This is a genomic window from Thermostichus sp. OS-CIW-26, assembly GCF_054058395.1.
The window spans coordinates 1-182,804 of record NZ_JBSSAG010000003.1 but is presented as its reverse complement, the minus strand read 5'-3'; the positions used below and the strand labels follow the sequence as shown (position 1 = coordinate 182,804).

The window sequence follows — 182,804 nt, the reverse complement described above, 5'->3', positions numbered from 1 at the left end:
CGGGATACCGCCATTCTGGTTGGAAACAAACAGAATGCTATCGCTGCATAGTTGAACAGTGATGTTCAGCAGTGTTCAGCGTAAATGTATCAGGTAGGTATTGTGGGCATAGCTGCTCCGAATGGCAGAGAAACAGCCCGAAGATTCTGAGCTCTCCTCTCCACTCTTGGCTGGTCACCCCCCAGAGCCGAGCTGCCGGGAAAGGGTTGAGCTGCTCTCTTGGGATTTCTCGCTTGTTTATGATGATCTCGTGTGGGTTTCCAAACGCGGGCTGCCCAGCTTTTCAGGGAAACGTAAGGGATCCCACTGTGGGGTTTGGAGTTCCCTATGGCGGATGAGTTGCCGTTTACTCTAGATCAGCTCCTCATCGTGCGGGCAATTGCCCAGCAGGGTAGTTTTCGCCGTGCTGCCGATAGCCTGTTTGTCTCCCAGCCTGCCGTCAGCTTGCAAGTGCAGAACCTGGAGCGACAGTTGGGAGTGGTGCTGTTCGACCGCAGTGGGCGCAAGGTGGAGCTGACGGATGCCGGGAAAGTGGTGCTGCAGTACAGCGAGCGCATCCTCAAGCTGTGCCGTGAGGCCGTCGAGGCCCTAGCGGATTTGCAGAAAATGGAGGGGGGGCATCTGGTTCTGGGGGCCAGCCAAACGGTGGGCACCTATGTCATGCCTTCTTTGATCGCCCAATATCACCGCCGCTATCCACAAATTTCCGTACAGCTCTTGGTGCAATCCACGCGGCGAATTGCCCAGAAGTTGGTGGACGGCCAATTGGACGTGGCCATTGTTGGCGGGGAGATCCCCTTTGAGCTGCAGCGGCACTTGAAGGTGATGGCTCTGGCGGAAGATGAATATGTGTTGGTCGGTGCCCCCGGCTGTGCCATCGACTCTCCGGCTCTTGTGGATCTGCTGGCTTTGCCCTTCATCACCTTGGATCCCCAGTCTTCCACTCGGCAAACCATCGATCGGGTACTGAATCGCCACGGCATTAACCCGGCCCAATTGAACGTGCGGCTGGAACTCAGCTCGATTGAGGCGATCAAAAATGCCGTCCAGGCGGGGTTGGGGGTGGCCTTTCTGTCCATGGTGGCAGTGGGATCCGATGTGGAACAAGGGCGGTTCCGGAAGCTGGTGGTGGAAGGGCTGCAGATACGGCGTACCCTCTGGCTGGCTTTTAACCCGGAGCGCTATCAATCGCAGGCGGCCACCCGCTTCCTCCAAGGGCTGCTGACCCGCCAAGACTGGCTGAAAACTCCCCCGCCCCATTTGCAGTTGATCGGCTAAGTTGCGATGCGTTACGGCCTTTTCCGAGTTGATGGGATCCCAGGTAGATTCCGGTGGATTGAGCAGGATCCCTGTTCAAAGAGATACGAGAGATATTTCCGTATAGGTGCATTCGCTGTAGCCAATGCTGCTCCGGAAGAAACTGCATCTGCTGAATCTGTCTGTGTCTACTGACCCCAAGCCGATGACCAGGCAAACGCTGTTGGAACGACTCCCCCTGGCCCAGCGCTTGGCGGAGTTACAGGCCCGCGTTCAAGAGATCCCGCTGCACAGGGTGAAATTGGAAGGGTTGAACATCGCAGGGGCAGAGTCCTGCTGGGCTGCCTATCGAGACTGGGGAAAAGGGATCCCACTGCTGTTTCTGCATGGCTTTATGGCCACTCATGCCAACTGGTGGCCGCTGATGCAAGGGTTGGGAGACGAATATCGCTGCATTGCCTTGGATTTACTGGGGTTCGGGCAGTCCGGCCAACCGGCCTTGCACTACGACATCGCTGCAGAAGTAGAGTTTGTGCGCGGATTTGTCCAAAGGCTGGGCCTAGCTGCTCCGGTTTTAGTGGGCCATTCCTTTGGGGGATGGGTGGCGGCAGCTTACGCCGTGCGGTATCCGCTGCGGGGGTTGGTTTTGTTGGCTCCTGCCGGGATCCGCGACGACAGCTTTGTGAGACGCTACAACCATTTGCGGCCCTTGCTCTGGGAAAGCGCTTGGGTGGATTGGCTGTTGCGGGCGATCGCTCCGCTGGCCCGCTGGTGGCATTGGGAAGACAAGCTGGCCCAGCTCTTGTGGTTGCGGGGATCCCTGCGTCAGCAGCCGGTCGCTCGGCAATTTCTCCGACAACGTCTGCGCCCACAAGCTGCTGTCGATACGGTTGAACGTTATCTCAACTACATTCAGGCCCCCACCCTGGTGATCGCCGCCGAACAGGACGACACCATTCCCCTCTGGCACTGCCAAACCTATGCCGAAGGGATCCCTGGGGCTCAGCTCAAGATCCTGGCCGGGGCCGGCCACGCCATCCCTGCCTTGCATGGGGAACAGGTGCTGCCCCTGATCCGGGAATTTCTCGACACAGCCCTTTCCGCCCAATGCGGGCTTTGAGCTGGGGCTGTAGCGTATGGCCGAGAGAGGAATGTCGCTTGCCAGATGGCGATGCCCGATAGGCGACGGAGCGCCGCCCAAGGGGAACGCCTGACCCTAACCAGCGGGCGGTTTCTGCTAGAAGCCCATCAGACGAGCAACAGCGGACAGCTCAGGGACAACGCCGGTGTGGATAGGAGCGGATCCCTGGTGGCTGGCCGTGTCCGGATCCTTAAGGCCATTGCCCGTCAGCACGCACACCACCTGTGCTCCAGCAGGCACCTGCTCTCGCCATTTCAGCAATCCTGCCACCGAGGCCGCGCTGGCCGGCTCGCAAAAGATCCCTTCTTCGGATGCCAGGAGACGATAGGCTGCCAGAATCTCCTCGTCGGTGACGCTATCCACCTGGCCGCCGCTCACCTGCACTGCCGCCTTGGCCTTCACCCAACTGGCAGGATTGCCGATGCGAATGGCCGTGGCCACCGTCTCTGGGTGTTCCACCACCCGGTTCAACACCATGGGGGCAGCACCGGCAGCCTCGAAGCCGTAGAGACGAGGGCGACGGGTAGCCTTGCCCTGCTGGCGGTACTGGCAAAACCCCATCCAATAAGCCGTGATGTTGCCCGCGTTGCCCACCGGAATACAGAGCCAATCGGGGGCATCCCCCAAAGCATCCACCACCTCGAAGGCGGCGGTTTTCTGCCCTTCCAAGCGGAAGCGGTTGACCGAGTTCACCAGGGCCACCGGGTAGGTTTCCGCCAGCTGCCGCACCATAGCCAGCGCTTGGTCGAAGTTGCCTTGAACGGCGATGATCTCCGCCCCGTACATCAGGGTTTGGGCCAGTTTGCCTTTGGCCACGTAGCCATCGGGGATCAGCACATAGGCCCGCAGACCTCCTTTGGCCGCAAAGGCAGCAGCCGCCGCCGAGGTGTTGCCGGTGCTGGCGCAGATGATCGCCTCTGCCCCTGCCTCTTTGGCCTTGGACACGGCCATCGTCATACCCCGATCCTTGAAACTACCGGTGGGGTTGAGGCCCTCCAACTTCAGGTAAACTTGACAGTCTCGCCCCAGCCGTTGGCTCAAAGCCGGGGAAGGCACCAGAGGCGTGTTGCCCTCATGTAGCGTGACCACAGGTGTGCTGGCGCTGACGGGGAGCCATTCCCGATAGTGCTGGATCAGGCCGGGCCAAAGCCCCACTTGCGCGCGGGATCCGGCTATACGAGGGGGATGGGTGGGATTCAGGGTCGCCATGCCGCAGAGGACACCGAGGCTAATCAAAGACCGGCTTTCTCACTGTAGCTGTTCGTGGAGGGGTTCGTATCCACCTCCCGCAGCGGCGGCAGAAACATCTTCCTGATCCCCTCTCTTCAGAAGCTGGGGAGCGGAGGAGCTGCAGGTCGCAAGGCCAGAGCCTGCACCAGAGAGCGCAACTTCAGACGAATCTCGGCCAGCTCTTGCTCTGGGTTGGAGTCAGCCACAATCCCGGCACCGGCATACAAGCGGGCCCAATTCCCCCGAATTAGGGCGGAGCGGATCCCCACCACAAACTCACCATTGCCCTGTAAGTCTACCCAGCCCAAGGGAGCGGCATAGCTAGAGCGATCAAAGGGTTCCAACCGCTCTAGCCACTGCAGCGCCGCCTGTTGGGGATACCCTCCCACCGCTGCCGTCGGGTGGAGCTGGGCCAGCAGATCGAACAGATGTACATCGGCGGGGAGCTCCGCCTCGATCAAGGTTTGCAGATGCTGGATGTTGGCCAAACGGAGCAGCCGAGGCTGAGGGGAAATGCAGGGATCCATTCCCAACCGACTCAGAGCCTCCTGGATCGAGCGCACCACCCACTGGTGTTCGCGGCGGTCTTTGGGGCTGCGGAGCAGCTCCTCGGCCAACTGGCGATCCTGGACAGGGGTGGCGCCGCGGGCGGCGGAGCCGGCTAAGGCATCGATCTGCACCCGGCCTTGCCACACGGAAAGCAAGCGCTCCGGGGTGGCCCCCAAGAAAACCTGGGGAAAGGCCCCCTCTTGGACCAGGTGGAGAGGCCTGGCCGGCAAATTCCCCCGAGCATCTGCCTCCAAGGACTTCGGCCCGCTGACGCCAGCGGCAAAGGCAAAGATGCTGCAATCGGGATGATGCTTTTCCAGATAAGCCAGCAGAGGCGGGATCGATGGCGAGGCAGGCAAGTGCAGATCCACGGCTTCGGCCAGCACCACTTTCTCCAGGGATCCCGCCTGAATCACCTGCAGGGCTTTTTGGATGCGCGCCAAGAGGGGGGCTTCCTCCAAGTTCACTGGCACAGGAGCTTGCAATTCCCACGAGGGCAAGGGGGATCGAGAAAGGCGCTCCATTTGGGCAAAAAAGGCGGTGATCTGCCCGGCCAAAGCTGCTAGGTCACTTTCGGGAGCAATTTCCAGATTGAGCCGCGCTACCGCCAGAGATCTCCAGGAGCCTGGTACCTGCAACAGTTGCCAACGTGGCAGCACCAGCGCTGCCCCCCCTTTGCTCCTGGGGCTGAAACTGAGGCGACAGAAACACAGAGGGCGTTCCTGCCGGCTGCCTGGGAATCTTCCCACTTCCGAGGGCTCCGTTCTGCCAATGCAAGCGGCATGGACGTGGGGCTGCAGCTCTTCTACAAAGCTCCGTGCCGCCCGCAAGCCCCCTTCTCCCGCGAGATCAACCTGCCGCAGGGATCCCCATCCCAGCACCCGCACCCTTTCCCCGTGGGCCTTGTGGGAGAAATAACAGTAGCTCGGGAATCGGTTTGTGGGGAGCGAACCCAGCCTCTGGGCCAGCACCGCCAGCGGATCCAGCTCTGGGATGGGCTGGGACAAGCTGAGGATTTGGGGCACGCCCCGCGCCCGCGCCATCTGTTGGCAGGCGGTTAGGAAGGGATCCCAGTGGCGCCGATCCCTCGCCTCGTCCGTCCAGGTAGAAGTGCGAGTCGGCGGCCATGCTCTCGGCCACTCCAGGCACTCAAGCGTACCGTGGGCATTCCGAGGGGAAAGAGAAGAGGTCATGCGCAAGAAAAAGAAGACGATCCCACCTTGGCCGAAAACAGGACACCTGTCGATGGAGACCGGCAGGAGATGACTTTAGGATAAGAGATTAGGAGAAGAGCCGGCAGCCCGGGCTTTTGGGGGCCAGATCTGAGGAGCTTCTTCACGGACTGCAAAGTTTCTTAGCATCCTGGAGAATGCTTCCTAAGGCGCTCTACCTTACAGAACAGATCAGATCCGGAGACGGGCCCCAGAGCAGGCTTGCTCCCCAAGGAGAATTCGCATGCATCCAGATGTCAGCCAAGTGCAGCCAGCAGCAGAGGCCGCATGGAGCAACCGCTCTCGCCGGCAATTGTGGATGGCTGCCCTTAAGCCCCCCATGTACAGCGTGGCGATCATGCCCATCTGGGTGGGATCCGCCATTGCCTACGCCCAGTCAGGGGTACTGGATTTGGGGGTTTTGGGGGTGTTTTGGGGAGCTGCCATCTGCATCTTGGCCTGGGTCAACCTCAGCAACGACGTGTTCGATGCCCAGACAGGGGTGGACAAAAACAAACTCCACTCCCTGGTTAACCTGACAGGCAAGCCGGGGCGGGTGTTTTGGGTGGGGAATGCCTTTTTGGCCCTGGGGCTGCTGGGGATCCTGTGGCTGAGCTGGCGGCAATGGGATCCGACGGTGCTGCTGTTGGTGCTGCTGGCCTGCGGGCTGGGCTATGCCTACCAGGGGCCGCCCCTGCGCCTGGGCTATCAGGGCCTGGGCGAGATCCTCTGCTTTTTCAGCTTTGGGCCGCTGGCGGTTTTGGCCGCCCACTACAGCCAAAGCCAGACCTGGTCGCTGCCGGGGTTGGCAGCCTCACTGGTGGTGGGGATGGCGACCAGCTTGATCTTGTTTTGTTCCCATTTCCATCAAGTGCAGGATGACCTAGCCTGCGGCAAGCGCTCGCCGGTGGCCCGCCTGGGGACTTTGCGCTCGGCCCGCCTCATCCCCTGGCTCTGCGGCAGCCTTTTTGGCCTGATGCTGCTGTTTGTGGGGCTGGGGATCTTTCCAGCTTGGACCCTGCTGAGTTTGGCCGGGATCCCGTTTGCGGTGCGGCTCTCCCGCCTGCTGGGTACCTATCACGATCAGCCGCAGCGGATTAGCCATTCCAAGTTCATCGCCGTCGGCCTCCACTTTTGGCTGGGGCTGTTTCTGGGGTTGGGGTTCATCCTCAGCCGATATGGCTGAAGGTTGAAAAGTCGGCTTAAGGCTAGGTGTGCGCGGGATCCCCCCGGTGCAGCCGGCAAAATGGGATAAGCTACAGCCTAGAGTGCTAGCTCAGAGCGTTGGCTCCAAGGGGAGTGGTCAGTTCGGGTCGAGGTGAGGCGGCAGCGAAAACAGGATGCGGCGATTCTTCAATTCCAACCTGGGAGTGGCGCTGTTGGGGAGCAGCATCTTGGCTGCTTTGGTGGGCTGGGCCTTGTCGATCGACATCGAGGAAGTGAAGGTGGAGTCTCCTTCCCCCGACCAGCCCCTCTCGGTCAGCCGCAGGGTAGATATCTTGGGTCGTCGGGGAGGCCATCAGCGGTGGCGGTTGATTGCCGAGCAGGTGGATCTGGCAGCTGGGCAACAGGTATTTGAACAGGGGGCACACGGCTACTTCTACGGAGAAGGTGCCGACCGGCAAAAAGGGGTGCCGGATCCCTTTTTTGATAGCAGCGAGCAGATGACTTGGCGGGCCAAGCGAGCCCGCTACAATGCCACCGCCGATGAGCTGTATTTGGATGAGGAGGTGGAGGTGAGGAGCGGCGACGGCAGCCTGCTCTTGACCAGCGCCCTGAGAGTCACCCCCGAAGAACGCATCGAGGTGCCCGCGGAGTTCACCCTCAAAGGCCGGGAAATGGTGTTGCAGGGCCGCTCTGGCTCGTTTAACTTTCAATTTGCCCTTCTCAGCGCTCAGCAGGGCAAGCTGGTGGTGCTGCGCACCGACAGCCCGGCAGCCGCCCCCCCGACCGATCCCGCCAGCGCTTCCCAGTGGGTGGCCAGTGCTGCAGCGGATCCCGCTTCCATCACCATCACCGCCGACCAGATCACCTACGACCGCACCCAACAAGTGGCTCAGGGGAAAGGGAACCTGCGCATTCGCGAACGTGGCATCGAAATTCGCGCTCCCCAGGGCACCTACCTGCGGCAACAGGCCCAAAGCATTCTCTCCGGCGGTGTGGTGTTGCAAGAGGTGGCCGGCGACAGCAGCCGGGATCCCTTGTTGGCCGATCTGCGCTTGGCCCAGGCTTCCCCCGGCCCGGAGGCGACTCCAGACCAACAGGATCAAGAAGTCACCATCATTGCCGACCGCCTCACCTACGACCGCAACACGCAAATTGCCCAAGGGGAAGGCAACCTGGAGATCCAGCAGGGGGAAACCATTATCCGGTCGGCCCAGGGCACCTACCGCCGCCGCGAATCCCAAAGTTTGTTGACCGGAGGGGTCACCCTGGAAGAGCCCGGACGGGTGCTCACCTCAGCCCGCCTGGAGGGCAACCACCGCGACAAGATCTTCTTCTTTGAAGAGAACGTCCTCTACCGGCAGATGGCTGCCTCTACCCCCACGCCCGGCGGGGGATCCCTGACGGAAGAACTGCGCCAAGCCGAAACCGAAGTGCGGGCTGCCCGCCTGGTTTACAACTCCCGCACCGGCACTTCCGAGTTTAGCGATGCCGTCGAGTTTATCCAGCGGGGACGTAGGGCCAAGGCCAACCAAGCCACCATCACCCCTGAAAAGGTGGAGCTGCGGGGAGAGGTGGTGATCGAGCAGATCGAGGGGGAGTGGCTGGCGCGGCGGCTACAAAACCCGGAGACCCAGGCCGATGTGGATCAGCCGACGGTGATCTACGCCGACCGGGTGGAGATCGACCAAGCCAGCGGCGATGCCCGCTTCTTTGGCAATGTGGTTATTGTGCAGGCCAACCGCGCCATCGAAGGGGATCGCGCCGATTACTTTGACCGAGAACAAATTTTCAAAATCAGCGCCGAACAGGCTCCTGTGGTGCTCTGCGATCGGGGAGAGGTCGGCCGCCTTCCCGGGGAGAGCACCCAAGCTCTGCCGGGCCGCAACGCGCTGGATCAGATGTGCCGGGGCGCCAATCGCCTCAGTGGCAAGCTGGTTACCCTGAACATAAAACAAGATGAATACACCGTCGAAGGGGACGGGCAACAGCAGGGCATGTTTCAGTTTCGCATCACCGACGCCCTCTGATGGGATCCCCCCTCGGGGAGCCATCTGTGGTTTTTGATCGTCCAGGTTTGGCTGAGGTTGTGATCCGAGGTGATGTCATGACGGCTCCACTCGCCGAGGGCAAACTGCGCAGAACCCCTGCTCAAGCGGGCAGCTTTTGGGGATCCCTGAAATTGGGGGCTGCCTTTTTGGAGTTTTATCTCTTCAAAGAGATGATCCGCCCCTTCTTTCTGGGGGTGGCCGGGGGCACGGTGATGATGCTGGGCAACCAGCTCTTTATCTACACCGATCTGCTGGTGAAAAAGGGCGCCCCTCCCCTGACCATTTTGCACATTCTCCTCCTCAATTTGCCCGCCATTTTGGTGGTCACCTTTCCCATTGCCGGCCTCTTTGCCACCTTGCTCACCCTGGGCAAAATGGGAGCCGACAGCGAGATCACCGCCCTGCGTGCTGCTGGGATCCCCTATCGCAAAGTGTTTATCCCCGTGCTCTGTATTGGCCTGCTGATCAGCGGCTTGGCGCTGTTGACCAATGAAGTGATTGTGCCGGAAACCAACCAAAAGGTGAAAATCCTGAACAAGAACCTCATCTTGGCTCAAGATGCTCTTTTGTTTAATCCAGAAGAGATCGTGCGGGTGGATGATGATCTCTGGTTTCATGTCGGATCGATTGACCCGAAGACCGGCTTGATGCAGGATTTGTTGATCCTGGATCGCAAAGCTGAGACCGGCCACCTGCGCTATCCGCAGGTGATCTCCGCTCAAACCGCGCAGCAGGTGGGCCAATCGTGGCAACTGCGAGATGTGGTGATCCGCCGTTATGACGAGCAGGGGCGCACCTACTATGAAGGCCAGGTGGAAGAAATGCAGCTCAACATCGTCAACAAACTGGTGGGCCTGGTGTACGCGGAAAAAGTGCCCCAAGAGCAACGGGCGGGGGAGCTGTGGGAGCAGTGCCAGCGATATCGAGCGGAGCAACGTCCTTCTGCCGATGTGGCCCGCTGCTTGACAGAATACCACCTCAAGTTCGCCATTCCTTTGGCCAGCTTTTTCGCCATCTTGGTGGCTGCCCCCTTGGGCCTGCAAACGGTGCGGCGAACGGGGCGCTACGGCGGCGTGGCGCTAGCGATTGTTCTGGTGTTTATTTACTATGTACTGATGAGCCTGGGACGAGCGATGGGTCGAGTGGAGCATATCGATCCCTGGCTGGCTGCCTGGTTGCCGAATATGATTTTCGGTGGGGTGGGCTTCTCTTTACTGTGGCGGTTTTTACGGTGAAATCCTGCAACTTCCCCCATGACTTCAGCCCTTGGGCAAAGTGGTTGGCTCTTTGCTGGGGCGGCTCCCTGTGGTTGGGGACGGGGGAGGCCGTCTTCGCCCAGTTGGATCCCCCGCCCACTGTTGGCGTCGGCGGGACGGAGTTCTCTCTGGAGGGCTACCAGCGCTTTCGGTCAGCGCAAACACTTGCTCAGCGCCTGCAACTGGCCCGCCGGGCTTCCAGCCCAGAACCGATTGCTCCTACCGATGGAGATCCCATTACCCTGGTTGAGGCGCAATCCTCCCCGCTGGCGGCTGCTTCTCCCCTGCCTGCTACGGCCTTGACTGCGGCAACCCTACCCCCTGCGGCCCCGGTCTCTCCTCCCTCTGCCAACTCTCCTGAAAAGCCCCTCACGCCAGAAGAACTGAACCGACAGCGGCTACAACGGCTGTTGGCCGAAGGGGCAGCAGCCCATGCTCGGCGACAGGCGCAGCAGGCCCAGGCAACACCGGCTCCCCAGCCCGCTTCACTGGCGACGCCCACCGCGGCAGTTCCCAGCCTGAACTCCCTTCGGCTTTCCCAGCCCATGACTTCTCAGGCTGAAGCCCTGCAGGTGGAAGAGCAACCCTGGCTGCGCCCCACCAAGGACTCCGTCCCGCTAACGCGATCGGAATCCAATGGCGAAAACCGGGCTACGGCCCAACTGCAAGGTGGAGCCGGTTCAGAGGCAAGGTTAAATCGGATCCCAGCTTCGACGGTTCCTCCCTTGATCTCCCAAGCCGGTGGGAGCTTGGATTTGGGCGGTGTCCTGTTGGCAGAGGCCACCCCTGGGTCGGGGCTGACGGGATCCCCCATGGCCACTCAAAGGGGCAGGGAAGCCTTTGTCCCCACTGCGGGCTCACCCCTGGCTCCTCAACTGCTGGAGCAGTTCCCCCTTTTGCGGGATCTGGGCACCGGGGCAGATGCCGTCTCGGCGACAGGGAACGTTAGCCAGGGATCCCAGATTCGCCAGCAGCTCTCGGCCACCGCGCAGCGGCAAATTCCTCTTGACCCGGATCAAATCAACGTGAGTGGGGATGTGCTCAGCTACATCGCCGAACAAGACCTGGGCATTGCCGAGGGGAACGCCTTGATCCAACTGGCTGACGGCACCCGCATCACCGGCGACCGGCTGCTGTTTTATCGGCGGGAGCGACGCCTGCGCAGCGAGGGCCCTTTTCGCATGGAGCAGCCCCCTGGCCCCCAAGGGCGCGGGATCCGGCAAATCGAAGGGCGAAATTTGGATCTGGATATCCCCGGTCGCACCGCCCAATTTGAGAGCTCGCTGGTCATTCTGCCGGGGGAGGAGCCGGGCACCAAGGTTTTTGTGCGCAGCCAAGAGACCACCGCCATTTTGGGGGATCAGATCTTTTTCGAGAAAGCCACCGTCACCACCTCGCCAGAGCCACCCATCACCCACTACGTGCAAGGGGATCGGGTGGAGGTGTTTCCCGATGACCGGGTGATCGTCTACGACGCCCGCGTGTTTGCCGGCGGCGAACTCACAGAAGCAGGGGATCTGCGGGCAGGCCTGCAGATTGCCTATTTCCCCCTGTTCATCTACAGCCTGCGGGATCACCAGTGGGTGCTGCCGGGGCGCAGCGAGACAGAGGGGGTGTTTGTCAAATCCAGTTGGGCCTACCGCTTCGACGAATACAACTTCGGCGGCCTGCGGCTGGATGTCATGCAGAAAAAAGGCTTGGGCATCGGCTTCCTGCACGACTACATCCTGCCCATCCCGGACAGTGTCAACTACGGGCGAGCCCAGTTTTACTTGGTTACCGAAGCTGACCAACAGCGCTTCTCCAGCCGTTTCCGCATCGACCACAACTTCGACTTTTACGCTGCCAACCTCTTTGGGCAGGAAGGCCAACTGCGGGGGCAGCTCAACCTCAACCTGGACAACACCTACCGTCCTGCCGGCGGACGCAACGACAACGCCGATCTCCGCCTCAACGCCACCTTTCAGGGGGATCTCTCCACCACCACCCTCAACATCAGCCGCACCGGATCCCAGGAGCGGGGCATCTACAGCTTCCCCCTCACCCTCAGCCACACTCAGCGCTACGGGGGCGTGCATTGGCTGCAATCGGATCTACGCTTGGACTACAACCAGCGGGTGAGCGTCAAAGATGGCCCCGACTTTGCCGATGCGCGGTTGACGCTGGGCACTCAACTGACCCCACCCGGCTGGGGAGGTACCTATCGCCTGGCCTACCGCGCCTACAGCAGTTCCAATGGCGACAACGAGCCGCGTCGCAACTTCGAGCTGGCCTTTAACCCCGACCTCGTTCGCATCACGCCCGATATTGCTCTCAGCAGCGCCCTCACCCTAACTCAAGAGCAACAGCCGGATCAGGAGGTGGGGGCGGGCCTCCACTTTTTCAATCGCTACGAGCTGCGCTCCAGCCTTCAGTTCAACGATATTCAACCGGCTCCCTGGATCACCTTCATGCCGGGTTCTATCGATTACACCCAAGTCCTCTACTCCACTCCTGACCAGGAGTCTACTGTCAGCCTCAACCCTCGCCTCAGCCTCAGACCTGCCGACTGGAATACCATCGACCTGCGCTACAGCCGCACCTTCTACGGCAACAATTCTGTGCCCTTCCAAACCCTCTCTACCAGCCCCAGAGATGTGGATCGCATCAATGCCAACATCAGCTTCTTTACGCCCCGCGATCCCCTACCCGATGTGCCCCCAGGCTACATTGCCTTTGAAGATGACCTGCCCGGCGAGCTGCCGATAGCCCTGACCTTCCCCGACGATACCCCGGAGGATTTGGCAGCGATTGCCTCCCGCAACTTGCAGGAGCTGCAGGCAGAGGTGAGAAACTTGGTGCGCCTGGACACCAGCTTTGGCTACGACTTCGTTGCCCAGAAGTGGGACACCCTCAACGCCAACTTCACCTGGAACACCGCTCCCGATCTGTTCAACATTCAGTTGCAGACGGCCTACGACCTGAACCAGGGACAGCTCCAACCCGTTCGTCTGGAGTATCGGGGACGCAGCAGCACCACATTTAACCGGGATCAACGCTCCGGCCTGGAGGTGTATGAGCCGGGGATCAGCTATGCGCTGCAGGCGGTTTACGATCCCCGGTTGGGCCAGATCTCTACCTATGGTCTGGAGCTGGATGCCACCCTCGGCACGCGATGGCAAAATCACTGGCGGCTGCGCTTGGGCCTGACGGAAGCAGGGATCCGCCGCGTGGAAGTTCGCCGTGACCTGCGGGATTTTGAGCTGCGCTTTGCCTACGATCCGGTGGCAGAGTCACTGCGCTTGGAAGGGATCCTGGTGGCTTTCCCCAGTCGCCCGGTGGGCCTCACCCAAGAGCGGGGAGATTTTCAACTGACCTCTCCCATTACCTCCCCTATCGGCACCTTTTTGCTCCGCGACGCCGACGCGACCGGCTGGGATGGCCTCAGGCCCTGATCCCCGCTTCCCTGGGAAGGCTCCCTGTCCACTGTTGCGACGGGCTAGGTGATGACGTCTGGCTGCTGCCGACCGGTGCGGGCGCGAATCTGGGCAAGGTGATCGGCCAGTTGAATCTGTTCGGCCAAGGCCACTTGGGGATCCAGGCCATGCCGGGCGGGATCCAGCTCCAATCGCTCCAGGTACACCCGCAGGGTGGCTCCGTGGGTGCCGGTTCCCGAAAGCCGGTAGATGATGCGGGATCCATCCTCAAAGCCAATGCGGATCCCTTGGTGGCTGGTGGTGCTGCCGTCTACGGGATCGGTGTAGCTGAAGTCATCGGCATAAGCCACTGTGTGGGATCCCAAGCGCTGGCCCACCCACCCAGGCAGGGAGCGTCGCAAGTCTGCCATCAGCGCTTCGGCCACCTCCACCGGCAGTCCCTCGTAGTCGTGACGGGAGTAGACGTTGCGCCCATAGGTGCGCCAGTGTTCTTCCACAATCTGCCGCACCGGCTGCCGTCGAACGGCCAAAATGTTCAGCCAAAACAGGACGGCCCAGAGCCCGTCTTTTTCCCGGATGTGGTGAGATCCGGTGCCGAAGCTCTCTTCCCCGCAGAGGGTGACCTTGCCGGCATCCAGCAGGTTGCCGAAGAATTTCCAGCCGGTAGGCGTTTCGTAGCAAGGGATCCCCAGCTTGGCCGCCACCCGATCCGCTGCCTGGCTGGTAGGCATGGAGCGGGCAATTCCCGCCAGCCCTTCTCGGTAGCCGGGTACCCGGTGGGCATTGGCTGCCAGCACTGCCAAGCTGTCGCTGGGGGTCACGTAAAATTGGCGGCCCAGGATCAGATTGCGATCCCCATCCCCATCGGAAGCGGCCCCAAAGTCCGGCCCATCTTCCCGAAACAACAGTTCCACCAATGAGCGGGCATGCACCAGGTTGGGATCCGGGTGTCCGCCGCCAAAATCCGGCAGGGGCTGCCCGTTGAGCACACTGCCCTCTGGTGCTCCCAGGGATCCCTGCAAAATGGCGTGGGCATAGGGGCCGGTGACGGCGTGCATGGCGTCGAAGGCAATGCGGATCCCAGAGGCCAGGTAGTCGCGGATGGCCTCGAAATCGAACAGACGCTGCATCAGGCCCAAGTAATCGGCCACCGGGTCGATGACGGACACCGTGAGGGACCCCAGCCGTTGCTCGCCCAAGCGATCCAGATCGACATCGGGAGCTTCCAGGATGCGGTACTCCCGGATCTGCTGGGTGCGGGCGTAAATGGCCTCGGTCACCTTCTCCGGGGCAGGGCCACCGTTGCCGATGTTGTACTTGATGCCGAAATCCCCCTGGGGGCCGCCGGGGTTGTGGCTGGCGGAGAAGATGATCCCCCCGTAGGCGCCGTACTTGCGGATGAGACAGGAAACCGCCGGCGTGGAGAGGATCCCTCCTTGGCCCACCAGGACTCGCCCGATGCCGTTGGCCGCCGCCATCTTGAGCAGGATCTGAATGGCCTCGCGGTTGTAGTAGCGGCCATCTCCCCCCACCACCAGGGTTTGGCCGCTGGATCCCTCTAGGACATCAAAAATGGATTGGACGAAGTTTTCCAGGTAGTGGGGCTGCTGAAACACCGATACCGGCTTGCGCAGGCCAGAAGTGCCGGGTCTTTGGCCGGGAAAGGGCGTCGTGGGAACGATGCGCAGGCTCATAGTCTGCCGGAAAAGCTGCTTGCTCCTCTACTATCTCATCGTTGGGCCTCTTGTTTGGGCTGAGTTGCATCGGCAGCGCAGACTTCTTTCCCTGCCCATCCATGTGTGGATTGGGTTGAGCGGACTGCATCATCTCGGCTGGTAGCCCTCCATCCTCAATCCCCTGGCTTAACCACCCACTCCACCGGGGTTTTGCTGGGATCCGGCAATTTCAACGAGAACAGCCCCGCCGCCAAGATCAAGAGGGTGGAAAACCAAAGACAGCCCTCCAATCCGTAGAACTGGAAGAGGATCCCAGAAGTTACCGTCCCCAACAGCCGCCCGCCGGAATTAGCCATGTAATAAAAGCCCACATTGAGGGCTACGTCGTCGTCTTCCGTGTAGGCCAGCACCAGGTAGGAATGCACTGCCGAATTGAAGGCAAAGACGATCCCGAACAGGATCAAGCCGCCGGTGATCACCAGCTCCGGTGCCAGCCCGGCCATGAAGGCTGTGGCAATGATCGCCGGCACCGCCGTCAGCACGAAGGTCCAAATCTGGATGGTGCGGGCCTTGGGAGCACGGCCAGGGCGACCCCCGCTCAGCAGTTGCGGCGCTACAAACTGAATGAACCCATAGCCAATCACCCAGATGGCCATGTAACTGCCCACCTGCATAAAAGTCCAGCCCAGCTCGTCGTAGAGAAACACCGGCAGGGCCACCACAAACCACACATCCCGCGACCCAAACAGGAAAAAGCGAGCTGCCGAGAGGATGTTGATCTCTCTGCTCTTGGAAAACAGCCGCTTGAAGGGGATCTTGGCCTTGATTTTGCCCATGTCTGCAGGCAGCAGTGCCCCCGAACAGAAGATCAAAGCCAACGCCCCCGCCTGGACAAAGTTGGCCATGCGGAAGCCCATGGGATCCCCGTAGATTTCGGTGAAGATCTGCAGCAGGGCCGCTCCCACAAAGAACCCCACCCCCTTGAGGGCGTTTTTGGATCCGGTGAGCATAGCCACCCAACGAAACAGGCGGGATTCCGCTTCTTTGGGCACCACCAGGCGGATGGCGCTTTTGGAGCTCATCTTGGTGAGGTCTTTGGCGATCCCGGCCAGAGCTTGGGCCGTCATCACGTAGGCCACCTGACCCCAGACCGGCCACTGCATGTTCAACACGCCCAGCATCACCAAACCGAAGATCTGGATGGCAATGCCCCCATACAGGGTCAGCCGCAGGCCAAACAGGGATCCAATCCAGCCGCCCAGGAAGTTGGTAATAACCCCGAAGATCTCGTAGAAGAGAAACAGCATGGCAATTTGGATCGGGGTAAAGCCCAACTTGTGGAAGTGCAGCAGCACCAACATGCGGATGGCGCCATCGGTGATGGTGAACCCCCAATAGGCCGCTGTAACCAGGGCGTAGTTGCGAACCGCAGAGGCTTGAGCCGTCGAAACAGAAGTCATGGGCAGGTCTCCAAGGGAGATGTTTCTATAGACTGCGGGCCACTTTGCGGGCCAGTTCCGCCATGCGGTTGGCGTAGCCCCATTCGTTGTCGTACCAGGCCAGGATCTTCACCTGGGCGCCATCCACCACCATCGTCGAGGGCGCATCCACAATGCTGGAACGGGGATCCCCTTTGAAATCCACCGAGACCAAGGGCAGCTCCTCGTAGCCGAGGATCCCCTTGAGTTCGCCCTCGGCTGCAGTTTTTAAGAGGTGATTGACTTCTTCCACGGTGGTGGGCCGCCTGACCTCAAACACGGCATCGGTTAGGGAAGCATTCAAGAGGGGCACGCGCACGGCAATGCCGTTCAACTTGCCGTTGAGTTCGGGGTAAATCAGCCCAATGGCCGTAGCAGAGCCGGTGGTGGTGGGCACCAGAGACAGCAGAGCGGAGCGGGCCCGCCGCAGATCTTTGTGGGGGGCATCCACCATGGTTTGGGTATTGGTGACGTCATGGATGGTGGTGATCACCCCGTGAACAATGCCGATTCCCTCGTGGATGACCTTCACCAAAGGAGCCAGGCAGTTGGTGGTGCAGGAAGCCGCCGTGAGCAAATGGTGCCGGGCCGGGTCGTACAGGTGATCGTTGACGCCCATAACAATGTTGAGGGCCTCTTCGTCCTTGACAGGGGCAGCCACAATCACCTTGCGCACCCCCGCTTTGAAGTAGGCATCCAGCTCCGCTGCCTTGACAAATTTGCCCGAGCATTCCAGCACTAGCTCGATCCCCAACTCTGCCCAGGGCACTTCACCGGGGGATTTGTGTTCGCTGAAGGTGAGGGTTTTCTCTTGGATGCGCAGCCGGTTATCGGATCCCTCAATGTCGATAGCCCAGCGGCCCTGCACCGAGTCAAACTTCAACAGGTGGGCCGCCGTCGCCGCTCCCCCTTTGATCTCGTTGATGTGGGCGAATTCCAGCTCTTTCCAGCCCCAAGCAGCCCGCAACACCAGCCGTCCAATGCGGCCAAAACCGTTGATGCCCACCCGCACTGCCATAGCATTGACCCTAGACTTGTCCAGAAGGGATCCCGCTCTCTCAGGGCAAATCCCGCCTCGACTTTATCAGAACGCCCTAGTCGTTTCAAGACAAGTTGATGGGTAGGGTCAGGAGAGACTGGCCGATGGGGGTCGGTTCACGGTTGGCCTTGGGAAATGTTGCCGAATGTCCTGAAATCCAAAAGGGATCCGCTGAGGCAGCCCCAATCGACAACAGGGCCTATCCTGTAGCCGATTTGCAGTCCAGATCCACACCTCTGGGCAACAATTCGCCCAACCCGGCAACCGGTGGCCTAAGCTGGGAAAAGTTGTGCTTTTCTGGATGTGCCCCCGCCGCCTCAGCCCTCTGTGCAGGATGACTTTCCTCCCTTACCCCCCCCACCTCCCCGTTCTCCGGCCTTGAGGGTGGTGGAGACAGCTTTTTTGGCCAGTACGGCAGCCTTGATCTGGATCCTGAGCTACACGCCGCTAGCTCCTTTCATGCGCCTGTTTTTCCCCATCCCGGTGGCGCTGGCGGTGATGCGCTGGGATCCCCGCACAGGGGCAATGGCCCTGGTGGTCTCCGGCCTGTTGCTGACGGTGCTGATAGGGCCCACGCGCAGCATTCTCTATGTCATTCCCTATGGTCTGCTGGGCTATTGGTGTGCCCGCCTGTGGCAGCAGCGTCTTTCCTGGTACGTCTCGGTGGTGAGCGGGGCTGTGCTCAGCGCCCTGGGCTTGATCTTTCAGTTGGTGCTTTCCTCCCTACTGGTGGGGGAAAACCTCTGGATCTACGTAACCATTCAACTCACCGGCCTAACCAACTGGCTCCTGGATGTATCCCTCAGCCGATGGGGCGTCTACTGGGTGGCAGAACCCTGGATGGTTCAGGTGGTGGTGGTGGGATTTATTGCCTTCAATTCCCTCATCTACGTATTCACGGTGCATTTGGTGGCCGCCCTGGTGATGGAGCACTTTCGTTGCCCGCTGCCACCCCCGCCGAAGTGGGTACAGTTTTTGCTGGATTAGCGGCCCCTGTGAGTTGTACAAGAGCAGAGCAAGCTGCTCTACAAATGAGTTCTTGACAAATCTTGACAAATGAGTTCTTGGCAAAAGTCCCACCCTATTGCCATGCAACGCTACAGGAATGCAAGAACTGGAAGGTTCTCTGCTAGGATCGCAGTAGCGGGACGGAGTCCTTTCGCGTTAGCGGGACGGAGTCTCGTTGGGATCCTGGTGGCAACAAGATATCAAGATTTAAGACTGCGATTATGGCTTCCCGCAAGAATCAACTGGCTATTGACAATGACGAGCTGATGCGTCGGGTAGAGGCTCTGATCAACGCTTCCAAAAATCGCTATCGCATTACGGTACAGGTGGCCAACCGCGCCAAGCGCCGCCGCTACGAGGATCCGGATGATATAGAAGATGGCTGGATGAAGCCAATCCGCCGCGCTGTCATCGAAATGTCGGATGAACTGACTGAGCCGGAAATCATCGGCGATGAGTAGTCACTAGACTTGCGGCCCGCTGGCGGGATCGCCCTGTTGAAATTGCAAGCTGGCTGAGCGGCTAAGGGTGGAAGCCCTCGGCGTCTATCTATTTTGTCAAGTCGCTTGGAACGGGATCCCTTTCCCGCAGGCGAGCCTCGAGCCGCGATTCCATTAGGTGCAGCAGGCGGTGGGTCTCCTCTGGGCTGAGACCCTGGATGCGCATCTCCAAGGGGCTGTGGAACCAGAGGGTCTGCTGCGGGAAAGGAATCTGGATCCCTGCTTGATCGAAGGCGTGCTTGAGGCGACGGCGGTATTCCCGCGCCACCCTCCACTGCTGCAGGGGCTGCACCTTGATCCAAATGCGCAACGTGATCCCCCGCTCCCCCAGATCATCGACACCGTGCATTTCGGGGGGCTCGAGAATTTGTTCCCGCCAAGCCGGCTCCCGGTACATCTGCAGAGCCACCTGCTCGGTGATGCGTATCGCCTGTTCCAGGTCATTTTCATAGGCAATCATGATCCCCAGATCCACCCGTGACCAGCCGTTGGAGAGGTTTTCCACCACCCGGATGGCACTGTTGGGAATGGAGATCAAGCTGCCTTCGGTGTTGCGCAACTGGGTTAGCTAAACCGCCGGGAAGCCCCGCACTCTCTGCAACAGCAGGAGGGTCGGGATGAAAGGTGGATGTATCCTGTGCTATGATCAACATAGTTGTACAAAACGGCTTTGCCGGAATCTGGTACAGCTACGCGGTGGGACATCCCGTGTCTGCTCGCAGAGGGTTCTTGCAGTAGCTCCCCGTTCGTGTCAGCGGTGCGTAGCACTTTGAAGCGCGAAGCCCACGCTGTACCTGTAGGGTCAGTGATGGGAGTATGTCACAGACGCTGGCAAAGGTGCTGAGGCGTTTGCTGAGGCGATAGGTGGGGGCATTTTGCCACTGTTCTTGGCGCAGGGCAGCAAAGAGGTTATCCAGTACCAGTCCACTCAGCCAAACACTGCCATAGGTGGCCAGACCCACCCCTACCAACCGCAACAGAGGGCCGCGCAGGGAAACCAGGAAAAACGTTTGCAGGGGTCGCGTTTGCGGGAAAAGGCCCAAGCTCACCCCGACTCCGCCCACCCACAGGCTAATTTGCACCAGGCGTAGCAGGCGAATTTGCAGCTCCAAGTAGGATTCCTGCCGTTTGCGTCCGGCCTGTTGTTCGACCAAGACGGGATCCACGCCCGGCTGCTCTTCCCCCGCTAGGCGCTCCTGTACCTCTGCTTGGATGGCCTGGTATTCCGTCTGCAGGGCATCGCGTTTTTGCTGCAGCCGTCGCCGTTTTCGCTGGCAGAGCTGGCTCAGGCTCCCTACCACAGCCAGGATGCCGAGGGCAATCACCGCTTGGCGGCGCAAAAATTGAGGCTGCCGCTCCCGTTGCGAAGTGCGCAGCGCTTCCTCGACAATGCCGGCTACCTGCTCAGCCCAGTCCATGGGTTGGGCGCCCTGGAATTGGGCATCGAGGGAGGTGATGGTCAGCAAATGTCGCCCATTCACCCGGATAACAGGCTGGTTGGTCTGGCCGTCCAGGGTGACTTCAACCTGCAGCGCCTCTGGATCGAATCCGGCGCTGGCCAACTGGTGCAGGGTTTGTTCAATGGAGCGTACCCGCTGCAACACCGGCGGCAGGCTGCCGGGATCCCCCTGGGGAGCAGTAACCACAAACAAATGCCGCCCATCCAGCGTCACGGCCTCCGCCTGGACAGAGGAGGTGGGGAGGCTAAGCGCTTGCCGCAGCTCTTCTAGGGCATCCAAACGGTTGAGCAAAGGCAGGTTGGAGGTGGTGCCGTTGTTTTCGGCAGTTTCCTGCCCCCATGCGGGCCCGCCTATGGGGGATAGGGCAAAAGATGCACCGAAAAGGAGAGGCCACAACAGGGATCCCGTTTTCCCCGGCTTCGGCCTGCCTACCGTTCCCGTCAGCGGTGCGGGGCACCATTCGCAGCTTCGCAGCATGAGCCGTTCGCGTCAGCGGTGCGAAGCACTTGAACAACCTCACTCCAGAAAGAAGAAAGCAATCCCGAGGATGGCATAGGTGGCCAAGAGCAGTAGCCCTTCCAGCCAGTTGGAGCGCCCATCGCTGCTGACGGAATTGATCAGCAGCACCGAGACGGCAATGGCCACCAACTCCACCATGCCGAAGTTAAAGTTCATGGGCTGATGCAGCACATCCCCGGCCAGCACCAGCAGGGGTGCCACAAACAGGGCAATCTGCATCGTCGAGCCCAGCGCCACCGAGAAGGAGAGATCCATCTTGTCTTTCATGGCCACCGTGATCGCCGTCGCATGCTCTGCCGCGTTGCCGATGATCGGCAACAAAATCACCCCCATAAACAGCGGCGTCATGTGAAAGTGTTCCAGCGTATCCTCTAGGGTGCTCACCAACAGTTCCGACTCCAGCGCCACCAACACCGTCAACCCCAAGAGGGCCAGCACCCAAAACCCCAAACCGGCTCCCTCGGGCGGAGCCGTCAACACCTGGGGAATGGATCCTTCCGCCTGCAAAACCGGATTGAGGGCCAGGCGACTGGCCGCCTCATCTTCTGCGGCTTCCGCTTCGTGAAGGGTGTAGAGGTAGCTGTGGGTTTTGAGGGAAAACAGCAAAGTAAGACCGTAAACCCCGATCAGCACCAGGGCTACCGCCGTGGATAGCTCTTGGATGGAGATCTCCCCCAAGTTGGCATCGGTGTAGGTGACCACGCTGGGCAGGATCAAGGCCACCACCGCCAGGTTCATCACCGAGGCATTCATGCGGGCCACCTCGGGTCGAAAGCTCTGCTCTCGAAACTTGATCCCGCCCAAAAACATGGCCAAGCCGGCCACCAAGAGCAGGTTGCTGATGATCGCGCCGGTGATGGAGGCTTTCACCACATCCACCAACCCCGCCCGCAGTGCCACCAAGCCGATGATCAACTCCGCTGCATTGCCAAAGGTGGCGTTGATCAGCCCCCCGACTGTCGGCCCTGTCAAGGCCGCGATCTCTTCCGTGGCCTGACCCATAAACTTCGCCAAGGCCACCACCGCCAAAGCCGCACAGAGGAAAACCAGGTTGGGATCCCAGCCCCGGAAGTGCCCCACCCAAGATAGGGGAACCCCCAACAGCAGCAGGAACATTATGCTGTTCAGACCTCTCTGCCAACCTGCCGCAGAGCGATCCGGCGAAACCAAAGGATTTGCGTTAGCCAGGGTCATGGTTCACAAGGGGAGAAAAGGTAGCGACGATGGAGGCTGTTTGGGTTTCGGGGATCCAGATCCCCCATGGCCAGGAGTGACCATCTCCAAGAGTCTAACGGCTGCGAGGGGAGCATGACTCTAGTCAATAATAAGCTCAACTATACTGAAAATAATGTATAATATGTTCAGTACGGATTACTACCAGTTGATCTTTCTGTTTACTTTCGAGTCTGCCAACATGGTAGCCAAAGCAAAGCAGAAAATTGGTAGTAAGACGACACGGAAACTGCGCTTTGGGTATTCTACTCAAAGCTTTGCGGGATACCGCCATTCTGTTTGGACTCCGTCCCGCTAACGCGAATGGAAACAAACAGAATGCTATCGCTGCATAGTTGAACAGTGATGTTCAGCAGTGTTCAGCGTAAATGTATCAGGTTGGATAGGTGCTGCTGGCTAGAGGGAGATAACCCGGTTGCGCTGCAACTGCCGGGCGATCTCGGCTCCCAGGTGATCGACCAGACGCTGGGGATCGGTGATTTTCAAAAAACTGCTGCCCTCTACCTCAAAGGGAAAGGATCCCTCGATGCCGTCGCGGGGGAGTTGTACCAGCAGCAATTGTTCGGGGCGCTTCGATTGCAGGGCATAGCCCAACTCCAGACAGACCTGAGGGCTGGGTAGGGGACGCCCCCGGCCATTCACCTGCACAGGGGTTACATCGGCCACCACCAGCAGCGCGTGCTTGAGCTTGCGAATCAAGGCCGCATCGATGAGCGGGGTCTCAGCCTCAGCGGGAAGGGATCCCTGCAGCTGCAGGGGCACGACCGGTCTGTGGTCGCGATTGAGAGCCTCCACCACGGCTTGCAATGCCCGGTGCAGAGTGGCGCTGGATTTGGGGTAATCCGATTGGCCGCAGAAGTAGATGACCGGCTCGGTCATGTTCAGGGTGGCCCGCTTATTAAAGTAGATCTCACGGCTGATCAAATCGAGGTTGGAGATGCTGTAGGCGCCGCTGCCTTCGATGTAAAACTCCACCAGCTCTCCTTCCAGGTAGCGCTGCCACCATACGGAAGCCTTCACCTGCTCCACATCGTCGAGAAAGTCGGCCCGCATCGCCGTCTTCAAGAGGCCGGTACGGCTTAGGCGCAGGTCGGGGGCCCTCTGTTGGACTTGAGAAGCAGACAACACCGAATCCAAATACCAGGCTTTCAGGACGATGATCGCCATGGGATCCCTCTGCGCTCAGCCTTAAAGGTACGTGACATACTCCCACACTCATGCTGACGCAAAGCGCTCCGCGCCGCCAAAGCGAGAGAGTGCAGGCTTCAAGGACTCCGTCCCGCTGACAGGAAGAGTATCCCGCGCCCTGTCCGCAGGACGAGCGCCGGGAGGATGTCACTCCTCTGTCCAGAAACGCTCGGAAAGATATTTGTCAGCCCCGTCGCAAAAGATGGTCACCACCACTCCAGAGGAGAGCTGACGGGCCACCTCTAGGGCTGCCACCACATTGGCGCCGGCAGAGATGCCCACCAGCAGGCCTTCTTCCAACGCCAAGCGCTTGACCATTTTCTGGGCTGCTTCTGTGGAGATCTCAATGTGCTGGTCAGGCAGGGTGGGATCGTAAATCTCGGGTTTTAGAGCGGTGGCCATGTGCTTGAGCCCTTCCAGGCCATGGAAGGGAGAGTCGGGCTGCATGGCAATGATTTGGATATCCGGGCGATACTCTCGCAGGCGCCGCCCCACCCCCATACAGGTGCCGCTGGTGCCTAGCCCGGTAACAAAATGGGTGACCTGCCCCTGGGTTTGCTCCCAAATCTCCACCCCAGTGGTTTCGTAGTGGGCTTGCCAGTTGGCGGGGTTGCTGTACTGGTCAGGGTAGAAATAAAGCTCGGGGTTTTCCGCATAGAGGGCGCGGGCTTTCTCGATGGCCCCATCGGATCCCAGAGCGGGATCCGTCAGAACCAAGTCCACGCCATAGGCAGCCAGGATCTTCTTGCGCTCCGGGCTGGCGTTGGCGGGAAGAGCCAGCTTGACCTTGTAGCCCAAGGCGGCCCCGATCCAGGCATAGGCGATGCCGGTGTTACCGCTGGTGGCATCCAGGATGATCTTGCCGGGGGTGAGCTTGCCCTGGCGTTCGCCAGCGCGAATCATGTTGAGGGCCGGGCGATCCTTGACTGAACCCCCAGGGTTGTACCACTCTGCCTTGCCATATACCCGTACCGATTCCGGCAAATCGGCAGCAACCCGCCGCAGACGGATCAGCGGCGTCCCCCCCACCAGCTCAATAGGGCTATCCACAGCAGGGAGTAACGGGCGAGAAGAAAATGCAGTCGGATACAAGGGGGATCCCTCGCTAGACAGGCATCGGCTGGACAACCATTGCTCATCTTACCCCGGTCTTTCCGGCCTCTTGGGAGCTTTTTAGTTTCCCCCTCCTGCCCAAGTTCTGGCTAGGCTCCAAGTAGGCTCTAAGATGGGGGTAGAAAAGTGGGATTTTCCCACAGCAGGATGACGCGGAGGGGCATGGCAGAAATTGGGATTGTGACTGCCCAGCAGTTTGATCGGCGACGGGGCCAGATCCATGTCTACGACGGCGAGGGCAAAGGCAAGTCCCAGGCGGCCCTAGGGGTTGTGCTGCGTTCCATTGGCTTGGGGATCGAAAAGGCGGCCCCCAGCCGGGTGTTGCTGGTGCGGTTTCTCAAGGGGCCAGGCCGAACCTATGCTGAGGATGCGGCCATTGCGGCTCTGCAGCGAGGCTTCCCCCATCTCATCGATCAATTGCGCACCGGGCGGGGAGAGTTTTTCGGCCCAGATGAGATCACCAAGTTTGACCGTCAGGAGGCCCGCCGTGGCTGGGACGTGGCCAAAGGGGCTTTGGCGTCGGGGTTTTACTCGGTGGTGGTGCTGGATGAGCTCAACCCGGTGCTGGATCTGGGCCTGTTGCCTGTGGAGGAGGTGGTCAGTACCCTCAAGCAAAAGCCGGAGGCCATGGAGGTGATCATCACCGGGCGCGGCGCTCCCAAGGAAATTATCGACCTGGCGGATTTGCACTCGGAAATGCGCAGTGTCCGGCGGGCGACGGATCCCCAAAACGGCCAACCCCCTTGCAGCGGCATCGAGATCTACACCGGCAACGGCAAGGGAAAATCCACCAGCGCTCTGGGGCGGGCTCTGCAGGCGATTGGACGCGGCATCAGTAAGGATCTCTCCCATCGTGTACTGATCATGCAATGGCTGAAGGGGGGAACGGGCTACACCGAGGATGCAGCCATTCGGGCCTTGCGGGAAAGCTACCCCGATTTGGTGGATCACCAGCGTTGCGGTCGGGACGCCATTGTCTGGCGGGGCAAACAACAGGAAATCGACTATGTAGAAGCGGAGCGGGGCTGGGAGTTGGCACGGGCAGCCATCGCTTCTGGCCTGTACAAAACCATCATCTTGGATGAGTTGAACCCGACGGTGGATCTGGAGCTGCTGGACGTGGAGCCGATTGTCCAGGCTTTGCTGCGCAAGCCGCGGGACACGGAGATCATCATCACGGGGCGGTGCCATGCCCCCTTACCTTACTTTGAGCTGGCCTCTGTCCACTCGGAAATGGTGAGCCACAAGCACTATGCCGAGCAGGGGGCCGATCTGCGGCGCGGGGTGGACTATTGATGGGATCCTTCGCAGCGTTCTCAGCCAATTCTGCTCTCTCTTGGCCTCCAGACCCCAGGACTCTGGCCCAGTTGTTGCTCACCCTTTTCCAGACGGAAGTGTGGGTGGAGGGCAAGGAACACGTTCCCGCCGGCCCGCTGGTGGTGGTGAGCAATCACCGCAGTTTTCTGGATGCGCCGGTGCTGATCGCGGGGTTGGACCGACCGATTCGCTTTGCCTGCCATTACTACCTGGCTCAGGTGCCGCTGCTGCGGGAAATCGCCCTGGCTTTGGACTGCATTCCCCTCAAGCAGGGATCCCGACGGCAAATCCATTTTTTTCGCCAGGCGCAGGCCAGTTTGGCAGCGGGGGTGGGTGTGGGGATCTTCCCAGAAGGGGCGGAGCAGATCACCCGTGAGACCTCGCCTGGGGAGGTGGGGCGGTTTCAGCCAGGTTTTGCCCACCTGGCGCTGGCGGCAGCGGTGGATCCCTTGCCGATTCTGCCGGTGGCGGTGTGGGCGCAGGAAGAATGGCGGGGAGTAGATATTCCTATGGCTTTTTTCCGCTGGTTTGACCCCACTGAACCCCGATTTCAACAGGAAGGGGGACATCCGGTGGTGTTGTATCGGCGGGTGGTGCTCAGGGTGGGATCCCCCCTTTGGGTGAGTGGGAAGCAGCGCCAGGGATCCCGACGCGAGCGAATGCAGGTCATTCAAGAGCTAACTGCAGCGGCCCGAGAACAGGTGCGATTGGGATTGGCAGAGAGATGAGAAAGTTGAGTGGCGAGCCGGTAGCATCTGCCTCTAGCTTGGTCAGCCCGGCAACGGGAGCGGTCGGTCAGGAGCGGCCCCTGCTGCTGTATTTGCCCGGTATGGATGGCACAGGTACGTTGTTTTACCGGCAGGCGCAGGCTCTGCAGCGGGAGTTTCGCATTCGCCCCCTGAGTTTGAACCACCCGGAAGCGGGGGATAGCTGGGAAACCCTGGCCGATTGGGTGGGATCCCAGCTAGAAGCGGGGGCGTACTTGTGTGGAGAATCCTTTGGGGCCTGCCTGGCCTTGCTGGTGGCCGCCCAATGGCCGGAACGGTGCCGCGGCCTCATTTTGGTCAATCCAGCCTCGTCGCTGCGACGTAGGCCCTGGTGGTGGGCAGGACATGTTCTCCTGCCCTTTTTGCCGCCGGGGCTCTATCAGCAGTTGTCGGAGCGGGGGTTGGGGGTTTTGGCGGAGCTCAGCCAAATGGAGCCGCCGGATCGGGAGCGGCTGCGCCAGGCAGTTCACAGTGTTGAACCCACAGTGGCTGCCCAGCGCTTGGCTTTGCTGGGATCCTTTGTTGTGGAGAAGCTGCCTCTGGAGTCGATGACCTTGCCGACTTTGCTGGTGGCGGGGGGGCGGGATCGCCTGTTGCCCTCGGTGCAGGAGGTGGGCTGGCTGGCGGAACGGCTGCCCCAGGCGCAGGTAGAAATCTCGCCCCAGAGCGGCCATGCTTGCCTGCTGGAGCGGCGGATGAACCTGCGGCGTTACCTGCTCAAGCCGGATGGCCTTTTTGCCCCTCTGCTGCTCAATTCTGCTTCGGCCCATTGAGCATGGACAGGGATCCCCACAGATCTTCTATCCGCTCTGGGCAGGAGCTCTCCTTCCCCTCTCGATCCAGCCAAAGGGCTCGCAAGCCTGCTGCTTTTGCCCCCTGATAATCGTCGCGGCGGCTGTCGCCAATGTGGCCGGCGGCTGCGGGGGGGATCCCTTGGGCGGCCAGGGCAGCTTGGAAGATGCGGGGATCGGGCTTGGCATAGCCCACTTGGGTGGAGAGGGTGAGGGTGGAAAAGTAGGGATCCAACTGCAACTGCTGCAGCACCCTGGGCAAGCGGCTGTCGAAGTTGGAGATCACCCCCAACCGGATCCCTTCCTGCTGCAGGGCCCGCAAAGCCGGCAGCGTCTCGGGATACAGCTCCCAGGGATCCGCCCCGGCAAAGTGCTCAAACAATTGGGCGAAAAAGTCTTCAAACCGGTGCTCTCCGAAGGCAGCCAGGGATCCCACCCGGGCAAAAGTCTCCCGCACCACCTGGCGCCACCAGGTCCGCTCCCACTCCCGCAAAGGGGATCCCGTCAATCCTGGGCAGGCCGGGGCTGGAGCCTGGGCAAAAACTTGGCCAAAAGCGCGATCCAAGGCTTGGGGATCCACCCTCACCCCGTACTCCGCTGCCACCTGGCCGTAAACCTGGCCCACGCTGCCCCGCACCCGAAACAAAGTGCCCACAGCGTCGAAAAAGAGCACCCTCAGCCTCACGACTGCCCCTCGTAGCGGGCGTAGGCATCGACAATCCGCTGCACCAGAGGGTGGCGCACCACATCCCGCTGGTCGAAGTAGCAAAAGGCAACCCCCTCTACCCCTGTCAGAATACGCTCTGCCGCTGCCAGGCCGGACATGCGATGTTTGCCCAGATCCGTTTGGGTGAGATCCCCGGTAACCACCATACGCGACCGGAATCCCAGCCGCGTGAGGGCCATCTTCATCTGCTCGGGGGTGGTGTTCTGGGCTTCGTCCAAAATGATGAAGGCATTGCTCAAAGTACGGCCTCGCATATAGGCCAGCGGCGCCACCTCGATCACCCCCTGCTCCATCAACTGCGGCAGCTTGGCCGGGTCGATAAACTCGAACAGGGCATCGTAAAGGGGCCGCAGATAGGGATCCACCTTTTCCACCAGATCCCCCGGCAAAAACCCCAGTTTTTCTCCCGCCTCCACAGCCGGGCGAGTCAAGATCAGGCGCTCATACTCTCGGTTTTGCAGAGCCGTGATGGCCACAACGGCAGCCAGATAGGTTTTTCCTGTGCCCGCCGGTCCAATGCCAAAGCAGAGGTCGTGGGTGCGAATGGCTCGCACGTACTCCTGTTGGCGGGGCGTTTTCGGTCGGATAAGCTCCCCTTTGCGGGTGCGGGCCAAAATCCCTGCTTGTGCTTGCTGGTAGGCGGCAACCTCTTGTCCGGAGAGGGCGCGAAAAGCTTGCTCTGCATCGATCACAGTGACGGGGTGCCCAGTTTGCCAAAGCGGCCTCAGCAATTCTAGCCATTGCCGCACCTGCTGCCGCTGTTGGGGAGTGCCTTTCAGGTACAGGTCCTGTCCGCGCAGCGTTACAGAAGCACCGCTGGAGCGACTGATCCACCTCAGGTTGGCCTCCTGAGTGCCCGCCAAAGACATGGCCTGTTGAGGATTGGACAGAGAGATGACTTCGAAATCAGAAGAGAGGGAAGTAGGGTTGTCGTGCATGCCGTGGGCGCCGGGCACCCTGGGAGACCTGTAGGGGTGATCTTACCAAAAACGCTTGTCAGGGCGCTCTGGGCTGTGGAAAGCCGCTGCAGAGCCCAGGGGTCGAGCGCAAGAGCATGACTCTAGTCAATAATAAGCTCAACTATACTGAAAATAATGTATAATATGTTCAGTACGGATTACTACCAGTTGATCTTTCTGTTTACTTTCGAGTCTGCCAACATGGTAGCCAAAGCAAAGCAGAAAATTGGTAGTAAGACGACACGGAAACTGCGCTTTGGGTATTCTACTCAAAGCTTTGCGGGATACCGCCATTCTGTTCGGACTCCGTCCCGCTGACGCGAATGGAAACAAACAGAATGCTATCGCTGCATAGTTGAACAGTGATGTTCAGCAGTGTTCAGCGTAAATGTATCAGAGATAGATGTTTACCCAATCTGCGTCTGATACTCTGGGGTTGGCACAACTGGATTTGGCGCAAATTCCGCGGCAGATCACCTGCGATGGCAGTGACTTGGATTGGAGCCAGGCCCTGGCCATCGAAGGGATCCAACCTGAAGAAGAAGCTTTACAGGCTTGGATGGCTTTCCGTGACCTGCGGGTGAACCAAGAGGCGGGCAACATTTTACGCTGGCAAGGGCGTCCGTTGCGGGCCAGCCGTATCCGCTTTTTCCCCAGGAATGTGGCTTGGCGCTATGGCTTCTCGTTTTCCACCAGCATCCGCTCGCCCCTTGGCAAAGGGATCCCGACCCCTGAGGAGTGGCGCTACCCGGGCCTCTGCCGCTACGGGATTGTGCTGTTTCAACCCAACGCCCAACTGGTGGCCCATCAGGTTTTCGAGTCCTCGCCAGAGCAGCCCCAAGAGGTGGATCTGGATCCCAACCTGGATATTGCCTTCAACATCAATGACGCCAAGGGCAGCTACGGCGACAATAGCGGCAGCTTCGATATTTACCTGCAGGTGGTGAGCTAGACTCACCCAACCCCAGGAGGGATCCCGGCTGATCGCGATAGCGGGACGGAGTCTTTGCAGGGCGGGTCAGGGGGCAGTTGCCGGGTGGGATCCCATCCCCTACAATGAGTGAACTGGTGGCTGGATCCCAGCTTGCCATTGCCCTTCCTGGCCCTGGAGAGGTGGCTGAGTGGTCGAAAGCGGCTTCCTGCTAAGAAGTTACGGGGCCCAAAAGCTCCGTCGAGGGTTCGAATCCCTCCCTCTCCGTCCAGATTTGCTGACCAAGGTTGTTGACGTCCTCTGCGCGCCGTTAGCTTACTTCCCCATAGCGGTAGGGCGGGGCTTTTCTCAGTAGCTCGGGCGTCTCAGACTAACCTGAAACGACCATAGAGGCCAACTCCGCTACCAGTCATGGGTCGTGGAAGCAGGAAGAAATCAGAGCATGACTCTAGTCAATAATAAGCTCAACTATACTGAAAATAATGTATAATATGTTCAGTACGGATTACTACCAGTTGATCTTTCTGTTTACTTTCGAGTCTGCCAACATGGTAGCCAAAGCAAAGCAGAAAATTGGTAGTAAGACGACACGGAAACTGCGCTTTGGGTATTCTACTCAAAGCTTTGCGGGATACCGCCATTCTGTTTGGAAACAAACAGAATGCTATCGCTGCATAGTTGAACAGTGATGTTCAGCAGTGTTCAGCGTAAATGTATCAGACGTCACCTCCTATTGGGGTTTCGTAAGTTTTTCAGAGGGGTGTAGTCCTCAATCCAAATAGGCGCTCAACTCCTGCTCCAATGTAGGCAGTTGCACCTCTCCCTGCTCCAGCTCTTCCAAATCTTCCAGTTGTTTGCGCAGGCGGGCAATCCGCTCTTGCAGGCACTCTTTGATGCCTTTGGCCCCCAAACTGAGACAACTGCGGCAGACTTCCCCGTAGATTTGCCCGCGGTCGTTATAGACCACCGCCAGCAACACTTGGTGCCCTTTTTTCTGGATGGGGTTGGCCCATCCCCCACAGATAATGCAGGGCACTCGGCCATTGCCCCCGTAAATGCTGCGTTCCCAGACGATTCTCACGCTCAGCCTCAATGCAACTTGTTGCCCACCAGCATAAAAACCCAGGGGGATCCCTTGCCACCCCAAGATGCCGCGTTCCTTCCCTTCCCATTGCGGTGAAACGGTTTGCTGGTTAAATGCCTGCCCCCCTCTCCCCCTGTGGGGGTGGAGGCCAAAAAGGGATCCCAGTGGCTAGGTGCTGGGCCGGGCAGATTGAGAGCGGTCGATGGTGCGATAGGTGAGGCTGGCAGCCACCTCTAGAGCTTTGGCGGCGTCGCGGAAATAAAACCCCAACTCCTCATCCTTCTCCGTGCGGTTGGGCTTATTGAACTTGGCCTTGAACTGCACGTTGCAATACATGGCCAACCCCACCAGAACCTCTGACAGTCCGTGCTGGTTGATCAGCCGTTCCACATCTGTAAGCAGGCTTTTGATCAGAGCATCGGCTACCGGTTCTGGCAAACTGTCCAGGTCGTGCATGGGGGTTCCTCAACCAACGAGAGCAAACAAGCCAACGGGTCTGGGATCCCGAAGGCAACCTCTCCTGATTTTCCTGCATCTTTTCCAGAATGCCCAATCCCCTTGCCAACGCTACCACCACTGCCGCAGCCAGCCCCACAGGCCCGGATAACGAATGGAGCGCTCCCGGGCCGCTTGTTCCAGATGATGGGCGTGGTCTTGGCTGCCGGGATGCCGCAGACGATTCAGGCGCATCAAATAGGCGTAGCGGCGGATTTGTTCTCGCAACTGAACTGGGGGAAGGGCAAAGCACTCTGGGCAAATAGGGCCGAGATTCAGACCCCTATCGTTGAAAAGGCAACGAACTCGCTTCCCGCCCGCAAAACGCTTTCCGCAGGCGGCACAGTAGCAAGCTGAGGGCTGGTTGGCAAGGCGCTGCCAGCGAATTCGCATGGTCTTCCCGACAAAAAGGCAAGCAACGTGCAGGCAATTCGCTGCAGCCATAATAGGCTAGAAGCTGGTGAGCAAAACCCAGGATGGGGGGGCCTGGAGTATCGAAAACCATGCCGCAACTCTACGACTGTGTCATCGTCGGCGCCGGCCCTGCTGGAGGATCTGCCGCCTACCATCTGGCCAAGCGGGGACGCTCGGTGCTGGTTCTGGAAAAGGATCCCTTGCCCCGCTACAAACCCTGTGGGGGCGGCGTTTCTCCTATGGTGGCGGCTTGGTTTGACTTCGACTTTGGCCCCGCCATTTCCCTCAAGATCCGGCAAATCCGCTACACCTGGCGCGGCGGCGATCCGGTGGTGGTCGATTTGGATTTGAAAGAGCCCGTTTGGATGGTGCGGCGGGATGTTTTCGACCACTACCTGATTCAGCAGGCGCAAAAGCAAGGGGCAGCGCTCCAGGCAGAATGCCCTGTCTCTGGCCTCGAGTGGCAAAGCGACCGCTGGCAAGTGATGACAACCGCCGGCCCGGTCTGGGGTCGGTACGTGATCGGGGCCGATGGGGCAAAAGGCTCAATGGCCAAGTGGCTGGGCTTTCAGGAACGCCGCCGTCGCTTGGCTGCCGCCTTAGAAGCAGAAGTGCCTCTCCTGCAGCCGCAAACTGCAGCCGCCCATTTTGACTTCGGCGCCGTCAGCAATGGCTACATTTGGAACTTCCCCAAGGCTGATGGCTACTCGATTGGAGCCGGCACCTTTCGGGGTGGAGAAAAACAAAACCTGCGGGAAATTGCCGCCCAATATGCCCAAAGCTTTGGCGTAGACTTGAAGTCGGTCAAGCCGTTTGGCCATCCCATCTGCCTCTGGGACGAAGATCAACCGCTTCACACCCAAAATGCCCTCTTGGTGGGAGATGCCGCCTGCGTTATCGATCCGTTTACCGCTGAAGGGATCCGCCCTTCCCTTCTCACCGGCATGTTGGCGGCCCAGGCCATCGATCAAGCTCTAGGCGGGGATACAGAAGCTCTGGCGAACTACTCTGCCCGCGTGCAGCAGGAATGGGGCTCAGAAATGCGCTGGGCTAAGCGGATTGCGGCGTTGTTCTATCGCTTTCCGGGCGTGGGCTACAGGGTGGGCGTCAAACGACCGGGAGCCACTCGGCGCATGGGCCAGATCTTGGCCGGTGAACTGCGCTACAGCGATGTGGCCAGCTCAGCTATTCGCAAGTTAAGCGGTGGTCTGCTCGCCTAAGCCCGGCACCGACAGACGCGGGCGAGATCCAGGATCGTCGAAGCGCTTGCCGATCACCAGGCAGTTGCGACCATCCGCTTGGCGGCTGTAGCTGAGGTGAGTAGAGAGAGCTTTCATCAGCAAAATACCCCGTCCCCCCTCGGACTCAAGATTGGCGTTGGGCGATGTGGGATCCGACACGTTCCGGGCAAATCCCTCCAGATCAAACTCCTGCCCCTGATCCCAGATGCGCAACTCCAGCCCTTGCGGCATCAGCAGCAGCTCAATGTCGATGGGCGTACTTTCCGGCAGAGCGCGGTGGGCGTGGCGAACGGCGTTGGTAAACCCCTCTACCAAAGCCAACTGACATTCCGCCCAAATGGGATCCGGGATGCCCGCATTTCGGAAAGACTCAAACCAGGTCAAAACCTGGTCAAGCGCGTCCAGGGTTGTGTCAACCCTCAGCGCAAACGTTTGCCTCTTATCCAGAGGGATCCCTGCCGCGTTCAAAACCGAACCCCAACGATGAGGATTTAACCTGCACCCATCAATCCTGGCCGGATTGACCCTACCAGATTCTAGACCAGAGCCCTGCTAGAACGTGTCATCCCCCACTTTGGGGGGGTAGCTAGGGAGCGATGACCAAATCCACACGGCGGTTCCGCTGCCGTCCGGCTTCTGTGTCGTTATCGGCAACGGGCAAGGTGGGACCAAAGCCAGAGGTTGTCCAACTGATGGGATGGCCTTCCGGCAGCAGCTTCGTCAAATAGTCCTTAACCGCATTGGCGCGGCGCAGAGAAAGGGCCAAGTTGTAGTTTAAGGGCCCGATGTTATCGGTGTGGCCATTCACTTGAACGCGGGCGCCGGGCATAGCTTCCAAGGACTTGGCCACCTGGGCCAACAGCGAGGCTGCTTCAGGTCGAATCTCGGCTTTGTCAAAATCGAACAGCAAATCGCCCGGCAGGCTGATGGTTTGGGTTCCCACCTGAAAGGAGGTTGGCGTTGTGGTCGGAGCCGGGGTGGGCGCAGAGGCGCTTTCTGCCCCTGGAGCGATCTCAGCAGCAGTGGAAGATTCCCTGACAGGCTCAGGGGCTGTTTGAGAACGCAGCCGTTGCAGCCGCGACTCCAATTCCTCAATTCTGATCAAGAGCTGGATCACCTGCTGGCGGATCTCCCGGATCTCCCCTTCCAGATCCGTGGGGCTCTCATGATTTTCCTCTGGATCTGCATTTGGATCTGCATTGGCTGTTGGGCTGGCCACCGGAGGATTGGCCTGGGGCGGGGCCAAGGTGGGCAGGATCGGTGGTGTGGGAGAAGCGGGTTGAGTGGGAGAGATGTTGGTCTCCGGCTGGGGCTGAGGCTGAGCCTGCTGGGGAAGCACCATCCCAACCCAGATCCCGCTGCTGACCAAGAGGATCCCGCTTAGGGAATGGAGAGCGACTGTTAGGAGCTGGGACGAACGAGCCATTGCAGGCAAACCTGATACATTTACGCTGAACACTGCTGAACATCACTGTTCAACTATGCAGCGATAGCATTCTGTTTGTTTCCAACCAGAATGGCGGTATCCCGCAAAGCTTTGAGTAGAATACCCAAAGCGCAGTTTCCGTGTCGTCTTACTACCAATTTTCTGCTTTGCTTTGGCTACCATGTTGGCAGACTCGAAAGTAAACAGAAAGATCAACTGGTAGTAATCCGTACTGAACATATTATACAATTTTCAGTATAGTTGAGCTTATTATTGACTAGAGTCATGCTCCGGCTGGATGGGCGCAGGCAAGGAGCAGGAACTCCTCTCAACTCAACCCTCAAGACCCATCCTAACCGGCGACCCGATCTCGCCAAGGGGATTCTCGGTCGGTCCAACTGCCACTTCCCGCCATCTGCTGTGGGAGGCTAATCAAAACTGATGCGACCTCGATAACGCCCTATGAGGGTTAGGCCGTTGATGGGATCCGCCAAATCCGCCACAAAGGGGGGAAAGCGGGGATTGTCGCTGATCACCTTCACCTGGGACCCAGGCAGGCGCTGCAGCCGTTTGACCAACAGATCTCCATCCATCTGAAAGACGTAAATGCCTTCACAGCCCAGGTCTCCACCCTCTTGCCGCTCCACAAAGATCCAGTCGCCATCCTCCAACGTGGGAGACATGCTATCCCCCTGCACCCGAATCAGACTTAGATCGGCAGGGTTTCCCTTCAAGTGCGTCCGCAGCCAGTTTCGCTCAAAAGCAATCACCGATTCGATCGATTCTTCGCGCACCAACACCCCCGCTCCGGCAGAGGCGGCTACATCGACAAAAGGCACATACACATACTCTGCTTTCGCGTCGGGATGCAACTGCGGGGATCCCTCCCCTGTAATCAGCCAATTGAGGTTGACCTGGCCCACTTGGGCAATTTTCACGGCCTTATCAATGCCGGGCACGGATCCCTTCAGGTAGCTGCGCAAGGCCGTATCGCTAATTCCGGCCCGTCGCCCAAACGCATAGACGGCTTCATCGCCAATCACCCATCGCAAGCGGTCTGCAAAAGAAGAGCCAGAGGAGATGGACATCGGCTTAACGCTACATATTGTGTATAAGTAGATTTTTGCCACTATATCTTGACAAGTCAACAACCGGTGCAGCCATTTGGGGACAATCTTCAACCTGAGCTGACCAAGCGGCAGAAGGGAAATCTCACTTATTGTTAGCAGGCTGGCTGGGGAATCCTACTGGCGCTACCGTGGTTTTGGGTTGTGTTCACAGCGGGTCAGCAGCGGGCCGGCACAGCTTACTCTACCCAAAAAGGTGCACGTGGGATCTTCACCAAGTGCTGGGGTAAGCTACCCTGTCTGTTGAACTTATTCCGGCAGTCTGTCTGGGTGAAAGATGGTAAACTACCCGACTCAGACCGCTAAAGCAATACGGAGCGGGCTTTTAGTAGCCCTGCAGTTAGTAAACTAACCACGGACCTCTGGGCTGGTTTACGACAACCCCAATCGACCGTTACCAGTGCCCTAAAAAGCCGTTTCTGGTGTCCTCATTATTATTATAACATAAAACAAATAAAGTCACGCATTCCTCCCAACACTGACTTTATGAGTACAGTGCGGGGCTCCTGCGATTTCTAGCTGAGATATCGGCATTAGCGGCCCAAAAGGTTCGGTTCCCAGATTGCCTCTGGGTCTACTTCAAGCTGTTCTGCCTCAATCCCTATGGTTTCCTCTGACCTCAAGCGCTGGCTGGATAACTTCCTGATTGCCGTTGTCTTTCTGGTGTTCGCCGGGTTTGTCTGGTTTGTCTTTTCCGTAACCGGGGCTTTTCTTGGGATCCCACTGGGCTACAAACTTTGGATGCGGCTCTGGCTGCCTTTGTTTCAGCCGGCTTTGGGGATCCTGATGGCCGGGGCGGTGGTGAGCGGAGTGTGGGGCTGGCTGGAAAAACGCCGCTCCCAACAATCATGATCATCAATAGAACTGAAGATCCCGTGGCGCAGGGGAGCCCCAGACTGGCTCTATACTGGAAACGTATCTAAATGTTGAGCACCTGAGGCAGTCTGGCGTCGTGTTTGTTCTGTCCGGCTACGAGTATTTGCTGGTTTTCCTGATCCTCTGCTCTCTGCTGCCGATTTTGGCTCTGGGGGCTTCCGCACTCTTAGCGCCAAAGCGGCGGGGATCCCTGCGGCGCAGCACTTACGAGTCGGGCATGGAGCCGTTTGGGCAAGCCTGGATCCAGTTCAACATTCGCTACTACATGTTCGCACTGGTCTTCGTCATTTTCGATGTAGAGACGGTGTTCCTCTATCCCTGGGCAGTGGCGTTTCACCGCTTGGGGCTGTTGGCCTTTGTGGAGGCCTTGATTTTCATCGCCATCCTTGTGGTGGGTCTTGTGTACGCCTGGAGAAAAGGAGCATTGGAATGGTCATGACGTCTGAGAAATCGCAAGTCTTGTTTCCGGGGGCTGCCCCCCAGGTGACTACCGACCTCTCCAACAACGTCGTTCTGACGACGGTGAACGACCTGTACAACTGGGCTAAGATGTCCAGCCTCTGGCCGCTGCTCTACGGCACTGCCTGCTGCTTCATCGAGTTTGCTGCCATGCTGGGGTCCCGCTTTGACTTCGACCGCTTTGGCCTGCTGCCTCGTTCTTCGCCGCGCACGGCTGATTTGATCATCACGGCAGGTACGGTCACCATGAAAATGGCGCCGGCGTTGGTCAAGCTTTACCAGCAAATGGCTGAGCCGAAGTACGTGATCGCCATGGGGGCCTGCACCATCAGCGGTGGCATGTTCAGCTCCGATTCCTACACGGCAGTGCGGGGGGTGGACAAGCTGATCCCGGTGGATGTGTACATTCCCGGCTGCCCTCCTCGTCCAGAAGCGATCATGGATGCCATTGTCAAGCTGCGCAAGAAGATCGCCGCCGAGGACATGCGGGAACGAGGCCGTCTGCAGCAAACCCACCGCTACTACACGGTTAAGCACAACCTCAAGCCTGTGCCGGAGATCATCACCGGCAAGTATCTGGAGAGCGAGACCCGCCAAGCTCCCCCGCCAGAGCTGGCTGCGGCCATTGGCTTGCCAGTGCCCCCGGCCTTGCAAACCGCCGACTTTAAGCGGGCGGAACAGCAGCTCAAAGCCTTGCAGGGAGGAGTGTGAGATGGCAGAGGAGAATGCCCAGGAAAAACAAGCGCCGCCATCCGCAGGCGAGCAGTCGGAACCCTTGGTGACGTTGGAGCGGGGCCCGGTTTCCCAGTTTCTGGCCGACAACGGCTTCGAGCACCAGTATTTGGGGAGAGACGCAGCGGGGGTAGAGCTGTTGGAGGTGGAGCGGGACTTTCTCCTACCCCTGTGTACCGCCCTCTATGCCTACGGCTTTAACTACCTGGAGTGTCAGTGCGGGTATGACCTGGGGGCAGGGCAGCCACTGGTCAGCCTTTACCACCTGATCAAGCTGTCAGACGGGGCGGATCGCCCTCAGGAGGTGCGGCTCCAGGTAAAGTTGCCTCGCCACGATCCATGCCTACCTTCCGTATACTGGATTTGGAAGTCGGCGGATTGGCAGGAACGGGAAACCTACGACATGTACGGCATTGTTTTCGAGGGACACCCGAACCTGAAGCGGATTTTAATGCCGGAAGACTGGATAGGGTGGCCCCTGCGCAAGGACTACATCACGCCTGATTTTTATGAGCTGCAGGATGCCTACTGATTGGGGATCCCTGACCTGGTGAGCAGCGTTGAACAGGATGGGTTGAGATGTGGCCTTTTTTGCTCTTGGCAATCTACGCAGGAGGAGTTTGGTACTCGGCCCGCAAGGCGGATCGCATCTATTCGGGATCTGGGAAGTGGCTGGTATCGGCCCTCTGGCCGGTGCTGCTGCTCTCAAACCGTCAGTTTCGCCAAAATTGGCGTCGTCCCCTGAACAAGTAAGTTTGAGTTGAGTAAGTCTGGATCCCTGGAATCCTCACCTGTGATCGCTCCTGAGCAACACCTACGCGACCCGAGTCTTTCTCTATCGACACCTCAGGCCACGCAGAAGTTGCGGGAGTTGATTGTCAGCCGCATTCGCGCTCAGGGACCGGTGACCTTTGCCCAGTTTATGGAGTGGGCTCTCTACGAGCCGGGGTTGGGCTATTACGAGCAGGGATCCCCGATTGGCCCCGACTACCTCACCTCTCCCCACCTGGCGGCGGACTTTGCCCAACTGTTGGCAGAGCAGATCCTTCAGTTCTGGCACATTTTGGGATCCCCCTCTGCCTTCATGGTCATCGAGATGGGGGCAGGCAGCGGTCGCTTGGCCCAGGATTGGCTGACCTACGTGCGCTCCGCTAACCCCCCTTTTTGGCAGGCACTGGAATATGGGATCCTGGAGCGTTCTGCCCACCTGCGGCGGCTCCAACAGGAGCGATTGGCTCCTTTTGGGGAGAAGGTGCGCTGGTTGGATTGGGACGGGATCCCGGATGAGTCGGTCACAGGCTGTTTCTTCTCCAATGAGCTGGTGGATGCTTTTCCGGTGCATCGGGTGCAGGTACAGGATGGGGCTTTGCGGGAAATCTATGTCGATTGCAGCGAGGCTGCAGAAGCCGACTTCCGCGAAGTGCTGGGGGATCTGTCCACCCCTGAGCTAAGAGAGTACTTCGCCCGTCTGGGGATCCCTGTAGAAACCTATCCGTCGGGCTACCAAACCGAGGTGAACCTAAAAGCCTTGGAGTGGCTGCAGCTCCTGGCCCGCAAGCTCCGGCGAGGCTACGTGCTCACCATCGATTATGGCCACACTGCCCAGCGCTACTACAGCCCCCACCGCGCCCAAGGTACGCTCCTGGCCTATCGACAGCACGGCAGCTACACGGATCCCTATGTTCGGGTGGGATCCCAGGATCTCACCGCTCATGTGGACTTTACGACCCTAGAGCAAGTGGGAGAATCTCTGGGGCTAAAATGTCTGGGGTTCACCCGGCAAAGCAGCTTTTTGGTCAACCTGGGATTGACCGAGCGGCTGGCCGCCCTTAGCCAAATGGGGAACCCGGTTGATGGCGAAGCTGTGGATGTGGGCCAAGTTTTGCGGCGGCGATCCGCTCTTCATGCGCTGCTGGATCCCATGGGGTTGGGGGGCTTTGGGGTATTGGTGCAGGCCAAGGGCTTGATCCCCTCAGAACACGCTCACCCTCTGCGGGGCTTTGGCGAGCCAGAGCTGTGAACCGTTTCGGTGCTATTGGGATGGGATGTCTGCCCCTACCGGCTACCGTTGCCTTCCATCGATGCCAGTTCTGCCATTGCTCTGGCGCTATCTTCCAGGTTGTCGATTCGCTCCTCGAGGGTTGCAAAGACTTCGTCATATTTGTCGGCCCATGCAATGTCGGCGGCAGCTTTGGTCGTGCGGGCCAAGTTGAGAGATACGTCTGGAGATCCTTTTTTGGGAACGGATGGCCGTTCCGCGAAGTTGCCAGCAGCTGTTGAGGGATCAGCCTGGGTTAGGCGGGCAATATCTTGCTTGAGGAGATTCTGTTTTGATTGGAGTTGTTCCACCTTGGCTATGCCCTCTTTGAGGGACTGAATGAGCCTTTTTTTCTTGGCTTGTAAATCTCCAATCGAGGCTTTCAGGCTTTGCTCTTCTGCGCGTAACTGAGGAAGTCGTTCTTCTTGAGATTGGATCTGGATCTCTGTTTCAAAATGGAGCTGAGCAGTTTGAGCTTGCGAATGAGCATTCTCATGAGTTTTGGCAGCAGCTTTTCCATTCTGCTGGACTTTTGCCCAATCTTCAAGGGCAGCACGCAGACTGGCCAACTCGTTTTGCAATTGCTGTAGGTCTGAAGGAGTGATTTCGTTTTGCTTCTGCTGATTTTTGAGGTGCTCTAGAAGCTGGATTTTGGCTTTAGCCTCGCTCCCAGATAGAGCAGAAGCCACATAGCCCGTCATCCCCGTAGCCAAACCTGCTGCTCCCGCCTGCCACAGGGATCCTCCCGCCCCAAGGCCACCAATAGCCACCGTAACTCCGGCCAACGCGGGAAAGGCAGTTATCCAAAGCTGGCGGCAGGAGAAAGGCAACATCATCGACCCCAGGGTGGAAGAGGAGATTGTCTTGAAGATTGTTTTGACCATAGGTAATGTTTGGGTAGGTTTTCTCTCACTCACAACTCCTCTTTTTTTAAGGAGAAAGGGGAGCTAGAACCAACACAAAGAACAAAGAACGCCTTAGAGACAATTTTACTGCACTATTTCACTGCACTTCATCACTGCACTTCAAGATGACTCTGGTGTACTGCTGAGGTTACAGTTCTTTACGCCATCCCTCCAGTATGGCCACAACTACAAGTCAATCGCCACTCTAAACCTGCAAGAGCCACTTCAGCTAGAAATCGCAGGAGCCCCGCACTGTACCCGTAGGGTCGGTGTCGGGAGGAATGCTATAATAATACTGCGGGCACCAGAAACGGTTGTTTAAGGCACTGGTAACGGTCGATTGGGGGTGCTGTAAACCACCCCAGAGGCTCGTGGTTGGCTTGCTAACTGCAGGGCTACTAAAAGCCCGCTCCGTACCGCCTAGCGGTTGATGTCGGGTAGTTTACGCTCATCCTGACCGGCTTTCTTGGCAGCGACGCCCAAGGACATCTGCTTTGACATGCTCGATAGGACTCCGTCCCGCTGACGCGAAAGGACCCCGTCCCGCTGCCGCAGTGGATCCCAGGGCTTGGAGCCTTGAGGAGAAAGTGGGGCAACTGTTTCTGGTTTATTTTGAGGGAGCTGAGTTTTCCTCCGCTCTCGAGGAGATGATCCGGGACTACCACGTGGGCGGGCTGATCTTCTATTCGATTGCCGGCAACATTCAAACGTTGCCTCAGGTGGCCCAGCTCATTGCCGCGGCTCAGGCACAAGCCCTTGTCCCCCTGTGGATAGCCATTGATCAAGAGGGGGGGCCGGTGGTGCGCCTTACCGAGGGGGTGACGGTGTTCCCCAGCGCCATGGCAGTGGCAGCAGCGGGATCCCTGGCAAAGGCGGAAGCTATGGCCCGTGCGGTGGGAACGGAGCTGAAAAGTTTGGGGTTTAACCTCAACTTCGCCCCTGTTGTGGACGTGAACAGCAACCCCCACAACCCCATCATCGGCATCCGAGCCTTTGGGTCAGACCCGAAACAGGTAGCGGACTATGGCCTGGCCCTGTGGCGCGGCTATCGGCAAGCCGGGATCCTCTGTACGCCCAAACATTTTCCCGGCCATGGGGACACCGATATGGATTCCCACCTGGGGTTGCCGCGGGTGGATCGCCCTCTGGAGGCGCTACAGACCACGGAATTGCGCCCGTTTCAGGCTTTGATCCGGGCAGGGGCAGAGGCGGTGATGACGGCGCATGTGGTGATGCCGGCTCTGGGATCCGTCGGCGACAGCGGGACGAAGTCCTTGCAACCGGCAACGCTGGCCCCTGAGGTGGTGTCCGGCTGGCTGCGGCAGAGGCTGGGTTTCCAGGGTCTCGTCCTGACAGATTCCCTGACCATGGGGGCCATTGCCCGCACCTACGGCATTCCCGAAGCGGCAGAACTGGCCTTTAGGGCAGGAGCCGATGTGCTGGTGTTTGGGGCAGATCCCGGCTTTAGCCCGGCCATCCAAAAAGAAGCCTATGCCCATCTGCTGCGGGAGTTCCGTGCCGGTCGTTTGTCGGTTGAGCAGTTGGATCGGTCAGTGGAGCGAATTTTGACCTTGAAGCGGCGCTACAGGCTGGGATCCCCCTGCCCCCCTTTCCCCCCTGCCGGCTTGGAAAACCACCGGGCACTGGCCCGCCAAATCGCCCAAGACAGCATCACCCTAGTACGGGGATCCCTGCCTCCCTTGGCCCCTGACCCGCTGCTTATCACCCCTGTACCTTTGTTGGGGGAGCTGCTGCAAAAAGCCTGTCCCGCTGCCCAAGTGTTCTCCATCCCTCTGGATCCCACCCCCGAACAGCAGCGGATTGCCCAAGAAGGGGCTCAAAGGGCTGCGCAGGTGCTGGTGGGATCCCTGGAGACGTGGCGGCATCCGGCGCAGAGGTTGCTGCTGGGATCCCTTCCGCCGGAAAAGGTGATTGGGTTGGCCTTGGGATCCCCCTACGACGCCTTTGCCCTGCCCCAGATCCCGGTCTATTTGGCCTGCTACGGCACTACCCCCGTCTCTCTACAGGCGTTGCTGCAGGTGTTGTTGGGACAGATCCCGGCCCAGGGTCGCTTGCCGGTTGGATCCCACTTGGAGGGATCCTGGTCGCGTTAGCGGGACAGAGCTCTTTCCCGTTAAAAACAGATCCACTAACTGCTGAGGCTGCTGACAGTGCGCCGCCCCAGGGCCGGCACCGTTCGCTTCACCAAGCCCGTCAGAACATTTCCGGGGCCGATTTCCCACACCTCTTGGATGCCGTCGGCGGCCATCTGCAACACGGTTTCTCGCCAGCGGACAGGGGCAGTCATCTGGGCCAGCAGCGCCTGCTTAAGGGCTTGCGGATCCCGGCTGGCGGTGGCAGTGCAGTTGCTGTAGACGGGCACTCGCGGCGGCTGAAAGTCAACAGCGCGCAAGGTGTGGGCAAACTCCTCGGCAGCAGCCTGCATAAAGGGCGAGTGAAAGGCGCCACTTACCTTGAGGGGAACGGTGCGCTTGGCCTGCAACTGCTCACAGACGGCTTGCACCCCCTCCACCGAGCCGCTGATCACCACCTGATCCGGGCTGTTGTCGTTGGCAAGGGTGACATCGGGGATCATCTGGCACAGGTGCTCCAGCTTGTCGCGGTCAAACCCCATCACTGCCGCCATGCTGCCCGGGGGATCCCCTGCGGCTTCCATCAGTTGGCCCCGCAGCGCCACCAGCCGTAGGCCGGTTTCGAAATCAAACACGCCGGCAGCGTAGAGGGCGCTGTATTCGCCCAGACTGTGGCCAGCAGTGCAGGCAGGAGCCTGTCCCTGGGCGTAGAGATAGTCCGTCAACAGGGCCGATACGGTGAACAAAGCCGGTTGTGTGTAGCCGGTCTGGTGGATCTGGTCTTCCGATAAATCTAGGGGATCCCATCCCAACATCTCACGGGCCAAAGCCAACTTCTGGGCTGCTCCCTGCCAGTTCCGCAAGTCCCTTCCCATGCCCACCGCTTGGGATCCCTGGCCGGGATAGATCCAGGCAACGGTCATCAATTCATTTCCCCCAACGAAACACAATCGCCCCCCAGGTAAGGCCGGCGCCAAAGCCCGCCATCACCCCCAGATCGCCGGCGCCAAAGCGTCCTTGCTCGATCCAAGTGGCCAAGGCAATTGGCACCGAAGCGCCCGAGGTGTTGCCGTAATGCTCTAAGACGCTGGCCACCCGCTGCGGATCCAGCTGCAGGCGCTTGACTACCGCATCGAGAATGCGCTGGTTGGCCTGATGAATAAAATATCCCTGTACTGCTTCCGCCGGGATCCCAGCCCGAAAGAGAGCCTTCTCGATGATCTCCGGCACCGCCTGGACGGCAAACTTGTACACCTCGCGGCCATTCATGGTGATGGGGCAGCAGCGATACTGCCCCACCTGCAGGGATCCCACCAGGGGCTTGGCCTCTGTAGCCATGGACAAGCTGAGTAGCTGGCTGCCACTGCCATCGCTGCGCAGCTCAATGCTGAGGATCCCGCCGGTTTCCCCCGCCTCCAGAACCACTGCCCCAGCCCCATCTCCAAACAAGACACAGGTGGTGCGATCTGCCCAGTCCACCGTGCGGGAGAGCACATCCGCCGCCACCACCAAGGCCCGCCGGTACAGCCCGGTTTGCAAAAACTGCGCTGCCGTGGCCACTGCAAAGACAAAGCCCGTGCAGGCTGCCGTCAGATCAAAAGCCACCGCCCGCGTTGCTCCCAGAGCTGCCTGCACCTGAGGGGCCGAGCCAAACCGATCGACACCGGTGGAAGTGGCCAGCAGGATCAAATCCAGGTCTTGAGGCAAGATCCCGGCCTGAGCCAAAGCGGCCTTGGCTGCCTGGACCGCCAAATCCACCAAGCTCAGCTCAGGGGGCAGAATGCGCCGCTGACGAATGCCGGTGCGGGGCCAGATCCATTCGTCGGAAGTTTCGACGATCTGGCCGAGATCGTCGTTGCTCAGGCAGGGATCCGGCAGGGCAGCCCCTGCACCCACCAGCCGCACGGTCGGGAGGCTATGGCTGGGCATCTTCCACGGGTTCGGGACAGCGGGAGGAAGTCCTTTCCAGGGATCCCAACGGCAACACTTCCGGGCCAGAGCCAGAGTAGACCTGAAGGGGCCGGGTGCGCCGCCTGGGGTTGGATTCAGGTTCGCTAGGGTCAACCATTTCCGCCTGCAGCCGCTGTAGGATTTTCTGTTCTGCCGCCTCTTTGGCCAGGCGAATGGCGTGGTAGACCATCGGCGCCTTGGAGCTGCCGTGGGTAATCACGCAGATGCCGTTGACGCCGAGCAGCAAAGCACCGCCATACTCCACGTAGTCCATGCGCCGCTTTACCTGCTTGAGGTTGGGCCGGAGCAGCCAGCAGCCCAACTTGCCGCGCCAGCCGCGGGGCAGCTCCTCCCGCAGCACCTGGGTGATCACCTGGCCAACACTTTCGGCAAACTTGAGGAGGGCATTGCCCACAAAGCCGTCGCACACCACCACATCAAACTCCCCGGTCAGCACATCCCGCCCCTCGGCATTGCCGGCAAAATGGATCCCTGGCAACTGGGCCAGACGCTGGTGGGTGGCCAGAGCCAAATCATTGCCCTTGTTGGGCTCCTCGCCGATGTTGAGCAGGCCCACCCGCGGACGCTCGACCCCCAGTACGCACTGGCAGTAGAGGGATCCCATGCGGGCAAACTGCTCCAAAAAGCGGGGCCGGCAATCCACATTGGCCCCCACATCCAAAAGCAGCACCGGCTTGCCTTTCAAAGTGGGCAAAAGAGCGCCAATGGCCGGGCGGTCGATCCCTGCCAGCCGGCCCAAATTCAGGTAGGCCGCAGCCATCGCTGCTCCGGTATTCCCGGCGGCCACCACGGCATCCGCTTGGTTGGAGCGCACCTGTTGCATCGAGATGTTGATGGAGGCTTTGGGCTTTTTGCGCACCATCAGCGGCTCTTCCGCCATGCCCACATCCTCTTCGGCAGGCACAATGGTGATCCCAGCAGGCAAGGGTTGGGGCAGAAAGGGCTTGAGGGAATCTGGACGACCGACTAGTGCAATCCCGACCCGGAGCTGCCGATGGGCCAGCAGGGCGCCCTTGATGATCTCTTCGGGAGCGTAGTCACCCCCCATCGCATCGACCGCAATTCGCACAAGCTGACCTCACACTGGAATATCCTTGGCAACTGCAAGCAAGAAGCGGGGCAAAACGCACTAACCTCTGCAGTCCCCTCGCCCGAGAATTGGGAGCCCCAGTGGCTGCAGGGTGCTAGCGAATTTTACCAGATTTGTTTTCCTCAATTAAGGCCGCAGTTCCGCTTGCGCCGGTTCTCCCCACCCTGCATAGGAAACGTGGACTTCCTCACGCCTGCGCGAGGGTAGCCAGGAGAAAGTGTACCTGTTGGACGTGGTCGCATGCGGTGGAGTTTCTGGCTTGGTGTTGGCTCAGCTCCGTCTCCAACTGCGCCAATTCTCCCGCCAACGCTGCCCACCGATCCCGCTCTGGATAGAGGGTGGCCTGCAGGTGATTGAGGCGACCCCAGGTTTCTGCCATGGCCTGGGCGCGCGCCCGCAGGGATCCCTCCTCTTGCTCCAGGTGTTGCCACTGCTGCTCCAATTCCTGCCGTTGGCGGGCGAGCTGCTCCTGCTGAGAAGGCAAGGACGATTCCAGTTGTTGAATGAGGGTTTGCAGACGACCTTTTTCTTGGAGAAGATCCTGCTTCTGGCTGCCGATCTGTTCCAGGAGCGGCCCAATATCGACCTGAACCGGGGCAGCAGCTTGATTTTGCAGCTGTCTAAGGCGGGCTTCCTGGCGGGTCAACTCTTCATACTCTCGCTGCAGGTTTTTTTCCTGAGGCAGCAGGGCTTCTTCCAAAGCACTGCAGGCAGACTGGGCATAGTCGATATCCATCTCGATGTCAAACCGCTCCTCTGGAGAGGCGCTGGCCAGCCGCTCTTGCAGCTCCCGCAGGGTTTGCCGGTTTTGCTCCAGTTCGGCCCGCTGTTGGCTAACCTGGGCCGCCCGCTGCTCGTAATCTCGGCGCAGTTGGCTGACCAAAGCCGCCAGCTCCTCGACCGAGATCGCCGGCTCCCCAGCCCTGCCGTTGCTGCTGCCATCGACGATAAAGTCATACTCCTGCACCAGACGAGAGGCTTTCTGGTATAGGCTCTCTTGAGATTGCAGCTGCTGGAGAATCCTCTGCAGGTGCTCTTGATGGGCTCGCAGGGATCCCTGTCGAGTTTGCCACTCTGCTTGGCTTTGCTCCAGGGATTGTCGGGATCCCCACCAAGCGGTGTGGCGTTCTTGCCAAGCGCGGTAGTCCCGATCCAGCTCGTCTTGCCGGATCTGGGCCTGCTGACGTTCTGCTTCCAGTTGGGCAATCTGTTGATTCAAGTGCTCCTGCTGCTGCTGAATGTGGCTTTTCAAGCTCTGCAGAAGCGCCAAGGGATCCCCAGCCGGATGTAGAGTCTCCTGGAGCTGTTGCATCAAAGCCTGTAGCTGCGCTGCTTCTGCCTCCCCCAAGCGGCTGGAGCGAGCTTCTTGCAACTGGGCTTCCAACTCTTGCCGCTGCCGATTCAGAGCTTCCCGCTGTTCTCCGATCAGGCGCTGTTGTTCAGCTAAGTAAGCTTGCTGGGCTGCCAGTTCCTCTTTGAGGCTGTCCAGGAGTTTGCGATCTTCCTCTACACTCTTGTACTGCTCGTACAGCCGCTGCACCTCTTCTTCTTGAGCTGCTAGCTCCATCTCGCGGCGGGTAAGCTCATGCGCCTGAAAGGTGAGGGACTGTTTCCAAACCTCGATCTCCTCCTCCTGGCTGCGGGCTCTGAGCTGAAGTTGGCTGAAGTTTTGCAGATAGGTCACCAGTTGGCGAGCGGCTTCGCTGATGCGGGCGACCTGACGGTTGCCGGAGATTTCCGCCAGCACCAATGACCCATCCTTGAAGCGCCCAGCCTCCTGGGCGATGCGGCCTTCCAAAGTAATGGATTCTTCGTTCACGGCCACCCAGGTATTGTCCTGCTGCTGCTTGGCCAGCAATTGCAGAGACGACTTGGCAAATCCAATCGGCTTGGATAGCTCTGCTAGGTACAGCACGCCTGAACTCCTCTAAAACAGCATGGACAGCACCAGCCTTGACCCCACCGAGCCACTGCCCCTGGCCGGGGAAAAATGGACGGCCGCCAGAACATGGCTCGCCGAGGCGCATAAAGACTACACCACCTTTCTAGACTCAACCATAGGGTAAAAAAAACGCCTTCGCCAGATGAGTTTTGGGGATGCCTGGGGTAGCTATTCAAACCGGTGGCGGAGCACTAAAGTAGTCTAGGGTGTGGTGTAGGGTTCTGCTCAGGGTTTGTATGGAGCTGCAAGGTGAGCCGCTTTCTATTCGTCGGCGTTCTCCTGCCCCGCCGGTGGTCGTAGCCTCTCAGGTGTACCAGACAACAGCGCCGGAAGCCAAACCGCGCCACATTTTGGAAGCGATCGTCTGGCATAAAGAGCAGGAGGTGGAGCGGCAACGGGAGCAGCTTCCCCTCAAGGAATTGCAGCGGCAACTGGATCAAGCCCCGCCGGTGCGGGATTTTGTGGCGGCCCTCACCCAGTCGCCTCACCCTATCTCTGTGATTGCCGAGGTCAAAAAAGCCTCCCCCAGCCGCGGCGTTCTCCGGGATCCCTTTGACCCGGTAGCCATTGCCCAGAGCTATGAAGCCGGTGGGGCCAGTTGCCTCTCGGTGCTCACAGATGAGCGGTTCTTTCAGGGCAGCGGCGAGTATCTGCGCCGGATCCGCCAGGCGGTAGGGATCCCCATCCTCTGCAAGGAGTTCATTCTCTACCCCTACCAAATCCTCTGGGCCCGCAGCCTGGGGGCAGATGCGGTGCTGCTGATTGCCGCCATTCTCTCCGATGCGGATTTGGGCTATTTTCTCAAGCTGGTTCGGCAATTGGGCATGGCAGCTCTGCTGGAGGTGCACACTTCCCAAGAGTTGCAGCGGGTGTTGCGTTTGCCCCAACTGCAAGAGTCCAGAGGGCAGGTGCTCATTGGCATCAACAATCGGGATCTGAGAACCTTTGCGGTGGACTTGAACACAACGCGCGACCTGTTGGCCGCCCACTCGGATCTCCTCGGCGAGCTGCCCATTGTCAGCGAGTCCGGCATCCATACCCCTGCCGATCTGCAGCAGTTGCGGGCCTGGGGGGTGCGCTCTGTGCTGGTGGGGGAAGCGCTGGTGAGACAGCCGGATCCCGGCCAAGCTGTGCGCCACCTGTTGTCATCTCAGTGACCTGTTGTCATCTCAGCTAGAAATCGCAGGAGCCCCGCACTGTACCCGTAGGGTCAGTGCCGGGAGGAATGCGCTTTGATGAAGTACAATGAACTTATGAGCCAAGTCCTGACCGTCTCCTGTAAGCTCAAGGCGTCCCAGTCGCAAGCCGCCAAATTGGACGCGACGATGGATGCCTTTGTGCAGGCACTGAACTGGGTCAACCAGAACACGCCGGAGAAGATCGTCAACGCGGTCAAACTGCAATCCCTTTGCTACTACGAGATTCGAGCTCGGTTCGGCTTGTCCAGTAACTTGGCTCAACAGGTGTGCAGACGGGTGGCAGGCGCTCGCAAAGTGGCGAGACAGCGCAACCGTCCAGTTAAAGAGTTCAAGCGTAGGTTCGTTACCTACGATGCACGTATCTTCTCATTTCGCGAGAAAGACTGGACGGTGTCGCTGACCACGGTGGAGGGGCGAGAGCGCTTTGAACTAGCCATTGGCAACTACCAGAGGGGAATGCTGGCTGGTTCTAACCCCAAATCGGCCACCCTAGTCCAGCGGAAGGATGGCTCCTACTACATCCAGATTTGCGTAGAGAAAAAGCCACCCAAGCAACAAGATACCGACAAGGTGATCGGGGTGGACTTGGGGAGGACAGATATTGCCCATACGTCAGAGGGTGATAACTGGAATGGACAGCAGTTGAACCGAGTCCGCGACCACTACTCCAAGCTGAGGGCGGCACTCCAACGCAAAGCCAGTAAGGGCACCCGCAGTTCGCGGCGCAGATGCAGAGAACTGTTGCAACGGCTGTCTGGCAAGGAGAGACGCTTTCAGGCGTGGGTCAATCATCGCATCTCCAAAGCTATTGTCTCTAGGGCAAAGGCTACCAACAGCGCTATTGCCCTGGAAGACCTGACAGGGATCCGGGAAAGGGTCAATCAACAGCCACGCAGCAAAACCGAAAGGCGCAGGGCCAACAGTTGGGCGTTCTACCAACTACGTCAGTTTCTGGAGTACAAGGCGAGGGTTGCAGGGGTTTCTCTGATTCTTGTGCCGCCCGCCTACACGTCGCAGACCTGCCACCGGTGTTTGCACATTCATCCCGACCCTGCGCAATCCTATCGCAGTGGCAAGTCGTTTAAGTGTGGGCACTGTGGATGGGAAGGGGATGCGGACTTGAATGGTGCGAATGTGATTGCGCTTTTGGGGGCTGCTGTAAACCAGCCTAGAGGTTCGTGGTTGGCTTGCCAACTGCAGGGCTACCGAAAGCCTGCCCTGTACTGCGAAGCAGTCAGGGTCGGGTAGTTTACTGAATGAAAACCATTTATCAATGGATCTCTGCGAGAACAATGGATCTCTAAGGATTGCTTGGATCGATGAAACGTATTCCTGTGCCGGCTCATATCCACTACGAATTTCTGCTGCGGGTGTTGGAGCGGCAAACCTTTCCGGCAGTAGAGGAACAGGATTTCGGCAACCGAGGCCGCACGCAAGAGCTGATCAACTCCCTGCGCAAAGCCCTCACCCAACAGGTGCAACTGGAGGAAGAGTGGCGACAGCGGGGCTATCAGGTGGACTACCGCTGGAATATGGACGAGCCTCAGCCTCCCTCTTGACCTTCCAGCCCACTGTAAGGTTTAGCATCCTTTCAGTGGCATTGGGGGGGGTTTCCAAGATGCAGGTTGTTTTGACGGTGCCCAAGCTGGCCTGTGGGGCCTGTATAGACACCATTGCGCAAGCGGTGCGGCAACTGGATCCCCAGGCGCAGGTGGAAGGGGATCCCAAAACCAAACAGGTGCGGATTACTTCTGAGCGGTCTGTGAGCGATTTGCGGCAGGCCCTCACCCAGGTGGGATATCCCCCGGCCTAGTCAATTTTGGGCCGGGAACGGTCGGGCGTCTGTTTTGAATTTCTGTACAGATGGCTGCCTTCGCCCTGCCCAGGGTGGAGAGTAGCTGTCGTTTCATCAACAAGGTGTTGCCATGTCTGCCCATAAAGGGTCATCGGGTGCACTATCGGCCTCTGCGCCTTCTCCTGAGGGCACTTGGCAGTTGGCCCTGCAAGGGATGAGCTGTGCCTCCTGCGCCCGCAGCATCGAACAGGCCCTCGCTCAGGTGCAGGGGGTGTCCCACGGATCAGTGAATTTTGCCAGCGAGCAGGCCACCGTCAAAGGGGATCCCAGGCTGGTGGATCCGCAGGCGTTGATTCGGGCGGTGGAGCGGGTGGGGTATCGGGCGCGCCTCATCCAAGAGGATTGGCAGCTGGACGATCTGTCGGATCCAGAGCGGATCGCCCAACGGGCCGCAGAACGGGAATTGAAGCTGAAGGTGGCGATGGGGGTGGGCATCAGCACGGTGCTGGTGATCGGATCCCTGCCGATGATGCTGGGGATGGACATCCCGGGCTTTCCCATGTGGCTGCACAATCCTGGGTTGCAGTTGCTGCTGACGGCTCCGGTGCAGTTTTGGGTGGGCAAGCATTTTTATCGAGGCGCTTGGGCCGCTTGGCAACGGCGCTCGGCGGATATGAACACGCTGGTGGCCTTAGGGACGAGCGCGGCTTTCTTCTATTCCATTTTCCCAACGGTTTTCCCCGACTCTTTCCATCGGCAGGGACTGCATCCCGATGTGTATTACGAAGTGTCGGCGGTGGTCACCACCTTGATCCTGGTGGGTAAGTGGATGGAGCAACGGGCCAAAAGGCAAACCTCTGAGGCCATTCGCAAGCTGATCGGGCTGCAACCGAAAACGGCAAGGGTAATTCGCCAGGGGGTGGAGCAGGATATTCCGATTCGGGAAGTGCAGGTGGGGGATCGGATCCGGGTGCGCCCCGGCGAGAAGGTGCCGGTGGATGGGGTAATCCTAGAGGGATCCTCCAGCCTCGACGAGTCGATGGTGACCGGCGAGAGCCTGCCTGTTGTCAAATCGGCGGGGGATGAGGTGATTGGGGCAACGCTGAATCGGACGGGCAGCTTTGTGATGGAAGCGCGGCGGGTGGGCAAAGACACAGTTCTGGCCCAGATCGTGCGCTTGGTGCAGGAAGCTCAGGGATCCAAAGCTCCGATTCAACAGTTGGCGGATCGGGTGACTGCCTGGTTTGTGCCGGCAGTGATCGGGGTGGCAGTTCTAACTTTTGTGCTCTGGTGGGTGCTGGCCGATAACCCGACACTGGCCTTGGTGAACACGATTGGGGTGCTGATCATCGCCTGCCCTTGTGCGCTGGGGTTGGCAACCCCCACCTCGATCCTGGTGGCCACGGGACGAGGGGCAGAATTGGGGATCCTGGTGAAAAGTGCCGACAGCCTGGAATTGGCCCACGACTTGCGCACGGTGGTCTTGGACAAAACCGGCACCCTGACCGAAGGTCGCCCTACCGTCACCGATATTTGGGCTAATGGCTCCTCTCCCCTGACGGTGTTGCGCCTGGCAGCGGCAGTAGAGCGGCACTCGGAACACCCTTTGGCCCAGGCGGTGGTGCAGAAAGCCGAAGCCGAAAAAATTGCCATCCCTCCTGCCCAGCATTTTCAGGCAAGGATAGGCAGTGGGGCAGAAGCCTGGGTGGAAGACCAGTGGATCCGCATCGGTCGGCTGAGCTGGCTACAGGAGATGGGGATCCCCTGGGATCCCTCTTGGTCAGAGCGGGTTCAGAATTGGGAAAGCCAGGGCAAAACGGTGATCGGCGTAGCCCAATCCCAGAGCCTGTTGGGGCTGTTGGCCATTGCCGATCCGCTCAAACCCACCTCTCCTGAGGCAGTGCAACAGCTGCAACAGATGGGTCTAGAGGTGATCCTGCTAACCGGGGATAACCCCACCACGGCCCAAGCGGTTGCTCGGCAAGCAGGCATTCAGCGGGTAATTGCCCAAGTCCGTCCGGATCAGAAGGCCGCTTACATACGCAGCCTAAGACAACCGCGACGGCGGGTGGCGATGGTGGGAGATGGCATTAACGATGCTCCGGCTCTGGCAGAAGCGGATGTGGGGATCGCCATCGGTACGGGTACGGATGTGGCGATGGCCGCCAGCGATATTACCCTCATGTCGGGAGATCTGCGGGGAGTCGCCACTGCCATTCAACTCAGCCGGGCCACCCTCAACAACATCCGCCAGAACCTCTTCTTCGCCTTTATCTACAATACGCTGGGGATCCCGATTGCCGCTGGGGCGCTCTATCCCTTTACAGGCTGGTTGCTCAACCCTATGCTGGCGGGGGCAGCCATGGCCCTGAGTTCCATTTCGGTGGTCGCCAATGCCCTGCGCCTGCGACACTTTCAGCCCCCCAGACCAGCGGGCCGGCGTTAGGCCCTCTCCCAGGGGCAAGGGGGATTAGCGCGGCAACAGTTTTGCTGCCCTTTGAGCATGAGTCTGCCGTACCGCTCATGCCTCAGGGCTATCTTCTGGCAGGCAAGAACATCCCCCCCGGGAGCTTGGTGAACGACAAGCGGCAAGCTAACCTAAAAGGCTCAGGCAGACTGGGGAAAGCGCGGTGCAAGTCCGCCACTGTGACGCAACTGTGATGGGATCCCTCCCTCAGCCAGAACACCCACCTGCCGTTGTCCTGTACCCCTTGCGATTCACAAGGAACGGAGTTTTTTGTGTTGAATACCCTCAGTGTTTCCCCTCCGCTTGCGGTTGGGCAGTCTCCTGTTGTCCCCCTGCCCCTGTTGCTCATCGGCCACGGATCCCGCGACCCTGAAGGGCGGCAAGCCTTTCTGGAGCTGGCCCAAGTCTACCAAGCTCTCACCCCCCATCGACCGGTGATCCCTTGTTTTCTGGAGCTGACCCAGCCAACCATTGCCCAGGGGGTAGAGCAGTGCTTGGCCCAAGGGTGGCAGGAGATCGTGGCCCTGCCGCTGTTGCTGTTTGGGGCCCGCCACAACAAGTTCGATGTGACGATGGAACTGGATCGCCTGCAGGCCCTCTATCCCCAGTTGCGCATTCGTTACGGTGGGCCGCTGGGGATCCGCATCGAGATCCTGCAACTGCTGCGAGACCGATTGGCCGCTTTGATGGCCGCCCAACCGCAGCGGATCCCAGAAGCAGAAACCGTGCTCCTATTTGTGGGTCGCGGCTCCAGCGATCCTGAGGCCAATGCCGAAGCCTGTAAACTGGCCCGATTGCTTTGGGAAGGATCCGGGTTTGCCGCTGTGGAGACCTGCTTTATCGGCATTACCCATCCCCGCCTGCCCGTGGGATTGGAGCGGGCCTTGTCCTGGCATCCGCGCCGGGTGATCGTGCTGCCCTACTTTCTGTTTACCGGAGTGCTGGTGAAAAAAATTGAGGCGGCAGTGGAACAACAACGACAACGACAGCCGGAAATCGACTGGCTGATGCTGCCGGAATTGGGCCTTGTGGATACGGTGCTGCACAGCCTGCAGCAACTGGAGCAGGAAGCCCTACAGGGCCAAACCCCGATGAACTGCCACCTGTGCAAGTTTCGCCTGGCCGTGAGCGCAGAGGTTGGAGCTGGATCCAGCCATCACCACCCTCACGAGCCTCATGACCACCATCACGGGCACGGATCCCATCACCACCCTCATTCTCACCCTCACCACGACCACGGCCACACCCACGCAGCGGCTGGGGATCCCTGGGCCCAATTAGAGGGCTACCACCAACGGGCATGGCAGGTGCCCTAAGAGGGAAACAGAGGCTGCTGGCGGGATAAACTGAGTGCAGACAGGCCATTTTTGAACCTGGTTTTCCCGCTCTAGCGGTTGTGATGACGAAAAAACGATGATGCTCTCCCGCTCCTCTTGGGTTTCAGGTGCCGCTGCCGCGGGGAGCGGGATCTTTGTTTTCGCCCTGGTGGTGGGGCTGCTGGATCAGATCCTGCCCACCCTGCCCAAGGTTTCCCTCTCCCTGGCCGGGATCCCTGGGATCCTGGCTGCCGCTGGGGCCTCCTATGGGGCCTGGCGGGTGGTTCAAATGGGTCTGCAATCGGCTTCCTGGAGCGACTTTCGAGAATCGCTGGTGGCGACCCTATCTCCCTTTGATCCTGCCGACCACGGCGGCGAGCCACGACAACCTAAGGGGGATCCTCGCCCTTGGCAGGTGGCTCAGGAGATCCGGCAAACCCAGCTCCGCCATCAAAAGATCCTTGACCGCATCAAGCAGCGGGTGAAAGCCGAAATCCAGACCTGTGAACGCGCCCAAGCCCAACTGCGCAGCGAGCAGCAACGGTCTCGAGTCCTGCAGGCCCAAGCCCAACAGTTACAACAGCATCTGCAAAACCTACAAACATCTTCCCCTTCTCCAAGCTCCGAGTCGACCAAACCCGCGCCAGAGCAAGCGCTGCGCCAAAAGCTCCGCCAACTTCAATCCCAGGTCACCACCCTGAAAATAGAATTGGAACGCCAAAGGACCCAACTGCAACACGCAGAAGCAGAGCGGGCTCAACTCCAGCAGCAGCAGCAAAAACTCAAGCGCATCCTGCAGCGCAAAAAATTGGAAAATCGAGAGTTGCGCTCCCAACAGGCAGAATGGGCCCGGCAACTGGAGCAAACTCAACAGGAGCTGCAAACTTTGCGAGAGTCCTACCGCGCCTTGCAAGTTCTACAGGAAATAAGCTTCACCCTAACCCAAAACCCATCTCACGAAAGGGCGGAAACGGAGTCCTCTGGATCCTCCGACTAGCCGACCCGCTTTAGAACAAATACACTCCCCTCGCTGCCCCGACCCAGCCGCAAGTCTTCATCCAAATAGGTGATATCCAGCCAACCCGTTGGCTCGCAGCGGCGAATATCGATTTGAATAGCCGGGATCCGCTCCGGAGCCCGCTCGAGCAAATCGAGAAAACTCTCGATCTCGTAGCTCATCAAAGCTTGGGATCCGAGCACCAATCGCTCGAAAATCACCCTCACCCGGCGCTCAGATTCGGGGTAAAAGCGTGCCGATACCGCCAAGATTCCCCGTGGCACCCAAGCCCCCAGCCAGCCGGATCCCTGGATCTCCGCCACGTTGAAGACCCGTCCAGCCTTGGCCCGAATACACTGGTAGATCTCGCCGGTGGTCAAAAAAGGCAACTGTGCCAGCCGCAGCAGAGCTGTGCTCGTGGTAAATAGGGTGAGCCAGTTCCCCTCCAACCCTTCAGGAGCCGATGTTGGCTTGGGGGTGGGGTTGAGCGCTTCTAGGACGGCAATTTGAGACAAAATCTGGGCTTTTTGGTCAGGGGAAACTTTCCGGCCCCGGTCGGTCGCCTCCAGTAGGTGCAGCAGAGCCGATTTTTGCTGAGCCAGGGCCTCAGACATGGGCACACTCCGAAGGCACTGACCCTATTTTAGAGAACGCGGGATCCCTCTGCCCTTAACCGTCTTCTCCCACCAGTTTCAGGTTCAGATCTGCCACCTGCTCATACCCTAGCCCGGCCCGCACCACCAGCGGCTCGGATCCCGTCAAGTCAATTACCGTAGAGACCTTGGCCCGACGGGGGGCATCGTCATCCAGCACCAGATCCACCTGTTTTTCCAACTGCCGCATCTCTTCAGCCGCAAAGATCCCACCCTCATCCCAGGGGTCGCTCTCCCACTCCCAGGCTTGCCCAGAACTTAAGTCCAGGGATCCGACGGGATCCCCCCCCAGCTTGGCAGAGGTGGAGACAATTGGATTGCCCAACTCTTCCAGCAAAGCCTGACAAATGGCCGAGTCGGGCACGCGGATGCCGGTGGTTTTCCGTTTGGGCTCCATCACCAACTTGGGCACCAGCTTGGTGGCCGGCAACAGAAACGTAAACGGGCCCGGGATCAGCCGCCGCATCAGCCGATAGGCCGAATCGGTTACCTGGGCATAGTGGGCAATGCGTGAGAGAGAAGGGCACAAAAAGGTAAGAGGCTTGTCGTTGGAGAGCTGCTTGATACGGCGTACCCGCTCCACTGCTTGTTTGTGGGTCACATCGCAGCCAATGGCATAGACTGTATCGGTGGGGTAAAGCATCACCGCCCCCTCCCGCAAAGCCGCCGCAATCCGCCGGATGGAACGGGCCTGGGGCTGTTGCGGATGCAGCTTAAAGTACTCGGCCATCGGGCAGATGGGAAGAGGTCAAGACTGGGAGCAGCTACCCCCCAGGGGGTTTTCCACAAGAGGGCGGGGGGTCGGTGGCACCGACACCGGCAGGGATCCCTGAGATTCGGGCCAGTCCTTCAGTTGTTGCATCAGGGCTTGGATGTGCAGACGGGGCAGATAGGGCCAGTCGCCGGCTTCTTCCAAATCCTGAAGCACCCGATACAGAGCTTGACGGGTATTGGGCAAAGACTCCCGAAAGGCACCTTCCAGGATCGCGCGGTGCAACTCCTCCAGCAGCCGCAGGAGCATCAGCAGCTCCACACACGCTCCCGCCCTCGCCTGGGCCGCCTGTTCAACAGCCAACATGATCTGACGCAAATCCGGTGGCAGATCCTCCGCCGAGATATACATAGCCACTCGTCTCTGGGTTCTGGGAAGGCAGGGGCTTTCCTATTCTAAGATTCTTCCGCCGTGGGACTGGATGGATTTTGCCCCCACAAGATCCAACTGCGCAGGCTGTTGGGATCCCCGACCCAGGCACTGCCACACCCGCTGCAAGAGGGGATCCAGCCCCTGCTTGGCAATTGCAGAAATGGCCACTACGGAAGTGCCGGCAGCGGCAGACAGCCTCTGGGTGCGCTCGGCAACCTGCTGGGGATCCAGAACATCGATCTTGTTTAAAACCAGAATTTGCGGTTTGTCGATCAGCCCGTGGCCATAGGCGTGTAGCTCCTGCTGAATGATCTGGTAATCCCTGACGGGATCTGCCGCCGTGCCATCCACCAAATGAATCAGTACCCTGGTGCGCTCCACATGGCGCAAAAACTCGTGGCCCAGCCCCACCCCCAAGTGCGCCCCCTCGATCAGCCCCGGGATATCGGCAAACACCACCCCATCTCCCGATGGATGGGGCACCACTCCCAAATTGGGCTGCAGCGTGGTGAAGGGGTAGTCGGCAATCTTGGGCCGGGCAGAGGAGACCACCGAAATCAGAGTGGACTTGCCCGCATTGGGCAGGCCGACAATGCCCACCTCGGCAATCAACTTCAGCTCCAGGCGCAGGCGCACCCGTTCTCCCGCTTCGCCCTTGGTGAATTGGCGGGGGGCGCGATTGTGGTTGCTCAAAAAATGGGCATTGCCTAAGCCGCCTTTGCCCCCACGGGCTACCAGCAATTGATCCCCCTTGCCCACCAGATCGCCCAACAATTCCCCCGTCTCCGCATTGAACACCACAGTACCGCAGGGCACCCGCACCAGCCGATCCGCACCACTGGCCCCGCTGCGATGGTTGGGCCCCCCTTTGGCCCCGTGTTCCGCTTTGATCACCGGTTGAAAGCGAAAATCCAACAGAGTTTGCAGGCCAGGATCTGCCACCAGGATCACTGAGCCGCCCCGCCCTCCATTGCCGCCGGATGGCCCCCCAGCCGGCACATACTTTTCACGGCGGAAGGCAACGATGCCATCTCCGCCATTCCCCCCTTGCACTTCAATTTCGGCTTGGTCGATAAAGTGCAATTGCTCTTCCTCCGAATCTTCTATCTTTCAGCTTGGCAAGATGCCGGGAAACTTGCCACAAAAGACGCTCCTCTAAGCTACGATGGTATTTCCCAGCCACATCCTCCCCAGGTGGGAAAGTGGAAGTGGGATCCTGCCAAACTCGATTGGCCTTCTACCCTTTATCCCGCGCAACTGATCTGTTACTGCACCCCTATGAGTCGATTCACTGCTGCCGATGTAGGTTTTACCACTGAAGACTTTGCCGCCCTTCTGGATAAGTACGACTATCACTTCAGCCCTGGCGAAATTGTGGCGGGTACAGTATTCTCGGTGGAGCCACGCGGTGCTTTGATCGATATTGGGGCCAAAACGGCTGCCTTTCTGCCGCTCCAGGAGATGTCGATTAGCCGCCTGGAAGACCCGCACGAGATGCTGCAGCCGGGAGAAACCCGCGAGTTTTTTATCCTCACCGAAGAAAACGAAGAGGGACAGCTGACCCTCTCCATCCGCCGCATCGAGTACATGCGGGCCTGGGAACGGGTACGGCAGCTCCAGAAAGAAGATGCCACCGTTCGCTCAACTATTTTTGCCACCAACCGAGGTGGAGCCCTGGTGCGGATTGAGGGGCTGCGGGGCTTTATCCCCGGATCCCACATCAGCACCCGCAAGCCAAAAGAAGAGCTGGTGGGCGAAGAGCTGCCCCTGAAGTTTTTAGAGGTGGACGAAGACCGCAACCGCTTGGTGTTGAGCCATCGCCGCGCCTTGGTGGAGCGGAAGATGAACAAGCTGGAAGTGGGCGAGGTGGTGGTCGGCACGGTGCGGGGCATCAAGCCCTATGGTGCCTTCATCGATATTGGCGGCGTCTCCGGCCTGCTGCACATTTCCGAGATCTCCCACGATCATGTTGACACGCCCCACAGCGTCTTCAACGTCAACGACGAAGTGAAGGTGATGATCATCGATCTAGATGCGGAGCGGGGGCGGATCTCGCTGTCCACCAAGCAACTGGAGCCCAATCCCGGCGACATGATTCGGGATCCCAAGCTGGTTTACGAGAAGGCTGAGGAAATGGCAGCCAAGTACCGTGAGCAACTGCTGGCCGCTAAGCAAGGACAAGCGGCAGAGGCCCCACCGGAAGTGGTGGAAGAGGAGCTGGAATACGCGGCGACGGCTGTGGAATGAGGGCAAGCTTGGCGCCATCTCTGCCTGCGATGAGACTGAGGTTAGGAGCCTTCAGCTCCGTTGGCGTGGGTGGCTCGTGGGAGCGGGGCAGCCCAGGCTCCTAGGGAGACGGGTACTGCTGCTGTGGCGAAGTAGGCCGACGGCGCTCACGCAGGGCTGCAAACCTGCGCAAGTAACGGGAATCCCCCGCTCCTGAGCTTGAGGAGCTGGTCAAAGACTGTAGATCTGCCCATCCATGAGCAGATGGGTGATGCCTTTCTTTTGCAGTTGGGTGCGCACAATCTCCAGGATGTAGCCGGGAAACTGGATCACCCGGTAGGGCGGGTAGGTGTTGCTGCCCCGACGGCTCATTTCGGAAAAGCGACGGGCCACCTTGTGGTTGTCGAAAATGGGCAGCGTATTGGCGTTGTCGATCCCTTCGATGGGCAGGGATCCCGAGCCAAAGAATTCCTTAAGGGGGCGGGTGGTCAGTTCTTGGTAGCGGTCAACAACGACATAGCAGGTTTCCGGTAGGGTGAGCTCTTCCAGGGGTAATACCTGAATTTGATAGCTGGGATCGGTGAGGGGATCCTCTTCTGGCCCATCTTCATCTTCTAAGGGATAGTCAGGGTCGTCCTCATCCTCGTCTTCGAGGTCACGGTCTTCTTCGGTCTCTTCCTCCACATCCTCCAGATCTTCCCGAAGCCCAGCCGCCAACGGCAGTTCTTCTGGGGGCAGTTCTGGCAGAGACTCCGTCCCAGCAGTGTTATCCTCGCCTTCCTCGTTTGCGTTCGGCTCTGCGGGGGGCTCCGGCAAGGGAGATGGAGAAGGCAACTCCGGTTCCAGCGGCAAGATCTGCTGCTCCAAGGCTGGGATCCCGCCAACAACAGCTTTTTCCCCCATGTCTTTGCGGCGGGCAGCCGAGCGTTTGAGATAGATCAACCGCTGATACTCATCGGCAGCGATATTTTCCTTCAACACGCGGGTGATGGTGGTGATGCTCACCTGAAATTGCTCCGCCAATTCGACGGCGGTCGCTGCCGAGCCGCGGTAGGCGCTAACAATTTGCTGTTGTTCTTGCTCTGAAAGTTTGCTGCGAGCCATCCCAGGTCACCCAATCTAGAAATTGAAAGAAATAGGCAGTGGTGAAGAGGATCTCTAGCCAGCGGCGGTTGCCCCGCACACCCGGCTGAGGCCGGCAGCTAGCTGCTCCCGCTCCAGCCCCTTGCCGATCAACACAATTTTGGACAGGCGGGGCTCATCGGGATCCCAGTCCCGTTCCAGAAAAAGGGTTTGCCGCTGGCCCACTTGATGGAAGATAACCCGCTGCGGCTCATCCAGAACCGACAGCACCCCCTTGGCGCGAAAAACGGTCTCGGACAAGTCTTGTAGCCAATCGCGAAAGGCCCCCAAATCCAGCGGCTGCTGCAGTTGAAAGCTCACCGATTGGATCCCGTCTTCCTCGAGGTGATGGCTATGGTGGGCCTCAGTCTCTGCATTGGGGAGCCTGGGATCCCACAATTCCGGACGAAAGGCATGCACATCCAAGATGCGGGCCAAGGGCACCTGGGCATGGGTGGTGAGCAGGCAAGGGGCATCGGGGTTGTAGCGGCGCAGATCGAGAAGGATCCGCTCTCGTTCGGCTTCGCCGATTAAGTCCACCTTGTTGAGCAACACAATGTCGGCACTGCTGATCTGGTGGGCAGCAGTTTGCGAGCGCCGGAAATTCTGCCAGTATTCGGCCCCATCCACCAACGTCACCACGCCATCCAGGCGCAACTCCTCATGAAAAGTCCTCTGCACAAATAGCTCGGTCACCTGCCTGGGATCCGCCACGCCGCTGGTTTCCACCACCAGATAGTCCAACGCCTGGGCATGCTGGAGCAGCTGGCGGGCCGCCCGTTCAAAATCCTCTCGCACCGTGCAGCAGAGGCAACCATTGTTGAGCTGCATCAGCCCCCCCTCGGGCATGTTGACCAACTCGCCATCGATGGAAATCTCGCCAAACTCGTTGAGGATAACCCCAATGCGCAACCCATGCTCCTCTTCCAAGATGCGCTTGAGCAGCGTGGTTTTGCCACTGCCCAAAAAACCTGTCAAAATCGTCACCGGAAGCTGAGCTTTCATATCAGGTGAGGCTGAACTGACAAGCGGCCAACAAACCCTTCTCTCAAGTTCCCCAGAAGCTCTACTAGCTTAGCTTTAGGGTTGGCTCTCCAGGATCTGGACAAGGGGGAACGACCGCTCCCACCCAAATTAGATCCTCTAACCCATCAACTAGTTATCCAACTATTTATTTATTAATTAATGTCCTCTGGGCGTTGGGGCAGACTCTCTCCTGAGGATCCCTGGGGACGAATGAGCTCGATCGGCAGGCCATCGGGATCGGCGATGAACGCCACTTCATAGACCTGGCCCCCAATTTGCTGGAGCTGGGGCGGCAGCAGCAGGGTAAGGGGCACTTGCGCTCGCAAATGTTCTAGGTAGTTGGCCAGGGATCCCCATTCGGGGCCCACCTCGAAAGCGGGGTGATAGTAGCCCACATAGTGGGGATCCCCAAAGGGATCCGGGGCAGGCCGGGGCTCCGGCACCTGCATCAGCTCTAAGCGCCCCCAGGGGCCGCGCATCCAGCAGGCCAACGTGATCCCGGCAGTAAAACGTTCTTCTACCGCAAAGCCCAACCCCTCGTAAAAGGCGATGGAGCGGAAGATATCGGCGGTGCGAATGGAAAAATGGTGTAGTTTCATCGTCCTGCAAAGCAGCCAGATGGGGCCAGACCGCTCGGATCATCGCCGATGACGGCTGGTCAAGCGCAGGTAGACTTGCTACGCTCCAGAAAAGTAGGCTGTCTATCTTACTTAAGCACCTCTTGCAGTGTATGCTGGCCCGCCCAATCCTTGGGGCGGGAAATGCGACAACCTAAGCCGATTGCTGCCAACCTCAATTATGCCTAAGCTGGTCATTGTCGAATCTCCCACCAAAGCCCGTACCATCCGTGGGTTCTTGCCTGCGGGGTATGAGGTTCAGGCCTCGATGGGACATGTGCGGGATCTTCCCGATTCGGCATCTGAAATTCCAGAAGAATTGAAAGGAGAAGAGTGGAGCCGCCTGGGGGTCAATGTCCACGCCGACTTCGAGCCCCTCTACGTCATCCCCAAGGACAAAAGAAAGGTGGTCAAGGAGCTGAAGGAAGCGCTCAAGAAGGCGGACGAGCTGATCCTGGCCACCGACGAAGACCGCGAAGGGGAAAGCATTAGCTGGCACTTGCAGCAGGTGCTGCAACCCAAAGTGCCCACCCGCCGCATGGTGTTCCACGAGATTACCCGCGAGGCCATTCAGGAGGCGCTGCAAAACTGCCGTGAGGTGGATGAACAACTGGTGCGTGCCCAGGAGACCCGCCGCATCTTGGATCGCCTGGTGGGCTATACCCTGTCGCCGCTGCTGTGGAAAAAAATTGCCCCCAAACTCTCGGCAGGGCGGGTGCAGTCGGTGGCGGTCAAGCTTTTGGTGGATCGAGAGCGGGAGCGGCGCGCCTTCAGAAAAGCCTCCTACTGGGATCTCAAAGCGGAGCTGCAGCCCAAAACGACCGTCGCCGGCCAGCAGGCTGTCTTTCCAGCAGAGCTGGTGAGCTTGGGTGGCAAACGCCTGGCCAATGGGCAAGACTTCGATCCCAGCACCGGCCAGCTCATTGCCGGGCGGGATGTGGTGTTGTTGGATCAGGCCCAGGCCGAGGCCCTGCGGGATCGCTTGCTGGGAAAAGCCTGGATCGTCAGCTCTGTGGAAGAGCGCCCCTCCACCCGCAAACCTGCCCCTCCCTTTACCACCTCCACCCTGCAGCAGGAGGCCAACCGCAAGCTGCACCTGTCGGCCCAGCAGACGATGCGCATTGCCCAAAAGCTCTACGAAGAGGGCTACATCACCTACATGCGCACCGATTCGGTCCACCTGTCGGAGCAGGCCATCCGCGCTGCCCGCGCCTGCGTGGAGTCGATGTACGGCAGAGAATATCTCAGCCCCGAGCCCCGTCAGTACACCACCAAAACCAAAGGGGCGCAAGAAGCCCACGAGGCCATTCGTCCTGCTGGATCAGAGTTTCGCCTGCCCAGCCAAACCCCCCTCTCCGGCCAGGAGCTGGCCCTCTACGACCTGATCTGGAAGCGCACCGTCGCCAGCCAAATGGCTGAGGCGCGGCAGACCCACACCATCGTACTCATCGCCGTAGACGATGCGGTGTTCCGGGCCAGCGGCAAGCGCATCGATTTTCCCGGCTTTTTCCGCGCCTATGTGGAGGGATCCGACGACCCAGAGGCGGCTTTGGAAGATCGGGAGGTGCATCTGCCCCTGTTGCGGCAGGGGGATCCCCTCCGCTGCCGGAAGCTGGAACCCGTTGCCCACGAAACCCAGCCCCCGGCCCGATATACGGAAGCCTCCTTGGTCAAGGTGTTGGAAAGTGAGGGTATTGGCCGCCCCAGCACCTACGCCACCATCTTGAATACGATCATGAGCCGTGGCTACGTCAGGTCGATGGGGAATGCCCTCGTGCCCACCTACACAGCTTTTGCAGTCACCGAGCTGCTGGAAAAATACTTTCCCAACCTGGTGAATACCCGCTTCACCGCCGAGATGGAGCAAACGCTGGACGACATCGCTTCTGGACAGGCGGAGTGGTTGCCCTATCTGCGCCATTTCTTCTTGGGCGAGCAGGGTCTCGAGGGACAGGTGAAGGCGCGCGAGCTGGAAATTGATTCCGGCCTGGCCCGCTCCATCCATCTGGAGAACCTGCCTGTCAAGATCGGCATTGGCCCCTATGGCCCCTATGTGGCGGTCGAAACCGAGTCCGGAGAGGTGCGCGCCAACTTGCCGGAGGATATTCCCCCCGCCGATCTGAGCCCAGAACACATTGCGGAGCTAATCCAGCGGAAGCAAGAAGGCCCCAAGCCCATTGCCTTTCACCCGGAAACCCAGGAGCCAATCTATGTGATCCCGCAGGGCCCCTACGGCCCCTATGTGCAATTGGGAGAAGTTTCTGAGGACAACAAAAAACCCAAGCGCACCTCCCTGCCCAAAGGGCTGAAACCGGATCAGGTTACGCCAGAGATCGCCTTGGGGTTGCTGAGCTTGCCCCGCACCTTGGGGGAACACCCGGAATCGGGGAAAAAAGTGCAGGCCGGCATTGGCCGCTTCGGCCCCTACGTGGTCTGCGATGGCGATTTTCGCTCTCTGCCCGCCGATGAGGATGTGCTGACCATCAGCCTGGAGCGGGCGCTGGAGCTGCTGGCCCAGCCCAAGAAAAGCCGTGGGCGCGCCTCGGCCAAGCCGCTGCGGGAGCTGGGATCCCATCCTGAGGATGGTGAGCCGGTCACTCTGCACGACGGCCCCTACGGGCTGTATGTCAAACATGGCAAGGTCAATGCCTCTTTGCCCAAAGGGATCCCTGCCGAAGCGGTTACCCTGGAAATGGCTCTGCAGGTGCTGGCCGAAAAGGAAGGCTCTTCTGCAGAGGTCAAGGGGAAAAGCCGCTCGACCGGCAAAGCGGGCTCCTCGGTCAGTAAAACCCAAGCCAAAACTGCCTCCAGCAGCCCTACAGCCCAGCAGGCCGGAAATGCTGTGCCGCAGAAGCGGCGTAAAGCGCAAACCACTTCCACTGGCAGCGGGATGGCCAAAGAGCCGCAAGCGAATGGGTCAGCTCAGGTTGGATCCCGTCCCACCATTGTGAAGATCACCCCCAAAGCCCCCGCCTGAGGTCAGCTTCTTGGGGTGCGATGGCCCAAGGTCGCCTGCTCAAGGTGGCTCAGGGATCGGCTATGTAGCAGCTTTGCTGACGAAACAACTGCTCCAAGGGCCACAAGCAGCGGCCACAGCGGCTTCCCGATTGGCAATGCACCCGCATCGCTTCTGCAAACGGCAAGGGATCCTGCTGCTGGCGCTTGAGAATCTGGGCATGTTCCAGCTCGCTGCAGTAGCAGTAGGCAGGATGGCGACGATGGGAATGCGCAAGAGACACAGGAGTATTGAAGTCGGGATCAACAACCTTCAGCTCAACGTTATGTTATCACCTGGGTGCCGGGGAAGTAGTGATTGAGGATTTGCGGCGCTGTGTAGCCCTGCTCGGCCAAGCCGCGGGATCCCCACTGACACAGTCCCACCCCATGCCCGGCTCCGCGATAGGTAAAAAGGTACACTTCCTGCTGGCCGGCCTTTGGCTGGAGACGTTCCCACGTGAAGCGGTTGCTGGGGAGGATCCCCCAACCCAGGGTTTGGCCAAGGCGCAGCACAAACTCTTGGCCAGTCAACAGTTGGGATCCAACGCGAATGCGCACAGGGCGACCCCAGGGATCCGACTGCACAATCTCCAGATCGCCGTTGCCCAAGGCTTGCTCCAACTCCCGTCGGCTGAGCCGGACGCTGTGAGGGCCATAGAAGGGAGAGGCGCGACACCCGTCACAGATCACCCCTTGTAGGTAGGGGCGGGCGGGTGGGGCAAAAATATCCTGATTGGCGCTGGTGTGACCGCCGCAGGTGGAGTGAAACAGAACCTCTATCGGCTGGCCGGCATGGGTTAGGATCTGCCCTCGGGTTGCCTGCACCGCAGCAGTGGTCGCCGCCGTTTCATAGGCCAGGCCACCATAAAACTGGTGGGCGGTGGAATCCTGCAATAGCCTTATCGAGGTAGAGGGCCATTCTCTTCTGGGGCCGGGGTGCAGATGGGGAATGGCCAAAGTGCGGGCCAAGATGGCTTGCGCCTGCAAGGCGGCGGCTGGCCAATCGGCAGGCATTTCGCTGGGCACCAAAGCCAGCAGATAGTCTTCCAACTTCACCCAATTCACCAGATGCAGGCGACCTAAACCCTTGGGACGAATCTGTACCCAGCCCCGATAGCGACGCTCCTCCCCTGCGAGGGAGCGCAGAGCTCCCCCCTGTAGCCAAAGGGATCCCTGGTAGCGACGAGGCTGTCCCGGCCCGGTCAGAAGGAGCTCTTGGCGGCGCACCTGTAACTTCCAGGTGCCTGTTGGAAAAGGCTGCTGATTTAAAACAAAAGGGCCCATCAGCTCCAACTCGACCAAGGGATCCGCACTCCAGCGGCTGAACAGCTCCACGGCCAGCCAATCTCCGCGCCCGGACGTTTGGGCCTGCCGAGAGCCTCCCCAAACAGCCCACAGGGATCCCAGCACCATCGCCCCCAACTGTCGTCGCCGCATAGGCCCCATCCGGGCATCCTCTATCGATAGACCATTCCCCCAGAAATACTGTCAAGATGAGCTGGCCAGCAAAGGATCGTATCCCAGTTGCTGGGTAAGCCGGGCGCGGGCCAATTCCCGATATTCCCAAAAGTGTTCTCCTGCAGCGCAGAGGCCCAAATATAGGTTCAGCAGGCTCGGTTTCTGTCGCCAAATCGTCCATAGCTGCCGCCAAAATTGGGCGCGAATTTCAGGGTGAAGGATCCCTTGCCGCCAGATGAGTTGTAGAAGCAGGTGGATCCCTTTGCGAAGGGGCAGCTTCATCATTTGCCGCCGGCCATCTTTGATGCCGATATTCAGGCATTGTTGCAGGCAGCGAGATAAATATCGCGCAGGATCATACAATTTCCAAAAACTTTCCAGATACTCTCGGGCAATCTCCGATAGAGAACGGGTGGGAATAAAGTTCATCAGTGTATTTTGATCGCCAAACTCAGTCACGCCGATCCCTTCCAGCAACCGTTCCTCTTTCTTCAAGCGATTCCAGAGCTGTGTGTTTGGCAAAGCCTGTAAAATGCCCAGCATTGGCTGAGGAATACCGGTTTGCTCGACAAAAGCCTGAATGCGCTCCCCTGCTCCTGGCCGCTCTCCATCAAAGCCCAGAATAAACCCAGCATAGATCAGCAGTCCAGCCTCGTTGATCTTGCGACAGGCTTCCACCAAAGGGTGACGGGTATTTTGTAGCTTTTGAGTCATCTGTAAGCTGTCTTGGTCTGGAGTCTCAATGCCCAAAAAGACAGCATAGAAACCCGCCTCTACCATTAACCTCATCAGTTCTTCATCTTCGGCCAGGTTAACCGAAGCCTCTGTCATAAAGGTAAATGGGTAATTGCGCTCCTGGCTCCAAGGGATCAGCTCTCGCAAAAATCGCTTGACGTTGCGCTGATTGCCGATAAAGTTGTCGTCTACCACAAATACCGAACCCCGCCAACCCAAGTCATAGAGAGCTTGCAGCTCGGCTAGCATTTGACTTGGCTCTTTGGTTCTCGGCTTGCGTCCGTAAAGAGAGATGATATCGCAAAACTCACAATTAAAGGGGCAACCTCGCGAAAATTGGACTGACATCATGAAGTATTGATCCATGGGCAGCAGATCAAACCTTGGCAAAGGACTTTGGGTTACATCCGGTTTTTCCGCAGCCCAAAAAATGCCCGACTCTTGCCCAGCTTCTAGAGCCTTGACAAAGGCCGGTATGGTCACTTCCCCTTCATCCAAAACCAAATAGTGAGCACCAGATTCCAGGGCATCCTGTGGCACAGAAGTTGGATAGGGTCCGCCCACCGCTACTTTTTTGCCCAACTGCACCGCTTTGCGAATGAGGGCGTGGAAATCCTGCTTCTGCACCAACATGGCTGACAAGATCACCAGATCGCACCACTGCCAATCGGCTTCTGTTTCATCAGCTACATTGCGATCCACAAAGCGAATCTCCCAGTGTTGGGGCAGCAAAGCAGCAACGGTGATCAAGCCCAGAGGTGGCATTAGCGCTTTTAGTCCCACCATCTCGATGGTGCGATTGTAAGACCAGAATGATTGAGGAAAACGCGGATAGAGCAGCAACGCCTTCATACCAACCAGCTCCTGAGTTGCAGATCGACCAACTTGATCCCCTACTGGTTTCCTATCGATTTGCTAGGCTTAGATAAAGCAGCCACAGATCAAACGCCTGCTCCCAATATCCTGCTGATGTTAGCCATTGGCAGATCTTGTGCAGGCTATCTGTGGAGAATCCTATGGTTCTGCGGCAAAAACTTAGCGGGCAGGGCCAATGGAGTAAAGCTTATCGGGATCCCTTAAAGTTGGTTTTGGTTATCGTCGGGCTGAGTGTTGACGTTCCCCTAGCGTACCCCCTGCAATCTTGAACCAAACCCTGCCCTCTCACGGCTGGGGACGAAGTCAGTTCTGCACACCTTGCTCGAAAACCTGCTGAACCAAGCCACTGACGATGGAAAGTACAATCGCGCCGACGAACGCCCAACCGAAGTTATCGATATTGAAAGCGTTCCCGGCCAGCTTATCGGCAATGACCAAGCAGATGCCGTTCAAAATTAGCCAAAACAAGCCCAGGGTAAGAATTGTAATCGGCAGGGTGATCAGCCGGAGAATCGGCCTAACCAAACCATTGACCAGACCGATGGCCAGAGCCGCCACCAAAGCCCCGCCAAACCCGGAGACGTGGATCCCGGGCAAAAGCTAAGCCAGGATCATTACACTCAAGGCTGACATCAGCCAGGTGGCCAAAAGAGTTGCCATGCTCTCTCCTCTGCCCTGATGGGGCCGCGATTTTGCCCTCTATGCTAGCTGATCTCCTCAGGGATCCCTTGCGCAGAAACCTCTTCAGGGCTGTAAGTTTGCAGGGCCAAAGCATGAATGCTCCGCCCCATGTGTTCCGCCAGAGCGGCATACACCAGGCGATGTCGCTGTAGGGTCGTTTTGCCGACAAACGAAGGCGACACTACTTGAACTCGGTAGTGCCCTCCTGTCCCGCCCCCGTGGCCGATGTGAAGGTGGGACTCATCCTCCACCTGCACATGAAGAGCCTGCAGCTTCTCCATCAGGTGCTGCCGAAGGTAGTCGGGGGTAAGCATGGCAACCCCTCTGGATGAGATGGGATCCCTTAAGGTTGAGCCGTGGCCTTAGCAAAGGCTGCCTCGACCAGCGGACGCAGCTCGTTGCGGGCGTGCATCTCTTGGATGATGTCGCAACCGCCCACAAACTCCCCATCAATATAAATCTGCGGGATAGTAGGCCAGTTGGAAAACTCTTTAATCCCCTGGCGGATCTCAGGATCCTCGAGTACGTTAATCGCCGTGTAGGGGAAGCCCAAACTATCCAGCACACGAACGGCGGCATAGGAAAACCCACATTGGGGCATTTCCGGGGTGCCCTTCATGTAGATGAGCACCTTGTGGGTGCGGATTTGCTCACGGATTTTCTCTTCCAAAAGGGGATCCAGCATGGTGTTCAGCCACTATAGCGACAACAGTCGATAGGCAAACTGGCATCCTATCGAGATCTCATTTTCGTCTACTTTTAACATGCTCGACACTTTTCCCACGGTTGGGCCGAGAGATTCTCTCATAGACTCTGTTCTACGGACGCCACCAGCAAGCCCCATTGCCCAGGGCTGGCCCAAGCCCCCAACCTATCCAGGCAGCGACCCCAGGATCCATGTTAATTTCTACACCAACATGGTTAGCGACAGGGTCGGCGACAAACCTCAAACCCTGATTCTTCCCTTGACCCGGTCGATCCCGCTCTGGGCAAGGGTTTCAGGCCCCTCGGCGGAGAAAAACAAGGGGAAATTGCAGCCGAAAACAAGACCTCTGGGCAAGGGTTATAATGGGGGGGGTCGCTTCCCTTCGGGGAAGTGGAATTAATGGAAACGCTGTAATTAAATTTCAACCCATGAAGTTTTTTGAAAAATACCTTACCGTTTGGGTCTCGCTATGCATTGCTGCAGGCATTGGTCTTGGGAAAATACTGGGGAATTCTGTTTCGGTGCTTGAAAGCTGGCAGATATATACCATCAACATTCCGGTAGCGGTGTTGGTTTGGATGATGATCTACCCGATGATGGTACAGATTGATTTTTCATCGATAGGCGGTGTTTCAAAAAATTGGAAAGGGCTGGCGCTGACAGTTACTGTAAACTGGCTGATCAAACCTTTCACCATGGCATTATTTGGATGGATTTTCTTTAAAAATCTGTATGCTACCTGGATCACTCCGGAAGATGCAGACCAGTACCTGGCAGGCGCCATTCTGCTGGGTGCCGCACCCTGCACAGCCATGGTGTTTGTGTGGAGTTATTTGGTGAGAGGCGATGCCAATTATACGTTAATACAAGTTTCAGTCAACGATCTTATTCTGCCGGTTGCATTTGTACCCATTGTAAAATGGCTGCTGGGAGTAACCAACATACAGATACCGTATGAAGTACTGATTACTTCGGTGGTTGTTTTTGTTGTTATACCGCTAACTACGGGCTATCTGACCAATCGGATATTGCCTCAACGAAAAGGAAAGGATTGGTTTGAACAAAAATTTCTTCCGGCACTTCGTCCTGTTTCCATACTAGCATTGCTTTCAACCCTGGTTTTACTCTTTGCCTTTCAGGGCGAACACATACTGGATCATCCATACACCATTTTGTTGATAGCCATACCACTGACCATTCAAACCTACTTCATATTTTTTATAACCTGGCTGGGTGGAAAATTGCTCCGTTTATCACATCCGGTTTGTGCACCGGCTGCGATGATTGGTGCCAGTAATTTTTTTGAACTCGCAGTTGCCGTGGCCATATCACTTTTTGGTCTTAATTCAGGTGCGTCGTTAGCCACGGTGGTTGGTGTACTCATAGAAGTACCCATCATGTTATCGTTGGTAGCCATCGCTAACAGTTGGAGGTATTAAATGAAAAAAATCTTGGTTTTATGCACAGGTAATAGCTGCCGTAGTCAAATGGTACATGGTTATTTAGAAAATCTGTTACAAGGTAAAGCTCATATTTACAGTGCCGGTATTGAGATACATGGCGTAAATCCGAGAGCCATACAAATCATGAAAGAAGATGGAATTGATATCAGTCATCATACCAGCAACCATGTAAATGAATACTTAAACATACCCTTTGATTACATCATCACGGTATGTGATCATGCCAGAGAAAACTGTCCGTACATACCAGGTAATTCCATTCGCATACATCATAGTTTTTCTGATCCTGACAAAGCAACCGGAAGTGAAGAAGAAATTATGCATGCATTTCGTATGGTTCGAAATGAGATACGCACATTCTGCGAAGAATTTTCAAAGACTATCATTGCTTAATCCTAGTAAGAAAACACAAACAAAAAAGCCCCGTAACCGGGGCTTTCTGATTTATTTTACAACCATGATGCGTTGTGTTATCGCTTGTTTTCCGTCAGATATTCTAAGAAGATAAATTCCAGAAGACAATCCGTCTGTGATCAAAGTTATTTGCTGCTGAGATGGAGCAATGGTAAATTGCTGCAACACCTGACCCAGTGTTGTCATCAGTTCTCCTTTCAACGGTTCGGCAGAAGCCAATTGCAGAGCAATGGTAATCATATCAGTAGCCGGATTGGGATACACCAAAAAGTTGGAGGTATTCATCACTTCATCCAGCGAAGAACAGTTAAGTACTGTAACCGATGCAGTGGCAGTTGCTGTACATCCGTTAGTAGCTGTGGCTGTAACGGTATAGGTAGTAGTGGATGCAGGGCTTACATTGATGGAAGCAGTATTAGCACCTGTATTCCAAGTAAAACTATTACCACCAGAAGCAGTAAGATTTACAGAGCTTCCCTGACAAATAGTACCGCCACCACTTATAGTAGGTGTGGGCAAAGGATTCACCACAATACTGGCTGTTGCCGTGTTTGTTCCGTTTAAATTGCTAGCTGTTAATGTTACAGTATATGTCCCCGCTGAATTAAATGTTACAGTAGGACTGGCAGCCGTACTTGTTGAAGGAGTTCCGCCGGGGAAGGACCAGCTATAGGAAGTAGCATTGGTAGATGTATTGGTAAATGTAATACTTTGCCCTGCACAGATGTTAGTTGATGAAACATTAAAAGAAGCGCTTGGTGGTGTATTGGTTGCAGCACTAATGTTTATATCATCCAGATAAGTAACATTTCCCCATCCACTTCGCAATTGGAATCTGATTCTGGCGGCGGTTTGAGAAGCATACGGGCTTAAATCTATTGTCTTGGTTGCCCATTGTGATGGGGTAGGTACAAATGCAGTGGTCATATCAGGTGCTGTAGCCAATGGACTCGGGCCTGTATTATTACCATAAGATGCTAATCGTATCCAAGTATTGCCACAATCAGTGGTGATACTTACTATTAATGAATCAGTCGCTTCCCTTCGGGGAAGTGGAATTAATGGAAACTGGAAGGTGGAGAGGGGAGAGATGACGGATCGAGTGGTTGCTTCCCTTCGGGGAAGTGGAATTAATGGAAAAATTAATGGAAACAAACCAAGTGATCCCCTTTCACTTCCAGCCAGTGCCCACCTGGATAATCGGGGCTACGGCTGCCTCGGTCTGCTTTTAAGAGCTGGATCCCGGCTTCTACCTGTTCAAAGGTGGGGTGGTGGGGCAACACCAGGGACAAAAACTGGAACATTACCTGCCGCTGCAGAGCCAAGGGGGCAGCCCGCAAGGGATCCCGTCGCAGCCCTGGCAAAGCGGGCTCATACACCTGCTGCCATAGCTGAGCTGCTTGGGCTACCACTAGCTCATGTTCTGCTTGGAGCAGCGTGGCAGCCCGATTCAGGGCCGCTTCCAGTTGCGGATTAAAGTGCTGCTTCAAGTAGGGCATCACCTCCAGGCGGAGACGGTTGCGGCAATGGGCCAGATCTTGGTTGCTGCGATCCGGCCAAACTGGCAATTGGTGCTGCTGGCAAAATTGTTCGGTTTCCCAACGGTATAGACCCAGCAGGGGTCGCACCACCTGGGCAGAGGTGGGATCCCGGTCGTCCAGGCGACGCTGCCAATCTAGGCTGCTCAGCCCGGCGGCTCCTGTCCCTCGCAGCAAGTTCCATAAAAATGTCTCGGCCCGGTCGCTGGCCGTATGCCCCATCACCACGGCGCTGCAATCCCAGGTGCGGGCCCATTTCTCCAGTTGTTGGTAGCGCCAAGCCCTGGCCCCTGCTTCGTCTCGGCGGATGGGATCCGCAGTCTCAACGGCATGAGGCAGTCCCTGCTGCTGCAGCCACCCCTGCAAAAAGCGAGCACACTCCGTTTCATCTGCCGACCAGCGGTGATCGCAATGCAAAACGAAGAGCTGCCAGCCCCAGCGAGGCTGTAGATCCCGCAGGATTTGGAGCAGGCAAAAAGAATCTTGCCCGCCCGAAAAAGCCACCAGCAGCCGCTGGCCAGGGTGAAGAAGTTGCCGCTGCCGAATGGCGCACTGTACCCGCAGGTGGAGAGGAGAGAGCCTGGCCACAGCTTGTTATTGCTCAGGTGCAACCCAGACCCTGCCTGCCTTCATGGGATCCCTTAGGCAAGAGCTCGGGTCAGATGAGAGGCCACCGCCTGCACAGCAGCAATGCTGCGCTCGTAGGCCATTCGGGTCGGCCCCAGCAAGGTGACCGTGCCCAGAGGAGCCGAGCGACGGTGGTAAGTGGAGGCGATAACCGTGCAGTGGTGCAGAGACTCCAGTGGATTCTCGCTGCCAATGTAGATGATCACCGGGGTCTTGCGGGCAGACTGTCCTGACTCTTGATCCATCTCCGTTGAGCTCGGCAGAGGAGGCAGATACGCCAACTGCGGATCACCCCCATCGGCAAAATGGAGCCCAATCATCCCCTGAAGTTGCTTGGCTCCCTCCTCGATCAACTGCATCACTGCCTGCACCTGCCGGGCCTGGGAAAACTCCGGCTGACGCATCAACTCGGCCATACCGGCACTGAACACCTGCCCCAGAGAGGGCTGTAGACAGCGTTGCACCACCGAGCGCAGCAGTTGCTGGAGCCAATGGCCGTAGGTACGAAATTCTTCATCCAGTTTCAGCCAGCTCAGATCCTGCAACTCGGCAAAGGTTTTGCCCCGCAGCTTCAGGGTGAGAAAGTTGCTGAGCAATTGCAATTCATCTTCCAAATCCTCTCGGGAGTCGCTGGGCCAGTCGGGGGGGCTGACCAGAGCTGAATGGGTTTGATAGGAGTCGGTTACCACCAACACCATCACCCGCCCTGGCGCTACCGACACCAACTGCACATGATGAATGGCTACCACCGGCCCCTGAGGAGGAGTGATGAGAGCAATGCAACCGCTCAGATGGGCCAAAAGCTGGGCCACCCTTTGTAGGAGACTGTCCAAGTCATCTCCCAGCTCACGGCCAAGCTGATCCATCAACTGTTGCAGAGCGGGATGGGGATCCGGCTGAGGAGCATCGTGAGGGATCCCACCGCTGTTGGCAGAGGTCAACAAATCGTTGACATAAACCCGATAGCCAAAGTCGGAAGGAACCCGTCCGGCGGAGGTGTGAGGCTGAAACAGCAATCCCACCTGCTCAAGGGTGGCCAAGTCGTTGCGAATGGTGGCCGTGCTCACCCCAAAGTTATAGGACTGGGCCAAGGTTTTGGAACCGACAGGTTCAGCTGTAGCAATGTAGCTACGCACTGTCGCCCAGAGAATCTTCCGCTGGCGGGGAGTCAGTTCGAGTTTCATAGCCGATCAAAAGAACCCAGTCAACGCCTATCAAAGGAAACTGTTAATACAGAGCCGGTAAATTGCTCCAGGATAAACCAACTCAGAGCTGAGATAGGAATCCAGACAGACTTTTACATCTTCTAATCTATATGCATCTATTGTTACTCTTTATATAGCGGGTTGCCTAGGAAGGAAGTTGCAAAACCCGATGTCGGAAGAGGTTAAGACTGCTGCTTGTGCAGGAGAGAGTGAAATCTCTTGTAGCCTGGGCTCCCCTTTTTTGCCCAGAGGTGGTAGAAGATGAACTACGGCTAGCCACCTTGTTGCGTAGCAACAGTCCGCTGCGCCAAGAGTGGGGATTTCTGCGCATGAGTTCGGTCAACTCTAGGCCAACTGGGCCTGCTGCTGTCCCCCCTGTATCCTTTTGTATCTTTGAGGTTGTCCCGTGTACTTATCCCCCCAGGAGAAAGACAAGTTGTTGATCTACCTGGCTGCCCAGTTGGCTCGGGATCGGCGGCAGCGGGGCCTCAAACTCAATTACCCTGAGGCGGTGGCCTACTTGAGCGCAGCAGTCTTGGAAGGGGCGCGGGAGGGGAAAACAGTCGCCCAACTGATGAGCGAGGGGCTGACGTGGCTGACCCGCGAGGACGTAATGCCCGGGATCCCAGAGATGATCCCGGAAATTCAAGTGGAGGCTACTTTCCCCGACGGAACCAAGCTGGTTACCCTACACCACCCCATTCGCTAGGGATCCCCCAGATGCTCCAAAGACCCAGAGACTTCAGGAGGTCGTCCCCATGGCTCGCCAATCCAGAACCAACCCTGCTGCCAACGCGGAGCCGGCCCTGATCCCAGGGGAACTGTTGCTGGCAGAGGATCCCATCCAAGCCAACGTCGGACGGGCCACCGTGACCCTGGAGGTTACCAACCGAGGGGATCGGCCCATTCAGGTGGGATCCCATTTTCACTTTTTTGAGGTGAACCGAGCCCTGGTTTTCGATCGCGCCGCCAGCTTTGGCATGCGCCTCAACATTCCTTCCGGCAATGCGGTGCGTTTTGAGCCAGGCCAAACCCATCGGGTGACGCTGGTGGCTTTGGGGGGCAAGGGGTTGGTGCATGGCTTCAATCGGCTCACGGAGGGTACGGTACGCTCTGCTGCCCAGAAGCGGCTGGCTCTGGCCCGATTGCAGGAGTGGCTGGGTGAAGCAGCCCATCCGTAGGGGGAATATGCCCCCCTCAAGTGTGCAGCTTTGGGCAGCGGTGTCAAGGCTCAACCCCATCCCCGTCTCTGCTCAGATTCAGGACAGTAGGGCTATCCTATTTCTCCTCTAGGAGCTGACAGATGTCAGAACGCGAGACTATCTTGTGGATGTGGGTGCAAGGCTTGGGGCTAAATCTTTCTGGGTTGGCGCTGTTGGCAGCAGCAGGCACCGCCTTTGGGCCTCTCAGTTGGACAGGTGCGACGGTGGCGGTGATGTTGAAGCTCATTGGAGATGGCCAACTGCTGCGGAGCTACTGGCTCTGGCGAAGCCGGCGACAACAGAGGGGATCCCAGCCCGTCAGCTCGGCAGCGGCAGTGCTCCAGAGTCAAGCTTGAGACATTGCCCGGCACTTGTCCGGTCTCCGACCCAATAAAGCCAACTTAACCCTCCCTAGTCTCTCTTCCGAAGGGGGGAGGGAAGCTTGAGCTCACGGCTGTCTGGAGATGATAGCCCTCGGAAACCCTGTGGATCCTTGGGGCCCGGAGCTTTATCTCGGCTTTGGATCTGATCTGGATCTGAGTCCCCTCCGGCACCGGTAAGCCTCATTGCAGGTGAGCCACGGTCACTCCAGTACCGCCGTCTTCGGGATCAGCGGCTGAAAAACGCTGAACGCGGGGGTGATTTTGCAAGTAAGCTTGTACGCCGGCCCGCAAGCGCCCTGTGCCGTGGCCGTGGATGATCCAAACCGGGCCGGGAGGAGCTTGGGCAAAGTGCTGTTCCAGAATGGCCTCAGCATCAGCAACGGTTTTCCCCCTCAGATCGAGGGTGTTCTGGCTGGTGCGCAGGTTCAGGGGAGCGGTGGCTGCAGGGGAGGGAGGTGGGGCTTTGGGGCGTTGGCGTTGCTTAGCCTGGTGTTCATCGATGGGATCCAACTGCCCCCGTGGCACTGTGAATTTGAGGATGCCGCTGCGCACCACATACACATCCCCTTCGATGGCGATCACTTCCCCCGTCTGACCCAAGCCTCTCAGCCGCACCCGATCTCCCACCTCTGGCACAAACTCCATATCCACGGGCGGCGGTGGGGGAGAGTAGCGCTGCTGGATTTGCGCCAGCTCGGCAGTAATGCGTTGGGGATCCTCTCCCTGCTGCAATCTGCGGATGGCGGCAGCCACTTCCTGACGGGCAGCAGCCAACAGGGCTTGCAGTTCTTGGTTTTGCTTCTGCTCCAGTTGAGCTTCTCGCTCGGCGATTTGGCGGCTACGCTGTTGCATTTGTTGATGTAGGCTCTCCAGCTCTCGATGCAGGGATCCCACCTGGGCCGCCCGCTCTTCCAATTGAGCCCGCTGCGCTTCCAGGCCGGCAATGACCCTATCCACCTGGCTTTCCCCTTGCAGGTGCCGCTGGGCCCGCCGCAGAATCTCTGGATCCAACTGCAGCCGTTGGGCAATGGCCAAGGCGTTGGAGCGGCCTGGGATCCCCCACAAGAGGCGATAGGTGGGGGCCAGGGTGACCTCGTCGAACTCCACTGAGGCATTTTCAAAGCCGGGATGTTGGTATTTCAGGGCCTTTAGCTCGCCGTAGTGGGTGGTAGCCAGGGTGAGCAGTGCCCTTTCCGAGAGGTACTCCAATAGCCCAGCCGCCAGGGCAGCTCCTTCGGTGGGATCCGTGCCCGCCCCCACCTCATCCAACAGGACAAGGGCCGGCTCTGGAGTGGACTGCAGGGCCTGTACCATGCGGCTGATGCGGCGGATGTGCCCTGAAAAGGTGGAGAGATTTTGTTGCAGCGATTGTTCGTCCCCAATGTCGGCGTAAACCCCGTCGAACCAAGGCAGTTGGGGCGGATCTTGAGCCGGCAGGAAGATCCCCGCCTTGGCCATGAGCACCAGCAGGCCCAGGGTTTTCAGGGCAACGGTTTTGCCGCCGGTGTTGGGGCCGGTGATGACTACGACCCGAATCGAGTCCGAGAGGGTGAAGTCGATAGGGACAACAGCAGAGCCTTGACCCTCCGAAGGGGCAGCGGCGCGAGATTGCCAGAGCAGCAGAGGGTGCTTGGCCTGACGCAGGCGCAATCCTGCCGAGACAAACTGGGGACGATTGCCCTCCAGCCAGAGGCTGTAGCGACCCCGAGCCAGAGCCACATCCAACCCCACCATCACCCCCTGCAAATGCTCCAGATCGGTGGCCACGGCTGCCACCTGAGCCGAGAGCGCGGCCAAGATCCGCTCTTCCTCCGCCTGAATCTGAGCTTGGGTTTCTCGCCAGCGGTTGCCCAGTTCCACCACAGCGTAGGGCTCCACATAGAGGGTGGCTCCACTGGCAGAGCTGTCGTGCACAAGGCCGCGGATGAGATCCCGATGGGTGGCCTTCACCATCAGGACAAACCGCCCCTGCCGCTGGCCAATCAGGGTATCCTGCAGCGCCTGGGGATACTGGCTCATCAATTGTTGCAGCTGCTCTTGGATCTGGCTGCGTTGCCGCCGCTGCTGCTGGCGCAGATCCGCAAGGGTAGGGCTGGCGCTGTCCCGCACCTCACCATGCTCCTCCAGGCAGCGGAAGATCTCCTGCTCCAGCTCCGGGTAGGTGCGCAGGTTGCTCACCCAGGCCTGCAGGTGGGGCAGATGGTCATGATCATCGATCAGGCGGCGGATGCGGCGGGCTGCCCCCAGAGTTGTAGCGATCTGCACCAGCTCTTCCCCGCTCAGGATCCCCCCCCGTTCAGCCCGTTCCAAAGCCGGCAGCAGGTTGTGGATCCCTGCCATAGAAAGTCCCCCGGCCTGTGTGCGATCGAGGCGGATCGCCTCTTCCGTCTGCTCAAGGTAGGCTTCGCTGTCGGCGCGGCTCTGCCAGGGATCCAGCTCCAAGCAGGCACGGCGGCCCAAGGGTGTGGCCGCAAAGGTGGCCAAGTGCTGACAAAGGCGGGGCCACTCCAGCAATTCCAAGGTTTCTTGCCGTTCGCCTTGGCAGGCCGTAGGCCCTGGGGAGGGATCGGGCTTGGAGAAGACTGGCAGCGGGTGCAAGGTGGGGACGGTGGGCATTAACCATTCAGTGATGCAAGGAACCCTGGAGACGCAGTTGCTTCATCTCTTGCAAAAACTGCTGTTGATACTTGAGGAAGGCAGTGTGCCACTCGCGGAAGCGACGTTCGCCATCCCGCACCAGCATCTGGCGGTACTGCTCTGAGTTGAGACGGGGCTGAGCAAAAGATGGGTTCATAGGGATCGGGGACGCTCTCCATCCTATTGTGGCAGGCTCTGGGTCGGCTTCCACAGATGGCTTTTGGTGAGAGGGGCACGCTGATAATGGCGCCGTTGTCTCACGCGCTGCCTCTGGTGATCTTCCCAAGAAGCTGAGCTCACCGAAAAACTGGGTTCAAAGCCCTGCCCTACCGCTGTGGGGTTCGCCTTGGGTGTCCTGTGGAGGGTGGAAGTGAGCTGCATTCACGGCCAAACTGAACCTCACAAGCCTGCCATACTGAAGGAAGTTGCTGCACTCAAAACACTCAAGATCCGTGCGCAAACGAGTTACCCTCATTTTCCCCCGCCATTTGGTGAATGTGCCTCTCACCTATCGGTTGGCCAAAGACTTCGATGTGGCTGCCAATATCGTGCGCGCCAGGGTAGCCCCCAACGAAGTGGGTACTTTGGTGGTGGAGCTGTCGGGGGATATCGACCAGGTGGAAGCAGGATTGGAATGGGTACAGTCTTTGGGCATTGAGGTGACTGAACGGGCCAAGGAAATTCAAATCGACCCAGACTTGTGCGTGGACTGTGGATTGTGTACGGGAGTTTGCCCAACCGAGGCCCTGAAGATTTCTGCTCCCAGCTGGAAGCTGGAGTTCTCTCGCAACCGCTGTGTCATGTGCGAACAGTGTGTTGCCACCTGCCCCGTTGGGGCGATCAGCACCAGCTTGTAGTCAGTTTGTGGTCAGTTGGCTGAGTTACGAACTCCCCCAAGCTGACAAATCCCTTTACAATCCTGTTAGATTTGTTGGACATAGGTCTAGCTGCGGAGCGCACTCGACATGGCTTCTACTACATCGTTGATTGGGTTAACTTATGCCGGTTTGGCTGTTCTCTATCTGCTGGTGCTGCCTCTGTTGTCTCTGCTGTACGTGGACAAACGCTGGACTTCAGGCAGTGCTTGGGAAAAGGTGCTGATGTTTTTCTTGGTCTTGTTTTTCTTTCCCGGCATGGTGCTCTTGGCTCCCTTCATGACGTTTCGGCCCAAGCCCCGGTCGCTGTAAGGTCAGCCGTTTGTCGGTTCACTGAGCCATGCGCAGATTGGACGTTCTTGGCATAGGCTTGGCCCTGCTGCTGGGGGGAGGGATCCTCTACGGCCTGCTGCTTTGGGCGGGCTTGGATACGGGGGCTGCGCAGCAGATATCGAGCGTGGTGCTCCTGCTGGCTTGCTTGGGGTGGACTTTTGGCTACCTGAGGCGGGTGCTGCGGGGGGAAATGACCCTGAAGGCTCAGTGGGCCAGCTTTGAGACCCAGCAACTTCAAGAGAAACTCCACTCGCTGTCTCCGGAAGAGTTGCAGGCCCTGCAAGCTGAATTGGAAAGCGAGAAAGAAGGGATCCCGGATTGGGTTGAGCAGGAGAAACATTGAGGCCATTGGACAGGCCGCACCCAGAAATGGGCTGTCGGCTGCTGGGGATCCAGGTTTAAGGGTATGGAGCGTCGGGCTTAAACCGCAACACTTGTATATCTGTATATCCGGTTACCATTTGCTTCCCCTAAGAATGCTACATTACGCCCCGCACAAGATTCTGGCGTACGACGGATTATTAAGTGGTGCAAGCCTTTGCCTTTCCTTCTACTCGCATATCTCCATCTACGGTGAGCAAAACCATACTGCTAGCTCAGGGCCAGCCCTTGCAATCTCATCTCTGGCAGTTGGGGCTGGAGTCTCAGGGGCACTCTGTGGTGCCGATTTCCCCACGTGAAGATCTGCTAGAGGCGGCAACAAGCCAGCCGCTGGATCTGATGGTGGTGGACATGACGACGGGGCTGTTTAACCCCTATGCCTTTTGTCGAGAGTGTCAAAGCAAGCTGCCCAACATCCCTGTGATCCTGACTCATCACCCCCGTCGCCACATCGAGCCCGCAGAGCGGCGCTGGGCAATTTATCAGGGGGCAGCAGATGTGATCCCTGGCTTGGCGGAGGCCGGCGATATTCTCCACTCCCTCGAACGGATTTACGAGGCTGCCAGGTGGTTTTTGCCTATTGACACGGAGGCGCTCCACAGGGCTCTGAAGCAAGCGGGCTTATGGCCGGCGGAGGTCAGCCGTACATCTTCTTCCACCCCTCCCCCGCAGCCGAGCGCCCACTCTCCCACCGCCCCTCCACAACCCATCACCGCGGAAGGGGATCCAGGGCAAAAAGACTTGACCCCGCAGGTGAAGTACCGACTGATGTACCGGGGTCGCCCTGTCGATTGAGGTACTCGTTCCAACCTGCCGTCACTCGTTTTTCCTCATAGCTTCTCGTAGCTTCTTGCCCTGCCAGGGTTGAGCTGCCGATTGGCAACGAGCAGGATGCAATCGCTGCAGCCCCGGGCAGCAGGGTATGGCCTCGCCGTGCAAGCTACCCGTCTTGTTCAGCGTCAATGTATCAGCGAAGTCTGCTGGCAGAAATTGTGGAATGGATCACCTGGCCAGCAGAGGGGCCTGCAGAACTGATAGAGTTTTGGCACCTCTGCCTTCCCGTTGCCCATGACCAAGCCCAAAGCCGGGATCCTCTACAACGACGCCAAACCCGCCGCCAAACGCAGCAGCGAAACCCTAGCCCGCTGGTTTCAGGAGCAGGGCTGGGAAGTCTGTGTGGCCCCCAACTGGGGCGGTATCCTCGGTTATGCCAAGCCCGACAGCCCCATCTGCCTGACCAAAGTAGATAGCCTGGCCCCGGCTGGATTTGATCAAACCATGAAGTTTGCGGTGGTGTTGGGGGGAGATGGCACCGTCTTGGCAGCAGCACGGCAACTGGCCCCCAAAGGGATCCCCTTGTTGGCGGTGAATACGGGCCATCTGGGCTTTCTGACGGAGACCTACCTTCCTCACCTAGAAGAGGCAGCCAGTGCCGCCATTGCCGGGGAATACACCCTGGATCGCCGCAGCATGTTGCTGGTGCAAGCCTACCGAGGGCAAGAATTGCGCTGGGAGGTCTTGAGCTTAAACGAGATGGTGTTGCACCGCGAGCCTTTGACCAGCATGTGCCACTTCGAGATCACCATCGGGGATCACTCACCTCTGGATGTGGCTGCCGACGGAGTCATCTTGGCTACTCCCACCGGCTCGACGGCCTATGCCCTCTCGGCGGGTGGGCCGGTGATCACACCGGGGGTGCCGGTTTTGCAGCTGATTCCCATCTGCCCCCATTCCATGGCGTCGCGGGCCTTGGTCTTCCCCGATTCGGAGGAAGTATGGATTAGCCCCGTTACCCCTCAGCCACTGGTTTTGGTGGTAGATGGAAATGCCGGCTGCTACATCATGCCGGAAGACCAGATTCGGGTGGTACGTGCCCCCTATTGGACAGATTTGATGCGCCTGCGCCGACCGGAATTTTTCCGGGTTATGCGAGAGAAGTTGGGGTGGGGACTGCCCCACGCTTCCAAGCCCACGTCGGTGGAGTTGCCTTAACTTTGCCGAGGCAGGACAAGCCGTAGCTGCAAAATGGCCAATGCCCTTAACAACTCCACCCCTCTGTCGCTATGATGGTTAGGCTCGGAAGCGGATGTGGCGGAATTGGTATACGCGCACGTTTGAGGGGCGTGTGGCTTTGCCTTGCGAGTTCGAGTCTCGCCATCCGCATTACGCAATTAGTACGCGTTATTCATTAGTCCCTCTCCCAGAGAGGGAGAGGGGAAGCTGGCTTCGGCCTTTGGCACTATTCCCGAACGGCACCCTGCAGGCGTGCGCCCCAGGTGCGAGCAAAGCGCAGGTCAGCCCCAACCAGGTTGGCGTCGCGTAGATCGGCCCCCCGCAAGTCGGCGCCGTACAGGGATGCAGAAGAGAGATCGGCCCCCCGCAGGTTGGCCCCCCGCAAGTCTGCCCCCTCCAGGTAAGCGCCACTCAGGTTGGCTCCCCCCAATTGAGCTCGCCGCAAATTGGCCCCCACCAGGTAAGACTGGCTGAGATCGGCGCCCGTCAAGATGGTGCGCTCCAGATTGGCCTCGATGAGATCGGAACCGCTGAAATTGGCCTCCGCCAAATCCAGATTGCTCAGCTCAATGGATCCCAGGCGGCAGTTGGGACAGGTGCGGGAAGCCATGAGGTAGCGCATAAAACAAGAGTTGTAGGTTGTGGCTGCGGCAGAGGAAGCCAAGGCTGCCGTGGCCAGTAGTGCCCAAATGGCGGGAACTTTGAGATTGAGGTTCATGGTTACCAAGCCTCACAATTTTGAAGGTTTACGTGAAGGGACACAGCAGAGGGGGATGGTTCTGCGCTGGTCACATGATAGTGGCATCTTCTGGCTTCGGCCACTCCGCAGGTCTGTCTGGCCCACCTGATAGCAGGCTCTCTCAGGGCGGGATGACGTTTGGAGTCCTATCGTCCCGAAGCTGCCGGGCCGTTGCCAACACTGGGAAGGGGTGGATCTTTGAGCAGCGGCTGCACCCAATGCCAAGACAGTTGCCCCAACCCCACCAAAACCCCGAGTATTGCCGAGGAAGTCAGGACGCGATCCCAGCGGATTTCCCGCCAGCCGGCAGGGCTGGTTGTTGGCCTTCTTGGGTTGAGTTTCTCGGCAACAGGAAGCGGGCGATGGCGCAAAAAGTGCCCACAGCGACGACAGCGATAATCGGAGTTGGAGTTGAGCCAGTAGCAAGCTGGGCAGCGAAGCATGGGAAGGCCAGGGATCCCCTAGTGAAATGATCCCATTTTGAGGGGGGCGAGCAGTTGCCGTGAGCTATATGAGAACCCCATTAAGGATCCCTCCGGTTGGCTTGAGAGGGATCCACTTTGCCTACACTCCCCTGGATTGTGGGCGGGGTTTGGGGCATCTTTGAGGAAGTAGCCTATGCGCTGCGGCAGCCGGGATCCCTGTCGGTTGGAGAGAATCAGCCCTACAGAATCAGTAAGCATTGATCAGCAGCCCTGTGCCGGCCCTATGCAGATCTACTTAGAAAACATCTGTAAGCGCTATGGCCGCCGTGAGGTGGTGAGCGACGTTAGCCTGAACATTCAGCAGGGGGAAATCGTGGGGCTCCTGGGCCCCAATGGGGCGGGGAAAACCACCACGTTCTACATTATGACCGGCCTGATCCAGCCGAACCGAGGCCATGTCTGGTTGGATGACCAAGACATCACCCACCTGCCCATGCATCGCCGGGCCCAATTGGGGATCGGCTACCTGGCCCAGGAGCCGAGTATTTTTCGTCGCCTCAGCATCCAAGACAACCTGCTGCTGATCATGGAGCAAACGGGGGTGCCTCGCCGCCTCTGGCAGCAGCGGCTCAACCAACTGCTGGAGGAGTTTCGCATCGCCCACGTGGCCCACAGCCTGGGCCTGCAGGTATCGGGGGGGGAGCGTCGCCGAGCGGAGATCGCCCGTGCCTTGGCCGCTGGGATCCACGGGCCGAAATTTCTGCTGCTGGATGAGCCCTTTGCGGGGGTGGATCCCATCGCGGTGGCGGATATTCAGGAGGTGGTGGCCAAGCTCAAGCAACGGGGCATCGGTGTTTTGATTACTGACCACAACGTGCGGGAGACGCTGGAGATCACCGACCGGGCCTATATCCTCAACGACGGGGCCATTTTGGCCAAGGGCACGGCGGCGGAGCTGGCGGCGGATCCCTTGGTGCGCAAGTATTACCTGGGGGAGAAGTTCCGTCTCTAGGGCAGCTCCAGGTCACCTCCAGGAGCGTGACTCTAGTCAATGATATACTGGACTATACTGAAAATAATGTACAGTATGTTCAGTATGGCTGCTTGGTATGGCTAGGTATGTAAAACCGAGAGAAGCGGCGGATTATTTCGGGGTGTGTCTCCACACTTTGAGGCGATGGGAGCAGAAAGGTTGGATCAAGGCAATACGCACACCATCCGGTAGGGCGAGAAGGTATGACCTCGACAGCTACATCAAAACGCCAAGAAAAGTCAAACGAGTCGTTTTGTACGCCCGAGTCAGCAGCCGAGGGCAAAAGCCAGACTTGGAGAGACAGATTGCAAGGCTGGTTAGCCTCTATCCTGGAGCCGAAGTGGTCGGAGAGGTTGGCGGCGGTCTCAACTTCAAAAGACCAAAGTTCCTTGCCTTATTGGAACGAGTTCGTGCGGGAGATGTCGGAACAATTGTGGTCGCTCACCGGGATCGACTCTGCCGGTTTGGATTTGAGCTCGTTGAGTGGTACTGCCGTCAATACGGATGCGAAATCTTGGTTCTCGATGACGATCACCTTTCTCCCCAACAGGAACTGGTTGAGGATATCCTCACCATCCTGCACTGCTTCAGCAGTCGGCTCTACGGACTCAGAAAATACCGGGCTGCAATCGAGAAAGATACGGATTTATCCGGAGCCAGCGCTGGCTAAAGTTTGGAAGCGGTGGCAAGCGGCGTGCCGGTACTGCTACAACCAAGCGATTGCCTATCAGCGTCAGCATGGTGCCCCAAAAACAGCCAGAAAGCTGCGGGACATCATCCTGCGCTCCGACCTGCCCGGGTGGGTGAAGGACGCCCCCTGCCACATCAAGCAGAACGCGGTCGTCGAGGCGTGGTTGGCGTTTCGCCGAAGCAAAGACGCGAGGTTTCGCAGTGTGCGAGACAGGTCGCATACGCTGCAGTTCAACGCCGGCAACTTTCGCAATGGAACGTGGTATCCGAAACTCACCCGAGGTTTGGCGTTTCGTGCATCCGAGGAGATGCCCAGAGAATGGGCACGTGGAACTGAGCTAATGCGGGTGAAAGACAGATGGTATGCCATCTTTCCTGAGCCCGTGAACGAGCAGTGTTCGTTAGCAAAGGGGGTGGTTGCGCTTGACCCTGGAGTAAGAAGTTTCTTTACAGGGTTTGATGGGGCAGGCTTTGTAGATATTGCCAAGGGGGACTTTGGCAGAATCGTTCGGCTGTGCTACCACCTAGACGATCTGCAGTCTAGGCTGAGCAAAGCACCGAGACTCAAGCGCAGACGGATGCGGCAAGCGGCGTTTCGTCTGCGGGAGAGAATCAGGAACTTGGTGGACGAGTGCCATCGCAAGGTAGCGGCGTTCCTAACGGATAACTACCGATTGATATTCCTCCCCACTTTCGAGTCAGCCAAGATGGTTGCCAAGGCAGGGAGGAAGTTTGGTAGCAAGACGGCAAGGGCGATGCTCACCTGGGCGCACTATCGGTTCAAGCAGTTCCTGAAGTTTCAAGCCAAAAAGAAAAACGTGGTTGTCGTGGAAGTATCGGAAGCGTACACCAGTAAAACCTGTACCAGGTGTGGGCACATCCACACTAAATTAGGTGGCGCAAAAGTGTTCACATGCCCCAAGTGCAACCATAGGCTACCACGAGACTGGCAAGGCGCTCTGGGCGTCATGCTCAGGGCTTTGCGGGATACCGCCTTTCTGTTCGGCCTCCGGCCCGCTAACGCGAACGGACTCCGTCCCGCTGACGCGAGCGGAAACGGACAGAATGCTATCGCTTCATCGTTGAGCAGCAATGCTCAGCAGTGTTCAGCGTAAATGTATCAGTACAGAGCTCGCAGGCGTTGGCTTTTCTTGTGCTGGTGCTGCTCTAGTGCCGTATCCCCGGCGTAAAACTCTTCATAGCTGGGTGCCGTATGGGTCAAACCCTGGGTGGCTGCCAAAATAGCAATCACCGCATCCAGGCTCTCCAGAACCCGCGACTCACAGCGCCCCAGCGAGGACAGCCCCGCAGCCGCCAGCTCCAGTTGCAAGCTGCGCAGATCCTGTTGGCGCAGCGCCAGGTAGCGCGCCAGGTTGTGGATGGCCGCAGGAGGGCTCGTAAGGCAGCCCCAAGCGGCCAAGTATTTCTGGGATCCCTCTACAACCTGCTGCCGCAGCTCCAGGAGCCGCTCCAGCAAACTCCTAAGATTGCAGGAGGGGGAAGAGGAGGAAACCATGTCGAAAGTCTTCCCAAGACAAACCCGGCCCAATTCTATGCCTGAGCTTACTTGGGGTCGATCATAGGCGGGTTAGGTTGAGAAAGGAAGGCGATAGCCTTTCATTGCCCAGTGTTCCGGTCTAGAGTCGTTAACAGCCTTCGGCTGTCCTGCCTACTACTTCCTTGGGTTGCGTGAAACTTCATTCTCTCCCTCCTGCCCGTTCCCGCGAGCGGCCTGACCACAGGCTCTCCCTCGTTTGCGCGGTGGGCCTGATGGATCGCTATGTCCTCTCGGAGATGCTGCTGCCGTTTCTCTTTGGGGTGGGAGCTTTCACAACCTTGGTGATGGCGGTGGGATCCCTGTTTGAGCTGGTGCGCCTGGTGGTGGAAGCGGGTCTGTCGCTTTCGGCGGCGTTACAGGTGTTTGTGTTGCGGGCGCCGGGGATCATCGTCCTGACGTTCCCGATGTCCATGTTGCTGGCGACGTTGCTGGCCTATGGGCGCTTGTCTGCCGACAACGAGATCGCAGCCCTGCGCGGCTGCGGGGTGAGCCTTTACCGCCTCATGGTGCCTGCCCTCGTCCTCAGCTTGCTGGTGACGACGTTAACGTTTCTGTTCAATGAGCTGGTGGTTCCGGTGAGCAATCGCCAGGCAGCCACGACTTTGAACCGAGCTTTAAATCGGGATCCGGACTTCCGGCGGGAGAATATCCTCTACCAAGAATTTGGCGAGATCCTCATGCCTGAGCCGGACGGCACCTTTTCCCGGCGACAAGGGCTAACCCGTCAGTTCTACGCCCGCAGCTTCGATGGAAAGCAAATGCGCGGCATTATCGTCCTGGATTTTTCCAACGAGGCGCTCAACCAAATTCTGCTGGCCCAGCGGGGGCGCTGGGATCCCCAAGAGAATCTTTGGGTGTTTGAGGATGGCACCAACTACATCGTTTCTCCTGATGGCACCTACAGCAACATTGCCACCTTCAGCCGGCAGGAGTTGCGTCTGCCTCGCGCGCCGCTGGAGCTGGCTCAGGAGATTCGCAGCCCTGAGGAAATGAACATTCGGGAGCTGAAGCATTACATCGAGGTGATCGCCAGTTCTGGAGATCTGCAACGGGTGCGCCGTCTGCAGGTCAGCCTCAACCAAAAGTATGCCATTCCTTTCGCGTGTCTGGCGTTTACCCTGATTGGGGTGCCTTTGGGGCTGCGCCCGCAGCGCACCGGTTCCTCTTTGGGGTTGGGCATCAGTGTGCTGATTATCTTTGCCTTCTATGTGCTGCTGTTCATCACCCAGGCGCTGGGACAAATTGGGACGCTGGGGCCGGCAATGGCGGCTTGGTTGCCCAACTTGATCTGTGCCGCCGTAGGGCTGGGGTTGCTTTACCGAGCCAATCAATAGCTGCTGGGCACCGCTTCTCCAGATGTAGGATAAAACTGCCCAATGGATTCTCGTATTCTGGAGAGCTCCCCCATGGAAGTTCAAGCTTGGATGAATTGGATGTTTGGCGGATTAGCCCTGCTGATCTTGGGGGGAGGCATGCTGATGATGTTCACCACGGTGTTCACCACCAAAGGGCCCCAGCCCGAGGATTCTCAGTCGGATCCCAAAAAGGGGCGAGCCTAGCCCAAGGCCCGGTGACGGGATCCCTGGCATCCAGCTACATGCCTTCATGGGTTGTCAGTCTGGGCCGAGAGAGAACTAGTCCCGCTCCTGTTGGCGGAGCCGCTGCAGAAGTGAGAGGGGTTTCTCTTCCTCTGGCCCTTTCTTTTCAGTCGCAGTTGGCAGGGCGGCTGTTTCTGTTTTCTGAGGTTCGAGCAAAAGCTTGGCGGCTTCTGACTCAACGGCTGGAGGGCGAGCCGGGTTCTCCCCTTGTTGGCCGGGCAAGGGAACAGACTCCAGAGTGGCCAGCAGAGCTTGAATATGGCTGTGGGTTTCGGGATGGTTGCTGGCGGCATGGGCCAAGAGGGTGAGCTGCTCTTTGGCAGCGACCAGGTTCCCCAGCTTGAGATCCACCAAGGCCAGTTGATAGCGAGCCTTAAAGCCACTGGGATCCACCTCCACCGAGCGCTGAAAGGCGGCGCGGGCCTCCGCCAGCTTGCCTTGACGGGCATAGATCAAGCCGAGGTTGAAAGGCACGTCGGGATCCCGTTCGCTGGGCAGCACCAAGGTTTTTTCTTCCAGTTCAATCGCGCTCCGGTAGGCGTTGATGGCCAAGGTATGGAAGCCCATCTGCAGATAGCGGGCTCCGTCTTCCTTCAGTTGGGCGACCGTTGGCTCCCCTGTCAGTAGGGTCATGGGCGGTTGCGCGTGGGCAGGCATGGCCACCGCCAAGCTCAGCAGGCACCCCACCGTTTTCAGGCCTAAGGGTACAGCCTGACGACCAATCTGCTGCCTATTCATCACCATGATCTGTTTCCTCCAACCACATCAACACCACTTCATTCCACCCCTCTGGGCCGGGGAGCTGAGCCAATTGCCATTGAGGCAGGGCCTCACTCCAGAGACTATCCGCAATGGGGCTGGGAAGCACCACTTTTTGTTCCGACCATCGCAAAAAGGCCACATCTGGCGGGGAACACCCAATGCCCAAAGCTTTGATAGGGCCCAGATGCCGTTGGTAGCAATCCAGCAGCCGCTGCACCGCCTGTTCCCCCGGTAACCAATTGGGTTCTGCGGCCATCGTTGGCTGCATCCATCCGGTCAGATACCATTGCGGCAGGCTAGAGAAGTGAAGCTGACGCACCCGCAGCAGATGTTGGGTGAGGTTGGCTTCTTGCTGGGCAAAAGCTTCCCGCAGGGTTTCGGGATCCCCGGAATAGCTGAAAATCTCGCTGTACTCTCGCTGCTGCGCCCGCTCCGCCTCTTCCAAAGGGATCCCAGTGGCAGCGGCCAGTTCAGAGGCAGTCCAATCCCCAAACCCGATCAAGTCCAAGTGGAAATCTTGACGCACCTGTTGCAGGATGCTGCGCAGGCGAGAATAGGGCAGACCCAAAGCATACACGTAGTAGGGCGGTCGGTGTTGCCACTGCTCGTCTAGGATGCCCGCCGGGAAGTAATGCTCGGGAACGTAAACGGCAGAGCCATCCTCACAGATGAACGGATGCTCCAGGCGCAACTGCCGCCGCACATGTTCCAGTTGAGCGCGGGTGCGCAGGCTGTAGAGCACCAAGGGAATGGAGCGGCGCTCTAGGGCAGCCAAGGCTTGTCGGGCAGCACCATAGCTGTTGAACTCTAGATCCAGCAAGCTGCCATCTAAACTGGTAAGGACAAGTCGCATAGGTGCAGGAAAGGGAAAGGCGCTGGCCCCGTCAGAATTGCAAGTAGCGCGACCAGCTGAAGCGTCCTACAGTACCTATGATCCAATAGCTTGACCAACCTGAGGGGGATTAGCCCCAAATGCTCTCCCTCAAAGCATCTGGGTGAATGGGCAATCCGTGCGCCAGAAGTGGTAAAAGCTCGATTGAGCACTACAGAATGCGTGTGTTGCCGAAGATCTTGGCTCAAAAACCAGCAGCAGAGAAGACAGACAGATTGAGTGGGTCAGTGGCTAGTTCTCTGTGCCGAAGGCGCGATCCCCTGCATCCCCCAGCCCGGGCAAGATAAATCCTCGATCGTTCAGCCGCTCGTCAATCATGGCGCAGAAGATTTGCACCATCGGGTAGTGGGATCCCAACCGCTGTAACCCTGGGGGCGCTGCCAATGCGCTGACAATTCTAACCAAGCTGGGATCCGCCCCCCGCTTTTTCAGCTCATCCAAAACCCACAGCAGCGTGCCCCCGGTGGCCAACATCGGCTCGGGAATGAGAATGCGCATCTGCTCAGGGATCCGCTCTGGAAGGCGATTGAGGTAGCAACTGGCCTGCAGCGTTTCCTCATCCCGCACCATGCCAATGTGAAAGATCCGCGCCTGGGGCAAAAGGGCTTGACAACCCTCTAACATCGCCAAACCGGCTCGCAATACAGGCACAATGCCCAGCAGGGTATCCGGCGCGATGACCTCCGCGGCAACGGGTTCCAAAGGGGTTTGCACCTGAACGGTCTGGGTGGGGATCCACTCCCGCATCGCCTCATAGGTTAGCCAGCGGCCCAGCTCCGACATGGCCGTGCGAAACAGGGGCATGGGCGTCTCCGCATCCCGAGCCACGGTTAGCCAGTGCTTAATGAGCGGGTGAGGGGGGACATAGACACGAAGCTGCTGACTTGCCACGGGAGAATGCCTCAATCTGGGCGGTAGCATAGCGGGTTGCCTTAGCAGAAAGCAAGCTCTAGAAAGCAAGCTCTCCAATTGGCCGCAACTCCATCCCGACCGGGGATAAATTGCCAACAGCTCCGGCAAATGCTCAAGGGGTGGGGCTCTTTGACCCAGCAAGATTGCGGCAGAATGAGATCTGCAGGTTACTTCGAGCGCCGGTCATGTTCGGTGGCTACAGGTTTGGGATAGACCAGGGCAAGGCTGGTTTCGAGTTTTGTTCCTCTTGCCATTTGCGAACTGAGGTGCTGGCCCCAGGGCAGCTTGGCCTCCCGCCGATGGAACCGAACGCCAACGGCTCTCGTCTGCAAGTGCCGGTAGCCGGAGATACCGCTCTGCCCAAGGGTTTCTGGCTTAATGGGGTGTCGCAAGTTACAGCCTGTTCACAAATTAAGGGATACAAAACTTAAGGGATACAAAACATCGTGTTTCTGAGGCTTGACTCCGATGAGGTTTAGAACAAGTAGGTTTACAACCGTATCCGTAGCCCCTCAATAGGCTGTACCTGCATCTTTGGCCCCCTCACACCTTGCAAGGATTAGCTTAGGGAGAATGGATTATGGCTTCGTCTCAACCCTCTGACTCGAACACCAAGGCTCTGAGCCGCCGTCAGCTTCTCAAAGTGGGAGCCGCAGCCCTTGGGGGCGGTCTGTTGGCTGCAGGGGGTGCCCAAGCTCAGCGCAAACCCTCTCCCACCCTGATCGTGGCTCAGGGATCCGGCCTGGATCGCGTTTCCTATGCTACCAACTGGTATGCCCAGGCGGAACACGGCGGCTTTTATCAGGCGGTGGCGACCGGCATCTACCGCGAGCATGGCCTGGATGTGACCATCAAGATGGGTGGCCCTGGCATCAACATCACCCAAGTTTTGGCCGGTGGAGCTGCCGAGTTTGCCATGGGGGGAAGCACAGGGGTGATCAATGCTGTGCGAGAAGGGATCCCTTTGGTGTGTGTGGCAGCCATTTTCCAGAAAGACCCGCAGATCATCATGACCCACCCCGGCACCCAGCGCTTTGAAGAGCTCAAGGGCCGGCCCATTTTCGTCTCGAAAGGGGGGCTTGCCACCTACTGGCCCTACCTAAAGGCCCGCTTTGGCTTCACCGACGATCAGGTTCGTCCCTACAACTTCAACCCCGGCCCCTTTTTGGCGGATCCCAGCTCAGCTCAGCAAGGCTATCTGACATCCGAGCCTTTTGCCATCCAACGGGAAGGGGGATTTGAGCCGGTGGTCTTCCTCCTGGCGGATTTGGGCTACAAACCCTATGCCACCACCATCGAAACCCGTCGCCAACTGGTGGACACCAAGCCCGACTTGGTGGAGCGATTCGTGGATGCCTCTATCAAAGGCTGGTACAGCTTCTTGGAGGATCCCCGTCCGGCCTATCGCTTGATCAAGCAGGACAACCCGGAGATGACCGATGCCCAGTTGGCCTACAGCTTCGAGAAATTGCAGGAGTACGGCATCATCTTGTCCGGCGATGCGTTGGAAAAAGGCATTGGCGCCATGACCGACAAACGCTGGCAAGACTTCTTCGACAGCATGACGGTGGCCGGCGTATTTGAGCCAACCATCAACTACCGGGCTGCCTACACACTGGACTTCGTCAATAAAGGCACTGCCTACTACACTGCCTGACGGACTTCCACCCTTGGCGCTTCTCAGCCCAAGGGATCCCCCCTCGCCCCCAGCCCCTCTTCCACCAAGGGAGAGGGGAACTATAGTCATTTCAAACTAGATTGAGACACCCCCTAAACGCTCCGCGCCACTGCCCTCACCCCCATTCCTTCTCTCAGAGGGAGAAGGGGGCTAGAGGGAAATGTTTCATTCCGGTTTAATTGAGAATGCCAGAACACTGCGTGATCACCTCCCCCAACACCGCCAGCAACACCGGCACCCCCAGACGGATCCCGGAGACCAACAGCGAGATCAAACAAAAAGCTCCAAGTGAAAAGGCGTTCCAGCGAAGCTTGGCCCAGCACTCCATCAACAAATGCAGGCACAGGTGGGAGCAGATTCATCGCCGAGCTGGAAAGCCTATCATGGGATCCAGTATGGAATCCATTGTGTCAGCAGCGCAGGGCACTTTGACCCTTTCACCCTCCTCTTCTCTGACAAATCCGGCAGCCAGTCTGACGGGCTCATTCCCCGCCGCTGACGCAGCAGGGATCACTTTGCCTTGGGCAGCGCAGCGGGATCCCATCCTTGTCCTCGGGGCTGGGCTGATGGGGCGTTTGTTGGCCGCCAGCCTTGTCGAGGTTGGGCATCCCGTCCGCATTGTGGAGGCGGCTCCTGCTGCTGCTGTTGAGAGCAGTGCTGCCCATTTTGCCGCTGCTATGCTGGCTCCCCTAGCCGAGTCTGCCATCGCCGAAGCCAGTGTGGTGGCCCAGGGATACTACGCCCTTTCTCGTTGGCCCTCTCTTTTGGCCAGCTTGCCGCAGCCGGTTTTCTTTCAGCAAGAAGGCACTCTGATCCTCTGGCACCGCCAAGATGCCGGGGAAGCCAGACGTTTCTCGTCCCTGCTGGCCGCTGTGGTGGAGCGCCTTCCCGCTCTCCCTAAGCCCCAGCCTCTGGATGCTCAGGCTCTGGCCGAGCTGGAGCCGTCGGTAGCCGGGCGATTTGCGCAGGGCCTGTATCTTCCCCAAGAGGGCCAACTGGACAACCGCCAACTGTTGTCGGCTCTGCTGGCCAAGCTGCGGCAGCACGAGGTGGAGGTGGAGTGGGGTTGCCCCTGGGATCTGAAGCAGGCCCAAGCCTGGCAGCAGCAAACCGGAGGCTGGGTTTTGGATTGCCGCGGCCTGGGATCCCAAAAAGAATGGGGCGGGCAAAAACTGCTGCGCGGAGTTCGGGGTGAGGTGGTGCGCCTGTATGCCCCGGAAGTCTCTTTGCGGCGCCCAACCCGGCTGTTGCATCCTCGCTACCCGATCTACATCGCTCCCAAGCCGGGTCAGGTGTTTGTGGTGGGGGCCACTGAAATCGAATCTGAGGATCGCTCGCCGGTGAGCGTTCGCTCGGCTTTGGAGTTGCTCAGCGCCGCCTACGCCGTACATCCTGCCTTTGCAGAAGCGCGTATCCTGGAATTGGGCAGCCAATGTCGTCCCACCTTGGCGGATAACCTGCCAGCCGTGGTGGAGCGCTCACCTCGCCTGTTGCAGATCAACGGCCTCTATCGCCATGGCTTTCTGATCTCCCCGGCCATCCACGATGCTGTCTTGGAGTATCTCCACCAGGGTAGTTGTCGCTTGGCCCAGCAGCTTGGGATCCCCTTTCAGGTGCAGGCTGCCCCTCTTTCCGGTGAGTCCCTGTCGCCATGCGTGTCTTGATCAACCAAAAGCCTTACGATTTGCCGGAAGGCACCACTTTGGCCGAGGCAGTGGCTCAGGTGGGGGCCAGCGGCCCTTTCGCGGTAGCGGTTAATCTGAAGTTTGTGCCACGTGCGCAGCATGAGCAAACCCGTCTGCAAGAAGGCGACCAGGTGGAGATCGTCACTCCGGTTGCCGGCGGCTAGCGCTCAAGTCCGCTTTTCTATCTGCCTCAGCCATGTCCACCCTTCTCCATTGCTCTCCCTCAACTCTGGCCGATGAGGATCCTTTGGTTCTCTACGGCCAACCGTTGCCCAGCCGCCTGATGTTGGGTACGGCTCGCTACCCTTCGCCGGCCATTTTGGAGCAGGCGGTGGCGCGCGCGCAGCCCTGTTTGTTGACGGTTTCTCTGCGGCGGCAAGGGGCACTGGGGCCAGAAACTTCCCAGAGGTTCTGGGCTCTGTTGCAGAAGATGGGGATCCCAGTTCTGCCCAACACCGCCGGCTGCCACAGCGTGCAGGAGGTGATCACAACGGCGGAGATGGCGCGGGAGGTGTTCGGCACCGACTGGATCAAGCTGGAGTTGATCGGGGATGACTACACGCTGCAGCCGGATCCCGTGCAACTGCCCACTGCTGCTGCTGAGCTGGTCCGGCGCGGCTTTAAGGTGCTGCCCTATAGCACCGACGACCTGGTGCTCTGCCAGCGGCTTTTGGATGCTGGCTGTGAGGTGGTGATGCCCTGGGCGGCCCCCATCGGCACCGGCAAAGGCCCTCTCAACCCCTACAACTTGCGCCTGCTGCGGGAGCGGATCGAGGCGCCGCTGATCGTGGATGCCGGCTTGGGCCTGCCCTCCCATGCCTGCCAGGTGATGGAGTGGGGCTTCGACGGGGTGCTGCTAAACACGGCAGTGGCTTTGGCCCGGGATCCGGTGGCCATGGCCGAGGCCTTTGCAGAAGCGGTGCGCTCAGGCCGCCGAGCCTACCTGGCCGGGGCCATGATCCCTCAGGAAACAGCTCAGCCCAGTACGCCTGTCCTCGGCACTCCCTTTTGGCACCAGGGCTGACTGCCGCTCTCAGGGGTGCAGCTCAGGCGGCAGGCTTTCGCGCCTGGATAACCTGCAGAGCTCCCCCAGCGTGGAGGGTCTGCCGGATGGATTGCCAACCCTGCTGCTGCAAATGCTCGGGCAAGTCCAGCTTGAGTAGCTCCCAGGCGGTCTCGGTTTCAAACAGGGCCAAAAAGAGGGCCAGACCAGGCCAGATCAGGGGTTGCCGAGGCGCGTGCAGATCCAGGATCAAGAGTCCTCCCCCCGGCTTGAGCACCCGCCACACTTCCCGCAGCACCTGCTCCAAATCTGCGAAGGACAATTCGTGCAGGGCTAAGCTGGTATGCACCCAATCAAAGCTGGCATTGGGAAAGGGCATATCTTGGGCAAAGGCCTCCACAAACTCCACCTGGGGAAGGCGTTTGCGGGCTGCCGCTAGAGCTTTGGGGGAAGCATCCAGGCCCACCACCTGCTGGCTCAGCTCCGCCAACAGTGGGGTTACTTCAGCTGGGCCACAGCAGAGATCCAACACCCGCTCCTGGGGATGAATCTGGATCCCTTGCATGGGCAATCTCCGCAACCGCTCATATCCGCCCACTGCCAGGGCAGCCCCGCGACTGATGCTGCGGTAAAGCCAAGGAAATTGATAGCTCCAATCCCGCAGGAAGGTGGCCATCGCCAGGGATCCCTCAGAGTCTTTTTCAGCCTACCTGACCTACATCCATTGCAAACTGGTTTGAGACATATGTTTTTCTGGATTTTCTCGGGGTTGGCTTGGAACTCTCCTCTGCCGGCAGTCGTCTAAGAAGACGAGGCGTTTTAGGCTTTTTTCTGTCTACCCACTGCTGCTCTATGACTCAGTTTGAGCTGCCTCCCTCCCCTTCCGAGAAACCTGGCCGGCACAGCTTGGTTTGGTTGGTGGCTGCTGCAGGTCTGACGGTCTTGCTCTGGCAGCTCCCCTGGGGCAACTATATCCTCTACCCCTTTACGATTCTGGCCACCTGGTTTCATGAGATGGGCCACGGCTTGACGGCAGTGCTGTTGGGTGGGGAGTTTCATCGTCTGGAGATCTATCCCGACGGGTCGGGGTTGGCCTTTCACAGTGGGCACTTGTTTTTGGGGCCGGTGGGTCGAGCTTTGGTGGCCGCCGGTGGGCCAATGGGGCCCCCAATGGCCGGGGCGGTTTTTATCCTGGCTTCTCGTCGTCAAGGTACGGCCCAGTTGGGGTTGTTGGCTTTGGGATCCCTGCTGTTGCTGTCGGCGGTGCTCTGGGTGCGCTCTCTATTTGGCCTGTTGCTGATCCCGGCTATTGGGCTGGGGATCTTGGCGGTGGGCTGCTGGGCTTCCCCTTGGTTGCGGGGCTTCGCTGCACAATTTTTGGGGGTGCAGGCCTGTGTGAGCACCTACCACCAGCTTGACTACTTATTTACGGCCTCTGCTGTGATCAACGGGCAGGTGATCCACTCCGATTCCAGCCAGATTGCCCAAAACTTGTTCTTGCCCTACTGGTTTTGGGGAGGGGTGATGGCGGTCTCTTCTTTGGTGCTGCTGATAACCAGCTTGCAGCTGACGTTCCGGGACTAGCCGGCGGGGGGCAAAGCCGCAATTTTGGCAGTGGTTCGTGTTATGTAAAAATCCGTCCTCCATCACTGCCCAGTCGAGAAAACCGCCGCTACAGTAATGGGCAAGAGGAGTGAGGAGTTGAGGAGTGGAGCATGTGGCGGGATGTTATTGGGCTGGCCCTGGCGGCGACCTTACTGTTGATCAGCAAAACCGCCGCAGACACGCTGGGCCAAAGCCAGTTGCAGACTTTCACCGAACCTGAGCCGATGCCCTACTCTGCACCGGTGGAATGAGGTACTTGAGTCTGCTGACGGAGGTCGTAGCAGCGTTGCCGTTTTGTGCAACACTCATTCTAGAGTCTTTGAGGGCTCCGTCCGAGTGGCGCGGTCGCAGCAGCGTTGCGGAGCAATAACAGTAGGCTTGGGATCCCTGATGCGCATAGCCCTATTTACGGAGACGTTTCTGCCCAAGGTGGATGGCATCGTTACCCGCCTCTGCCACACGGTGCGTCACCTAACCGCTCGAGGCAACTCGGTGCTCATCGTCGCGCCCCGGGGAGCCCCCCGGCGGTTTGCACGGGCACGGGTCTACGGGATCCCGGGGATGCCGCTGCCTCTGTATCCAGAGTTGAAGCTGGCCGCCCCTGGCCCGGCCATCGGTAAGTTGCTCAGCCGTTTCCGACCGGATGTGATCCACGTGGTGAACCCGGCAGTTTTGGGATTGGGGGGCCTCTACTACAGCCAGACGATGGGGATCCCGCTGGTGGCCTCCTACCATACCCATCTGCCGAAGTATCTGCAGCATTATGGGCTGGGCTTTCTGGAGGGGGTTTTGTGGAATCTCCTGAAGCTGGGGCACAATTTGGCGCGGGTCAATCTTTGCACCTCAACGGCCATGATGCAGGAGCTGAGCGCCCACGGCATTGAGCGGGTGCAGCTGTGGCAGCGAGGAGTGGACACGGAGTTGTTTCATCCCCAGGCGGCCAGTTCAGAAATGCGGGCTCGGCTCACGGCGGGGCAACCGGAACGGCCTCTCTTGCTCTACGTGGGACGGCTTTCGGCTGAGAAGGAAGTAGGGCGGATCCGGGTCTTGTTGGAGCAGATCCCCCAAGCCCGCTTGGCTATTGTGGGAGATGGGCCAGAGCGGGGATCCCTGGAGCAACATTTTGCCGGCTACGATGTGGTGTTTACGGGCTATCTGCAGGGGGAGTCTCTGGCAGCGGCCTTTGCTTCGGCGGATTTGTTCGTGTTCCCCTCCCGCACCGAGACCTTGGGGCTGGTTCTGTTGGAAGCCATGGCTGCCGGTTGTCCGGTGATCGCCCCCCGCTGCGGTGGCATTACCGATGTGGTGGACAGTGGGCGCAATGGCTTTCTGTTCGATCCCAATTCGGATAGCGACTTTGTCCAGGTTACCCAGCAACTCCTGAGCAGCGTCGGGCAGCGGCAGCTCTTCCGACAGCAAGCCCGCCAAGAGGCAGAACGCTGGAGTTGGTCGGCAGCCACCCAACAGTTGGAGAACTACTACCGATCCGTCATTGCCGCCGGCTAGCAGTGGTTCCCTAGTGGGAAAGGCTCGGGGCACATGAGGACTCCGCCTTGCTCTCTCCAACGCCAGCGGCTAGTCTACGCAGAGACCGGATGATCCCCCTCAATGGCCCGCACTTGCTCCACAAAGAATTCTTCTAGGGATTGCCGTTGCCAATGCAAGTCGGTGACCAGTGCCCCCGCTTGGTTCAAAAGGCTCAGCAACTCTGGTAGGGATCCACTCCATTCCCCCGACCAATGGGATCCCTGAATCGAGAAGTGCTCTAGGCGGTCGCGGAACTGTTCGACGGCGCCACCGTGCCCCTGTACCCGATAGCTTTTGCTCTCTCCCAGCAAGTCATCCAAAGTTCCCTGATGCACCAATTTGCCGCCGATGATCAGGCCGACTCGGTTGCAGATAACTTCCACATCCGCCAGGATATGGCTGTTGAAAAACACCGTTTTGCCCTGCTGCTTGAGGGACAGAATGATCTCGCGCATTTGATAGCGGCCCATCGGATCCAACCCCGACATCGGCTCATCCAGAAACACCAGCTCTGGGTCGTTGATCAGCGCTTGGGCCATGCCAGTGCGCTGCAGCATGCCCTTGGAGTAGGTGCGCAGTTGTTTTTTGCGGGCCGTATCTATAGAAAGCCCCACCAGCTCCAGCAGTTGCGGGATCCGCTCCTTCAACAGGCTATTGGGCAGACCAAACACCTTGCCGGCAAACTGGAGAAACTCCCATGCCGTCAAGTAATCGTAAAAATAGGGGTTCTCCGGCAAATATCCCACCTGTTGCTTGATGGAGCGATCCCCCAGGGGTTTGCCCAGCAAAGTGCCGCTGCCGCGGGTGGGCTCCACAATGCCCAGTAGGCATTTGATGGTGGTGGTTTTCCCGGCCCCGTTGGGCCCCAGCAGCCCAAAGGTTTCTCCGCGGGCCACAGTCAGAGAAAAATCTTTGAGGGGGCTGACCACCTTGTTCAGCCAAAATCCTGTGCGATAGGTTTTGGTCAGGCCGGTGATGGCAATGGCCGGCTCTGGTGCCGCGAACGCTTCTGCTGGGGAAGTGGGGGTCTCGCTCATGGACTCGCTCGTAGGTATGTTGGAGTTGAGGGAGAAAAAGGTGCCGCGAACACCGAGTTAAGGAGCACACAGTCCGCCAGGCGATAGGCTACCCAGCCTAACCTTTAGTTTACCCACAGGCTTTGTCCCAGCCTAGGCTTGCCGCAGCACTTCCGGTAGAGGAAAGGGGCCAGAGCAAACATACTCCGCGTAGGTATCCGCTTCATTCGCAACAGCGGTGCGGTTCCTTTGCCGTAGGCACAGCACTTTGCTCTGACCTCCCTTCAGTAGCATTCTCATCATCTGGGATGATTCTGGGATGATGATTTCCATCGCGTTGGCGGTGCGGAGCAAGAAAATTGAATCCAGAGGTTTTGTGGGATCCCAGCCGGTGGTGATCATCGGCAACAGCGTTGCAGAGCAATAAGAAAGGAGTGTTTCTTGCTGGATAAGGTGCTTAGGCAGTGGAAGGAGCGGCTGTTGGCTCCAGTGCTGCAAACCCCTCTCCAACAGGTGCATCCCCTAGCCATTACCCTGTCGGGGTTTGCCATGGGCCTGGCCTCTGGGACAGCGGCAGCTTACGGGGCCTACGGGTGGGGGCTGGGCCTGTGGTTGCTGAACCGGTTTATGGACGGGCTGGACGGCACGTTGGCTCGTCTGCAGGGACGGCAAAGCGATCTGGGGGGCTACCTGGATATGCTGCTGGACGTGGTGGTCTACGCAGTCGTTCCCCTGGGGCTGGCCTTTCACCAGGGATCCCTGCTGGGCTATGCTTCTCTGGCTCTGATGCTGGCCAGCTTTTACATCAACCTTTGCTCCTGGATGTATTTGGCAGGGCTGTTGGAAAAACGGCGTTCGCGACAGCGTTGCGGAGCAACAAGGACGGATGGCACTGTCGGGGCGGGATCCCTGGATGAAGTGACCAGCTTAAGTATGCCGTCGGGGCTTATCGAGGGCAGTGAAACCATCTTTTTCTACGGTTTGTTTTTCCTTTTCCCGGAGTACATGGTGGGCTTGTTTGGGCTGATGGCAATTCTGGTGCTCTTGAGTGCTGTGCAGCGGTTGGTTTGGGCGCTGGGATCGCTTTCTGCTCCAAGGTGAGCCCGGAAAGGGTCTGTTACTATGGCTCCGTCCGGCTGGCGCGAGTTGGGTTACAAGGGTTCCCCATCAGATTTCACCGGGCGAGAGGATCCAAAATAAAAAAGCCATGGAGATCTGTTGCCATGACCTCCACCCTCAACCAACGCATTCGCCACTTCTACGATGCCTCCTCCGGCCTCTGGGAGCGGGTGTGGGGGGAGCACATGCACCATGGCTATTACGAGCCGGGCCAAACCGGTAAGGATTGCCGCCAAGCTCAGATTGACTTGATCGACAGGGTTATCCAGTGGGGCCAGATCGGGGATCCCTGCCCTCCCCAGCACATTCTTGATCTTGGCTGTGGCATTGGGGGAAGCAGCTTGGAGTTAGCCCGGCGCTTTGGGGCACAGGTTACGGGCATTACCCTCAGCCCCGTCCAAGCCAAGCGGGCTACGGAGCGCGCCCGAGAGGCCGGCCTGAGCAACAAGGTGCGATTTCAGGTGGCCGATGCCCTGGAGATGCCCTTTGCAGACAACACCTTTGATCTGGTGTGGTCTCTGGAAAGCGGCGAGCACATGCCGGATAAGCGGCAGTTTCTGGCCGAATGCTGGCGGGTCTTGCAACCGGGCGGGCAGTTGATGGTGGTAACCTGGTGCCACCGCGAGGGATCCCTGAGTCGGCAGGATCAACAGCTTTTGCAGAAAATCTACGAGGTGTACTGCCTGCCCTATGTGATCAGCCTCTCCAGCTACGAGGCTCTGGCCCAACAGGTGGGCTTTGAGCAGGTGCGCAGCGCCGACTGGTCGGAGCGAGTGGCCCCTTTCTGGGATGAGGTGATCGCTTCTGCCCGCGACTGGCGCTGGATCTGGGCTTTGCTGCGCAGCGGCTGGGTTACCGTTCGCGGGGCGCTGGGGCTGGGCCTGATGCGTCAGGCTTATGCCACCCGCTTGCTTCGCTTTGGCCTCTTGACTGGGTTCAAACCTGGGGATCAGCCAAGGTAGGGATCCCTTGCTCTCCTTTGGGAGGAGGGGCGCTTGGGGAAATGGGCTCAAAAGTTGGGCTGGGGCGGTGCTGTGCCGGTGAGTTCCAGATACTTTTGCTTCACCGCCTGAATATCCTGCCACATCAACCACTTGGGGCTGCCGGGGGTGCGGTCTGGGTTGCGCAGCAGATAAGCCGGGTGAAAGATGGGCATACACCAGCGCCCCTGCCACTGGATCCATTCCCCGCGGATCTTGGTGATCCCTCGCTTCTCGCCCAAAAGGGAGCGCACCGAGGTGGCCCCCGTGAGCAGAATAATCCAGGGATCCACCAGGCGAATCTGCTCCAACAGATAGGGACGGCAGGCGTCCATCTCCTCCTGGGTGGGCACGCGGTTGTTAGGGGGGCGGCACTTGACCACATTACAGATGTAGGTGTCCTGCTCGGGATCCAGCCCCACCGAAGCCAGGATTTTATCCAGCAATTGTCCCGACTTGCCCACAAAAGGCAGCCCCTGCAGGTCTTCGCTTTCCCCTGGCCCCTCTCCGATGATTAAAATCCTTGCCTTGGGGTTGCCCCGATGCACCACCACATGGGTACGGCTGGCTGCCAAGTCGCAGCGCTGGCATACCAAACAATGCTGCTTCAGTTGCTCCAAATCCCTGTAAGTGCCGGGGGGGATGGACACCTGGGCCGACAGGGGGATCTGATCCCACTGGGGGAGTGTCTCCTCCGCCGGGGCTGGCGGCTCGATGGGATCGTCAAACAGGCTGGGCTGAAGCTCCGGCGGTTTTTTCTTGGCAGCCATTGCAAGTCGAGGTTTCCTTGTGCAGCGATCTTCGATTGCTCCCCCGCCCTTGTCAAGCTCAAGGCCAACCTGCCGGCAGGGGAGAACCTTTACTCCTTGTTAAACTGAGAAAACGAAAACTTGCGCCGGCCTTAGCTCGTCTCTACTCCCTGAGCCTGCCATGCTGCTTTTGTCCAAAGAACTGCCCAACCTGAACTACCGTCATACTCTACAGCGCTTCGACGAGGATTGGCGGGATCCCCTCTCTGCCCTGTTGGGCTGGGGGCGCGCTGCCGGTGCCGATTTGGTGGAGATTTTTCTAGAACGGGGCAATTCCATCAGTTGCCTGGCCGAAGATGACGCCATCACCAGCATCACCCCACGGCTCTCCACCGGGGCCGGCGTGCGGGTGTTTCGCGGCTTGGCCGACTGCTACGTCAGCACCAACGATCTGTCCTTTGCCGGTCTCAAGGCTGCTCTGGAGAAGGGCCTTTCGCTGATGGGCTTCACCCCTCCTGGCCCCACAGCGCTGGTCTCTGCCATCAACCTGGAGATGCTGCAGGACTACGGCGAGCGTCGCCGCAAAGATGGCTGGTTGAAGGAATGTAGCCCCATTGCGGAGATGGGGGAGATCCTGCTCAAAGCCAACGAGCAACTGGGTCGCCAAGCCCGCCATGTGCAGTCCCGCCGCACCACCTATTTCCGCGATTGGCAAGAGATTCTGGTGGCCTGCAGCGATGGCACCTTTGTGCGGGATGTGCGCCTCACCCAATCCGTGAGCTCTACGCTGCTCTGTGCCGATGGATCCCATCGCGCCTCTGTCAGTCAACGCTCCGGCGGTACGGGGGATCCCGACTTTCTGCGCCGTTGGGATCTGGAGGCCCATAGCCGGGAACTGGCAGAAGCTGCCGGCCAGATGCTCTATGCCGACTACGTGGAATCCGGCACCTACCCGATTGTGATGTCCAACGCTTTTGGCGGCGTTATCTTCCACGAAGCCTGCGGCCACTTGTTGGAAACCACCCAGATTGAGCGCAAAACCACTCCCTTTGCCGACAAAAAAGGCCAGAAAATTGCCCACAAAAACCTTACCGCCTGGGATGAAGGTCTCTCTGAAGGGGCCTTTGGCAGCCTGGATGTGGACGACGAGGGCATGCCCGTCCAGCGCACTCTGCTGATCGAGAAGGGCATTTTGAAAAACTTCTTGGCGGATCGGGCTGGCTCAATGCGCACCGGCCACCCTCGCACCGGCAGCGGTCGCCGCCAAAACTACACCTTTGCCCCCGCCAGCCGTATGCGCAACACTTACATCGCCCCTGGAGATGCAGAGTTGGACGATCTTTTTGCTTCTATCGACAAAGGCATTTACTGCAAGCGTATGGGGGGAGGGAGCGTCGGCCCCACTGGGCAATTTAACTTCGCCGTCGAAGAAGCCTATCTCATCGAAAACGGCAAGATTACCAAACCCCTCAAGGGAGCCACTCTGATCGGAGAAGCCAAAGACATCTTGACCAAAATTTCCATGTGTTCTAAGGACCTCAGCTTGGCAGCTGGGTTCTGTGGCTCTGTAAGTGGCAGCATTTACGTCACCGTCGGGCAGCCTCACATCAAGGTGGATTCCATTACCGTGGGCGGTCGCTAATTCCAGGGATCCACCTCGACATGGCCTATGACAACGTCTGCAAATATCTGGCCGAGCGTTTCCCAGAGCAGTTTGCCCGCTGGCTAATGGGAGAAGTGGCTCGGCTCCGACTCTATCGGAGGTATCCTCACCTATCGGTGCAGCAGGTGGTCAAGGTGCTCCGCACCGCTAACGCGATTGACTTGCGCAAAACGGGGTCGGAGCGAGTTTTCCAGACCTCTTTTCGTCTAGAGAGGCTGAGCCATGAGTTTGATGTTGTCCGCCTGTGGGAATGCGATTTGAGGGCCGGAGCGGATCGGCAAGCCCTGCTACCGTTTCGGGTTCTAAGCCAGGTGGAAGATCCAGCAGAAACCTTGCGAGAGGTGGTCAGTGAGCTAGAGAGCTTGGCAGACCCCAGTGAGAGAAGGGAATTGGCAGCCGCAACAGCCGTCTTGGCGGGACTAGCATTGGATCGGGGTTTGATTCGACAAATCATGAGGTCTTTGGATATGAGGGAATCGGTGATCTACCAAGAGTGGCGGGCAGAAGCTCTGCGAGAGGGGCTGGAAGAAGGGCGCAAAGAAGGACGCAGAGAAGGACTACAACTGGGCCTGCAACAAGGGCTACAACAAGGATTGCAACACGGGGAAGCAACGCTGGTTTTGCGGCTGCTCAGGCGGAAGTTGGGATCTCTTGAGCCGGCCCTTGAGAATAGGATTTGGGCTTTGTCAACGTCACAACTGGAGGCGCTGGGGGAAGCTCTGTTGGACTTCAGCAGCAAGGACTACGTCCCGCTGGCGCGATCGGAAGAGTTGACCGCCTGGCTGGCCCGTCAGCTAGAAACCGCAGGAGCCCCGCTCTCTGCCCACAGGGCAAGGGTCGGGAGGAATGTGAGTAAAATGCAATAAGGCTATGACCCAAGTCCTGACCGTTTCTTGCAAGCTCAAGGTGTCCCAGTCGCAAGCCGCCAAATTGGACGAGACATTGGATGCTTTGTCGCTACGCGACGCTAACGCGAACGGCCAAGTCTTGAACTGGGTCAACCAAAACACACCCGAGAAAGTCGTCAACCCACTGAAACTCCAATCCCTGTGCTACTACGAAATCCGTGCCCGTTTCGGCTTGTCCAGTAATTTGGCAAGGACTACGTCCCGCTTACGCGACCAACAGATATGCAGACGGGTAGCGTCTGCTCGCAAGGTGGCACAACAGAAAAACCGCCCGGTCAAAGCGTTGTCGCTACGCGACGCTAACGCGAACAAGGGTGGCTTCGCTACCTACGACGCTCGTATCTTTTCGTTTCGCGAGAAAGACTGGACGGTGTCGCTGTCGCTACGCGACGCTAACGCGAACACCACGGTGGAGGGTCGAGAACGCTTTGAGCTGGCGATTGGTCATTACCAGAGAGAACAGTTGGCAGGCTCCAATCCCAAAAAGACCTCCGGTCCGCTGACGCGAACGGCCACTCTGGTCAAGCGCAAAGACGGTTCCTACTCCATCCAGATTTGCGTGGAAGCAAAGTTACCGGAACAGCAGAACACCGCTCAGGTGGTAGGCGTGGACTTGGGAAGGACAGATATTGCCCATACGTCAGAGGGGGACAACTGGAATGGACAGCAGTTGAACAGAGTCCGAGACCACTACTCCCGGTTGAGGGCGGTACTCCAACGCAAAGCCAGTAAGGGCACACGCAGTTCGCGGCGCAGATGCAGAGAACTGTTGCAACGGCTGTCTGGCAAGGAGAGACGCTTTCAGTCGCGTCAGCGTTGCGTAGCAAAAACGTGGGTCAATCATCGCATCTCTAAAGCTATTGTTTCTAGGGCAAAGGCCACAAATAGCGCTATTGCTTTAGAGGACTTGACAGGGATACGGGAGCGTATCAACCAACAACCCCGCAGCAAAGCCGAGCGGCGCAGGGCCAACAGTTGGGCGTTCTACCAACTACGCCAGTTTCTGGAATACAAGGCGAGAGTTGCAGGGGTTTCTCTGATCCTTGTTCCGCCTGCTTATACCTCGCAGACCTGTCACAAGTGTTTGCACATCCATCCCGACCCTGCGCAATCCTGTCGCGTCTTCGCGTCAGCGTTGCGTAGCAATAGCGTTGCGTAGCAAAATCGCAGTGGGAAGCAGTTTAAGTGTGGGCACTGTGGATGGGAAGGGGATGCGGACTGGAATGGGGCCAACATGATTGCCAAACTTGGGGCTGCTATAAACCAGCCTAGAGGTCCGTGGTTGGCTTGCCAACTACAGGGCTACCGAAAGCCTGCACTCTTTCGCTTTAGCGGTGCGGAGCGCTCTGCGTCAGCATGAGTGCGGGTAGTTTACTAGAGGCGCTGGATGGCAATAGGAACTTGGGGAGTGGCAATGGTGCAGGTCGCGGTGTTGGCAGAACAGGCACAAAGCTGTGCCCAGCGGCTGGGGATCCCTCAGTTTGATCTCTACGGGGCTCAAGTGGATGAAACCAGCGTGCAGGTAGATCATGGGGAACCTCGCCAGGTCAAGGCTTCCCACCGCTGCAGCGTGACGGTGCGGGCCTGGAACGACCAGGGTCAGGTGGGGGTGACCTCCACCACCGATGTGGATGAGGCGGGGCTGGAACTGGCCCTGCAAACGGCCTTTGAAGCCAGCCATTTTGGCGTGCGGGAACATGCCCCTCAATTCAGCCCGGAAGCCACTCTGCCTATTGCTCAGCCTTGTAACGACAAAGGGCCGTTGGCTTTGGCCGGCGACTTGTTGGAACAGTTGGTGGCTGCCGAAAAGGCACTCCTGGGATCCCATCCCGCCATTCAGGGGGTGCCCTACAACGGCCTAGCGCAGCGGCAGATCAACCGCTTCTACCTCAACAGCCACCAAGCCCTACGACAAGAGGAGCATACCCTCGCTTCGGTTTTTCTCTACAGCAAGGCAGAGCAAGAAGGTCGCAAACCCCGCAGCGCCGGAGCCATGCGAGTGGCTCGCAGCCTGGATGAGTTGGATATCCAGGGTTGTGTGCAGGAAGCTGCTGAGAAACTGATTAGCCATCTGGAGTACGAGCGGATCCCTTCTGGAAAATACACAGTGGTCTTTTCCGGAGAAGCCTTTTTGAGTTTGTTGAGCGCCTTCTCCAATGTGTTCAATGCCCAAAACATTTTGGACAACCAAAGCCTGTCCACCCCAGAATCCCTGGGCAAGACCATTGCCTCGCCTCTTCTGTCGGTGTGTGACGATGCTCTACACCCGACCAATGTGGGAGCGATCAGCTTTGATGGCGAAGGCACCCCCACCCGCCGCGTCCCCCTCATCACCAATGGAGTCTTGACCCACTTTTTGCACAGCGCCGGTACGGCTAAGCGCCTAGGAGCCCAGCCCACAGGCCACGCCAATATCGGTGCTAAGGTCACGGTTGCTGCCCACTACTACCATGTGTTTGCCGGGGCACCGCCGGAGAGCACCTATGACTTGGCTACGGCTGAAAATGTAGTTTGGATCGATGAGCTGCAAGCGCTTCATGCCGGCGTTAAGCCCCTACAGGGATCCTTCTCGCTGCCGTTTCAGGGGTGGTGGGTACGCCAAGGAGAACGCATCAGCATCGAAGCGGCCACGGTGGCCGGAGACTTCCTGGAGCTGTTGAAGTCGATTTTCTACGTCGAGCCCGAGCCGCAAGTCACACCCGGTGGGCTGTGTCCCCGCATTTGGGTTGCCGATCTCTCCATTACCGGGCAATAACCTCACTTCAAACTCATGCAACTGACCCGCATCGACCTCAACAGTTGGCTCATCCACACCCGGGAGCAAACCTTCCTATTGGATCCGTGGCTGGTGGATCCCCTGGTGTTTCTGGGGATCCCCTGGTTCATCCGCCTGGAGCACCGCCAGCCGCTCCCTTTTACGCCGGAGACCTTGCCCAAAATCGACGGGATCCTCCTCAGCCAAGCCCAGCCGGATCACTGCCACCCACCAACGTTGCAGCGCCTGGATAAGCGGATCCCCGTTTTGGCCTCGCCGGCTGCAGCCAGAGTAGTGAAGAGTCTGGGATTTGCAACAGTTCAAGCTCTGGATCCCTGGCAGTCCGCTCAGTGGGGGGATCTGCGCGTCACGGCCATTCCCGGTGCGCCCCTAGGGCCTGTCCGTGAGCTGGGCTATCTGCTGGAAGAGGTGCCCTCTCAGACACGGCTTTACTACGAGCCTCATCTTTCCCAACCGGATATCCGGCTGCGATTGCAGCAGGAATTGTGCCCCATTCATACTCTGCTGATCCCGGTGGTGGGGCAGATCTTTCCCCTCTTGGGAGAGGTGATCATGGGGCCAGAGCGGGCCCTGGAGGTGGTGGCAGCCCTACGCCCCCAGCAGGTGATCCCTACGGCGATGGGAGAGGTGGACTACCACGGCTGGTTTGCCGCCCAGATCCGCCCCTTGGGCAGCCTGCAGGAGTTTCGAGAAAAGCTGGCAGCCTTGAATGCCGCCACGTCCCAATCCATCCAGTTGTGTTGCCCCGCCCCTGGGGAAACGGTGTCTCTTTCTGTCGTGGCCAAGACATGAGCCTTCCTTCCCAAGCCCCGCCTAGCGCCGATCTGGTGGCCATCTTGCGGGCAGATTACGCTCGCTTTCCCCGGGATCAGACCTATGCGATCTACGACCCGCAGGTTTACTTCCGGGATCCCCTCAACGAGTTTCGCGGCTTGGATCGCTATCGCCGCATGATCGAGGGGATAGGGCGTTGGCTACAGGATATCCGTCTCGAGCTGCAGGATATTCGACAAACCGGCAGCCAGATCCGCACCGAGTGGATCCTAAGCGGTTCTTTGGCTTTGCCTTGGCGTCCCCGCCTGTGCATCCCCGGCTGGACAGAGATGCAGATCAATGAGACGGGGTTGATCGGATCCCATGTTGATTACTGGCGGTGCTCTCGCCGGCAAGTGTTGCTGCAAATGTTTCGGCCTGGGGATCCCAAAGGATCCCGTTAATAGCTTCCATCCTTTGCTAGGATCACAAAGCTGACTTTTTAGCTCTCTGGAAAGTCGCCCCTATTCTCAATCTGGAGAGATGGCCGAGTGGTCGAAGGCGCAGCACTGGAAATGCTGTGTGGGGCAACTCACCGTGGGTTCGAATCCCACTCTCTCCGCTGGAACTTGTTTGTGAGAGCATGCCTCTAACCCCCAAAACCCTGAACTTTGCTGAATTTACTGAGCTTTAGGCGGTTTGGCAAAAGTCATTGAGAGGGATATAGTAGACCAAGTTTCCCCCTGATCCTTGAGTCCACCGCAACGGTTGCCGGGAAGTGAAGGGGGAAAGCGCTCGGGGGGTATTCCTCAGGGCTTTGCGGGATACCGCCTTCCTGCTCAGAGATAGGCAGGATGCGATCGCTTCTTTCCTGAACCATGTTCAGGAGAGTTCAGCGTGAATGTATCAGCAACTCACCGTGGGTAAGGCCATCCGGCCCGCTGGCGCGACCGAATCCCACTCTCTCCGTAATCCGATAACGTCCACTGAAGTCCAGAAAGCCCTTACCCAGCAAGGCTTCTGGGCTTTTTAGTGTCCACGATAGACCGGGGAAACCCACTGTAATCCAGGCTAAAGTGGGACACAATAGGGGATATAACAGACGGGGTGGGACATGGCCCTGTCAGAGATGGCCATTCGGAATGCCAAACTCAAGGACAAGCCGTACCAGTTGCCGAATAGAGAAGCAAGGCCATCCTGCCTGCCGAAGTTTTTGCCGAACCAGCTGACTATAGACTAACGGCCAACCGTAGGACGATGCCGACAAGAGCTACGGTGGCAGCTCCAATCAAGGCAAAAGCCAGGTTAACCACTTGGGCACTAGCCTTTTGATAGGTGTCAATTCGTTCTAGGATCACCCGGTTTTCTATCCCCTGCTCGGCCCAACGTCTCTCCTGCTCAGCCCAACGTCTTTCCTGCTCGGCCCAGCGCTTTGCTTGATCGGCTGCCAGGGCTTCTAGCCGCTCGTTGGTTCTGGAGACATCCTGCCGGAGTCCTTCCACATCCTGTCGGATCTCTTCCACATCTTGCCGGATCTCTTCAATAACACTCAACACATCCCTGAGGGTGGGTTCACCGGCGGGCATCATAGAGCTGCAACCTCACTGAACAGCAAACGGTCTGAGCTCGCTAGATCAACTCGCTCACCGGGAAGCGATCCAGCATTTTTTGGGCTTGACGGGCATTTTCCCGTAACTCCGCCGGCAGATGGGGAACATAAGGGATCTGAGAAAGCAAATCCAGCGTGCGGCGGATCAGGCGCACCAGGTCTCCGGCATCTAGGTTGGTGCTGGCTTCCAGGGTCTCCCAAGGGATCCCTTGAGCCCAATGTTCGACGATCCCGGCCAAGCTGGGCTCAAACCCGATCGGCACATGAAACACCTGGTGTTGCCGTTGGCTGCGGAACAGCTGCCGCCGTAAACCCCGCAATCCGTGCAGCACATCCTCCACCAGCCCCGAGGTGCGCAGCCGGCTGTAGGTACCTGAACGGGGAGCCTCTGAGACCAAGGCAGCCACAACTCCGGCCAAATGATGGGGAGCACAGCCCTGACACTCACCCGAGAGCAGAGCCAGCGCCAGCCAGAGCTCGTTATCCCCCCGCAGCGCGGCCACCACCTCTCCGCTATCGGTAGGTTGATACTCTTGCAGACAGTTGAAATCCTGCAACACCCCCACCAAGGCCATAAATTGCTGCCAGCGCAGCTCCTGCACGGAATCGCTCTGCCGCTCCAGGTGCTCGAGGCGCTTGAGCAAGCGCTGTCGTTTTTCTCGCAAACCCAGCAATTTTTTCCCCACTTGGTGAGCGGGATTCTCTCGGATTTGAGCTTCTAGGGCACGGATTTTTTCCTCTTGGGCTTGGATGTGGGGAAAAGCCAACAGCCGCAAGGTGGGATCCGGCTCAGCTTCCCGTTGTTTGAGCAAGTAGCGCAAAATGCGTCGTTCTTCCCGCCGTTGCGCCTGCATCTTCTCATAGCGGGCGATATCTTCGTCGGCAATGCCTCCCAAGAGACGGTCGATCTCCTCCAGCTCGGCGCGCGTGTGCAGGATCTCCTGTTGTTCGGGCAACTTTTGCAACGAGAGCAAATACTGGCCGAAGCTGCGGTTGATCAGATCCCGTGCTGCTTCCAAAGAGTGCTTTTGCAGCAGGTTCAGCACCATGCCATAGGTGGGGGTAAACTGGCTCACCAAGGGATCCGCTCCAGAGGTGGCCAGCCGCGCAGCTTCTTGGGCCCCCTCAAACGGGGATTGCACCGTCACCACATGGCCGATGATGTCCTTGCCCCGCCGTCCGGCTCGGCCCGACATTTGCATGAACTCAGAAGCGGTCAAGAGGCGGTGGCCCGTGTCGGTGCGCTTGGAAAGGGAAGAGATCACCGTGGTTCGCGCAGGCATGTTGATCCCGGCGGCCAAAGTCTCAGTGGCGAAGACCAGCTTCACTAGCCCCTGCTGAAACAGATGCTCCACCAGTCCCTTCCAGGCAGGCAACATGCCGGCATGGTGAGCGGCAATACCCCGGTAAAGGGCATCCAACTGATCTCGGCGGACAGCTTCGGGCGTTTCTCGACAAAAGCGGTCGATCTGCTCGGCCAACTGCTGCCGTTCTTCCTCGCTGGCTACCAAGTCCAGATCCCTTACGCTGGCCACGGCCATATCACAGCCTTTGCGACTGAAGATGAAATAGATGGCCGGCAGCATGTCCCGCTGGCGCAAGTTTTCCAACACCTGCGCTATGTCCGGCACTCCTGCCCAGGAGGGCTCGTGGGAGTTGGGCCGTTTGCTTTTCAAGCGGCGGTTGCGAACCCACTGCCCCGACTCGGTTTGCTCCAGCAGGGGGAACAGCCCTTTGCGATTGGCAAAGTGAAATTGCAGCGGCACCGGGCGGTGGTTGGAGTCGATCAGATGGGTGGGGCCATGCACCTGGTTCATCCAATCGGTGAGCTGGTCGCTGTTGGCCAAGGTGGCAGAAAGGGCAATGAGCTGGATCGTGGGGGGGCAGTAGATGATCGCTTCTTCCCAGACGGTGCCCCGCTGCTGGTCGTTCATGTAATGGCATTCGTCCAGGATCACCGCCTGCACCTCTCGCAAGGGATCCCGACTCAGGGCCTCCGCCTCCTCCCAAGGTTCCATCCCATCGCCGGAGGCTCCTCTCTGAACGGCCAGAGAGAGCGGCGTGCCATAGAGCATGTTGCGGAAGATCTCGGTGGTCATCACCAAGATCGGCGCCTCCCGGTTGATGGAGATGTCGCCGGTGAGCAGGCCAACCTGTTCTGGGCCGAATTGCTGGCCAAAATCCCGGAACTTTTGGTTGGAGAGGGCCTTCAGGGGCGTTGTATAGAAAACCCGCTTGCCCTGGGATAGGGCCCGATAGATGGCATACTCTCCGATCAGGGTCTTGCCGGATCCCGTGGGAGCACAGACCACCACCGATTCCCCAGCAGCCAGAACCTGAATGGCTCGGATCTGAAAGTCGTCCAGCTCGAAGGGGAAAAGCTGCCGCAACTCGTCCAGCAAATCGGTTGCCGGGGAGAGAAGCGCACTCATGGGATCCAAATCAACATTGGGAAACCTGGAAACCCGCCCAATTCACTGCTTCCTGTGGGTTGTACCTTCTAGGATACAAGCTTTCTTGGGGCGTCGACTGCTCCCCTGCAAAAAGCGCCAGTTACTCTGCTTCTTTGGATCAAGAACAGCAGCTCAAGCAAGTGCTAAAATGGGGTGCCGTTGCCGGATGCTATCGTGCTGGTCGTCATCGACAACTACGACAGCTTTACCTACAACTTGGTGCAGTACCTGGGGGAGTTGGGAGCTCAGCTTCAGGTTTTTCGCAATGACCAGCTCTCCGTTGACGACCTGCGCCGAATGCAGCCGCAAGCTGTAGTTATCTCTCCTGGGCCAGGGCGGCCGGAAGATGCCGGGATCTCCCTGGAGTTGATTCGGGAGCTGGGGCCAGAGCTGCCGATTTTGGGGGTTTGTCTGGGGCACCAGTGCATTGGCCAGGTCTATGGTGGTCAGATCGTGCGCGCACCTGAGCTGATGCATGGCAAAACCTCGCTCATTTACCATCGAGGGGTGGGGGTGTTTGAGGGGTTGAGCCAGCCTTTCACGGCCACCCGCTACCACAGCTTGGTGATCGAGCCTTCTACGTGTCCTGACGAGCTGGAGGTGACGGCTCAAACAGGCGATGGGATCATCATGGGGGTACGCCACCGCCGCTATCCCCACGTTCAGGGCGTGCAGTTCCACCCGGAGAGCATCTTGACTGCAGAGGGCAAGCGCTTGTTGAGCAACTTCCTGCGCAGCGCCAAAGCCTCAACTGCTGCTCAGCCCAATGTTTCGCAGAAACCTCAGGAAACCGTTGCCGTTGTTACATCAGGGATCCCCACTCCATGAAGCGTCGCCAGCTTCTGCAAGCCAGCGCTGGGCTGCTGGGATCGATGGCCGTGAACCTGGCCAGAGGGCGCAAAGCGGGCGCTCAGACAGCGCCGGCACAAGGTTCGGAAACGCCAACAACCCCAGGGTCTATAGAGTTCACTCCCGGCTCCAGCTCGCAGGGGCTGCAACTGACTTGGCTGCACCACAGTTGTGTTTTGTTCGAGGGGGAGGGCCGACGGTTTCTGGTCAACCCGTTTCGGCCGGCGGGCTGTACGGCTGGCTATCCTGCCCCACGAGTTGCTGCCGATCTGGTGTTGCTCAGCAGCCGCTTGTTGGATGAGGGTGCTTTGGATGTGGTGCCCGGCAACCCCAAGGTGCTGTTTCAGCCGGGAGACTATCTGATTGACGGGATCCGGGTGCAAGGAGTACGCATGCCCCGTGGCCCTCGCTTTGGCGTAAACGTGGGTTGGCGCTGGCGCATGGCTGGGATCGACATTGTCCATTTGGGAGGGGCGCTGCAGCCAATTACGCGGGAGCAGTCCATCCTGCTTGCTCGTCCCGACCTGTTGCTGGTGCCAGTGGGGGGTGGGCCGAAAAATTACGATCCTGCTGGGGCCAAGGCGGCCATTGAAGCGCTGCAGCCCAAGCTGGTCATCCCCACCATGTATCGCACGGCCGCCGCTGAGGAATCCCAATGCGAGCTGCTGCCGCTGCAGGAGTTTTTGCGTCTCTTCCCCGCTGCTGCCCCGCAACCTGCCCTCAGCAACCCGTTGCTGCTCTCGGCCCAGGCTCTGCCCAGGCAGGGGCTCGCCATCCTTTTCTTTGAGGAATAGGGCTATGCGAGGTCAGGTCCTAAAAATCGCTGTCGGACTGGGATCCCTGCTAGTGGGGGGTCTGGGATTCTATGGATACTCCCTACCAGAAGATCCACAAGCCTTGGCCCAAGCCAACCCGCTGCGGCTGCAACTGGCTCTCTGGCTGGGGAAAGACGCCAACGCTGTCGATGAGCGGGGCAAGACAGCCCTGTTTTTCGTGGAGAGCGGCCTCAACGCCCGTCTTTTGCTGGCAGCGGGGGCGGATCCCAATCGACCGGACTATGGGGGAGCCAGCCCACTGCACCAAGCGGCTCGCCTGGGCAACCCTGAGGTTACGAAAGCCCTGCTCCAGGGAGGGGCCGAGGTGAATGCTCGTTTTGGCGCCGGTGGCCTTCCCCTGCATTTTGCCGCTTGGTCCGGCAACCCCGAGGTCGTTCGGCTGCTGCTGGAACATGGCTCCGAGATCGACGAGCCGGACGGCTACGGCCTCACGCCCCTGCGCATCGCCCAGGATCTGCGCCGCTGGGAAGCTGCGATCCTTTTGTCCCGCTGGCCCCGCTCCGCCTCAACCGACGGGCATACAGATTGATTCCCCTTCTCTACCACCCCACCACCCAGGCGAAGATCAAAGGCGCCACGATGGTGGCATCCGACTCGATGACAAATTTGGGGGTGTCGATCCCCAATTTGCCCCAGGTGATCTTCTCATTGGGCACTGCCCCCGAGTAGGAACCGTAGCTGGTGGTGGAGTCGCTGATCTGGCAGAAATAGCCCCACAGGGGTACGCCCTGGCGACCCAGATCTTGATGGAGCATGGGCACCACACAAATGGGGAAATCCCCAGCAATGCCGCCGCCAATTTGAAAGAAGCCGATGGAGCACTCCGCCGAGGTGTGCGTGTACCAGTCCGCCAGGTGGATCATGTACTCGATCCCTGTGCGGACGGTATGCACATTGCGGATCTCACCCGTGATGCAGTGGGCGGCATACATGTTGCCGGTGGTGGAGTCTTCCCATCCCGGCACATAGATGGGCAAGTTGGCCTCCATAGCCGCGTAAACCCAAGAGTCCCGCGGATTGATCTGGTAGTAGGGCTCCAGCCGGCCACTGCGCAGAATCCGGTAGAGAAACTCATGGGGAAAATAGCGCTCGCCCGCCTGATCGGCGCCGATCCACTCTTCCAAAAGGGCTTTTTCCAAGCGCCGCATCGCCTCCTCTTCGGGAATGCAGGTATCGGTTACCCGGTTCAGGTGCCGCTCCAGCAGCTCCTGCTCCTGCTGCGGGCTAAGATCGCGGTAGTGGGGCACGCGCTCGTAGAAGTCGTGGGCGATGAGGTTGAAGATGTCCTCTTCTAGGTTGGCGCCGGTGCAGGAGATGGCGTGCACTTTGTTCTGCCGGATCATTTCCGCTAGGGAAAGGCCCAGCTCCGCTGTGCTCATGGCGCCGGCCAGGGTCACCATCATTTTGCCGCCCTTTTCCAGGTGAGCACAGTAGCCCTTGGCCGCATCCACCAGCGCGGCGGCGTTGAAGTGGCGAAAGTGATGCTCGATAAATTGGCTGACAGGGCTGTTGGTCACGATTTTTCCGGTCCCTCTGACCTGGTGAAGCACGGTTTTCTAGTCTATCAACTTTAGGGGCGCTGACAAGCTTTGCTTGGGGATACCTTTATCGGTATTGGCAACCATTCCCCTGCAGGTCGGCTGGAGCAGGTTGCGTTGCGAAGCCGGGATCCCATACCGGTTCTCACCCGGCCTTGGCTGAGACAAAGGGATCGCCTGCCCATGTCAGAATGGTGGCGAATCACCGCCCTATATCCGTTCACGCTATCTGTTCACGTTGGGTTCATGCCTCCTGTCAGCACTGTCGAGCCAGCCGAGCCCATTGCCGAAGTCCAATCTCCTGAGCTGGCTTCTTCTCCTGCCGAGCCATTGCCTGGCGCTGTGGACATGTCAGTGCCAACAACGACCGGGATCTCTATGGGATCCCTGCGGCGCTGGTGGGCGCGATGGAAGCAAAAACTGCGGTTGGAAACTCAGTTGCTCTTTGTGGCAACGCTGGTGGTCTCATTGGTGGTGAGCAGTTTTACCTTCTGGGCCGTCAGCACTGTGCAGCAGGATGCCCGCTTCAACGAGGCCCGCTTTGGCCGGGATCTGGGGTTGCTTTTGGCGGCCAATGTCGCCCCCCTGATTGCGGAAGATCGCATTGGCGAAGTCGCCCAACTGTCCCGCCAGTACTTTGAGAGCACCAGCAGCATCCGCTATTTGCTCTACGCCGATCCCGAAGGAAACATCTACTACGGGATCCCGTTTTCCAACCAAGAGGTGAAAACCTCCCTCAGCCTCACCCGTCGCATGCAACTGCCGGACAATCGCCCCCCTGCTGAGGGCCAACCGCTGGTGCGCACCCACCTTACCCCTGCCGGGCGGGTGACGGATATTTTTGTCGGCATCTATCATCAGGGCCGCTTTTTGGGCACCCTCGGCCTGGGGATCAATCCCAATCCTGCCCTGGTGCGCTCCACACAATTGGCGCGGGAGGTCTCGATCGGGGTGTTTTTGGCGGTGTGGGTCTTGGCCATCCTGGGAGCGGTGGTCAATGCCCTCACCATCACCTATCCCATCAAAGAGCTGGTCAAAGGTGTCCAGGAGATCACCAAAGGTAACTTCAAGCAGCGCATCGACCTGCCCTTCGGGGGAGAGCTGGCCCAGCTCATCGACAGCTTTAACGAGATGGCGGAGCGGCTGCAAAGCTACGAAGAACAGAACATCGAGGAACTGGCTGCCGCCAAAGCCAAGTTGGAGACCTTGGTCTTCTCCATCGTCGATGCTGCCATTTTGCTGGATGCCGAGTTGCGGGTGCTGCTGCTCAACCCTGCCGCCTCCCGCATGTTTGGCTGGGAAGGGGATCCCGTTTTGGGCAAACCCTTGCCGGAGCTGTTGCCGGAGGATCTGCGGCAGCAACTGGCCCGCCCCCTGATGCAAATTGCCCGCGGGGATCAAGAAGCAGAGGAAGTTCGCGTCAACCTCACCGGCCCTACCAAGCGCGTCATTCGCATCCTGCTTTCTCCGGTGTCGGATCCGCGTCGGCAAAATCTCAAGGGGATCGTGATGACGGTGCAGGACATCACCCGCGAGGCAGAGCTCAACGAAGCCAAGGCCCAATTCATCAGCAACATCAGCCACGAGCTGCGCACCCCCCTCTTCAGCATCAAGTCTTTTATCGAGACCCTCTACGAGTACGGCGAGCAGATGTCCCCCGCCGAGCGGCAGGATTATCTGGAAATTGCCAACCGCGAAACCGACCGCCTCACCCGCCTGGTCAACGATGTTTTGGATTTGTCTCGTCTGGAATCGGGCAAGCAGTACCACTTTGAGGGCGTCGATATCTCGGCGGTGATCGAGCAAACGCTGCGCACCCATCACCTGCAGGCCCGCGACAAAGGGATCCAGTTGCGCAAATTCGTTGATCCCGATCTGCCTTTGGTGTGGGGCAACTACGATCTGCTGCTGCAGGTGATGACCAATCTCCTGGGCAATGCCCTCAAGTTCACCCCCTCAGGGGGCCTGGTGACGGTACATGCCCACCTGGTGGTTCAGGCGGATGGATCCCCGCAGGCAGTGCGGGTGGCGGTGGCCGATACAGGCATTGGCATTGCCCCAGAAGATCAGGAGCGGATTTTCGACCGCTTTTTCCGTGTCGAGAACCGGGTCCACACCCTAGAGGGCACCGGCCTGGGGTTGGCCATCGTGCGCAACATCCTGGAGAAACATCGAACCCGCATCTGCCTGGAGAGCAAGCTAGAACAGGGATCCACCTTCTGGTTCGATCTGCACCTGTACACTGAAGAGGGACCGCTGGAGTTCGAGGTTCAGCCAGCCGAGACGGATCCCCCCAGTTGCGCTTGGCGGGAGCATGCCTCTAACCCCCAAAACCCTGAACTTTGCTGAATTTACTGAGCTTTAGGCGGTTTGGCAAAAGTCATTGAGAGGGATATAGTAGACCAAGTTTCCCCCTGATCCTTGAGTCCACCGCAACGGTTGCCGGGAAGTGAAGGGGGAAAGCGCTCGGGGGGTATTCCTCAGGGCTTTGCGGGATACCGCCTTCCTGCTCAGAGATAGGCAGGATGCGATCGCTTCTTTCCTGAACCATGTTCAGGAGAGTTCAGCGTGAATGTATCAGCACTCCCATCAACGCTGAGGATATGAAGGGCATACCGGCCATTTTTTGGGGGTTGGGCCTCAGTTTCGCATTTTTGTGCCACACTGGTGACCTCTACCACCACACAGGGGGGCTGGGCAACCCGCTGTTGGCCACCGGTGAAGACGTCACTTCTCTGCTGCTGGCGGTGGTGGCGGTGCTGGCCCCTTGGCTGGCAGTGCTGCTGATGGGTTTGCTGGTGTACTGGCTGGGCAAACGGGCGTTGAAACTGGGGTTCCGCAGCAGAAATGTCGATCCCCAGTCTCAGGGATCCCCGCCGACGGCTGTTCTACACTGGAGAAGGTTTTAACTGGATGGTTTTGCCATGCCGCCTCGCTGGCCCCGGAAGCCCTCCCGTCGGGATCCCGAATTTCGCAAGCTGGATGATCGCTATACCTATGCCGCCCACCTGTCTGTTTTCCTCTGTAGCGGGTCTGGGCTGGTGTTTTTTCAGCAACTGTACCGCGCGGATTGGCCGTGGCTGGTGCCCCTGTTGGGCTGGTGGGCTTTGGGGCTAGGGATCCACAGCTTCTGGATCTTTTTTGTGGCCCGCTATCCCGTCGAGGCCGGCTTTGGGGAGCTCACTCCCGGCGCGCACGAAAACCCAACAGCCGCGGAGACGGATCCCTCCAGAGCCAGCTAGGACTTAGAGAGGGGATGATCCCCTTGCTCCTGTTCTCAGCCAGGGGAGGTAGAAGCTCCACCTGGTCGCCGCTGCCGCTGCAGCAGCAGGGGGGAGAGGTCGCTCTCGTCGTAAATATCGCCCACCAGCTCCTCCAAAATGTCCTCCAGCGTGATCAGGCCGGTGGTGCCGCCAAACTCATCCACCACAATCCCCAGGTGTTGGCGAGAGCGCAGCATTTCCTTGAGCAACAAGCTGACCCGCTTGGTGTCCGGCACAAAAAAAGGCGGTGCCATCGCCTGGGTCACTTCGGCATTGCCTTTTCGATCCAGATGGCGCAGGGCTTGCTTGAGGTGGATGATGCCGACGATCTCATCCTTGGATTCTCCCTGTACGGGGATGCGGGAGTAGCCCGTTTCCAAACAGAGCTTCACCACATCCTGCAGTGTTTTGTCGTGGGAGATGGTCTCCATCTTGACTCTGGGCTTGGCCACATCCCGCGCTTGGAGTAAGTCCAAAGCCAAGGCACCGCGGAACAGCCGCCGTTTTTGCCAATCCAGCAGCCCCCGCTGCCCCAACACATCGATCAGCAGCTCCAAATCCTTGAGAGAAGCGGTGGCCGTCAGGGGGGAGAATTCCAATAGATTGAAGAGCCTGCTGACAACCCACTCAAAAGCGTCGCTAAAAGGGCGCAGCAGCACCGATAGGACATGAACAGGCCGCACCACCCAGCGGAACACCCCTAGCGGATGGCTCACCGCCAAGGACTTTGGGGCTACTTCTCCAAAGAGGAGCACCACAATTGTGGTGGGCACGGTGGCGGCCAAAGCTCCAATCTGGGTTCCCAACAGTTCAATAGAGAGGGTTGTGGCCAGAGCAGCAATGCCGATGTTGACAAAGTTGTTCACCAGCAACAGGGTGGTGATCAGCCGCGAGCGCTGTTGTTGGGCCAGTCGATACAAGCCCTGCGGATCCCCTTGCTCTTCGATCAGAGATTCCAGGCGCAGGTTGTCCATGGCCGTGATGGCGGTTTCGGCCCCAGAGCAAGCTCCTGAGAGGAGCAGCAGAAAGGCCAAGAGAAAGACATTAACCATAGCGCTCCGTTCGCGACGGCGGAACGGGATACAGGTAGCATTGGCTCATCGAGAGAAAAGCGGGTCGGCCTATTTCCATCATCAACGGGATCCCCTCCGGCACCTCAACACCTCGGTGGTTTTGCCAAAGTTCATCACTCAACCCATAGCTCGGCATCCGTGCCCCCTCATCAACTGCATCTTCAACGAAAATCTTCAATGAGAAATGAGAGAGGGATCAAGCTGTTCAAACCGGCCAGCTCCCTGAAAATCATGCGGAAATCTGACTTGTCCCGTTGATTTAGTCTTGATTGAGTCAAAGCTACTGATCTAAACGGGCCGGGCCAGATCGCTCCAAAAGCTGCCGGTACAACGTTACAATTTTGTCTTCCACCTCGGATTGGCTCAGGTGATCTGTGTCGATCAAGATGGCATCGGGGGCAGGCCGCAAAGGAGAAATCAGCCGTTCGCTGTCGCGGCGATCCCGCTGCTCGATTTGCGCCTTCAATTCTTCAAGGGGTACCATTTGCCCTTGAGCTTGGAGTTGGTGTTGCCGACGCTGCGCCCGCTCCCCAACAGAAGCGGTCAAGAAAACCTTCAGCTCTGCATCAGGAAAGACGTGGGTGCCGATATCCCGCCCCTCCAAGACAGCACCGCCATCCCGGCCAATACTGCGTTGCCGCTTCACCAGCTCCTGGCGTACTCCCGGCACTGCCGCCACGTGAGAGACCCAGCGGGTCACTTCCGGAGAGCGAATGGCCTGGGTAATTTCTTCGCCATCGGCCCAGATGCGGGTCGGCTCTGTCGAAGAGGTGCCGCTCTGCAGGGTGAGCTGGGTTTGGGCGGCCAGTTGGGTGAGTTGCTCGGCATCGTCCAAAGGGATCCCCCGTTGCAGTGCCAGCCAGGTGATGGCTCGATACATGGCCCCCGTGTCCAAGTACAAAAGCTGCAGCTGGGCGGCTACTGCCCGCGCCACGGTGGATTTTCCGGCTCCAGCCGGGCCGTCGATGGCAATCAGCGGGCGACGCGGGGGAGAGGTCGTGCCGGAAGAGGGCGGTGCCGCATGCTGGACTCTCTCCGGCGAGGGATCCCCTTGCTCTGGGGAAAGGAGCAGGTTGTCGATCAGGCGAGTCTGCCCCACATAGGCAGCAATGGCCAGCAGGCCCTTGTCTTCCACCCGAGGCAGCGGCTGTAGCGTTTGGGGATCCACCAATTCCAGGTACTGCAGTTGCAGCTCTGGGGTATGCTCCAGCTCAGCACGGGCGGCGGCAAGGATCCCTTCTGCTGAGGGATCCCCGGCCCGCCAATGGTCATATCCTCGACGCAAGGCCCGGTATAGCCCGGCGGCCACCTGTCGTTCAGCAGCAGAAAGGTAGCGGTTGCGGGAGCTACAGGCGAGGCCATCGGCTTCTCGCACCGTGGGGCAGGGAACAATCGTGGTGGGTATTTGCAGATCCCGAACCAAACGCTGAATGATCGCCAGTTGCTGGGCGTCTTTTTGGCCGAAGTAGGCCCGCTGCGGCTGCACCAGGTTCAGCAGTTGCAGCACAATGGTGGCTACACCGCGAAAGTGGCCAGGTCGGTGGGGGGCGCAGAGGGTCTGCAGAAGGGATTCGGGGGGCATGACCCAGGTGCGGTCGCTTCCGGTTGCGGGGTCGGCTCCCATCTCCTCCGGGTCGGGCGCAAACACCACATCTACATCTGCTGCCTCGCACAAGGCCCGATCCCCCTCCTCGTCGCGGGGATAGCGATCCCAGTCTTCGTTGGGGCCAAATTGCAGCGGATTGACGAAAATGCTGACCACCGTGTGGTCACACTCTTGCCGGCAGCGGCGGATTAGGCTGAGATGGCCCTCATGCAGGGATCCCATCGTGGGCACCAAGCCAACTGTGGATCCCCGCCAATTGGCTACCTGCTCCCGCAAAGCAGCGACTGTGCGCAGCCAGTGCATTGCCATGCCACCTCAATCTCTCTCTCCCCTATGGGTTTTCTCCAACCCCCCCAAAGGCTGCTCCTACAGGCCGATCTTGTTGCTGCGTTGATACTGCCTGTAGGCTGCCACGAATAAGCCCGCCAAGGTGACCACCACCATGCCCAAGACGATCCCCAACAAAATCGGCTCGATCACAACACAGACCTCCCAGTTCAAACCTAGATCATGATAAGCCAAGCCCAAACCCATCCTCACCCTTTCCTGTCAAGGGAATTGAGCGGGCATCCTCGAATACTATGCAGGGGATCCGCGAAGCCGTTGAGATGGCATACCCATAGCCCATGAGGTCAATTGTCTTGTCCGGGGATGGCGGAGACTTGAAGGAGCATGACTCTAGTCAATAATAAGCTCAACTATACTGAAAATAATGTATAATATGTTCAGTACGGATTACTACCAGTTGATCTTTCTGTTTACTTTCGAGTCTGCCAACATGGTAGCCAAAGCAAAGCAGAAAATTGGTAGTAAGACGACACGGAAACTGCGCTTTGGGTATTCTACTCAAAGCTTTGCGGGATACCGCCATTCTGTTTGGAAACAAACAGAATGCTATCGCTGCATAGTTGAACAGTGATGTTCAGCAGTGTTCAGCGTAAATGTATCAGTGCCTGTCCAAACTGGAAGAGCAACTGCGCCCTTTGGCAGACAAGGCCGTTCCCCTGCTGGTGGCGGACTCGCATCCAGTGCAGGTGTGGGCGGCAGTTTTGACCTGCCAACGCTTGGGGATCCCGCTGTTCCTGGGTAATCCCCACTGGGGAGAACGGGAATGGGGACAGGCTTTGGCGGATATGGGATCCGGCTGGTGGTGGCGACAGGGACGGCTGGAAGGGGATCCCGCCCCCTTGAATCCGCGCCTTCGAGAGTTGCGGGAAGTTTTGCCCAGCTCCCATTGGCCGTTGATCGGCATCCCCACCGGTGGCTCCGGCGGCCAAGTGAAATGGGCCCTGCACTCTTGGCTGACCCTCAGTGCCTCGGCAAAAGCCCACCAACAGCACTTTGCCGTTGGGCCTGTACACAGCTATTGCCTTCTGCCCTTGTACCACGTCAGCGGCTTGATGCAGGCAGTCCGCTCCTGGCTGAGCGGTGGGCAGTGGGTTGTCTGGGATTGGAAACGGCAACAGCAGGCCAAGGCTTGGGATCCCCCTTTGCCGGGGAGCTTTCTATCGCTGGTGCCCACTCAGTTGCAACGGCTGCTGCTCAGCGCCCATCCGGGAGTTTTGGAGAGCCTGCGCCAATTTCGGGCCATTTTGGTCGGCGGTGGCCCCACCTGGCCCAGCTTGCGGCAACAGGCCCGGCAACTTCACCTTCCCCTTGCCCTCACCTACGGTATGACCGAGACCGCCTCCCAGGTGTGTACGTTACTGCCAGAAGCCTTTTGGCAAGGGAGCGACAGTCTGGGTCGGCCTCTGCCCCACGCCACGCTCCAGATCCGCAGCGAAAAAGGGGATCCCCTGCCCAGCCATGCTGTGGGCTACATTCACATTCAGGCAGAGTCGCTGGCACTGGGCTACTACCCGCACCTAAGTGCTACGCACCGCTTGCGCGAAGGGCAACAGCAAGGCTTTACCCCCGGCGATTTGGGCTATCTAGACCGACAGGGATCCCTCTATTGGTTAGGTCGAGCCGATGACCTAATCCTAACCGGCGGGGAAAAGGTGATGGCTGCAGAAGTGGAAGGGGAGATCCGAGCCAGCGGCTGGGTGGAAGATGTGTGCGTGTTGGGCCTACCGGATGCCGAATGGGGGCAGCAGGTGGTGGCGGTGGTCGTCCCCAAAACAGGGATCCCGGCAATCCCCAAAGAGCTGGAGATGCACCTGAAGCAACACCTAAGCCGCCAACTGAGTCCCTTCAAGCATCCGAAGCACTGGCTGTGGTGTACCGGGATCCCACGCAACCCTCAGGGCAAAGTCAACCGCCAACAACTCCGGCAGTGGGCAGCTCAGACGTTGGGGATCCCAACGCAGGCAAGTTAGCGGGATCCCTCCCGAATGCCCAGACGGGCTAAATCTCGCTTGATTTCAAAGGCCAATTCTCGGTTGTGCGGCTCCGTGGCCAAAGCTTTTCTCAAGTAGGCTTCCGCCTGCTGATAGCGCCCCTCGTAGATCAAATGGTTGCCGAAGCGCTGGTAGGCCAACGCCAAGATGTGGATGGCCTCGCTGGAGTTGGGAAACCGTTTCAGCAGCGCCTCCGCCTGGGCCACCGCCGTGGGCAACTTCCGCTCCCGCCAGGCTGCCTTGACGCGGGCAATCCCCTCCTTGAGCCCTTCCGGATTGGGCTGCTCTGCCGATGAGGGGCCTATGCTGCGAATGACCACCCGCCTTTCGCCGGCAGCAGGAGAGCTGGGTGGAGATTGACGTTGTGCAGATTGACGTTGTGCATCGTAGCGCCGCCGCTGCTCAGGGTCGCTCAGCACTTGGTAGGCTTGGTGGATTTGTTGGAAACGCTCTCGGGATCCCTCCCCTGCCACATCAGGGTGAAACTGCCGCGCCAACCGTCGAAACGCCTGTTTAATCTCTTCAATGTCCGCTGCAGGAGATAGGTTCAGGATCGCGTAGTAATCCATAAACAGTGGCGAAGTCAAGGGAGCGGGAAAAGACTTGACCGAAAACCAGCTCTAGTCTACCCCTGTAGCCCCGGCTTGACTAAGGGATCCCACCAAGCGCTTGGTTCTCCCGCTTCCCTCAGCAGCAGGGATCCAGTGTTAGACTTTGCCCAAGTTGTTTGGAGCCTCCATTCCGGCCTATCGAGGATCCCTTCCTGTTGCCCAACTTCATTGCAACTTGGCTTTTTTATTTCTATCTGTTATGAGTGAAGCGCTTCATCAAGCTCTTGCCAATCGAGATCTAAAACAATTATTGGCCCATTTGCAGCGGGGGGAAGATGTAAATGCTGTCGATGCTCAGGGAATGACCTTGCTTCACAAAGCGACACTCCTTGGCCATCTGGGACTGCTGGACTTGCTCTTAGTATATGGCGCCTCCCCCAATGCCTTAGATCCCACAGGTGCTACCCCTCTCCATTTGGCTGCCGCCAGGGGTCAGGTCAAGCTGGTGGAGCGTCTCTTGAGGGCAGGCAGTGATATCAATCTCCCAGATAACCATGGCTATACCCCTCTCCATCGGGCTGCTTTAACCGATCAGGTAGAAGTAATCGGTCTGCTCATCCAAAAGGGAGCCAACACCGGTCGTGTTCTCCACTGGGCCACAGCCACCGGTCGAAAAAGCATTCTGGCCCGCCTACTATCCAAGGGAGCGCCGGTGGATGCCACTGACGAAACAGGCCGAACCCCTCTGCATGAAGCCGCCACCCGAGGGGATTTGGGCATCGCTCGCTTTCTGCTCTTGTACGGGGCCAATGTGAATGCGCGCAACCGATTCGGGGCGACACCGATGCACTGGGCTGCTTGGGAAGGACACATCGAAATCCTGGAGCTTTTGCTGGAAAATGGAGCCGAACTAAACCCTCGCAATGAAGATGGGCATACCCCCTTAGCCTATGCACAAAAACGCCAACACAGGCTGGCTGTCCAATGGTTACAAGATCGAGGAGCAACTCTTTAGCTTAGTATCAAGTTTGGCATAGAGAGTAAAACAAAAGTTAATGAAAATGCTGCTATTTCAAGTCATAGGGTATTTGGTCTTCCTCCCTTCTCATGAGATGGGGTTTGAGAGTGAGGGTAACCCCTACAGAAAAAAGGAGAGAGGCTGTTAGGCTTTCCTCCCTCCAGTCTCTTCGTCGCGGTTAGCGTTAACGCCAGCTAGATTCTAACTGATTCTTCCACCTGATTCAACTTTTTTCTAGAGTTTCTCTTGAGCCCAACATAAATTTTTGAACGACAAAACAAGACATAGGACAGACAGTTTGTCCCAAAAGGTTGGTCTTTTTCCTTAGCTTCTGACAAGTTTGCAAAGGAAACTAGAGCAGCAATCTTTGTATTCGGTCTTGTCTTCCGGTTCCCGAAGCCAGATTGCCCCCTTCCAAAGCCATAACCCTCAGCCGCTGTTGCTCCTTTACACTGCCACCTCCACAGATTGACATGAGCAAGCAAAAAATCTCTCTATCAACTGATTCTGACTCTCATTAGCACAGAACCTTGCTTAGCCTTGGAGAGGAGAAAAAGGGATCCCTGCTGACGCAGATGGCCAGCTCTGCCAGCACAGGATCCCTGCCGCATCCAAGACAAGAGAGGAAGACTGATGGATATGACTCCACCACTCAACTGAGTAACAGCATAGCTTTATTGAGATTAAATTGCAATACCTAGCCAACGTAAGAGGAAATGTTCTTGACAAAACTGCTTCAAGTAGTCGTTTCAAGTTAGGGTGAGACGCTTGGGCTACTGAGGAGAGCCTTCTGATTCCCTGTATTCAAGGCTTTAGGTATGGGTGCAGTGTCCCAGTTTGAATCGAAATGGCCACAAGCAGAGTACCTGGGCTAAAGGGTAATTGGCCAAGATTTGCAGTTTCAGCCCTCTTGAGAGGATAGGTCGCGGAGTTGTGGGCACAGCACAGGTTCAAGGGGGGGTGAGGGGCTGATAGCAGTCGTGGTTCTTATTACCCTCTATTTCAACTGCTCGCGTAGCGGGCCGGAGGCCTTAGCAGGAAGCAACCGGTCGTTTGTTTCACCTTGACGGTGAGATAAATGACTACGCGTTGCGGAACAGTAGGTAACCTCACTGCCATTCAAATGCCGTGGCGGGCGAAAAATCAAACCTTGGCCCAATGGATCCCTAGCCACGATAGCTGAGTCGCCTGGCAGGAGATCGAACCTGACGGCGTTTTCTGCGCCAGCGTTTCCAGCGGGAGACCATCCAGTCGCTTAGGCTGTGGTTCACCGATCCCAGTTCCAACCCCATCCCAATCCAAAAGAGCATCTCGGCGTGAACTTGCAGCAATTGCCAGAGATCGCTGCCCCACACCCAGGGTTGCCACATCCACCAGCCCAACCGGGATCCCAGCCAAGCCCCCAGCAGGCCAGCTCCTCCTGCCCATAGGCTCAAGTACAGTACCCGCACGGCGGTGCCCACAATCGGCCCATGAGACCAAAAGGAGCGATGCCGCATCCACTTGCGGTAGGGCAGCCAAATCCAGCGCAAGAACAGCCAGCGTTGATACTGTCGGGAACAGGTGTCCAGATCTCCAGAAAACATCAGGCCGCTGAACAGATAGGCGGATCCCACAGCCAGAGCAACTGTGGTGCTGTTCCCCAACAAGCCGGCGGCTAAGGTGATGCTGGGGGCCGTCCAGAGGGTAATGCGATCGTGGGTGGATCCCAGCGGCATAAAGCCAGAGCAACAGTACACGACTGCGGCTCAGTCTACCCGCAAGCAAAGGAGAAAGCCTGCTCCAGCCCTGGGATCGCTCCGCCGGATCTTGAAAAACTTAAGCCTGCTGCTCCCCAGGGATCCCTCGATTCAGGCGATCCAACACCTGCAACTGTCGGTAGAGCATTTCAACCCGTGGCAGATGGATCCCAGCTTGTCGAGCGTACTGCAGGGGGTTGCCGAAGATCACCTGCAGTTCTAGAGGACGTTTGCGCTCATAGTCGATTTTCATGCTGGTGCGGTAGGGGGCCATTTTCTCGGTATTGGTGAGCATTTCTTGGATCAGGGAGTCGGGAAGCAGGCGATCACAAGCTGCAGCTCCCTGTATCACCTCCTGCATCAGCGTTTCCGCCAAAGCACGGGCCTCAGGGTCTCGAATCATTTGCTGAGTATCGGCATTGAACACCACCGAGAGGCCGTTGAAGGGAATATTCCAGACCAACTTCTGCCAGCGGGCCAACATCAAATCTGGAGAGAGCGAAGTCGGGATCCCTGCCCGTTGAAAATCGGCTTGAACTTGTTGAAGGCGGGGCGTAATCCCTTGGGGGGCATAGCCAGGGCCGTATTCTGCCAGCAGCACCGAACCGTAATCCAGATGGTGAATGTGGCCGGGGCCAACCTTATTGGAGCTGACGAAACAGAGGCCCCCCATCACCCGTTCTGGGCCAACGCAATCGGCAATCTCGGGCTCCACCCCCAGCCCATTTTGCAACAAGATCACCACGCCATTCTCGGCCAACACAGGCGGGATCAAGTGCGGCAGAAGCGCATTTTGGGTGGCTTTCAAAGCCACGATCACCCCTTCGCAAGCGGGCATGTCCTCCACGGCTGCGTAGGCATTCACCTGGGGCAAATGAAAATCCCCCCAGCAGGACTGCACCCAGAGGCCGCTTTGGCGAACATGGTCATAGTCGCTGTGCAGCAGAAAATGCACCGAAAAGCCCGCCTGTTGCAATTTCGCCCCATAAAATCCTCCCAAAGCGCCCGTGCCCAAAACAGCGTAGCGGCGGGTTTCCGGCAACCAAGACATGGCAGTGAGTTTCGGCAGGTCATCCCTAAAATACCGCACCCCAAATACCGCACCCCAGCGCTGGCTCAGGGTTTAATCTTTGCTGTTTTGTCTATCAACAGCACCCGCTCTTCTGCATCGGTTTCCCGCAGATGGACTCTCACCATTTGCTCCGGTTCTGTGGAAAGCTGACAACCGCAGTAATCGGGCTGGATGGGGAACTGCCGGTGACCCCGGTCGATCAACACCGCCAATCGCACCCGTTCCGGTCGCCCAAAGTGGTTTAGAGCCTCCAAAGCCGCCCGGACGGTGCGACCGCGAAAGATCACATCATCTACCAGCACCACCTCTTGGCCGGTTAGGTCACGCGGCATTTCGCTGCGATCGGGGGTGCGCAACCCGCCAGCGCTCAAATCGTCGCGGAAAAAAGTGATGTCCAGCTCCCCCACTTGGGGCGGGATCCCCAGCAGAGTGGCAATCCGATCCCGCAGGCGGTAGGCCAGGGGAACTCCCCGGGTGCGAATGCCGATCAACGTCAACTTTTGGGGGTGGGGGTGATCCCTGCCGATCGCCTCTGCCAGACCCTCGATCAGCCCGGCCAACTGCTCCGCATCGAAGACCTCGATCTCGGACATGGATCCCTGTCGCCCCCTCGCCAATCGCGGATCTGGTCTGTAGAAGACTTTAACAAAACGCGCGGAATTCCCCACCCTCTGTAGGGTGGGGATGGATAGCACCACTGGATTTGTGGAGCACTCAGAACTGGGACAGGTGGGGGTAGGATAACGCATATGGCAACCAGAAGGCAGACCTTTCGACTGTATCCCAGCAAAGCTCAGGAAAAGGCTTTGCTCGAGGCTCGTCGTCTGCACTGCTACCTCTACAACGCCTGTGTCAGCCACCGGGAAACCGAGTACAAGCTCCACCTCCGAACGGTGACCTACCTGGAACAGCAGAACCTACTCCCCAAATTCAAGCAGGTGTGGGTGGAGTTTGCCCAACTGAACTCCCAAGCCCTGCAAGCTACCGTCAAGCGGGTGGATTATGCTTACCAACGGTTCTTTCGAGGACTGAGTAGGAAGCCGAGGTTCAAGTCCATTCGCCGGTATTCGGGCTGGACGTATCCTGCTCGGTCGGGGTGGAAGGTCAACAGCACGGGGAAGCATGGCACGGTCACACTCAATGACTTGGGCATTACCCTGAAAATGCGCGGTCAAGCCAAGCATTGGGGCGTGCCAACAACGCTGACCCTTGTCTACAAGCCGTCCCGGCGGCAGTGGTTCGCTTCGTTTACGGTTGCGGTTGCCATACCAGAGCCTAAGTTTGGGTCGCAGTCGGATTTGCGATATGAGTCCATCGTTGCCTATGACTTGGGTACAGAGACCGCCCTGACGTTGTTTGACGGGGCGGAGTTTCGGGAGATTACTAATCCCCGCTTTACCCAGCGGAGTGAGGAGAAGATACGCGAGCTTGCCAAGTTGAAGCGGAGAAAGCGCGCTCCGAAGAAGGGTGTCAAGGCTTCCAGAAGGTGGAAGAAAATCCACCGGCGGGAAGCGCAACTCAAAGCCAAAGTTGCCCGTCAGCGCAAAGACTGGCAACACAAAGTTACGTCAGAGATAGCTTGTCGTTATGACGTCGGCGTAACGGAGAAGCTGCATGTCAAAGGGATGACCCGCAAGGGTGGGAAGCGCAAGGCAGGGCTAAACAAGTCTATTCTGTCGGTGGGGTTTGGTACCCTCAACCGAATGATTACCTACAAAATCGAGCAGAAAGGGGGTTTAGTTCTCATGCTTCCCACTCAGACCCTCAAACCGAGCCAACGCTGTCCCCAATGTGGGGCAGTCCACAAGGAGTGGGCGGACTTGAGCAACCGCTATCATGTCTGCTCGGCTTGTGGGTTTGAAATCCCGAGGGATCGGGGCTCGGTGATGGTGATGTACAACGTTGCCACTAATCGGCAACCGGGGTTGGGAACCGGCCTCGTGAGTCTTGGATGCTTCAGCTCTACTTCAAAGTCCTGCGGGGCTATGAAGCACCTGGGGCAGAGGAAGAGACAGAAACTTCACCGTCAAGCGAATGGGGCATCAGAAACCCCATCCGCCTATGCGGTGGGGTAGTTCATGATAGCCCAATCTGCCGGCGGGATCTCCATCCGGTAAGATAAAACCAGAAGCAATTCCCAAGCCATGGAGGTTTCCTTGAGGGAGGGATCCACGATGTCTGTTGCTTGGCTGGCTTCGGTTCTGGCGAGGCGGTCTTGGCTGAGCCGTTTCCTGCGGGGGATGGTGCTTTGCGGGCTGATACTCTGCCTGGGGGTTACTCCGCTGGGATCCCCGGCCCAGGCAGAGGACTACACCAAACGAGATCTGCAGGGGGTGAGCTTTGCAGGGCAAGACCTGAGCGGCTGGAAGTTTCTCAAGGCCAACCTGCGCCAAAGCGATCTCAGCCACGTGAAGGCGGCAGGGGCGAACCTATTCGGGGCCAATCTCAGCAAAGCCAACTTGCGCGGGGCCGACCTGCGGGGGGCCACTTTGGACATGGCCAACTTACAGGGTGCGGATCTGCGAGAAGCGCAACTGCAGGACAGCATGATGTGGCTGGCCCGAGTCGAAGGGATCCAAATTGATGGGGCCGATTTCACCAATGCGTTGATACGGCAAGACGCCCTCTCCATCCTTTGCGAACGGGCCACCGGCGTTAACCCTGTAACCGGTCGGGCCACCCGCGACACTCTTGAATGTGACTGATCCTCACCCCCGGCTCTTCTCCCAGAGGGAGAGGGGAGATAGGCAGCAGAACCCATCGCCTCACTGCCCTCTGGAATCCGGATTTTAGGAGCTGGGAGCGGCTGCCTCAGAACGGGCGGGCTTGCGTTGAAACTGGCTGAGCAGCGAATTCCAGGCCAAGCGGGCCATCGACAACAGCCAATTCCCCTCCAACTCCCTAAACAAGTCCATGTTCAGCTTGAAGGCATAATTGGCCTCTGCCACAATGCGGTCGATGGTGGCTTGATCCAGCCCCAATGCATCCATCTGGGCACGGTAGCGCTGCTTGAACTTGCCCTCGTGAGGGATCTGCTCGAAATCGTAGAAGGCCGTTCCTTCCCCCTGCGGCAAGCCCATGGCCCGGCGGGCAATGTTTTTGAGGATTTGACCGCCCGACAGGTCGCCGATGTAGCGGGTGTAGGCGTGGGCGATCAGGAGAAGTGGATCTTTTTCCACCACTTCTCGGATGCGGTTGACATAGACCTGGCAGGCAGGGGAGGGCTTGACCACAGCGCGCCAATTGGGGCCGATAAAATAATTCAAGTCCTTCTCCAGGCTGGTCTTGCGCCACAGCTCCGGGTAGTAGAACCGGCCCACCAGCGGGTGCTCTCGCAGTTGGGCAAAGCCCTCTTCCAGAGCACTGTAGACAAAGTAGAAATTGCCCACGTAGCGGCTGTAGGCCCGTTTATCCACCACTCCCTTCAGGAAACACTTGATAAACACCATGTTCTCGGCCATGGTGTGGGACTGCTTGGTGCCCTCTCGCAACTGGGCCGACAAGCTGTGGTCCCGGTTATACAGATCACTTTTTTTATTCTGATTGTTCTGACTTTGACTCACAAAACCCTCCTCGCCAACAAACTGTGCTTCATTAGATCACCCGCAGATCACCCGCAAGCCATCCCGAGGTTCCCCCAGCCTGAGAAGCTTTGTAAACCCATTCCCGATCCTTTCTCATGATTGATGGCTCCGCGTCTTGCCCCCTAGCCTGCATCAACAGCGTGCATCTCAAAAGCGACAAAGACCGGCGCTGCGTCCACCCTGGCGACCGGCTGAGCCTGTCAGAACCACCCCTCCGATCCCCAAGGTTGACCGGAAATCCGAGCTGGAGCAGCGGATGATCCGCAAAAACGGTTAAAGATTAGAATAATCTGCTTGAGTGTGAATGGATGTGAACAATCCTTAAGGCATGGCGGAAACCGCCCCTGCCCCGGCAGCCAAAAGGGGATCCCCAGCGGTTTTGCCGAGATTTTCCAGGTGCGCCCTCAAGGGATCCGGACAGCCCCTCGACCTTTGTAACGTTCGTTGACGATCGTTGGCGGGGTTTCTATAATGGAAGGCCTGACTGCAGCGCGACCCCTCCCGAGCAACGCATGACACAATTAGCAGTGCCATCCCCTGTCGCTCCTACCTTTCCTGACCTGGTGGAGATTCAGCGGGAGAGTTTCTTGTGGTTTTTGCGAGAAGGGTTTGAAGAGGAGCTTCTCAGCTTTTCCCCCATCATCGATTACACTGGTAAGCTAGAGCTGCACTTCCTGCCTGAATATCGCCCTGGGGATCCCTCCAAAGGGTACAAGATCAACCGCCCCCGCTACGACCCTGAGGAGGCCAAGCGGCGGGATGCCACCTACCAAGCGCAGATCCGGGTGCCCACTCGCCTGATCAACAAAGAGACCGGCGAGATCAAAGACATGGACGTCTTCATCGGCGAACTGCCCTTGATGACGGATCGGGGCACCTTCATCATCAACGGCGCCGAGCGGGTGATCGTCAACCAAATTGTGCGCAGCCCCGGCGTCTATTACAAATCGGAGCTGGACAAAAACGGGCGTCGCACCTACAGCGCCAGCCTCATCCCCAACCGCGGTGCCTGGCTGAAGTTCGAGACCGACAAAAACGGCCTGGTGTGGGTGCGCATCGACAAAACCCGCAAGCTCTCGGCGGCAGTTCTGCTGAAAGCCTTGGGCCTGAGCGACTCCGAGATTTACGACAACCTGCGCCACCCCGAATTCTTCCAGAAAACCATGGAGAAAGAGGGGCCCTACACCGAAGAAGAAGCCCTAATGGAGCTGTACCGCAAGTTGCGGCCCGGGGAACCCCCCACCGTATCGGGTGGCCAGCAGTTGCTGGAATCCCGCTTCTTCGACCCCAAACGCTACGATTTGGGCCGGGTAGGGCGCTACAAGCTGAACAAAAAGTTAAATTTGAACGTAGCCGAAAGTGTGCGGGTGCTTACCGTCACCGACATTTTGGCCGTCATCGACTACCTGATCAATTTGGAGTACGACATCGGCCATGTGGACGACATCGACCACCTGGGCAACCGCCGCGTGCGCTCCGTGGGCGAGCTGCTGCAAAACCAGGTGCGGGTGGGCCTAAATCGCCTGGAGCGGATCATCCGAGAACGGATGACAGTCTCCGAGTCGGAAAACCTCACCCCGGCCTCTTTGGTCAACCCCAAACCCTTGGTGGCGGCCATTAAGGAGTTCTTCGGCTCCAGCCAGCTCTCCCAGTTCATGGATCAGACCAATCCCCTGGCGGAGCTGACCCACAAGCGCCGGTTATCTGCCCTGGGCCCCGGCGGCCTAAGTCGGGAACGGGCCGGCTTTGCGGTGCGGGATATCCACCCCAGCCACTACGGCCGCATCTGCCCCATCGAAACTCCAGAAGGCCCCAACGCCGGGTTGATTGGATCCCTGGCCACCCACGCCCGCGTCAACCAGTACGGCTTTATCGAAAGCCCCTATTACCGGGTCGAGAACGGCGTGGTGCGCAAAGATCTGGGCATGGTCTACCTCACTGCCGATGAAGAGGACGAGTACCGCGTAGCCCCGGGGGATGTGCCGGTGGATGCCGAAGGCCGCATCACTGCCGACTTGGTGCCGGTGCGCTACCGCCAAGAGTTCACCACCGCCCACCCCACAGAAGTGCACTACGTCCAAGTGGCGCCGGTGCAGGTCATCTCGGTGGCCACCTCCTTGATCCCCTTCCTGGAGCACGATGACGCCAACCGTGCCTTGATGGGAGCAAACATGCAGCGGCAGGCGGTGCCCCTGCTCAAGCCGGATCGGCCCTATGTGGGCACTGGCCTGGAAGCCCAGGCGGCACGCGACTCCGGCATGGTGGTGGTGTCGCGCACCAATGGCGTGGTGACCTACGTTTCCGCCGACGAAATCGTGGTTCGGCCAGATGACGGCGGGGATCCAATTGTCTATCGCCTGCAGAAATACCAGCGCTCCAACCAAGACACCTGCCTCAACCAGCGTCCCCTTGTCTATACGGGGGATCGGGTGGTGGCTGGCCAGGTGCTGGCGGATGGCCCGGCGACCGAAGGGGGCGAGTTGGCTTTGGGCCAAAACGTGTTGGTGGCCTACATGCCCTGGGAGGGCTACAACTACGAAGATGCCATCTTGATCAGCGAGCGGCTGGTCTACGACGATGTCTTCACCTCGGTACACATCGAGAAGCATGAGATCGAGGCCCGGCAAACCAAACTGGGCCCGGAAGAGATCACCCGCGAGATCCCCAACGTGGGGGAAGATGCCCTGCGCGACCTGGATGAGAACGGCATTGTGCGCATTGGGGCTTGGGTGGAGGCCGGCGACATTTTGGTGGGCAAAGTCACCCCCAAAGGGGAGTCGGATCAGCCCCCAGAAGAGCGGCTATTGCGGGCCATTTTCGGGGAAAAGGCTCGGGATGTGCGGGACAACTCGCTGCGGGTGCCCAACGGCGAGCGCGGTCGGGTGGTGGATGTACGCATCTTTACCCGCGAACAGGGGGATGAGCTGCCTCCCGGCGCCAACATGGTGGTGCGGGTCTACATTGCCCTCAAGCGCAAAATCCAGGTGGGGGACAAGATCGCGGGCCGTCACGGCAACAAAGGCATCATCTCCCGCATCTTGCCGATTGAGGACATGCCCTACCTAGCGGACGGCACACCGGTGGATGTGGTGCTCAACCCCTTGGGGGTGCCTTCCCGGATGAACGTGGGCCAAGTGTACGAGTGCCTGCTGGGCTGGGCAGCAGAACATCTGGGAGTGCGCTTCAAGCTGATGCCCTTCGACGAGATGCACGGTTTAGAAGCCTCCCGTCTGACGGTGGAGGCCAAGCTGAGGGAAGCCCGAGAGAAGACCGGCAAGGACTGGATCTTCAACCCGGAAGGCAAGTACTGCGGCAAAATCCAGGTGTTTGACGGTCGCACCGGGGAGCCCTTCGACCAGCCCGTTACGGTGGGCCGCGCCTACATGTTGAAGCTGGTGCATCTGGTGGACGACAAGATCCATGCCCGCTCCACCGGCCCCTATTCTTTGGTGACCCAGCAGCCGCTGGGGGGCAAGGCGCAGCAGGGCGGCCAGCGCTTTGGGGAGATGGAGGTGTGGGCTTTGGAGGCGTTTGGGGCAGCCTACATCCTGCAGGAGTTGCTCACCGTCAAGTCCGACGACATGGTGGGGCGCAACGAGGCTCTCAACGCCATTGTCAAGGGCAAGCCGATCCCTCGACCCGGCACGCCGGAGTCCTTCAAGGTGCTGGTGCGGGAGCTGCAGTCCCTCTGCCTGGATGTGTCGGTACACAAGGTGGAGGTGGACAGCGAAGGGCAAACCCACGATGTGGAAGTGGATCTGATGGCCGATACCTCCAACCGTCATACTCCCTCTCGACCCACCTATGAATCGGTTACGGCTGAGGATCTCTCGCCATCACCCGCCTTTACCAGAGTGCTCCGCACCGCTGACGCGAATGCCAGCCGCAGCCTTGAGGAAGATGAGGACGAGGAGGAGGAAGAGGACTTTTGAGGGTTGAGAGCGCTCCCCACCCCTGACGCGAACGTGACGGGGATCCCCTTCAACCCACGAAGGAGGGTGGGGCTTCCCTCTCCTTTGGGTTCAGCAAGCCAGGAGGAAAACGGCGATGGCCAAAACAGAGCAACGCTTTGACTATGTCAAAATCGGCTTGGCTTCTCCAGAACGGATCATGGAATGGGGCCAGCGCACCCTGCCGAATGGTCAAGTGGTGGGGGAAGTCACCAAGCCTGAGACCATCAATTACCGCACCCTCAAGCCGGAGATGGATGGTCTTTTCTGTGAGCGCATCTTTGGGCCGGCCAAAGACTGGGAATGCCACTGCGGCAAGTACAAGCGGGTACGGCATCGGGGGATCGTCTGCGAGCGCTGTGGGGTGGAGGTGACCGAGTCGCGGGTGCGCCGCCACCGCATGGGCTACATCAAGTTGGCTGCCCCCGTCACCCACGTTTGGTATTTGAAAGGGATCCCCAGCCACATTGCCACGCTGTTGGACATGCCGCTGCGGGATGTGGAGCAAGTGGTGTACTTCAACGCCTACGTAGTGGTGGATCCGGGCAATGCCCAGAATCTCTCTTACAAGCAACTGTTGACGGAGGATCAATTCCTCGAGATCGAAGATCAGATGTACGAGGAGGGATCCGAACTGCAACTGCCGGAGAACTGGGCGATGATCGGGGCGGAGGCCATCGAGCGCCTGCTCAAGGATATCGACCTGGAAAAAGAGGCGGAGCAACTGCGGGAGGAGATCACCACTGCTCGCGGCCAAAAGCGGGCACGCCTGATCAAGCGGCTGCGGGTGATCGACAACTTCATTGCCACCGGATCCCGTCCGGAGTGGATGGTGTTGCGGGTGCTGCCGGTGATCCCGCCGGATTTGCGTCCCATGGTGCAGTTGGATGGGGGCCGCTTTGCCACCAGCGACCTCAACGATCTCTACCGTCGTGTGATCAACCGCAACAACCGCCTGGCCCGGCTGCAGGAGATCATGGCGCCGGAGATTATTGTGCGCAACGAAAAGCGCATGCTCCAGGAGGCGGTGGACGCGCTGATCGACAACGGTCGGCGGGGGCGCGTGGTGGCGGGGGCCAACAACCGTCCCCTCAAGTCCCTCTCCGACATCATCGAGGGCAAACAGGGGCGCTTCCGGCAAAACCTGTTGGGCAAACGGGTGGACTACTCCGGGCGTTCGGTGATCGTGGTGGGGCCCAACCTGCGCATGCACCAGTGTGGCCTGCCCAAAGAGATGGCCATCGAGCTGTTCCAGCCCTTTGTCATCCACAAATTGATCAAGCGGGGCATTGTCAACAACATCAAGGCTGCCAAAAAGATGATCCAGAGCAATGACCCACAGATTTGGGATGTGCTGGAAGAGGTGATCGACGGCCACCCCGTCTTGCTCAACCGTGCCCCCACCCTGCACCGCCTGGGGATCCAAGCTTTTGAGCCAATCCTGGTGGAGGGAAGGGCGATTCAACTTCACCCCTTGGTCTGCCCTGCTTTCAACGCCGACTTCGACGGCGACCAGATGGCTGTGCATGTGCCCCTTTCTCTGGAAGCTCAGGCGGAAGCTCGCCTGCTGATGCTGGCCACCAACAACATCCTCTCCCCGGCCACCGGCGCTCCCATCATCACCCCCAGCCAAGATATGGTGTTGGGGTGCTACTACCTGACGGCGGACAACCCCCACGCGCCAGATATTGGCGATCGCTTCTTCGCCAGCTTGGAAGATGCTCTCATCGCCTACGACCGCGGCGCCATCGGCCTGCACAGCAAGGTCTGGGTGCGCTACCACGGCCCGATGGAGTTGGGCAAGGGCGAAAAAGAGTCCGAGCCGCAAATTATCGAAGAAGCGGGCGGCATCCGCCTCAAGATCACCAACTACCGCCGTATCCGCGAAGATCAAAACGGCAACGTGATCAGCCAGTACATTCGCACCACGCCGGGCCGGATCATTTTTAACAAGACCGTGCAGGATATTTTGTCTGCGTAGTTACCCTCTGCCGTAGGACGGCTCTTCTCTCCCCTTCTCTCTAGCGAGGCATCATGAGCGAAAAAGGACGATTTTCCGCTGGCCTGTCGCGGCAGGCTGCCGACGGCAACAAAGCCGACGCCCCTTTGCCCCCTGTGCCCTTTCGCAACTATCAAATTGGCAAAAAAGAGCTGCGCAACCTAATTGCTTGGTCTTTTGCCCGCTACGGCACAGCCCGCACCGCTCAGATGGCGGATGCTCTGAAGACCCTGGGCTTCAAATACGCCACCCAGGCAGCCGTCTCCATCAGCGTCGAAGATCTGCGCGTTCCCCCCAGCAAGCGGCAGTTGTTGGCACAAGCGGAAGCCGAGATCGAGGCGGCCACCGAGCGCTATACCCGTGGAGAAATCACAGAGGTGGAGCGCTACCAAAAGGTGATCGACACCTGGAACCAGATCAACGACCAGATCAAAGAGGAGATGCTCAACAACTTCCGGCAGAACGATCCCCTCAACTCCGTTTACATGATGGCCAACTCGGGGGCAAGGGGGAACGTCTCCCAGGTGCGCCAGTTGGTGGGCATGCGCGGCCTGATGGCCAACCCCCAGGGGGAGATCATCGATTTGCCCATCAAAACCAATTTCCGCGAGGGCCTGACCGTTACCGAGTACATCATCTCTTCCTATGGGGCCCGCAAGGGCTTGGTGGATACGGCCCTGCGCACCGCTGACTCTGGCTACCTCACCCGCCGCTTGGTGGACGTGTCTCAGGATGTGATCGTGCGGGAATCTGACTGCGGCACTGAGCAGGGCATCCTTCTGGAATACCTGATGGACGGGGACAAGGTGGTGGTGTCTCTGGAGGAGCGCTTGGTGGGCCGAGTGTTGGCGCGCGACGTGGTGCATCCACAAACCCAGGAGATCCTCGCCCGCCGCAACCAAGAAGTGGATCACGACTTGGCTAGAACCATTGCAGAGGCTGGCATCCGCCAGGTGATGGTGCGTTCTCCCCTCACCTGTGAAGCCAACCGCTCCGTGTGCCGGATGTGTTATGGCTGGAGCTTGGCCCACTCCCGCCTGGTGGATCTGGGGGAAGCGGTCGGGATCATCGCCGCCCAATCGATTGGGGAGCCGGGCACCCAGTTGACCATGCGCACCTTCCACACGGGAGGCGTGTTTACAGGGGAGGTGGCCCGCCAAATTCGCGCCCCCTTTGCGGGTGTGGTGCGGTTCCCGAAAAATCTGCGCACCCGCCCCTTCCGTACCCGCCACGGCGACGATGCTCTACAAGTGGAGGTAAACAACCAAATCATCTTGGAAGGCCCAGACGGTCAACGGGAGTCCTTCGACATGACTCAGGGATCCACCCTGCTGGTGCGGGACGGAGCCCAGGTGCAGCGGGATCAGTTGATTGCAGAGGTGTCCCTGGCCAAGGCCAGCCGTAAGAGCACCGAGAAAGCCCAGAAAGAGGTGGTGGCCGACCTGGCTGGAGAAATTCGCTTTGCCGATCTGCCCATCGAGGAGAAGACTGACCGCCAGGGTAACACCACCTACACTGCCCAGCGGCAGGGATTGATCTGGGTGATGTCTGGACAGGTGTACAACCTGCCTCCGGGGGCCGAGCCGGTGGTGAAAAACGGGGATCGGGTAGAAGCGGGGGATGTGATCGCCGAAACCTCGCTGGTGACGGAGCATGGCGGCATTGTGCGGCTACCGGAGCGCAGCGACACCAGAAGTGGGCGCGAGGTGGAGATCATCAACGCTTCGGTGGTGTTGCGGGAAGCACGGGTACGGGTGGAATCCCACCAGGGGCGGGAACAATTTTTGCTGGACACTTCCAGTGGGCAGACCTTTGTTCTCAAGGCTACTCCGGGCACCAAAGTAGGCAACGATGAGGTGGTGGCGGAGCTGATCGACAACCACTTCCGCAGTCAGACGGGAGGCTTGGTGAAGTTCGCCGGCATTGAGGTGGCACGGCGCGGCAAGGCCAAGCAAGGTTACGAAGTCATCCAGGGCGGCACCCTGCTGTGGATCCCAGAAGAGACCCACGAGGTGAACAAGGACATCTCCCTGCTGAACGTGGACGATGGCCAGTATGTGGAAGCAGGCACTGAGGTGGTGAAAGACATCTTTTGCCAGAATGCCGGTGTTGTCGAAGTCATCCAGAAGAACGACATTCTGCGGGAGATTGTCATCAAGCCGGGATCCCTGCATCTGGTGGACAACCCCGCCGACTTGGAAGTGAAAAGTGGCACCCTGATCCAGCCCGGGCAACCGGTGCTCAGCAGCATCGTTCCCGACCGACTGGTCTACCTGGAACACGTGGAAACTCCCGAAGGCCCAGGCTTGCTGCTGCGTCCGGTGCAGGAGTACGAGATCCCCGACCGGCCCTTGGTGCCCACTCAAGAGTCCACCAGCGAGTCCGGTCGCTCCATTCGTCTGCGGGCGGTGCAGCGGGTTCCCTTCAAAGATGGGGAGCGGGTGAAGTCAGTAGGCCCTGTAGAACTCCTACGCACCCAACTGGTGCTGGAAATCGATACCGACGCCCCACAACTGAAGGCCGATATCGAGCTGATCCAAGATGAGAAGGATCCAGATATTCGCCGCCTGCAACTGGTGATTCTGGAAACCCTGTTGCTGCGCCGCGACGTGGAAGCGGATCTGACGCAGGGGAGTACCCACACGCGGCTGTTGGTGAAGGAAGGAGACTCCATCGCCAGCGGAGATGTTATCGCCCGCACCGAAATCCAAGCCAAAAAGGCCGGGATCGTCCAAGGAATCCGCGAGGGAGCGGAGGTGGTACGGCGGGTGCTGGTGATTACCGACGACGATCTGGTGCAGGTGCCCCTGACGGGCCCAGCCAATGTGGAAGTGGGGGCGCTGGTGCGGGCTGGGGACGAGCTTGCTCCCGGGATCCCTTCTCCACAGTCAGGACAGGTGATGCAGATAACGGACGGCCAAGTCCTGTTGCGGATGGCGCGGCCCTACTTGGTTTCTGCGGGTGCCATCCTGCAGGTACGAGATGGCGATCTGGTGCAGCGGGGGGATTCCCTGGCCCTCCTGGTGTTTGAGCGGGCCAAGACAGGGGACATCATCCAGGGTCTGCCGCGGATTGAGGAGCTGCTGGAGGCCCGCAAGCCCAAGGAAATGTGTGTTCTGGCCAAGCGGCCCGGCACCGTTCAACTGAGCTGGCGGGGAGAAGAGCCAGATCTCAAGGTCATCGAAGCCGATGGCACGGTTAGAGACTATCCTGTGCTGCCGGGGCAGAGCTTGATTGTGGTAGATGGACAGCCGGTGGGGGTGGGGGATCCCCTAACCGATGGCCCTGCCAACCCCCACGACCTCTTGGAGATCTACTACGAGTACCATCGCCAAACCTTGGGAGATGACCAAGCCGCACGGTTGGCTCTGCGGGAGGTGCAGCGCTTCTTTGTCAACGAAGTGCAGAACGTCTACCGCTCCCAGGGGGTGGAGATCTCCGACAAACACATTGAGATCGTGGTGCGCCAGATGACCTCCAAGGTGCGGGTGGATGATGGTGGCGACACCATCCTGCTGCCGGGGGAGCTGGTGGAGTTGCGGGAAATCCAGCAGATCAATGCCACCATGGCCATTACTGGAGGAGCGCCGGCCAAATACACGCCCGTCCTGCTGGGGATCACCAAGGCCAGCTTGAATACCGACAGCTTCATCTCAGCGGCCAGCTTCCAGGAAACCACCCGCGTGCTGACTGAGGCGGCCATCGAGGGCAAATCCGACTGGCTGCGCGGCTTGAAGGAAAACGTAATCATCGGGCGCTTGATCCCGGCAGGCACGGGCTTCACCACCTACGAGGAGATTGCCGCCGAGCCGGAGCCTGACGAAGAGGAGGAAGAGCCTGCGGTGTTGCCGGAGCTGCCGCCTCGTTTGATCTTGGAAGATGATCAATTGATCGACGATTCCACCCCTGCCTTCGACGAGCTAGAGGAGGATGACGACGAGGAGGAGTGAGGCGCTGGGTCTCCAGGATTGGGCCACTTTGCAAAGTAAACTACCCGACTCCGACCGCTAAAGCGGTACGGAGCGGGCTTTCAGTAGCCCTGAGCCTGCTCTGCTCTACCAGAGAACAAAACAGGCCCGAACCTCTAGGCTGGTTTACGACAGCCCCCAAAAGCGCAATCACATTCGCACCATTCAAATCCGCATCCCCTTCCCATCCACAGTGCCCACACTTGAACGACTTGCCACTGCGGTAGGACTTGCCCTGCTCAGGGTGGATGTGTAAGCACCGGTGACAGGTCTGCGACGTGTAAGCAGGCGGCACAAGAATCAGAGAAACCCCTGCAACCCTCGCCTTGTATTCCAGAAACTGACGTAGTTGGTAGAACGCCCAACTGTTGGCCCTGCGCCGCTCGGCTTTGCTGCGGGGTTGTTGATTGACTCTTTCCCGGATCCCTGTCAAGTCTTCCAGAGCAATAGCGCTGTTTGTCGCCTTTGCCCTAGAGACAATAGCTTTGGAGATGCGATGATTGACCCACACTTGAAAGCGTCTCTCCTTGCCAGACAGCCGTTGCAACAGTTGACGGCATCTGCGCCGCGAACTGCGGGTGCCCTTACTGGCTTTGCGTTGAAGTACCGCCCTCAACCGCGAGTGATGGTCTCGGACTTTGTTCAACTGCTGTCCATTCCAGTTATCTCCTTCCGATGTATGAGCAATATCCGTCCTTCCCAAATCCACGCCCAGCACTCTATCCGTGCCTTGCGGTGGGCACGGTTCCGTTTCCACACAGATTTGAATGGAGTAGAAACCGTCTTTGCGCTTGACCAGAGTGGCAGATTTGGGATTGGAGCCTGCCAGCCGTTCTCTCTGGTAACGGCCAATCGCCAGCTCAAAGCGCTCTCGACCCTCCACCGTGGTCAGCGACACCGTCCAGTCTTTCTCGCGGAACGAAAAGATACGAGCGTCGTAGGTAGCGAAGCCACCCTTGAACGCTTTGACGGGGCGGTTTTTCTGTCGGGCAACTTTACGGGCGCCGGCCAGCCGCCTGCAGACCTGCTGAGCCAAGTTACTGGATAAGCCGAACCGGGCACGGATTTCGCGGTAGCATAGAGACTGGAGCTTAACGGCGTTGGCGACTTTCTCCGGCGTGTTCTGGTTGACCCAGTTCAAGGCTTGGCCAAAAGCCTCCAAAGTCGCGTCCAATTTGGCGGCCTGCGACTGGGACACCTTGAGCTTGCAGGATACGGTCAGAACTTGGGTCATGGTTCTATCATAACTTCCGCATTCCTCCCGACACTGACCCTACGGGTACAGTGCGGGGCTCCTGCGATTTCTAGCTGACGCTCTTGCCACCTCTCAGGCCCCGTCCCCGCTTTGGCCACAACTGCGTTATTCCCCTGGCAGAGGGTCGCTATTTGCTGGCGTCTTACCATCCCAGCCGGCGCAACACGGCCACACGGCTGCTGACGGAGCCGATGTTGGATGCCGTTTTCGCGCAAGCCCAGCAGTTGCTGTCTGGTAAGCCAGCCCGACCGGCTGAGGATTAGGCGGGTTGCCAAGATTCGAGGCGATAGGCACTGTCCCAAAACAGCCATTCCAACCGGGAGGCAGTGACAAAAGCTGCCCTCATCTTTTCCCGCAGCGGTTCTGTAGCCTGCTGAGCGACGGAGTCGGTGATGTCCAAAGCCTGCTGCACCACTTGGGCAAATTCTTCCCCGGCGTAGGTGTCGATCCACTGTTGGTAGGGATTGTCAGGCTGCGCGGTGCGATAGATGGTGGATCCCACCTCTCGGTAGATCCAAAAGCAGGGCAGCACAGCGGCAATGGCCACCTCATAGGGATCCACAGCCGCCGCAGCCAACAAAAAACGGGTATAGGCGAAGCAGGCAGGGGCATAGGCTGTTTCGGGTTGAATGTCGTAGAGGCGAAAATAGCTTTCGTGCAGGCTGCGTTCGGCCACAATGGCTCCCAGGGCAAAGTTCAAGAAACTCACCACCTGCTCAGCCCCTTCGGAACGAGCTCCAATCAAGGCCAGGGCGCGGGCAAAGTCGGTGAGATAAAGAGCATCCTGCTGCAAGTAAAACTGGAACCGCTGCCGCGATAGGCTGCCCGCTGCCAACTCTCGGTTGAAGGGGTGATCGAGGATTTGCTTGTAGATGGGCTGAATGGCTTGCCAAAGGTGGGCTGTAAAGGACTGGGGCATGGCGACCGTCTCTCGGCGTTTGGTCTTCAGCTAGAAATTGCAGGAGCCCCGCACTGTACCTATAAAGTCAGTGTTGGGAGGAATGCTATAATAATACTGCGGGCACCAGAAACGGTTTTTTTTAAGGCACTGGTAACAGTCGATTGGGGGTGCAGTAAACCACCCCAGAGGCTCGTGGTTGGCTTGCTAACTGCAGGGCTACTAAAAGCCCGCTCCGTACCGCCTAGCGGTTGGTGTCAGGTAGTTTACTCGATTGGTGATTGACCTGACCAGGGCCAGCACCTCTGCTGGGGCTGAGGCTTTCTTCATTTTGAATCTCAATTAGGCTTCGGGCATGAGGGGGCGGAACCCATGCTTGCGGGAAAGCTGCCCGATCAGATCCAATTTCTCAAGGGTGATCAAATTACGGCCCCAACTGAAATTGGTGTACAGCCCCTCAAACTCCAGCAGCATGGATTCAGCAAAGCAGGCAAAAAGCTGACGGGCCGGGTTGGCCACATTCAAAAACTGCATGATGTTCCATTCAATATCCAAAGAGTGCTCCACCATCCCCCCGTCAATGACGTAGAGTCCCTTTCGCTGCAAGCTGGAGGCGATGTTCTTCGGGTAGCCACCGTCGATGATGACACAGGGATCCGGCAAAACTTGGGGATCGAGGGCCATGCCTTGGCTCATGCTGGCCACCCAAACGATAAAGTCAGCGCGGGGCAGGGCCTCTTCCAGCGAAGAGATCTCCCCCTGCTTGAGGTTGGCCTGCAATTCCTCTAGGCGCCGCCGCTCTCGAGCTATGAGCAACAACTTGCCCAAGTGAGTGTGGGCCACCAACCATTGACAAATGGCGCTGCCGATATCTCCGGTCGCCCCCACCACCGCAACCGTAGCGGCTGCCAAGTCCATGGCGTAGCGCTGGGCCGCCAACTGCAGTTGCTGACAGATGATGTAGGCCGTGTGGGTATTGCCGGTGGTAAAGCGTTGGATCTCCAAGTCAATGTTGCGGACTCGCCGGAGACTGTCGAGGCGAAAAGTCTCAAAAATGATGCTGCTAAATCCCCCCAAAGCCGTAATGTTCAAGCCGCGCCGCTGGGCTAGGGCCATGGCATTCAACACTTTCCGACAGGCGGCCTTTACCCGTCCCCCCGCCAACATCTCCGGCAAGAAACAGGATTCGACGTACTGCCCATAAATCTTTTGGCCGGTGATGCTGGTTACCGTGATCTCGTCCACCACCTGAGGGGGAGCCATGCACCAGAACTCCAGGTCGCTCTCCGCATATTCGGAATAACCCAGCTTGTCTGCCACCTGCTTCGCATGGGCCAGGCTGGTCAAGTGCCCGATCAGGCCGAACATAAAGGTTTACCCGCTTGGATAAGTAAACTACCCGACTCCGACCGCTAAGCGGTACAGGGCGGGCTTTCAGTAGCCCTGAGCCTGCTCTGCCCTACCAGAGAACAAAACAAGCCCGGACCTCTAGGCTGGTTTACAGCAGCCCCCAAGAGCGCAATTACGCTTGCACCATTAAGGTCCATTGTACTTCATCAAAGCGCATTCCTCCCAACACTGAACCTACGGGTACAGTGCGGGGCTCCTGCGACTTCTAGCTGAGGTGGGTCATGCTGCCCGCAAACCCTGGGCAGAGAGGCGCATCACCTCGCGGGTGCTGAAGCCGATGTTGGCCAGCGCCTCTCCATAGGCAATCATAAAATCCTCGACGATGGCCTCGCGATCCATATAGATGGCTTCTACATCCTGGTCCACCTGCTGCAGCATCTGCCAGACCAAGGGCAGGTTCTGGGCGTTGGCCGCTTCGATCTGCCCTTTGACCTCGCCAAAATGCTCCCCTAGCCAGCGCTCTCCAAAATTGAGGTGCAGATATTCATCCTTGACCACCCCCTCGGTGATCTTGCGGGCAAACTCATCGGCGACGGGGATGTAAATGTTGTAGGCGGCAATGGCAAAGCATTCGATGATCAGCGACTGAATGACCAAGCAGGTAACTAGGTCTCCGGCTGCTGCCGCTTTTTGGAAATTGTTGCGCAAAGGGGCGAAGAAAGTGCGGGCAAACTCCCTATCCGGCTCTACCTGCAGGTTTTTGCCGCAGGATTGAAAGCCTTTCATGTGCCGCAATTCCATCTTGGCCAGCTTGTGCAGCTCCTCTGCCCCTTCCGGCAACATCTCGGCCAGCTTGAGGTAGTTGTCGTGGGCTTCTTGTTCCCCTTCGATCACAATGCCGTTGATGCGAGAGTAGGCCTGCCGGTAAACCGCGCTGCCATAGTCCAAGGTGGTGCCACCCTCATCGGCTAAAGGCTGGGGGGTATTGGGCAGGACGTTCACTGGGGCCATACTCATGCATCTCCTCTCGGTGTTGTTTGGGTGTTGTTGATTGTCTATGCTGACTCGACAATCGCCTCGATTGCAGTTGAATCGCTCTCTTAATCAGAATAGCTGTAGCTGCCGCAGAATTGGCGGGATTCCTTTTGCGGAATGATAGGGGTCTGCTAGGGTGAGGGTTCGAGTGCCGTTGTGGAGCCTGCTGTATGTCTGCTCTTGGGGATGGCCTGAACCAACTGCGCCAGTTGCTGGTGGAGCTGGAGGAACGATCCCTCGATCAGCCGATTGGCAGTGCCGAGGAGGTGTTGCAGGCCATTGAGCTAGCCACGGCTTTTGAGCTGTTTGAGGCGGAGAGCAGCGGTTTGCTGCTGCAGATTGTGGCCAATCTCTGGGATCGGGTACGGCAGCAGGATTTGTCTCCAGGGGAGATTCAGACGGTATCGGAGAAGTTGCGGGCGGTGGGCTATACCGATGCCGAAATTCAGGAGATCCTGGACTTGGAGCCGGAGGACTAGCCCCATTTCCCCCTCTAGGCTTGAACCATGCCCAGCTCCACCGGTGTAACACCCGCTTCCATCTGAGTGGTGGCGTCGTAGCAAGCCCCTCGCAGGTTGGCCAGCTTGAGTTTGCACTGGGCCAGAAGGGCTCCTCTCAAGTTGGCCCCGGTGAGATTGGCCCCTGCCAGGTCCGCTTGGCTGAGATCGGCTTCGCTCAAGTCCGCTTCGGCCAGGTTGGCCCCACGCAAGTTGGCTCCTTGCAATCGGGATCCCTGCAGCTTGGCTTTCTCTAGGTTGGCCAGCCGCAGGTTGGATCCCTGCAGATCCGCTTGGCTGAGGTCGGCGCCGCTCAGGTAGGCCCGCTCCAGGTTGGCAGAGGCCAGCTTTGCCTGGCGGAGAATGGATCCCCCCAAGTCGATCCCGGCCAAGTCGGCCCCGGCCAGATCAGCTCCGGCCAGTTGGCTGTTGCTGAAGTCCCGCTCACCGCTGCCGTAGCGTTGCAACAGGTCTGCTCCAGTTTCCACCATCGCTGTTTTCCACACCGGACGAATGGATCCTACCTAGGAATAGAAGGGCCGCCAAGAGCACGCTAGGATAGGCGCAAGCCGTTTTCCGGGATCCCCCCTTATGAGCTTGCCCCGTGTGCCCCGAACTCGACCTCGCCCCAAGCTGCGCTCGATCCCTCGCCGCCAAACCGAATCCGCCCTCTATGCCGAAATGCAGCAGCTCACTGTCGAAAAGCAGCGGCTCAACCAAGAGCTAGAGTTTATTCGAGAGCGGCAAGGGCAAATCCACGCGCGACTTCAGGAAATCGAGCAGGCCATGCAACACCTTCAGCAGGAGGCAAAAGCCTTTCGGGATCCCGCTCCCCCCTCTGAACCGGCCCAGCTCAGATCTCGCCCTTCCCGCTTCCCGCCCATGACCTTCGAGTATTGAGGGATCCTATAAATCTCAAAGAAGACCCAAGATTCAAAGCAGACCTAAGCAACAAGTCAGGGGATTCTGTAGCCAACTTAACTATTTGCTGCTTATCTCAACCCGACTCCAGAATCTGGGCCAGCGAACAGCTGTTCTCAAGCTGGCTGCACAGTTACCTGAACTTCAGCTAGAAATCGCAGGAGCCCCGCACTGTACCCGTAGGGTCAGTGTCGGGAGGAATGCGGAAGTTATGATAGAACCATGACTCAAGTCCTGACCGTCTCCTGCAAGCTCAAGGTGTCCCAGTCGCAAGCCGCAAAGTTGGATGCGACAATGGATGCCTTTGTGCAGGCGTTGAACTGGGTCAACCAAAACACACCAGAAAAAGTAGTCAACGCAGTCAAACTCCAGTCCCTTTGCTATTACCAGATTCGCGCTCGGTTTGGCTTGTCCAGTAACTTGGCAAGGACTACGTCCCGCTTACGCGACCAGCAGGTCTGCAGACGGCTGGCCGGCGCCCGTAAAGTTGCCCAACAGAAAAACCGCCCCGTCAAAGCGTTCAAGGGTGGCTTCGCTACCTACGATGCCCGTATCTTTTCGTTCCGCGAGAAAGACTGGACGGTGTCGCTGACCACGGTGGAGGGTCGAGAGCGCTTTGAGCTGGCGATTGGCCGTTACCAGAGAGAACGGCTGGCAGGCTCCAATCCCAAATCTGCCACTCTGGTCAAGCGTAAAGACGGCTCCTACTCCATTCAAATCTGTGTGGAAGCGGAGCCATCCCCACCGCAACGCACGGGCAGAGTGCTGGGGGTGGACTTGGGGAGGACGGATATTGCCCATACGTCAGACGGGGACAATTGGAATGGACAGCAGTTGAACAGAGTCCGCGACCACTACTCCCGGTTGAGGGCGGCACTCCAACGCAAAGCCAGTAAGGGCACCCGCAGTTCGCGGCGCAGATGCAGAGAACTGTTGCAACGGCTGTCTGGCAAGGAAAGACGCTTTCAAACGTGGGTCAATCATCGCATCTCCAAAGCTATTGTCTCTAGGGCAAAAGCTACCAACAGCGCTATCGCTCTGGAAGACCTGACAGGGATCCGGGAAAGGGTCAATCAACAGCCACGCAGCAAGACAGAGCGTAGGCGGGCAAATAGTTGGGCGTTTTATCAACTCCGTCAATTTTTGGAGTACAAGGCTCTGCGTGCGGGGGTTGCTCTGATTCTTGTTCCGCCTGCCTACACGTCGCAGACCTGCCACCGGTGTTTGCACATTCATCCCGACCCTGCGCAATCCTACCGCAGTGGCAAGTCGTTCAAGTGTGGGCACTGTGGATGGGAAGGGGATGCGGATTTGAATGGTGCGAATGTGATTGCGCTTTTGGGGGCTGCTGTAAACCAGCCTAGAGGTTCGTGGTTGGCTTGCCAACTGCAGGGCTACCGAAAGCCCGCACTGTACTGCGAAGCAGTCAGGGTCGGGTAGTTTACGCAAACACCACCGTTTTGTTGTGGTACACCAGCACCCGATTCTCCAGGTGATACCGCACTGCCCGTGCCAGGACTAGGCGTTCCATGTCGCGGCCTTTGCGGACGAGGTCGGCAACGGTATCGCGGTGACTGACCCGCACCACGTCTTGCTCGATGATCGGCCCTTCGTCCAGATCTTCGGTGGCATAGTGGGCAGTCGCGCCGATGATCTTCACCCCCAGTTGATGGGCGCGGTGGTAGGGGTTGGCTCCGGCAAAGGCGGGCAGGGTGGAATGGTGAATGTTGATGACCGGCGGGGCTTGGCGGAGCAGCCACCCACTCAAGACCTGCATGTACTTGGCCAACACCACCAGGTCAATTCGATATTCCTGCAGGAGAGCGAGCTGACGGGCTTCGGCTGCGGCTTTGCCCTCTGGAGAAACGGGGATGTGGTAGTAATCGATACCGAAGGAGCGGGCCACCGATTCCAGGTCGGGGTGATTGCTGATGATCAAGGGGATCTCGGCGGGCAGTTCTCCCGCCCTTTGCCGCCAGATCAGATCCAAAAGGCAGTGGCTTTGCTTGCTGGCCCACAACGCAATGCGACGGCGAGTGTCGGAAAAATGCAGTTCCCAGTTGGCTTGGATCCCACGGGCAATACCCGAAAAGGCGGGGACAATTTCCCCTCGCTCCAGTTGGAAGCCCTCCAAGTCCCACTCGATGCGGCTCAAGAACAGTCCTGCCTCGGGATCCGTATGGTGATCGGCGTGAATGATGTTGCCGCCGTAGCTGTAGATGAAGCTGGAGAGCTTGGCTACCAGCCCTTTTTGATCAGCTAGAAATTGCAGGAGCCCCGCACTGTACCCGTAGACTCAGTGTCGGGAGGAATGCTATAATCATTCTGCGGACACCAGAAACGGTTGTTCAAGGCACTGGTAACGGTCGATTGGGGCTGCTGTAAGCCAGCCCAGAGGCTCGCGGTTGGCTTGCTAACTGCAGGGCCACTAAAAGCCCGCTCAGTACCGCTTAGACGGTTGGTGTCGGGTAGTTTACGGCAAGATACCAACAGGGTGGCACTGGGCATCGGTAGACAACAGCCTCAACTTTGTGGGGACTGGCTCTCCCCAAGAGCAATCCATTCTCAATCTACCCGGTTGATCTCTTCCAATAGCCAGGGATCCACCGGCTGGCCATCCCAACGCTTTAGGTCGATGCGAATCCACATCGCTGCAGAAGAGCCGGCAGGGGGCAGTTCCTGGCGAAACGAGATCTCATAGTCGGACGGGTTCTGACCATGTTGCCGCAGCCAGGTCTCCACCTTGGCAGGAGCGAAGTAGGACTGCCCTTGCTCGAACAGGCGCGTAATTTCCATGCCGAAGCAAAGGGGGTTAAAGCGGGGCATAGACTAAGCAGCGTCTGCGGTTTGAGCGTCGTCGGCTACGGATGGGGGGGGAGCCATCTCTGAGGTGGGTGTATCGGCTGTGGCGACCGACTCGGCTTTGGGCTCAGCCGCGGCTGCTGTTCGGGAAGCCTTGGGAGGGGCGGCAGCCGTTGTCCCGCGGGTGGCTTTCTCCAGCTCTTGGGCCTCTTTGTTCAGTTGCGCCTCGAACTCTCTGGAAGCATCCTGCAGGCTGCGCAGGGTTTTGGCCAGCGTGCGACCAATCTCCGGCAGTTTGCGGGGCCCAAAAACCAAGAGAGCCACCGCAAAGATGACCAACATTTCCGGCAGTCCAACACCCAAAAAATTCATGAGCCTCGGCAGAGTACGGTTTGGTCGGGATCCCTTCGCCTCCCTAGAGTGACATTTTCTCGCCGCGGACTGCAAGTAACTGCCGGCTCTCCTCATCCATTCTGATGGCTTTGGTTGGCTCTGGTGTTTTGCTCTCAGCTCATCTGGGCCCACCTCTCCCTGGCCGGCCAAGTCAAAATGGTAGAATTGCATCATTAATCAATGTTCTTCATTGGCCTAGGCTTGCCCATGCTCCAAACCCTACAAAAGCTCCTCGGGGATCCTAACGATCGGAAGATCCGGCAGTACCGTCCTGTCGTCAAGTTGATCAACTCGCTGGAGATCGAGATCGCCTCTCTTTCGGATGCGGAGCTCAAGGCCAAGACCACAGAGTTTCGCCAGCGCTTGGACAGAGGAGAATCTCTGGACGATCTCTTGCCGGAGGCGTTTGCCGTGGTGCGGGAGGCCGCCAAGCGAGTTTTGAACTTGCGCCATTACGACGTACAGCTCATCGGCGGCATGGTGCTGCACGAAGGCCAGATTGCCGAAATGAAAACCGGCGAGGGGAAAACCCTGGTCGCCACCCTGCCTGCCTACTTGAACGGCCTGACTGGGAAGGGGGTTCACATCGTTACCGTCAACGGCTACTTGGCGCGGCGCGACTCGGAGTGGATGGGGCAGGTGCACCGTTTCTTGGGCCTGACAGTCGGTCTAGTGCAAGAGGGCATGTCACCCGAAGAAAAGCGCCGCAGCTACAACTGCGACATTACCTACTGCACCAACAGCGAGCTGGGCTTCGACTACCTGCGGGACAACATGGCCACCGACATCAAAGAGGTGATGCAACGGCCCTTTAACTACTGCATCATCGACGAGGTGGACTCAATCCTGATTGATGAAGCCCGCACTCCCCTGATCATCTCCGGTCAGGTGGCTCGCCCCTCCGAAAAATATCTGCGGGCAGCCCAGGTGGCGCGGGAGCTGATCCGAGATGAACACTATGAGGTGGATGAAAAAGCCCGCAACGTCATCCTTACCGACGAGGGGTTTGAAGCCGCCGAGCGGTTGCTGGGAGTCTCTGACCTGTTTGATCCCAAGGATCCCTGGGCGCACTTTGTCTTTAACGCGGTGAAGGCCAAAGAGCTCTTCATCAAGGATGTCCACTACATCGTCCGCAATCAAGAGGTGGTGATCGTGGACGAGTTCACCGGGCGGGTGCTCCCCGGCCGCCGCTGGTCTGATGGGCTGCACCAGGCGGTGGAGGCCAAAGAGGGGGTGCCGATTCAAAGCGAGAGCCAAACCCTGGCCACCATCACCTACCAAAACCTTTTTCTGCTCTATCCCAAGCTCTCTGGCATGACGGGCACGGCCCGCACCGAGGAGGCCGAGTTCGGCAAAACCTACAACCTAGAAGTCACGGTGATCCCCACCAACCGACCCATCCGCCGCAAAGATGCCCCCGACTTGGTGTACAAGACCGAAAGGGGCAAGTGGCAAGCGGTTGCCGAGGAAATTGCCCACATGCACGCCCAGGGGCGCCCCGTCCTTGTGGGCACCACCAGCGTGGAAAAATCCGAACGCCTCTCGGCCATGCTCAAGGAAATGGGGATCCCCCACAACCTCCTCAACGCCAAGCCAGAAAACGTGGAGCGGGAGGCGGAGATCATTGCCCAGGCGGGGCGAAAAGGCGCTGTAACCATTGCTACCAACATGGCCGGTCGAGGCACGGACATCATCTTGGGAGGCAATGCGGAGTACATGGCCCGCCTCAAGCTGCGGGAACGGCTGATGCCCAAGCTGGCTCAATTGGACGCCGACAACCCCTTGGGATCCGTTCAGATGGTGGGACGGGGGGGTGGCCAGGGATTTGGTGGGACAGCACCCAAGCCGAAAAAATCCTGGACGGTGGTCTCCCCCAATTTTTACCCCTGTGAGCTGTCGGCCCGCACCAACCAAGCTTTAGACGAAGTGGTGGCAGCAGCCGTGACCAAGTATGGGCTGAACCGTCTGCCAGAGCTGGTGGTGGAGGATCTCATCGCAGTAGCTTCCGAGAAAGCGCCGGTGCAGGATCCGCTAATTTTGCAACTGCGGGAGGTTTACAACAGCATCAAAGCCGAGTACGAAAAAATTACTGAGGCCGAGCACGAAGAGGTGGTGAGGCTGGGGGGCCTGCATGTGATCGGTACGGAGCGCCATGAATCCCGCCGTATCGACAACCAGCTGCGGGGCCGCGCCGGGCGACAAGGGGATCCCGGCTCCTCGCGGTTTTTCCTCAGCTTGGAAGACAACCTGCTCAAGATTTTCGGTGGCGAACGGGTAGCCAAGCTCATGGACATGTTCCGGGTGGAGGAGGATATGCCCATCGAGCACCCGCTCCTGTCGAAGAGCCTGGAAAATGCCCAGCGCAAGGTGGAGGTGTACTACTTTGACCTGCGTAAGCAGGTGTTTGAATACGACGAGGTTCTCAACAACCAGCGGCGGGCCATCTACTCGGAGCGGCGGCGCATCTTGGAGGGGGAGAACCTCAAGACCAAGATCCTTGACTATGTGCGCAAAACCGTCGGCGAGATCGTGCGAGCGCATGTCAACCCAGAGCTGCCCCCGGAAGAGTGGGAAATCGACAAGCTGACCGCCAAGATGCAGGAGTTTGTGCCGCTCCTGAAGCAAAACCTCAAGGTTGAAGACCTGCAGGATCTCTCCTACGAGCAGATCTTGGACTACCTGATCAAGCAGGCAGAACTGGCCTATGAGGCCAAAGAGGCTTTTCTGGATACCTTTGAGCCCGGTTTGATGCGCAAGGCAGAGCGCTTTTTCCTGTTGCAACAGGTGGACACCCTCTGGCGGGAACACCTGCAGCAGATGGAGGCGCTGCGGGAAGCTGTGGGCCTGCGAGGCTACGGTCAGAAGGATCCCCTGATCGAGTACAAGAACGAGGGCTACGAGCTGTTCCTGGAGATGATGGACAACATCCGCCGCAACACGGTGTACAACCTATTCATCTTTACTCCCCAAATTGTGCAAGTGCCCCAGGCATCGCGACCGGCTCCGGCACCCACTGCGGCTGCCAGCCCTGATCCCAGCTCTGCTTCAGGGGTGGTGGAAGCCGATTTCACGGAAGAATAATTGGCGTAGAGAGAAGTCAGCGGGGGAGGAGGATCTGTCGTAATGCCTCTTTCAGTTGTGGGTACTGGAAGGTAAAGCCCATCTGCAAAGCCGCTTGCGGGATCACTTTCTGCCCCGTCAAAACCACTTGAGCTGCCTCGCCCAACAGCAGTTCCAACGCCAGCTCCGGCACAGGCAACCAAGAGGGGCGACCCAAGACCTGGCCTAAGGTTCGGCAAAACTCTTCCATCTGCACCGGGTTGGGAGCGGTGGCGTTGAACACTCCGGATCCCTGCTCCAGCAGGAAGCAGACCAAGCTCACCCAATCCTCGCGGTGGATCCAAGACAGCCATTGTTTGCCGGAGCCGATCGTTCCGCCGATAAAGAACTGAAAGGGGGCCAGCATCTGCCCCAGCGCTCCTCCATCCGGACCCAACACAATCCCCGTGCGCAGGATGGCCAAACGGATCCCCAATTCCTCAACCGGCCGGGCGGCAGCTTCCCAAGCTTGACAGACTTCTGCCAGAAAATCTTGGGCCGGGGGATCCGTCTCTGTTAAGGGTTCTCCTGCCGGATGGGATCCGTAGTAACCCACCGCCGAGCTGCTGATCATCACCTGGGGCTTTTGGTTGAGGGAGGCGAGGGCTTGGACAAGGGCCTGGGTGGTTTCCACACGGCTACGACGGATTTCTTTTTTCTTGGTCTCTGTCCAGCGAGAAGAAGCCAAAGGCTCTCCGGCCAAGTTGACAATCCCCTCGTACCCTTCCAGGGCGGCTGCCCAGGCTTGCGGTTGGTAGGGATCGTAGGGCAGCAGCTTGAGGTTGGGGGATTCCCCCAAAATGCGGCGGGCCTGCTCCAGGCGGCGGGTCAAGACCAAAACCTGATCCCCTTGCTCCAGCAGACGGGCCACCAAGCGACGCCCGATAAAACCACTTCCACCCGTGATGACAATGCGCATGATGTGGATCCGACTTGCATCTGCACAAGCCCTGTGCCGCCCTTGTCCTTTGAACGGTGCAGAGCCTTTCCGCTATTCGAACCTCTAGCCTAGCGCGTTTCCTGCCCCGCGTTGGCCATTGCCTGGGATCCCGCCATCCGTTTGCTGAGCTTGGCGAAGTGGCAGAGCCCAAGAAAGCCCAAGAATAAAAATGTTTTGCGGCAAAGCGTAAACTACCCGACTCCGACCGCTAAGCGGTACGGAGCGGGCTTTCAGCAGCCCTGAGCCTGCTTTGCTCTACCAGAGAACAAAACAGGCCCGAACCTCTAGGCTGGTTTACGACAGCCCCCAAAAGCGCAATCACATTCGCACCATTAAAGTCCGCATCCCCTTCCCATCCACAGTGTCCACACTTGAACGACTTACCACTGCGGTAGGATTGCGCAGGGTCGGGATGGATGTGCAGGCACTTGTGGCAGGTCTGGCTGGTGTAGGCGGGCGGCACCAGCACCACAGTCACCCCCGCAACTCTCGCCTTGTATTCCAGAAACTGCCTCAGTTGGTAGAACGCCCAACTGTTGGCCCGCCTACGCTCTGTCTTGCTGCGTGGCTGTTGATTGACCCTTTCCCGGATCCCTGTCAGGTCTTCCAGAGCAATAGCGCTGTTTGTCGCCTTTGCCCTAGAGACAATAGCTTTGGAGATGCGATGATTGACCCACACTTGAAAGCGTCTCTCCTTGCCAGACAGCCGTTGCAACAGTTCTCTGCATCTGCGCCGCGAACTGCGTGTGCCCTTACTGGCTTTGCGTTGGAGTACCGCCCTCAACCGGGAGTAGCGCTCTCGGACTCTGCTCAACTGCTGTCCATTCCAGTTGTCCCCCTCTGACGTATGGGCAATATCTGTCCTCCCCAAGTCCACCCCGATCACCTTGTCGGTATCTTGTTGCTTGGGTGGCTTTTCCTCTACGCAAATCTGGATGGAGTAGGAGCCATCCTTCCGCTGGACTAGGGTGGCCGATTTGGGGTTAGAGCCAGCCAGCATCCCACGCTGGTAGTTACCAATGGCTAGCTCAAAGCGTTCTCTCCCTTCAACCGTGGTCAGCGACACTGTCCGGTCTTTCTCGCGGAACGAGAAGATACGAGCGTCGTAGGTAGCGAACCTACGCTTGAACTCTTTAACTGGACGGTTGCGCTGTCTCGCCACTTTGCGGGCGCCGGCCACCCGTCTGCAGACCTGCTGGGCCAAGTTACTGGACAAGCCGAATCGGGCGCGAATCTCGTAGTAGCAAAGGGACTGCAGTTTGACCGCATTGACGATCTTCTCCGGCGTGTTCTGGTTGACCCAGTTCAGTGCCTGCATAAAGGCATCCATCGTCGCGTCCAATTTAGCGGCTTGCGACTGGGACACCTTGAGCTTGCAGGATATGGTCAGGATTTGGCTCATAAGTTCATTGTACTTCATCAAAGCGCATTCCTCCCAACACTGACCCTACGGGTACAGTGCGGGGCTCCTGCGCTAGTAAGCTGACACACCTGGAAAAATCGGCTTCAATAGGCCCTAGCTGCGCTTCTTGGCAGCAGAGGTGGTTCATCGTCCCCCTATTTTCTTCCCTTCACCCGTGACACCCAAGTCTTCTTCCCGTACCCCGGCTCGCCACGTGTCTATGCGTGCAGAGCAGGTTGCTGGGCCGCGGCTGGACATCTCTGTTGCTCCACGAGTGCATCGCTCCCAAGGGCAGGGATCCCTGGTTCGGGCAGGGTTTCCCTCCTCTCTCCCAATTTCCGGTCGGCGGACGATCCCTGTCCAGCGCTCCCGCCGGCGCGGACGGCAAGAACCCGGCCACGAGCCTCAAGTCTGGGAGATGGCCTGTCACATCGGGGTGAATGTCTTGTTTACGGCGGCTGCCCTCAGTGGTTTGTATCGCCTCTTGCCGGTGCAGTTGGCTCAGCACCACCGGCTCCAGGTTCTGGAGCGGCATATCGAGGTCTTGTCCACTCGGATTTCTCGGCTGCAGGAGGGGGTGGATCGAGGTATGGATCCCTTGCAGCAGGAGGCCCTGATCAAGGAACGGCTGAATCGGGTGCCACGCAATCAAATTCAGGTGCGTTTGGTGGATCCCAGTACCTGGGTGGCGGACGACGAGAAGAACACCCACCCTTCCTGGATCGGGCAGTCCACCCAGCCGTCTGCCAGGCCGTAGGCTGCCTCTGCCTAGGCTTGTTTGAGAAGCAGGGCCACCTCTTTGGCAAAGTAGGTGAGGATGATATCGGCACCGGCCCGCTTCATGGCCAGCAGCGATTCCATCATCACTTTTTTGCCGTCGATCCAGCCTTTTTGTTCGGCGGCTTTGATCATGGCGTACTCGCCGCTGACGTTGTAGGCAGCCACGGGCAGATCCGTCGATTCCTTAACTCGGTAGATGATGTCCAGGTAGGCCAGGGCCGGCTTCACCATCACCATGTCCGCCCCCTCGGCCTCGTCCAGCTCCACTTCCTTGATGGCTTCCCGAGCATTGGCGGGATCCATTTGATAGCTTTTCTTGTCTCCCGATTTGGGCGCGGATCCCAGGGCATCGCGGAAGGGGCCGTAGAAGGCAGAGGCATATTTGGCAGAATAGGCCAGGATCGCCACATCGGTATAGCCTTGGTCGTCCAGGGCCTCCCGAATGGCACCGACACGACCGTCCATCATGTCCGAGGGGGCCACAATGTCGGTTCCCGCCTCTGCTTGGGAGAGGGCTTGCTTGACCAAAACTTCCACCGTCTCGTCGTTGAGGATCACCCCATCCCGCACAATGCCGTCGTGGCCGTCGCTGTTGTAAGGATCCAAGGCCACATCGGTTACCACCAAGATCTCGGGAATTTCCTGTTTAATCCGCCGCACCGCCCGCTGGATCAAGCCTTCCGGGTTGAAGCACTCCTGCCCGGTGGGATCCTTTTTCTCTTCCGGCACCACCGGGAACAGGGCCACCGCCGGGATCCCCAGTTGAGCGGCTTCTTCCACCTCCTTTAGCAGCAGGTCTAGGGTGTAGCGGTAGCAGCCGGGCATCGACTCCACTTCCTGCCGCTGGTTCTCCCCCTCCATGACAAACAGGGGATAGATCAGATCCTGCACCCGCAGGTGGGTTTCCTGCACCATCTGGCGGAAGGCCTCTGTGCGCCGCAGCCGACGGGGACGGTAGATCAGGTCTTGGCTCATGAGAGCAGGGGGAAAGAGGGCGTTTCTATTTTGCCATGAGGTCGGTAGGGGCTGAGTTGGTCGTTGGGCGAGGGGCGACATCCGGGGCAGAGGGAAAATGCCGAGCCAGCCAGCGGCGAAGGGTCTCTTTTACCGCTTCGGCTTGGCAGTCGTGTAAAAGATCGTGGCGGGACTGGGGAAAATCGTGGATCTCTCCCTGGGGCAGCCGACGGGCAAAATCCACAGCTCCCGCAGGATTGACGACGATATCGGCGGAGGTGTAAAGCAGCAAAACCGGCAGGCGAAGCCGATGGGCTTGATCAAGGCAGCGCTGTCCACTGCGCGCCAGTTCGGCTGTAAATCTGGCCCGCGTCACACCGCACATGTAGGGATCCGCCGCAAAGGCGGCTTGCTGCTCGGGTAGGGAAGTCACCCGCGCCGGCTCGTAGAGGCCGGTCAAGGCCAACTGGGGAATAACCCTGTCCAAAACTTGCAGAAGGGCGTGGGTAAAAGGGGTGAAATAGTGGTCGATGCGAAAAGCCGGAGAGATGAGAACCAGGCCCTGCACTTGGTCGGGATGGGCGAGGGCATATTCCGTAACCCAGTTGGCCCCCGCGCTGTACCCGCACCAGATCTGCGGGATCCCTTTCTGCGGCCAGACCTGCTGGGCGATCCTCTCCAGATCCGCTTGATATTGGCTGAAGCGGTCGATCCAGCAGCGGATCCCGCCGGAGCGACCAAATCCCCGCATGTCGGGAGCCAAAACCTCCCACCCTTGAGCAGCCAACTCGCCGGCCAAAGGGCAAAACCCGCCGCCGTGATCCCCTTTGCCGTGCAAAAGCAACACCCTTCCACAAGGGGATCCCTGGGGCCAGTGGTGCAGAAAAGCTGGGATCCCATCGGAAAGCGGCAACTCCTGAGGCCGATAGATCCCCGACAAAGGTTGCGGCTGAGTTTCCGACCGCCCATCCAGAGCCTCTAAGTGGCCTAACCGATCAAAAGGCATGGGCAAATCCAACACACGTCCGGCAAGACCCGGCAAAGCCACAAATCCTATCTTCCTATGTCCCGGTCGCCCGCGAGCGCTGCCGCCGCTGAGGAGCGGCAATCTTTGTTTCCAGTCCAAAATATTTCTTAACAATCTCTGCTCTTGCCGGGGATCCCCGACATGCCGGGCTTTGCAGCCTTTTCTGAGGATGGGATGAAAGGATCTCTCGGGGGGAGACTGGGGCCATTTGCGGGAAAAAGGGCCGCTGAGAGGTATGATGTTGTGAAGAAGTTTTGCGGGGTCTCAGGTTTGACGGGATCCCCTCTCTGGGGTGGTTCACCCTTGTTTTACGATTGCCTTATCGCTTCATCAGTTCACTCAGTCGGAAACGGGTTGCTGAAACTATGCTGTTACTGAAAATCTCTGTTTACGCGGTTGTCATCTTTTTTGTGGGGCTTTTTGTGTTTGGTTTTTTGAGCAACGACCCCTCCCGCAACCCCAACCGTCGAGACCTGGAGTAGGGGATCCCGCCTTGGGCAGCTTGCGAACTCCAGTGATAACCGGCTCATAGCTTGAGGGGGCATGCCTCCGGCCCTATTTTTGTGGAACTCTGCCGGTCGCACCGGCGGCGCGGAACGCTAGCCCTGGGGAAATTGACGCCTGTGGAGATCCCTCCGGCGGTGCGGCGACGCAAGCTGCTGCTGGTTAGGGGTTGTGGAAGCAGGAAGAAAGCCGCAGTGGTGAGCAAGATTCAGTCCTTGTTCGGACTTCGGCCCGCTGGTGGGCATTCCCCTCTAGAGTGAGTGGCCTCACCCCAAAACCGGCAACTCTGCTTGCCTACTGGAAGGCTGTAATCAGCAGTGTTTGGGATCCGGAGCGATTCTGTTGGTCAAACGCGGTAATCCGGAACTGCCAAACGCCGATGGGATCCCCGAGGGCAACGCGGAAATCGGTACTGAAGCTACAAAAGGTGGCCCCAGGGTTACAGCCGGCCTGCTGTGGGCTGAAGAATTCCCTTTGCACGCGCACGCCACTGGGGTTGAAAGTTTCCAGCTCGATGAACTGCGTTGGACGAGCACCACCCGGCACACTCACCTGCACCGTAAAAGCCGGCGTGGAGGTGCCTACCCGCACCGAGGTGGGCGCATTGATAAACGAAACCGTTGGGCCTTGGGGTGGGGGCAGGATCGAACCCCCTGAGCTGCCGCCATCTCCACAGGCAGCCAGCCCAGTGGCCAAAAGGCCGGTGGCCAAAAGGATCAGAGCAGTACGTTGCATCCCTCAGTTCCTCACGAAAACCCGTCAATCCTCACAAGACTTGACCAGAATCTGCGCCTCCATCTGGAACTGCCGTTGGGGTTAGCACGGCTCTAAGCTACTTTCTGCCGCCGCAGCCTGAGAAAGGAGGCGCCCCGACCCAAATCTGCATGGGCCTTTGCGCACAGTTGGTTCCTCCGCTTCAAAGCAGCAGCAAGCGCCGCAACAGCAACGCTATCACCGCAACAAAGCTGGCCACGATGATCTGTCCCGGCAGAGTATAGCCGGAGTAAAGCCCTATCAACCTCAGCAACTCCCCATTCCAGGGTTGTGTGGCCAAAAGGTAGAGAATCCCGGTCAGGTGAACCAAGGCCAAAGCCACCAAGCTGCCGGATCCCAGCTCTTGGAGGCCCACCGGGGAGTCAGGGATCCCTTCTGCCAACCGCTTCCCATCGACAGCACGTTGGTGGGCCGGGGGAGAAGGGTAGGGATCCCGTTGCCGAAAAGCAATTGTCCCGCAGGCCCAGGCTCCTGGCAGAAACCCCAGCAAGTAGCCAAAGGCAGGCTGGTATAGGTACTGCCACCCTCCCCCTTGGGCAAACACCTGTAGCCCTGCCAGCCCCAACCCTAGGTAGACGATCTGGGCGCACACCGCCGCCACCGGCCCCGCCAAACAAGCCGTCAGCAACACGCCCCCAATTTGCAGCGAGAAGCTGTATCCCCCCAACCCAGGCAGCTCCGGCGGAAAACTCAAATGGGTTAGGGTGCCCAAAATGGTCAGGAGGACCCCAATCGCCGTCCAAAGCCATTCCAGAGGAGTTAAGAGCAAGCCAGACCGCATAACCGGGGGGAAACCCTTACTCTATGCTAAGAGGGGAGACGCGCAAATAGGGTGGGCAAAAGGTGGTCAAGGCAGAGTGGATTGAACTGGCCCAGGCCCTGGCCGATGCTGCCGGAGCGGTGATTCGCCCCCTGTTTCGCGGAGAACTGCAAGCCGAATACAAAGAGGCCCGCTCCCCAATTGTGACGGTAGCCGACCGGGAGGCAGAGCGGGCCATGCGGGCTTTGCTCATGGCCCAAGTGCCAGAACACAACATCCTTGGCGAAGAGTTTGGTTTTCACCAGACGGGATCCCTCTATACCTGGGTTCTGGATCCCTTGGATGGCACCATCGCCTTTTCCACCGGCAAGCCCACCTTTGCTACTCTGATTGCCCTCTTGGAAGAAGACCGCCCCATTTTGGGCATCATCGATCAACCGGTGTTGCGGGAACGCTGGCTGGGGGTGCGGGGACAACCCACCCAATGGATGACCCCCTCTCACCGACAGGCTGCTCAAACCAAGGCCAATACCGACCTCAGCCGCGCCTACTTGAGCTGTACCACCCCTGATTTGTTCACCCAACCCGACCAACAACGGTGCTTCCAGGGGCTCAGCCAAGCAGTTCACATTACCTCCTATGGGGGCGATGGCTACCAGTACGGCCTGCTGGCCAGCGGCTGTGTGGATCTGGTGATGGAGTGTGGCCTTGCCCTCTACGATTTTGCTGCCCTTGTGCCGGTGATTGAGGGATCCGGTGGCGTGATTACCGATTGGCGAGGGGATCCCTTAACCCGCACCTCCACGGGAGAAGTGCTGGCGGCAGCCAACCCCAGCTTGCATCGACAGGCCCTGGCCGCGATTCAAAAAAGCGGGATCTACCCAGCGAAATAAGCAGGCTCATTGCCAGGTTTCCACTTGATGTTGCAGCCCAGGCTGGGCTTTTGGTCGGGATCGATGGGCTTGCCGGCCAGAAGGTTATCCAGCGCCGCCCGCAAATCTTTGCCCGTCACCGGCACATCGGTCAGGCTGGGACGGCTGTCGTCCAGTTGACCACGATAGACCAACTTGCGATCCGCGTCGAACAAGAAAAAGTCGGGGGTGCAGGCGGCGGTGAAGGCTTTGGCCACCTCTTGGGTTTCGTCGTAGCAGAAGGGGAAGGTAAAGCCCAAGGTCTCGGCCATCTTCTTCAAGTTCTCTGGGCTGTCATCCGGGTATTTCTCCACATCGTTGGCGCTGATGGCTACAATGCCGACGCCGCGATCCTTGTAATCTCTGCCAAGGCGGGCCAGCTCCTCTTGCACGTGCTTCACATAGGGACAGTGCTGGCAGATGAACATCACCAGCAGGGCCGGCTTGTCGGCAAAGGTGGAGAGGGAGATGGTTTGGCCGCTCACCACATCCGGCAGGCTGAAGTCAGGGGCTGGGGTGCCCAAAGGCAGCATGGTCGAGGGGGTACGGGCCATAACAAACCTCCGGCGTAAGGTTTCCTCAATCATTGTGGATCATCCTGCTCCCACAGGAGCCGTCGCAAGGGGATCTCGCCGGCAAACGGGAGCGCCAGAAGGGATCCCAAGCAGGCCGGGGACAGCTTTTACAATTGGATAAGGTTGGCAACACGATTGTTGGGGAGCTGAGCCTTGAGCACCGCCGTCTTACCTGCTGCTCCTTTGGTGGATACTCACGTCCACCTCAATTACCCCGATTTTGCCGCGGATCTGCCCCAGGTGGCCGAGCGCTGGCGTCAGACGGGGATCCGGCGTTTGGTGCATTCTTGTGTAACACCAGCAGAATTCCCCCAGTTGCAGGCCATTGCCGACCAGTATCCGGAAGTATTTTTGTCGGTGGGGCTGCACCCTTTGGAGGCGGGCCAGTGGCAGCCCGATTTGGCCGAAAAGATCGCCCACCTGGCCGCCAGCGACGAGCGAGTGGTGGCTATCGGGGAGACGGGCCTGGATTTCTACAAGTCCAACCCGGCGGATATCGAGCGGCAAAAAGAATCCTTCTGGGCCCAGATTGCCATTGCCCAAGCGCAGGATCTGGCGTTGATCGTCCATTGCCGCGAGGCGGCAGCAGCCACCTACGCCATCCTCAAGGAGGCCATGACCACGGGGGGGCCAGTGCGGGCGGTGATGCATTGCTGGAGCGGATCCCCGGAGGAGACGCGGCTGTTTGTCGAGCTGGGCTGCTTCATTAGCTTCAGCGGCATTGTTACTTTCAAAAATGCCGAGACCGTCCGCCGGTCGGCCTTGGAGGTGCCCCTATCCCAGCTTTTGGTGGAAACCGATTGCCCTTTTCTGGCTCCCACCCCCTTCCGCGGCAAACGCAATGAGCCGGCCTATGTGCAGCGGGTGGCCCAAACCTTGGCGGAGCTGTTGGGAATCCCGCCGGAAAAACTGGCAGAAGAAACCAGCCAAAATGCCGCTCGCCTGTTTCAGCTGCCTCTCCTCTAGCTCTGCTTTCCGAGGGCGCGGGTGAGCCGTAGGCCATTCCCGACCCTAGATCTCACCCGATCTCAGGCGATTCCAACCCGGGAAACCCTGAGTTACCATTTTTAACTTTTTCTTTAACTTTTCTTTTGAACTCCGACTGCTCTTCTCAAGGGCATCCTATGCTGGAAAAAAGGGATGTATTTTTAGGTACTTTCCGCTAATTCCAGGGGCTAGGGGCTTGCAACTATGGATACTGAAACGTGGGCTGCCGCAGCTCGACCCAGCCGAGATGCCCTCATCAACCGCATCACCCACCAGATTCGGCAATCCCTGGAGCTGGATCAGATCCTGAGGGCGACGGTGGAGGAGGTGCGCGCCTTTTTGGGTACGCATCGGGTGAAGGTTTACCGCTTCGACCCGGAAGGGCATGGGACGGTGGTGGCGGAAGCGCGAGGAGGGGAGCGGCTGCCCTCGCTCTTGGGGCTGACTTTCCCGGCAGGGGACATTCCCGAGGAGGCGCGGCGGTTGTTTCGTTCGGCCCAGGCGCGGGTGATTGTGGATGTAGAGGCGCAGAGCCGTTCCATCAGCCAGCCGGAGTCCTGGGGGTTGTCTGCTAGGGATCAGCTGGGCGAGCCGCTACAGCGGCCTGTGGATCCCTGCCATGTCCACTATTTGAAATCCATGGGGGTGGCCTCTTCCTTGGTGGTTCCCCTGATGCATCACCAGGAGCTATGGGGGCTGTTGGTCTCCCATCATGCTGAGCCTCGTCCCTACTCCCAAGAAGAGCTGCAGGTGGTGCAGTTGGTGGCGGATCAAGTTTCCATTGCCATTGCTCAGGCGGAATTGCTGGAGCAGGCGCGGCAAAAGGCGCAGCAGGAACGCCTCATCAACCAAATTGCTGCCCTGGTTTATTCGCCCCTACACCCGGAGACGACCTTGACTACGGTGCTGGAGCAGCTTGCTGCCGGTTTGCAGGGGATCGGGGCGCGGCTGCGGATCCACTTTATGGGCGCAGATACCCTCTGTTGTCATGGCGTGCAACCCCCGGCCAGCTACGACACCTGGCTACAGGAGCAGCTCGGAAGGGCCGGAGGAGCGGGGGGCTGGGTCAAGATGTGGTCGCTATCCCACTTGGAGAAATGGCCGGAGCTGCAAGAGCAGATGAAGCAGACGCCCATTCGTGGCCTGCTGATGGTACAGCTTGTCTGGAATGACCAGCCCGTGGGCTGGCTGAGCGTGTTTCGCGCGGCCATCTGCCAAGAAACCCACTGGGCGGGTTACCGTTGGTTTGCTCAGGGGGATCCCAGACAAGAACTGCCTTTGATCTCTTTTGCCGCCTGGCGGGAGCTGAAAATTGACGAGCCTAAGGCTTGGTCAGCTGCAGAGCAAGAGCTGATGAGTCGGGTCGGGGTACATTTGGCCCTGTCCATTACGCAAAATCAGCTCTACCGGCAGTTGCAAACCCTCAACGCCCGTCTGGAGCAGGAGGTGCAGGAGCGGACGGCGGCCCTGCAGCGATCTCTGGCTATGGATGCCCTCTTGCAGCGGGTCACCGACCAGGTGCGCAGCAGTTTGGAGGAAGCCCAGATCCTGCGGGCAGTGGTGCAAGAATTGGCTCTGGGGCTGTCCATCCAAGGGTGCGATCTCTGTCTCTACGATTGGGCAGCCGGCCAAGCCACGGTGCGCTACGAATACACCTCTGCCCTACCGCCCGTCGGCGGGATTACCCTGACTTTGGCCGACTACCCCGATCTTTACCGGCACCTGCAAGGGGGTCAAGCGGTGCAATTCTGCCACTTGCCTGGGCAGGGCTGGATCCCCCGCCGGGAAGGGCTGACCCTGCTGGTGTGCCCGCTGCGGGATGACCAAGGGGTGCTGGGGGATCTCTGGCTGGCGAAGCCGGCAGCCGAGTGCTTTGATGAACTGGAGGTGCAGGTGGTGCAGCAGGTGGCGGATCACTGCGCCATTGCCATCCGCCAGGCCCGCCTCTACCAGGCTTCTGTGCAGCAAATTGGTGAGCTGGAGCGCCTCAACCGCCTCAAAGATGATTTTTTGAGCACCGTCTCCCATGAGCTGCGCACCCCCATCACCAACATGAAGATGGCCATCCAACTGCTGAAAACCGCCCGCGCCCCCCAAAAACGAGAGCAATATCTCAAGATTTTGGAGCAGGAGTGTGAGCGGGAGGCGGAATTGGTGAACGACCTGCTGGATCTGCAGCGGTTGGAGCAGGGATCCAAAACGCTCCATCTGGAAGAAGTGCCGCTGGCAACCTGGCTGCCCAGCGTGCTGGAGCCGTTTCTACAGCGGGCCCAGGCCAACCAGCAACGGTTGCAGTGGCAGATTGCGCCAAATGTGGGCAAGGTGCTCACCGATCAAGGTGGCCTGGAGCGGGTGGTGCAGGAGCTGGTCAACAACGCCTGCAAGTATACTCCCCCAAGGTGCAACATCTGGGTAACAGCGCAGCGCTCTGGCCCGCAGCAGGTGGAAATTCGGGTGATCAACGAGGGAGTAGAAATTCCCCACAGCGAGTGGGAGCGCATCTTCGAGAAGTTTTACCGCATTCCCAGCGGGGATCCCTGGAAGCGGGGCGGCACCGGCCTGGGCCTGGCTTTGGTCAAGCAGTGGATGCAGCGGCTGGGGGGCAGCGTCTCGGTGGAGAGTTCTCAAGGCAAAACCTGCTTTACCCTGGTGCTGCCGCAGGGATCCCTGCCCGTGCAGACCTCACCCCTAGCCCACAACTGTGCCTAGCCACATGAGCAATGCCCACTCAGAAGCGTTGCGTTTGGCCGCCGAGCAGTTTAACCGGGGGGAATTTTACGCCTGCCACGACACCCTAGAGGCCCTGTGGATGGAAGCAGTGGATCCAGAGCGGCGCTTCTACCAGGGGCTTTTGCAAACCGCCGTGGCCTACTATCACCTGCAAAACGGCAACCGCCGCGGCTGCATGATCCTGTTGGGGGAGGCCAACCGCAAGCTGGCGAACTTTCTGCCCACCTACGCTGGATGGGATGTGCAAGCCCTGTGGCAGGCTAACCAGGGCATCCTGCGGCATCTTTCTCAACTGCAACCCCAGGATCCCCTGCCTTACCTGGCCATCCCCACCCTGAGTTGGGTTGAAGAGTAAACTACCCGGCTCCGACCGCTAAGCGGTACGGAGCGAGCTTTCAGTAGCCCTGAGCCTGTTCTGCTCTACCAGAGAACAAAACAAGCCCGGACCTCTAGGCTGGTTTACGGCAGCCCCCAAGAGCGCAATTACGTTTGCACCATTCAAATCCGCATCTCCTTCCCATCCACAGTGTCCACACTTAAACTTCTTTCCACTGCGGTAGGATTGCGCAGGGTCGGGATGAATGTGCAAACACCGGTGGCAGGTCTGCGACGTGTAGGCAGGCGGCACAAGAATCAGAGAAACCCCTGCAACTCTCGCCTTGTACTCCAGAAACTGACGTAGTTGGTAGAACGCCCAACTGTTGGCCCTGCGCCGCTCGGCTTTGCTGCGTGGCTGTTGATTGACCCTTTCCCGGATCCCTGTCAGGTCTTCCAGAGCAATAGCGCTGTTGGTAGCTTTTGCCCTAGAGACAATAGCTTTGGAGATGCGATGATTGACCCACACTTGAAAGCGTCTCTCCTTGCCAGACAGCCGTTGCAACAGTTCTCTGCATCTGCGCCGCGAACTGCGTGTGCCCTTACTGGCTTTGCGTTGGAGTACCGCCCTCAACCGGGAGTAGTGGTCTCGGACTCTGTTCAACTGCTGTCCATTCCAGTTGTCCCCCTCTGACGTATGGGCAATATCTGTCCTCCCCAAGTCCACCCCGATCACCTTGTCGGTATCTTGTTGCTTGGGTGGCTTTTTCTCTACGCAAATCTGGATGGAGTAGGAGCCATCCTTCCGCTGGACTAGGGTGGCCGATTTGGGGTTAGAGCCAGCCAGCATCCCACGCTGGTAGTTGCCAATGGCCAGTTCAAAGCGTTCTCTCCCTTCCACCGTGGTCAGCGACACCGTCCAGTCTTTTTGACGGAACGAAAAGATGCGAGCGTCGTAGGTAACAAAGCCGCTCTTAAACTCCTTGACGGGACGCTTTTTCTGCTTAGCCACTTTGCGGGAACCCGCTACCCGTCTGCACACCTGTTGAGCCAAGTTACTGGACAAGCCAAACCGGGCTCGAATCTCGTAGTAGCAAAGGGATTGCAGTTTGACCGCGTTGACGATCTTCTCCGGCGTGTTCTGGTTGACCCAGTTCAATGCCTGCACAAAGACATCCATCGTCGCGTCCAATTTGGCGGCTTGCGACTGGGACGCCTTGAGCTTGCAGGAGACGGTCAGGACTTGGGTCATGGTTCTATTGTGACTTCCGCATTCCTCCCGGCACTGACCCTACGGGTACAGTGCGGGGCTCCTGCGATTTCTAGCTGAGCAGGCCCAACAGCGGCGCTAGCGCTTGGAGCGACGGGCTTTGCGCTCAACTTCGTTGCGTCGCCGCCGATCCCGCCAGTCGATGAAGGTAATGTAGCCAACGCCCAGGGTTACGGCTGTCAACAGCAAAAAGATGCTTCCGTAGGCGATGCGGGCGACCAAGGGAAGATCGGTTTCCATGGTGTGAGCGGGGGTAACCCCGTCAATATCGGCGGCAGGAACAACAAGATGAATGCAAGATGGATGTGAGGCTCAATCCAGGCATGACAAATTACATGCCGTTGCGCCCCCAGACCACCAGGGCAATGGAAAGAACGAAGAAGGTGGGGACGGCAATCCAGCCAAGGGTGATGATGTCCATAGGTCTAGCCCAGCTAAAGAGGGGTTATCTCGAGGTGATCCCATTTTACGAGAGGAGATCCCTTGTCAACGGACATCTACGAACACCTGTTTTCAGTTCAAGCTGGCTACAGTGGAGTTAAATCTGAAACATCTGAGCCAAACGAGGTGGGATCCGATGGTACTGGACACATTGCCGCTGGTTGCCGCTGTAGCCATCGCCATTTTTATGCTGGTTTTTTGGGTGCGGGTGGTTCGAGAGGCCATCTGGACAACGGTGGGGATTGTAATCATCTTGGCCGTGTTGTACGTGGTCTTTAGAATTGGCCCGCGGCAGGTGCTGCAGGAGTTGCGGGATCCCTTTGCCCTTCTAGAACAGGTTTGGCAGGTGATCGTCGGTTGGTTCCAGGCCCTTCTCCCCTAGAGTTCGTTATCTGCTATACAGTTCCCTGATACAATAGAAAACACAGGGGGGCAGCCTATTGGAACTGCTGGCGAATGGTTTGTCCAGTCAAAAATCGATTCCCTCTCCGGTTTCCGCACTGCTCTACAGCACCTACGCGACTGAAGTTCTCGCCATGCCTTCTGACCCTGAATGGGATCCCCAAGACCCCACCCCAGAAGATGGGATCCCCATTCCTGCTGGCGTCAGCGGGACGGAGTCCTCAGACATCCAGGTGGAGGTGGAGGATTTGGGGGAGCGCCGCCGCCAAGTGCGAGGTCGCGTCCTGATTCCGGTGGAGCGGCAGCAGGTCTGGCAGGTTTTGACCGACTACGACCATCTGGCGGAGTTTATTCCCAACTTGGTGGAAAGTCGCGTCATTGGCCGTGAGAATGGCCGCACACTGGTACGTCAAGTGGGATCCCAAAAGGTTTTATTTGCCCAATTTTCTGCTGCGGTGGTGCTGGCTATCGAGGAGATCTTTCCTCAGCAGCTTCGCTTCCAAAAAACACAAGGGGATTTTCTTATCTTCGAGGGGTTTTGGGATCTGGCCGATTGGTCGGCCCATCAAACCTTGCTCACCTACCACCTGCAGGTCAAACCTCCCCGCAGAATGCCTGTCGGTCTGGTGGAGCGCCGCATTTGCCAAGATTTGGCCCTGAACTTACAAGCCATTCGGGAGCGCTGCCTGAGTTTGTCGGATCATTCCAAGCCCATTTGAGGCGCGCCCAATAGGTACCTCGTTCCCCAAGCGCTCCGCGCCGCTGACGCGACCACTCTCAGCCCTTCTGCCAAAGAAGAGGGGGGCTGGGGAACAGCTTTATTGCCATTTGTGGGATTTGATATTCGAGCTGGAATTTGCCAGGTGGATCCCAGAGGCAAAGTGGGCCGGTGGTCCTTCACCTTTCGAGTCTCAAGCGGCGATCGAGGGCTGTCCTTGGGTGTGTGGGTGCGCTATCGGCAGGGTGAAGTGGAAGGCACTGCCCTGATTGATCCCCCCCGATTCTGCCCAGATGCGCCCCCCCATGGCCTCAATGATCAGTCGGCAAATGGCTAGCCCCAAGCCCGTCCCACCCACCGAGCGCCGCAGGGATCCCTCTGCTTGATAAAACCGCTCGAAGATGGCTTGCAACCGGTCTGGCTCAATGCCGCGCCCGGTGTCGGCAACAGTGAACTTCACCATCGCCCCCGTCGATCCACCGGCTGGTGGCTCCACTTCTGCCCGAATCCAGATCCGTCCGGTGGAAGGGGTAAATTTGCAGGCATTGTCCAGCAGCTTACGCAACACCTCCACCAGCCACTCCCCATCCGCCCTAACCATTGGCAGCCGTTTGGGCAGCACCTGCTCGATGGTGGGCAAGTCTTCGTGCCGCCGTCGCGCTTTGACATTGCTCAGGGCCAGCTCCACACATTCTTGAGCAGACAACGGCTCGATATGCCAGCGAACGCGACCACTTTCCAGCTTGGAGAGGGTGAGAAAGTCCTGCACCAACTCCCGCAGCCGATCGGCATCTTGCAGGGCTGTGTTCAACATTTCCTGGCGCATCTCCAGGGGCATGTCGGGGTCGCTGGCCAAAGACTCCAAACACACCTGAATGGTGGACAGCGGGGTGCGCAGCTCGTGTCCGGTCACGGCAATCAGCTCTGATTTGGCCTGATCCAGAGCTGCCAACTGGCGATTGAGCTCTTCTAGGTGCTGATAGGCTTCTGCCTGCAAGAGGGCTACCCCCACTTGGTTGGCAATGGCTTCTGCCAACTCCAGAGTGGCCGGCTGCCAGCGGTGAGGGTGTTCGTGGTGTAGCTCCAATAGGCCCAGCAACCGCCCTTGATAGAGAATCGGCATGGCCACCCAAGCCCGAATTTGGGCCGGCTGCCACAGCTCCGGCACTCGCTGCAGGCGGGGATCCTTTTGGGTATCCTCGCAGCACACCGCTTGTGCCGAGGCCATTGCCTCCCGCAAAAAAGGGTTGCTGGGAAGAGGCCACAGGGATCCCTTAAGGCTGCCCATCGTTAGGGTGCGGTACTCCTGCTCAATCTGAACAGCAGGGGCCTGGCCATCGTAACGGTAGATCAAACATCGCCCCACCTCTGCCACCTGCCCCAGCTCCTGCACAGCAATTGCCAAAATCTCGCCGGGATCCAAAGACTGGCGAATGGCACTGCTGATGCGGTTGATCAGATGCTCTTTGCGCTCTTGCGCCCGAATGGTGCGGTAGGCCCGCTGCAGTTTGTATTGCCCTGCCTGGAGATAGGTGATCAGCCGCTCGGTAAAGGGGCCTGGATTCAGTTGGCTGGCGGAGTTTTGCGGGGATCCCTTGAGGTACTGGCGAAGGGGCTCAAGGCGAGGTTCCAGATCCGGTCGGTAACTGAGGATCTTGGGCAACAGGGCCAAAGCCGCTTGGACTGTAATCTGACGATCAAATGACCAGATCCCATCAAATTGGCGAGCTGCATCCATATCGCTGCTTTGCCAAGGACGCTCCCGCTGCATCTGCAAGCGTTCTCGACACACGAGGCAGGTGGCATAGTGGGCATCGATGACGATCAAGTGCCACTCCTGCACCAAGGGATCCTCTGGATCCAAGGGAATGGTGTGGTAGGGCAGGTCTGTCTGAGCAAAATCCTTTTCTGGGGTCGCCAACACAAACACGTCTTGGGCCATTGCGCTGATGCGCTGGTAGCGCCGTGCCTCCTGGCGGTAGTAGCGCTCCTTTTGAAAGTTAGCGAATACCCACGGGGATCCCTGCCCTTGCAGCACCTGATCCTCAATGGCGTGGCTGAGGGCAACCAAAGAGGATTTGAAATACAATTGTGGGCGCAGGTGCGGCAAAGCCTGCAGCAGATCGCTCAATAGGGAGGTACGACTCTGGCGAAGGTAAGATCTAGAGCGGGTGGAGGCCATAACCCTACTGGCAAGCACAGATCACAGGCAGTACAGGGACACTTAACCCCAGAGAAGGAGGCTCGCAGTCTAGGTTTAGTCTAACGGTTGGGATCCCGCGGCGGAGGGAGCTTCATAAGGCGCAAGATCCAGCTAGCCCAAACTAAGAGATATAAAGTTTACGAAGTTATATGTAAGTCAGCCAAATGTCGGGATCCCGGTACAGCCAAGAGGACGTGCAGCAGATCCTCCAGCGGGCCATTGCCCGCCAGCCACGCCTGGGCGAGTTCACCCGCTCCCAACTGCAGGAGATGGCTGCCGAACTGGGGATCTCCCCCCAAGAGCTGGACTTGGCCGAGCAGGAATGGAAGGCCTGGCAAGAGCTGAACAGCCAACACCGAGAATTCCAGCGCTACCGCCGTCGGCAGTTTTACCAACTGCTGGGCCGCTATGGAATTGTCAACAGCTTTTTGCTGGGCTTAGACTGGCTCTCCGGTGGAGGGCTATCTTGGTCGCTGTTTATACTCATGGGGTGGGGCTTGACCGTTGCCCTCAAGGGCTGGAACGCCTACCAAACGGAGGGTGAACGCTACGAGAAAGAGTTTCGCCAATGGCAAAGGAAACGCCAGAAAGATCTCCAGAGCAAGTAAGCCCAGCCTACCGGAGAAGTCTGTCCCGCTGATGGAGATGGATTTTTCTCCAGACCTTGACTGGGGAGAGGTGCTATCATAGGCTTCCGGCATCAGTGAATGCCTGTGCGGGCGTAGTTTAATGGTAAAACCGCAGTCTTCCAAACTGCTGTTGTCGGTTCGATTCCGTCCGCCCGCTTCCTCCCACAAAATCCTAAGGGATCCCTTAAAGTGACCTTCAGATTCTTCTTCACAGGTTGGGGCCGACTGTGGTGGTGCGGCGGATCGGTTGACCTTTCAGGGTATTGCCTTCTACTGTTTTCACCCAGCCTTGCCCTGGTACAAATCGGTACTGCACATCGGTATCAGAGCCACCGAGCAGATCCCCTTGGGCATTGAAGACGCGAGTTTCCCGCTGCCAGTGTCCTGGCCCGGTCGGTGTGCTGCTCGACTCGGTGGTGTAGGTTTGGTCGCGGGCATTGTTGAATTGGCCGCTGTGCTGCCAGCCTTGCCCCGCTTGGCCCTCGATAAGGCTCGAGCTGCTGCCCACCGTCTTGCCCTCGGCGTTTTGCAGGGTGGTGCTGCCCTGCCGTTGCCAGCCCTCATTCGTGCGGGTGGTGGTGTGCTGATGGTTCAGGTTCCAGGTCTGACCTTGTTGGGTAGTGACTTGGCCGGAGTAGTCTCCTTCCACCCCCTGACCGGGAATGAATTGCCGGGATCCCTGGCCGGAATAGGTGCCACTACCCGATCTGCCACTTGGCCCGGTGCCAGTGTAGGTGCCGGAGTGAGTGAAGGTGCGCTCACCGCGCGGGGTCAGGGATCCAGCCGTTGGCGTGGTGGCTGTGCGAGTGCGTTGACGGGGGCGAGCCTGCGCAAAGGGAGCAAGCGCCATCAGGAGGGCAGTAACCAACAACAGGCAAAAGCTTGCGGTTTTCATTTTCATTCTCATTTTTCGAGACCCCTTGAGAAATTGCCAATCATGACCCAGGCTAGGTGCTCACCTCATCTGACTCTGACTTCGGCCTGAGGGTTCACCTCCCGAGGGGATCCCAGCCAGATATAACCTGCTCTTAATGTCGGTGCTGTAATCTCAGAGGTGCCTTTAGCGAATGCGACTGCATTTTTCTATGAACACCCGTCGTACTTTCCTGGCTGTTGCGGCTGGCCTCGTGGCTGCGTCTGCTGCTGCTCTTCTGGCTGCCGACAGCTTTGCTCAGTCTCCTGCCGAAGTCAAAGTTTGGATTGCCTTTACCGATAACCGCCTGGATTGGGCCCGCGGAAAAGCGGCAGAGTTCAACAAACAATTTCCTCAATACAAAGTTACGGTCGAAGGCTACGGCAACTACGAAGAAATTCAGCAAGCCACCGACCTGGCCATTCAACAAAATGCTGCTCCTTCGGTGGTGCAATGGTTTGAGGTGGGCACCCAGCGGGCACGGGATTTTGGTTACTTCAAGTCCATTGCCGAGGCTCTGGGCAATCGCACCGAAGTGAACGGGATCCCAGTGAATTTCGACGATTTTATCGAGCCGGTGGTGAGCTACTACACCCTGGATGGCAAATTTACCTCCATGCCCTGGAACAGCTCCAGCCCCATTCTCTACTCCAACACGGCCATCTTGAAGAAGGCTGGGATCGAAAAGCCGCCGGCCACCTGGCAAGAGCTGGAGGCTGCTTGTCAAAAGATCATGGCCCTCCCCGACGCTCCCCAGGGCTGTGTGACCTGGCCCAATCACGGCTGGTTCTACGAGCAGTGGATGGCCCAGCAGAATGCCCTCTTGGCCAACAACGACAATGGCCGTGCCGCCCGTGCCACCCAGGTCTTTTTGGACTCGGAGCCGTCAATTGCCATCGCCACCTGGTGGAAAGGGATGTATGACAAAGGCTACTACATCTACAGCGGCAAGCAGCGGGATTGGGCAGCCACCGAGCAGGCCATCCAGACCGGTACCGTCGCCATGGCCATCACCAGCAGCGCCGATGCCGCCAACATCACCAACGCTGCCAAGCAAAACAACATCGAGCTGGTCACCACCCGCATGCCCTACAACGCCGACAAGGGTTGGACGGGGAACTTGATCGGGGGAGCCAGCCTCTGGCTGGTGAAGGATCTGCCCAAGGAGGTGGAAGAGGGGGCGCTGACCTTCATGCTGTGGCTCAATAACACCGAAAATGCTGCCGAGTGGCACCAAGTGACCGGCTACTTGCCCATTCGGAAAAGCTCGGTAGCCTTGCTGGAGTCGAAGGGCTGGTTCAAGGAAAACCCCAACTTCTTCACCGCCAGCGACCAAATCAACAATTCCAAGGTGACCCCTGCCACTCGGGGGGCGCTGCTGGGGGCTTTCCCCGAAATTCGCAACGTGGTAACCCAAACCATGGAAGATCTGATGCTTAAAGGCGGGGATCCAGCCCAGGCCATGGCCAAGGCCAACCAGGAGGCCAACCGCCTTCTGGCCGAGTACAACTCCCTTTACCAGTAGCCCCAGTGTCGATGGGCCAGGGGTGTTATTGAGGGATGGGGGTGGGCGGCGGCCTGCCCCTTTCCGGGCTTTGATAAGGCTCTTGTGAAGAGCACAGCCGAGGTGAGAGGCATGTTGGGATTCGTCCAAGTGTTGGTGCCGCTGTTGGCAGGGTTGCTGGGATCCCTCTGGATAGGGCTCCGTTTTCGACGCATCGAGTGGCCTGTGCCGGTGGGGGCAGTGCTGGGGGGCCTAGCAGGAGGGCTGGGATCCCTGATTTTTATGGCGCCCCTGGATTTTTGCACTTTTGAGCCGGAGCGCAAGGCCATCGACATGGCCTTTGGCGTGGGGCTGGTGCTGGCGGGCATGGCCATTCCCCTCTGGCCGCTGTTGGCGTGGACGCAGAAGGAGCAGGAGCGCCGCCTGGGGATCCCCGGCCCAGCTGTTCAGGAGAGGGGCATCTTTAAGCAGTGGTGGCTGGCGTGGCTGCTCTTGTTGCCCACCTTCACGATCTTGGTGGTGTTTCTCTACTACCCAGGGCTGGATACCTTCCGCCTTTCCACCCTGCTCACGTTTGTGGGGGCGCCGCGCAGCCGCTTCGTCTGTGTGGATAACTTTACCGCTTTGCTGACGGATTCCACCTATCTGCGCAGCCTGGGGATTACCTTTGCCATTTCGGCGGCCATCGTGGTGCTGGGGTTGAGCGGATCCCTGTTGATTGCCACGCTGGCCTATCAGCCGATTCGGGGGGCGGCGATTTATCGGGTGTTGCTGATCTGGCCCTACGCCATCTCTCCGGCGGTGGCCGGGATCATCTTCTTTATCATGTTCAACCCCTTGGGAGGGGTGGCCAACCATTTGCTGGGCCTGGTGGGGATCCCCCGTTTAAACTGGCTCAGCGATCCCAACTTGGCCCCTTGGGTGGTGATCTTTGCTAGCGTTTGGAAGCAGATGGGCTACAACATTTTGTTTTACCTTGCCGGCCTGCAAAACCTGCCCAAGGATTTGCTGGAAGCGGCTGCCATCGACGGGGCCGGGGCAGTGCGTCGCTTTTTTGCCATCACCCTACCGCTGCTTTCTCCCATCACCTTCTTTTTGGTGATTACCAACATGACCTATGCGTTTTTCGATATCTTTGGCACCATTGACTTGCTGACTGCTGGGGGCCCTTCCGGATCCACCTCGGTGTTGATCTACGAGATCTACAAAATCGGAGTGTCTTCTGGCAATTTGGGTAGGGCTGCCGCGCAATCCATCGTCCTGTTTCTCATTGTGGTGGGGCTGACGATCCTGCAATTTCGCACCACCGAGCGGAATGTGACCTACGGCGGATAACGGCTGTCTCTGCTGCAACGCAATGATCCCAGTTCTCAGTGGGCAAGGGGAAAATCGGCAAGAATGGGGGTAGAGAATCTAGGGATCCTCGATGGCCCCAAAATCCAACGCCTCGACTTGCTGGCGCGACTTCGGGAAGCTGGGCATGCTGCTGGCGGCCACTCTGCTGCTTTGGCTCCTCTGGGGATCCATAGCGGGCAGCCAAACCCGTCTCAACTTCAACAACGCCGATCTGCAGGGTCAGGATTTGTCCGGCCAAGATTGGCGGGGCAGCAGCTTTGTCAGTGCCAACCTGCAGGGCGCCGATCTGCACGGGGCCAACCTTGCGGGGGCGGCATTCACCAAAGCCAACCTGGCAGGGGCCAATCTATCCGGTGCCGACTTGAGCAATAGCCTCTTGGATCTGGCCAATTTGGCAGGAGCCGATCTCAGGGGGGCCAACCTCACGGGAGCCATTGCCGCACGGGCGGTTTGGCAAGGAGCGCAGATTGCCGGCGCCGATTTCAGCGAAGCCTATGTGGATCGGGCGGCAAAGCGGCAGTTGTGTGAGCGAGCTGAGGGATCCCACCCGATAACCGGCGTAACCACCCGTGAGAGTTTGGGCTGCCCTTGAATCAGGGCCGGCAAAGGTGAAGAAAACAGGATCCCTGAGCCCCGTCGGTCAGATTGGCCTCTAGATTGGGTGAGGTGTCGATAGTGCCCAACTATGAGCAAGCCCAGCTTTGCGGTGATCGGCCTGGCGGTGATGGGGGAAAACCTGGCCCTCAACATCGAGCGCAATGGCTTCCCGGTTGCCGTCTACAACCGCACCAGCTCCAAAACCGACCAGTTCATGCGGGAGCGAGCCCAAGGCAAACGGATCACCCCCGCCTACAGCCTGCCGGAATTGGTGCAACTGATGGAGCGGCCCCGCAAATTCTTGATCATGGTCAAGGCGGGTGCGCCGGTAGACGCGGTGATTGACGAGCTTAAACCCCTGCTGGATCCGGGGGATATCATCATCGACGGCGGCAACTCCCTCTACACCGACACCGATCGCCGTGCCGAAGCCCTCGCCCCCACCGGGATCCACTTTGTCGGCATGGGAGTGAGCGGCGGGGAAGAGGGCGCCCTGAACGGCCCCAGCCTCATGCCCGGCTGCAGCCCAGAGGCTTACCAACAACTGGAGCCCATCTTGACCAAAATTGCCGCTCAAGTGGCGGATGGCCCTTGCGTCACCTACCTGGGGCCAAAAGGGGGCGGGCACTACGTGAAGATGGTACACAACGGCATCGAATACGGCGATATGCAACTGATCGCCGAGGTCTACGACCTAATGCGCAGGGCTTTGAAGCTGTCGGCCTCGCAGATGCAGGAGATTTTTCAGGCTTGGAATGAAACAGAGCTGGAATCTTTCCTAATTGAAATTACCGCCAAGATTTTCCAAACCCTGGATCCGGAAACCGGCAAGCCGTTGGTGGATCTCATTCTGGATAAGGCTGGGCAAAAAGGCACCGGTTTGTGGACAGTCAAGGACGCTCTAGATCTGGGGGTACCAGTGCCCACCATTGAAGCGGCGGTGCAAGCTCGCATCCTCTCGTCGATGAAAGAGGAACGGGTGGCTGCCTCTGCCCAGTTGAAGGGGCCCGACGCAACTTTTGCAGGGGATCCCGACTGCTTTATCCAAGATCTGCGCGCCGCCCTCTACTGCTCCAAAATCTGCTCCTATGCTCAGGGGATGGCCCTGCTCAAAAAAGCCACCGTTGCCCACGGCTACGTCTACACCTTCAGTGAGATTCCGCGGATTTGGAAAGGGGGCTGTATCATCCGCGCCCGCTTCCTGGGCGAGATCCAGTCGGCCTACAAACGGGATCCAGAGCTGGTGAACCTGCTGTTGGATGAGGAGTTCGAGCAGGCCATCCGGGAGCGGCAGGGATCCTGGCGGCGGGTGGTGTCCACGGCGGCTGCCCTGGGGATCCCGATCCCGGCCATCAGCGCTTCTTTGGCCTACTACGACAGCTACCGTACCGCCAACCTGCCCCAGAACCTCACCCAAGCCCAGCGGGACTTCTTCGGGGCCCACACCTTCGAGCGCATCGACAGGCCGGGCGTCTTTCACCATGAGTGGAATGCCTGTTGCCGTTAGCAATGCGTAGCATCAAGAGCTCTCCGGAAAAAAGTTGAACCGCGCACCTCCGTATGGAAAGGCTCCCCTTCCTGAGGAAAATCCTCGCGGAAATGGGCCCCGCGGCTTTCCTCCCGCAGCAGCGCCCCCTGAGCTACCAGACGGGCCAGCAAAAGCAGACTGCCTGCCTCGGCCTCTTCCCGGGTGGCCCAAGGCTTTTCCTGCAGGGGAAGTGCCTTGACAAAGGTCAGAAAAGCCCGCAGCCGTGTTCCCTCCCGCACAACGCCCAAAGCTTCCCCAACTCGATGCCTGAGAGCCGGCAGGATGTCGGGAGACGTCGCCAGAACGGGTAGCCTCTGCAGCTGTCGGGGAAAGCTCACCTCTCCCAAATCTTGCAAGGCAGCCAAGGCGGCCCGCTTGCCCATGACCAGCCCTTCCAAAAGGCTGTTGGAAGCCAAGCGATTGGCTCCGTGCAGACCCGTGGAAGCCACCTCCCCAGCAGCATAAAGGCCCGGCAGGTCGGTGAAGCCGAAAGTGTCCGTTCGGATCCCACCCATCACGTAGTGAGCCGCGGGAACAACTGGGAGCAGATCCTTCGTGGGATCCAGCCCCAAGGCGCGGGCAGAGGCAACAACGGTGGGAAAGCGCTCCTCCAGATGTTCGACGACCCGCAGATCCAGGTAGGTTCCCCCTGTCTGCTGCCGCTCCCAGAAAACGGCCCGAGCTACCACATCCCGCGGCGCCAGCTCTCCCAGCTCCGCATAGCGAGGCATAAAACGCTCCCCCAAGGCGTTGAGGAGAACAGCCCCTTCTCCTCTTACTGCCTCGCTCACCAGCGCTCCATTGGGCAAGGCCGTGGGGTGAAATTGCACAAACTCCAGATCCCTGAGAGTGGCCCCTGCCCGCCAGGCCAGCACCATTCCGTCGCCGGTGGCCCCTGGGGGAGCTGTCGAGACGGGGAAAAGGCTGCCAAATCCTCCCGTAGCCAGGAGAACTGCCCCGGCCCTCACCTCCACCGGCCCTTCAGGGCCAAGCAGCAAGGCCCCCCCTACCCTGTCCCCCGCCAGCAAAAGGCTTAGGGCTGTGTAGCCCTGCAAAGGCAGCCTGTTGAGGCGAGCCAGCAAACCTCTCAGAAGCCACAGTCCGCTCCGATCCCCCCCCAGATGGCGTACCCGCGCTTGGGAGTGGCCCCCTTCCCGGACAGGTTGGGGATGGAAAGGAAGGCCCCAGCGCAAAAGTCTCTCCAGGTGCAAGGGTGCTTCCTCCACAATGGAGCGAGCCACCTTTTCTTCCACCAGGCCGCGGCCCGCTTGCAAGGTGTCTTGGATATGGGCTTCTACGTCCGCCTCATCCACAGGAAAAGCCACCCCACCCTGCGCCCAAGGGGTAGAGCCAGAGGGAAGGGGATCCTTGCTTACCACCAGAGTTGTCGCCCCCTGGGCTTCGGCCCACAGGGCTGCGTACACCCCCGCCACCCCTGCTCCCAGGATCAACAGGTCTGTTTCTAACAAGGGCGGCGCCCCGTTCTTCCCCTCCACCTCTAGGCTCCGGCGGGCACTGCCAGCATGGCCAGGATGGAACGGCGAGCCTTCTCAGCCACCTCCTGGGGCACCTGGATCACGTAGCGCATCTCCTGCAGGGAGCGGTAAATCTTTTCCAAGGTAATCTTCTTCATGTACTCGCAGACGGCTTCTGCCTTGACAGGGATGAACGTTTTGTCTGGAGCTTCTTTCTTGAGCCGGTGAAGAATGCCCACCTCGGTGGCCACCACAAACTCGCGGCTTTCTGAAGCTTTGGCGTAGCGCACCATGCCCTCGGTGGAGAGCAGCTTGGCATCCGGTTTGAGGAAGAGACAGCTAGAGCCGCAACTGCACTCCGGGTGAATGAGGAACTCTGCTCCAGGGTGCTCTTCCACCATCGCCTTGAGGTGCTCTTCCCGGATGCCAACATGCACGTGGCACTCTCCCGGAAAGAGATCCAGCTCCCTTCCGGTTACTTGAGCAACGTGGGCTCCCAGAAACATATCCGGCACGAAGAAGATGGGGCGATCCGGGGGCAGGCTGGCCACCACTTGAACTGCGTTGGCGCTGGTTACGCAGACATCTGCCAGAGCCTTGATCTCGGCAGCGGTGTTGACGTAGGCCACCACCAGGCCCTCAGGGCAGGCTGCCTTCCACCGCAGCACATCTTGCGGGCGAATGCTATCGGCCAAGGAACAGCCCGCCTCCAGATCCGGCAGCAGCACCGTCTTTTCCGGGTTAAGGATGGCAGCCGTCTCCGCCATAAAATGCACGCCCGCAAAGACAATCACCTGGGCGCTCGTCTTTTGAGCCTCCCGAGCCAGTCCTAAGGAGTCTCCCACAAAGTCCGCCACCTCTTGAACTTCAGGGAGCTGATACGAATGCGCGAGGATAACTGCCTGCCTTTCCTGTTTGAGCCGGGCAATCTCCTGGACGATTGTGGCAGTGTTGTGTAGCAATGGGGTTTCTCCCTTCATTTTCGACTTCTTGTCGCGACAGCGTTGCGTAGCAATAACGGTTTTGTTCCTCTGGAGGCTGGACACGATCTGAGGACTTTGTCCCGCTAATGCGTTTGCAGGAGCAGCGCGCAGCAATAACGGAAAGCCCATCTCCTGGAGTTGGTCGACTCTGCTTTGGGGGGTATCTGAGCCGGCAAGAGAAGCAACCCCCAACCCAGATGCCCGGCGAAGCCTTTCGCGGCGCCCGGTTGAGCTGGAGCTGGGCTTAGGTTGTCTTCTCAAAGTAGCATCAGTCGCAACAGCGTTGCGTAGCAATAAAGCAGTGTCCAGCGAGGACTTGGCTCAGGGTCACACCACCAGCAAAGAGAGATCCAAAGCCTTGGCCGAGTGGGTGAGCGCCCCGACGCTGACGTAATTCACGCCTGCCTCGGCCACTTGCCTGGCCCGTTCTGGGGTCATGTTGCCGCTGGCCTCCAGGGGAACTCTCCCTCCCACCCGTTGGACGGCGGCCTGGGTTTCTTCCAGGGTGAAGTTGTCCAGAAGGATGAGATCGGCTCCTGCTGCCAAAGCCTCTTCCAGTTCCTGGAGATCCCGCACCTCCACCTCCACCTTGAGGTGGTGGGGAGCACCTTCCTTGGCCCGCTTGACGGCTGCCAAAACGCCTCCCGCGCCACGGTCGCAACAGCGTTGCGTGGCAATGATGTGGTTTTCCTTGATCAAAATGCCGTCGAACAGCCCAAAGCGGTGGTTTTTGCCGCCCCCTACCCGTACAGCATACTTCTCCAGGGCGCGCAGGCCGGGAGTGGTCTTGCGGGTGTCCAGAAGCTGGGTTGAAGTTCCCCGGAGAGCCTCTACATAGGTGCGGGTGAGGGTGGCAATGCCGGACAGCCTTTGGAGAAGATTGAGCGCCAGCCTCTCCCCCGCCAGAATGCCCTTCAGGGATCCCTTGAGGTGGGCCACCTCTTGACGGACAGCCACCCTGGCCCCTTCCTCCACTCCAGGGATGAACTCCACCTGGGGATCCGCCAGCCGAAAAACCCGCTTGGCAATCTCCAGGCCGGCCAGGATCCCTGTCTCCTTGGCCAGGATTACCGCCTCACCCTCCAGTCCTGGGGGTAGGGTCAGCTCTGTGGTGAGGTCGCCGTGCCCCAGGTCTTCCCACAGCCAAGCGCAAAGGGTCTCCTCTGGTAAGTAAACTTCTTCCATTTTCGGTTTGGTTTTAGCTAGACCGCCGGGAAGCCCCGCCCTCCGTTAGTGACTGGTGACTAGTGGCTGGTCACTATCCACTCACCACTATCCAGGGTGAGGGTCGGGATAAAAGGCAAGGACACGATGCTTTGTCCTTACTGGTGCTATGACCGGCGTAGCAGGATTTTATACGCTCATCATGAGAACTTTTATAAACTCATCATGAGAACT

175 protein-coding genes, 4 tRNA genes, 3 pseudogenes and 1 riboswitch are annotated in these 182,804 nt (G+C 58.6%); of the genes and pseudogenes, 96 read left to right on the top strand and 86 right to left on the bottom strand.

Features of this window, described 5'->3' with window-relative positions:
* Positions 1–327: 327 nt before the first annotated feature.
* Both ACVW0C_RS02825 and ACVW0C_RS02820 read left to right on the top strand, forming a co-directional pair.
* Complete coding sequence (locus ACVW0C_RS02825) at positions 328–1,278, top strand: LysR substrate-binding domain-containing protein (protein ID WP_457384266.1); 951 nt, start codon at positions 328–330, stop codon at positions 1,276–1,278.
* A 202-nt stretch (positions 1,279–1,480) separates the two neighbouring features.
* Positions 1,481–2,377: an alpha/beta fold hydrolase gene (locus ACVW0C_RS02820; RefSeq protein ID WP_414407590.1), complete on the top strand. Its 897-nt coding sequence runs from the start codon at positions 1,481–1,483 to the stop codon at positions 2,375–2,377.
* A 117-nt stretch (positions 2,378–2,494) separates the two neighbouring features.
* Here ACVW0C_RS02820 and thrC read toward each other — a convergent pair whose 3' ends face one another.
* Together thrC and ACVW0C_RS02810 are read right to left on the bottom strand one after the other, a co-directional pair.
* Positions 2,495–3,607, bottom strand: a complete 1,113-nt coding sequence (gene thrC, locus ACVW0C_RS02815) for a threonine synthase (RefSeq protein ID WP_457384265.1) — start codon at positions 3,605–3,607, stop codon at positions 2,495–2,497.
* A gap of 116 nt (positions 3,608–3,723) precedes the next feature.
* A complete protein-coding gene (locus tag ACVW0C_RS02810; protein WP_457384264.1) occupies positions 3,724–5,370 on the bottom strand; it encodes an isochorismate synthase in 1,647 nt (548 codons plus the stop codon).
* Positions 5,371–5,632: 262 nt separating this feature from the next.
* Here ACVW0C_RS02810 and menA point away from each other — a divergent pair, with 262 nt between their 5' ends.
* From menA to ACVW0C_RS02790, 4 genes are all read left to right on the top strand, one after another.
* Entirely contained in the window at positions 5,633–6,574 is a 942-nt protein-coding gene (gene menA, locus ACVW0C_RS02805; protein WP_457384263.1) for a 2-carboxy-1,4-naphthoquinone phytyltransferase, read from the top strand.
* 154 nt (positions 6,575–6,728) lie between these two features.
* On the top strand, positions 6,729–8,582 hold the full coding sequence (locus ACVW0C_RS02800; protein WP_457384262.1) for an LptA/OstA family protein: 1,854 nt from the start codon (positions 6,729–6,731) through the stop codon (positions 8,580–8,582).
* A 77-nt stretch (positions 8,583–8,659) separates the two neighbouring features.
* A complete protein-coding gene (locus ACVW0C_RS02795) occupies positions 8,660–9,838 on the top strand; it encodes an LptF/LptG family permease (RefSeq protein WP_457384261.1) in 1,179 nt (392 codons plus the stop codon).
* Positions 9,820–13,293, top strand: coding sequence for a hypothetical protein (locus ACVW0C_RS02790; RefSeq protein WP_457384260.1), 3,474 nt, complete (start codon positions 9,820–9,822; stop codon positions 13,291–13,293). The genes ACVW0C_RS02795 and ACVW0C_RS02790 overlap by 19 nt, the downstream gene beginning before the upstream one ends.
* A gap of 44 nt (positions 13,294–13,337) precedes the next feature.
* On the opposite strand, the gene ACVW0C_RS02785 is transcribed toward ACVW0C_RS02790, so the two are convergent.
* From ACVW0C_RS02785 to ACVW0C_RS02775, 3 genes are all read right to left on the bottom strand, one after another.
* Positions 13,338–14,969: an alpha-D-glucose phosphate-specific phosphoglucomutase gene (locus ACVW0C_RS02785; RefSeq protein WP_457384259.1), complete on the bottom strand. Its 1,632-nt coding sequence runs from the start codon at positions 14,967–14,969 to the stop codon at positions 13,338–13,340.
* A 155-nt stretch (positions 14,970–15,124) separates the two neighbouring features.
* Entirely contained in the window at positions 15,125–16,411 is a 1,287-nt protein-coding gene (gene arsJ / locus ACVW0C_RS02780; RefSeq protein ID WP_457384258.1) for an organoarsenical effux MFS transporter ArsJ, read from the bottom strand.
* Positions 16,412–16,436: 25 nt separating this feature from the next.
* Positions 16,437–17,447 (bottom strand): ArsJ-associated glyceraldehyde-3-phosphate dehydrogenase, encoded by a 1,011-nt coding sequence (locus ACVW0C_RS02775; protein ID WP_457384257.1) that lies wholly within the window; start codon positions 17,445–17,447, stop codon positions 16,437–16,439.
* A gap of 324 nt (positions 17,448–17,771) precedes the next feature.
* Between ACVW0C_RS02775 and ACVW0C_RS02770 the strand changes: the two genes are divergently transcribed.
* Both ACVW0C_RS02770 and ACVW0C_RS02765 read left to right on the top strand, forming a co-directional pair.
* The gene (locus ACVW0C_RS02770; RefSeq protein ID WP_414383551.1) at positions 17,772–18,455 is read left to right on the top strand and encodes a DUF2232 domain-containing protein; all 684 of its coding nucleotides are present in this window, start codon (positions 17,772–17,774) and stop codon (positions 18,453–18,455) included.
* 242 nt (positions 18,456–18,697) lie between these two features.
* Positions 18,698–18,937, top strand: coding sequence for a DNA-directed RNA polymerase subunit omega (locus ACVW0C_RS02765; protein ID WP_011433877.1), 240 nt, complete (start codon positions 18,698–18,700; stop codon positions 18,935–18,937).
* An 88-nt stretch (positions 18,938–19,025) separates the two neighbouring features.
* On the opposite strand, the gene ACVW0C_RS02760 is transcribed toward ACVW0C_RS02765, so the two are convergent.
* The 5 genes from ACVW0C_RS02760 to ACVW0C_RS02740 form a co-directional block, all read right to left on the bottom strand.
* Positions 19,026–19,535 (bottom strand): mechanosensitive ion channel family protein, encoded by a 510-nt coding sequence (locus ACVW0C_RS02760; protein ID WP_457384256.1) that lies wholly within the window; start codon positions 19,533–19,535, stop codon positions 19,026–19,028.
* Between the two features lie 130 nt (positions 19,536–19,665).
* Positions 19,666–20,913: a hypothetical protein gene (locus tag ACVW0C_RS02755; RefSeq protein WP_457384255.1), complete on the bottom strand. Its 1,248-nt coding sequence runs from the start codon at positions 20,911–20,913 to the stop codon at positions 19,666–19,668.
* Positions 20,914–20,952: 39 nt separating this feature from the next.
* Positions 20,953–22,071, bottom strand: a complete 1,119-nt coding sequence (cax, locus tag ACVW0C_RS02750) for a calcium/proton exchanger (protein ID WP_457384276.1) — start codon at positions 22,069–22,071, stop codon at positions 20,953–20,955.
* A 513-nt stretch (positions 22,072–22,584) separates the two neighbouring features.
* Entirely contained in the window at positions 22,585–23,355 is a 771-nt protein-coding gene (locus ACVW0C_RS02745; protein WP_457384254.1) for a hypothetical protein, read from the bottom strand.
* Positions 23,356–23,523: 168 nt separating this feature from the next.
* Positions 23,524–24,426, bottom strand: a complete 903-nt coding sequence (locus tag ACVW0C_RS02740) for a PLP-dependent cysteine synthase family protein (protein ID WP_011433884.1) — start codon at positions 24,424–24,426, stop codon at positions 23,524–23,526.
* A 210-nt stretch (positions 24,427–24,636) separates the two neighbouring features.
* Between ACVW0C_RS02740 and ACVW0C_RS02735 the strand changes: the two genes are divergently transcribed.
* The 3 genes from ACVW0C_RS02735 to ACVW0C_RS02725 are packed head-to-tail and all read left to right on the top strand — an operon-like array spanning position 24,637 to position 27,346.
* The gene (locus tag ACVW0C_RS02735) at positions 24,637–25,785 is read left to right on the top strand and encodes a cob(I)yrinic acid a,c-diamide adenosyltransferase (protein WP_041436711.1); all 1,149 of its coding nucleotides are present in this window, start codon (positions 24,637–24,639) and stop codon (positions 25,783–25,785) included.
* The gene (locus tag ACVW0C_RS02730; RefSeq protein ID WP_457384253.1) at positions 25,785–26,534 is read left to right on the top strand and encodes a lysophospholipid acyltransferase family protein; all 750 of its coding nucleotides are present in this window, start codon (positions 25,785–25,787) and stop codon (positions 26,532–26,534) included. Before ACVW0C_RS02735 ends, ACVW0C_RS02730 begins: the two co-directional genes overlap by 1 nt.
* Positions 26,531–27,346 (top strand): alpha/beta fold hydrolase, encoded by an 816-nt coding sequence (locus ACVW0C_RS02725; protein ID WP_457384252.1) that lies wholly within the window; start codon positions 26,531–26,533, stop codon positions 27,344–27,346. Before ACVW0C_RS02730 ends, ACVW0C_RS02725 begins: the two co-directional genes overlap by 4 nt.
* Here ACVW0C_RS02725 and ACVW0C_RS02720 read toward each other — a convergent pair.
* Positions 27,324–28,049, bottom strand: coding sequence for an HAD-IA family hydrolase (locus ACVW0C_RS02720; RefSeq protein ID WP_457384251.1), 726 nt, complete (start codon positions 28,047–28,049; stop codon positions 27,324–27,326). The genes ACVW0C_RS02725 and ACVW0C_RS02720 overlap by 23 nt on opposite strands.
* Positions 28,046–29,029, bottom strand: a complete 984-nt coding sequence (locus tag ACVW0C_RS02715) for a PhoH family protein (RefSeq protein ID WP_457384250.1) — start codon at positions 29,027–29,029, stop codon at positions 28,046–28,048. The genes ACVW0C_RS02720 and ACVW0C_RS02715 overlap by 4 nt, the downstream gene beginning before the upstream one ends.
* Before the next feature lie 424 nt (positions 29,030–29,453).
* On the opposite strand from ACVW0C_RS02715, the gene ACVW0C_RS02710 reads away from it, so the two are divergent.
* The 3 genes and pseudogenes from ACVW0C_RS02710 to ACVW0C_RS02700 form a co-directional block, all read left to right on the top strand.
* A complete protein-coding gene (locus ACVW0C_RS02710; protein ID WP_011433891.1) occupies positions 29,454–30,002 on the top strand; it encodes a hypothetical protein in 549 nt (182 codons plus the stop codon).
* Positions 30,003–30,157: 155 nt separating this feature from the next.
* Positions 30,158–30,248: transfer RNA gene (locus tag ACVW0C_RS02705), tRNA-Ser, on the top strand.
* A 227-nt stretch (positions 30,249–30,475) separates the two neighbouring features.
* Positions 30,476–30,659 (top strand): annotated as a pseudogene (locus ACVW0C_RS02700) (hypothetical protein); the annotation flags it as partial.
* Between the two features lie 91 nt (positions 30,660–30,750).
* Here ACVW0C_RS02700 and ACVW0C_RS02695 read toward each other — a convergent pair.
* From ACVW0C_RS02695 to ACVW0C_RS02685, 3 genes are all read right to left on the bottom strand, one after another.
* Positions 30,751–31,062, bottom strand: coding sequence for a hypothetical protein (locus ACVW0C_RS02695; protein ID WP_414331199.1), 312 nt, complete (start codon positions 31,060–31,062; stop codon positions 30,751–30,753).
* 171 nt (positions 31,063–31,233) lie between these two features.
* Entirely contained in the window at positions 31,234–31,521 is a 288-nt protein-coding gene (locus ACVW0C_RS02690) for a hypothetical protein (RefSeq protein WP_011433893.1), read from the bottom strand.
* 111 nt (positions 31,522–31,632) lie between these two features.
* Positions 31,633–31,953, bottom strand: a complete 321-nt coding sequence (locus ACVW0C_RS02685) for a hypothetical protein (protein ID WP_457384249.1) — start codon at positions 31,951–31,953, stop codon at positions 31,633–31,635.
* Positions 31,954–32,063: 110 nt separating this feature from the next.
* Between ACVW0C_RS02685 and ACVW0C_RS02680 the strand changes: the two genes are divergently transcribed.
* Positions 32,064–33,194, top strand: a complete 1,131-nt coding sequence (locus ACVW0C_RS02680) for a geranylgeranyl reductase family protein (RefSeq protein WP_011433895.1) — start codon at positions 32,064–32,066, stop codon at positions 33,192–33,194.
* Here the strand turns inward: ACVW0C_RS02680 and ACVW0C_RS02675 are convergent.
* The 3 genes from ACVW0C_RS02675 to ACVW0C_RS02665 form a co-directional block, all read right to left on the bottom strand.
* Positions 33,171–33,683, bottom strand: a complete 513-nt coding sequence (locus ACVW0C_RS02675; RefSeq protein WP_457384248.1) for an ATP-binding protein — start codon at positions 33,681–33,683, stop codon at positions 33,171–33,173. The genes ACVW0C_RS02680 and ACVW0C_RS02675 overlap by 24 nt on opposite strands.
* A gap of 118 nt (positions 33,684–33,801) precedes the next feature.
* Positions 33,802–34,641 (bottom strand): OmpA family protein, encoded by an 840-nt coding sequence (locus ACVW0C_RS02670; protein WP_457384247.1) that lies wholly within the window; start codon positions 34,639–34,641, stop codon positions 33,802–33,804.
* Between the two features lie 428 nt (positions 34,642–35,069).
* Complete coding sequence (locus ACVW0C_RS02665; RefSeq protein WP_414418074.1) at positions 35,070–35,729, bottom strand: XRE family transcriptional regulator; 660 nt, start codon at positions 35,727–35,729, stop codon at positions 35,070–35,072.
* Between the two features lie 642 nt (positions 35,730–36,371).
* Between ACVW0C_RS02665 and ACVW0C_RS02660 the strand changes: the two genes are divergently transcribed.
* From ACVW0C_RS02660 to ACVW0C_RS02635, 6 genes are all read left to right on the top strand, one after another.
* On the top strand, positions 36,372–36,620 hold the full coding sequence (locus ACVW0C_RS02660; RefSeq protein ID WP_011433899.1) for a hypothetical protein: 249 nt from the start codon (positions 36,372–36,374) through the stop codon (positions 36,618–36,620).
* A 100-nt stretch (positions 36,621–36,720) separates the two neighbouring features.
* Positions 36,721–37,083 carry a photosynthetic/respiratory NAD(P)H-quinone oxidoreductase subunit C gene (gene ndhC / locus ACVW0C_RS02655; protein ID WP_457384246.1) on the top strand — a complete coding sequence of 121 codons (363 nt, stop codon included), beginning with the start codon at positions 36,721–36,723 and terminating at the stop codon, positions 37,081–37,083.
* Positions 37,080–37,814, top strand: a complete 735-nt coding sequence (locus ACVW0C_RS02650) for an NADH dehydrogenase subunit K (RefSeq protein ID WP_457384275.1) — start codon at positions 37,080–37,082, stop codon at positions 37,812–37,814. Before ndhC ends, ACVW0C_RS02650 begins: the two co-directional genes overlap by 4 nt.
* 1 nt (position 37,815) lies before the next feature.
* On the top strand, positions 37,816–38,367 hold the full coding sequence (locus ACVW0C_RS02645) for an NAD(P)H-quinone oxidoreductase subunit J (protein ID WP_457384245.1): 552 nt from the start codon (positions 37,816–37,818) through the stop codon (positions 38,365–38,367).
* 47 nt (positions 38,368–38,414) lie between these two features.
* Positions 38,415–38,588 (top strand): hypothetical protein, encoded by a 174-nt coding sequence (locus ACVW0C_RS02640; protein WP_011433903.1) that lies wholly within the window; start codon positions 38,415–38,417, stop codon positions 38,586–38,588.
* 7 nt (positions 38,589–38,595) lie between these two features.
* A complete protein-coding gene (locus ACVW0C_RS02635; RefSeq protein ID WP_457384244.1) occupies positions 38,596–39,855 on the top strand; it encodes a class I SAM-dependent methyltransferase in 1,260 nt (419 codons plus the stop codon).
* Between the two features lie 35 nt (positions 39,856–39,890).
* On the opposite strand, the gene ACVW0C_RS02630 is transcribed toward ACVW0C_RS02635, so the two are convergent.
* Entirely contained in the window at positions 39,891–40,790 is a 900-nt protein-coding gene (locus ACVW0C_RS02630) for a hypothetical protein (RefSeq protein ID WP_457384243.1), read from the bottom strand.
* A gap of 575 nt (positions 40,791–41,365) precedes the next feature.
* On the opposite strand from ACVW0C_RS02630, the gene ACVW0C_RS02625 reads away from it, so the two are divergent.
* Entirely contained in the window at positions 41,366–42,892 is a 1,527-nt protein-coding gene (locus tag ACVW0C_RS02625) for a glycoside hydrolase family 3 protein (protein WP_457384242.1), read from the top strand.
* A gap of 35 nt (positions 42,893–42,927) precedes the next feature.
* Here the strand turns inward: ACVW0C_RS02625 and fabD are convergent, their stop codons facing one another.
* From fabD to hmpF, 4 genes are all read right to left on the bottom strand, one after another.
* On the bottom strand, positions 42,928–43,794 hold the full coding sequence (gene fabD, locus ACVW0C_RS02620) for an ACP S-malonyltransferase (protein ID WP_457384241.1): 867 nt from the start codon (positions 43,792–43,794) through the stop codon (positions 42,928–42,930).
* Between the two features lie 4 nt (positions 43,795–43,798).
* The gene (locus ACVW0C_RS02615; protein ID WP_457384240.1) at positions 43,799–44,800 is read right to left on the bottom strand and encodes a beta-ketoacyl-ACP synthase III; all 1,002 of its coding nucleotides are present in this window, start codon (positions 44,798–44,800) and stop codon (positions 43,799–43,801) included.
* A complete protein-coding gene (gene plsX / locus ACVW0C_RS02610) occupies positions 44,787–45,911 on the bottom strand; it encodes a phosphate acyltransferase PlsX (protein WP_457384239.1) in 1,125 nt (374 codons plus the stop codon). Before plsX ends, ACVW0C_RS02615 begins: the two co-directional genes overlap by 14 nt.
* 208 nt (positions 45,912–46,119) lie before the next feature.
* Positions 46,120–47,847, bottom strand: a complete 1,728-nt coding sequence (gene hmpF, locus ACVW0C_RS02605) for a pilus motility taxis protein HmpF (RefSeq protein ID WP_457384238.1) — start codon at positions 47,845–47,847, stop codon at positions 46,120–46,122.
* A 263-nt stretch (positions 47,848–48,110) separates the two neighbouring features.
* On the opposite strand from hmpF, the gene trpC reads away from it, so the two are divergent.
* The 7 genes from trpC (at position 48,111) to ACVW0C_RS02570 (ending at position 55,648) form a co-directional block, all read left to right on the top strand.
* Positions 48,111–49,031, top strand: a complete 921-nt coding sequence (gene trpC, locus ACVW0C_RS02600; RefSeq protein ID WP_457384237.1) for an indole-3-glycerol phosphate synthase TrpC — start codon at positions 48,111–48,113, stop codon at positions 49,029–49,031.
* Between the two features lie 96 nt (positions 49,032–49,127).
* A complete protein-coding gene (locus ACVW0C_RS02595) occupies positions 49,128–50,321 on the top strand; it encodes an RNA-guided endonuclease InsQ/TnpB family protein (protein WP_457384274.1) in 1,194 nt (397 codons plus the stop codon).
* A gap of 71 nt (positions 50,322–50,392) precedes the next feature.
* Positions 50,393–50,632, top strand: a complete 240-nt coding sequence (locus ACVW0C_RS02590) for a DUF5340 domain-containing protein (protein WP_041436722.1) — start codon at positions 50,393–50,395, stop codon at positions 50,630–50,632.
* 59 nt (positions 50,633–50,691) lie between these two features.
* Entirely contained in the window at positions 50,692–50,886 is a 195-nt protein-coding gene (locus ACVW0C_RS02585) for a heavy-metal-associated domain-containing protein (RefSeq protein WP_099884728.1), read from the top strand.
* Positions 50,887–50,998: 112 nt separating this feature from the next.
* Positions 50,999–53,314 (top strand): heavy metal translocating P-type ATPase, encoded by a 2,316-nt coding sequence (locus ACVW0C_RS02580; protein ID WP_457384236.1) that lies wholly within the window; start codon positions 50,999–51,001, stop codon positions 53,312–53,314.
* 127 nt (positions 53,315–53,441) lie between these two features.
* Positions 53,442–53,577: riboswitch (cobalamin riboswitch) on the top strand.
* Between the two features lie 30 nt (positions 53,578–53,607).
* Complete coding sequence (locus tag ACVW0C_RS02575) at positions 53,608–54,651, top strand: sirohydrochlorin chelatase (RefSeq protein ID WP_457384235.1); 1,044 nt, start codon at positions 53,608–53,610, stop codon at positions 54,649–54,651.
* 97 nt (positions 54,652–54,748) lie between these two features.
* On the top strand, positions 54,749–55,648 hold the full coding sequence (locus ACVW0C_RS02570) for a hypothetical protein (RefSeq protein WP_457384234.1): 900 nt from the start codon (positions 54,749–54,751) through the stop codon (positions 55,646–55,648).
* Here the strand turns inward: ACVW0C_RS02570 and ACVW0C_RS02565 are convergent.
* The 4 genes from ACVW0C_RS02565 to obgE are packed head-to-tail and all read right to left on the bottom strand — an operon-like array spanning position 55,645 to position 58,528.
* On the bottom strand, positions 55,645–56,262 hold the full coding sequence (locus tag ACVW0C_RS02565; RefSeq protein WP_457384233.1) for a PAP/fibrillin family protein: 618 nt from the start codon (positions 56,260–56,262) through the stop codon (positions 55,645–55,647). The genes ACVW0C_RS02570 and ACVW0C_RS02565 overlap by 4 nt on opposite strands.
* A 55-nt stretch (positions 56,263–56,317) precedes the next feature.
* Positions 56,318–57,031, bottom strand: a complete 714-nt coding sequence (locus tag ACVW0C_RS02560; RefSeq protein WP_414389115.1) for an L-threonylcarbamoyladenylate synthase — start codon at positions 57,029–57,031, stop codon at positions 56,318–56,320.
* Between the two features lie 18 nt (positions 57,032–57,049).
* The gene (locus ACVW0C_RS02555; RefSeq protein ID WP_457384232.1) at positions 57,050–57,424 is read right to left on the bottom strand and encodes a hypothetical protein; all 375 of its coding nucleotides are present in this window, start codon (positions 57,422–57,424) and stop codon (positions 57,050–57,052) included.
* 39 nt (positions 57,425–57,463) lie between these two features.
* Positions 57,464–58,528, bottom strand: a complete 1,065-nt coding sequence (gene obgE / locus ACVW0C_RS02550) for a GTPase ObgE (protein WP_457384231.1) — start codon at positions 58,526–58,528, stop codon at positions 57,464–57,466.
* Between the two features lie 195 nt (positions 58,529–58,723).
* Here obgE and ACVW0C_RS02545 point away from each other — a divergent pair, with 195 nt between their 5' ends.
* Positions 58,724–59,692, top strand: coding sequence for a 30S ribosomal protein S1 (locus ACVW0C_RS02545; RefSeq protein WP_011433921.1), 969 nt, complete (start codon positions 58,724–58,726; stop codon positions 59,690–59,692).
* A gap of 210 nt (positions 59,693–59,902) precedes the next feature.
* Here the strand turns inward: ACVW0C_RS02545 and ACVW0C_RS02540 are convergent, their stop codons facing one another.
* The 3 genes from ACVW0C_RS02540 to ACVW0C_RS02530 form a co-directional block, all read right to left on the bottom strand.
* Positions 59,903–60,775, bottom strand: a complete 873-nt coding sequence (locus ACVW0C_RS02540) for a hypothetical protein (protein ID WP_457384230.1) — start codon at positions 60,773–60,775, stop codon at positions 59,903–59,905.
* A gap of 54 nt (positions 60,776–60,829) precedes the next feature.
* Positions 60,830–61,798: a CobW family GTP-binding protein gene (locus tag ACVW0C_RS02535; protein WP_457384229.1), complete on the bottom strand. Its 969-nt coding sequence runs from the start codon at positions 61,796–61,798 to the stop codon at positions 60,830–60,832.
* 173 nt (positions 61,799–61,971) lie between these two features.
* Positions 61,972–62,418, bottom strand: a complete 447-nt coding sequence (locus tag ACVW0C_RS02530; protein WP_457384228.1) for a VOC family protein — start codon at positions 62,416–62,418, stop codon at positions 61,972–61,974.
* A 199-nt stretch (positions 62,419–62,617) separates the two neighbouring features.
* Here ACVW0C_RS02530 and topA point away from each other — a divergent pair, with 199 nt between their 5' ends.
* On the top strand, positions 62,618–65,413 hold the full coding sequence (topA, locus tag ACVW0C_RS02525; RefSeq protein ID WP_457384227.1) for a type I DNA topoisomerase: 2,796 nt from the start codon (positions 62,618–62,620) through the stop codon (positions 65,411–65,413).
* A gap of 49 nt (positions 65,414–65,462) precedes the next feature.
* Here the strand turns inward: topA and ACVW0C_RS02520 are convergent, their stop codons facing one another.
* From ACVW0C_RS02520 to grxD, 6 genes are all read right to left on the bottom strand, one after another.
* Positions 65,463–65,675 (bottom strand): hypothetical protein, encoded by a 213-nt coding sequence (locus ACVW0C_RS02520; protein WP_414399313.1) that lies wholly within the window; start codon positions 65,673–65,675, stop codon positions 65,463–65,465.
* A 40-nt stretch (positions 65,676–65,715) separates the two neighbouring features.
* On the bottom strand, positions 65,716–66,870 hold the full coding sequence (locus ACVW0C_RS02515) for a SpoIID/LytB domain-containing protein (RefSeq protein ID WP_457384226.1): 1,155 nt from the start codon (positions 66,868–66,870) through the stop codon (positions 65,716–65,718).
* Between the two features lie 51 nt (positions 66,871–66,921).
* Positions 66,922–68,478, bottom strand: coding sequence for a B12-binding domain-containing radical SAM protein (locus ACVW0C_RS02510; protein WP_457384225.1), 1,557 nt, complete (start codon positions 68,476–68,478; stop codon positions 66,922–66,924).
* 327 nt (positions 68,479–68,805) lie between these two features.
* Positions 68,806–69,099 carry a phage holin family protein gene (locus ACVW0C_RS02505; protein WP_457384224.1) on the bottom strand — a complete coding sequence of 98 codons (294 nt, stop codon included), beginning with the start codon at positions 69,097–69,099 and terminating at the stop codon, positions 68,806–68,808.
* Positions 69,100–69,206: 107 nt separating this feature from the next.
* A complete protein-coding gene (locus ACVW0C_RS02500) occupies positions 69,207–69,497 on the bottom strand; it encodes a BolA family protein (protein ID WP_414329320.1) in 291 nt (96 codons plus the stop codon).
* 29 nt (positions 69,498–69,526) lie between these two features.
* Positions 69,527–69,868, bottom strand: a complete 342-nt coding sequence (gene grxD / locus ACVW0C_RS02495) for a Grx4 family monothiol glutaredoxin (RefSeq protein ID WP_457384223.1) — start codon at positions 69,866–69,868, stop codon at positions 69,527–69,529.
* A gap of 449 nt (positions 69,869–70,317) precedes the next feature.
* Between grxD and arsB the strand changes: the two genes are divergently transcribed.
* Together arsB and ACVW0C_RS02485 are read left to right on the top strand one after the other, a co-directional pair.
* Entirely contained in the window at positions 70,318–71,328 is a 1,011-nt protein-coding gene (gene arsB / locus ACVW0C_RS02490) for an ACR3 family arsenite efflux transporter (RefSeq protein WP_414407670.1), read from the top strand.
* Positions 71,329–71,745, top strand: a complete 417-nt coding sequence (locus tag ACVW0C_RS02485; RefSeq protein ID WP_011433934.1) for an arsenate reductase ArsC — start codon at positions 71,329–71,331, stop codon at positions 71,743–71,745. It abuts the gene before it with no gap.
* 51 nt (positions 71,746–71,796) lie between these two features.
* Here ACVW0C_RS02485 and ACVW0C_RS02480 read toward each other — a convergent pair whose 3' ends face one another.
* From ACVW0C_RS02480 to ACVW0C_RS02470, 3 genes are all read right to left on the bottom strand, one after another.
* Positions 71,797–72,693: a T9SS type A sorting domain-containing protein gene (locus ACVW0C_RS02480; RefSeq protein ID WP_414357574.1), complete on the bottom strand. Its 897-nt coding sequence runs from the start codon at positions 72,691–72,693 to the stop codon at positions 71,797–71,799.
* A 215-nt stretch (positions 72,694–72,908) separates the two neighbouring features.
* Positions 72,909–73,892 carry a tRNA lysidine(34) synthetase TilS gene (gene tilS, locus ACVW0C_RS02475; RefSeq protein WP_457384222.1) on the bottom strand — a complete coding sequence of 328 codons (984 nt, stop codon included), beginning with the start codon at positions 73,890–73,892 and terminating at the stop codon, positions 72,909–72,911.
* 53 nt (positions 73,893–73,945) lie between these two features.
* On the bottom strand, positions 73,946–75,115 hold the full coding sequence (locus ACVW0C_RS02470) for an HrcA family transcriptional regulator (RefSeq protein ID WP_011433937.1): 1,170 nt from the start codon (positions 75,113–75,115) through the stop codon (positions 73,946–73,948).
* A gap of 427 nt (positions 75,116–75,542) precedes the next feature.
* Here ACVW0C_RS02470 and ACVW0C_RS02465 point away from each other — a divergent pair, with 427 nt between their 5' ends.
* The 3 genes from ACVW0C_RS02465 to ACVW0C_RS02455 all read left to right on the top strand — a co-directional run bounded on the left by ACVW0C_RS02465 (position 75,543) and on the right by ACVW0C_RS02455 (position 76,694).
* Positions 75,543–75,845 (top strand): urease subunit gamma, encoded by a 303-nt coding sequence (locus ACVW0C_RS02465; RefSeq protein WP_011433938.1) that lies wholly within the window; start codon positions 75,543–75,545, stop codon positions 75,843–75,845.
* Between the two features lie 49 nt (positions 75,846–75,894).
* Positions 75,895–76,317: an urease subunit beta gene (locus ACVW0C_RS02460; RefSeq protein ID WP_457384221.1), complete on the top strand. Its 423-nt coding sequence runs from the start codon at positions 75,895–75,897 to the stop codon at positions 76,315–76,317.
* Between the two features lie 122 nt (positions 76,318–76,439).
* Positions 76,440–76,694, top strand: a complete 255-nt coding sequence (locus ACVW0C_RS02455) for a hypothetical protein (RefSeq protein ID WP_414357571.1) — start codon at positions 76,440–76,442, stop codon at positions 76,692–76,694.
* Between the two features lie 207 nt (positions 76,695–76,901).
* On the opposite strand, the gene ACVW0C_RS02450 is transcribed toward ACVW0C_RS02455, so the two are convergent.
* Together ACVW0C_RS02450 and ACVW0C_RS02445 are read right to left on the bottom strand one after the other, a co-directional pair.
* Positions 76,902–79,337 (bottom strand): endonuclease MutS2, encoded by a 2,436-nt coding sequence (locus tag ACVW0C_RS02450; protein WP_457384220.1) that lies wholly within the window; start codon positions 79,335–79,337, stop codon positions 76,902–76,904.
* Between the two features lie 7 nt (positions 79,338–79,344).
* Positions 79,345–79,515 carry a hypothetical protein gene (locus ACVW0C_RS02445; protein ID WP_414344414.1) on the bottom strand — a complete coding sequence of 57 codons (171 nt, stop codon included), beginning with the start codon at positions 79,513–79,515 and terminating at the stop codon, positions 79,345–79,347.
* A 295-nt stretch (positions 79,516–79,810) separates the two neighbouring features.
* Between ACVW0C_RS02445 and ACVW0C_RS02440 the strand changes: the two genes are divergently transcribed.
* The 6 genes from ACVW0C_RS02440 to ACVW0C_RS02415 all read left to right on the top strand — a co-directional run bounded on the left by ACVW0C_RS02440 (position 79,811) and on the right by ACVW0C_RS02415 (position 83,110).
* Entirely contained in the window at positions 79,811–80,215 is a 405-nt protein-coding gene (locus tag ACVW0C_RS02440) for an NIL domain-containing protein (RefSeq protein WP_414344412.1), read from the top strand.
* 108 nt (positions 80,216–80,323) lie between these two features.
* Positions 80,324–80,545: an NAD(P)H-quinone oxidoreductase subunit L gene (gene ndhL, locus ACVW0C_RS02435; protein ID WP_414331907.1), complete on the top strand. Its 222-nt coding sequence runs from the start codon at positions 80,324–80,326 to the stop codon at positions 80,543–80,545.
* Between the two features lie 28 nt (positions 80,546–80,573).
* Entirely contained in the window at positions 80,574–80,909 is a 336-nt protein-coding gene (locus tag ACVW0C_RS02430; RefSeq protein WP_457384219.1) for a DUF3007 family protein, read from the top strand.
* A gap of 182 nt (positions 80,910–81,091) precedes the next feature.
* Entirely contained in the window at positions 81,092–81,742 is a 651-nt protein-coding gene (locus tag ACVW0C_RS02425; RefSeq protein WP_457384218.1) for a response regulator, read from the top strand.
* A gap of 273 nt (positions 81,743–82,015) precedes the next feature.
* A complete protein-coding gene (locus ACVW0C_RS02420) occupies positions 82,016–82,939 on the top strand; it encodes an NAD(+) kinase (protein WP_011433945.1) in 924 nt (307 codons plus the stop codon).
* A 90-nt stretch (positions 82,940–83,029) separates the two neighbouring features.
* A tRNA-Leu gene (locus ACVW0C_RS02415) sits at positions 83,030–83,110 on the top strand.
* Between the two features lie 76 nt (positions 83,111–83,186).
* On the opposite strand, the gene ACVW0C_RS02410 is transcribed toward ACVW0C_RS02415, so the two are convergent.
* Complete coding sequence (locus ACVW0C_RS02410; protein WP_041436730.1) at positions 83,187–83,678, bottom strand: pentapeptide repeat-containing protein; 492 nt, start codon at positions 83,676–83,678, stop codon at positions 83,187–83,189.
* 167 nt (positions 83,679–83,845) lie between these two features.
* A complete protein-coding gene (locus ACVW0C_RS02405; protein ID WP_011433947.1) occupies positions 83,846–84,142 on the bottom strand; it encodes a hypothetical protein in 297 nt (98 codons plus the stop codon).
* A 117-nt stretch (positions 84,143–84,259) separates the two neighbouring features.
* Between ACVW0C_RS02405 and ACVW0C_RS02400 the strand changes: the two genes are divergently transcribed.
* From ACVW0C_RS02400 to ACVW0C_RS02385, 4 genes are all read left to right on the top strand, one after another.
* Complete coding sequence (locus tag ACVW0C_RS02400; RefSeq protein WP_457384217.1) at positions 84,260–84,385, top strand: hypothetical protein; 126 nt, start codon at positions 84,260–84,262, stop codon at positions 84,383–84,385.
* A 22-nt stretch (positions 84,386–84,407) separates the two neighbouring features.
* Entirely contained in the window at positions 84,408–85,136 is a 729-nt protein-coding gene (gene lptB / locus ACVW0C_RS02395; RefSeq protein WP_011433949.1) for an LPS export ABC transporter ATP-binding protein, read from the top strand.
* A 97-nt stretch (positions 85,137–85,233) separates the two neighbouring features.
* Positions 85,234–85,827, top strand: a complete 594-nt coding sequence (locus tag ACVW0C_RS02390; RefSeq protein WP_457384216.1) for an IS607 family transposase — start codon at positions 85,234–85,236, stop codon at positions 85,825–85,827.
* Entirely contained in the window at positions 85,715–86,962 is a 1,248-nt protein-coding gene (locus ACVW0C_RS02385; RefSeq protein ID WP_457384215.1) for an RNA-guided endonuclease InsQ/TnpB family protein, read from the top strand. The genes ACVW0C_RS02390 and ACVW0C_RS02385 overlap by 113 nt, the downstream gene beginning before the upstream one ends.
* A 5-nt stretch (positions 86,963–86,967) precedes the next feature.
* On the opposite strand, the gene ACVW0C_RS02380 is transcribed toward ACVW0C_RS02385, so the two are convergent.
* Positions 86,968–87,363 carry a hypothetical protein gene (locus ACVW0C_RS02380; RefSeq protein WP_457384214.1) on the bottom strand — a complete coding sequence of 132 codons (396 nt, stop codon included), beginning with the start codon at positions 87,361–87,363 and terminating at the stop codon, positions 86,968–86,970.
* A gap of 254 nt (positions 87,364–87,617) precedes the next feature.
* Here ACVW0C_RS02380 and ACVW0C_RS02375 point away from each other — a divergent pair, with 254 nt between their 5' ends.
* Both ACVW0C_RS02375 and ACVW0C_RS02370 read left to right on the top strand, forming a co-directional pair.
* Positions 87,618–88,739, top strand: a complete 1,122-nt coding sequence (locus ACVW0C_RS02375) for an LptF/LptG family permease (RefSeq protein WP_457384213.1) — start codon at positions 87,618–87,620, stop codon at positions 88,737–88,739.
* Between the two features lie 72 nt (positions 88,740–88,811).
* Positions 88,812–88,964 (top strand): hypothetical protein, encoded by a 153-nt coding sequence (locus ACVW0C_RS02370; protein WP_457384212.1) that lies wholly within the window; start codon positions 88,812–88,814, stop codon positions 88,962–88,964.
* Positions 88,965–89,039: 75 nt separating this feature from the next.
* On the opposite strand, the gene ACVW0C_RS02365 is transcribed toward ACVW0C_RS02370, so the two are convergent.
* The 3 genes from ACVW0C_RS02365 to upp form a co-directional block, all read right to left on the bottom strand.
* Positions 89,040–89,747 (bottom strand): tetratricopeptide repeat protein, encoded by a 708-nt coding sequence (locus ACVW0C_RS02365; RefSeq protein WP_414383967.1) that lies wholly within the window; start codon positions 89,745–89,747, stop codon positions 89,040–89,042.
* Entirely contained in the window at positions 89,734–90,618 is an 885-nt protein-coding gene (locus ACVW0C_RS02360) for a hypothetical protein (RefSeq protein WP_457384211.1), read from the bottom strand. Before ACVW0C_RS02360 ends, ACVW0C_RS02365 begins: the two co-directional genes overlap by 14 nt.
* Positions 90,619–90,888: 270 nt before the next feature.
* On the bottom strand, positions 90,889–91,578 hold the full coding sequence (gene upp / locus ACVW0C_RS02355; protein WP_011433955.1) for a uracil phosphoribosyltransferase: 690 nt from the start codon (positions 91,576–91,578) through the stop codon (positions 90,889–90,891).
* 571 nt (positions 91,579–92,149) lie between these two features.
* Here upp and ACVW0C_RS02350 point away from each other — a divergent pair.
* The 4 genes from ACVW0C_RS02350 to ACVW0C_RS02335 all read left to right on the top strand — a co-directional run bounded on the left by ACVW0C_RS02350 (position 92,150) and on the right by ACVW0C_RS02335 (position 95,956).
* The gene (locus ACVW0C_RS02350) at positions 92,150–93,226 is read left to right on the top strand and encodes an ABC transporter substrate-binding protein (RefSeq protein ID WP_457384210.1); all 1,077 of its coding nucleotides are present in this window, start codon (positions 92,150–92,152) and stop codon (positions 93,224–93,226) included.
* A gap of 536 nt (positions 93,227–93,762) precedes the next feature.
* Entirely contained in the window at positions 93,763–94,911 is a 1,149-nt protein-coding gene (locus tag ACVW0C_RS02345; RefSeq protein ID WP_457384273.1) for an FAD-dependent oxidoreductase, read from the top strand.
* The gene (thiS, locus tag ACVW0C_RS02340) at positions 94,899–95,096 is read left to right on the top strand and encodes a sulfur carrier protein ThiS (RefSeq protein WP_414328933.1); all 198 of its coding nucleotides are present in this window, start codon (positions 94,899–94,901) and stop codon (positions 95,094–95,096) included. Before ACVW0C_RS02345 ends, thiS begins: the two co-directional genes overlap by 13 nt.
* Positions 95,097–95,128: 32 nt before the next feature.
* Entirely contained in the window at positions 95,129–95,956 is an 828-nt protein-coding gene (locus tag ACVW0C_RS02335; protein ID WP_041436737.1) for a thiazole synthase, read from the top strand.
* Between the two features lie 22 nt (positions 95,957–95,978).
* On the opposite strand, the gene ACVW0C_RS02330 is transcribed toward ACVW0C_RS02335, so the two are convergent.
* Entirely contained in the window at positions 95,979–96,611 is a 633-nt protein-coding gene (locus tag ACVW0C_RS02330; RefSeq protein ID WP_414416753.1) for a class I SAM-dependent methyltransferase, read from the bottom strand.
* Positions 96,612–96,787: 176 nt separating this feature from the next.
* Between ACVW0C_RS02330 and ACVW0C_RS02325 the strand changes: the two genes are divergently transcribed.
* The 3 genes from ACVW0C_RS02325 to ACVW0C_RS02315 all read left to right on the top strand — a co-directional run bounded on the left by ACVW0C_RS02325 (position 96,788) and on the right by ACVW0C_RS02315 (position 99,046).
* A complete protein-coding gene (locus tag ACVW0C_RS02325) occupies positions 96,788–97,519 on the top strand; it encodes a M50 family metallopeptidase (RefSeq protein ID WP_414344389.1) in 732 nt (243 codons plus the stop codon).
* Between the two features lie 131 nt (positions 97,520–97,650).
* The gene (locus ACVW0C_RS02320; RefSeq protein WP_457384209.1) at positions 97,651–97,791 is read left to right on the top strand and encodes a hypothetical protein; all 141 of its coding nucleotides are present in this window, start codon (positions 97,651–97,653) and stop codon (positions 97,789–97,791) included.
* Between the two features lie 139 nt (positions 97,792–97,930).
* Complete coding sequence (locus tag ACVW0C_RS02315) at positions 97,931–99,046, top strand: glycosyltransferase family 4 protein (RefSeq protein WP_457384208.1); 1,116 nt, start codon at positions 97,931–97,933, stop codon at positions 99,044–99,046.
* A gap of 74 nt (positions 99,047–99,120) precedes the next feature.
* Here the strand turns inward: ACVW0C_RS02315 and ACVW0C_RS02310 are convergent, their stop codons facing one another.
* The gene (locus ACVW0C_RS02310) at positions 99,121–100,104 is read right to left on the bottom strand and encodes an ABC transporter ATP-binding protein (protein ID WP_457384207.1); all 984 of its coding nucleotides are present in this window, start codon (positions 100,102–100,104) and stop codon (positions 99,121–99,123) included.
* A 420-nt stretch (positions 100,105–100,524) separates the two neighbouring features.
* Between ACVW0C_RS02310 and ACVW0C_RS02305 the strand changes: the two genes are divergently transcribed.
* Entirely contained in the window at positions 100,525–101,184 is a 660-nt protein-coding gene (locus ACVW0C_RS02305) for a CDP-alcohol phosphatidyltransferase family protein (RefSeq protein ID WP_457384206.1), read from the top strand.
* Positions 101,185–101,306: 122 nt separating this feature from the next.
* Positions 101,307–102,164, top strand: a complete 858-nt coding sequence (locus ACVW0C_RS02300; protein ID WP_457384205.1) for a methyltransferase domain-containing protein — start codon at positions 101,307–101,309, stop codon at positions 102,162–102,164.
* A 47-nt stretch (positions 102,165–102,211) separates the two neighbouring features.
* Here ACVW0C_RS02300 and ACVW0C_RS02295 read toward each other — a convergent pair whose 3' ends face one another.
* Positions 102,212–102,952, bottom strand: coding sequence for a uracil-DNA glycosylase (locus tag ACVW0C_RS02295; RefSeq protein ID WP_457384204.1), 741 nt, complete (start codon positions 102,950–102,952; stop codon positions 102,212–102,214).
* 160 nt (positions 102,953–103,112) lie between these two features.
* On the opposite strand from ACVW0C_RS02295, the gene ACVW0C_RS02290 reads away from it, so the two are divergent.
* From ACVW0C_RS02290 to ACVW0C_RS02260, 7 genes and pseudogenes are all read left to right on the top strand, one after another.
* Positions 103,113–104,573 (top strand): TldD/PmbA family protein, encoded by a 1,461-nt coding sequence (locus tag ACVW0C_RS02290; RefSeq protein WP_457384203.1) that lies wholly within the window; start codon positions 103,113–103,115, stop codon positions 104,571–104,573.
* A gap of 20 nt (positions 104,574–104,593) precedes the next feature.
* Positions 104,594–105,460, top strand: a complete 867-nt coding sequence (locus tag ACVW0C_RS02285; protein WP_457384202.1) for a DUF4351 domain-containing protein — start codon at positions 104,594–104,596, stop codon at positions 105,458–105,460.
* A gap of 4 nt (positions 105,461–105,464) precedes the next feature.
* Positions 105,465–106,862 (top strand): annotated as a pseudogene (locus tag ACVW0C_RS02280) (RNA-guided endonuclease InsQ/TnpB family protein).
* Between the two features lie 54 nt (positions 106,863–106,916).
* Positions 106,917–108,257 carry a TldD/PmbA family protein gene (locus ACVW0C_RS02275; protein ID WP_457384201.1) on the top strand — a complete coding sequence of 447 codons (1,341 nt, stop codon included), beginning with the start codon at positions 106,917–106,919 and terminating at the stop codon, positions 108,255–108,257.
* A gap of 15 nt (positions 108,258–108,272) precedes the next feature.
* Entirely contained in the window at positions 108,273–109,070 is a 798-nt protein-coding gene (locus tag ACVW0C_RS02270) for an MBL fold metallo-hydrolase (protein ID WP_414417397.1), read from the top strand.
* On the top strand, positions 109,067–109,495 hold the full coding sequence (locus tag ACVW0C_RS02265; RefSeq protein ID WP_457384200.1) for a DUF2358 domain-containing protein: 429 nt from the start codon (positions 109,067–109,069) through the stop codon (positions 109,493–109,495). The genes ACVW0C_RS02270 and ACVW0C_RS02265 overlap by 4 nt, the downstream gene beginning before the upstream one ends.
* A 73-nt stretch (positions 109,496–109,568) precedes the next feature.
* Positions 109,569–109,653 (top strand) — tRNA-Ser (locus ACVW0C_RS02260).
* 607 nt (positions 109,654–110,260) lie between these two features.
* On the opposite strand, the gene ACVW0C_RS02255 is transcribed toward ACVW0C_RS02260, so the two are convergent.
* The gene (locus ACVW0C_RS02255; RefSeq protein WP_457384199.1) at positions 110,261–110,617 is read right to left on the bottom strand and encodes a hypothetical protein; all 357 of its coding nucleotides are present in this window, start codon (positions 110,615–110,617) and stop codon (positions 110,261–110,263) included.
* A 43-nt stretch (positions 110,618–110,660) separates the two neighbouring features.
* Positions 110,661–113,072 (bottom strand): DEAD/DEAH box helicase, encoded by a 2,412-nt coding sequence (locus tag ACVW0C_RS02250; RefSeq protein WP_457384198.1) that lies wholly within the window; start codon positions 113,070–113,072, stop codon positions 110,661–110,663.
* A 195-nt stretch (positions 113,073–113,267) separates the two neighbouring features.
* Between ACVW0C_RS02250 and ACVW0C_RS02245 the strand changes: the two genes are divergently transcribed.
* The 3 genes from ACVW0C_RS02245 to ACVW0C_RS02235 are packed head-to-tail and all read left to right on the top strand — an operon-like array spanning position 113,268 to position 115,307.
* Entirely contained in the window at positions 113,268–113,921 is a 654-nt protein-coding gene (locus tag ACVW0C_RS02245; RefSeq protein WP_011433980.1) for an anthranilate synthase component II, read from the top strand.
* Entirely contained in the window at positions 113,918–114,736 is an 819-nt protein-coding gene (locus tag ACVW0C_RS02240) for an MBL fold metallo-hydrolase (RefSeq protein WP_414331279.1), read from the top strand. The genes ACVW0C_RS02245 and ACVW0C_RS02240 overlap by 4 nt, the downstream gene beginning before the upstream one ends.
* 4 nt (positions 114,737–114,740) lie before the next feature.
* Positions 114,741–115,307 carry an ankyrin repeat domain-containing protein gene (locus ACVW0C_RS02235; protein ID WP_414416676.1) on the top strand — a complete coding sequence of 189 codons (567 nt, stop codon included), beginning with the start codon at positions 114,741–114,743 and terminating at the stop codon, positions 115,305–115,307.
* A gap of 10 nt (positions 115,308–115,317) precedes the next feature.
* On the opposite strand, the gene ACVW0C_RS02230 is transcribed toward ACVW0C_RS02235, so the two are convergent.
* A complete protein-coding gene (locus ACVW0C_RS02230; protein ID WP_457384197.1) occupies positions 115,318–116,295 on the bottom strand; it encodes a deoxyhypusine synthase family protein in 978 nt (325 codons plus the stop codon).
* A gap of 267 nt (positions 116,296–116,562) precedes the next feature.
* Between ACVW0C_RS02230 and ACVW0C_RS02225 the strand changes: the two genes are divergently transcribed.
* The 3 genes from ACVW0C_RS02225 to ACVW0C_RS02215 all read left to right on the top strand — a co-directional run bounded on the left by ACVW0C_RS02225 (position 116,563) and on the right by ACVW0C_RS02215 (position 119,558).
* Positions 116,563–118,665 (top strand): HAMP domain-containing sensor histidine kinase, encoded by a 2,103-nt coding sequence (locus ACVW0C_RS02225; protein ID WP_457384196.1) that lies wholly within the window; start codon positions 116,563–116,565, stop codon positions 118,663–118,665.
* 200 nt (positions 118,666–118,865) lie between these two features.
* Complete coding sequence (locus ACVW0C_RS02220; RefSeq protein ID WP_457384195.1) at positions 118,866–119,225, top strand: DUF4126 domain-containing protein; 360 nt, start codon at positions 118,866–118,868, stop codon at positions 119,223–119,225.
* A 15-nt stretch (positions 119,226–119,240) separates the two neighbouring features.
* A complete protein-coding gene (locus ACVW0C_RS02215) occupies positions 119,241–119,558 on the top strand; it encodes a hypothetical protein (protein ID WP_011433986.1) in 318 nt (105 codons plus the stop codon).
* Between the two features lie 35 nt (positions 119,559–119,593).
* Here ACVW0C_RS02215 and ACVW0C_RS02210 read toward each other — a convergent pair whose 3' ends face one another.
* The 4 genes from ACVW0C_RS02210 to petG form a co-directional block, all read right to left on the bottom strand.
* Complete coding sequence (locus ACVW0C_RS02210) at positions 119,594–120,631, bottom strand: hemolysin family protein (RefSeq protein ID WP_457384194.1); 1,038 nt, start codon at positions 120,629–120,631, stop codon at positions 119,594–119,596.
* Positions 120,624–120,788, bottom strand: coding sequence for a hypothetical protein (locus tag ACVW0C_RS02205; RefSeq protein ID WP_187147237.1), 165 nt, complete (start codon positions 120,786–120,788; stop codon positions 120,624–120,626). Before ACVW0C_RS02205 ends, ACVW0C_RS02210 begins: the two co-directional genes overlap by 8 nt.
* Before the next feature lie 144 nt (positions 120,789–120,932).
* Positions 120,933–122,561, bottom strand: a complete 1,629-nt coding sequence (locus tag ACVW0C_RS02200; RefSeq protein WP_457384272.1) for a bifunctional pantoate--beta-alanine ligase/(d)CMP kinase — start codon at positions 122,559–122,561, stop codon at positions 120,933–120,935.
* A 63-nt stretch (positions 122,562–122,624) separates the two neighbouring features.
* Positions 122,625–122,738, bottom strand: a complete 114-nt coding sequence (gene petG, locus ACVW0C_RS02195; protein WP_011433989.1) for a cytochrome b6-f complex subunit V — start codon at positions 122,736–122,738, stop codon at positions 122,625–122,627.
* Positions 122,739–123,199: 461 nt separating this feature from the next.
* Here petG and ACVW0C_RS02190 point away from each other — a divergent pair, with 461 nt between their 5' ends.
* Complete coding sequence (locus ACVW0C_RS02190) at positions 123,200–124,576, top strand: 2-succinylbenzoate--CoA ligase (protein WP_457384193.1); 1,377 nt, start codon at positions 123,200–123,202, stop codon at positions 124,574–124,576.
* Here ACVW0C_RS02190 and ACVW0C_RS02185 read toward each other — a convergent pair.
* Positions 124,573–125,166 (bottom strand): J domain-containing protein, encoded by a 594-nt coding sequence (locus ACVW0C_RS02185; RefSeq protein WP_011433991.1) that lies wholly within the window; start codon positions 125,164–125,166, stop codon positions 124,573–124,575. The genes ACVW0C_RS02190 and ACVW0C_RS02185 overlap by 4 nt on opposite strands.
* Before the next feature lie 241 nt (positions 125,167–125,407).
* Between ACVW0C_RS02185 and ACVW0C_RS02180 the strand changes: the two genes are divergently transcribed.
* Complete coding sequence (locus ACVW0C_RS02180) at positions 125,408–126,163, top strand: ankyrin repeat domain-containing protein (protein ID WP_457384192.1); 756 nt, start codon at positions 125,408–125,410, stop codon at positions 126,161–126,163.
* Positions 126,164–127,332: 1,169 nt separating this feature from the next.
* Here the strand turns inward: ACVW0C_RS02180 and ACVW0C_RS02175 are convergent.
* The 3 genes from ACVW0C_RS02175 to pyrR form a co-directional block, all read right to left on the bottom strand.
* Entirely contained in the window at positions 127,333–127,905 is a 573-nt protein-coding gene (locus tag ACVW0C_RS02175) for a metal-binding protein (protein ID WP_457384191.1), read from the bottom strand.
* Between the two features lie 79 nt (positions 127,906–127,984).
* Positions 127,985–128,956, bottom strand: a complete 972-nt coding sequence (locus ACVW0C_RS02170) for a putative 2-dehydropantoate 2-reductase (protein ID WP_457384271.1) — start codon at positions 128,954–128,956, stop codon at positions 127,985–127,987.
* A 65-nt stretch (positions 128,957–129,021) separates the two neighbouring features.
* Positions 129,022–129,570 carry a bifunctional pyr operon transcriptional regulator/uracil phosphoribosyltransferase PyrR gene (gene pyrR / locus ACVW0C_RS02165; protein ID WP_457384190.1) on the bottom strand — a complete coding sequence of 183 codons (549 nt, stop codon included), beginning with the start codon at positions 129,568–129,570 and terminating at the stop codon, positions 129,022–129,024.
* Positions 129,571–129,726: 156 nt separating this feature from the next.
* On the opposite strand from pyrR, the gene ACVW0C_RS02160 reads away from it, so the two are divergent.
* Entirely contained in the window at positions 129,727–131,052 is a 1,326-nt protein-coding gene (locus ACVW0C_RS02160; protein WP_457384189.1) for an RNA-guided endonuclease InsQ/TnpB family protein, read from the top strand.
* 99 nt (positions 131,053–131,151) lie between these two features.
* Complete coding sequence (locus ACVW0C_RS02155; RefSeq protein ID WP_414356737.1) at positions 131,152–131,682, top strand: pentapeptide repeat-containing protein; 531 nt, start codon at positions 131,152–131,154, stop codon at positions 131,680–131,682.
* A gap of 84 nt (positions 131,683–131,766) precedes the next feature.
* Here the strand turns inward: ACVW0C_RS02155 and ACVW0C_RS02150 are convergent, their stop codons facing one another.
* Positions 131,767–132,480, bottom strand: coding sequence for a biliverdin-producing heme oxygenase (locus ACVW0C_RS02150; protein ID WP_457384188.1), 714 nt, complete (start codon positions 132,478–132,480; stop codon positions 131,767–131,769).
* 593 nt (positions 132,481–133,073) lie between these two features.
* On the opposite strand from ACVW0C_RS02150, the gene rpoB reads away from it, so the two are divergent.
* From rpoB to ACVW0C_RS02135, 3 genes are all read left to right on the top strand, one after another.
* Entirely contained in the window at positions 133,074–136,493 is a 3,420-nt protein-coding gene (gene rpoB, locus ACVW0C_RS02145; RefSeq protein ID WP_457384187.1) for a DNA-directed RNA polymerase subunit beta, read from the top strand.
* Between the two features lie 115 nt (positions 136,494–136,608).
* Positions 136,609–138,492: a DNA-directed RNA polymerase subunit gamma gene (locus ACVW0C_RS02140; protein WP_414406799.1), complete on the top strand. Its 1,884-nt coding sequence runs from the start codon at positions 136,609–136,611 to the stop codon at positions 138,490–138,492.
* 53 nt (positions 138,493–138,545) lie between these two features.
* Positions 138,546–142,460 carry a DNA-directed RNA polymerase subunit beta' gene (locus tag ACVW0C_RS02135; RefSeq protein WP_457384186.1) on the top strand — a complete coding sequence of 1,305 codons (3,915 nt, stop codon included), beginning with the start codon at positions 138,546–138,548 and terminating at the stop codon, positions 142,458–142,460.
* Between the two features lie 40 nt (positions 142,461–142,500).
* Here ACVW0C_RS02135 and ACVW0C_RS02130 read toward each other — a convergent pair whose 3' ends face one another.
* On the bottom strand, positions 142,501–143,712 hold the full coding sequence (locus ACVW0C_RS02130; RefSeq protein WP_457384185.1) for an RNA-guided endonuclease InsQ/TnpB family protein: 1,212 nt from the start codon (positions 143,710–143,712) through the stop codon (positions 142,501–142,503).
* A gap of 83 nt (positions 143,713–143,795) precedes the next feature.
* Between ACVW0C_RS02130 and ACVW0C_RS02125 the strand changes: the two genes are divergently transcribed.
* Positions 143,796–143,996 carry a hypothetical protein gene (locus ACVW0C_RS02125; protein ID WP_457384184.1) on the top strand — a complete coding sequence of 67 codons (201 nt, stop codon included), beginning with the start codon at positions 143,796–143,798 and terminating at the stop codon, positions 143,994–143,996.
* Here ACVW0C_RS02125 and tenA read toward each other — a convergent pair.
* From tenA to ACVW0C_RS02105, 4 genes and pseudogenes are all read right to left on the bottom strand, one after another.
* The gene (tenA, locus tag ACVW0C_RS02120) at positions 143,993–144,652 is read right to left on the bottom strand and encodes a thiaminase II (RefSeq protein WP_414416477.1); all 660 of its coding nucleotides are present in this window, start codon (positions 144,650–144,652) and stop codon (positions 143,993–143,995) included. The two genes, ACVW0C_RS02125 and tenA, sit on opposite strands and share 4 nt — an antisense overlap.
* A 321-nt stretch (positions 144,653–144,973) precedes the next feature.
* Complete coding sequence (locus tag ACVW0C_RS02115; protein WP_457384183.1) at positions 144,974–145,999, bottom strand: long-chain acyl-[acyl-carrier-protein] reductase; 1,026 nt, start codon at positions 145,997–145,999, stop codon at positions 144,974–144,976.
* A gap of 44 nt (positions 146,000–146,043) precedes the next feature.
* Positions 146,044–146,175, bottom strand: a pseudogene (locus ACVW0C_RS02110) (RNA-guided endonuclease TnpB family protein); the annotation flags it as partial.
* 85 nt (positions 146,176–146,260) lie between these two features.
* Entirely contained in the window at positions 146,261–146,992 is a 732-nt protein-coding gene (locus tag ACVW0C_RS02105; RefSeq protein WP_041436745.1) for an aldehyde oxygenase (deformylating), read from the bottom strand.
* Between the two features lie 194 nt (positions 146,993–147,186).
* Here ACVW0C_RS02105 and ACVW0C_RS02100 point away from each other — a divergent pair, with 194 nt between their 5' ends.
* Positions 147,187–147,495, top strand: coding sequence for a hypothetical protein (locus tag ACVW0C_RS02100; RefSeq protein ID WP_414330858.1), 309 nt, complete (start codon positions 147,187–147,189; stop codon positions 147,493–147,495).
* 14 nt (positions 147,496–147,509) lie between these two features.
* Here ACVW0C_RS02100 and ACVW0C_RS02095 read toward each other — a convergent pair whose 3' ends face one another.
* Entirely contained in the window at positions 147,510–148,004 is a 495-nt protein-coding gene (locus ACVW0C_RS02095; RefSeq protein ID WP_041436747.1) for a pentapeptide repeat-containing protein, read from the bottom strand.
* Between the two features lie 100 nt (positions 148,005–148,104).
* Here ACVW0C_RS02095 and ACVW0C_RS02090 point away from each other — a divergent pair, with 100 nt between their 5' ends.
* Together ACVW0C_RS02090 and ACVW0C_RS02085 are read left to right on the top strand one after the other, a co-directional pair.
* Positions 148,105–148,413: a gas vesicle protein GvpV gene (locus tag ACVW0C_RS02090; RefSeq protein WP_414330861.1), complete on the top strand. Its 309-nt coding sequence runs from the start codon at positions 148,105–148,107 to the stop codon at positions 148,411–148,413.
* Between the two features lie 243 nt (positions 148,414–148,656).
* On the top strand, positions 148,657–149,874 hold the full coding sequence (locus tag ACVW0C_RS02085; protein ID WP_457384182.1) for an RNA-guided endonuclease InsQ/TnpB family protein: 1,218 nt from the start codon (positions 148,657–148,659) through the stop codon (positions 149,872–149,874).
* A gap of 1 nt (position 149,875) precedes the next feature.
* On the opposite strand, the gene purU is transcribed toward ACVW0C_RS02085, so the two are convergent.
* The 3 genes from purU to ACVW0C_RS02070 all read right to left on the bottom strand — a co-directional run bounded on the left by purU (position 149,876) and on the right by ACVW0C_RS02070 (position 151,578).
* A complete protein-coding gene (gene purU, locus ACVW0C_RS02080) occupies positions 149,876–150,706 on the bottom strand; it encodes a formyltetrahydrofolate deformylase (protein WP_457384270.1) in 831 nt (276 codons plus the stop codon).
* Positions 150,707–150,999: 293 nt separating this feature from the next.
* Positions 151,000–151,260, bottom strand: a complete 261-nt coding sequence (locus tag ACVW0C_RS02075) for a hypothetical protein (protein ID WP_457384181.1) — start codon at positions 151,258–151,260, stop codon at positions 151,000–151,002.
* A 3-nt stretch (positions 151,261–151,263) separates the two neighbouring features.
* Positions 151,264–151,578 (bottom strand): TatA/E family twin arginine-targeting protein translocase, encoded by a 315-nt coding sequence (locus ACVW0C_RS02070; RefSeq protein WP_457384180.1) that lies wholly within the window; start codon positions 151,576–151,578, stop codon positions 151,264–151,266.
* Between the two features lie 258 nt (positions 151,579–151,836).
* Between ACVW0C_RS02070 and secA the strand changes: the two genes are divergently transcribed.
* Positions 151,837–154,710, top strand: a complete 2,874-nt coding sequence (secA, locus tag ACVW0C_RS02065) for a preprotein translocase subunit SecA (RefSeq protein ID WP_457384269.1) — start codon at positions 151,837–151,839, stop codon at positions 154,708–154,710.
* A gap of 16 nt (positions 154,711–154,726) precedes the next feature.
* Here the strand turns inward: secA and thyD are convergent, their stop codons facing one another.
* Entirely contained in the window at positions 154,727–155,647 is a 921-nt protein-coding gene (thyD, locus tag ACVW0C_RS02060; RefSeq protein ID WP_414343742.1) for a thylakoid membrane protein ThyD, read from the bottom strand.
* A gap of 229 nt (positions 155,648–155,876) precedes the next feature.
* Positions 155,877–157,070: an RNA-guided endonuclease InsQ/TnpB family protein gene (locus ACVW0C_RS02055; protein ID WP_457384268.1), complete on the bottom strand. Its 1,194-nt coding sequence runs from the start codon at positions 157,068–157,070 to the stop codon at positions 155,877–155,879.
* Between the two features lie 139 nt (positions 157,071–157,209).
* Here ACVW0C_RS02055 and ACVW0C_RS02050 point away from each other — a divergent pair, with 139 nt between their 5' ends.
* Complete coding sequence (locus tag ACVW0C_RS02050) at positions 157,210–157,827, top strand: slr1601 family putative cell division protein (RefSeq protein ID WP_414389690.1); 618 nt, start codon at positions 157,210–157,212, stop codon at positions 157,825–157,827.
* Positions 157,828–157,838: 11 nt separating this feature from the next.
* Here ACVW0C_RS02050 and hemB read toward each other — a convergent pair whose 3' ends face one another.
* Positions 157,839–158,825: a porphobilinogen synthase gene (hemB, locus tag ACVW0C_RS02045; RefSeq protein ID WP_414344721.1), complete on the bottom strand. Its 987-nt coding sequence runs from the start codon at positions 158,823–158,825 to the stop codon at positions 157,839–157,841.
* Between the two features lie 25 nt (positions 158,826–158,850).
* Complete coding sequence (locus tag ACVW0C_RS02040; RefSeq protein WP_457384179.1) at positions 158,851–159,810, bottom strand: alpha/beta hydrolase; 960 nt, start codon at positions 159,808–159,810, stop codon at positions 158,851–158,853.
* A gap of 386 nt (positions 159,811–160,196) precedes the next feature.
* On the opposite strand from ACVW0C_RS02040, the gene ACVW0C_RS02035 reads away from it, so the two are divergent.
* A complete protein-coding gene (locus tag ACVW0C_RS02035) occupies positions 160,197–160,313 on the top strand; it encodes a photosystem II reaction center protein I (protein WP_011434021.1) in 117 nt (38 codons plus the stop codon).
* A 316-nt stretch (positions 160,314–160,629) separates the two neighbouring features.
* Here ACVW0C_RS02035 and ACVW0C_RS02030 read toward each other — a convergent pair whose 3' ends face one another.
* Both ACVW0C_RS02030 and ACVW0C_RS02025 read right to left on the bottom strand, forming a co-directional pair.
* Positions 160,630–161,070: a hypothetical protein gene (locus ACVW0C_RS02030; RefSeq protein WP_457384178.1), complete on the bottom strand. Its 441-nt coding sequence runs from the start codon at positions 161,068–161,070 to the stop codon at positions 160,630–160,632.
* 181 nt (positions 161,071–161,251) lie between these two features.
* On the bottom strand, positions 161,252–161,890 hold the full coding sequence (locus ACVW0C_RS02025) for a biotin transporter BioY (protein ID WP_457384177.1): 639 nt from the start codon (positions 161,888–161,890) through the stop codon (positions 161,252–161,254).
* A gap of 62 nt (positions 161,891–161,952) precedes the next feature.
* Between ACVW0C_RS02025 and ACVW0C_RS02020 the strand changes: the two genes are divergently transcribed.
* A complete protein-coding gene (locus ACVW0C_RS02020) occupies positions 161,953–162,762 on the top strand; it encodes an inositol monophosphatase family protein (protein ID WP_457384176.1) in 810 nt (269 codons plus the stop codon).
* Here the strand turns inward: ACVW0C_RS02020 and ACVW0C_RS02015 are convergent.
* Complete coding sequence (locus ACVW0C_RS02015; RefSeq protein ID WP_041437584.1) at positions 162,747–163,334, bottom strand: thioredoxin family protein; 588 nt, start codon at positions 163,332–163,334, stop codon at positions 162,747–162,749. The two genes, ACVW0C_RS02020 and ACVW0C_RS02015, sit on opposite strands and share 16 nt — an antisense overlap.
* 207 nt (positions 163,335–163,541) lie before the next feature.
* On the opposite strand from ACVW0C_RS02015, the gene ACVW0C_RS02010 reads away from it, so the two are divergent.
* The 3 genes from ACVW0C_RS02010 to ACVW0C_RS02000 all read left to right on the top strand — a co-directional run bounded on the left by ACVW0C_RS02010 (position 163,542) and on the right by ACVW0C_RS02000 (position 167,427).
* Positions 163,542–164,321, top strand: a complete 780-nt coding sequence (locus tag ACVW0C_RS02010) for a TatD family hydrolase (RefSeq protein ID WP_457384267.1) — start codon at positions 163,542–163,544, stop codon at positions 164,319–164,321.
* Positions 164,322–164,546: 225 nt separating this feature from the next.
* Positions 164,547–167,051, top strand: coding sequence for a sensor histidine kinase (locus ACVW0C_RS02005; protein ID WP_457384175.1), 2,505 nt, complete (start codon positions 164,547–164,549; stop codon positions 167,049–167,051).
* Between the two features lie 4 nt (positions 167,052–167,055).
* Positions 167,056–167,427 (top strand): DUF309 domain-containing protein, encoded by a 372-nt coding sequence (locus tag ACVW0C_RS02000; protein ID WP_457384174.1) that lies wholly within the window; start codon positions 167,056–167,058, stop codon positions 167,425–167,427.
* A gap of 18 nt (positions 167,428–167,445) precedes the next feature.
* Here the strand turns inward: ACVW0C_RS02000 and ACVW0C_RS01995 are convergent, their stop codons facing one another.
* The 3 genes from ACVW0C_RS01995 to ACVW0C_RS01985 form a co-directional block, all read right to left on the bottom strand.
* Positions 167,446–168,639 (bottom strand): RNA-guided endonuclease InsQ/TnpB family protein, encoded by a 1,194-nt coding sequence (locus ACVW0C_RS01995; RefSeq protein WP_457384173.1) that lies wholly within the window; start codon positions 168,637–168,639, stop codon positions 167,446–167,448.
* Between the two features lie 96 nt (positions 168,640–168,735).
* Positions 168,736–168,897 carry a hypothetical protein gene (locus ACVW0C_RS01990; RefSeq protein WP_011434030.1) on the bottom strand — a complete coding sequence of 54 codons (162 nt, stop codon included), beginning with the start codon at positions 168,895–168,897 and terminating at the stop codon, positions 168,736–168,738.
* A gap of 91 nt (positions 168,898–168,988) precedes the next feature.
* Positions 168,989–169,078, bottom strand: coding sequence for a cytochrome b6-f complex subunit PetN (locus ACVW0C_RS01985; protein ID WP_244349857.1), 90 nt, complete (start codon positions 169,076–169,078; stop codon positions 168,989–168,991).
* A 156-nt stretch (positions 169,079–169,234) separates the two neighbouring features.
* Here ACVW0C_RS01985 and ACVW0C_RS01980 point away from each other — a divergent pair, with 156 nt between their 5' ends.
* Together ACVW0C_RS01980 and ACVW0C_RS01975 are read left to right on the top strand one after the other, a co-directional pair.
* The gene (locus ACVW0C_RS01980) at positions 169,235–169,480 is read left to right on the top strand and encodes a hypothetical protein (RefSeq protein ID WP_049749597.1); all 246 of its coding nucleotides are present in this window, start codon (positions 169,235–169,237) and stop codon (positions 169,478–169,480) included.
* Between the two features lie 154 nt (positions 169,481–169,634).
* The gene (locus ACVW0C_RS01975; protein WP_457384172.1) at positions 169,635–170,219 is read left to right on the top strand and encodes an SRPBCC family protein; all 585 of its coding nucleotides are present in this window, start codon (positions 169,635–169,637) and stop codon (positions 170,217–170,219) included.
* Positions 170,220–170,411: 192 nt separating this feature from the next.
* On the opposite strand, the gene ACVW0C_RS01970 is transcribed toward ACVW0C_RS01975, so the two are convergent.
* Positions 170,412–172,400: a DICT sensory domain-containing protein gene (locus ACVW0C_RS01970; RefSeq protein ID WP_414350157.1), complete on the bottom strand. Its 1,989-nt coding sequence runs from the start codon at positions 172,398–172,400 to the stop codon at positions 170,412–170,414.
* A 185-nt stretch (positions 172,401–172,585) separates the two neighbouring features.
* Between ACVW0C_RS01970 and ACVW0C_RS01965 the strand changes: the two genes are divergently transcribed.
* Positions 172,586–173,029, top strand: coding sequence for a 2TM domain-containing protein (locus ACVW0C_RS01965; protein WP_011434035.1), 444 nt, complete (start codon positions 172,586–172,588; stop codon positions 173,027–173,029).
* 107 nt (positions 173,030–173,136) lie between these two features.
* Positions 173,137–173,207, top strand: a tRNA-Gly gene (locus ACVW0C_RS01960).
* 51 nt (positions 173,208–173,258) lie between these two features.
* On the opposite strand, the gene ACVW0C_RS01955 is transcribed toward ACVW0C_RS01960, so the two are convergent.
* Complete coding sequence (locus ACVW0C_RS01955; protein WP_457384171.1) at positions 173,259–173,945, bottom strand: hypothetical protein; 687 nt, start codon at positions 173,943–173,945, stop codon at positions 173,259–173,261.
* Between the two features lie 190 nt (positions 173,946–174,135).
* Here ACVW0C_RS01955 and ACVW0C_RS01950 point away from each other — a divergent pair, with 190 nt between their 5' ends.
* The 4 genes from ACVW0C_RS01950 to gndA all read left to right on the top strand — a co-directional run bounded on the left by ACVW0C_RS01950 (position 174,136) and on the right by gndA (position 178,927).
* Entirely contained in the window at positions 174,136–175,488 is a 1,353-nt protein-coding gene (locus ACVW0C_RS01950) for an ABC transporter substrate-binding protein (RefSeq protein ID WP_414380441.1), read from the top strand.
* A 111-nt stretch (positions 175,489–175,599) separates the two neighbouring features.
* Positions 175,600–176,802, top strand: coding sequence for a carbohydrate ABC transporter permease (locus ACVW0C_RS01945; RefSeq protein ID WP_457384170.1), 1,203 nt, complete (start codon positions 175,600–175,602; stop codon positions 176,800–176,802).
* Positions 176,803–176,893: 91 nt separating this feature from the next.
* The gene (locus ACVW0C_RS01940; protein WP_457384169.1) at positions 176,894–177,415 is read left to right on the top strand and encodes a pentapeptide repeat-containing protein; all 522 of its coding nucleotides are present in this window, start codon (positions 176,894–176,896) and stop codon (positions 177,413–177,415) included.
* Between the two features lie 93 nt (positions 177,416–177,508).
* Entirely contained in the window at positions 177,509–178,927 is a 1,419-nt protein-coding gene (gndA, locus tag ACVW0C_RS01935; RefSeq protein ID WP_457384168.1) for an NADP-dependent phosphogluconate dehydrogenase, read from the top strand.
* On the opposite strand, the gene ACVW0C_RS01930 is transcribed toward gndA, so the two are convergent.
* The 3 genes from ACVW0C_RS01930 to nadC form a co-directional block, all read right to left on the bottom strand.
* Positions 178,924–180,417: an L-aspartate oxidase gene (locus ACVW0C_RS01930; RefSeq protein WP_457384167.1), complete on the bottom strand. Its 1,494-nt coding sequence runs from the start codon at positions 180,415–180,417 to the stop codon at positions 178,924–178,926. The two genes, gndA and ACVW0C_RS01930, sit on opposite strands and share 4 nt — an antisense overlap.
* 29 nt (positions 180,418–180,446) lie before the next feature.
* On the bottom strand, positions 180,447–181,535 hold the full coding sequence (gene nadA / locus ACVW0C_RS01925; RefSeq protein ID WP_414342299.1) for a quinolinate synthase NadA: 1,089 nt from the start codon (positions 181,533–181,535) through the stop codon (positions 180,447–180,449).
* Positions 181,536–181,733: 198 nt separating this feature from the next.
* Entirely contained in the window at positions 181,734–182,591 is an 858-nt protein-coding gene (nadC, locus tag ACVW0C_RS01920) for a carboxylating nicotinate-nucleotide diphosphorylase (RefSeq protein WP_011434043.1), read from the bottom strand.
* Positions 182,592–182,804: the final 213 nt, after the last annotated feature.

Excerpts from the sequence above, each read along its gene's own strand:
- ACVW0C_RS02825 (WP_457384266.1), top strand. The coding sequence starts at position 328 with ATGGCGGATGAGTTGCCGTTTACTCTAGATCAGCTCCTCATCGTGCGG.
- thrC (WP_457384265.1), bottom strand. The coding sequence starts at position 3,607 with ATGGCGACCCTGAATCCCACCCATCCCCCTCGTATAGCCGGATCCCGC.
- ACVW0C_RS02810 (WP_457384264.1), bottom strand. The coding sequence starts at position 5,370 with ATGACCTCTTCTCTTTCCCCTCGGAATGCCCACGGTACGCTTGAGTGC.
- menA (WP_457384263.1), top strand. The coding sequence starts at position 5,633 with ATGCATCCAGATGTCAGCCAAGTGCAGCCAGCAGCAGAGGCCGCATGG.
- ACVW0C_RS02800 (WP_457384262.1), top strand. The coding sequence starts at position 6,729 with ATGCGGCGATTCTTCAATTCCAACCTGGGAGTGGCGCTGTTGGGGAGC.
- ACVW0C_RS02795 (WP_457384261.1), top strand. The coding sequence starts at position 8,660 with ATGACGGCTCCACTCGCCGAGGGCAAACTGCGCAGAACCCCTGCTCAA.
- ACVW0C_RS02785 (WP_457384259.1), bottom strand. The coding sequence starts at position 14,969 with ATGAGCCTGCGCATCGTTCCCACGACGCCCTTTCCCGGCCAAAGACCC.
- arsJ (WP_457384258.1), bottom strand. The coding sequence starts at position 16,411 with ATGACTTCTGTTTCGACGGCTCAAGCCTCTGCGGTTCGCAACTACGCC.
- ACVW0C_RS02775 (WP_457384257.1), bottom strand. The coding sequence starts at position 17,447 with ATGGCAGTGCGGGTGGGCATCAACGGTTTTGGCCGCATTGGACGGCTG.
- ACVW0C_RS02765 (WP_011433877.1), top strand. The coding sequence starts at position 18,698 with ATGGCTTCCCGCAAGAATCAACTGGCTATTGACAATGACGAGCTGATG.
- ACVW0C_RS02755 (WP_457384255.1), bottom strand. The coding sequence starts at position 20,913 with ATGCTGCGAAGCTGCGAATGGTGCCCCGCACCGCTGACGGGAACGGTA.
- cax (WP_457384276.1), bottom strand. The coding sequence starts at position 22,071 with ATGTTCCTGCTGCTGTTGGGGGTTCCCCTATCTTGGGTGGGGCACTTC.
- ACVW0C_RS02745 (WP_457384254.1), bottom strand. The coding sequence starts at position 23,355 with ATGGCGATCATCGTCCTGAAAGCCTGGTATTTGGATTCGGTGTTGTCT.
- ACVW0C_RS02735 (WP_041436711.1), top strand. The coding sequence starts at position 24,637 with ATGACGCGGAGGGGCATGGCAGAAATTGGGATTGTGACTGCCCAGCAG.
- ACVW0C_RS02730 (WP_457384253.1), top strand. The coding sequence starts at position 25,785 with ATGGGATCCTTCGCAGCGTTCTCAGCCAATTCTGCTCTCTCTTGGCCT.
- ACVW0C_RS02725 (WP_457384252.1), top strand. The coding sequence starts at position 26,531 with ATGAGAAAGTTGAGTGGCGAGCCGGTAGCATCTGCCTCTAGCTTGGTC.
- ACVW0C_RS02715 (WP_457384250.1), bottom strand. The coding sequence starts at position 29,029 with ATGCACGACAACCCTACTTCCCTCTCTTCTGATTTCGAAGTCATCTCT.
- ACVW0C_RS02710 (WP_011433891.1), top strand. The coding sequence starts at position 29,454 with ATGTTTACCCAATCTGCGTCTGATACTCTGGGGTTGGCACAACTGGAT.
- ACVW0C_RS02690 (WP_011433893.1), bottom strand. The coding sequence starts at position 31,521 with ATGCACGACCTGGACAGTTTGCCAGAACCGGTAGCCGATGCTCTGATC.
- ACVW0C_RS02685 (WP_457384249.1), bottom strand. The coding sequence starts at position 31,953 with ATGCGAATTCGCTGGCAGCGCCTTGCCAACCAGCCCTCAGCTTGCTAC.
- ACVW0C_RS02680 (WP_011433895.1), top strand. The coding sequence starts at position 32,064 with ATGCCGCAACTCTACGACTGTGTCATCGTCGGCGCCGGCCCTGCTGGA.
- ACVW0C_RS02670 (WP_457384247.1), bottom strand. The coding sequence starts at position 34,641 with ATGGCTCGTTCGTCCCAGCTCCTAACAGTCGCTCTCCATTCCCTAAGC.
- ACVW0C_RS02665 (WP_414418074.1), bottom strand. The coding sequence starts at position 35,729 with ATGTCCATCTCCTCTGGCTCTTCTTTTGCAGACCGCTTGCGATGGGTG.
- ACVW0C_RS02660 (WP_011433899.1), top strand. The coding sequence starts at position 36,372 with ATGGTTTCCTCTGACCTCAAGCGCTGGCTGGATAACTTCCTGATTGCC.
- ACVW0C_RS02650 (WP_457384275.1), top strand. The coding sequence starts at position 37,080 with ATGACGTCTGAGAAATCGCAAGTCTTGTTTCCGGGGGCTGCCCCCCAG.
- ACVW0C_RS02645 (WP_457384245.1), top strand. The coding sequence starts at position 37,816 with ATGGCAGAGGAGAATGCCCAGGAAAAACAAGCGCCGCCATCCGCAGGC.
- ACVW0C_RS02640 (WP_011433903.1), top strand. The coding sequence starts at position 38,415 with ATGTGGCCTTTTTTGCTCTTGGCAATCTACGCAGGAGGAGTTTGGTAC.
- fabD (WP_457384241.1), bottom strand. The coding sequence starts at position 43,794 with ATGACCGTTGCCTGGATCTATCCCGGCCAGGGATCCCAAGCGGTGGGC.
- ACVW0C_RS02615 (WP_457384240.1), bottom strand. The coding sequence starts at position 44,800 with ATGCCCAGCCATAGCCTCCCGACCGTGCGGCTGGTGGGTGCAGGGGCT.
- trpC (WP_457384237.1), top strand. The coding sequence starts at position 48,111 with ATGGAGCTGCAAGGTGAGCCGCTTTCTATTCGTCGGCGTTCTCCTGCC.
- ACVW0C_RS02595 (WP_457384274.1), top strand. The coding sequence starts at position 49,128 with ATGAGCCAAGTCCTGACCGTCTCCTGTAAGCTCAAGGCGTCCCAGTCG.
- ACVW0C_RS02590 (WP_041436722.1), top strand. The coding sequence starts at position 50,393 with ATGAAACGTATTCCTGTGCCGGCTCATATCCACTACGAATTTCTGCTG.
- ACVW0C_RS02585 (WP_099884728.1), top strand. The coding sequence starts at position 50,692 with ATGCAGGTTGTTTTGACGGTGCCCAAGCTGGCCTGTGGGGCCTGTATA.
- ACVW0C_RS02580 (WP_457384236.1), top strand. The coding sequence starts at position 50,999 with ATGTCTGCCCATAAAGGGTCATCGGGTGCACTATCGGCCTCTGCGCCT.
- ACVW0C_RS02570 (WP_457384234.1), top strand. The coding sequence starts at position 54,749 with ATGATGCTCTCCCGCTCCTCTTGGGTTTCAGGTGCCGCTGCCGCGGGG.
- ACVW0C_RS02565 (WP_457384233.1), bottom strand. The coding sequence starts at position 56,262 with ATGTCTGAGGCCCTGGCTCAGCAAAAATCGGCTCTGCTGCACCTACTG.
- ACVW0C_RS02560 (WP_414389115.1), bottom strand. The coding sequence starts at position 57,031 with ATGGCCGAGTACTTTAAGCTGCATCCGCAACAGCCCCAGGCCCGTTCC.
- ACVW0C_RS02555 (WP_457384232.1), bottom strand. The coding sequence starts at position 57,424 with ATGTATATCTCGGCGGAGGATCTGCCACCGGATTTGCGTCAGATCATG.
- ACVW0C_RS02545 (WP_011433921.1), top strand. The coding sequence starts at position 58,724 with ATGAGTCGATTCACTGCTGCCGATGTAGGTTTTACCACTGAAGACTTT.
- ACVW0C_RS02540 (WP_457384230.1), bottom strand. The coding sequence starts at position 60,775 with ATGGCTCGCAGCAAACTTTCAGAGCAAGAACAACAGCAAATTGTTAGC.
- ACVW0C_RS02535 (WP_457384229.1), bottom strand. The coding sequence starts at position 61,798 with ATGAAAGCTCAGCTTCCGGTGACGATTTTGACAGGTTTTTTGGGCAGT.
- ACVW0C_RS02530 (WP_457384228.1), bottom strand. The coding sequence starts at position 62,418 with ATGAAACTACACCATTTTTCCATTCGCACCGCCGATATCTTCCGCTCC.
- topA (WP_457384227.1), top strand. The coding sequence starts at position 62,618 with ATGCCTAAGCTGGTCATTGTCGAATCTCCCACCAAAGCCCGTACCATC.
- ACVW0C_RS02515 (WP_457384226.1), bottom strand. The coding sequence starts at position 66,870 with ATGCGGCGACGACAGTTGGGGGCGATGGTGCTGGGATCCCTGTGGGCT.
- ACVW0C_RS02510 (WP_457384225.1), bottom strand. The coding sequence starts at position 68,478 with ATGAAGGCGTTGCTGCTCTATCCGCGTTTTCCTCAATCATTCTGGTCT.
- ACVW0C_RS02500 (WP_414329320.1), bottom strand. The coding sequence starts at position 69,497 with ATGCTTACCCCCGACTACCTTCGGCAGCACCTGATGGAGAAGCTGCAG.
- grxD (WP_457384223.1), bottom strand. The coding sequence starts at position 69,868 with ATGCTGGATCCCCTTTTGGAAGAGAAAATCCGTGAGCAAATCCGCACC.
- arsB (WP_414407670.1), top strand. The coding sequence starts at position 70,318 with ATGAAGTTTTTTGAAAAATACCTTACCGTTTGGGTCTCGCTATGCATT.
- ACVW0C_RS02485 (WP_011433934.1), top strand. The coding sequence starts at position 71,329 with ATGAAAAAAATCTTGGTTTTATGCACAGGTAATAGCTGCCGTAGTCAA.
- ACVW0C_RS02480 (WP_414357574.1), bottom strand. The coding sequence starts at position 72,693 with ATGACCACTGCATTTGTACCTACCCCATCACAATGGGCAACCAAGACA.
- ACVW0C_RS02470 (WP_011433937.1), bottom strand. The coding sequence starts at position 75,115 with ATGAAACTCGAACTGACTCCCCGCCAGCGGAAGATTCTCTGGGCGACA.
- ACVW0C_RS02460 (WP_457384221.1), top strand. The coding sequence starts at position 75,895 with ATGGCTCGCCAATCCAGAACCAACCCTGCTGCCAACGCGGAGCCGGCC.
- ACVW0C_RS02455 (WP_414357571.1), top strand. The coding sequence starts at position 76,440 with ATGTCAGAACGCGAGACTATCTTGTGGATGTGGGTGCAAGGCTTGGGG.
- ACVW0C_RS02450 (WP_457384220.1), bottom strand. The coding sequence starts at position 79,337 with ATGCCCACCGTCCCCACCTTGCACCCGCTGCCAGTCTTCTCCAAGCCC.
- ACVW0C_RS02445 (WP_414344414.1), bottom strand. The coding sequence starts at position 79,515 with ATGAACCCATCTTTTGCTCAGCCCCGTCTCAACTCAGAGCAGTACCGC.
- ndhL (WP_414331907.1), top strand. The coding sequence starts at position 80,324 with ATGGCTTCTACTACATCGTTGATTGGGTTAACTTATGCCGGTTTGGCT.
- ACVW0C_RS02430 (WP_457384219.1), top strand. The coding sequence starts at position 80,574 with ATGCGCAGATTGGACGTTCTTGGCATAGGCTTGGCCCTGCTGCTGGGG.
- ACVW0C_RS02420 (WP_011433945.1), top strand. The coding sequence starts at position 82,016 with ATGACCAAGCCCAAAGCCGGGATCCTCTACAACGACGCCAAACCCGCC.
- ACVW0C_RS02410 (WP_041436730.1), bottom strand. The coding sequence starts at position 83,678 with ATGAACCTCAATCTCAAAGTTCCCGCCATTTGGGCACTACTGGCCACG.
- ACVW0C_RS02405 (WP_011433947.1), bottom strand. The coding sequence starts at position 84,142 with ATGCTTCGCTGCCCAGCTTGCTACTGGCTCAACTCCAACTCCGATTAT.
- lptB (WP_011433949.1), top strand. The coding sequence starts at position 84,408 with ATGCAGATCTACTTAGAAAACATCTGTAAGCGCTATGGCCGCCGTGAG.
- ACVW0C_RS02390 (WP_457384216.1), top strand. The coding sequence starts at position 85,234 with ATGGCTAGGTATGTAAAACCGAGAGAAGCGGCGGATTATTTCGGGGTG.
- ACVW0C_RS02380 (WP_457384214.1), bottom strand. The coding sequence starts at position 87,363 with ATGGTTTCCTCCTCTTCCCCCTCCTGCAATCTTAGGAGTTTGCTGGAG.
- ACVW0C_RS02375 (WP_457384213.1), top strand. The coding sequence starts at position 87,618 with ATGGATCGCTATGTCCTCTCGGAGATGCTGCTGCCGTTTCTCTTTGGG.
- ACVW0C_RS02370 (WP_457384212.1), top strand. The coding sequence starts at position 88,812 with ATGGAAGTTCAAGCTTGGATGAATTGGATGTTTGGCGGATTAGCCCTG.
- ACVW0C_RS02365 (WP_414383967.1), bottom strand. The coding sequence starts at position 89,747 with ATGGTGATGAATAGGCAGCAGATTGGTCGTCAGGCTGTACCCTTAGGC.
- ACVW0C_RS02360 (WP_457384211.1), bottom strand. The coding sequence starts at position 90,618 with ATGCGACTTGTCCTTACCAGTTTAGATGGCAGCTTGCTGGATCTAGAG.
- upp (WP_011433955.1), bottom strand. The coding sequence starts at position 91,578 with ATGCTACCGCCCAGATTGAGGCATTCTCCCGTGGCAAGTCAGCAGCTT.
- ACVW0C_RS02350 (WP_457384210.1), top strand. The coding sequence starts at position 92,150 with ATGGCTTCGTCTCAACCCTCTGACTCGAACACCAAGGCTCTGAGCCGC.
- thiS (WP_414328933.1), top strand. The coding sequence starts at position 94,899 with ATGCGTGTCTTGATCAACCAAAAGCCTTACGATTTGCCGGAAGGCACC.
- ACVW0C_RS02335 (WP_041436737.1), top strand. The coding sequence starts at position 95,129 with ATGTCCACCCTTCTCCATTGCTCTCCCTCAACTCTGGCCGATGAGGAT.
- ACVW0C_RS02330 (WP_414416753.1), bottom strand. The coding sequence starts at position 96,611 with ATGGCCACCTTCCTGCGGGATTGGAGCTATCAATTTCCTTGGCTTTAC.
- ACVW0C_RS02325 (WP_414344389.1), top strand. The coding sequence starts at position 96,788 with ATGACTCAGTTTGAGCTGCCTCCCTCCCCTTCCGAGAAACCTGGCCGG.
- ACVW0C_RS02320 (WP_457384209.1), top strand. The coding sequence starts at position 97,651 with ATGTGGCGGGATGTTATTGGGCTGGCCCTGGCGGCGACCTTACTGTTG.
- ACVW0C_RS02315 (WP_457384208.1), top strand. The coding sequence starts at position 97,931 with ATGCGCATAGCCCTATTTACGGAGACGTTTCTGCCCAAGGTGGATGGC.
- ACVW0C_RS02310 (WP_457384207.1), bottom strand. The coding sequence starts at position 100,104 with ATGAGCGAGACCCCCACTTCCCCAGCAGAAGCGTTCGCGGCACCAGAG.
- ACVW0C_RS02300 (WP_457384205.1), top strand. The coding sequence starts at position 101,307 with ATGACCTCCACCCTCAACCAACGCATTCGCCACTTCTACGATGCCTCC.
- ACVW0C_RS02295 (WP_457384204.1), bottom strand. The coding sequence starts at position 102,952 with ATGGCTGCCAAGAAAAAACCGCCGGAGCTTCAGCCCAGCCTGTTTGAC.
- ACVW0C_RS02290 (WP_457384203.1), top strand. The coding sequence starts at position 103,113 with ATGCTGCTTTTGTCCAAAGAACTGCCCAACCTGAACTACCGTCATACT.
- ACVW0C_RS02285 (WP_457384202.1), top strand. The coding sequence starts at position 104,594 with ATGGCCTATGACAACGTCTGCAAATATCTGGCCGAGCGTTTCCCAGAG.
- ACVW0C_RS02275 (WP_457384201.1), top strand. The coding sequence starts at position 106,917 with ATGGTGCAGGTCGCGGTGTTGGCAGAACAGGCACAAAGCTGTGCCCAG.
- ACVW0C_RS02270 (WP_414417397.1), top strand. The coding sequence starts at position 108,273 with ATGCAACTGACCCGCATCGACCTCAACAGTTGGCTCATCCACACCCGG.
- ACVW0C_RS02265 (WP_457384200.1), top strand. The coding sequence starts at position 109,067 with ATGAGCCTTCCTTCCCAAGCCCCGCCTAGCGCCGATCTGGTGGCCATC.
- ACVW0C_RS02255 (WP_457384199.1), bottom strand. The coding sequence starts at position 110,617 with ATGCCCGCCGGTGAACCCACCCTCAGGGATGTGTTGAGTGTTATTGAA.
- ACVW0C_RS02250 (WP_457384198.1), bottom strand. The coding sequence starts at position 113,072 with ATGAGTGCGCTTCTCTCCCCGGCAACCGATTTGCTGGACGAGTTGCGG.
- ACVW0C_RS02240 (WP_414331279.1), top strand. The coding sequence starts at position 113,918 with ATGAAGCGTCGCCAGCTTCTGCAAGCCAGCGCTGGGCTGCTGGGATCG.
- ACVW0C_RS02235 (WP_414416676.1), top strand. The coding sequence starts at position 114,741 with ATGCGAGGTCAGGTCCTAAAAATCGCTGTCGGACTGGGATCCCTGCTA.
- ACVW0C_RS02225 (WP_457384196.1), top strand. The coding sequence starts at position 116,563 with ATGCCTCCTGTCAGCACTGTCGAGCCAGCCGAGCCCATTGCCGAAGTC.
- ACVW0C_RS02220 (WP_457384195.1), top strand. The coding sequence starts at position 118,866 with ATGTTCAGGAGAGTTCAGCGTGAATGTATCAGCACTCCCATCAACGCT.
- ACVW0C_RS02215 (WP_011433986.1), top strand. The coding sequence starts at position 119,241 with ATGCCGCCTCGCTGGCCCCGGAAGCCCTCCCGTCGGGATCCCGAATTT.
- ACVW0C_RS02210 (WP_457384194.1), bottom strand. The coding sequence starts at position 120,631 with ATGGTTAATGTCTTTCTCTTGGCCTTTCTGCTGCTCCTCTCAGGAGCT.
- ACVW0C_RS02205 (WP_187147237.1), bottom strand. The coding sequence starts at position 120,788 with ATGCCGAGCTATGGGTTGAGTGATGAACTTTGGCAAAACCACCGAGGT.
- ACVW0C_RS02200 (WP_457384272.1), bottom strand. The coding sequence starts at position 122,561 with ATGCACTGGCTGCGCACAGTCGCTGCTTTGCGGGAGCAGGTAGCCAAT.
- ACVW0C_RS02190 (WP_457384193.1), top strand. The coding sequence starts at position 123,200 with ATGTATCAGTGCCTGTCCAAACTGGAAGAGCAACTGCGCCCTTTGGCA.
- ACVW0C_RS02185 (WP_011433991.1), bottom strand. The coding sequence starts at position 125,166 with ATGGATTACTACGCGATCCTGAACCTATCTCCTGCAGCGGACATTGAA.
- ACVW0C_RS02180 (WP_457384192.1), top strand. The coding sequence starts at position 125,408 with ATGAGTGAAGCGCTTCATCAAGCTCTTGCCAATCGAGATCTAAAACAA.
- ACVW0C_RS02170 (WP_457384271.1), bottom strand. The coding sequence starts at position 128,956 with ATGTCTTGGTTGCCGGAAACCCGCCGCTACGCTGTTTTGGGCACGGGC.
- pyrR (WP_457384190.1), bottom strand. The coding sequence starts at position 129,570 with ATGTCCGAGATCGAGGTCTTCGATGCGGAGCAGTTGGCCGGGCTGATC.
- ACVW0C_RS02160 (WP_457384189.1), top strand. The coding sequence starts at position 129,727 with ATGGCAACCAGAAGGCAGACCTTTCGACTGTATCCCAGCAAAGCTCAG.
- ACVW0C_RS02155 (WP_414356737.1), top strand. The coding sequence starts at position 131,152 with ATGTCTGTTGCTTGGCTGGCTTCGGTTCTGGCGAGGCGGTCTTGGCTG.
- rpoB (WP_457384187.1), top strand. The coding sequence starts at position 133,074 with ATGACACAATTAGCAGTGCCATCCCCTGTCGCTCCTACCTTTCCTGAC.
- ACVW0C_RS02140 (WP_414406799.1), top strand. The coding sequence starts at position 136,609 with ATGGCCAAAACAGAGCAACGCTTTGACTATGTCAAAATCGGCTTGGCT.
- ACVW0C_RS02135 (WP_457384186.1), top strand. The coding sequence starts at position 138,546 with ATGAGCGAAAAAGGACGATTTTCCGCTGGCCTGTCGCGGCAGGCTGCC.
- ACVW0C_RS02130 (WP_457384185.1), bottom strand. The coding sequence starts at position 143,712 with ATGACCCAAGTTCTGACCGTATCCTGCAAGCTCAAGGTGTCCCAGTCG.
- tenA (WP_414416477.1), bottom strand. The coding sequence starts at position 144,652 with ATGCCCCAGTCCTTTACAGCCCACCTTTGGCAAGCCATTCAGCCCATC.
- ACVW0C_RS02115 (WP_457384183.1), bottom strand. The coding sequence starts at position 145,999 with ATGTTCGGCCTGATCGGGCACTTGACCAGCCTGGCCCATGCGAAGCAG.
- ACVW0C_RS02105 (WP_041436745.1), bottom strand. The coding sequence starts at position 146,992 with ATGGCCCCAGTGAACGTCCTGCCCAATACCCCCCAGCCTTTAGCCGAT.
- ACVW0C_RS02100 (WP_414330858.1), top strand. The coding sequence starts at position 147,187 with ATGTCTGCTCTTGGGGATGGCCTGAACCAACTGCGCCAGTTGCTGGTG.
- ACVW0C_RS02095 (WP_041436747.1), bottom strand. The coding sequence starts at position 148,004 with ATGGTGGAAACTGGAGCAGACCTGTTGCAACGCTACGGCAGCGGTGAG.
- ACVW0C_RS02090 (WP_414330861.1), top strand. The coding sequence starts at position 148,105 with ATGAGCTTGCCCCGTGTGCCCCGAACTCGACCTCGCCCCAAGCTGCGC.
- ACVW0C_RS02085 (WP_457384182.1), top strand. The coding sequence starts at position 148,657 with ATGACTCAAGTCCTGACCGTCTCCTGCAAGCTCAAGGTGTCCCAGTCG.
- ACVW0C_RS02075 (WP_457384181.1), bottom strand. The coding sequence starts at position 151,260 with ATGCCCCGCTTTAACCCCCTTTGCTTCGGCATGGAAATTACGCGCCTG.
- ACVW0C_RS02070 (WP_457384180.1), bottom strand. The coding sequence starts at position 151,578 with ATGTTGGTCATCTTTGCGGTGGCTCTCTTGGTTTTTGGGCCCCGCAAA.
- secA (WP_457384269.1), top strand. The coding sequence starts at position 151,837 with ATGCTCCAAACCCTACAAAAGCTCCTCGGGGATCCTAACGATCGGAAG.
- thyD (WP_414343742.1), bottom strand. The coding sequence starts at position 155,647 with ATGCGCATTGTCATCACGGGTGGAAGTGGTTTTATCGGGCGTCGCTTG.
- ACVW0C_RS02055 (WP_457384268.1), bottom strand. The coding sequence starts at position 157,070 with ATGAGCCAAATCCTGACCATATCCTGCAAGCTCAAGGTGTCCCAGTCG.
- hemB (WP_414344721.1), bottom strand. The coding sequence starts at position 158,825 with ATGAGCCAAGACCTGATCTACCGTCCCCGTCGGCTGCGGCGCACAGAG.
- ACVW0C_RS02040 (WP_457384179.1), bottom strand. The coding sequence starts at position 159,810 with ATGCCTTTTGATCGGTTAGGCCACTTAGAGGCTCTGGATGGGCGGTCG.
- ACVW0C_RS02035 (WP_011434021.1), top strand. The coding sequence starts at position 160,197 with ATGCTGTTACTGAAAATCTCTGTTTACGCGGTTGTCATCTTTTTTGTG.
- ACVW0C_RS02030 (WP_457384178.1), bottom strand. The coding sequence starts at position 161,070 with ATGCAACGTACTGCTCTGATCCTTTTGGCCACCGGCCTTTTGGCCACT.
- ACVW0C_RS02025 (WP_457384177.1), bottom strand. The coding sequence starts at position 161,890 with ATGCGGTCTGGCTTGCTCTTAACTCCTCTGGAATGGCTTTGGACGGCG.
- ACVW0C_RS02015 (WP_041437584.1), bottom strand. The coding sequence starts at position 163,334 with ATGGCCCGTACCCCCTCGACCATGCTGCCTTTGGGCACCCCAGCCCCT.
- ACVW0C_RS02005 (WP_457384175.1), top strand. The coding sequence starts at position 164,547 with ATGGATACTGAAACGTGGGCTGCCGCAGCTCGACCCAGCCGAGATGCC.
- ACVW0C_RS02000 (WP_457384174.1), top strand. The coding sequence starts at position 167,056 with ATGAGCAATGCCCACTCAGAAGCGTTGCGTTTGGCCGCCGAGCAGTTT.
- ACVW0C_RS01995 (WP_457384173.1), bottom strand. The coding sequence starts at position 168,639 with ATGACCCAAGTCCTGACCGTCTCCTGCAAGCTCAAGGCGTCCCAGTCG.
- ACVW0C_RS01990 (WP_011434030.1), bottom strand. The coding sequence starts at position 168,897 with ATGGAAACCGATCTTCCCTTGGTCGCCCGCATCGCCTACGGAAGCATC.
- ACVW0C_RS01985 (WP_244349857.1), bottom strand. The coding sequence starts at position 169,078 with ATGGACATCATCACCCTTGGCTGGATTGCCGTCCCCACCTTCTTCGTT.
- ACVW0C_RS01980 (WP_049749597.1), top strand. The coding sequence starts at position 169,235 with ATGGTACTGGACACATTGCCGCTGGTTGCCGCTGTAGCCATCGCCATT.
- ACVW0C_RS01975 (WP_457384172.1), top strand. The coding sequence starts at position 169,635 with ATGCCTTCTGACCCTGAATGGGATCCCCAAGACCCCACCCCAGAAGAT.
- ACVW0C_RS01970 (WP_414350157.1), bottom strand. The coding sequence starts at position 172,400 with ATGGCCTCCACCCGCTCTAGATCTTACCTTCGCCAGAGTCGTACCTCC.
- ACVW0C_RS01965 (WP_011434035.1), top strand. The coding sequence starts at position 172,586 with ATGTCGGGATCCCGGTACAGCCAAGAGGACGTGCAGCAGATCCTCCAG.
- ACVW0C_RS01955 (WP_457384171.1), bottom strand. The coding sequence starts at position 173,945 with ATGAAAACCGCAAGCTTTTGCCTGTTGTTGGTTACTGCCCTCCTGATG.
- ACVW0C_RS01950 (WP_414380441.1), top strand. The coding sequence starts at position 174,136 with ATGAACACCCGTCGTACTTTCCTGGCTGTTGCGGCTGGCCTCGTGGCT.
- ACVW0C_RS01945 (WP_457384170.1), top strand. The coding sequence starts at position 175,600 with ATGTTGGGATTCGTCCAAGTGTTGGTGCCGCTGTTGGCAGGGTTGCTG.
- ACVW0C_RS01940 (WP_457384169.1), top strand. The coding sequence starts at position 176,894 with ATGGCCCCAAAATCCAACGCCTCGACTTGCTGGCGCGACTTCGGGAAG.
- gndA (WP_457384168.1), top strand. The coding sequence starts at position 177,509 with ATGAGCAAGCCCAGCTTTGCGGTGATCGGCCTGGCGGTGATGGGGGAA.
- nadA (WP_414342299.1), bottom strand. The coding sequence starts at position 181,535 with ATGGGCTTTCCGTTATTGCTGCGCGCTGCTCCTGCAAACGCATTAGCG.
- nadC (WP_011434043.1), bottom strand. The coding sequence starts at position 182,591 with ATGGAAGAAGTTTACTTACCAGAGGAGACCCTTTGCGCTTGGCTGTGG.